Genomic DNA, 227,633 nt, shown 5'->3' on the forward strand with positions numbered 1-227,633 from the left:
GCTTGAGCTCGGCGCGCACGTCCAGGTTGGACGCGACCTTCGACACGTTGGTCGTGACCTCGGTGGAGCGGATCGTCACGGCGACGTCCCGGCCGTCCAGCTCGACGCCCGGAGCGGCCGGGTCCAGCCCCATGACCAGCGGCATCGCCCGGACCGCCGCGGTGACCGCCCCGGCGTCCGCCAGGTCCGCCGTCTCCATGCTCCACACCGTGGCCGCCCGGTACATGGCCCCCGTGTCGAGGTAGGCCAGGCCGAGCCGCGCGGCGACCGCCTTCGACACGCTCGACTTGCCGGAGCCCGACGGCCCGTCGATGGCGATCACTACAGGGCTGGTCACAGGTTCGCTCATTTCCGTCGAGTGCTGGGTATCTGTGCTTCGGAGTGCTCGTCAGGCCGCAAGAAGCCGGCACTCAGCGGGAGAGGTTACAGGTCGACCGCACCCATGAGGGTGCCGAGCTCCGTGCGGCCGAGCACGCGGGTGCGGCCGGCCTTCAGGTCGCCCAGCGGGATCGGGCCGATCCGGGTGCGCACCAGCCGCGTGACGGGGTGCCCGACGGCGTCGAACATGCGGCGCACGATCCGGTTGCGGCCCTCGTGCAGCACGACCTCCAGCATCGCGAAGCCGTCGATCTGCTGGAGCACGTGCACGGCGTCCATCTTGGCGACGCCGTCGTCCAGCTCCACACCCTTCAGGAGCTCGCGGCCGATGCGCGGGTAGACCTCGCCCTCGACCGTCACCAGGTAGGTCTTGGCGATCTGGTACTTCGGGTGCGACAGGCGGTTCGCGAGCTCGCCGTCGTTCGTCAGGAGCAGCAGGCCCTCGCTGTCGGCGTCGAGCCGGCCCACGTGGAACAGGCGCTCCTCGCGGTTCTTGATGAGGTCCGCGACCGTCGGGCGGCCCTTGGGGTCGTCCATCGTGGACACCACGCCCAGGGGCTTGTTCAGCGCGATGGTCACCTTGGCCTGGTCGAGCTGGATGCGCAGCCCGTCCACGTGGATGACGGCGGTGGCGGGGTCGACCCGCACACCCAGCTCGGTGACGAGCTGCCCGTCCACCTCGACGTGCCCGTTCGCGATCAGCTCCTCGGACGCACGGCGCGAGCCCAGCCCGGCCTGCGCGAGCACCTTCTGCAGGCGCACACCGTCCTCGACGTGCACGTCCCGGGCCGGCTCCGTGGGCTTCGCGGGCCGACGGCGCGGCTGGTTCGCCTGCGCGCGGCTCTTCGCGGAGCTGCCCCCACGAAAGTTCTGCCCGCCCTGCTTGCCGCCCGGCTTGCCGGAACGGGCAGGACGGCGCGGCTGCTGGCCGTCACCGGATTCGCGGCGGCTCCCGCCGCGGCGTTCGTTGCTCATGATTCGTCTCTCGGTACGTCGGAAGATCTCGGAAAGGGGCGCGCGCGAAACCCGTCGTGCCGGCCTCGGGCAGGACTAGGAGTCCAGCCCGTCGAGGCCGTCGATCGTGTCGAGATCCGGCAGGTGCGGCGCCAGCGGGGGCAGCTCGTCGAGCGACGAGTAGTCCATCCGCTCCAAGAAGTATCCCGTGGTTCCGAACAGAACCGCACCCGAGCTCGGGTCCTGACCGATCTCGGCGATCAGCCCGCGGGTCAGCAGGGTCCGCACGACGCCGTCCACGCTCACGCCGCGCACCGCGCTCATCTGGCCGCGCGACACCGGCTGACGGTACGCGATCACGGCGAGCGTCTCCAGCGCGGCCTGGCTCAGCTTGGCCGACTGGCCGTCCAGCACGAACCGCCCCACGGGGTCCGCGTGCGCCGTGGAGGAGTAGATGCGCCACCCGTCCACGGTGCGGCGCAGCTCGAAACCGCGCGGTCGGGAGCCGAGGTGGCCGGCGTACTCGTCGGCCAGCTCGTGCAGGATGTCGTCGGTCTCGTCCTGCGTCAGGTTCAGCGCCGCCGCGATGCGGTCCGCGCCGATCGGCGCGTCGGCCACCATGAGCACGGCCTCGACCGCCGCGTGCGCCCCGCCCGGGAGCGTGTGCACGTCGACGACGGGCTGCTCCTCCGGCGTGGGAGCCGTGGGAGCCGCGGGGGTGGCGGCGTCCGCCGACGGGGCCTGTTCCTCGACCGTCATGCTGTCGCCTCCGTTCCGGGCCGCGCGGTGTCCGCCTGCACGGTGTCCGCCTGCGCGCCGTCTGCCTGTTCGGGCACCTGCCCCGCCGCCGGGGCGGTCAGGTCCTCCTCGTCGAACTCGCTGGGGCCGGCCGCCGGGTCGAGGTACTTCCCGCCGTCGTCGGGCCCGGCCGTCCACCGCACCGTCAGCTCGCCCAGCGGGCTGACCTGCTCGAAACCGACCAGCGCGTCGCGGAACAGCTCCAGCAGCGCGAGGAACCGGGCGACGGTCACGAGCCGCTCCGTGCCGGCGGTGAGCGACCGGAACGTGACCGAGTGCTCCTCCCGCAGGCGCCGGACGATGACGCCGGCCTCCTCGCGCACGCTCACCGCCGAGCCGTGCAGGTGGGCCAGCCCCACCACGGGCGGCGGCTTGGGCGCGAGCACCTTCGCGGCCAGCTCCGCGAGCCGCTCTCCCGTCGTGTCCCAGACCAGCTCCGGCAGGATCGCGGCCAGGTGCGGCTCGAGCGGCGCCAGGCGGGGCACGCGGCGTCCGGACGACGCCATCTGCTCCGCGAGGACCTTCGAGACCTCCTTGTACGCGCGGTACTGCAGGAGCCGCGCGAACAGCAGGTCGCGGGCCTCCAGCAGCTCGAGGTCCTCGGCGTCCTCGTCGACGACGCCGGGCAGCAGGCGCGCGGCCTTGAGGTCCAGCAGGGTCGCGGCGATGACCAGGAACTCGCTGGCCACGCCGAGGTCCCACGACTCGTGCACCTCGCCGCGCTCGGCGGCCTCGCGGGACGCCCGCTCCGCCTCGCGGATGTGCGCGACGAACTCGTCGGTCACCACGGCGAGCGCCACCTCGGTGACGTCCATCTGGTGCTTCGCGATGAGCGACAGCAGCAGGTCGAACGGTCCCTCGAAGTTGTGCAGCCGCACCTGGAAGGTGCGCGACGACGACCGCTCGGCGGGCTGCTCCTCGGGCGCGGCGGGCGCCTGCACCGCGGTCGGCGCCGCCTCCGGGTCGGCAGCGGCCTCCAGGACCTCGGGCACCACGTCGGGCAGCAACTCAGGCAGCGTCGCCACGGGCCACGAGCTCCCGGGCGAGCTGACGGTACGCGGCGGCACCCGGGTGACCCGGGGCGTACGCGGTGATGGGCTCGGCGGCGACCGTGGCGTCGGGGAACTTCACCGTGCGCCCGATGATCGAGTGCAGCAGCGTGTCGCCGAAGGCCTCGTGCACCCGGGCCACGACCTCCCGGGAGTGGAGGGTGCGCGAGTCGTACATGGTGGGGAGGATACCGTCGATCTCCAGGGCGGGGTTGAGCCGGTCCCGCACCTTCTCGATGGTCTCCACCAGCAGCGCGACGCCGCGCAGCGCGAAGAACTCGCACTCGAGCGGGATCAGCACGCCGTGCGCCGCCGTCAGGGCGTTGACGGTGAGCAGGCCGAGGCTCGGCTGGCAGTCGATGAGGATCACGTCGTAGTCGTCGATCACCGGGCGCAGCGCGCGGGCCAGCACCGACTCCCGGGCGACCTCGCCCACGAGCTGCACCTCCGCGGCCGACAGGTCGATGTTCGCCGGCAGCACGTCGAGGTTCTCGATGCCCGACGGGATCAGCACGTCCTGCACGTCCACCCCCCGCTCCATGAGCAGGTTGTAGATCGTCAGGTCGAGCTCGTGCGGGTTGACCCCGATGCCGACGGACGCGGCGCCCTGCGGGTCGAAGTCGACCAGCAGCACCTTGCGCCCGTACTCGGCCAGGCACGCGCCGAGGTTGATCGTGGTCGTGGTCTTGCCGACCCCGCCCTTCTGGTTGCACATCGCGATGATGCGCGCCGGGCCGTGACTCGCCAGAGGTGCCGGCTCGGGCAGGTCGGGCATGACCCGCCCCACGACGTCGCGCACGATCTCCGAGTCCGTGGGTGCGCCGACGACCGTCTTGCCGAGAAGAATGTCGGTCATCGTGCTCGCTCCCTCCTGGCTGGGTGCCTCGCTCACGCCCGCCACGCTATACCAGAGTGTGGGCACCGCCCGGCTCGGAGCCCCGGCGTGGCGTGGTTCGGTGCCGGGCGGTCAGCGGGCCCGCGGGTGGGCGGCGGCGTAGACCTCGCGCAGGGCGTCGGGCGTGACCATCGTGTAGATCTGCGTGGTGGTGACCGACGCGTGCCCGAGCAGCTCCTGGACCACGCGCACGTCCGCCCCGCCGGACAGCAGGTGGGTCGCGAACGAGTGCCGCAGGGTGTGCGGCGAGACGTGCTCCGTGAGCCCGGCCCGGCCGGCCGCGGCCTGGAGCGCGGCCCACGCCGTCTGCCGGGACATGCGCGCGCCGCGCGTGTTGAGGAAGAGGGCGGGGGTGCCGCGCCCCGCGGCGGCCAGCTCGGGACGGGCGCGCACGAGGTAGGCCTCCAGGGCGTCGCGCGCGAACGATCCCACGGGCACCACCCGCTCCTTGGAGCCCTTGCCGAGCAGCCGGACGGCGGCGGAGTCCCCCACGCCGTCGACGTCCAGCCCGACGATCTCGGAGATCCGCGCCCCGGTCGCGTACAGCAGCTCCAGCAGGGCCCGGTCGCGCAGAGGCAGCGGCCCGTCGCCCGCGCCGGCGGCGTCGAGCAGCCCGGCGACGTCGTCCACGGACAGGGCGTGCGGCAGCCGCCGCAGCTGGGTGGGCGCGCGCACGTCGGCGGACGGGTCCTCGACCGCCAGGCCCTCGGCCTGCGCGAACTTGTGCCAGCCGCGCACGGCGGCGAGGGCGCGGGCCGTGGACGACGGCGACAGCGGCCGGCCGCCGTCGGCCCCCTCGCGCACGGCCTCGACGAAGCTCGTGACGTCGGACTCGGCGACCCCCGCCAGGTCGCGGCCCGCCGCGTCGAGGAACGCCGCGTACCGCACGAGGTCGCGTCGGTAGGCCGCGACGGTGTTGGCCGACAGGCCGCGCTCCACGCTCAGGTGCGCGAGGTAGTCCCGCAGCGCGCGGTCGAGCCGGCCGCCCTCGGCCGGGGCCGACGGGGGCGTGGGCTGGATCTCGTGGGACGACAGACGGGCCAGTGCGGTGGACACCGGCCCATCATGCCGAGCGTGGCCCGCCCGACGGGCGGGCCACGCCGGGCGGCGTCGATCAGGCCGGGTTGATGCCGAACAGCTCGGCGCGCGAGCGGATCACCTGGGCGCGGGCCAGGCGGGGCTTGTCGCTGCCGTCGCGGATCACGGAGCCGGCGGCCTCGAACTCGGCGAAGAAGTCGACGGCCCAGGCCACGTCGGACGACGTGGGCGCGAAGGACTCGTTGATGACGCCCGACTGCTCGAAGTCCAGGCAGAGCTTGCCGGTCATGCCGAGGTTGACGGCATCGGCCGACTGCTCGCGCAGCAGCGCGTGGGACGAGCCGACCGTGGGGCCGTCCACCGGGCCGGGCAGGCCGCCGATGCGGCTGGCGACCACGAGGCGCGTGCGCGGGTAGGCCATGGCCATGGGCTCGTTGGCCGCGCCGGTGTCGCGGCGGTAGTCGCCGGAGCCGAAGGCGAGGCGGAACGCGCCCCGGGCCTTCGCGATGTGCACGGCCTCCTCGATGCCGAGGGCCGACTCGACGAGCGGGATCACGGGCACGTCGCCGCCGAGCCGCTGCGCGGTGTCGATGACGTCGTCCGCGCTCTCGGTCTTGGCGAGCATCACGCCGTTGAGGCCCTCGAGGCCGCGCAGGTAGGCCACGTCGTCCGCCCAGGACGGCGCCGTGCGGTCGTTGATCCGGACCCAGGCGCAGCCGCCGTTCTTGATCCAGCGGATGACGTTCTCGCGCGCCTCGTCCTTCAGGGAGTCGTCGATCGCGTCCTCGCAGTCGAGGATCACCTGGTCCGCCCGGGAGAGCTGTGCCTTGTCGAAGAGCTCGGTCCGCATCGCGGAGAGCAGGAGCCAGGCGCGCGCGTAGTCGGGGGCGACGCGCGACTTCTCGCGCGCGGCGCGGCGGGGCGCGAGGTCGCTCTCGGGGACGACGGCGGCCGCCGTCGGCAGGCCCGAGGAGTAGCCCGCGGACTGCGCGTCCGGCTGTTCGGCAGGGTCGGTGGTTCGGTCGGCTGGGATCTCGGTCACGCGCTCAGCCTAGGCGGCCACGTCGGTGCAGGCCGAATCATGACCGCCGCTATGCAGAGGTCTGGTCCGGGCCTCAGGACGCGGTGGTCAGAAGGGCAGGAAGACGTCCACCGCGACCGCCACGAAGAGCAGCGACAGGTAGGTGATGGAGCCGTGGAACACCTTCATGGCGCCCAGCTTGCCGCTGGCCTTGCCCTGCGCCCGGCGCAGCATCGCGATCGTGGACCAGAGGAACCAGCCGCCCAGCACGGCGGCCACCACGGTGTACACCCACGACATGCCCGCGAGCGGGGTCAGCGCCAGCGAGCACGCGATCATCGCGATCGTGTAGCCCACCATCTCGGCCGCGACGCGCTTGTCGTCGCTGACCACGGGGAGCATGGGCACGTTGGCGTTCGCGTAGTCCTTCTTGAACTTGATCGACAGCGGCCAGTAGTGCGGCGGCGTCCAGAAGAAGATGATGCCGAACAGCGCCAGCGCGGCCCAGCTCAGCCCGCCGGTGACCGAGGCCCAGCCGATGAACACCGGCATGCAGCCGGCGATGCCGCCCCACACGATGTTCTGCGGGGTGCGGCGCTTGAGGATCATCGTGTAACCCACGACGTAGATCGCGATGGCGCCCAGCGTGAGCCACATCGCGGCCCAGTTGATCACCAGCGCGAACCACGCCAGCGACAGCAGGCCGAGGATCGAGGCGAACACCAGGCCGGCACGCGGCGTGATCTCCCCCGTGGCCAGCGGACGCTTCTTGGTCCGGTTCATGACCTGGTCGATGTCGCGGTCCCACCACATGTTGAACGCGTTCGCGCTGCCCGCGGCGCCGGCGCCGCCGATCAGGGTGGCGACGATCAGCCAGAAGCTGGGCAGGCCGTCGGCCGCCAGGATCATGGTGGGCACGGTCGTCACGAGCAGCAGCTCGATGACGCGCGGCTTGGTCAGGGCGACGTACGCGCCGGCGCGGCGCATGAACCATCCCCCGGGACGCTGCTCGACGCCGGCCGCGGGCTCGGGGGCGGGCGTCTGGGGACGCGCGGTCTGGCCGTTCGTCGGGTGGCTCGTTCTCACGCGCGTCGCAGTTCCGTTCGGGAGGGTCCTGGAGTCGATGACGCACCTGGTGGGCGCTGTTGCCGGTCGGGTGCAGGCCCATGGTACGTCGCGGGGTGACCGGGTCGCGCACCGCGGCCCCGGACGCGCGTGTGAGATTTGTCCACCGCATCCTGTGACGAACAGTCCGTGGACAGCCCTGCGCAACGGATTACGCGCGCGTATAGGGTTGTTGACGCCATCGAATGAAGGGCGGCCGGCATCCCGCCGCCGCCGCACGCACGCTGCGCGGCTCTCCAGCGCGTCCGCTCTCCGGACCAGGAAGAGGGTCGACGGCGGAGAGAAAGAGGACTCGTGAACGCTTTCGACCCCGTGCTGAAGCCCCTGGAGTGGTCGGAGCTCGACGAGCGAGCGGTCAAGGCCATCAAGGCGCTGGCCGCGGACGCCGTCGAGAAGGTGGGCAACGGACACCCCGGCACCGCGATCTCGCTCGCGCCGGCCGCGTACCTCCTCTTCCAGAAGGCCATGCGCCACGACCCGTCCGACCCCGACTGGCAGGGCCGCGACCGGTTCGTGCTGAGCGCCGGCCACTCGTCGCTGACGATCTACCTGCAGCTCTTCCTCGCCGGCTACGGCCTCGAGATGGACGACCTCGCCGCGCTGCGCACCTGGGGCTCGAAGACCCCGGGCCACCCGGAGTTCGGGCACACCGCGGGTGTCGAGATCACGACGGGCCCGCTGGGCCAGGGCCTCGCCTCCGCCGTCGGCATGGCGTTCGCCTCCCGCCGCGAGCGGGGCCTGCTCGACCCGGCCGCCGCCCCCGGCGAGTCACCGTTCGACCACCACGTGTACGTCATCGCGTCCGACGGCGACCTGCAGGAGGGCGTGACCTCCGAAGCCTCGTCCCTCGCGGGCCACCAGCAGCTCGGCAACCTCATCCTGATCTGGGACGACAACAAGATCTCGATCGAGGACGACACCAACATCGCGTTCACCGAGGACGTGCTGAAGCGCTACGAGGCCTACGGCTGGCACACCCAGCGCGTGGACTGGACCTCGGGCGGCGAGGGCTACGCGGAGGACACCGACGCGCTGGCCGCCGCCATCGACGCCGCCAAGGCCGAGACCGGCAAGCCGTCGATCATCGCGCTGCGCACCATCATCGGCTGGCCGTCGCCCACCAAGCAGAACACGGGTGGCATCCACGGCTCGGCCATGGGCGCCGACGAGGTCAAGGGCCTCAAGTCCGCGCTCGGCCTGGACCCCGAGGCCACGTTCACGATCGACGACGAGGTGCTGGCCTACACGCGCTCCGTCGGCGAGCGCCAGGCCACCGAGCGCCAGGCCTGGGAGACGGCCTTCGCCGCCTGGTCCGAGGCGAACCCCCAGCAGGCCGCGCTCCTGGAGCGCCTGCGCTCGAACGAGCTGCCCGAGGGCTGGGCCGACGCCCTGCCGGAGTTCGAGGCGAGCGAGAAGGGCGTCGCGACCCGTGCGGCGTCGGGCAAGGTCCTGACCTCGCTCAAGGACGTGCTGCCCGAGCTGTGGGGCGGCTCGGCCGACCTCGCCGGCTCGAACAACACGACCATGGACGGCGTGCCGTCGTTCGTGCCGACCGAGCACGCGACCAAGAAGTTCCCGGGCGACCCCTACGGCCGCACCCTGCACTTCGGCATCCGCGAGCACGCCATGGGCTCGATCCTGAACGGCATCGTGCTGCACGGCCTGACGCGCCCGTACGGCGGCACGTTCCTCCAGTTCGCCGACTACATGCGTGCCTCGGTGCGCCTGGCCGCGCTGATGAGCATCCCGACCACCTTCGTGTGGACGCACGACTCGATCGGCCTCGGCGAGGACGGTCCGACCCACCAGCCGGTGGAGCACCTCGCGGCGCTGCGGGCCATCCCGAACCTCGACGTCGTCCGCCCGGCCGACGCGAACGAGACCGCCTGGGCCTGGCGCGGCATCCTGGAGAACACGAAGAACCCGGCCGGCCTCGTGCTGACCCGGCAGAACGTGCCCACCTACCCGCGCGGCACCGACGGCTTCGCCGGCGCCGAGGGCACCCTCAAGGGCGGCTACGTGCTCCTGGACACCGAGGGCACGCCCGACGTCGTCCTCGTGGGCACCGGCTCCGAGGTGCAGCTCGCTGTCGAGGCGCGCGCGATCCTCGCGGCCGACGGCGTCCAGGCCCGCGTGGTCTCCATGCCCTCGCGCGAGTGGTTCGACAAGCAGGACGAGGCCTACCGCGAGTCCGTCATCCCGTCCGGTGTGAAGGCCCGGGTCTCGGTCGAGGCGGGCGTGGCACAGGGCTGGCGCGAGGTGGTCGGCGACGCCGGCCGCATCGTCTCGCTCGAGCACTACGGCGCGTCGGCGGACTACAAGACGCTCTACGCCGAGTACGGCATCACCTCCGAGGCGGTCGCCCAGGCCGCCAAGGAGTCGATCGAGGCGGCGTCCTGAACCGCGCCGGAACACCTGGACACGAGAGAGGAAGGGCACGATGACTGACAGCACCAGCGACAGCAGCGAGAACGTCAGCCCCACCGAGCGGCTGTCCGAGGCGGGTGTCGCCATCTGGCTCGACGACCTGTCCCGTGAGCGGCTGCGTACCGGCAACCTCGCCGAGCTCATGACCAGCAGGAACGTCGTGGGCGTGACCACCAACCCGACGATCTTCGCGGCGGCGCTCGCGCACGGCGACGCGTACGCGGAGACGCTGGCCGAGCTGGCCGGGTCGGACGTGGAGTCGGCCGTGGAGCGCATCACCACGGACGACGTGCGGGACGCGGCGGACCTGCTGCGCCCCGTGTACGACGCCACCGCCGCCGTGGACGGCCGCGTGTCCATCGAGGTGGACCCGCGGCTGGCCCGCGACACGGCGGCGACGGAGACCACGGCCGTCCGGCTGTGGGAGACCGTCGCGCGGCCGAACGTGATGATCAAGATCCCCGCCACGGTCGAGGGCCTGCCGGCCATCACGTCGACCCTGGCGAAGGGCATCAGCGTCAACGTGACGCTGATCTTCTCGATCGAGCGGTACCGGGCGGTCATGGACGCGTTCCTGGCCGGCCTGGAGCAGGCCAAGGCAGCCGGCCACGACCTGTCCGTGATCGGGTCGGTCGCGTCGTTCTTCGTGTCCCGCGTGGACTCCGAGGTCGACAAGCGGCTGACCGCCGTCGGCACGGAGGAGGCGCTCGCGCTGCGCGGCCAGGCCGCCATCGCGAACGCCCGCCTGGCCTTCGCCGCGTACGAGGAGGTCTTCTCCGGTGAGCGCTGGGCCGCCCTGGCGGCGGACGGCGCGCAGCCGCAGCGGCCCCTGTGGGCGTCGACCGGCGTCAAGGACCCCGCCTACCGCGACACGATGTACGTCGACGAGCTGGTCGTCGCGGGCGTCGTCAACACGATGCCGGAGAAGACGCTCGACGCCTTCGCCGACCACGGCATCGTGCTGGCCGACACCGTGACCGGCTCGGGCGAGCAGGCGGCCGCGACCATCGCGGCCGTCGAGGCGCAGGGCATCTCGATGGACGAGGTGACCGCACAGCTGGAGGACGAGGGCGTGACGAAGTTCGAGGTCAGCTGGGACGAGCTCCTGACGACCACCAAGACCGGCCTCGACGGGGCCGGCGCAGGGGGCGGCGAGCGGTGAGGCCGGCCAAGATCGAGCAGGGGGTCAACCCCCTGCGCGACCCCCTCGACCTGCGGCTCCCGCGCATCGCGGGGCCGAGCGGGCTCGTGATCTTCGGCGTGACGGGTGACCTGTCGCGCAAGAAGCTCATGCCCGCCGTCTACGACCTCGCCAACCGCGGCCTCCTGCCGCCGGGCTTCGCCCTGACGGGCTTCGCCCGGCGCGACTGGGAGGACCAGGACTTCGCACAGGTGGTGCACGACGCCGTCAAGGAGCACGCGCGCACCCCCTTCCGGGAGGCCACGTGGCGCCAGCTCGCCGAGGGCATCCGGTTCGTCCAGGGTTCCTTCGACGACGACGACGCGTTCGAGCGGCTGCGCGAGACCGTCGAGACGCTCGACAAGGAGCGCGGCACGGGTGGCAACCACGCGTTCTACCTGTCTGTGCCGCCGTCGGCGTTCCCGGTGGTGTGCGAGCAGCTCTCCAAGCACGGGCTGTCGCGTCCCGACAACGACGCGGACGGTGACGGCGTGCACGCCTGGCGCCGCGTGGTCATCGAGAAGCCGTTCGGGCACGACCTGGCCAGCGCCAAGGAGCTCGACGCGGTGGTCTCCGAGGTCTTCGACCCGGAGTCGGTGTTCCGCATCGACCACTACCTGGGCAAGGAGACCGTCCAGAACCTGCTGGCGCTGCGCTTCGCGAACACGATGTTCGAGCCCCTGTGGAACTCGAACTACGTGGACCACGTGCAGATCACGATGGCCGAGGACATCGGCATCGGCGGCCGCGCTGGGTACTACGACGGGATCGGCGCCGCGCGCGACGTCATCCAGAACCACCTGATCCAGCTCCTGGCGCTGGTGGCCATGGAGGAGCCCCGCAACTTCGACGCCGCCGAGCTGCGCGCCGAGAAGATCAAGGTGCTCTCGTCCGTGCGTCTGCCGCGTGACCTCGGCAAGCACACCGCCCGCGGGCAGTACGAGGCGGGCTGGCAGGGTGGCGAGGAGGTGCCGGGCTTCCTGGAGGAGGACGGCATCGCGAAGGACTCCAGCACGGAGACCTTCGCCGCGATCCGGGTGGACGTCGACAACCGCCGCTGGGCGGGCGTCCCGTTCTACCTGCGGCACGGCAAGCGCCTCGGCCGCCGCGTCACCGAGGTGGCCGTGGTCTTCAAGAAGGCTCCGCACCTCCCGTTCGAGACGTCGCTGACGTCCGAGCTGGGCAACAACGCCCTGGTCATCCGCGTGCAGCCCGACGAGGGCGTGACCATGCGGTTCGGCGCCAAGGTGCCGGGCACGGCCATGCAGGTGCGCGACGTGACGATGGACTTCGGGTACGGGCACTCGTTCACCGAGTCCTCCCCCGAGGCCTACGAGCGGCTCATCCTCGACGTGCTGCTCGGCGACCCGCCGCTGTTCCCGACGCGTGAGGAGGTCGAGCTCTCCTGGAAGATCCTCGACCCGATCACGTCCTACTGGGCACGCAAGGGCCAGCCGGAGCCGTACGCGTCCGGCACCTGGGGTCCGCCGTCGGCCGACGCCATGATGGAGCGCGACGGCAGGACCTGGAGGCGACCGTGATCATCGACATGCCGGACACGACGACCAACGACGTCAACAAGCGCCTGGTGCGCCTGCGCGACGAGGGCGGTGCGGTGGCCCTGGGCCGCGTGCTGACCCTCGTGGTGCTGGCCGACGAGCGCGACGTCGAGGAGTCGGTCGAGGCCGCCAACGACGCGAGCCGTGAGCACCCGTGCCGGGTCATCGTCGTCGCCCCGGCGACGCGCGGTGCGGACGCCCGGCTGGACGCGCAGATCCGCGTGGGCGGTGACGCCGGCGCCTCCGAGGTGGTGGTGCTGCGCGCCTTCGGTCCGCTCCTGGAGCGGACCGACACGCTGGTGATGCCGCTCCTGCTGCCCGACGCGCCGATCGTGGCCTGGTGGCCGCGCGAGGCGCCCGCGGTGCCGTCGCAGGACCCGGTGGGCGCCATGGCGGCCCGCCGGATCATCGACAGCACGACGGCCAAGCACCCGGAGGACATGCTCGGCAACCTCGCCGGGACGTACGCCCCCGGGGACACCGACCTCGCGTGGGCGCGCGTCACCCTGTGGCGGGCGCTCATCGCGGCGGCCGTGGAGCAGCCGCCCTTCGAGCCCGTGCTGTCGGTGACGGTCGAGGGGCAGAAGCGGCACACGTCGCTCGACCTGCTCGCGGCCTGGCTCGGCGCCCGGCTGAACGTCCCGGCCGAGGTGGTGCGCACCGCGAGCGACGACGCGATCACGCGCGTGGTGCTGGAGCGCAAGAGCGGCCCCATCGTGCTCGACCGGCCGGACGGCCGCACCGTCACGATCACCCAGCCGGGCAAGCCCGCACGCCGGATCGCCCTGCCGATCCGCGCGCTCAACGAGGCCCTGATCGAGGAGCTGCGCCGGCTCGACCCGGACGAGGTCTTCGAGGAGGTCCTCACGCGGGGTCTGGGGCACGTCACCACGCGGACGGCGGCCTGATGGCCGAGGCGTCCGGGGTGCGGCTCGTGGTCGTGCACCCCGACAAGGAGGTGCTCGCGCAGGCGACCGCCGCGCGCCTGCTGACGCGCGTCCTGGACGTGCAGTCGGTCCGTTCCCCCGTGCACGTGGTGCTCACGGGCGGCACGGTCGGCATCGCGTCGCTCGCGGCAGTGGCCGCGAGCCCGCTCGTGCCGGCGATCGACTGGTCGAACGTGCACCTGTGGTGGGGCGACGAGCGGTTCCTGCCGGACGGCGACCCGGACCGCAACGAGACGCAGGCCCGGGAGGCCCTGCTCGACGACCTGGTCGCCGAGCACGGGCTTCCCGAGGCCAACGTCCACCCGATGCCGGGGCCGACGTCGGTCGCCACGCCCGAGGAGGCCGCGGCGGCCTACGCGGCGCTGCTCGCCGAGCACGCACAGGGCGAGGCGGGCGGCGTCCCGGCGTTCGACGTCCTGCTGCTCGGCATGGGCCCGGACGGGCACGTCGCGTCCCTGTTCCCCGGCCACGAGGGACTGGACGCCCAGGGCACGACGACGGGTGTGCACGGCTCGCCCAAGCCGCCGCCGGAGCGGGTCTCGCTGACGTTCGACGCGATCCGGTCCGCCCGCGAGGTGTGGGTCGTCGCGGCGGGCGCCGAGAAGGCGGACCGCGTGGCGGCGGCCCTGGCCGGTGACCCGGTGAGCGAGGTGCCTGCCGCGGGCGCCGTCGGGCAGGCACGGACGCTGTGGCTGCTGGACCTGGAGTCCGCGGGCAGCACGCAGCAGTAGTCGCACGAAGAGAGGTGGCCACCCGGCGCGAACCGGGTGGCCACCTCTCTGCACGACTACTTCGCCGCGAAAACTCTTAGCCTGCTACGCGGCCACCACGGCGGACCCGCAGTGCCTCGAGCGCCTCCTCCAGGAGGGCCGCGCCGTCCTCGTCGGACCGGCGTTCCTTCACATAGGCGAGGTGCGTCTTGTACGGCTCGTTCCGCACCGGGGCCGGCGGGTTCACCGGGTCCATCCCCGCGGGGAAGCCGCACCGCGGGCAGTCCCACTGCGTGGGCGCCTCGACGTCCTCGCCCACCGAGAAGCTCGGTGCCGTCTCGTGCCCGTTGGCACACCAGTAAGAAACTCGGATGCGCGGGGCGGTGTCGCCCCGCTCCGTCTCCCCGAGGGGGCCGGCGCCTACCCGGCTCCCCCGAATCGCATGACCGCCTGATGCCACGTCTGTCGTCCCCTCTGTGTGTGGCCGTCAGCTGCTAGGCGCTTGGCGACCGGGTCAGCTGACCTTCTGGATGAGTCCGAGCAGGACGATCACCACGGCCCACACGAGGGCGAAGGCGATTGTGATGCGATTGAGGTTCCGCTCGGCCACGCCGGACGAACCGGCGCCCATCGAGATACCGCCACCGAACATGTCGGACAGACCGCCACCCTTGCCCTTGTGGAGCAGGATGAGCATGGTGAGAAAGCCACTGGTCAGGACCAGCAGGACTTCCAGGATGATGCGGAGCGCGTCCACGGTTCACGTCCTCGGTTGTAGATGTGCCGGGGCGATCCCCGGCGGCGGATTCGGTCAAGAATAAGCGAGACGTACCTCACATTGCGAACCCCCTGATCAGGCCTTCGAAAGCCGTGAAAAGGGAGTCGCACCTGGAACGTCACGCCCGTGTGAGGGTACCTCAGGCAGGTTGCGGGAAACGTGCGTCCTGCCCCACGTGTCAGACCCACAGGCCACCGGGGTGAGCTGTGGGTCCGACACGTAGGAAGGGGCTACTTACGCGACGACGTGGCTCTGGTAGCGCGCGATCTTCGCGAACTCCTCGGGGTCGAGGCTCGCACCGCCCACCAGCGCGCCGTCGACGTCGGGCTGCGCCATGATCTGCGCGACGTTGCCCGACTTCACGGAGCCGCCGTACAGGACGCGGACGCCGTCGGCGACACCCGGGTCGCACAGCTCGCCCAGCACGCGGCGGATCGCGCCGCAGACCTCCTGCGCGTCCTCGGGGGTCGCGACCTCGCCGGTGCCGATGGCCCAGACGGGCTCGTAGGCGATGACGACGGAGGCGACCTGCTCGGCCGGCACGTCGGCCAGGGCGGCCTCGACCTGCGCGAGGGTGTGCGAGACCTGGTTGCCCGCCTTGCGGACCTCCAGACCCTCGCCGACGCACAGGATCGGGGTCAGGCCGTGCGCGAACGCGGCACGCACCTTGGCGTTCACGACGTCGTCGGTCTCCGCGTGGTACTCGCGGCGCTCCGAGTGGCCGATCACCACGTAGGTGCAGCCCAGCTTCTTCAGCATCGTGCCGGAGATCTCGCCCGTGTAGGCGCCGGACTCGTGCCGGGACAGGTCCTGGGCGCCGTAGACGATCTCCAGCTTGTCGGCGTCGACGAGGGTCTGCACCGAACGCAGGTCGGTGAACGGCGGGACGACCGCCACCTCCACCGCCGCGTAGTCGTGCTTGGCGTCCTTCAGGGTCCAGGAGAGCTTCTGGACCGTGCTGATCGCCTGCTGGTGGTCCAGGTTCATCTTCCAGTTGCCCGCCATCAGCGGCGTGCGGGTGGTAGCCACGTGCTTCTTCTTTCTGTTCGGAGATACGTCAGGTCAGCCGGCGAGGACGGTGAGGCCGGGGAGCTCCTTGCCCTCCAGCAGCTCCAGGCTCGCGCCGCCACCGGTCGAGATGTGGCTGAACCCGGCCTCGTCGAAGCCCAGCACGCGCACCGCGGCCGCGGAGTCGCCGCCGCCCACGATGGAGAACCCGCCGGCGGCCGTCGCGTCGATGATGCCCTGCGCCACGGCCTTGGTGCCGTCCGCGAACGCCTCGAACTCGAACACGCCCATGGGGCCGTTCCACGCGATGGTCTTCGCGTCCGCCAGCTTGCCGGCGAACAGCTTGCCCGACTCGGGGCCGATGTCCAGGCCCATGGTGCCGTCCGGGATCGCGTCGGCCGCGACCACCTGGTGCGGCGCGTCGGCCGCGAACGAGTCCGCCGCGACGATGTCGACCGGCAGCACGATCTCGACGCCGTTGGCCTCCGCCGTGGCGAGGTAGCCCTTGACCGTCTCGATCTGGTCGGACTCGAGCAGGCTGTTGCCCACCGACTGGCCCTTGGCCGCGAGGAACGTGAAGACCATGCCGCCGCCGATGAGCAGGCGGTCCGCCTTGGTCAGCAGGTTCGCGATGACGCCCAGCTTGTCCGACACCTTCGAACCACCGAGCACCACGGCGTACGGGCGCTCCGGGTCGCCGGTCGCCTTCGACAGCGACTCGACCTCGTTCAGCACCAGGTCACCGGCCGCGGCGGGCAGCACCTGCGCGACGTCGTACACGGAGGCCTGCTTGCGGTGCACCACACCGAAGCCGTCCGAGACGAACGCGTCCGCGAGCTGGGCCAGCTCACCGGCGAGCTCGGCGCGCTCCGCGTCGACCTTCGAGGTCTCGCGCGCGTCGAACCGCACGTTCTCCAGGAGGGCGACCTGGCCGTCGGCCAGGGCCTCGACCGTGGCCTTCGCCGACGGACCCACGAGGTCCTCGGCGAGCGCGACGTCCTGACCCAGCAGCTCGCCCAGACGGGCGGCGACGGGCGCCAGGGAGTACTGCGGGTCCGGCGTGCCCTTGGGGCGCCCCAGGTGAGCCAGGACGACGACGCGCGCACCGGCGTCGGTCAGCCGCGTCAGCGTGGGCAGCGCGGCGCGGATGCGGCCGTCGTCCGTGATGGTCGTGCCGTCCAGCGGCACGTTGAAGTCGGAACGGACCAGGACGCGCTTGCCGCGCAGGTCGCCGAGGGAGTCGATGGTCTTCATGAGCACTCCAGGTCGGGGACCGGCCGCCAGGAGGCCGGTCAGGGTTTCCGTCACATGACGACGTCCGCGTGCGCCGGCTGGCCGATGCGCACGCGGACGTCGGAGTTCACGCTGGTGAGAAAGCGGTCAGAGCTTCTCGCCGACGAACACGGTGAGCGAGACGAGGCTGTTCGAGTAGCCCCACTCGTTGTCGTACCAGGAGACGACCTTGACCTGGTTGCCGATCACCTTGGTGAGCTTCGAGTCGTAGATGCTCTGGTGCGGGTTGGTCACGATGTCCGAGGACACGATCTCGTCGTCCACGTACTCCAGGATGCCCTTGAGCGGGCCCTCGGCGGCGGCCTTGACCGCGGCGTTGACCTCCTCGACGGTGACGTCGCGGGGCGCCTCGAACGTGAGGTCCGTGGCCGAGCCGGTGATGACCGGCACGCGCAGGGCGTAGCCGTCCAGCTTGCCCTTGAGCTCCGGCAGCACCAGGGCGACGGCCTTGGCGGCACCCGTGGTGGTCGGCACGATGTTCTGCGCGGCCGCGCGGGCGCGACGCAGGTCCTTGTGCGGGCCGTCCTGCAGGTTCTGGTCACCCGTGTAGGCGTGGATCGTGGTCATGAGGCCACGCTCGATGCCGATCGAGTCGTTCAGGGCCTTCGCCAGCGGGGCGAGGCAGTTCGTGGTGCACGACGCGTTCGAGATGATGTGGTGCGCCGCGGCGTCGTACTGCTCGTGGTTGACACCCATGACGAAGGTCGCGTCCTCGTTCTTGGCCGGAGCCGAGATGATGACCTTCTTGGCGCCGGCGTCGATGTGCGCCTTCGCCTTGGTGGCGTCCGTGAAGAAGCCCGTGGACTCGATGACGATGTCCGCACCCAGCTCGCCCCAGGGGAGGTCGGCGGGGTTGCGCTCGGCGAGCGCACGGATCTTCTTGCCGTCCACGATGATGTTGTCGTCGTCGAAGTCGACCGACTTGCCGAAGCGGCCCAGCGTCGTGTCGTACTTGAGCAGGTGCGCGAGCGTCTTGTTGTCGGTGAGGTCGTTCACGCCCACGACCTCGATGTCCGCACCCGACTCCACGAGAGCCCGGTAGAAGTTCCTGCCGATACGGCCGAAGCCGTTGATGCCGACGCGGATGGTCACAATGCCCTCCTCAGGGGCGCCGGCCGTCCCGGCGCACACGTTTCCTTGGATCTGACGCCACTGCCGTCGATGCCCGACAGTCAGTGCGTTGCCAGGGTGTTTCCGGGCGCCGCGACCCCGCGACGACCCGAAGGGGAAACGCGATGGTCACGGCGTCGTCACCTGACGATTTCGAGCCTATACCCGAACCGTGCCGAACCGTGACCCGAGCCGGACAGCCTGGAACTCCCGGTTCTGTCCTTTCCCACAAAACAGATCACAGATCGAGCAGGTCCGCCGACAGCCCCGCCTCGGTGTCCGGGATACCCAGCTCCAGGGCGCGCTTGTCCGCCGTCGACAACAGGCGGCGGATCCGGCCCGCCACCGCGTCCTTGGACAGCTGCGGCTCCGCCAGCCGGCCCAGCTCCTCCAGCGACGCCTGCTTGTGCGCCAGACGCAGCTCACCGGCCTGCCGCAGGTGCTCCGGCAGCTCGTCCCCCAGGATCTCGAACGCCCGCTGCACGCGCGCCCCCGCGGCCACCGCCGCCCGGGCCGACCGCCGCAGGTTCGCGTCGTCGAAGTTCGCCAGGCGGTTCGCCGTGCCACGCACCTCGCGGCGCTCGCGGCGCTCCTCCCACACCTTGAGCGTCTCGGGCGCGCCGATCCGCTCCAGCATGCGGCCGATGGAGTCGCCGTCGCGGATCACGACGCGGTCGATGCCGCGCACCTCGCGGGACTTGGCGGCCACGCCGAGGCGGCGGGCCGCGCCGACGAGCGCGAGCGCGGCCTCCGGGCCGGGGCTGGTCACCTCGAGCGCCATGGACCGGCCGGGCTCGGTGAGCGACCCGTGCGCCAGGAACGCGCCGCGCCACACCGCCTCCGCCTCCGGGACGCCGGCGGACACGACTTCGGGCGCCAGGCCGCGCACGGGGCGGCCGCGGGCGTCGAGCAGGCCGGTCTGGCGGGCGAGCGACTCGCCCTCGCGCACCACGCGCACCACGAACCGCGAGCTCTTCCGCAGGCCGCCGGCCTGCACCACGATGAGCTCGCTCGTGTGCCCGTAGAGGTCGTGGATGGCGTGCCGCAGCCGGGTCGCCGCCGCCTCGGTGTCGAGCTCCGCCTCGATCACGACCCGCCCGGAGATGATGTGGAGCCCGCCCGAGAACCGCAGCGTCGCGGAGACCTCTGCCTTACGGCACGACGTCTTCGCCACCCGCACCCGCGCGAGCTCCTCCTTGACCTGTCCCGTGAGCGCCATGGCGTCATCCTGCCATGGTCATGTGCACGGTAACCCGGTGGAATCGCGGAAACTCGGGCGAATTGTCCCGGCGTGTCGCCTCATCGGTCGATCCGCTTGCAGAGAATCCCGCTCATCGCGGCGCCTTCTCCCCGGCGGTGACGGCGAACGGCAGGTGGTTGCCCGCCAGCGGCGCGGCGCCCGTCCCGAAGTCCGTGAACGCGTGCGGCAGGTTCACCGCCCGGTTCAGGTCCAGGCGGAGCGTGCCCGACGGCGCCGAGGCGGACTCGTCCCCTTCCGTACCGTGCTGCGCCGCGCCGTCCGCCGTCGTGCCCGCGGTCGTCGAGACCTCCAGCGCCCGCCACGGCGCGACGCCGTCGGCCTCGTCGCTGAACAGCACGACGGGCGACGTGAGGGTGCCGGTCAGTGCGAGCGTGGCCGACCGGCCGCCGTGCACGACGTCGACCTCGCCCAGCACCTCGACGTGGTGCACCAGGCCGGGCCGGGCCGCCCCGACCGTGACCGGCTCGGGCTCGTCGTACCAGCGCACGGGCACGTCGAGCACCCAGGCGGGGTCGTGGTCGAACGCGGGGACGCCCGTGAAGGCGGCGCGCGTGGCGGCCCGCGGGTCGCGCAGCCGCACCCCGTACCGGCCGGTGCGCACGATCACCTCGACGGCTACCTCAGGCGTGTCGTCCGGCCCGGCGGAGCCGGCGCGCCCCTCGGGCAGGAAGGTGCCCACGACGCGGCCGCGCCCCTCGCCGACGCCGATCACCGTGGGGCCGTCGGGCTCGACGTCCTCGCCCACCAGGACCACGGCCTCCCCCGGGACGGGCTGCGTGCGCAGCACGCCGTCGGCGACCCACCACTCGCCGGGCACCCCGGGCAGGCGCGACGGCGTCGCCGTGGGCCACAGCAGCGCCGTCAGGCTCAGCCAGCCGTGCGGCTCGCGCAGCTCACGCTCCCGGTCCGCACGCCAGGCGGCGTGCTCACGAACGGCGTCCTCGGCGACGTTCGTGCCGGACGTGGCGGCCTGCAGAGCCTCGGTCATGTCATGTCCTCCCGGTCGGGGTGCCGGCGTGCGCCGGCGAGGGCCCCCACCGCACATGACGGGCAGGAGGCCGCACTGGTTGTCCCGCACCGCGGGTGAAGTCGCGGTGCGCGATCTCCGACCGACCAAATGGACATTCGATCGGTCGGAGATCGCCGCGCACGAAATTACGTCGCTCCTCCAGGAGTGTCAACGAAGCACACCGCGCCCGGCCGGTACGTCCGGCGCCGCTTGTCCGGCCGGCGCCGTGAAGCCGGCGGCGCGCCGCTCGTCGCGCGGCCCCCACAGGTCGGTCGTGACCTCGGCCCGGACCAGCGGGGCCACCTCGGCGGCGAACCGGCGCAGCACGTCCTCCTGCCGCGCCGGCTCCAGCAGGTGGTTCACCGACACCGACTGCAGCACGTGCCCGAACGTGCCGTGGTAGTCCAGGATCTTCTCGGCCACCCGCTCGGGCGAGCCCACCAGCGCCGGCCCGCGCTCGACGGCGTCCTCCAGCGTGCGGAAGCTGGTCACCTTGCCGACGGCGCCCGGCGCGTGCCGGCGCGCGTCCTGCTGGCGGACCTGGCCCTCGTAGATCGGCCGGTACTGCTCGACGGCCTCCTCGGTGGTGTCCGCCAGGAACAGGCCGCCCGAGCCAGCGCCGACGAACCCGTACGCCGGGTCGTGCCCCGCGGCCGCGTACCGCTCGCGGTACCGGTCGATGAGCACGGCGTAGTTCTCGCGCGGCTGGAGCGCGTTCGCGCTGACGATCGGGTCGCCGTGCTCGGCCGCCAGGTCGACGGCGAACTGCGACGTCGCCGAGCCGTGCCAGATGCGGAACGGCCCTGCGAACGGGCGCGGCAGCGTGGTCGCGTGCTCCAGCCGGTGCCGGTGCCGGCCCTCCCACGTGACGTCCTCGGTGGACAGCAGCAGCCGCAGCAGCTCGTAGTTCTCCCGCAGGTACTCGTACTGCCTGGTGAGGTCCAGGCCGAGCAGCGGGTACTGGAGGTCCTCGTTGCCCTTGCCGATGACGATCTCCAGCCGGCCGCGGCTGAGCTGGTCGACCGTCGCGAGGTCCTCGGCGAGCCGGATCGGGTCGTGCAGGGACAGGACCGTGACGCCCGTGGACAGCAGGATGCGGGAGGTACGGGCGGCGATGGCGCCGAGCAGCACCGTCGGGGCCGAGGACAGCACCGGACCTGCGTGCCGCTCCCCCACCGCGAAGGAGTCGAACCCGAGCTCCTCGGCGAGCACCGCGGTGTCCACGATGCGGTTCAGCCGGTCGGCGGGCGGCACCGCCCGGCCCGTCACGGGGTGCGGCGGGTTGAACGCGATGTCCAGGACCTGGAAGCGCATCAGGCGGCCGTGCTCTCGGCGGCGGACGCCGCCCGGTCGCGCTCGGCCACGCCCTCCTGGACCAGCGGGATGACGTACCGGCCGAAGTCGATCGCGTCGTCCAGCAGGTCGTAGCCACGGGCCGAGATGACCCGGACGCCCAGGTCGTAGTACGCCAGCAGGGCCTGCGCCACCTGCTCAGGCGTGCCGACCAGCGCGTTGGAGTTCCCGGCGCCGCCGGTGGCCTTCGCGGTGGCGGTCCACAGCGCGGTGTCGAACCGCTCGCCCTGGGCGGCGATCTCCAGCAGGCGCCGGGAGCCCGCGTTCTCGGGCTTGTCGATGGGGTGCCGCCGGCTCAGCACGCCGCCCTGGGCCGCCTTGCGCGCCTCGATGCGGTCGAGCACCCGGTGGGCCTTCTCCCAGGCCAGCTCCTCGGTGGGCGCAATGATGGGCCGGAACGCCGCGTGGATGCGCGGCGGCGTCGCCCGGCCCGCAGCGGCCGCCTCGGCGTGCACCCGGACGATCTGCTCGGCGGTGCGGTCCAGCGGCTCGCCCCAGACGGCGTAGATGTCGGCCTCCGCGGCGCCCACCGGGTAGGCGGCCTCGGACGAGCCGCCGAACGAGATGGTGGGCACGTGTCCCTCGACCGGCTTGGTGTCCAGCACGAAGTCGTCGAGGTCGTAGAACTCGCCGTGGTGGTCGAACGGCTCGGCGCTGGTCCACGCCCGCCTGACGATCTGGATGTACTCGCGGGTACGGGCGTACCGCTGGTCCTTGGTGAGAGTGTCGCCCTCGCGGCCCTGCTCGTGGTCGTTGCCGCCCGAGATGAAGTGCACGGACAGCCGCCCGCCCGAGAGCTGGTCCAGGGTCGCGAACGTCTTGGCCGCGTACGTCGGGTAGGAGACGTTCGGCCGGTGCGCCAGCAACAGCTCGATGTCCGGCACGTGCGCGGCGACGTGCGCGGCGAGCGCCGATGGCTCCGGCCCGGAGGAGCCGTAGGCGAACAGGATGCGGGTCCAGCCGTTGTCCGCGTGCGCGCGGGCGATGCGGACCAGGTAGTCGGGGTCGAAGGGCGTGGTGGTGCGTGCGGTGGTCTCGGAGGCGTCGCTGGTCGCGGCGATGCCGAGGAACTCGACGGGCATGAGGGTTCTCCTTCGCTTCGGGGCGTGCGGGATGGTCGGACGGCGGGCAGGCCGACGGCGGGGCGGGCCGGGTTCAGACGCCGCCGGCCACCCGGCCGGGGTCGGTCGCGGCGCGGTCGCCGGCCCCCCAGGCGTGGGCGAGCAGCTCGAACGAGCGGCGGGTCTCGGCGGGGTCGTGGGTGGCGGTGGTGACCAGCAGCTCGTCGGCGCCGGTGACGCGCACGAGCGTCTCCAGCCGTTCGACGACGGTCTCCGGGTCGCCCACGATCCGCGTGTCGACGCGGTCGGCCACCAGGGCGCGCTCGGCGTCGGGCCGGTCGGTCCAGGCGGTCGCGGCGGACGGCGACGGGTAGGCGATGGCGCCGCGCTCGCCGCGCCGGATGGACAGCACCCAGTCGGCGAACGGCTCGGCGAGCACGCGGGCGCGTTCGAGGGTCCGCGCCACGAGCACGTCGGCCGACACGATGACGTACGGCTCCTCCAGCACGCCGGGCCGGAACGCCTCCCGGTAGGCGGCGACGGTGTCGAGCACCGTGGCGGGGCTGACGTGGAAGTTGGCCGCCAGGGGCAGGCCGAGCTCGCCCGCCACGCGGGCGCTCTCGCCCCCGCTGGACGCGAGGAGCCAGAGGTCGAACTGCGCCCCCTCGACGGGCGGGCTCGTGTAGGCGCCGCCGGTGCGGTCCCGGTAGGTGCCGCGCCGGACGTCGAGCACGAGCTCGACCTCCTCGCGGAAGTCGGCGGGCTTGCGCTGCACGCCGATCACCTCCTGCTGGGCGAGGATCCGCTCGCGCAGCGCGGGGTCGTTGAAGCCGTTCGGCGGCGCGGGCGGCACGTACAGCCCGTCCACGAGCCGCGGCACGCCCGCGGCGCTCGCCGCCGCCCGTCCGCCGTCGAACGTAGGTCTGCTCGGGTTCTCGGCCGTCTTGGCGCGACCATCCCTACGTTCGCCGCCTCCGGTGCGGGTCGCGGCGGCCGACGGCGGCACCGTGAACGCGCGGCCCAGGCCCAGGTCGACGCGGCCGGGGTGCAGGGCCGCGATGGTGCCGAACTGCTCGGCGGCGATCAGGGGCGACGTCGTGGACAGCAGCACCGCGCCGGAGCCGACACGGATGCGCGAGGTGCGGGCCGCGACGGCAGCCGCGAGCACCGCCGGCGACGTGGAGGCGACGCCGGGCGCGAGGTGGTGCTCGGCGTACCAGACGCGGCGGTAGCCCAGGGCGTCGAGGTCGGTCGCGAGCGCCACGGCCCGCTGGATCGCCTCGACGCCGGTGGAGCCGTCGGCGACCAGCGCGAGGTCCAGCACGGACAACGGGACCCGCGGCGCGACGGACGCGATGTCGGAAACGGTGGCGGATGCGGTGGCCGGTTCGGTCATGCGGCTCACTCCTCGGTCTTGGGCAGGCCGGGCGGGTTGGTCTCGGCGCGGTCCACGGCCTCGACCTGCAGGCCCCAGCGCTCCAGCACCTGCTGGTAGGACCCGTCCTCGATGGCGTGGTTGAGGGCGGCGGTAACCGCCTCGGCGGCGCCGGCGCCCTTCTTGGTGGCGACGGCGATCTGCGCCGTGTCGGGCCAGCCGCCGTTCAGGGTGCCGACCACCTTGAAGTCCTCCGGGGACACCGCGGCCTGGTAGGCGAGCACGGCGTTGGGCCCCACGTAGGCCTCGACGCGGCCCGACTGGAGGGCGAGCAGCACGTCGGAGAGCTGCTCGTAGTACTCGGGTCCCTGGATGGGCTCCAGGCCGTCCTCCTGGTTGAGGCGGTCCCACTCGAGCAGGATCTTCTCCTGGTTGGTCCCGGAGCCGACGCCGACGACCTTGCCCGCGATGTCCTCGCGCTGCTCGATCGTGAGGTCGGAGTCGGCGGCGGTGAGCCAGCCGAGCTCGTCGACGCGGTAGCTGGAGAAGTCGATGGTCTCCTTGCGCTCCTCGGTCACGGTGATGTTGGAGATGACGGCGTCGACGTCGCCCGACTGGAGGGCGAGCGGCCAGTCGGCCCAGGCCTTCACCTCCAGGTTCACGTCCTTGCCGAGGGCGTCGGCGACGAGCTGCGCGATGTCGGTCTCGTGGCCGATCGGCGTCTTGTCGTCGTCGGCGAGGAACACCAGGGGCGGGGCACCGCCGGCGCTCACGGCGACCGTGATCTCGTCCTTGGCGGCCCACTCGTCGGGCAGCAGCGCGACGGCCTCGGCGGACTCGGTGGTGCGGACGCGGTCCTGGTCGGGGCTGGTGCTGACCTGCAGGCCGGCCGACTCGGGCGCGTTCCCGGCGAGGCCGGCGGCGTCGTCCGCCTCGGGGCGCTCGGTGCTGGCGGCCGAGCAGGCGGCGGTGAGGGCGAGCAGCGGTACGGCGGCCAGGGCGAGCAGGCGGGTGCGGACGGCTCGTCGGGAGACGGTCACGGTGGTTCCTCTCGGGAGGGCTACGGGGGTCACAGGACCTTCTCCAGGAAGGCCTTGGTGCGGTCGCTGGTGGGGTGGTCGAGCACGGCGGCGGGCGGGCCCTGCTCGACCACGACGCCCTCGTCCATGAAGACGACGGTGTCCGCGATCTCGCGGGCGAAGCCCACCTCGTGGGTGACGACGACGAGCGTGGTGCCGGAGCCGGCGAGCTCCTTGATCACGCCGAGCACCTCGCCGACGAGCTCGGGGTCCAGGGCGGACGTCGGCTCGTCGAAGAGCACCACGGCGGGCCGCAGGGCCAGGGCCCGGGCGATGGCCACCCGCTGCTGCTGGCCGCCGGAGAGCTGCCGGGGCCGGGCGTCGGCCCGGTCGGCGAGCCCGACGCGGGCCAGCAGCTCGCGTGCCTCCGCCTCGGCCTCGGCGCGCGGCCGGCCCTGGGCGAAGATCGGCGCCTCGACGACGTTCTCCAGCACCGTGAGGTGCGGGAACAGGTTGAAGTTCTGGAACACGAACCCGATCCGGGTGCGCCGGCGCAGGATCTCGCGCTCGGTGAGCTCCCGGAGGGTGTTGCCGTGCCGGGCGTACCCGATGAGCTCGCCGTCCAGGGACACGAACCCGCGGTCCACCTTCTCCAGGTGGTTGACGGCGCGCAGCAGGGTCGACTTGCCCGACCCGGACGGGCCGATGATCGCGGCCACCTCGCCCGGGCGGACGGTCAGGTCCACGCCGCGCAGGGCCTCCAGCAGGCCGAACGACTTGTGCACGCCCCGGATCTCCAGCAGTCCGCCGGTCATGCGGCACCCCCCTTCCGCCCGGGGGGTGTCCCGGGAGGTGTGGCGCGCGGGGCGACCCACCGCCCGACCCGGACGCGCGCGGCCAGGGCGGGCGGGACGCCGTCGGGCACGGGGGCGCCGGTCAGGCGCGACCAGCCGACCTGGATCTCCCACCGCACCCGCTGGACGGGTGTGGGCGGCAGGGTGTGCAGGGCGCCCTTGGCGTAGTGCCGCTCCACGTAGTACTGGACCACCGTGATGAGCGTGGTCAGCGCGAGGTACCAGATCGCGGCGACGATCAGGAGCGGCACCACGCGGCCGTTGCGGCCGTAGATGACGCTCACGATGTAGAACAGCTCGCCGTACGCCAGCACGTACACGATCGACGTGCCCTTGAGCAGGCCGATCACCTCGTTCACCGCGGTGGGCACGATGGACCGCATCGCCTGCGGCAGGATGATCCGCCGCACCTGGCGGTGGCGCGGGATGCCCAGGGACGCCGCGGCCTCGTGCTGGCCCTGGTCGACGCCGAGGATGCCGGCCCGGACGATCTCCGCGCTGTACGCGGCCTGCGACAGACCCAGCCCGAGGATCGCGGCCCAGAACTTGTCGATCAGGTCGAGCGTGTCGAAGAACAGGAACTCGGGCCCGAACGGGATGCCGAGGCTGAGGACCGGGTACAGGTAGGCGAGGTTGTACCAGAGCAGGAGCTGCAGCAGCAGCGGCACCGACCGGAACACCCACGTGTAGGCCCACGAGACGGCCTGCAGCAGCGGGGAGCGCGACAGCCGCATCAGGGCCAGTACCGTGCCGAGCGCGAAGCCCACCACGGACGCCGTCACCGTGAGCCGGATCGTAGCCCACGCCCCCTCCAGGATCGAGGGCCACGTGAGGTAGCGGGCGACGACGTCCCACTCCCAGCGGTCGTTGGTGACCAGGGAGGAGACGACCATCGCCAGCAGCACGCCCACCACGGTGGTCGCGACCCACCGGCCCGGGTGCCGGGCCGCGACCACGCGCAGGTCCTCGTCGGCCGGTCCCGCCTGCGCGGGTCCGCCCCCGCCCGGTGGCAGGCCGGGCGGCGGGTACAGGAGGCGGGACTCGCCCTCGGCCAGGTCGGCGCTCATGTCGTCAGCCATTTCTCGAAGGGGAGCGGCCCGAACGGCTGCTCGGTCGCGGGGTCGGTGGGCTCGCCGGCGGCGGCCGCGGTGAGCGGCGTCCAGCCCGTGGCGCGGTAGAGGCCCGCCGCCTCCGGCTGGCGTGGGCCCGTGGTCAGGTAGAGCCGCGGGTAGCCCAGGTCGCGGGCGCGTGTCTCCAGCTCGGCCAGCACGCGCCGGGCCAGGCCGCGGCGCCGGTGGGCGCCGTGGGTCCAGATGCGCTTGAGCTCGGCCGTAGGGACGGCCGGGACGCCGTCCGCGTCCCGCGCGTCGCCGCGCGCCAGGCGCGCGGCCTCCCCCAGCTCGGGCTCCAGCCGACGGCGGAACGCGCCGCCCGCGACCGGCTCGCCGTGCTCCAGGAGCAGCACCAGGGCACCCACGGGCGGGGCGAACTCCTCGGCCGCGTAGTGCGCCATCTCGGCCCGGTGCTGCTCCTCGGTCAGCAGGTCGTGGTAGCGGGCGCGGTACTCGACCGACAGGCCCGCCAGCAGCGGTTCGACCAGCGGGTCGGACAGGCGCACGTCGCGGACCTCCAGCGCCGCTGGGTGCGGGCCCGCGGAGAGAGCGGTCACCGTGGTGCCTCCTCACCCGCGGTGACCGCGAACGGCAGGTGGTTGCCCGCCAGCGGGGCGGGGCACGTGCCGAACCGCGTGAACGCGTACGGCAGGTTCACCGCCCGGTTCAGGTCCAGGCGCAGTGTGCCGGGGGCCGGGCCGTCGGCGTCGTCCGCAGTCGTCCCCGGGACGGGGATGCGCAGGACCCGCCACGGCGCAACCTCGTCGGACTCGTCGGTGAACAGGAGGGTCGGCTCCGTGGCGCTGCCGGTCAGCGCCAGGGTGGTGACCGTCCCGGCGTGCGCGACGTCCACCTCGCCGAACACCTCGACGTGGTGCACCAGGCGGGGCTGCGCCGCGCCCACGGTCACCGCGTCGGGCTCGTCGTACCAGCGCACGGGCACGTCCAGCACCCAGGCCGGGTCGTGGTCGAACGCGGGGACGCCGTCGAACCCCGTGCGGGTCGCCGCCTCCGGGTCCCGCGGCCGCACGCCGTACCGGCCGGTGCGCAGCACCACCTCGACCGCCACCTCGTGCTCGGCGCCCGCCGCCCGGCCCTGCGGCAGGAACGTGCCCAGGACCTTGCTGCGGCCCTCGCCCACGGCGACCGACGTCGGACCGTCGGCCTCGACGTGCTCCCCCACGAGCGTGGCCGTGTCGCCCGCCACCGGGCGCGTGAACAGCGTCCGGTCGGCGACCCACCACTCCCCGGGCAGCCCCGGCAGACGCGCCGGCGTGGCCGTGGGCCACAGCAGCGCCACCGGGCTCAGCCAACCGTGGGGCGTGCGCAGCTCGCGCTCGCGGGCGGCCCGCCACGCGGCGTGCTCGCGCGCGGCGGCGTCGGCGTCGGCCTCGGCGTCGGGTGATGCCGCGGCCGGCTTGCTCAGTACCTCGGTCATGTCAGGTCCTTCCGGTCGGGGTGCGCGGCAGTGCGGGCACCGGGGATCGCCGCGATCAGCTCGGCGGTGTACGGGTGGGTGGGGTGGTCGAACACGCGGCCGACGGGTCCGGTCTCCACGAGCCGGCCGGCGCTCAGGACGCCGACATGGTCGGCGACCTGCCGCACCACTCCCAGGTCGTGCGAGATGAACAGGTAGGTCAGGCCCCGCTCCGCGCGCAGCCGGGCCAGCAGCTCCAGGACGCGGGCCTGCACGGACACGTCGAGCGCGGAGGTCGGCTCGTCCAGCACGAGCAGCTCCGGGTCGAGCGCCAGCGCTCGCGCGATGGCCACCCGCTGGCGCTGTCCGCCCGACAGGGCGGCGGGCCGCCGTCCGGCCAGGTCCGGCGAGAGGTGCACCTGCTCGAGGAGCTGCGCCACCCGGTCACGCCGCTCGGCACGGTCCCCGATCCGGTGGGCCCGCAGCGGCTCCTCCACGACGGCGGCGACCGTGAAGCGGGGGTCCAGCGACGAGTACGGGTCCTGGTGCACGAGCTGGGTGCGACGGCGGGTCGTCCGGTCGGCGCGGACGGAGGCGCCGTCCAGCTCGACCGCGCCGCCGTCGGGCCGCTCCAGGCCGAGCACCAGGCGCGCTGTGGTCGACTTGCCCGACCCCGACTCCCCCACCAGGGCGAACGCGGAGCCGCGCGGGACGGCGAACGACACGTCGTCGACCGCGCGGATCCGCTCGCGGCGGCCCAGACGGAACTCCTTGACCAGGCCGCGGACCTCCAGCAGGGCCGGCCGGGGCTCGGGCTCACCGGTAGCGGGGGTGGCGGCGGTCCTGGCGCCGGCAGCGGTCCTGGCGCCGGCCGACCCGCTCGGGGCTGCGTCCTCCGGCGTCCCGGGTGCGCGACCGGCGTCCGGCGCAGGCGCGCTTGGCACATTATTTCTGCCGGGTACGGCCGCGACGAGCTCCCGCGTGTACGGGTGCTCGGGGGCGCCCAGCACCCGGGCGGCGGGCCCCTCCTCGACCACCACGCCGTCCTTGAGGACGACCACCCGGTCGGCCCGGTCGGCGGCCACGGCGAGGTCGTGCGTGATGAGCAGCACCGCCGTGCCCGCCCGTCCGGTGAGGTCCGCGAGCAGGTCGAGCACCCGTCGCTGGACGGTCACGTCCAGGGCCGACGTCGGCTCGTCCGCGATGACCAGCTCCGGCTCGCAGGCCATCGCGATCCCCACGAGCACGCGCTGCCGCATGCCGCCGGAGAGCTGGTGCGGGTACTGCCGGGCGCGCTCCCGCGGCCGGTCCAGACCCACCTCGCCGAGGATCTCGACGGCCCGCTCGCGGGCGGCCCGGCGCGGCGTCCCGTGCACCACGAGCGCCTCGGCGACCTGCTCCCCCACCCGCACCACGGGGTCGAGCGCGGTGCCCGGGTCCTGCGGCACGAACCCGACGCGCACGCCGCGCACCCGCCGCCACGCGTCGGGGAGCAGGCCGGTGAGCGGCGTGGACCGCGGCCCGGAGCCGAGCGTGACCTGCCCCGCGGTGACGCGGCCGCCGTCGGGCAGCAGGCCGATCAGGGCGTGCGCCGTGGTGGACTTGCCGCTCCCGGACTCCCCGACCAACGCGACCACCTCGCCGGGCCGCACGTCCAGGTCCACGCCGTGCACCACCTCGGCCGTGCCGTAGGCGACCCGCAGGCCGCGCACGCGCAGCGGGCCGCCCGACGGCGCAGGGCCGCCCGCGGCGCTCTCCGGAACAGGGGTGCCCGTGCCGGGCCGCGTCGTCAGCGTCATCGGTCCGTCCTCGTCTCGCGGGTGAGCGCCCGGCCGAGCACGCCGACGGCGAGCACGAACAGGGCGATGACCAGGCCCGGCAGCGTGGAGTACCACCAGGCGACGGCCAGGTAGTCACGTCCCTCGGCCACCAGGGAGCCCCACTCGGGCGTGGGCGGCGTGGCGCCGTACCCGAGGAAGCTCAGGGCGGAGACCGCCAGGATCACCGCGCCGAGCTCGACGGCCGCGAGCGCCAGCACGGGGCCGGCCGCGTTGGGCAGCACGTGCCGGAGCAGGACGGCGCCGCGCCCGGCGCCGGCCAGGCGCGCGGCCTCCACGTAGGTGGCGTGCCGCACGCGCAGCACCTGGCTGCGCATGACGCGCGCGAACGTGGCCACCGACGCGATGCCCACGGCGACAGCGACCTTGACGGTGCCGAAGCCGAGCGCGGTCACGACGGCGAGCGAGAGCAGCAGGCCGGGGATGGCGAGCAGCACGTCGGTGGCGCGCATGAGCGCGTCGTCGACCGGGCCGCCGAGGAAGCCGGCGAGCAGCCCGACGCCGGACCCGGCCACCAGGGCGACGCCGATCGCGAGCAGCGCGGCCCGCACCGAGAGGCTGGTGCCGTGCACGGTGCGGGAGAACAGGTCGCGGCCGAGGTGGTCGGTGCCGAACCAGTGGGCGGCGCCGGGCGCCTGGAGCTTGTCGGCGGGGACGCCGGTGATGGGGTCCTGGCCCGTGAACAGGCCGGGGACGAGCGCCCAGGCCAGGACGAGCACCACGATCGCGAGCGCCACCAGGGCGGCGGGTCTCGTGCGGAGCACGGCGAGGGGCCCGGTGCGGAGCAGGGCGAGGCTGCGGGTCATCGCGCGCCTCCCCCGGGGCGGCCGGGGGCGCCGGCGAGCACCCGCGGGTCGAGCAGGGGGTGGACGAGGTCGACCAGGAGGCTGGTCAGCACGAACACCGCGGCGGCGACGACCACGAGCCCCTGGACCACGGGGATGTCCTGCGTGGTCACGGCGTTCTCGACGAGGCGGCCGAAGCCCTGGCGGGAGAACACCGTCTCGACCACGACCGTGCCGCCCAGCAGGTTGCCCACGAGTACGCCGAGCACGGTGACGGTCGGCAGGGACCCGTTGCGCACCACGTGCGCGCCGAGCACCCGGGCGCGGCCGGAGCCCTTGGCGAACGCCGTCTCGACGTAGGGCGCGCGCCAGGCCTCGCGCAGGCCCTGGGACAGCACCTGCGCGACGACGGCGGCGAGCCCGACGGCGAGCGTGACCGCGGGCAGCACCAGGGAGGCGAACCCCTCGTTGCCGACCGCCGGGAAGACGAACCAGGTGAACGAGAACAGGTGGAGCAGCACGAGGCCCACCCAGAACCCGGGCACGGCGACGCCGAGCGGCGGCAGCGCGAGCAGCAGGTCGCGCAGCCAGGCCGCGCGGGTCCAGGACGCGAGCAGGGCGATCCCCACCCCGGCGACGAGGGCGAGGACGAGCGCGAGGCCGGCGAGCTTCGCCGTCTCCGGGAACGCGTCCGCGATGAGCTCGGTCACGGGGGCGCCGCTGCTGATGGAGGTCCCGAGGTCGCCCGTCAGGGTGCGGCCGAGCAGCGTGAGGTACTGCTGCGCGGGACCCTGGTCGAACCCGTAGCGCTCGCGCAGCTCGGCGACCCGCGCCGGGTCCACGCGCTCGCCCCCGGCGCCCTGGTCGAGCATGATCGCGACCGGGTCGCTGGGCAGCAGGTACAGGATCAGGTAGGAGAGCGTGAACGCCGCCCACAGGACCGCGACGGCGCCGCCGAGGCGGCGCAGGACGTAGGCGGCCATCACTCCTGCTCGATCCAGGCGTCGTGGAACAGCAGCCGGGACGAGGCGTCGAAGGTGACGCCGTGCACGTCGCCGCGCACCCCGATCGACTGGGACAGCTCGAACAGCGGGACGGCGAGGCCCTCGTCGAGCAGCGCCTCCTGCGCCTCGGCCGCGATCGCGTCGCGGGCGGCCGGGTCGGCCTCGCCGAGCTGCTCGTCGAGCAGCGGGTCGACGACGTCGTCGGGCTCGCGCAGGCTGAGGTTGCGCTGCGCGGTGGAGAACTGGGTGCGCAGGATGTCGGCGTCGGCCCGGGTGACGTTGTAGTAGTAGAAGTCGTAGTCGCCGGAGTCCTGGGCGACGGTCTGCTCGGGGGCCGTGAGCTGGCGGAGCGTGAGGTCCACGCCGACGGCGCGCAGCTGCTGGGCCACCAGCTCCAGCACCGGCCCGCTGCCGGTGAACACCGGGGTGTAGGTCACCTCGATCTCCAGCGGCTCGCCGTCCTTCTCGCGGATGCCGTCCGGCCCGGGGACCCACCCGGCGTCGTCGAGGATGCGGCCGGCCTCCTCGGGGTCGAAGGCGAGCCGGTCGGACAGGTCGGCGTAGCCCGGCGTGGTGGACGCGAGGATGCCCGTGGCCGGCTCGAACGCGTCGGACAGCACGGTGTCGACCAGCTCCTGGCGGTCGACCGCCAGCAGGAGGGCGCGCCGCACCTCGACGTCGTCCAGGGGCGCGCGGGTCAGGTTGGGCTGCAGCACGAACGGCACGCCCGGGTTGGCGCGGGTGAGCACCGTGCCGCCCGAGCCCTCGACCTGCGGCACGTCCTGCGGCAGCACGTCGCCGACGGCGTCGAACTGGTCGGACGCCAGTCCGCCGGCCCGCACCCCGGACTCCGGGACCACGGAGAACTCGACGCGCTCCAGGTAGGCGTCGCCGTCGTGCTCCGCCGACGCGGGCGCCCAGTCGTAGCCCTCGCGGCGCGTGATCACGGCACCCTGGTCCTGCGTGTAGCTGTCCAGCACGAACGGCCCGGAGCCGACGACAGCGCCCTGGAGGCGCTCGGCCGGGTCCACCGCCGCCGTCTCCTGCGCCAGGATCGCGAGCGACACCGTCGAGGTGGCCTGCAGGAACTGCGCGTTCGGCGCGTCGAAGACGACGGTCGCGGTGTGCTCGTCGGGCACCTCGGTCTGCTCGTAGCCCGCGAGGTAGCTCGCCGCGAGCGGCGCGCTCGCCCCGAGGTCGCCCGCGACGGCGTCGAAGCTGGCCTTCACGTCGGCGGAGTCCAGCGCGCTGCCGTCGGAGAACGTGACGCCGTCACGCAGGTGGAACGTGAAACGCGTCAGGTCGTCGCTGACGTCCCAGCTCTCCGCGAGCCACGGCTGGATCTCGCCGGTGGTGGGGTCCTGGTCGGTGAGCGAGTCGGCGAGCTGCCGCGCCACGTAGATGCTGACGTTCGAGCCGACCTGCTGCGGGTCCACGCCCTGCGGCGCGGCCCCGAGCGCGAACCGGAGCGTGCCGCCCGGCGTCGGCTCGGCGGGCGCGCTGCCCGCGGCGGAGCCTGGTCCGGCGGAGTCGGGTCCGGCGCAGCCGGTCAGGGCGAGCGCGGCGGTCAGGGCCGTGGCGACGGCGGCGGCTGCCGCTGCGGGCGGCGTGCGGCGGGGGCGGTTCGGGACCATGGGGGTTGTCCTCTCGGGGCACGGCGAGGCGGACCCGCGCGCGGGTGCACGAAGGTCCGTCACCGGAGGTGACGCGGGGGCAAGGTGGGGGGCGGCCGCGAGGGGCCGTTCAGCGGGGGGCGCCGCGCGGCGCTACCCGGGATGGTGCGCGGTGCTACCGGAGGCCGTCAGCGGCCGGCCGGACAACACTCGTGGGCACCGCACAGGAGGCGGGCGTGCGCGGACCGCACCGTGCCGTACATCGCTCGTGCCATGTCGGTCTCCCTCCGGTTCGAATTCCCTATGGGATTGATAGGGATTCGGTCTGCGGGGAAGTTACGGCCGACCAGGGGGCATGTCAACGGTGTCCACGAAGGGTCTCGCATCGCGGACGGGGCGGCTGGTCAGGCCGGGTCAGACGTCGCCGTAGACGCCCTCGAACACGTCGCGGTAGGCCGCGGCCAGGCGCAGCCCGTCGTGCCGGGCGGTGTCGTCACCGCGGCGCACCTGCCGCATGATCACGCGCGCCCCCATGGACGCGGCGGCGGCCTCCAGGGCGGCGACGTCCTCGACGGCCGACGGGTCGGCCAGCACCGCGTCGATCCGCAGGCCGGGCGCGTGCTTGTGCAGCGCCTCCAGGTGGTCGACGGCGGTCAGGCCCTCCGTCTCGCCGTTCTCCGCGGACAGGTTGAGCGTGACGCAGCGGCGCGCCTTGGTGGCGTGGAGCGCGTCCGCGAGCGCGGGCACCAGCAGGTGGACCAGCACCGAGGAGTACCAGGACCCCGGGCCGAGGACCACCCAGTCGGCGTCGAGCACGGCCTGGACGGCCTCCGGCGAGGCCGGCGGGTCCGCGGGGAGCAGCCGGAGCTGCTCGATGCGGCCCTCGGTCACGGCGACCTTGCTCTGCCCGATCACGGTCTCCAGGGGCGCCTCCGGCTCGCCGGGCGCCGCGGTGTGCCGCACGTCGGCCTCGACCACGAGCGGCACCGACGCCATCGGCAGCACGCGCCCGCGGGCGCCGAGCAGGCGGCCCACCCAGTCCAGCCCCTCGACCGGGTCCCCGAGCAGCTCCCACAGCGCCACGATGAGCAGGTTGCCCATGGCGTGGTTGTCCAGCTCGCCCGACGACGAGAACCGGTGCTGCAGCATGGCGCTCCAGGTCCGGCCCCACTCCGAGTCGTCGCACAGGGCAGCGAGCGCCATCCGCAGGTCGCCGGGCGGCAGCACGTCGAGCTCCTCGCGCAGCCGGCCGGACGAGCCGCCGTCGTCGGCCACCGTCACGACGGCCGTGAGGCGGTCCGACATGAGGCGCAGCGCGGACAGGCTGGCGGACAGGCCGTGGCCGCCGCCGAGAGCGACGACCGACGGGTTCTTGCTCCACTCCGGGGCGGGGACGTCGGGCACCCCCGGCGCGTGCGGGATCATTCGCGGCCCAGGTCGCGCGCGGAGACGGAGACGAGCTGCCCGCGGGCGCGCAGCCGCTCGGCGATGGCGTCGGACATGGCGACAGACCGGTGCTTTCCGCCCGTGCATCCCACGGCGATGGTCACGTAACGCTTCTCCTCGTTGAGATAGCCGGCGAGCACCGGCGCCAGGGCCTCGACGTACCGGTCCGCGAACTCCACGGCGCCCGGACGGGCGAGCACGTAGTCGCGTACCGGCTGGTCACGGCCCGTCAGGTGCCGCAGCTCGGTGATCCAGTACGGGTTGGCCAGGAACCGTACGTCCACCACGTGGTCCGCGTCCAGCGGGATGCCGTACTTGAACCCGAACGAGATCACGTTGATGCGCAGCTGCTCGGTCGCGTCGTGCGCGAGCCAGGCGCGGATCTCCCGGGCGAGGTCGTGCACGGACAGGTCGGAGGTGTCGATCCGCAGGTCGGCGCGCTCGGCCAGGGTCGCCACGACGGAGCGCTCCTCGGCGATGCCGTCCAGGATCCGGCCGTCGCCCTGCAGCGGGTGCGGGCGGCGCACCTGCTCGAAGCGGCGCACGAGCACCTCGTCGCTCGCGTCCAGGAACAGGATGCGGTAGGCCACCTTGGCCTCCGTCATGTGCACGAGCACCTTGTCCAGCTCGGAGAAGAACTGGCGGCCGCGCACGTCCACGACCACGGCGACGCGCTCGATGCTGGATCCCTTGGCCATGAGGTCGACCAGGGGCACCAGCATCATGGGCGGCAGGTTGTCGACCACGTACCAGTCGAGGTCCTCCAGCACGGCGGCGGCCCGGGACCGGCCGGCGCCGGACATCCCGGTGATCACCAGGACCTGCGGGTCGCTGCGCTCGGGGGTGTGCGTGGCGGCCTCGACCGCGGCGATTCCCTCGGGGGCCGTGGTGGGGGACGGCTCGGTGTTGCTCATGGCACCAAGCATGCCAGCGTCAGGCCTTCAGGGCGGCCACCACGGCCGCGGCCGTCGTGGCGCCCATGCCCCGTACGCTGGCGATCTCCTCGACGCTGGCCGCCTTGAGGCGCTTGACCGACCCGAAATGGGTGAGCAGCACCTTCTTGCGGGCCGGGCCGAGCCCCGGGACGTCGTCGAGCACCGAGGCCGTCATGCCCTTGCTCCGCCGGCGGCGGTGCTGCGTGATCGCGAACCGGTGCGCCTCGTCGCGGACGCGCTGGAGCAGGTACAGGCCCTCGCTGGAGCGCTGCAGGATGACCGGGTACTCCTCGCCGGGCAGCCACACCTCCTCCAGGCGCTTGGCCAGCCCGCACAGCGCGACGTCGGTGATGCCGAGCTCCTCCAGCGCCTTCTTGGCGGCGGCGACCTGGGGCGGCCCGCCGTCGACCACCACGAGGCTCGGCGGGTAGGCGAACCGGGCCTTCTCCTCCGGGGCGTCGGCGGCGACCTCACCGCCGGGCAGCGCTCCGGGCAGGGCGCCGGCGGGGTCCTCGTCCGCACGCTCCTCCCCCGCCGAGATCTCGACGTCGTTGGCCTTGAGCCGGTCGGTCAGGTACCGCTTGAAGCGGCGCGTGATGACCTCGTGCATGGCCTGCGTGTCGTCGCGGGCGCCGTCGCCGTCCGACCCGCGGATGCTGAACGAGCGGTACTCGCTCTTGCGGGGCAGGCCGTCCTCGAACACCACCATGGACGCGGACTGGTAGGTGCCCTGGGTGTGCGAGATGTCGTAGCACTCGATGCGCAGGGGCGCCGACTCCAGGTCGAGGGCCTCCTGGATCTCGCGCAGCGCCTGGCTGCGGGTCGTGAGGTCGCCCGCGCGGCGGGTGCGGTGCAGCACCAGCGCGTGCTCGGCGTTCTTGCGGACCGTCTCGGCGAGCTCCTTCTTGTCGCCGCGCTGCGGCACACGCACGTCCACGCGCGAGCCGCGCAGCCCGGTGAGCCAGGCGCCGACCTGGTCCAGGTCGGGCGGCAGCACCGGCACGAGCACCTCGCGGGGCACGGCGTCGCGGGCCTCGGGGCCGCTCAGGTCCTGGTCCGACCCGTACACCTGCTGCAGCAGGTGCTCCACGAGCTCGCCGTCGCTGATGTCCTCGACCTTCTCGACCACCCAGCCGCGCTGGCCGCGGATGCGGCCCCCACGGACATGGAAGACCTGGACGGCGGCCTCCAGCTCGTCGCCCACCAGCGCGAACACGTCGGCGTCCGTGGCGTCGCCCAGCACCACCGCGTTCTTCTCGGTGGCGCGGCGCAGCGCCTCGATGTCGTCGCGCAGGCGGGCGGCCTGCTCGTACTCCATCTCGGCGGCGGCCTCCTGCATGCGCTTGGTCAGCCGGCGCTCGAACTTGGCGGTGTCGCCCGCCATGAAGTCGCAGAAGTCCAGGACCAGCGCGCGGTGGTCGTCCACGCTGATGCGGCCCACGCACGGCGCCGAGCACTTGTCGATGTAACCGAGCAGGCAGGGCCGCCCCGACTGGCCCGCCCTCTTGTAGACGCCCGCGGAGCAGGTGCGGATCGGGAACACCCGCAGCAGCAGGTCGAGGGTCTCCCGGATGGCCCAGGCGTGGCCGTAGGGCCCGAAGTACCGCGTGCCCTTGCGCTTGGCCCCGCGCATGACCTGGGCGCGCGGCACCTCCTCGCCGAGGGTCACCGCGAGGTACGGGTACGACTTGTCGTCGCGGTACTTCACGTTGAACCGCGGGTCGTACTGCTGGATCCAGGTGAACTCCAGGGCGAGCGCCTCGACCTCGGTGCCCACCACCGTCCACTCGACCGACGCCGCGGTGGTCACCATCCGCTGCGTGCGCTCGTGCAGGTGCGCCACGTCCTGGAAGTAGTTCGCCAGACGCTGGCGCAGGTTCTTCGCCTTGCCCACGTAGATGACCCGGCCGTGCTCGTCGCGGAACCGGTAGACACCGGGCGACGTCGGGATCTCTCCCGCCTTGGGTCGATAGGTTGCTGGATCCGCCATGGCACCAACCTAAGCGGTGCCACTGACAACGTGGGGCGGCGACGCGAAGCGGCGCCGCCCGCGTCAGGCGGGGACGGCGAGCGGCACCGGTGCGACGTGCACCGGGAAGTTGACCGAGCGCGAGATGAAGCACATCGCGTGCGCCTTGTGGTGCAGCGCGGCCACGTGCTCGTCCGTGGCGAGCTCGCCCGCGTCCGCCACGACCCGCGGGTGCAGCGTCACGTCCGTGAACGCGCCCTCGCCCCGCGACTCGACGCGCATGGTGCCCGTCGCCGCGTCCGAGTACTCCCGCACGACCAGCCCCGACTCCGCCGCCAGGTGCAGGAACCACAGCATGTGGCACTGGCTCAGGCTGACGACGAACAGCTCCTCGGGGTTGTAGCGGCCCGGGTCGCCCCGGAACGCCGGGTCCGCCGAGCCCAGGAGGGGCGGCTTGTGGGCCAGGTCGATCTCGTGGTCGCGCGAGTACGCGGTGTACGACGACGTACCCGTGTCCCCCGCGCCCGTCCACCGCACCGTCACGGCGTAGTCATGCGTGGCTCCGCTCATGCTGCTCACCCTAGCGGGGCGGGGTGACGAGGGCCACGCCTCCCGGGCGGCCGGACGGGCCGGCCGGGCGGGCCGTCAGGCGCCCGGGAGCTGACGGACCGTGACCGCGCTCTGCTCCTTCGGCGTGCGCCCGCCCTCGACCCCGACGAGCTCCAGCGTGCCCTCGCCGAACAGGTCCACGCGGTCACCGACCACGGCGTCGACCGTGGCCCGCCGCCCGTCGTCCGAGCGCACCAGGAGACGCGCCGTCGGCACGCCGTCGCGCGGCCCGGCGATCATGACGCCGACCCGTGTGGCACCGAACCGCGCCTGCGCGCTCTGCCTCACCCGGACGAGCGAGCCCTCGCCCGGGCCCGTCCCCGTGTCGTCGGCCACGGCGGCCCCTCTCCCTCGTTCGACGGCGGTCACTTCATCGACCCGCCGTAGGTCACGGAGTCGAAGTTCTCATAGAACTCGTCCGCGGACATGGTGATGGTCCCCGGCTTGGTGTTCCCGTCCGAGCCCGTGCCGCCGTTCGGGCCCCACGGGTTGACCAGCGTGATCGTCTTGCCGTCGGCCGAGACGCCGTCCACCACGTACACGTGGTTGTTGACGACCTCCTTGTCCGGAGGCGGGTCGCCGAACCAGCCGCCGCCGTCCGGGCTGGCGGCCACGACCGGCTCGCCGTTGGCCAGACGGTCCTTGATGGAGCTGAGGCTGGGCGGGTCCTCCCACGGCAGCATCGGGTCGAGCGTCTCGGTGGTGGTGTCCTTGCCCGTCATCATCTCCAGCGCCCTGGACGCGCTGTCGTACTCGATGTCGTCGTACTGGCCACCCAGGTGCTGGACGGCGGCCTTCTCGTAGATGGAGATCCACGACGGGTCACCGCTCGGGTCACCGGCCGCGTTCTCGTACACCTGCGAGTCCACGGTGACCTTGACCGGCTCGCCGTCCTCGTAGAACGTCACGGTGTAGGTGCCGTCGTCGTTGCGCTTGATGTGCTCGCGGATCCACTCCGGGTCCCGCTCGGCGATGGCGCCCGCCGAGGCGAGGAACCAGCAGTCCGCGAGACTGCCCTGCTCGATCTGGCTCGCGTCGATCGCCTTGTCGTCGAGCGGCACGTTGCCGGCGTCCTCGAGCTTGCCGAGATCGCCCGCTGCCTTGTCCTTGTCGCCCTGGCCGCCGGACGAGCTCTGGTCCGTCCCCTCCGGGCCCCGGCCGGCGGTGCCGCCCACGGCGCCGCCGACGCCGCCGTCGTACGTCTCGCTCGTCCGCTCCTGGGCGTCCGCGTTCGCGATGACGCGCCGCCCCACCTCCGCGAGGCCCAGCGCGACCGCGCGCAGGGCCCCGGAGTGCGTCACGTGCCACTCCTCGAGGAAGCCCTCGTGGTCCGGACCGGACCACGCCGTCGTCGAGACCGCCTGCGTGATCTGGCCGACCGCCGTCTCGAGCACGTCGCTCTGCTGGACCATCATGTTTCCGAGGGTCCGGAGCGCGCTGATGTCCGCGCCGTACATCTCCGACATACCAGGCAACCTCCTCGTCGAGATCACTGTAGAGCACTGCTGCCCGCCGCCGCCAGGACGCATGCCCCGGGCAACGCTCCCTGGCACGTGCGCGACACGCACCTCCGCAGCACGCCGGAGGGCCGGACCGGACCCCGCGCAGGGGTCCGGTCCGGCCCTCCGGCGCGGGGCCGGCTCCGGCCGCGTCAGCCCGCGACGGCGGCCTTGCGCCGGGACCGGCTCGCCGCGGTCCCGTTCGCCTTGGCGCCCGTGGCCTTGGCCTTGGCGGCCTTCGGCGCCCCGTTGGTCGGCGCGGCGTCCACGGGTGCATGGCCGTCGAGGATCTCGGCGAGGTACGTCCCGGTGTGGCTCTCCGGAACCTCCGCCACGACCTCGGGCGTGCCCTGCGCCACGACCATGCCGCCGCCGCTGCCGCCCTCCGGGCCCATGTCGATGACCCAGTCGGCGCTCTTGATGACGTCCAGGTTGTGCTCGATCACGATGACCGTGTTGCCCTTGTCCGCCAGTGACTGCAGCACGCCGAGCAGCCGGCGCACGTCCTCGAAGTGCAGGCCGGTGGTCGGCTCGTCCAGCACGTAGGCCGAGCGGCCCGACGAGCGCTTCTGCAGCTCCGCCGCCAGCTTGACGCGCTGCGCCTCGCCGCCGGACAGCGTGGGGGCGGGCTGCCCGAGCCGCACGTACCCGAGGCCGACGTCGACCAGCGTGGACAGGTGCCGCGAGATCGCCGGGAACGCCTTGAAGAACTCGGCGGCCTCCTCGATCGGCATGTCGAGCACGTCGGCCACCGTCTTGCCCTTGAAGTGCACCTCGAGGGTCTCGCGGTTGTACCGCGCGCCGTGGCAGACCTCGCACGGCACGTAGACGTCCGGCAGGAAGTTCATCTCGATCTTGATCGTGCCGTCGCCCGCGCACGCCTCGCAGCGCCCGCCCTTGACGTTGAACGAGAAGCGGCCCGGCCCGTAGCCGCGCACCTTGGCCTCCTCGGTCTCCGCAAAGATCTTGCGGATCCGGTCCCACACGCCCGTGTAGGTGGCGGGGTTGGACCGCGGCGTGCGGCCGATCGGGCCCTGGTCCACGTGGACCACCTTGTCGAGCTGGTCCAGGCCCGTCACGCGCTTGTGCCGGCCGGCCACCCGGCGGGCGCCGTTGAGCTGGTTGGCCATGACCGTGTAGAGGATCGAGTTCACGAGCGTCGACTTGCCCGAGCCCGAGACGCCCGACACCACGGTCAGCACGCCGAGCGGGAAGGACACGTCGACGTCGCGCAGGTTGTTCTCGTGCGCGCCGACCACCGTGACCTGCCGGTCGGCGTCGACGGGCCGGCGCTGCGCCGGGAGCGGGATCGACCGTCGCCCGGCGAGGTACGCGCCCGTGAGCGAGTCCTGCTGCTCCAGCAGCCCGGCGTAGTCGCCCGAGTGGATGACGACGCCGCCGTGCTCGCCCGCGCCCGGGCCGATGTCGACGATCCAGTCGGCCGCGCGGATCGTGTCCTCGTCGTGCTCGACGACGATCAGCGTGTTGCCCAGGTCCCGCAGCCGGGTGAGCGTGTCGATGAGCCGGCGGTTGTCGCGCTGGTGCAGGCCGATCGACGGCTCGTCCAGCACGTACAGCACGCCGACCAGGCCGGAGCCGATCTGGGTCGCCAGCCGGATGCGCTGCGCCTCGCCGCCCGACAGCGTGCCCGCGGGCCGCTCCAGCGTCAGGTAGTGCAGCCCGACGTCGAGCAGGAAGCCCAGCCGGGCGTGGATCTCCTTGAGGACCTCCGTCGCGATCTGCGCCTCGCGGACACCGAGCTCGATGCCCTTGAGGAACTCGGCGGCCTCCCCCACGGGCAGGCGGCAGACGTCGGCGATGGACAGGCCGTCCACCTTGACCGCGAGGACCTCCGGCTTGAGCCGCGCGCCGCCGCAGGTCGGGCACGGGACCTCGCGCATGTAGGCCTCGTACTTCTCCTTCGACCAGTCCGAGTCGGTCTCGCGGTGGCGCCGCTCCAGGAACGTCACCGCGCCCTCGAAGCCGGTCGAGTACTGCCGCTCACGACCCCACCGGTTCTTGTACTTGACGTGCACCTTGTGGTCGCGGCCGTGCAGGATCGCCTCCCGCGCCCGGGCCGGCAGCGCGCGCCACGGCACGTCCATGGAGAACTTCATCTCCTCGGCCAGCGCGGAGAGCACCCGCTCGAAGTACTCCGACGACGTCTGCGCCCACGGGGCGACGGCGCCGCCGCGCAGCGTCTGCTCGTCGTCCGGCACGATGAGGTCCGGGTCGACCTCCAGGCGGAAGCCGATGCCGGTGCACTCGGGACACGCGCCGTAGGGCGCGTTGAACGAGAAGGTCCGCGGCTCGATCTCGTCGAGTGCCAGGGGGTGCTCGTTGGGGCACGCCCGCTTCTCGGAGAACTTGCGCGTCCGCGTGATGTCATCGATGTCGGCGTCGACCAGCTCGATCATGACCAGGCCGTTCGCCAGGGCGAGCGCGGTCTCCACCGAGTCGGTGAGCCGGCGCTGCACGCCCTCGCGCGCCACGAGCCGGTCCACGACCACCTCGATGTCGTGCTTCAGCTTCTTCTCGAGCGTGGGCGGGTCGGTCAGCTGGACCACCTCGCCGTCGACCCGGGCGCGGGAGAAGCCCTTGGCCTGCAGCTCCTTGAAGAGGTCCGCGTACTCGCCCTTGCGGCCGCGCACGACGGGCGCCAGCACCTGGTACCGGGTGTTCTCCGGCAGCTCCAGGATCTGGTCCACGATCTGCTGCGGCGTCTGCGACTGCACCTTCTCGCCGCACACCGGGCAGAACTGCGTGCCCGCGCGCGCATAAAGCAGGCGCAGGTAGTCGTAGACCTCGGTGATGGTGCCGACGGTGGACCGCGGGTTGCGGTTGGTGGACTTCTGGTCGATCGACACCGCGGGCGACAGACCCTCGATGAAGTCGACGTCGGGCTTGTCCATCTGGCCCAGGAACTGCCGCGCGTAGGCGGAAAGGGACTCGACGTACCGGCGCTGACCTTCGGCGAAGATCGTGTCGAACGCGAGCGACGACTTGCCCGAGCCCGACAGCCCCGTGAAGACGATGAGCCGGTCCCTGGGAAGGTCCAGATCGACGTTCTTGAGGTTGTGCTCACGGGCACCGGAGACGACGAGACGATTGCTCACAGAGGCATCCTAGGGCGGACCACTGACATTCGCACGGGTGTTCTACGGATCGGGCTGGGAGACTCGTCACATCCGCACGGTTCAGCGGATCGCGCGCCCGTCGACGGCGCCGGACCGGCGCACGCGCGCCTGCAGGTCCAGCGCGCGCAGGAGGTCCTGCTCGTGGGCGTAGGAGCCGTCGACGAGCCGGCGGCGGACCTGCACGACCTCCTGCGCGTACTCGGCCGCCGTGTCCGACTTCCCGAGGTCGACGTGCACGGCGACGAGGTTGGTCAGCGCGGCCGCCAGGCCCGGCAGGTGCACCTCGGGGCTGCGCCCGGCGAGCTCCCGGCGCAGGCGCACGGCCTCCGTCGTCGGCTCCACGCCCTCCTGCGCACGGCCCGCGTCGAGGAGCGCGGCGCCGAGGTTGAGCAGGGCGTCGGCCAGGGGCGGCTCGAACCGGCCGGCGTCCTCCTCGGCGAGCTGCCGCAGCAGCCCCACCGCCTCCTGGGTGGGCGCCACGGCGTCGGCCGGCCGCCCGAGCTCGGCGTAGAGCACGCCCAGGTTGGAGAGCGAGTGCGCCAGGTGGTCCTCGCCGGGCTGACCGTCCTTGGCCAGGGCACGCCGGATCGCGACCGCCTCGCGTTCGAGCGGCAGGGCCTCCTCCGGCTCGCCCGCCCGGGAGTGCGTGACCGCGAGGTTGGACAGGGACGCCGCCAGCATCCGCCGGTACCGCGCGGGGTGCTCCCGGGCGAGCCGGCGGCGCAGCAGCACCGCCTCCCGCTCCAGCGAGATCGCCTCGTCGAGGTCCCCGAGCCGGGAGCGCACCGCGCCGAGCGACGCGAGGCTGTAGGCGAGCGTCCAGGTGTGCGTCGCGGCGTTCTCGCGGACCAGCTCGCGCCGCACGGCGACGGCCTCACCGAGCGGTTCGACCGCCTCGCGGTCACGGCCCAGCGCGGCGTACGCGTTGGCCAGGTTCGTCAGCGCGAACCCGAGCTCGTTGCGGTGCCGCTTCGGGGCCTGCCGCACCATCTCGCGGCTGAGCTCCACCGCCTCCCGCGCGAACGGCAGGGCCTCCCCCGGGCGGCTCTCGGTGAGCACCACCGAGCGGTTGGACAGCGCCGTGGTCAGGAACACCGACCACTGCCGCGGGTCGCGCTCCACCAGGTTCCGCAGGATCGGGAGCAGCTCGGCGAAGGTCTCGTCCTCCTCCTGGGGCGCCCCGGAGTCGTTGAGCACCACGTTCAGGCTGATCAGGACGCGGGCCAGCTCGGCCTCGCACCAGCCCCGGTCGCGCTCCGGGGCCGCCCGGCACAGCTCGACCGCCTCCCGGTGGGCGGCCAGCGCCTCCCGGCTGTGCCCGGCCCGCCAGCGCGCACTGCCCAGGGCGTTGATCGCCGAGACGAGGGCGGTGCGGTAGCGGTCCGGGTCGCCGGCGGCGATCCTGCGCCAGGCCTCGACCGCCGAGTCCAGCACCTCGAGCGACTCCGTCACCCGCGCCACGTCGCGCAGCGCGATGCCGAGGTCGACCAGCGCCTCCGCGCGGCCCACGGCGTCCTTCGCGACCGCGACGGCCCGCTCGCCCCGGTACACGTCGTCGGGCGAGGCGTCGACGACCGACCGCTGCTTGAGCAGGAACGCGGTCCGCAGCGCGCGCGGGTCGTCGCCGTAGGAGTCGGCGGCCCGGCGCAGGAGCTCGCCCGCCAGCGCGGTCGCCTCCGGCACCTCGGACAGCTCGACCTCCAGCCGCCGGGCGACCCGCACCACCCGCAGCGCCGCCTTGCGGGACAGGCCCCACGTGCACGACCCGACCAGGGAGACCGACCGGCCGAGCCGGTCCACGACGAGCAGGTCGCCGAGGCGGTCTGACCCGGCGGCGCTCGGTCCGAGCTCCGCGGTGGCGCCCGGGAGCCCGAGCAGCCAGCGCGCGCCCGCGCGCGCCGGGAGGCCGGGCACCACGCGGCGCAGCACGTCGCGCGCGCCCGCGGTGTCGTCGGCCCCGAGCAGGCAGGCCGCCGCGACGACGTCCTGCACCTCGTCGAGGCTCAGCTCCAGCCCGGCCTCCCGGGCCGACGCGGCCCACGAGACGGCGGCCACGTCCAGGAGCCCCCGCAAGGGGTTCGGCTCGTGGACCGGGACCGGCACGCCGGCCACGGTGAGGGCGGCGAGCGCCGCCGCCGCGTGCAGGTCGATCACGCGGGTGCCGTGGTCCGGCTCGTCCGCGGACAGGTCGCCGAGCGCAGGGGACGCCACGCCGAGGTGCGCGGCGTACGCGGCGACGGCGGCCTCCAGCACCATGACGTCGGTCAGGTCGGGGGCGAGCGAGACGGCCAGGGCCGTCTGCGTGGCGTCGCCCGGTCCGAGCTGCGTCCACAGCGTCGAGCCCCAGCGCAGCCGGCGCAGCCACTCCCCCGCGACGCGGGCGAGCATGAGCACCCGGGTGCGGCCGCGGGCGGGGCGGGCCAGGGCGTCGAGCATCGCGCCGAGGCCGCGCCGCGCCGCCGCGTCGTCCACGACGAACAGCACGTCGCCGACAGGGCGGGCGCGGACCGTGGCGGCCTCCTTGCCGCGCGGCACCCGGACGACGGTCCAGCCGGACCCGCTCAGCCGGTCGCCGAGCTCGCCCGCGAGCCGGGTCTTGCCGAAGCCGGCGGGGGCGACGACCAGGCGCAGGCTGACCGGCACGTCCGCCTCGGCCCAGGTGCGGAGCTCACCGAGCTCCCGCTCGCGGCCCAGGAACGGGACGACGGCGCGGGCCGGGTCGAGCAGCACGGCCGGCCACCGGGCGTCGTCGTGCGGGACGTCCTCGGCCGCAGCCGGGAGCGGGCCGCGGCCCACCGCCGTACGGGCGGTCCGGACCGCGGCAGCCAGCCTGGTCGAGACATCCGGGACCACCACGAGGACCAAGTCAACCGGACGAACGTCCAACACTCAAGAGGTAGCTGACGACTCATTCACCCCGGTAACAAAGCGGGTTCCGACAGATCAGCGCCACTCCGACAATGCGGGCAAAAGTTGCATACCGCCCTCGATCACGACATCCTTCCCTCGGCCGGGTGAGAATCCGGCCGTTCCACGACCGCACGGACGAAAGGCAGGCACGTGAGCCTGAACCTGAACAAGCTCGTCGACAAGGCCTACAAGGACCAGAGCATCGCCGCGATCCTCGCGGCGCCGCCGTCGGCGCTGCTGGGCCTCACGCCCAAGCACGACGAGATGCTCGCCGAGCTCAAGATCAAGACGGTCGCGGACCTGGGCAACTGGCAGCACGCCGTGCACGCCCAGGCGCTCGTGACCCTCGCGGACGCCGAGGTGCCCGCGATCGCCGGCGACAAGTAGCACCGCCGCGCCGGTCACGCACGAGGGCGCCCGTCCACCGCGCGGTGGGCGGGCGCCCTCGCGCGTCGGGCCCCTCGCACATCAGGCCCCGCGCGCGTCGGGCCTCAGAGCCCGAACCGCTCCACGTCCCGCATCTTGTTGGTCACGTCCAGCGCCGCGACCTTGTAGGCCTCGGCGAGCGTCGGGTAGTTGAAGACGGTGTCGACCAGGTGGTCCACGGTGCCGCCCGTGGTCATGATCGCCTGGCCGATGTGGATGATCTCCGTGGCGCCCGTCCCGAACACGTGCACGCCCAGCACCTTGCGGTCCTCGGTGGAGACGAGCAGCTTGAGCATCCCGTAGGAGTCGCCCACGATCTGCCCCCGCGCGAGCTCGCGGTAGCGCGCGACGCCCACCTCGTAGGGCACGCCCGCGGTGGTGAGCTGGTCCTCGGTGTCCCCGCAGTACGAGATCTCAGGGATCGTGTAGATCCCGATGGGCTGCAGCTCCAGCACGGACGAGACCGGCTCGCCGAACGCGTGGTACGCCGCGAGGCGCCCCTGCTCCTGCGAGGTCGCCGCGAGCGCCGGGAAGCCGATGACGTCGCCGACGGCGTAGATGTGCTCGACGTCGGTGCGGAACTGCTTGTCGACCTGGAGCCGGCCGCGCCGGTCCGCCTCGAGGCCGGCCGCCGCGAGGTCGAGCCCGTCGGTGGAGCCCTGCCGGCCGGCGGAGTACAGGACGCAGTCGGCGGGGATCCGCTTGCCGGAGGCCAGCGTCGTGACGGTGCCGTTCTCCCCTGCGGTGACCGACTCGACCTTCTCGCCCAGCCGGAAGGTGACCGACAGGTCGCGGAGCTGGAACTTGAGGGCCTCGACCACCTCGGAGTCGCAGAAGTCGAGGATCCGGTCTCGTGCCTCGACGACGGTGACCCGCGTGCCGAGCGCGGCGAAGAGGGAGGCGTACTCGATGCCGATCACGCCGGCGCCGACCACGACCATGGTCCGGGGCACCTGGCTGACGTCGAGGATGCCGTCGGAGTCGACCACGCGGACGCCGTCGAACGCGATGTTGGCGGGCCGCGCGGGCGCGGTGCCGACCGCGATGACCACCTTGTCGGCGGTCAGGCGCCGGACGACGTCGCCCTCGGCGTCGGCCACCGCGATGTCGTGCGGGCCGGTGAACCGGGCGGTGCCCACGACGGTCTCGACGTCGTTGCGGGCGAGCTGGTTGCGCACCACCTCGATCTCGCGGCCGATGACGTGCTGCAGGCGGGCCAGCAGGTCCGGGACGGTGATGTGCTCCTTGAGCCGGTAGCTGGAGCCGTAGACGTCGCGCATCTGCAGGCCCGTCAGGTACAGCACCGCCTCGCGCAGGGTCTTGGACGGGATGGTGCCGGTGTGCAGGCTCACCCCGCCGACCTGGTCGCGCCGTTCCACCACCGCCACACGTCTGCCGAGCTTGGCCGCGCCGATCGCGGCCTTCTGACCGCCGGGTCCGGAGCCGATCACGACGAGGTCGAAGTGGTTCTCACGTGCGTCCATGCTCAGAGTGTGGGGCGCGCGCGGGTGCAGGGCGAGCGTCTTCATCAAGAATTAACCGGCTGACCCGGGCGGATGGCAGGCTGCCCCCATGAGCACCTATGCAGTGAGCTACACCTACACCGACGACGTCGCGACCCGCGACGAGGTCCGCCCCGACCACCGCGCCTTCCTGCGCGCCCTCAACGCGGACGGCGTCGTGCGCGCCTCGGGCCCGGTCGACGGCGGGGTCGGTGCCCTGCTGATCCTCGAGGCGGAGTCGGCCGACGCGGCGCTGGCGATCCTGGACGAGGACCCGTTCGCGCTGCGGGGGCTGGTCGCCGAGCGCGGCGTGCGGCAGTGGGACGTGGTGATCGGCGGCCTCGCCGGGTAACGCTCGCCAAATTCACCCTATACCCATCCATACAGAGGTTTTTACGCAATAGTCACGTTCCGAGCATGGCGTGGCGCGCTTCGTGGTGCACATGATGCCTGTTCGAACACTGCTGACTAGGTTCGGGGAGGCACTGCATGACCTCTGTCGACGGTACATCGGTGGGATACGACCAGATCGGCCCGCGCATCTGCGTGACGCCGCCCTACTACGCACTCAGCGAGCTGACCAGCCTGGAACCCGGGCTCACCAGCGCACGGGTCCCGGTCCAGTCGCCGACGGGACGGCAGGCCACACCGGTCAACATCGCGGAGGCCGGCAGGCATCTCGCCATCCTCGGCCTCTGCGCGGCGGCCACGACCAACCCGAGCTCCAGGCGGCACTACTACCTCGCGCACCGCGGCGTCGGCCGGATGTATCCGGCCACCGCCGGCCCCCCGACCGCACTCACCGGGACCGCGAGCGCGCAGATGACGGGCCGGCACCGCGCCGAGGCCCGGACCGAGCTGCGCGACGCCCACGGCAACCTCGTGGCGCAGATGGACGTCGAGTACCTCGTCATGTCCGTACCGGTCTTCCGCCGCATGATGGGGCCGGCCCGGGCCCCTGACGCGGAGGAGCCGGCCAACCCCTACGCCCTGCCCGCCCCGCTCGAGGACGTCGCCACGGACGCCCGGAACGCCGCGGCCAAGCTGGCGGTCGAGGCGTCGATGTGCCGGGGACACTTCGACAGCTATCCGGCGCTGCCCGTGTCGGTGGCCGGCTACGCCGCGTTCGCGCTCTTCGACCACGTGCTGGAGGCCGCGGCGGGTCCCGGCTCCCGCTGGCTGCCGGGGCTCTTCCGGCTGCGGGCGGACAACCTGGCCGCGGCGGGCGAGCTCTGCACGGTGGACGTCGAGCCCTCGGCCCCGGCCGAGCCCGCCGTCCACGGCCAGGCGTTCACCGGGACCATCCGGTCCGGGGACCGGGAGATCTTCTCGATCGAGGTCGACTACACGGTGGTCTGACCCGGCACGACAGCCCGCAGGCCGGCGGCCGCGCCCCGCAGGGGACGCGGCCGCCGGCCTGCTGTGTCGTCACCGGATCCCGCACGGGGTCACTTCGTGGCGTCCTCCGGCTCGGGCGCCGGCTGGGCCGCCTCGATCCGCGCGTCGTACGCGGACTTGATCAGGCTCGCCACGGTGCCGACCGCGAGGGAGACCACGATCACCGTGAGCGACAGCCAGATCGGGATCTCGGGGGCCCAGTGGAAGCCCTCGCCACCGTTGATCCAGGGGATCGAGTTGGTGTGCAGCGCCTCGAGGATCAGCTTGATGCCGATGAAGCCGAGGACGGCCGCGAGCGCGTACGGCAGGTACACCAGCCGGTCGAGCAGGCCGCCCAGCAGGAAGTAGAGCTGGCGCAGGCCCATCAGCGCGAACAGGTTGGTGGCGAACACGATGAACGGGTCCTTGGTGATGCCGAAGATCGCGGGGATCGAGTCGACCGCGAACAGGACGTCCGTCGAGCCGATGGCCAGGAACACGATGATGAGCGGCGTGAACAGGCGGCGGCCGTCGACCGTGGTGGTCAGCTTCCCGTCGTTGTACTGGTGGTGCAGCGGCAGGACCCGGCGCATCAGTCGGATGAGCGCGTTCTCCTTGTAGTCGTCGTGCTCGTCCTCCTTCTCCGGGATCGCCTGCTGGATCGCCGTGTAGATGAGGAACGCGCCGAAGAGGTAGAAGAGCCAGGTGAACTGCTCGATCAGGGCGGCACCGGCGAGGATGAACGCGGCGCGGAAGATCAGCGCCATGATGATGCCCACCATGAGCACCTTCTGCTGCTGGTCACGCGGCACCGCGAACCGGGCCATGATGATGACGAACACGAAGAGGTTGTCGACGCTCAGGGAGTACTCCGTGAGCCAGCCGGCGTAGAACTCCCCCGCCGGTGTGCTGCCGCCGACGGCCCAGACGATGATGCCGTAGACCACGGCGAGGCCCACGTAGAAGCTCACCCAGATGGCGCTCTCCCTCATGGTCGGGACGTGCGGTCGCCGCCCGACGATGAGGAGGTCGGCGACCAGCAGCAGGACCATCGCGCCGAGCGAGATCAGTTCGAAGGTCACGGGCAGTTCGTGGACCATTGTTTCCTTCCGGAACAGGGAGGAACGCGCGATCGCATCGAGCCTCCGGTGAGCACAGCAGGGCACCGGAGGTCTTCCTCGCCCGCCCGTGCACCAGCCTGGCCGAGACCACGCACCGGTGCACCACGAGCCGGCCAGGCCGAGCTGGCGTCATCGGCAGCTGTGATGACGACCGGGCCGTTCCGAGGTACTCCCCTCCAACGGAGGGAAGCATACGGGACGTCAGGTTTGTTCCCGTACGTGATCTGCGGCACGTTCAGCGGAGCGTGACCACCAGCTTGCCGCGCGCGTGCCCGTGCCCGGCCACCTGCCGGACGGCGGTCACGGCGCGCTCCAGCGGGTAGGTGGCGCTCACGATCGGCAGCAGCACGCCGTCGGCGACCATGCCGTCCAGCACGGCCAGGTCCTCGCCGCTCGTGGTCGCCGTGACGTTCACGATCCGGTACGGCCGGAACCGCGACAGGAGCGGCGCCACCGCCAGCTCGGGCAGGGGGCCGAGCAGGCCCTCCCGGCTCCCGTCGTTGGCCAGGAGCAGCCCGCCCGGCACGAGCACGCGGCCGAGGGCCCGCAGCGGGTACCGGCCCGCGTTGGTGAGGACGACGTCGAAGCGCGGCTCGCCCGCCGTCACGTCGTCCTGCGTGTAGTCGACGACCTCGGACGCACCGAGCTCGCGCACCATGGCGGCGTTGCGCGGGCCGCACACCCCGGTCACGTGGGCACCCCAGGCCGCCGCGATCTGCACCGCGAAGTGCCCGATCCCGCCGCCCGCGCCCGTGATCGCGATGTTCTGCCCGGCCGTGAGCTCGGCCGCGCGCAGGAACTGCAGGGCGGTGACGGCGGCCATGGGCATCGCCGCCGCCTCGACGTGGGCGAGGTCGACCGGCCGGCGGGCGATGCTGCCGACGTCCGCGAGCGCCAGCTCCGCGAACGTGCCGCTCGTCCCGAAGCCGTAGACCTCGTCGCCCGGCCCGAACGCGGTGACGCCCGGACCGGCCTCGACCACGACGCCCGAGAGGTCCGCGCCGCGCACCGGGGGCCGCGGGCCGGTGAGGCCGCCGAGCGTCGGGCGGGCGATGAGCGGCTGCCCGGCGGCGTAGTGCCAGTCGTAGGGGTTGACGCCGGCCGCGTGCACCTGGACCAGCACCTGGCCCTCGCCGGGCACCGGTTCGGGGACCTCGCGGACCGCGAGGGCGTCCCAGCCGTACCTGTCCTGCGTCAGTGCCCGCATCCGGTCCCGCCACTTCTCCCGACGTGCGCTGCCACCCTGCGCGATCAGGGTCCTCCGGGCCGCGTGAGCGGGTCAAGGATGAACTCGGTGCCTCACTCCAGGCAGATCACTGCAGCAGATCACTGCAGGCAGAACTCGTTGCCCTCGGGGTCGCGCAGCACGATCCAGAACTCCCCGAGCTCGGCGACCTCGTCCACCACGCTCGCGCCGAGCGCGGTGACCCGCGCCGCCTCGGCGCGGATCTTCGCCTCCCGCTCCTCGCCGGCCAGGCCGGCGGCCACGTTGACGTCGAGGTGGACGCGGTTCTTGGCCGTCCGCGGCTCGGGCACCTTCTGGATGAAGATGCGCGGACCCACGCCGTCCGGGTCGCTGACGGCGTTCTTGTCGTTCCACCGCTCCTCGGGCAGGCCCCAGGCGGTCAAGGCCTCCTCCCACGTGGCGAAACCCGCGGGCGGCGCGTCGCGCACGTAGCCGAGCACCTCGCACCAGAAGTCGCCGAGCGCACGCGGGTCGGCCGCGTCGAAGGTCACCTGGAACGTCAGGGCCATGCTGCTGCACTCCGTCCGTGTCGCCGGTCCGTGTCGCCGGTCCGTCTGGACCGCGACGCCCTCAGGCCGTCGCGGCCTGCATCTGCCGCAGCTCCTTCTTAAGCCCCGAGATCTCGTCACGCAGGCGCGCGGCGACCTCGAACTGCAGCTCCGCGGCCGCGGCGTGCATCTGGTCGGCGAGCTCCTGGATGAGCTCGGCCAGCTCGCTCGCGGCGGCGCCCGCCAGCCGGTTGCCCGACGTCGCCGCCTCCTTGGGCGAACCCGGCACCGGGGCCCGGCCCTCGCCCTTCGCCTTGCGGCTGTTGCGGTACCCGCCGGCCAGCAGCTCGGCGGTGTCGAGGTCCTCACGGGCGAGCATGTCGGTCACGTCGGCGATCTTCTTGCGCAGCGGCTGGGGGTCCAGGCCCCGCTCGGTGTTGTAGGCGATCTGCTTCTCGCGACGCCGGTTGGTCTCGTCCAGCGCCATCTGCATGGCCGGCGTGATCTTGTCCGCGTACATGTGCACCTGGCCCGACACGTTACGTGCCGCGCGGCCGATCGTCTGGATCAGCGAGCGCCCGGACCGCAGGAAGCCCTCCTTGTCGGCGTCGAGGATCGCGACCAGCGACACCTCGGGCAGGTCGAGGCCCTCGCGCAGCAGGTTGATACCCACGAGCACGTCGTACTCGCCGAGCCGCAGCTCGCGCAGCAGCTCGACGCGGCGCAGCGTGTCCACGTCGGAGTGCAGGTAGCGCACCCGCACGTTGCGCTCCAGGAAGTAGTCCGTGAGGTCCTCGGCCATCTTCTTGGTCAGCGTGGTCACCAGGACGCGCTCGTCGCGGTCCACGCGGTCGCGGATCTCGCCCAGCAGGTCGTCGATCTGGCCGGTCGTCGGCTTGACGACGACCTCGGGGTCGATCAGGCCGGTGGGGCGGATGACCTGCTCGACGACGCCGTCCGACAGCGACCGCTCGTAGTCGCCGGGCGTGGCCGAGAGGTACACGGTCTGCCCGATGCGCTCGGTGAACTCCTCCCATTTCAGGGGGCGGTTGTCCATCGCGCTCGGCAGGCGGAAGCCGTGGTCGACGAGCGCGCGCTTGCGGGACGCGTCGCCCTCGAACATCGCCCCGATCTGCGGCACCGTCTGGTGCGACTCGTCGATGACGAGCAGGAAGTCCTCGGGGAAGTAGTCGAGCAGCGTGTTGGGCGCGGTGCCCGGCTCGCGGCCGTCGATGTGCATCGAGTAGTTCTCGATGCCGGCGCAGGTGCCGATCGAGCGCATCATCTCGATGTCGTAGGTGGTGCGCATGCGCAGCCGCTGGGCCTCCAGCAGCTTGCCCTGCTTCTCCAGCTCGGCCAGCCGCTCCTCGAGCTCCTTCTCGATGCCGCCGATGGCGCGCTCCATGCGCTCCGGGCCCGCCACGTAGTGCGTGGCCGGGAACACGTAGATCGATTCCTCGTTGCGCACCACGTCGCCCGTGAGCGGGTGCAGCGTCTGGATCGACTCGATCTCGTCGCCGAACATCTCGATGCGGATCGCGAGCTCCTCGTACACCGGGATGATCTCCACGGTGTCGCCACGCACCCGGAACGTGCCGCGCGTGAACGACATGTCGTTACGCGTGTACTGCATGGTGACGAACTGGCGCAGCAGGTCGTCCCGGTCCACGACGTCGCCGACGTCGAGCCGGACCATGCGGTCCACGTACTCCTGCGGCGTGCCCAGGCCGTAGATGCAGGACACCGAGGCGACCACGACGACGTCGCGGCGCGTCAGCAGCGACGAGGTGGCCGAGTGCCGCAGGCGCTCCACCTCGTCGTTGATCGAGGAGTCCTTCTCGATGTAGGTGTCCGTCTGCGCGATGTACGCCTCGGGCTGGTAGTAGTCGTAGTACGAGACGAAGTACTCGACCGCGTTGTTCGGCAGCAGCTCGCGGAACTCCGTGGCGAGCTGCGCGGCGAGCGTCTTGTTGGGTGCCATGACCAGGGTGGGGCGCTGGAGCTTCTCGACGAGCCAGGCCGTGGTCGCGGACTTGCCCGTACCCGTGGCGCCGAGCAGCACCACGTCCTTCTCGCCCGCCTGGACACGTTCGGTCAGCTCGGCGATGGCCGTCGGCTGGTCGCCGGCGGGCTGGTACTCGGAGATGACCTCGAACGGGGCCACCGTGCGCTGCAGATCGGTCACGGGTCGCATGTCACTACCGTACGGCGGACCACTGACACTCAGGTCCTCAGTGCAGCGTCCCCGCCGCCACGGCTGGTTCCGCGACCTCGCCGCGGGCCGCCGCGAGCGCCGTGCGCACCACGATCTCCAGGGCACGGGCGAGCTCGCCGACCGGGAGGTGCGCCTCGCCGCCGTCCACGAGGGCGGACGCCGACGCCTCGGCCCCGACCTCCTCGGTGGTGCGCGGCACGTGCACGAAGCCGGAGAGCACGCCGGGCCGCGCGGCCAGCGCGTGCTGGAGGGCGTAGAAGGTGGCGTTGCAGACGTACGTGCCGGCGCTGTACGTGACGCCGGCGGGGATGCCGGCCTCGCGGACGGCGTCGACCGCCGCCTTGACGGGGAGGGTGGCGAACCGGGCGGCGGGGCCGCCGTCGACCACCGGGGCGTCGACCGGCTGGGCGCCGCCGTTGTCGGGGATGCGCGCGTCCATCAGGTTGATCGCCACGCGCTCGACCCGCACCTGGGTGACGCCGGCGGCCAGGCCCACGGCCACGACGACGTCGGGCTGGTGCTCGTCCAGCAGGCGCAGCAGCGGGCCGTCCGGCTTGCGGACCTGGTCGAACTCGACCGGGAGGACGGCGGTGACCAGCTCCTCGGGCCCCGCCCAGCGCTCCGCGAGCACGGCGACCGCTTCTGCGGAGGCGTTGACGGCGTCGCCGCCGAACGGCTCGAACCCCGTGACCAGAACCTTCATCGTGCCTGCTCCTCCCCCGGGGCGGCCCGGTTCACACGGTGTCCGCCTCCGCCTCCTGCGCGACCTCGCCGGCCACGCGCTGCCACAGCGTATCGACCTGGGAGCGCAGGTCGTCCTCGCTGCCGGAACCGTCGAGGGTGACGTCCGCGGCGGCGAGCCGCTCGTCGTCGCCGGCCTGCGCCGCGATGCGGGCCCGGGCGGCGTCCTCGGTCAGGCCCCGGCGCTCCACGAGGCGGCGCACGCGCTGCTCCGCGGGGGTGTGCACCACGACGACGAGGTGGAAGTGCTCGGCCTGCCCGGTCTCGACCAGCAGCGGGATGTCGTGCACGACGACGGCCGCAGGGTCGGCGGCGCCCGCCATGGCCTCGCGCTCCGCCGAGAGCCGGCGCACCTCGGGGTGGACGATCTCGTTGAGGCGGGCGCGCGCGGCGGCGTCGGCGAACACCAGGGCCCCGAGGGCCGGGCGGTCGAGACCGCCGTCCGCCGTCAGGACGCCGGGGCCGAACGCCTCGACGATCTCGGCCAGGCCGACCGAGCCGGGCGCGACGGCTTCCCGGGCCAGCAGGTCGTGGTCGACGACGACGGCGCCGAGCTCGGCCAGGCGCACGGTCGCGACCGACTTGCCGGCCGCGATCCCTCCGGTCAGTCCGATGCGGAACATGGGGTCCTCAGTGCCGGGATCGTTGGGGTTCTGCCGTGGTCCCGGTCGGCACGTACGGTGTGACCGCACGTCCCGCGACCTGGACGGGCACGGGACCACAGTACGCCAGCACGAAGGAGCACGATGATCGTCGACAGGGGCCGGCCGGCCTGGCTCACCTGGACCGTCCGGGCGGTCGCCGCCGCGGGGCTGGTCGTCGTGCTGTGGGCCTGCCTGACGGCGTGGGGCGCGGTGGTGCACGGGCATCCCGCCTATGCCGTGCTGCTGGTCCTGACCGTCCTGGGCTGCGCGTGGGCGCTGTGGCGCAGCAGCCGGCCGCGTCCGGCCCGCCCGGGCGGGCGCCGGGTCCTCGACGTGGCGCTGGTCGTCGCGGGGGCCGTCTGGATCGCCGCGACGGCCTGGCTGCGCCCCTTCACGGCCGTCGAGCCGGCGCTGACCGCGATGTTCTCGGACGGGGCCGTCACCGTCACCGAGTCCGCGACGCGGGTCGTGCTCGCGCCCACCGAGGACACAGCCGGCACAGCCGGGGACGCGGACGCGGCCGGGGACGCAACCGGCACCGCCGTCTTCTTCCAGCCCGGCGCCAAGGTCGAGGCCCGGGCCTACGCCGCGGTGCTGCGCCCGCTGGCCGAGGCGGGACACACGGTGGTGATCGCCAAGCAGCCGCTCGCCGTCGCGTTCCTCGCCGGCGGGGCCTTCGACGCCGCCCGGGAGGCGGTCCCGACCGCGGAGCGCTGGGTCGTGGGCGGGCACTCGCTCGGCGGCGTCGTCGCGTCCACGGACGCTGCCGCCGCGGCGGACGACGCCGACGCGCCCGCCGTCGGCCTGCTGCTGTACGCGTCCTACCCGGCCGAGGACCTGAGCTCGCTGCCGGTGGCCGTCGAGTCCGTCTCCGCCTCGCGGGACGGCCTCGCCACGCCGGCCAAGATCGAGGCCGCGCGCGCGAACCTGCCGCCGTCCACCACGTACACCGTGGTGGACGGCGCGGTCCACGCCTTCTTCGGCGACTACGGGCCGCAGCCCGGCGACGGCACCGCGACGATCACCCACGACGAGGCCCGGTCCCGGATCTCGGACGCGACCACGTCGTTCGTCGACTCCCTGGACCGGTAGGACCGGGCGGCACGGACCCCGCACCCGAGGGCGCAGGGTCCGTGCCGGGTCCTCAGACCCGGACCGGGGTCCGTGTGGGCTTGCGCTCGGGCGTGAACGCCACCGGCAGCACCGCCGGGTAGCGCGACCACGGCGACGGCGCCCACGTGACCTGCGGGTCGGTGAGCCGCAGGTCGAGGCGCTCCATCAGGCTCTCGACGGCGATCTTCACCACGAGCCGCCCCGGGCGGCGGGCGGGGCACGCGTGCGGCCCCACGCCGAACGACAGGTGCGACCGGTTGCCGGCCTCGAACAGGTCGTCCTCGGTGCGCACCCGCGGGTCGTTGTTCGCCGCGGCGAGGCCCATCACGATCGCGTCGCCGGCCCGGATCTGCGCCCGGCCCAGCGTGCAGTCGGTGACGGCGTACCGCGCGGGCAGGTTGGCGACGGGCGGCTCGCCCCACAGCGTCTCGTCCATCGCGTCGTCCAGCCCGCGGCGCACCCCCGTGACGCGGCCCGTGTACCGCGGGTCGGTCAGCATGCGGCGCAGCGTGGCCGCGATCCAGGTCACCAGCATCTCGTTGGCCGCGCAGATCGCCACCACCATCGAGTGCACGATCTCGGTGTCGTCCTCGAAGTTGGGGTGCGCGACGTACTTGGCGGTCAGGTTGGGCCCCGGGTTCTGCCGGGTGGCCTGCACGTGGTCCAGCACGATCTGGTCCATCGTGGTCAGCGCCGCCACTGCGTCGCCACCGTGCCCGAACACGCCGTGCGCGCAGCGCAGCAGGGCGATCCCCTGCGGCTCGCTGAAGCCGAACATGCCCGAGACGGCCAGGAACGACACCGCGGCCGCGTACTCGCCGATCAGGTCCGCGTCGCCCCGGTCCGCGAAGGAGTCGATGAGCCGGCCGCAGACGCCGCGCACCATGGCCGCGGTCTGCGCCTCGTCGATGGAGGCGAACGCCTCGTCCACCGGCAGCCGCAGCCGCCGGTGCTCCGCGCCGTCGGCGTAGTACAGCGCGCGCCGTCCGGCCGGGGAGAGGATCGCGTGCAGCGAGGAGTTCAGCGGCAGCCGCTCGCTCCAGTGCCGCGGGTCCCTGGCGAAGACGCTCTCCGTACGCATCACCTCCATGACCTCGGCGTGCCCGAGCACGAGCCAGCCGGGGACACCCGGCTCCAGGTCCACGGGGGCCACGGGGCCCCACTGGTCCTGCAGCTTGCGCAGCGCCGCCGTCATGTCCTCGGCACCGGTCAGCTCCACCAGCGCCAGCCGGCCCCCGCTGCTCTGCGGCTCGAGCTCGGACATGGCACTCCACCCGTCGATATTCATGGACTCATCCATCGATTCGTGGGGCGACCTGCGTAGACGCCCGATCGAGGGTTTCTATCACGGCCGTCCAGGAACGCGTAACACGCCTGTGGTCCGGATCACCCCAGGGTGCCCGCTACCGTCGGCCCGGCTGTGCGCGCGACGCCCCCGCGGGGTCCGCGTGACCGCCGCCGGGCGGTCCGCGTGGGACGATTCGACGGTGAGCATGCACGGAGGCGGCGGGAGCATGGGCGGGGGCCGCTCGATGCGCTCGTTCACGCAGGACCAGTCCGTCACCCGACAGCGCCTCGGCTGGCCCACCCTGCGCCGGATCGTCTCGTTCGCCCGGCCCTACCGGGGCCGGCTCACCCTGTTCGTGCTGATCCTGGCCCTGGAGGCCGCCGCGGGGGCGGCCACGCCGCTGCTGTTCCAGCGGCTCATCGACCACGGGATCACCGCCGGCGACACCCGCCTGGTCGTGCTGCTGGCGGCCGCCGCCGGCGTGCTGGCGATCCTGGCCGCCGGGCTGTCCGTGGCGGACCGGCTCGTGTCGTCCCAGGTGGGCGAGGGCCTCATCCTCGACCTGCGGGTGGCGGTGTTCGACCACGTCCAGCGCATGCCGCTGGCCTTCTTCTCCCGGGCCCGCACCGGAGCCCTCGTGCAGCGCCTCAACGGCGACGTGCTCGGGGCGCAGCGCGCCTTCACCACCACCCTGCAGACCGTCGTGTCCAACACGCTGACCATCACGTTCACGCTCGCGGCGATGTTCACCATGTCGTGGGAGCTCACCCTCGGGGCCCTCGTGCTGGTGCCGCTGTTCGTGTTCCCGGCCCGGTGGTTCGGCCGCCGGCTCGCCGGTCTGACCCGCCGCGGCATGGAGGTCGACGCCGACCTGGGCCAGGTCATGAACGAGCGGTTCAACGTGGCCGGCGCCCACCTCGTCAAGGTCTTCGGGGACCCGGACGCCGAGTCCGAGCGGTTCGCCGGCCCCGCCCGCGAGCGCCGCGACCTCGGCGTGCGCACGGCGCTGCTCGGCACGTGGTTCCGGGTGGGCCTGTCCACCATCGCGTCCCTGGCCGTGGCGGGCGTCTACGGGTTCGGCGGCCTGCAGGCCATCGCGGGCGAGCTCACCGTCGGCACCGTCGTGGCGCTGGCCACCTACCTGACGCGCCTGTACGGGCCGCTGACGGCGATGGCGAACGTCCAGGTGGACGTGATGACGGCGCTCGTCTCGTTCGAGCGCGTGCTGGAGGTGCTGGACCTGGAGCCGTCGGTGGCCGAGCGGCCGGACGCCGCCGACCTGCGGGCCGCCGTCGCGGCCCGGGGCGCCTCGCTCTCGCTCGCGGACGTGACGTTCCGGTACCCGCGGGCGGAGGACGTGTCGCTCGCGTCCCTGGAGTCGGTGGCCGGGCCGCGCAAGGACCCGACGACGGACACGCTGCGTGACGTCTCGTTCGAGGTGCCCGCCGGGTCGATGGTCGCGCTGGTGGGCCCGTCGGGGGCCGGCAAGACGACGGTCTCGCAGCTCGTCAGCCGCATGCACGACCCGACCGCGGGGACCGTCCGCATCGCCGGCGAGGACCTGCGGGACGTGACGTTCGCGTCGCTGCGGGCCACGGTCGGCGTCGTCTCGCAGGACGCGCACATGTTCCACGACACGGTCGCGGCGAACCTGCGGTTCGTCCGCGCGGAGGCCACCGACGCCGACCTGGAGCGGGTGCTGCGCCAGGCGCGCATCTGGGACCTGGTCGACCGGCTGCCGGAGGGCCTGGAGACCGTCGTGGGCGACCGCGGCTACCGGCTGTCGGGCGGCGAGCGGCAGCGCCTGGCGATCGCGCGGCTGCTGCTGCGGGCGCCCGACATCGTCGTGCTCGACGAGGCCACCGCGCACCTCGACTCCGAGTCCGAGGCGGCCGTGCAGGTGGCGCTCGACCAGGCCCTGGCCGGGCGGACGTCGCTGGTCATCGCGCACCGCCTGTCGACGGTGCGCGCCGCGGACCGCATCGTGGTGCTCGACGACGGGCGGGTGGTCCAGTCCGGGACGCACGCCGAGCTGCTCGCCGCGGGCGGCCTGTACGCCGACCTGTACCGGACGCAGTTCGCCGAGGCCTCCTGAGCGCCCCGGCCCCGCCTGCCGGGCCGGGGCCGTACCGCTGCCGGACGGTACCGGCGCCGAACCGCACCGCTCCCGGGCCGGGCGCACCGCACCCGCGGCTGGGAGGATGGACCGTGTGGGAACGCACCACCACCAGCACCTGCCCGACGGCGGCCGCGGCCGCCTGACCGCCGCGTTCGGCATCACGGCGGCGGTCCTGGTCGCGCAGGTCGTCGGCGCTCTGCTCACGGGCAGCCTCGCGCTGCTCGTCGACACGGTGCACCTGCTGACCGACGCCGCGGGGCTCGCGATGGCCCTGTTCGCGGCCCGCCTGGCGCTGCGTCCGCCGTCGGCGCGCCGCACCTGGGGGTACCGGCGGGCGGAGGTGATCGCGGCGCTCGCCCAGGCGGGCGTCCTGCTGGTCGTGGGCGTGTACGTCCTGGTGGAGGGCGTGCTGCGGCTCGTGGCGCCGCCCGAGGTGCCCGGCCCCGAGCTCGTCGTCTTCGGCGTGGTGGGCCTGGTGGGGAACCTCGCCGCGATGGCCGTCCTGGCCGGGCGCCGGACGGCGAACCTGAACCTGCGCGCTGCGTTCCTGGAGGTCGTGAACGACGCGCTGGGCTCGCTCGCGGTGGTCGTCGCGGCCCTGGTCATCACGTTCACGGGCTGGCAGCGGGCCGACGTCGTGGCGGGGCTCCTGATCGGCGCGCTGATCCTCCCGCGAGCCCTGCGCCTGCTGCGCGAGACCGTCTCGGTGCTCCTGGAGTCGTCGCCGCCCAGGCTGGACCTCGACGAGGTGCGTGCCCACCTGCTGGACCTCGACCACGTGGAGGACGTGCACGACATGCACGCGTCGCTGATCGCCACCGGCCTGCCGGTGCTCAGCGCCCACGTGGTGGTCCGCACCGACTGCTTCACCGACGGGCACGCCGCCCGCATCCTGGACCAGCTCCAGGAGTGCGTGGCGCAGCACTTCGACATCGCGGTGGAGCACTCCACGTTCCAGGTCGAGCCGCACACGCACGTCGCGCACGAGCACCCGCAGCACGCCTGACCGCCTGCTGCCCGGCCGCGCCCACCCGCCGGACGCACCTGACGGACGCGCCTACCGGACCGTCGTCGGGTTTCGGATCGCCGCCTCGATCAGCGCGAGGACCGCCCGCGACCGGTCCAGCTCCGCCCGGTAGCGCTCCGGGAGGTCGGCGGCGAGCCGGCGGCGCAGCTCCACGGCCTCCCGCGCCAGCCCGAGGGCCGCCACGTTGTCCCCCGCGGCGCTCAGCGCGCTGGCGAGGTTGGAGAGCGTGAGCGCCAGGTCCGGCCGGTGCTTGTCGGGGTTCTCCACGGTGAGCTGACGCCGCATCGCGACCGCCTCCCGCATGGGCCCCAGGGCCTCGGTCGGCTGGTCCAGGTCGAGCAGCGTGGCCCCCAGGTTCGCGAGCGCCTCCGCGAGGCCGGTGCGGTACTTCTCCGGCTGGTCCCGCACGAGCCGGCGCAGCATGTCCACGGCCTCCTGGGTGGGCCGCAGCGCCTCCTCGAACCGGCCCAGGTCGGCGTACCGCACGCCCAGGTTGGACAGCGACTGCGCGAGGTACTTCAGCGACCGGGCGTTCCGGCGGGCGAGGCCCCGGCGGATGCCCACCGCCTCCTCCTCGAGCAGCACGGCCTCGTCGAACCGGCCACGCCGGGCGTAGGTGACGCCCAGGTTGGACAGCGAGTGGGCCAGGTAGTGCAGGTACCGCGCGGGGTGCTCGCGGGCGAGCTCGCGCCGGATCTCCAGCGCGTCCCGCTCCAGCCGGAGCGCCTCGTCGGCGCGGCCCGTGGTCGAGTACAGGGCGCCGAGCGCGGACAGGGCGGCCGACAGGTCGGCGCGGGTGCCCCGCGCGTTCTCGTCGGCGAGGCGCCGCTGGATCTGCAGCGCCTCGACCAGCACGGACCCGGCCTCCTCGTACCGCCCGAGCGCCTCCAGGGTGGTGCCGAGCTGGCCGAGCGACCACGCCAGCTCCCCCAGGTGCTCGGGCCGGCCCGCGGCCAGCCGCCGCCGGATCGCCACGGCCTCCGCGTTCGCGGGCAGGGCGTCCTCAGGACGGCCGCTCTCCGTGAGGGCCTCGAAGTTGCCCAGCACCGCGGCGACGCGGGGCTCGTACTGCACGGGGTCGCCCTCGGCGAGCCGGCGGTAGATGTCCAGCGACGCGCGCTGCGTGGCCTCGATCTCGCCGGTCCGGCCCAGCTCCGTGTAGGACACGCCGGCGTTCTGCAGGGCCCGCGCGTGCTCGGCGTCGGCCCAGGGCGCGTCCCCCGGCCCGAGCCCGGCGCACAGGGTGATGACCTCCTCCTGGACGGTGAGGGCGTCGGCGTGCCGGCCCACCGCCCAGTAGCCGATGCCGAGGTTGTTCAGCGCGGTGCACAGCGGCGGGCGGTACCGCAGCTCGTCCGTCCGGGCGAGGCCGCGCCAGAGCCCCACCGCCTCCTGGAGCACCGGCACCGCGGCGGCGGGCTCGCCCTCGGCGATGAGCACGACACCGAGGTCGGTCAGCGCCTCGCCCTGCGTGGGCTCGTCGCCCACCAGCCGGGCGAGCTCCGCGACGCGGTGCGTGAGGCGGTCCAGCACGGGCACCGCCAGCGGGCCCGACGAGCGCGGCAGCCGGCGCGTCACCCGCATCAGGCCCGCCAGGTCAGCCGGGCCCTCGTCGGGCAGGGCGGACGCCGCCGCCGCGATCAGCTCCCCGGGGACGTCGCGGCCCGTCGCGGGCCGGTCCAGGCTCATCGCCGTGGCGAACGCCAGCACCCCGAAGGCCTCCTGGCGCCCCAGGTCGCGCGTGCACGCGTCGATCAGCCGCTCCTGCCCCGCCAGCACCCGGGACACGAGCAGCTCCGCCAGGCGCGGCACGTCCGGCAGGTGCGCACGGACCCACGCGACGGCCAGGTCCGTCCGCCCGCCGTCCGGCTCCACGCCCGCGCGACGCAGCGCGGCACGCACCCCGGCCTCGGAGGTGTCCCCCACCAGCAGGGTGGTGGCCAGGGCCGCCTCCGCCGTCCCGCCCGGCCCCGCGACGAGCCCGGCCGCCGGGGCCGACGCAGCCCAGCCGGCCCGCTCGTGGTCCAGCACGGCCTCGAGCCCGCGGGCGGGGTCGACGGCGACCGGCCCCTGCTCGTCGGGATCCGGCGCCTGTGGCCCGAGCACCGCCGCCAGCGCGGCCGCCTGCAGGTCGAGGGCGCGCGGCCGGTGGTCCGGCGTGAGGTCGAACGAGACCTCGGGCACCGGCCGGTCCAGCGCCCGCGCGAAGCGCGTCACCGCCGTGCCCAGCAGCACCCGGTCGTCCTCCGAGCGGTCCACCTCCAGGCCGGGTGCGGGGTCGGGCCCCACCTCGACCGTCCGGTCGAACGCGGGCGCCAGCGCCATCTGCGTGACCGGCGGCGTCCGCCCCGCCCAGAGAGTGCTGGTCCACCGCTGCCGACGCCACCACTGGCCGCCGGTGCGGGCGGTGCACAGGATCCGCAGCCGGCCGCGGGTCCGGGTCTCCGCGACGGCGTCGAGCATGGCGGGCAGGTCGAGGCGGTGCCCGGCGTCGTCCACCACCAGCAGGACCCGGCGCGCCGCGGCGACCGCGACCACCGTCGCCACCTCCTCGCCGGGCAGCACGTGCACCACGGTCCAGCCCGTGCGACGCATCCGCCGGCCGAGCTCGAGCGCCAGACGGGTCTTGCCGACGCCGCCGAGCCCGCACATCAGGCGGAGCGCGACGGGCTCCCGGGAGCGCACCCAGGCGCGCAGCTCGGCGAGCTCCCGCCCGCGGCCGGTGAACGGCACCACCTCCCGCTCGGGAGCGAGGAGGGCCGCCGGACTCGTCTCGCGCGCCACCGGGCTCCGCACCTCGTCAGGTCCGGGTCGGCTCATGACCAGACATCCAACAGCACTGCCGCGTTCCTGACCAGCGCCCGCTGTGATACTCCCCGGGGCGGCCATCGGCCGCGTCGCCGCAGGTCACAGCTTTGGACGGCGATCGGCGTCGGCCCAGGCCACCGCATCCCGAAAACAGCGACGGCCCGCCGCCCCCACAGGGGCGACGGGCCGTCGGTGATCAGCTCAGGTCAGTTGCCCGTGAGCTTCTCGCGAAGCGCGGCGAGCGCCTCGTCCGAAGCCAGCGTGCCACCGGCCTCCTCGACCGGAGCCGAGGAGTAGCTGGTGCTGCCGCCACCGGCCGGAGCGGCCGGGGCCTCGGACGACGCCTCGGTGTCCGCGGTGAGCGCCTCGGCGACCTGCTTGCGGTGCGCGGTCCAGCGCTCGTGCGCCTTGGCGTACTCCGCCTCCCACGACTCGCGCTGGGTCTCGAAGCCCTCGAGCCACTCGTTGGTCTCCGGGTCGAAGCCCTCCGGGTACTTGTAGTTCCCGGCCTCGTCGTACTCGGCGGCCATGCCGTACAGCGCGGGGTCGAAGTCCTCGGACTCCGGGTCCACGCCCTCGTTGGCCTGCTTGAGCGACAGCGAGATACGGCGGCGCTCCAGGTCGATGTCGATGACCTTGACGAACACCTCGGCACCGACGGTGACGACCTGCTCCGGCAGCTCGACGTGGCGCACGGCCAGCTCCGAGATGTGGACCAGGCCCTCGATGCCGTCCTCGACGCGCACGAACGCACCGAACGGAACCAGCTTGGTGACCTTGCCCGGCACGACCTGACCGATGGCGTGCGTCCGGGCGAAGGTCTGCCACGGGTCCTCCTGCGTCGCCTTCAGCGACAGGGAGACACGCTCGCGGTCGAAGTCGACGTCGAGCACCTCGACGGTGACCTCCTGGCCCACCTCGACGACCTCGGACGGGTGGTCGATGTGCTTCCAGGACAGCTCGGAGACGTGCACCAGACCGTCGACGCCGCCGAGGTCCACGAACGCACCGAAGTTGACGATCGAGGAGACGACACCCGGGCGCACCTGGCCCTTCTGCAGCGTCTGCAGGAAGGTCGAGCGAACCTCGGACTGCGTCTGCTCGAGCCAGGCACGGCGCGAGAGCACGACGTTGTTGCGGTTCTTGTCGAGCTCGATGATCTTGGCCTCGATCTCCTTGCCGACGTACGGCTGGAGGTCGCGGACACGACGCATCTCCACGAGGGAGGCGGGGAGGAAGCCGCGCAGGCCGATGTCGAGGATGAGGCCACCCTTGACGACCTCGATGACGGTGCCGGTGACGACGCCGTCCTCCTCCTTGATCTTCTCGATCGTGCCCCAGGCGCGCTCGTACTGCGCGCGCTTCTTGGACAGGATCAGACGGCCTTCCTTGTCCTCCTTCTGGAGGACCAGGGCCTCGACGGCGTCGCCGACGGCGACAACCTCGCCAGGGTCGACGTCGTGCTTGATCGAGAGCTCCCGGGACGGGATGACACCCTCGGTCTTGTAGCCGATGTCGAGAAGGACCTCGTCACGGTCCACCTTGACGATCGTGCCTTCGACGATGTCACCATCGTTGAAGTACTTGATGGTGGCGTCGATGGCAGCAAGGAAGTCCTCCTCGGTGCCGATGTCGTTGACGGCAACCTGGGGTGCGGACTTCGCAGGGGTGGAGATGGTCATTGAGTTCGATGCTCCGATGCGGACATGGCGTAGTACGGACAGGGTCTGTTTGAGCTCTGCTGGTGCGGTGCTCGTGAGGTGCCGGTAGGTCGCCGGAAGGCGCACGGCACCGCCAGCCATCCTAGTGGCGCGGCAGCACCCTGGTCAACGCGAGCCAGGGTGGCGCGAGCCGCACGGATCCGGTGCTCCACGCTCAGAGCGCGAGCTCCAGGTCCTTGCCCGGGATGGCGTCCAGCAGCGCCCGGGTGTAGTCGGTGGCCGGCGAGTCGAAGACCGAGTCGACGGTGCCCTCCTCGACCACGCGACCCTGCTGCATGACGAGCACGCGGTCCGCGATCTGCCGCACGACCGCGAGGTCGTGCGTGATGAAGAGGTAGGTCAGCCCCAGCTCCTCCTGCAGGCCGGCGAGCAGCTGCAGGATCTGGGCCTGGACCACGACGTCGAGCGCCGAGACCGCCTCGTCGCACACCACGAGCTCCGGCGACAGCGCCAGCGCGCGGGCGATCGCCACGCGCTGCCGCTGGCCGCCGGACAGCTCGGACGGGAACCGCCGCAGCTGGCCCTTGCTGAGCGCCACCTGCTCCGCGAGCTCCTCCACCCGGGCGCGGCGGGCCGCGGCGTCACCGTAGTCGTGCGCGCGCAGCGGCTCCTCGATCGCCCGGAACACCGAGTAGAGCGGGTCCAGCGAGGAGTACGGGTCCTGGAACACGGGCTGGACCCGACGCCGGTAGGCGATCTGCTCCTTGTGCTTGCCGGCGCCCACGAGGCCGCCGTCGAACGTGATGGAACCCGTGGTGGGCTTCTCGATGTCGAGGATCATCCGGGCCAGGGTCGACTTGCCCGAGCCCGACTCCCCCACCACGGCCACGGTGGAGCCGCGCGGGATGTCGAGGCTCACGCCGTCCACGGCGGTGAAGTCCTTGCTGCGGGACAGCAGGCCGCCGCCGCGGATCGAGAAGACCTTGCTCACGTCCTTGACGGAGACCAGCGGCGCCGCGTCGGCACGCCGGTCCTCCGGCACGTCGGCCGGCTCGGCCGCCTCGCCCGGCGCCAGGAGCGCGTCGTCCAGCACGTCCTCCAGGCCGCGCTCGCGCGCGATCTCGATGCGGCGCGAGGCGAGCGACGGGGCCGCGGCCATGAGGCGCTTGGTGTAGTCGTGCTGCGGCGCGGTGAGGACCTGGCGGGCCGGGCCCTGCTCCACGATCTCGCCGTGGTACATGACCACCACGATGTCGGCGCGCTCGGCCGCGAGGCCGAGGTCGTGCGTGATGAGCAGCACCGCGGTGCCGAGCTCCTCGGTCAGGCCGGAGAGCTGGTCCAGGATGCCGCGCTGCACGGTCACGTCGAGGGCCGACGTCGGCTCGTCCGCGACGAGCAGGGCCGGGCGGCCGGACAGGCCCATGGCGATGAGCGCCCGCTGGCGCATGCCGCCGGAGAACTCGTGCGGGTACTGACCGGCCCGGCGGGCGGCGTCGGGCAGGCCCACCTCGTCGAGCAGCTCGACGGTGCGGGCGCGCGCGTCGCGGCGCGTCCGCAGGCCGTTGTCGATCAGCCCCTCGTCGATCTGCTGCCCGATCCGCAGGATCGGGTTGAGGTTGGTCATCGGGTCCTGCGGCACCAGGCCGAGCTCGGTGCCCCGCAGCTGCGCCATGCGCTGCGCGCTGATGTGGCCCAGGTCCTCGTCCTTGAACCAGATGTGGCCCTCGGCCACGGACCCGTTGCTCGCGAGCAGGCCCAGCACCGCCATGGCGAGCGTGGTCTTGCCCGAGCCGGACTCCCCCACGATCGCGACGGTCTGGCCGCGCCGGACGGTCAGGTTGGCGTTCGCCACGGCGCGGGCGGGGCCGCCCTCGGTCCGGAAGTCGACGCTCAGGTTCTCGACCCGCAGGACGACGTCCTCCGCGGGGGCGTCGACCGGCGCGTCGACGGGGGCGTCCACGGGCCCGTCCACCGGGACGTCGGCCGTGTTGTCAGCGATGTCGGTCATCGTCGGGTCCTGTTCCGGGGGTCGAGGGCCTCGCGCAGGCTCTCGCCCACGAGGGTGAAGCCGAGGGCCGTGATCGCGATGCAGAGACCGGGCAGGATCGCCAGGCGCGGTGCGACCGCGAGCTCCTGCTGCGCGGCCGTCAGCATGCGCCCCCACTCCGCGGTGGACGGCTCGCCGCCGCCCAGGCCGAGGAAGGAGAGCGCCGCGGCCTCGATCACTGCTGTGGCCAGGGTCAGGGTCGCCTGCACGATGACGGGGCCGATGCTGTTGGGCAGCACGTGGCTCATGGTCACCGAACGCCGGCTGAGGCCCAGCGCGGACGCGGCCAGCACGTAGTCCTGGCCGCGCTGCGCGAGCATCGAGCCGCGCAGCAGGCGGGCGAAGATCGGGATCTGCACCACACCGATCGCGATGATCACCGACATCGAGGACTGGCCGGCGATCGCCGCGATCGACACCGCCAGGAGCAGGGAGGGCACCGACAGCATCAGGTCCACCAGGCGCATCACGCCGAAGTCGACCCACTTGCCCAGCCAGCCGGCGAGCAGGCCCAGCAGCATGCCGCCGACGAGGCCGAACAGCGTGGACAGCACGCCGACCAGGAGCGAGGCCTGCGCGCCCCAGATCAGCTTGCTCAGCACGTCGCCGCCGTAGCGGTCCAGGCCGAGCGGGTACTCGGCCGACGGCCCGGGGATCATGGTGGGCCGCACGTCGGCGCGGCCCGGCAGCTCGGTGGGGCCGTACGGGGCCAGCAGCGGCGCGAGCACCGCCACCAGGACGAACACGGCGACGATGACGAAGCCGATGATGGCGACGGGGTTCCGGCGCAGCGTGCGCCAGGCACGCGCCCAGACGCCCTCGCCGGCGTGGTCCGCCCCGCCGGGTCCGTCGCCGTGGATGCTGGTACGGAGCGGCTCGGCGGCCACGCCGTCGGTCACAGGAAGCTCGTTGGCGCTCACTGCTGCCTCCTCAACCGGGGGTCGATCAGCCCGTACGACACGTCGACGAGCAGGTTTACGAGGGCGTAGACCACGGCGATCATGAGCACGAAGCCCTGCATGACCGGGTAGTCCGCGTTGAAGACGGAGTCCGCGAGGAAGCTGCCGATGCCGCTGAACGCGAAGACGGTCTCGGTGAGCACCGCCCCGGAGAGCAGCAGGCCGACCTGCAGGCCGATGGTCGTCACCACGGGGAGCATGGCGTTCTTCAGGACGTGGTCCCCGCGCAGGCGGGCGGGCTTGATGCCCTTGGCCCGTGCCGTGCGGACGTAGTCGGCGTTCTGCACCTCGGAGACGGCGGCGCGCGTCATGCGGGCCACGATCGCGAGCGGGATGGTGCCGAGCGCGATGCCCGGGAGGATCAGGTGCACCAGCGCGTCCCAGGCCGCGTCCCACTCACCGGTGAGCAGGCCGTCCAGGACGTAGAAGTTCGTCGGGTGCGTCGCGACCATCGTGGCGCTCTGCCGTCCCGTCGTCGGGAACCAGCCGAGCTCGACGGCGAACACGTACTTCAGGATGAAGGCCAGGAAGAACACGGGCACCGTGACGCCGATCAGCGAGACCACGACCGCCGAGTGGTCGACGACCGAGCCGGCCCGGCGGGCCGCCACGTAGCCGAGCGGGATGCCGATGCCGATCGCGAAGACGAGCGCCACCACGGTGAGCTCGATCGTCGCGGGGAACCGCGTGAGGAACTCGTCGATCACGGGCCGGCCGCTCTGCAGCGAGGTGCCGAAGTCGCCCTGCAGCAGCCGCATGAGGTACTTGCCGTACTGCACGATCAGGGGCTGGTCGAGGCCGAGCTGGGCCTCGATCTCGGCGGCGGCCTCGGGCGTGTACCGCTCGCCGAGCATGGCCTGCACGGGCCCGCCGGGCAGGGCGCGGACCCAGCCGAACAGCAGGATCGACAGACCCAGCAGGATGGGTATCAGGAGCAGCAGGCGCTGCACGATCAGTCTGAGCATCGTTCCTCGACAGACATGCGTTCATCGGTCGACCGGGCAACCGGCTCGTGGCCGGCCCGGGCGACTCCGGACAGCGGTCGGGGCGCGGCCGCAGCCGCGCCCCGACCTGAGGTATTTCACCCTAGGGCGTGGGCGCCCCAGGCGGTTCGGGAGGGAACCTTACCCCCTCACCTCCCCGTGGTTACTCGTCACCACCCAGGGTGATGACGCTGTACACCTCGTCCTGCACCGGCGAGATCGGGTAGCCCTCGACCCCGGGCGCCACGACGAGCGACGGCACCGGGCTGGCCAGCGGGACACCGGGGAGGGCGTCCATGATCACCTCGTTGGCGTTCTTGTAGGCGTCCTCCTGCTCGTCCAGCGGAGCGTTGCGGGCGTCCTTGATCGCGTCGAAGACCTCCTGGTCGTCGAAGCCCCACTCCAGCGACGGCGCCCCGAAGAACGTGCCGATGAAGTTGTAGGTGTCGTTGTAGTCACCCGTCCAGCCCAGCAGGTGCAGACCGTGCTTCTCGCCGCCCTGGATGGTGTCGATGTACGTCGGGCTCCACGGCTCCGGCGTCGCCGTCACCGTGATGCCGACCTCCTCGAGGTCCGCGGAGACGGCCTCGTAGATCGCGGCGGGGTCCGGCATGTACGGACGCGAGACCTCGGTCGGGTAGTTGAACTCGAGCTCGAGGTTCTCCTGGCCGGCCTCCTTGAGGAGCTCCTTGGCCTTCTCGGGGTCGTAGTCGTAGGTCGTGACGTCGTCGCTGTAGCCCGTGACGATCTCCGGCACGAACTGCGTGGCGGGCGTCGTGCCCTCCGGCAGCGTCGCCTGGACCAGACCCTCCTTGTCGATCGCGTGGGCGATCGCCTGGCGGACCTTGATGTCGTCCAGCGGCTTCTGCGCCTGGTTCATGCCCAGGTACAGGATGTTGAACGCGTCGCGGTCGAGGATGGTGTAGCCGGCCTCCTTGAGCGCGTCGACGTCGGCGGGCGCGACCAGGTCGTAGCCGTCGATGTCACCGGCCTCGAGCGCCTGACGACGCGCGGTGCCGTCGGAGATCACCGTGAAGACGATGGTCTTGACGTCGCCGATCTCGCCCCAGTAGTTCTCGTTGGCGGCCAGCGTGACGCTCTCGCCGCTCTTCCACTCCTGGAACGTGTACGGGCCCGTGCCGACTGGGTGCTCCCGGCCGTACTCGGTGAGCTTCGGCGCGTCGGCCGTGCCCTCGACGTCGTCCGCGCCGAACTCCTCCATCGCCGTGGGCGACTGCATCGAGAACGACGGCAGCGACAGCGCCGGGACCAGCTCGGGGATCGGCGTGTTCAGCGTGATGACGGCGGTGGCCGCGTCGGACGCCTCGCACGAGTCGTACAGGCTGTCGTCGCCCGTACCGCCGAAGACCGCCTTGTAGTAGTACGAGAGGTTCTCGTGGGCGGCCAGACCGGTCCAGTCGTGCCAGCGGTCGAAGTTGGCACACACGGCCTCGGCGTCGAAGTCCGTGTCGTCCTGGAACTTCACGCCCTCCTTGAGGTGGAACGTGTACACCAGGCCGTCGTCGCTGATGTCCCAGCTCTCGGCGAGCAGGGGGGCGGGGTCGGCGGTGCCGGGCTCGACACCGACCAGGCCCTCGAAGATCTGTCGGGCGACCCGGAACGTTTCGCCGTCGCTGGCGAACGCGGGGTCGAGCGAGCTGGGCTCGGCCGAGCCGGCGAAGACGAACGTGCCGTCACTGCCCCCGCCCTCACCGCCGTCGGCGTCCCGCTCGCTGGCGACACAACCGCTCAGAGCCACCGCGAGCGCGGTCACCAGGGTGACGCCGCCCGCAAGGCGCGTAGCGCGTCGACGCATGGCACTCTCCTTCCTCGAGCGCATCGGCAGGCCCGGGTTCGGGCACGACGACGCGCAGACGTTTGCGCCTGACCTTAGGAGCCCTTTCGTTGCTTCCGTATTTCGCTAGGGCACTCGCAATCCAATCGTGACCCTTTTGTTACCGCTATGAATGTGGTAGTTGGCCCGGGCTTCACCGGTGCGTGCCGGGACGGGCCGACCGGGGATGATGGCACCGTGACCTCTGACGAACCGGTGTCCTTCGGCTATCGCGACCTGCCCGACGACCGCGGCGTCGCCCGGAGCTGGTGGGACGCCAACGCCGGCGAGTACCTCGACGAGCACCGCGACTTCCTCGGCGACGCCGGGTTCCGCTGGGGGCCGGAGGGGCTGACCGAGGCGGAGGCGGGCCTGCTGGGCGACGTCGCCGGGCGCGACGTGCTGGAGGTCGGGGCGGGGGCCGCGCACTGCTCGCGCTGGCTCGCGTCCCGTGGCGCACGGGCGGTCGCCACGGACTTCTCGGCGGGCATGCTGGCCGGGGCGGTGCGCCTCGACGCCGCGACCGGGGTCGTCGTGCCGCGGGTGCAGGCCGACGCGCGGGCGCTGCCCTTCGCGGACGGCGCGTTCGACGTCGTCTTCACGTCGTTCGGCGCCCTGCCCTTCGTGCCCGACCCCGTGCGCGTGCACCGCGAGGCCGCCCGCGTGCTGCGCCCCGGCGGGCGCTGGGTGTTCTCGGTGACCCACCCCCTGCGCTGGGCGTTCCCGGACGACCCGAGCCTGCACGGCCTCACGGCCAACCGCTCGTACTTCGACCGCCGCCCCTACGTGGAGGCCGACGCCGCCGGGCGGGTCGTCTACGCGGAGTACCACCGCACCGTCGGCGACCACGTGCGGGACGTGGTCGCCGCCGGGCTGCGGCTGGTCGACCTGGTCGAGCCCGAGTGGCCGGAGTGGAACGACCAGGTCTGGGGCGGCTGGGGCCCGGAGCGCGGCCGCTACCTCCCGGGCACGGCGGTCTTCGTGACGACCCGCCCCTGACGGGGCCGCCGGGCCGCTAGTGGCCCGCCTCGTGCCAGGTGGCGCCCGTGCCGACCGAGACGTCCAGCGGCACGTTGAGCTCGAACGCCGCGCCCATCTCGGTGCGCAGCACCTCCTCGGCCGCGTCCCGCTCGCCGGGCGACACCTCGAGCACGAGCTCGTCGTGCACCTGGAGCAGCAGGCGCGAGGCGAGGCCGCGCTCGTCGAGCGCGCGCTGCACGCGGAGCATCGCGAGCTTGATGATGTCGGCGGCGCTGCCCTGGATGGGTGCGTTCAGCGCCATGCGCTCCGCCATCTGCCGGCGCTGCCGGTTGTCGCTCGTGAGGTCCGGCAGGTACCGGCGGCGGCCGAGGATGGTGGCGGTGTACCCCGTGGCGCGCGCCTCCTCGACCACGCCCGACAGGTAGTCGCGCACGCCGCCGAACCGCTCGAAGTAGTCGTCCATCAGCATCTGCGCCTCGCTCGTGGCGATGTTCAGCTGCTGCGACAGGCCGAACGCGCTCAGGCCGTAGGCCAGGCCGTAGGACATGGCCTTGATCTTGGAGCGCATCTCGGGGGTCACGTCGGCGGGCTCGACCTCGAACACCCGCGAACCGACGTAGCGGTGCAGGTCCTCCCCCGAGTTGAACGCCTCGATCAGCCCCTCGTCGCCCGACAGGTGCGCCATGATGCGCATCTCGATCTGGCTGTAGTCGGCCGTCAGCAGGGACTCGTAGCCCTCGCCCACCCGGAACGCCCGGCGGATCTGCCGGCCCGCCTCGGTGCGGATCGGGATGTTCTGCAGGTTCGGGTCCGTCGAGCTGAGGCGGCCCGTGGCGGCGATCGTCTGCTGGAACGTGGTGTGGATCCGGCCGTCGGGCGCCACCGACTTGAGCAGCCCCTCGACCGTGACCCGCAGGCGGGAGACGTCGCGGTGCGCCAGCAGGTGCGCCAGGAACGGGTGCTCCGTCTTGACGAACAGGTCCTGCAGGCTCGCCGCGTCGGTGGTGTAGCCGGTCTTGATCTTCTTGGTCTTGGGCATGCCGAGCTGGTCGAACAGGACCTCCTGCAGCTGCTTGGGGCTGCCGAGGTTCACCTCGCGGTCGATCACGGCATAGGCGTCGGCCGCGGCGTCGGCCACCCCCTGAGCGAACTGCTTCTCCAGGCCCGTGAGGTACTCGGTGTCCGCCGCGATGCCGGTGCGCTCCATCCGGGCGAGCACCCCCGAGAGCGGCAGCTCGACGTCGTCCAGCAGGTGCGTGGCGTCGCGGTCGGCGAGCTCGCCCTCCAGCGCGGTCGCGAGGTCGGCGACGCCCTGGGCGCGCACGGCCTCGGCCTGTCCCGCGGTCTCGCCCTCCAGCGACAGGTCCAGCGCGCCCTGCGCACCCTCGGGCTCGGCCACCTTGAGCTCCCGGCCCAGGTGCCGGACGGCGAGGTCGCCCAGGTCGTAGCCGCGCTGGTCGGGGTAGCAGAGGTAGGCCGCGAGCTCGGTGTCGAACACGACGCCGTCGAGCTCCATGCCGCGCGCCGCGAGCATGTGCGCCGCCGCCTTCGCCCCGTGCAGCGCCTTGGGCGCGTCGGCGTCGGCGAGCCAGGCCGCGAGCGCCTTCTCGTCGTCGGGCCCGAGCTGCGTGAGGTCGAGGTAGGCGACCTCGCCGCCGGGCTGCGCCACGGCGACGGCCCAGGCGTCCCCGCCGCCGGGCGTGGTCGTGCCGGACACCTCGACGCCCACGCGCCCAGTGCGCGCGGCGAGCCAGGCGCCGAGGGTGCCCGCGGCGAGGTCGGCCAGGTCGAGCTCGACGGACGCGCCGGCGGGCGTCTCCTCCTCGGCCACGCCCGCGGGGTCCACGGCGAGCAGGCGGTCACGAAGCTGGCCGAACTGCAGCGTGTCCGAGACGAGGTGCACGGCCTCGCGGTCGAAGCCCGCGAGGGCGAGGTCGGCCACGGCGAGCGGCAGCTCGACGTCGGTCAGCAGGGCGTTCAGCTCGCGGTTGACCCGCACCTGGTCGAGGTGCGCACGCAGGTTCTCCCCCGCCTTGCCCTTGACCTCGTCGGCGGCGTCGAGCAGCGCGGCGAGGCCGCCGTGCGCCGTGATCCACTTGGCGGCGGTCTTGGGCCCGACGCCGGGCACGCCCGGCAGGTTGTCGCTGGTCTCGCCCACGAGTGCCGCGAGGTCCGGGTAGCGCTCGGGCGGCACACCGTACTTGGCCTCGACCGCCTCGGGGTCCATGCGGGCCAGCTCGGACACGCCCTTCTTGGGGTACAGCACGGTGACGTCGCCGTTGACGAGCTGCAGCGTGTCGCGGTCGCCCGAGCAGACCAGCACCTCCATGCCCGCGGCCTTGGCCTGCGTGGCAAGAGTGGCGAGGATGTCGTCGGCCTCGATGCCGGCGAGCTCGATCGAGCTGACCCGGAGGGCGTCGAGCACCTCCTTGATCAGGGGCACCTGCCCCTTGAACGCGTCCGGCGTGGCGTCGCGCGTGCCCTTGTAGGCGGGGAAGCGCTCCGTGCGGAACGTGACCCGGCCCGCGTCGAACGCCACCGCCATGTGGGTGGGCTGCTCGTCGCGCAGCAGGTTCGTCAGCATCGACGTGAAGCCGTAGACGGCGTTGGTGATCTGTCCTGAGCTGGTCGCGAGGGTGTCGGGCAGTGCGTAGAACGCCCGATAGGCCATGGAATGGCCGTCGATCAGCAGGAGACGGGGGCGGCCTGGGGACGGCGTACCCGGAGTACGGCTTGGCGCGGTGGAGGTCACGCCTGACAACATAGCCCGCATGACTGACACGAGCGCTTCCGCGACGCCTTCCGACGCCGGTTCCGGGGCCGGCTCCGGCACCGGCTCCGGTGCTGAGATCGACTGGAAGGCCATGTACGCCGGTGCCGACACCGCGGGCACGCTCTTCGAGCGCATGGAGATGGAGCTCCTGGAGCTCGCCCCGGACCGCGCCGTCGGGCGGATCCCGGTGAAGGGCAACACGCAGCCCGCGGGCCTGCTGCACGGGGGCGCCTCCGTGGTGCTCGCCGAGACCCTCGGCTCGCTCGCCGCGCAGGCGCACGCCGGGCCGGGCAAGAAGACCGTGGGCATCGAGGTGAGCGCCACGCACCACCGGGGCGCGCGCGACGGCCACGTCACGGGAACGGCGACGGCGATCCACCTGGGCCGGTCGACGGCGTCCTACGAGATCGTGATCACCGACGACGCCGGGAAGCGGGTGTGCACGGCCCGCCTGACCTGCATGATCCTCGGCTGAGCCGGAGGTGCAGCGCAGAGTGGGGGCCGAGGAACGAGGCACCCGCCCGGAGCGGAACCGCAGGCTCAGCCGACACAGGTAGAGCCTGAGCCGGCACAGAAGCACTGCGGCGGCCATCGGCGTACGCCGTCGTCGCCACTGATGGAAAGGGCACGCGATCGAGGTCGGTTGCCGACAGTGGACAGCGTCTACGCAGAGCAACCGACTCCGATCGCCCACGTTCTCCGCGAGGCATGCCCGGCGCGAGCCGTTCGAACCGCGTGTGCGGTTGACGGAAAGGGCTCAGCCGGCCTTCGCCGGGTGGCGGCGCGACGGGGCGCCGCCGCCCACCGAGCGCATGTCGATGGGCCCGGACTCCATGACGGAGCGGGCTCGACGGCGGCGGGCGATGAGGTCCTCGATGCCGCCGCGGGCGGACCGCCGGCCGTGCGCGCCGTCGCGCGCGGTGGCCTCGGCCGCGAGGCGGCGCTGCAGGGCGGCGACGGACGCCACACGGTGGCCCGCGGCCGGGGCGAAGCCGAGCCGGGCGAGGAACCGCTGGACGCCCCGGTTGCCGGGCACGGGCGCGGAGTAGATGTCGTGGCACTCGTGCTCGGCGGCGAGGTCCGTGGCCGCGCGCAGCAGCGCGTGCCCGACGCCGTGGCGGCGGGCCTGCGGCGACACGAACAGCATGTCCAGGTAGAGGCTGGCGCGCTCCGCGAAGAGGTACGCCGCCACGACCCGGCCGAGGACGACACCGACGACCTGGCCGTCCTGCTCCGCGACCAGCACGTGACCGCCCGCGGCCAGCAGCACGCTGAGGTGCTCCAGCAGCCGGTCGGCCTCCTGGGCGCCGAGCTGGGCCCCCGTGGGCGAGTCGTCGCGCGCGGCGGCGGCCAGCGCGGCCACGGCAGGCAGGTCGGCCTCGCGCGCGGGGTGGATGTCCAGCACGGTGCGCACGCTCATCTCCTCCCGGGTGTCTGCGGGCCGGACGTCACGCCCGGCCCCGCGCAGACACTAGTCCCGAGCGGGCCGGCAGAAAACAGGCAGTCCTGAATTTCACCCGCTCCGGGACGACGGGTCCGGATGGCGCGTCCCACCGCTCGCTCAGGCCCCGACCTGCTCGATGACGGCGTCGGCGACCTCGCGCATGGTGAGGCGGCGGTCCATCGACGTCTTCTGGATCCAGCGGAACGACTCCGGCTCCGACAGGCCCATCTTGGTCATGAGCAGGCCCTTGGCGCGGTCCACGCGCTTGCGGGTCTCGAAGCGCTCGGTCAGGTCGGCGACCTCGGCCTCCAGCGCGCCGATCTGCGAGTACCGCGAGATCGCGATCTCGACGGCGGGCAGCAGGTCGGCCGGGGTGAAGGGCTTGACCACGTACGCCATGGCGCCGGCGTCGCGGGCGCGCTCGACGAGCTCCGTCTGCGAGAACGCCGTGAGCAGCACGACGGGCGCGGCGTGGGCCTTGCCGATGCGCTCGGCGGCGGAGATGCCGTCCAGCTCGGGCATCTTGACGTCCATCACGACGACGTCGGGCTTGAGCTCGATGGCCAGGTTGACGGCGGTCTCGCCGTCACCGGCCTCACCCACGACGTCGAAGCCCGCCTCGCGCAGGGTCTCGACCACGTCCATGCGGATGAGTGCCTCGTCCTCCGCCACGACGGCGCGACGGGAGGGGTTGGCGGGAGCTGCCTCGGGCTCGGCGTCGACCAGCGGGGGCAGATCCAGGGAAAGCTTCTCGGTGTTCTCGTCGGTCACGAAGGACATCCTACGTTGCGCACCTGGGCTTGGGACCCAGGCCCGCGGTGTGGTTCGATGTGCGCCGGGTCATGTTGTGTGACCTGACAGGCCGGGTTGGCGGAACAGGCAGACGCGGCGCTCTCAAAAAGCGCTGCCCGCGAGGGCGTGTGGGTTCGAGTCCCACACCCGGCACCAGCAGGCTCAGCGCCCGTGGACGAGCTCCGACGTCCGGGCCTCCTCGTAGCGGACGACCTCCAGACCGAACTCCGCCAGGATCTCGGGCAGCAGCCGCACCACGTCGCGGTCCTTCTCCCGGTTCGACTCGGACAGCTCCGACCACGGCACGCCGATCATCGGGTGGATCCGGGCGGCGTCGTCCCGCACCGGGCCGCTGCGCCAGCCCGCGGCGACCCGCACGGACTCCCACAGCTCGTGCTCGGCCTCGGCGAGCCGGTCGAGCTCGGCGCCGTCGAAGACCACGTCCGGGGCGCCGTCGCGCGGCGCGATCGTCGCGCCCATGCGCGACAGGCGCGCGGGCAGCCCGACCACCCAGCCGCGGTTGGAGGTCCGCAGGTCGTCCGGCAGGTCCTCCCAGCGCACCATCGCGGGGACCTCGCCCCAGCCGACGCCGCGCTCGAGCTGGTTGCGCAGGTAGACGTGGTGCACGGAGCGCGCGATCCGCTCGTACATGTCGGCGTGCGCCCGGGCCTCGACGCGCTCGACGTCGGCGAGCAGGTCGCGCGTGGTCACGGTCCGGAGCCGGCCGTCCAGGTTGTCGAGCACGCGCGACGCCTCGGTGCCGAACGCGCCCGTCAGGCCCGCCAGGCCGTCGAGCAGGAGCACCAGCGACCCGGGGCCGCCGTGCCACAGCCGGGTCGCCGTGAGCGCCACCCGCAGCGACACGCCGTCCGACGCGTGGCACACGTACACGGTGTCCGGGGCGCCGCCGCCCGCGCCGAGCACCGGCACCGCCCGCAGCTCGATCCGCTGGGCCACGGGCGACCAGCGGGCTCGCAGCTCACCGGCCACGTGGTCGGCGTCGTCGGCGCTCAGGTCGACGAGAAGGCGCAGCCCGTCCCCCGCGAGCTCCCACTCCCGGGCCAGCCCCACCACGAGGGCCTTGGCGAACTCGCCCGAGCCGACCACCACCAGGTGGGTCACCGGGGCCGGGCCGCCGGGGGCGTCCAGGATGCGCCGCACCTCGCGGACGGCGAGGGCCTGCGCGGCGATCACGTCGAGCGTGAAGAAGTCCACGCCGGGCTCGGCGCAGCTCAGGTGCCGCGCCTGGAGCGCCACGCCCAGGTCGGGGTCGCTCACGTGGGCGTACAGCCGCTCGGGTCCGCCGCCCGCGCGGCGGACCGCGGCCTCCGCCTCGGCGACGGTCAGCACGTTCGCCGTCGCGTCGGTGGTGTCGTCGCCGCACGCGTACAGCACGGTCGCGCCGGTCAGGCCGACGTCGGACAGCCCGCCGGCGTCCGGGGTGCGCAGCACCCGGTGCCCGGCCGCCACCAGGGCGGCGGCGACGGTGTCGGCGGCGTCCGTCTCCCCGACGACGATCGCGTGCCCGCGCGCCCGCCGCTGGCTGAACCGCCGGAGCTCACCGGTGAACAGGGCGCGCGCCGCCTCGAACAGGGCGTAGACCGCGGTGCCGGGGGCGAGGAACCGGGCGACCTGGAGCTGCCAGGACAGCGGACCGCCGCCGCTGGCGGGGTCGGCACCCATCACGAAGAGCTGCAGGTCGTGGTAGACGACGTCGTACCAGGTGCGGCCGGGCACGTGCGTGGTGTCGAGCATCAGGCCCCACCAGCCGAGGCTGAGCGAGACCACCACGAGGACGGCGAAGCCGATCCGGGACCAGGGGAAGGAGGCGCGGTTCACGCCGGAACAATAGCGACATCTCCCCTGCCGTCGATGCCAAGCGAAAAACGACGGCGTCGAGTCAGCGTCGTGGTCCGCTCCGTACCCCCGATTTCTCGGGGACAGGCGGACCAAGTCGCTGACTCGGCGCCGTCGTTCGTCGTCCTACGTCAGGTCAGCCCTTGCTGCGGCCGTCCGTGTGCGAGCCGATGCGGTGCACCAGGATCGAGTTGGTCGTGCCCGGCACGCCGACCGGCGCGCCCGAGACCACCACGACCGTGTCGCCCTTCTCGGCCAGACCCTGGTCCTGCAGGGTCAGGTCCACCTGGGCCACCATGGCGTCCACCGTGTCGACCTTGGGCACGAGGTACTCGGAGGTACCCCACGTCAGGGCGAGGGTGTTGGCGACGTCCTGCTCCGGGGTGAACGCGAGCAGCGGGATGGACGAGCGCAGGCGGGACATCCGGCGCGCGGAGTCGCCCGACTGCGTGAACGTCACGAGGTACTTGACCCCGAGCGTCTCGCCGATCTCGGCGGCGGCACGCGTGATGGCGCCACCACGGGTGTGCGGCGTGGAACCGAGCGGCGCGATGCGCTCCCGGCCCGCCTCCTCCGTGGCCTCGATGATCCGGGCCATGGTCTGGACCGTGATGATCGGGTAGTCGCCCACCGAGGTCTCGCCCGAGAGCATGACCGCGTCGGCGCCGTCGAGCACCGCGTTGGCGCAGTCCGACGCCTCGGCGCGGGTCGGCGTCGGCGACGTCGTCATCGACTCCAGCACCTGCGTGGCGACGATGACGGGCTTGGCGTTGCGCCGCGCCATCTCGACGATGCGCTTCTGCACGAGCGGCACCTGCTCCAGCGGCATCTCGACCGCGAGGTCACCGCGCGCCACCATGACGCCGTCGAACGCCGCGATGACCTCGGCGAGGTTCTCCACGGCCTGCGGCTTCTCGATCTTGGCGATGACGGGGACCGTGCGGCCCTCCTCCTCCATCACCCGGCGGACGTCCTCGTAGTCCTTGGCGGACCGCACGAACGACAGCGCGATGAAGTCGGCACCCAGGGCGAGCGCCCAGCGCAGGTCCGACTCGTCCTTGTCGGACAGGGCCGGCACGGACACGGCGACGCCGGGCAGGTTGATGCCCTTGTTGTTCGAGACCGGGCCGGGAACCTCGACCTCGGTCACGACGCGCGGGCCGTCGACGGCGGTGACGCGCACGCGCACCTTGCCGTCGTCGATCAGCAGCGGGTCGCCCACCTGGGCGTCCTGGGCCAGGCCCTTGTGGGTGGTCGAGACGATCTCACGGTTGCCGAGGATGTCCTCGGTCGTGATGGTGAACGTGTCGCCCTTGTTCAAGAAATGCTTTTCGTCTCCCGCGAACCGGCCGAGCCGGATCTTGGGTCCCTGCAGGTCGACCAGTACGGCGACCGACTTTCCTGCCGCCTTGGCGGCCTCTCGCACGTTGCGGTAAACCGCCGCATGAGCCTCCTGCTCGCCGTGGCTGCGGTTGATCCGCGCCACGTTCATGCCGGCGTCAACGAGTTCCCGGAGTTTTTCCGGGCTCTCCGTGGCGGGTCCGATGGTGCACACGATCTTGGCTCTGCGCATGTCTCCAGCCTAGGCATGGTGGGCGCCAGCGCGCCCTGTGGGGGTGTACAACTCCCGGTGAAGTTCTCGGGTCACGATCGCAGAGCGAGCGTGCGCGGGCGCACCGGGGCGGGCAGCTCGGTGCTGCCCTGGAGGTAGGTGTCGGCCGCAGCGGCCGCGGCGCGGCCCTCGGCGATCGCCCACACGATGAGGGACTGCCCGCGGCCGGCGTCACCGGCGACGAACACGCCCGGCAGGCTCGCGGCGTAGTCGTCGCCGCGGGCGACCAGGCCACGCTCGGTGACCTCGATGCCGGTCTGCTCCTCGAGCACGCCGACCTCGGGGCCGGTGAAGCCCATGGCGACCAGCACGAGGTCCGCGGGGATCTCGTGCTCGGTGCCCGCCCGCGGCGCGCGGCGGCCGTCGGGCAGGTACTCGGTCTCGGCGACCTTCAGCGCCCGGACGTTGCCGTCGGAGTCGGCCAGGAACTCGACCGTGGAGGCCAGGTAGGTGCGCTCGCCGCCCTCCTCGTGCGAGGTCGAGACCTCGAACAGGATGGGGTCGGTGGGCCACGGCTGGTTCGCCGGGCGCTCGACCGGCGGCTTCTTGCCGATGGCGAGCGTGGTGACGCTGGCGGCGCCCTGGCGCAGCGCGGTGCCGAGGCAGTCCGAGCCGGTGTCGCCGCCGCCGATGATGACCACGTGCTTCCCGGCGGCCGTCGGCGCGCCCTCGGGCAGGTCGTCGGGCGTGCCGGCCGCGACCGCCTTGTTGGCGGGCGTCAGGAAGTCCATGGCGTAGTGGATGCCGGCCAGGTCCCGCCCCGGCAGGGGCAGCTCGCGGGGCACGGTGGCGCCCGTGGCGACCACGACGGCGTCGAACCGGCGGCGCAGGGCGTCCCAGCTGATGTCCTCGCCGATCGTCACGCCGGCGCGGAAGCGGGTGCCCTCGGCCTCCATCTGCGCCAGACGGCGGTCGATGTGCAGCTTCTCGAGCTTGAAGTCCGGGATGCCGTAGCGCAGCAGGCCGCCGATGGCGTCGTCGCGCTCGTAGACGACCACGGTGTGGCCGGCGCGCGTGAGCTGCTGCGCGGCGGCGAGACCCGCGGGGCCGGAGCCGACGACGGCGACCGTGGAACCGGTGAGCCGCTCGGGGACGTGCGGCGTGACCAGGCCACGCGCGAACGCCTCGTCGATGATCGAGACCTCGACGTTCTTGATGGTCACCGCGGGCTGGTTGATGCTCAGCACGCAGGACGACTCGCACGGCGCCGGGCACACCCGCCCGGTGAACTCCGGGAAGTTGTTCGTGGCGTGCAGGCGGTCGATCGCGTCCGCCCACTGGCCGCGCCAGACCAGGTCGTTCCAGTCGGGGATCAGGTTCCCCAGCGGGCAGCCCTGGTGGCAGAACGGCACGCCGCAGTCCATGCAGCGGCCGGCCTGCTCCTTCAGGAAGGCCTGACCTTCCTCGCGGTGCGCGTGCGTGTCCTTCCAGTCACGCAGCCGCACCTCGACGGGCCGGTTCGGCGGGAGCTCCCGCTCCCGGACCTTCAGAAAGCCTCGGGGGTCAGCCACGTGCCACCTCCATGATCTGGTTCCACACGGACGGGTCCCACTGGGTCTTGCCCGAGATGTCGGTGCCGTCGGCCTCGGCCTCGGCGAGGGCGAGGCGCACGCGCGCCCAGCCCGGGGGCAGCAGCCGGCTGAACCGGCCCCGCGCGGCGTCGGGGTCCGCGAGCAGCTCGGCCGCGATGGTCGAGCCGGTCTCGGCCAGGTGCCGCTCCAGGAGGTCGCGCACGGTCTCCCAGTCGGCGTCGGTAAGGACGCCGACGGCGAGCTCGCCCGCCTCCAGCGCCGCCTGGTTGACGCGGGAGACCCGCAGGTCCAGGAAGAACGCGGTACCGCCGGACATGCCCGCGCCGACGTTGCGGCCCGTGGGGCCGAGCACCAGCACGGTGCCGCCGGTCATGTACTCGCAGGCGTGGTCGCCCACGCCCTCGGCGATCAGGGTCGCGCCGGAGTTGCGCACCCCGAACCGCTCCCCCACGCGTCCGCGCAGGAACACCTCGCCGGAGGTGGCGCCGTAGCCGATGACGTTGCCCGCGATGACGTTGGCGCCGTCGAGCACCGCGGCCCGGTCGGGCCGCACCGCGACGCGGCCGCCCGACAGGCCCTTGCCGACGTAGTCGTTGGCGTCGCCGAACAGGCGCAGCGTGATGCCGCGCGGCAGGAACGCACCGAGCGACTGGCCGGCGGACCCGGTCAGGGTCACGTCGATCGTGTCGTCCGGCAGGCCCGCGCCCCGGTACCGCTTGGTCACCTCGTGGCCGAGCATCGTGCCGACCGTCCGGTTGACGTTGCGCACCGGCAGCTCGATCGTGACGGCCTCCCCGCGCTCCAGCGCCGGGGCGGCGGCCGCGATGAGCTGGTTGTCCAGCGCCCGGGCGAGGCCGTGGTCCTGCACCCGGGTGTGGCGCAGGGACGAGCCCTCCTTGAGCTGCGGCCGGGCGAGCACCGGCGTCAGGTCGAGACCCTGCGCCTTCCAGTGGTCGACGGCCTTGCGGGTGTCGAGCACCTGCACCTGGCCCACGGCCTCCTCGAGGCTGCGGAACCCGAGCGCCGCGAGGTGCTCGCGCACCTCCTGGGCGATGAACTCGAAGAAGTTCACGACGAACTCCGGCTTGCCGGTGAACCGGCTGCGCAGCTCGGGGTTCTGCGTGGCGACGCCGACGGGACAGGTGTCCAGGTGGCAGACGCGCATCATGACGCAGCCCGAGACCACCATGGGCGCGGTCGCGAAGCCGAACTCCTCGGCCCCCAGCAGCGCCGCGACGATGACGTCGCGACCGGTCTTCATCTGGCCGTCGACCTGCACCACGATGCGGTCGCGCAGGTCGTTGAGCACGAGCGTCTGCTGGGTCTCGGCCAGGCCGATCTCCCAGGGCGTGCCGGCGTGCTTGAGCGACGTGAGCGGCGAGGCGCCCGTGCCGCCGTCGTGCCCCGAGATGAGGACGACGTCGGCGTGCGCCTTCGAGACCCCTGTCGCGACCGTCCCTACCCCGAACTCGCTGACCAGCTTCACGTGCACGCGCGCCGACGGGTTGGCGTTCTTCGCGTCGTGGATGAGCTGGGCCAGGTCCTCGATCGAGTAGATGTCGTGGTGCGGCGGCGGCGAGATGAGGCCGACGCCGGGGGTCGAGTGCCGGGTCGCGGCGACCCACGGGTACACCTTGTTCCCGGGCAGCTGGCCGCCCTCGCCGGGCTTGGCGCCCTGAGCGAGCTTGAGCTGGATGTCGGTGGCCTGCGTGAGGTACTCCGACGTCACGCCGAACCGGCCCGACGCGATCTGCTTGACGCGCGAGCGGCGCTCGTCGTCGTACAGGCGCTCCGGGTCCTCGCCGCCCTCGCCCGTGTTGGAGCGGCCGCCGAGGCGGTTCATCGCGATCGCGAGGGTCTCGTGCGCCTCGGCCGAGATGGAGCCGTAGGACATGGCGCCCGTGTTGAACAGCTTGACGATCTCGCTGACCGGCTGGACCTCGTCGATCGGCACCGGCTCGCGGTCGGGGCTGAAGCGCAGCAGGCCGCGCAGCGTCATGAGGCGGTTCGACTGCTCGTCCACGCGCCGCGTGTACTGCCGGAAGATGTCCATCCGGCCCGAGCGCGTGGCGTGCTGCAGCCGGAACACCGTCTCCGGGTCGAAGAGGTGGTCCTCGCCGTCGCGGCGCCACTGGTACTCGCCGCCGGTGGTGAGGCGCTCGCCCGGCTTCTTGTTGCCCGACGGCGGGTAGGCCTCGGCGTGCCGCGCCGCGACCTCGGCCGCGATGACGTCCAGGCCGATGCCGCCGAGCCGCGAGGTGGTGCCGGTGAAGTAGTCCTCGACCAGGTCGTGGGACAGGCCCACGGCCTCGAAGATCTGGGCGCCGCGGTACGACATGATCGTGGAGATGCCCATCTTGGACATCACCTTGAGCACGCCCTTGCCGAGCGCCTTGATGAGGTTGGCGACGGCCTGCTCCGGCGTGACGTCCAGGTACCCGCGGCGGGCGAGGTCCTCGACCGTCTCCATCGCGAGGTAGGGGTTCACGGCGGCCGCGCCGTAGCCGATGAGCAGCGCGACGTGGTGCACCTCGCGCACGTCGCCGGCCTCGACCACGAGCGAGACCCGGTTGCGGGTGTGCTTGCGCACCAGGTGGTGGTGCACGGCGCTGGTCAGGAGCAGCGACGGGATCGGGGCGAGCTCGGAGTTGGCGTCGCGGTCCGAGAGCACGAGGAAGCTCGCGCCCTCCTCCACGTACCGGTCGACGTCGGCGAAGATCGCCTCCAGCCGGGCGAGCAGCGCGGCGCCGCCACCCGAGACGTCGTACAGGCCCTGGATGGTCTCGGCCTGGAACAGGCCCTCGAGCTCGCGGTCGCGCTCGACGTGGACGACCTTGGCGAGCTGGTCGTTGTCCAGCACCGGGAAGCCGAGCACGAGCTTGCGCGCGTGCTCCGGCAGGTCGGCCAGGAGGTTGGGCTCCGGTCCGATAGCGCTGCCGATGGCAGTGACCAGCTCCTCACGGATCGCGTCCAGCGGCGGGTTGGTCACCTGCGCGAACATCTGCGTGAAGTAGTCGAACAGCAGCCGCGGGCGCTGCGAGAGCACCGCGACGGGCGTGTCGGAGCCCATGGCGCCCAGCGGCTCACCGCCGGTGGTCGCCATCGGCGACAGGATGATCTTGAGCTCTTCCTCGGTGTAGCCGAACGCCCGCTGCCGACGGCGCACCGACGCCGGGCTGTGCGCCACGTGCTCGCGGTCGGGCAGCTCGTCGAGGTAGACCGAGTGCTCGCGGATCCAGTCCCCGTAGGGGTGCATCGACGCGAGGCCGGACTTGACCTCCTCGTCCTCGACGATGCGGCCGGAGCCGGTGTCGACGAGGAACATCTTGCCGGGCTCGAGGCGGCCCTTGCGGACCACGGTGGCGGGGTCGATGTCGAGCACACCGGCCTCGGAGGCCAGGACGACCAGGCCGTCCTCGGTGACCCACCAGCGCCCGGGGCGCAGGCCGTTGCGGTCGAGCACGGCGCCGATCAGGGTGCCGTCGGTGAACGTGAGGGAGGCGGGGCCGTCCCACGGCTCGATGAGGTTCGCGTTGTACTGGTAGAACGACCGCAGGGCGGGGTCCATGCCCGGGTTGTTCTCCCAGGCCTCGGGCACCATCATCAGCACCGAGTGCGGCAGGGACCGCCCCGACAGGTGCAGCAGCTCCAGCACCTCGTCGAAGCTCGCCGAGTCGCTCGCACCGGGCGAGCAGACCGGCTGGAGCGGCGCGAGGTCGCCCAGCAGGTCGGACTCCATGGTGCCCTCGCGCGCCGCGACCCAGTTGCGGTTGCCGCGCACGGTGTTGATCTCGCCGTTGTGGGCCAGCAGCCGGAACGGCTGGGCCAGCGGCCACGACGGGAACGTGTTGGTGGAGAACCGCGAGTGGACCAGCGCGAGCTCGGTGGCGTACCGCGGGTCCGACAGGTCGGGGAAGAACGGCTCGAGCTGTGCCGTCGTCAGCATGCCCTTGTACGTCAGGGTGCGGGCGCTGAGCGAGGCGAAGTACAGCCCGACCTCGTTCTCCGCCCGCTTGCGCAGGCGGTAGCAGCGGCGGTCCAGGTCGATCCCGGACAGGCTCCGCGAGGGGTCGGCCACCACGATCTGGCGGAACGCCGGCATCGAGGCGCGCGCCGTCGGGCCGACGATCCCGGCGTCGACCGGGACGTCGCGCCACGCGAGCACGTCGAGCTTCTCCTCGGCGGCCAGGGCCTCGACGCGGCGCACCATGGCGTCGCGCTCGGCCTCGTCGGTCGGCAGGAACGCCGTACCGATCGCGTACATCCCGGCGGGCGGCAGGTCCACCCCCACGACGTCACGGACGAACGCGTCGGGGATCTGGGTGAGGATGCCGGCGCCGTCGCCGCTGTCCTCCTCCGCTCCCACCGCGCCGCGGTGGTCGAGGTTCAGCAGGGCGGTGAGCCCGGCATCGACGATGTCGCGCCCGGGCGTGCCGCGCAGGGTCGCCACGAAGGCGACGCCGCACGCGTCATGCTCGGCCGCCGGGTCGTACAGGCCGCCTTCAAACGTCTGCGTGGGCAGCCCAACCCTCTGTGTCGGCAACGGCTTGGTCATGGGTCCTCACAGGCACTCGGCCGTAGCCGAGCGCAGTTCCTTGCGGTGGTCCGGGACGACGGCGGCCCGGTCGGTCAGGGGGCTCGTCGTCCGGTGGTCCCGGCGGTCGTGCCCCTCAGGTGCGCACGGAGGCGTCCGCGTCGGACTCCTCCTGTGCAGCTGTCTTTACTTCCTCCGGCTCGGCCGCGGCCTCGCCGGTCCCTTCGACTCCTGGGTCAGGCTCCGGCTCGGCCCGTGGGCCCGCCGGCGGTTCGTCGTCCTCTGGTCGCAGCCGCACCGACTCTTCCCTGGTGGGGAACCTTCGAGCCAGCACGATCGAGACCACCAGGGCCGCAAGGCCCAGCAGGATCGAGGTCCAGACGTTGAGGCGGAGCCCCAGCACCTGCTCCGCATCGTCGATGCGGAGCATCTCGATCCAGACCCGTCCGAGAGTGTAGAGCAGGACGTACGCCCAGAATACCCGCCCATGACCCAACCTGAACCGACGGTCGAGAAACAGCAGAACTCCGGCCATCAGGAGATTCCACAGGAGTTCGTACAGGAACGTCGGGTGGAAGAGCGTGCCCTCCGGGTACGCCACGCCCGTGGCCGGGTTCGACACCAGGTACTCGGCATCGATGTGCAGGCCCCAGGGCAGCTCGGTGGGCCGCCCGTACAGCTCCTGGTTGAACCAGTTGCCGAGACGGCCGACGGCCTGCGCGATCAACAGGCCCGGCGCCACGGCGTCGGCGAACGACGACAGCCGCACGCCCTGCCTGCGGCAGCCGATCCACGCGCCCACGGCGCCGAGCGCCACGGCGCCCCAGATGCCGAGGCCGCCCTCCCAGACGTAGAGCGCCTGGACGGGGTCACCCCCACCCGAGAAGTTCTCGCCGAAGTACCGGTCGGGCGACGAGAGGACGTGGTAGATCCGGCCCCCGACGATGCCGAACGGCACCGCCCAGAAGGTGATCTCCAGGACGTCGTCCGGGCTGCCCCCGCGCGCCTTCCACCGCCTGGCGGTCAGCCAGACGGCGAGCACGATGCCCGCGAGGATGGCCAGCGCGTAGGCGCGCAGCGGGAAGATCCCGAGGTACCAGGTGTGCTCGGCCGGGCTGGGGATCTGGGTCGCGGGAGCCCCGGGGAGCGCGGCGGACAACGCGGCAGGCAGCTCCACGGACAGAGCGGCCGGCAGTGCGGTCAGCAGCGTCACAGGGCCTCTCCGGAGGGGGTCGCACCGCCAGGCGTGGCGGCAGGGGGGTCGGTGGGCGCGGGAGCGCGAGCCGACCGTACCCCGGCGGCGAGGTCCTCCGTCACCCCGGCCAGATTCGTGAGACGGACCGCCCACTCGTCGTCCGGCAGCGGGCCCTCCGACAGGAGCGGACGGACCAGCGCCGAGCCGACGATGACGCCGTCGGCGAAGCGGCCGACCTGCGCGGCCTGCGCCCCCGTGGAGACGCCCAGGCCCACGCAGACGTTCGGCGCGCCGGCGGCACGCGTGTCGGTCACGAGCTGCTCGGCGCGCGAACCCACCTGGTTGCGCTCCCCCGTCACGCCCATGAGCGACGCCGCGTACACGAAACCGCGGGACTGGCCCACGGTCAGCCGCAGCCGCTCCGGCGTCGAGCTGGGGGCCACGAGGAACACGCGGTCGAGGCCGTGCGCCTCGCTCGCCGCGATCCAGTCGGCGCCCTCGTCCGGGATGAGGTCGGGCGTGATCAGCCCGGCGCCGCCCGCGGCGGCCAGGTCGCGCGCGAACGCGTCGGGGCCGTACTTGAGCACCGGGTTCCAGTACGTCATGACCAGCACGGGCACGTGCGGCGCGTACTCCGTCAGCTCGCGCACCACGCGGAACACGTCGCGCACCCGCGCGCCCGCGTCGAGCGCGCCCTGCGCGGCCGCCTGGATGACCGGGCCGTCGAGGACGGGGTCGGTGTACGGGATGCCGAGCTCGATGATGTCGACGCCGTGGTCCACGAGGGTCTTCAGCGCCTCGATCGACCGGTCGACCGTCGGGTAGCCCACCGGCAGGTAGCCCACCAGGGCGGGCCGGTTCTCCTGCGTGCGCAGGCGGGCGATCAGGTCGGCGGTGCCGGAGTGCGTGTCCGGACCCGTGGCCTGCTGCGTCACCGTGGTCATCCCCGGCCCTCCTGTCGTTCGAGCTCCTCGGCCGCGACGCCGTTGTCCGCGCCGTCCAGCAGCCCGAACCAGCGGGCCGCCGTCGCCACGTCCTTGTCGCCGCGACCGGACAGGTTCACCAGCAGCAGGAGCGGCTCGCCGTCGGGGCCGGTGCGGCCCTCGGCGGCCGCGGCCTGGCCCACGCGCAGCGCGCCCGCGAGGGCGTGCGCCGACTCGATGGCCGGGATGATGCCCTCGGTGCGGCACAGCAGGCGGAACGCCTCCATGGCCTCGTCGTCGGTCACGGGCTCGTACGTGGCCCGGCCCAGGTCGTGCAGCCAGGCGTGCGCCGGGCCGACGCTCGGGTAGTCCAGGCCCGCGGAGACCGAGTGGCTGGGCAGGGTCTGGCCGTCGTCGTCCTGCAGCAGGTACGAGCGCGCGCCGTGCAGCACGCCCAGCGCGCCGCCGCTGAACCGGGCCGCGTGCCGGCCGGACTCGATGCCCTCGCCGCCGGCCTCGAAGCCGCGCAGCTCCACGTCCTTGTCGTCGAGGAACGCGTTGAAGATGCCCAGCGCGTTGGAGCCGCCGCCCACGCACGCCGCGACGACGTCGGGCAGCCGGCCGGTGCGCTCCAGGATCTGCTCGCGCGCCTCCTCGCCGATGATGCGGTGGAACTGCCGCACCATCTCGGGGAACGGGTGCGGGCCCGTGACGGTGCCCAGCAGGTAGTGCGTCGTCTCGACGTTGGCGACCCAGTCGCGCAACGCCTCGTTGATCGCGTCCTTGAGCGTGCGCGAGCCGATCTTGACCGGCACGACCTCGGCGCCGAGCAGGCGCATCCGCGCCACGTTCAGCGCCTGCCGCCGGGTGTCCTCCTCGCCCATGTAGACCACGCACTCGAGGTCCATCAGGGCCGCCGCGGTGGCGGTCGCGACGCCGTGCTGGCCCGCCCCCGTCTCGGCGATGAGACGCTTCTTGCCCATGCGCTTGACGAGCAGGGCCTGGCCCAGCACGTTGTTGATCTTGTGCGAACCGGTGTGGTTGAGGTCCTCGCGCTTGAGGAAGACCCGCACAGCAGGCGCGGCCCCCTCGCCGCCGCCCGCGTGCGCGGCGAACCGCGGCACCTCGGTCAGCGGGCTCGGCCGGCCGGTGTACTCCCGGTGCAGGCGCTGCAGCTCGGCCGCGAACGCGGGGTCGTCGGCCGCCTTGCGGAACTCCGTGTCGAGCTCCTCGAGCGCGGCGATGAGCGCCTCGGGCACGAAGCGCCCGCCGTACTGGCCGAAGTACGGGCCGGAGACGTCGGAAAGCTTCACATCGGTCACCTCGGATCCCTTCAGGCCGGACGGACGGAGCGCAGCGACGGGTGCGAGCCCGCGGCGACGAGGTCGGCCACCGAGGCGCGCGGGGCGCCGTCGGTCACGAGCGCCTCGCCCACCAGGACGCCGTCCGCCCCGGCCCGGGCCATCTCCATCACGTCGTGCGGTCCGCGGATGCCGGACTCCGCGATCTTGACCACGTCGTCCGGGATGTACTCGGCGAGGCTGCGGAACAGGCCGCGGTCCAGCTCGAGGGTCTTCAGGTTGCGGGCGTTGACGCCCACGACGCGCGCCCCGGCGTCGACCGCCCGGCGCACCTCCTCGAGGTTGTGCGTCTCCACGAGCGCGGTCATGCCCAGCGAGTGCACCCGCTCGACCAGCGACTCGAGCACCGTCTGCTCCAGGGCCGCCACGATGATCAGGACCAGGTCTGCCCCGTGCGCACGCGCCTCCCACACCTGGTAGGGCGTGACGACGAAGTCCTTGCGCAGCACCGGGACGTCCACGCGACCACGCACCGCGTCCAGGTCCGCCAGCGAGCCGTGGAACCGGCGCTGCTCGGTGAGCACCGAGATCGCCGAGGCCCCGCCGGTCTCGTACTCGACCGCGAGCGCCGCCGGGTCGGCGATCTGGGCCAGGGAGCCCTTGCTGGGGCTCGAGCGCTTGACCTCGGCGATCACCGAGACGGCGTCCGCCTGCTTGAGGCGGCCGAGGCACTCGAGGGCCCCGGGCACCGCGTTGGCGCGCTCCTTGAGCGCGTCGAGAGGCACGCGTGCCTCACGCTCCGCGAGGTCCTCACGTACCCCCGCGACGATGTCCTCCAGGACCGACATGTAATGAGCCTCCCCGTGCCCTCTGCCCTCGGCATGCGGCCTCGTGCGCCTGATCACGCCCTACGACTGCTGGGGACCTGTGCCCCATGGCCATGGTAGGCGGATCCAGGGTGTGGTCCTGACCACTCCCGGACCGTGAGACGACGGCCCGTCAGATCCCGGGCGGACGCCGTCGGCGTCGTTCCCCGGAGATCGCCTGATCAGGGCCGGGATCAGAGCCAGGGGGTCAGGTACTGCTGCAGCCCGGGCAGATTTCGCGCCACGAAGAATGTGAGCGCGACCCCGAGCGTGACCCAGCCAGCCGTGCTCGACAGACCGCGGAACGGGCGCCCGCGGGCCGCCGCCACGAGCCAGGCCAGCCAGACGACGACCACCACCGGGGCGGTGACCGTCCACAGCGCGTTGGCCGACCAGGCGCCCGCCAGGTCGAGGTGCGCCAGGTCGTGCGTGGCGCGCAGCCCGCCGCACAGCGGGCAGGCCAGGCCGGTCAGCTCCAGCAGCGGGCAGAACCCGTAGGAGCCGGCCACGTGCGGGTCGCGGAGCGCGACCAGGAGGGTGGCCGCGCCGACGGCCGCCCCGGCCAGGACGGGCGCCCGCAGCGCGGGCGCCGTCCGCCGGACGGCCGGCTCAGGAATTCGACCCACCCGCCAGGAAGCGGACGACGACGAGCCCGATCACGACGACGAGGATCGCGAGGGACAGCCAGCCCAGCACGACGCCGGCCAGCGCCGTCCCCTCGTTGTTCGCGTCGCCGGCGCGGACGGCGCGGCGGCCCTGGTTGCCGATGATGATCGCGGGGATGCCCGTGAGGGCACCCAGGAGGAGCACGATCGACGCGATGCCCAGCACGAGCGACCAGACCCCCAGGTTGTTGCGGGGGTAGGCGGCGGACGGCGCGGCCATCTCCAGGGCGGTCATGGCACCGGTTACCGCTGGACCGTCTTCTGGCCCAGGCCCAGGTTGCGCAGGACCAGGCCGATGATGAGCGAGGCTCCGATGACGACGAAGCCGAGCACGAACAGGACCAGCCAGGCCGACCACGACTGGGCCACCACGACGCCCCACGAGGAGATCAGCACACCCAGCGTGATCCCGACCATCGTGACCCACGCGGCGACCGTGTGGCCGTGGTTGGTCGGCGGGACGCCCGGCGGGAGGTAGGCGATCTCAGGCTTGTTCTCGGTCATCGCAGGTTTGATGCCTTTCGTGTCGTGCGGTACGCGCCCAGCCTAACCGCTCGCGGCCGGGTCAGCGGCCCGTCGGGTCGTCGCCGCGGGACAGGGCGTCCCAGGCGTCGTGGGGGTCGATCTCGTCGTCGTCGGCCGGGGGCTCGTCGGGGGCGGTGCCAGCGCCGTCGTCGTCCGCGGGCGTGCTCGCGGCGGCGTCGGCCGGAGCCGTTCCCGGTGCTGTTCCGGGGGCGGCGGTGGTGGTGGCGGCCGCGCCGGCGGCCGGGGCCTGGCCCGCGCGCTCGTGCCGGCCCGACGTCGCCGTCCAGCCGCGGGCCGCGACGGCGCCCCACACGGCGACGGCCACGGCGAGCACGCCCGTGGCGACCGCGGCCCAGGGCCAGGCCGTCAGGACGACGGGCGACGTCAGCTCGGTGACGCCGCTCGAGGCGGACGCCGCGGCGGTGGCGGCGGGGGTCGGGTCCTGGATGACGACGAGCGTGCTGCCCACGACGAGCACGCCGGCCGCCGCGGCGACCACGAGCGCCACGTACCGGGCGACGCGCCCGGTGAGCGCGCACGCGATGCCCGCCGCCAGCAGCACGAGGGCGCCCGCCCCGACGCCCGGCGCGGCCGAGGTGCCGGACGCGGCGACCGCCACCTCGGGCTGCAGTGCCGTGGCCACCGTGGTGGTGATCCAGGTGGGCGAGCCCGTGCCGAAGGTCAGCGCGCCCAGCACGAGCAGGGCGAGGACGGTGCGGGTGCGGGTCATCGGTCGCCCCCGGTGGTCCGCGGCTCCGCCGCACGCGCCGCGGCACGCAGCGGCGTCAGGCGCGACGCGAGCTGGATGGCACGGACCGCGGCGGCGGCCTTGTTGCGCGACTCCTGGTACTCGGACGCGGGCACCGAGTCGGCCACGATACCGCCGCCCGCCTGCACGCTGGCGCGGCCGTCCGCGATGTACGCGGTGCGGATGGCGATCGCCATGTCCATGTTGCCGCCGAAGTCGAAGTAGCCGCACACCCCGCCGTAGATGCCGCGCGACGCGGGCTCCAGCTCGTCGATCAGCGCGATCGCCCGCGGCTTGGGCGCGCCGGAGAGGGTGCCCGCCGGGAACGTCGCCCGCAGGGCGTCCAGGGCGCCGAAGCCCGGCCGCAGCCGGCCCACGACGGTGGAGCACATGTGCATGATGTGGCTGAACCGCCGCACCTTCATGAACTCGACCACCTCGACGCTGGTGGGTTCACAGACCTTGACCATGTCGTTGCGGGACAGGTCGACGAGCATGATGTGCTCGGCCCGCTCCTTGGGGTCGGCCAGGAGCTCCTCGCCGAGCTCGGCGTCCTCCTCGGGGTGGGCGCCGCGCGGACGCGAGCCGGCGATCGGGTAGGTGGTGACGTGTCCGTCGTCCACCTTGACGAGCGTCTCCGGGCTGGAGCCCACGACGGCGAACTCGGCGCCGTCGGGCTTGGCCAGGTGGAAGTAGTACATGTACGGGCTCGGGTTGATCGTGCGCAGCGCCCGGTAGACGTCCAGCGGGTCGGCCGCGCAGTCCAGGTCCAGGCGCTGGGAGAGCACCACCTGGAACACCTCGCCGTCGCGGATCGCCTCCTTGCCCGCGAGCACCGCGTCCTCGAACTCCTCGCGCGTGGACCGGAACTCGAGTTGCGGCTCGGGCACGTCCTCGGCCACGACCGACGTGACGCGCGGCCCGCCGGCCGCGAGCTGCGCCTGCATGGTGTCCAGCCGTGCGACGGCGTCCGCGTAGGCCTCGTCGACGCGCTCGTCCGTGGCGTCCGCGTTGATGGCGTTGGCGACGAGCCAGACCGTGCCCTCCCGGTGGTCCACCACGGCAAGGTCCGTGGCCAGGCACAGGGAGAGCTCGGGCGCGCCCGTCTCGTCCGGGGCGGTCGCCGGGAGCGTGGGCTCCCAGTGCCGCACGACGTCCCAGCCCAGCACGCCGGCCAGGCCGCCGGTCAGCGGCGGCAGGTTCGCGACGCCGGGGGTGCGCAGGGCGGCCAGCGCGGCGTCGACCACGTCGACGACGTCGCCGCGCGTCGGGATGCCCACGGGCACGTCGCCGGTCCACACGGCCTGGCCGCCGTCGCTGGTCAGGGTCGCGCGCGAGGCGACGCCGACGAACGACCAGCGCGCCCAGACGCCGGACTCGGCCGACTCCAGGATGAACGTGCCCGGCCGGCCCTGGGCCAGGGTCCGGTAGAGCCCGACGGGCGTGGCGTCGTCCGCCAGCAGGGGGCGGACCACGGGGATCACGCGACGGTCGGTGGCCATCTCCCGGAACTCCGGCAGGCTCGGCCAGGTGCGACCCCAGGGCAGGTCGGCGGGTGCGGTCGCCGCGCGGGCCTCGTGGGTGTCGGGCTGGCTGTCGAGCTGGGTCACCGGGACTCCTTGTTCTGCGGGGTGGCGGGCTGGTTGCGGTCGCCGACCACGGCGCCCAGGTCTCCCCCGGCGACGAAGCACGTGCGGGCGCCCGTGTGGCACGCGGCGCCCACCTGGTCCACCTGGACCAGCAGCGCGTCGCCGTCGCAGTCGATGCTCACCGCCTTGACGTACTGGGCGTGGCCGGACGTGTCGCCCTTGCGCCAGTACTCCGCACGGCTGCGGGACCAGAACGTCACCCGCCCCTGCGTGAGGGTACGGCGCAGGGCCTCGTCGTCCATCCAGCCGACCATGAGCACCTCGCCCGTGTCGTGCTGCTGGACGACGGCGGCGACCAGGCCGGCGTCGTCGCGCTTGAGTCGGGCGGAGATCGTGGGATCGAGAACTTCGGGCACCTGAGAATCCTGCCACGTCATGGGCCGACGGCGATGTGATGTCCGCCGCCGGCCCCGATCCGTGACGGGAGCGAACCGGCACTACCGGGTCTGGGCCACCCAGCTCGCGTGCATCCGGGCGTAGATGCCGTCCGCCGCGACCAGCTCGGCGTGAGGGCCGACCTCGGCGACGTGGCCCTGGTCTACCACGACCACCAGGTCGGACGCCTCGGCGGTGGAGAGCCGGTGCGCGATGGTGATCGTGGACCGCCCCGCGGTCAGGGAGTCCAGGGCCCGCGCGATGCGCACCTCGGTCGCGGGGTCCACGGCCGACGTCGCCTCGTCGAGCACCAGCAGGTCCGGCTGCGCCAGGTAGGCCCGCGCGATCGCGACGAGCTGCCGCTCCCCCGCGGACAGCGCCTCGCCCCGCTGGCCGACGGCCGTCTCGAGCCCGTCGGGCAGGTCCGCCACCCAGTCGGCCAGGCCGAGCTCGGCGAAGGCGCGCTCGACGGCCACGCGGTGCCCGGCGGCGGGCTCGTCGTCCTCGGCGGAGGCCCCGGAGGGCGCCTCCAGCGGCGCCCGCAGGCCGTAGGCCGCGTTCTCGAGCACCGTGCCGTCGAAGAGGAAACCCTCCTGCGGCACCAGCACCACGCGCTCGCGCAGCGAGGCGAAGCTCACGTCGCGCAGGTCCGTGCCGTCGAGCTCCACGACGCCCGCCGTCGGGTCCATGAGCCGGGTGACGAGCTTGGCGACGGTCGTCTTGCCCGAGCCGGTCTGCCCGACCACGGCCACCTTGGTGCGCGGCGGCAGGTCCAGCGTCACGCCGTGCAGCACCTCGGGGCCGCCCGGGTAGGCGAACCGGACGTCGCGCAGCGTCACGTGCGCCGGCCCGCGCTCCTGGGTCACGGCGTCCGGCTTCTCGGCCACCTGGACCGGCGTCTCGATGACGGCGATGACGCGCCGCCAGCCGGCCACGGCGTTCTGCAGCTCGTTGAGGATCTCGGTGGCCATCTGCACCGGGCCGGTGAAGAGCTGCACCAGGAACAGGAAGGCGACGAGCTGGCCCGCCGTCAGGCCGCCGCCCACGCCCAGCAGCGTGCCCACGACCACCACGACGGCGAGCACCAGGTTGGAGATGAGCACGCCCGACGAGAACGTCGCCGCGACCAGCACCTGGGACCGGGCCTGGGCGCTGCGGGTCGCCTCGACGGCGCCGCCGATCCGGCGCCCGGTGCGCTCGGCCACACCGTAGGCGCGCACCGTCTCGGCGCCCACCACGGACTCCGAGATGGCGCCGAGCATCGCACCGACCCGCTCGCGCACCAGGGTGTACGCGCGGTTCACGTACTTCTGGCCGTACCGGATCACGAGAAACATCGGCACGAAGGCGATCCAGACCACGGCGGTCAGGATCGGCGAGTAGACCAGCATCAGCCCGGTCGCCACGAGCACCTGCAGCACGTTGACGAGCAGCATGATGCCGCCCCACTGCACGAACAGGGAGACCGTGTCGACGTCGTTGGTCACGCGCGAGACCAGCGCGCCGCGGCGCTCGGTGTTCTGCGTGAGGGTCGAGAGGTCGTGCACGTGCCGGAACGCCTTGACGCGCAACGTCGCCAGCCCGGCCTCGGCCGAGCGGAACAGGCGCACGTTGACGAGCGCGGCGCACAGCGCGGCCAGCACGAGCGCCCCCGTCGCGAGGGACGCGAGCAGCGCCACCTGGCCGACGTCGGGCCCGCCGTCGGCCAGGATGCCGACGTCGATCGTCTGCTGCACCGCGAGCGGCACGACCACGCGGCCCGCGGCCGCGAGGGACGCGAGCAGGAGCGTGACCCAGAGGCCCCGCGTGATCTCGGGGCTGATCTCGATGCCGCGGCGCAGGGTCGCGAACACGCCCAGGCTGCTGGCCGACTCGATGCGGGCACCGTCGGCGTCGAGCAGGTCCTCGGGCACGTCGGTCACGTCGGGCTCGTCCGTCACCGCGGTCATCGGGCCACCTCCTCCAGCTCGTCGTCCAGCGTCCCGGCGGCGGCCTCGTCGGCCCGTTCCTGCGCGCGGCGCTCGGTCTCGGCCTCGTAGGCCGTGGCCAGCGCGCGGTAGCCGGGGTCGCGCGCCATGAGCTCGTCGTGCGTGCCGACGTCGACCACGCGGCCGCCGTCGACGTGGACCACCCGGTCCGCGAGCGCCACCGACGACATGCGGTAGGCGACCATGATCACGGTGGTGCCGGGGGTGGCGGGTCCGACGGCGTCGTCGTCGCCGGCCACATCGTCGGTCCGGGCGGCCAGGCCCCGCAGGATCTCCTGCTCCACGCGGGGGTCGACGGCGCTGGTCGCGTCGTCGAGCACGAGCAGGCGCGGGCCGCGGACCAGGGCGCGTGCGATGGCGAGGCGCTGCCGCTGTCCGCCGGACAGGTTGGCGCCGCGCTCGCCCAGCGGCGCGTCGAGGCCGCCGGCCATGTCGCGGACGGTCTCCTCCAGGCGGGCGAGCCGCAGGGCGTCCCACACCTCGTCGTCCGACGGCGCCCCGGGGGCGCCCGCGTCGGCGAGCGTGACGTTGCCGCGCACGGTGTCCTCGAAGATGAAGGTGGACTGCGTGACGAGCGCGACGTGGGCGGGGATCTCGCCGTCGGCCAGGGTGCGGGCGTCGACGCCGTCGAGCAGCACCTGCCCGCGCGTCGGGTCGGACAGCCGGGCCAGGAGGCTCACGAGGGTGGTCTTGCCGGCCCCCGTGGTGCCGACGACGGCGACCGTGGCGCCCGGCCGGACGTCGACGTCCACGCCGTCGAGCAGGGTGATCGAGCGGCCGACCGCCCCGCTGGTCGCGGGGACGTCGACGCCCACGTCCGCCAGGCGCACCGCCAGGCCGGCCGGTCGGTCGGCCCGCGGCAGGCGGGCGTCGCCGTGGGTAAGGGCGCCGGTCGCGTCGGCGACTGCCGCGATCCGCTCGTAGCCGACCAGGGCGCGCGGCAGCTCGCCGAGCACCCAGCCGAACGCCTGCACGGGCACGGTCATCATGGTGAGCAGGTAGGCCGCGGTGACGAGGTCGCCCGGTTCGACGGCGCCCGTGGAGATGCGCCAGGTGCCGACGCCGAGCACGAGCAGGGTGCCGATCGACGGCAGGGTCTGGATCACGGGGTCGAACAGCGAGCGGACGATGCCGACCCGCACGTTCGCGGCGCGCAGCTCCTGCGTCCGGGCGCCGAACCGGCTCTCCTCGCGGTCCTCGGTGCCGAGCGCCTTGACGAGCAGGGCGGCCTCGAAGCTCTCGTGCGCGACGTCGGCCACGTCGCCGCGGAGGCGCTGCGCCCGGGTCACGGCCGGGGACATGTGCCGCTGGTAGACGGCGTTGACGGCCACGGTGACGGGGATGACGGCGAGCGCCGCGAGCGCCAGCCACGGGTCGATCGACACGAGCAGCACCACGGAGACACCGATCATGACCACGACGCCGAGCGCGAACGGCAGCGGGTTGAAGACGCCGGTAGCGGCCTCGGTGTCCGAGGTGGTGTGGTTCAGGAGCTGGCCGGCGGGGTGCGAGCGGTGCCAGGAGCCGGGCAGCCGCAGGTACTGCCGGGTCAGGGCGGTGCGGTGGTCGGCCTGGATGCGGACGACGCCGTAGCCCGCCCAGATCCGGCGGCCGGCGACGGACAGGGCGAGCATGAGCGCGACGGCCCCGAGCACGAGCCCGGCGAGCCAGACCCGGTCGCGGGCGCCCTCGTCGCCCGCGATGGCCGGGACGACGACGGAGTCGGTGGCCCAGCCGACCGCGCGGCTCACGCCGACGGTCAGGGCGCCGAAGAGCCCGGAGGCGCCCACGGCGAGCAGGTAGATGCCGGGGTGCGAACGCATCCCGCGCCACATGAGCGAGATCGACCGGCGCACACGAGAGCCCGTGAGGGCCATCGGGGTGGGTCGCGGGGCATCTGGGGGCACGGCAAGACCTCGCTTCCTGGGGGGACCGCACAATTTTCTCATGGCGCGGGAATCGATTCGACGGATTTACGCCCTGGGCGTCGCCGACGCTATGACCTCAACGTCGCTTGAGGTCAAGGAAGTCCCGCGGGACGGCCCGGCGGGGTCCCGGCGGACGCCGGGGCGGGGTCTCAGCGGATGTCGGCCCGGCGTCTCAGCGGACGTCGATGCCCGCGGCGCGCATCGCGTCCTTGACCTGGCCCACCGTCAGCGCGCCGAAGTGGAACACCGACGCCGCGAGGACGGCGTCCGCGCCCGCCCGGGCCGCCTCGACGAAGTGCTCCGGCGTGCCCGCGCCGCCCGAGGCGACCAGCGGCACGTGCACGCGCTCGCGCACGGCGTGCAGCATCTCCAGGTCGAACCCCGCGGTGGTGCCGTCGGCGTCCATCGAGTTGAGCAGGATCTCGCCCGCGCCCAGCTTCGCGGCGCGCTCGGCCCACTCCACGGCGTCGATCCCGGTGCCGCGCCGCCCGCCGTGCGTGGTGACCTCGTAGCCCGACGGCGTCGTGGCGTCGCCGGTGACGCGGCGCGCGTCGACGCTCAGGGTCAGCACCTGGGAGCCGAACCGCTGCGCGATCTCGGAGATGAGCTCCGGGCGCGCGATGGCCGCGGTGTTCACGCCCACCTTGTCCGCGCCGGCCCGCAGCAGCCGGTCGACGTCGTCCGTGGAGCGCACGCCGCCGCCCACCGTGAGCGGCACGAAGACCTGCTCGGCGGTGCGCCGCACCACGTCGACCATGGTCTCGCGGTCGCCCGACGAGGCCGACACGTCGAGGAACGTGAGCTCGTCGGCGCCCTCCGCGTCGTAGCGGCCCGCGAGCTCGACCGGGTCCCCGGCGTCGCGCAGGTCGGCGAAGTTGACGCCCTTGACCACTCGGCCTGCGTCGACGTCCAGGCACGGGATCACTCGGATCGCGACGGACATCAGCCCTCCTTCTTCTTCGGCTGTTCGTCATCCGCGACGGCCTTGTGCGCGTCGAGGATGTCGACCACGTACACCATGGTCTCGCCGGCCAGCTCGCTGGCGGTGTTCGCGAACCCGCTGTCCGGCGGCACGACCAGCATCACCTGGGACCCGACGGTCTGCTCCAGGAGGCCCTGGTCCCAGCCGTCGACGAGGCGCCCGATGCCGATCTCGGCGGACTGGGGCGGGGTGCCCTCGGTCCAGGTCGTGTCGACGACCTTGCCGTCGCTCCACCGGACGGCGGTGAACTCCACGGTCAGGATCTGGCCGGCCAGCACCTGCGGGCCCGTGCCGCGCAGCAGCGGGTGCACCACCAGGTCGGACGGCGGCTGCACGCCCCGCGGGACGCGCACGGTCGGGGCGCCGAGGTCGTCGAGGCGCACCTGCGGCAGGTCCTTGCCCGGCGGCACACCCTCCCGGCCCGCCGCGCGGGCCGGCAGCACATCGACCACCAGCAGCACCGGGACGCCGTCCTGCTCCTCCATGAGCGCGAGGCGCGTGCCGACGCGGCGGCCCTCCAGCGCGGCGAAGAGGTGGTTGCCGAGCGACTTCTCGGTCATGGTGTACCCGGCGGGCGCGGTGCGGAACGTGTTCTGCAGCTCCGTGCCGTCGCGCCCGTCCTGGGCGTAGAGGTTCAGGAGCACCGGGTCGTCGCGCTCCAGCACGTCCCCCGTGCCGGGCCAGACCATGCGCGTGCTCGGCCGCACCACCGTGAACGGCTTCTCGTACTCAAGCGTGGGCGGGGCACCGCTCGCGCCCGTGACCTGCAGCGGCTGCTGCGACGCCGACGAGGTCGGGGCGGGGCCCACCTCCACCGGGAGCGAGGCCGGCGCGCACGCGGCCGTCACGGCCACCGTCGCCGCCGCCAGCGCACCGACGAGGACGCGTACCCAGGAACTCACCCGGGAAGTCTCCCATGCCGGGGCAGCAGTCCCGGAACTGGAGTCGCGGAACTGGAGCCCCGGAACTGGAGTCCCGAGACAGAGCCGCCCCGGGACCGGCCGTCGGCCGGTCCCGGGGCGGCGCGGACCGTCACATGCTCTCGATGAGCCGCTCCACGCGGTCGTCCACGCTCTTGAACGGGTCCTTGCACAGCACGGTGCGCTGCGCCTGGTCGTTGAGCTTGAGGTGCACCCAGTCGACCGTGTAGTCGCGGCGTGCCTCCTGCGCCGCGCGCACGAAGTCGCCGCGCAGCTTGGCCCGGGTGGTCTGCGGCGGCAGCGCCGTCGACTCGAAGACCTCCAGGTCCGTGGTGACCCGCTCCACCATGCCGCGCGCCGCGAGCAGGTTGTACAGGCCCTCGGTGCGCGAGATGTCGTGGTAGGCCAGGTCCAACCGGGCGATGCGCGGGTCGTCGAGCCCCAGGTCGTGCTTCTCCTGGTAGCGCTTGATCAGCTTGAGCTTGATGACCCAGTCCAGCTCCCGGTCCACGAGGGACAGGTTCTCCGCCTGCAGGGCGCGCAGCCCGCGCTCCCACAGGTCGAGCACCTGCTTGACCACCGGGGTGACCTCGAGGTTGGCCTCCACGAGCTCGCGGGCGCGCTCGTAGTACTCCGACTGGATCTCGATCGCCGTCATGGTCCGGCCGTTGGCCAGCGTCACCGCGTGCTTGCCCGTGCGGTCGTGGCTGATCTCCCGGATGGCCCGGATCGGGTTCTCCAGCGTGAGGTCCCGCATGGGGACGCCCGCCTCGACCAGGCGCAGCACCAGGTCGGTGGTGCCCACCTTGAGCATCGTGGTGGGCTCCGCCATCGACGAGTCGCCCACGATGACATGCAGCCTGCGGTACAGCTCGGCGTCCGCGTGCGGCTCGTCGCGCGTGTTGATGATCGGCCGGGACCGGGTGGTGGCGCTGGAGACGGCCTCCCAGATGTGGTCGGCGCGCTGCGAGAGGCAGAACACCGCGCCACGCGGCGTCGAGAGCACCTTGCCCGCCCCGACCAGGATCTGGCGGGTGATGAGGAACGGCACGAGCACGTCGGACAGCCGCGAGAAGTCGCCCGACCGCCGCACCAGGTAGTTCTCGTGGCAGCCGTAGGAGTTGCCCGCCGAGTCGGTGTTGTTCTTGAACAGGTGGATGCGTCCCGGCAGGTCCTCGTGCTCCAGACGCTGTTGTGCGTCGGCCACGAGGCCCTCCAGGATGCGTTCGCCGCCCCGGTCGTACGAGACGAGCTGGCGCACGTCGTCGCACTCCGCCGTCGCGTACTCCGGGTGCGAGCCGACGTCGAGGTAGAGGCGGGAGCCGTTCCTCAGGAACACGTTCGAGGAACGGCCCCACGCCACCACCTTCCGGAACAGGTAGCGGGCGACCTCGTCAGCCGACAGGCCACGCCCGTCGTCGGCCGCACAGGTGACGCCGTACTCGGTCTCGAGACCGAAGATCCTGCGGTCCATGGATTCCCCTCCCTGTTCGCGGAACCTGGTGCTATCGGTCGGCGCCGGGCGTGGTGCCGGAGGCGTCCGGCCCCTCGTCCGGCTTCTCCTGAGTCGGGGAGTCCTCGGCGGGCTCGTCGGCGGGCTGGTCGGCGGGTGTCTCCGGCGGAACCGTGTCCGGCGTGCCGAGGCCCGGGGTCGCCGCCCCGACCGCGACGTCGCCCGCCGGCGGGAGGTCGTCGGCGGGAGCCTCGCCCGACGGCGTCGCCGCGCCCTCGGCCAGCAGGTCGGCCAGGACCTGCCGGTTCAGCCGGCGGAAGGCCCGGCGCGGGCGGTCCCGCTCCAGGACCGCCACCTCGAGCTGGGCCGCCTCGATCGTGCGCGGCGTCGAACCGTCGCCCGAGCCGAGCGCCGCCACGGCGAGCCGCAGCGCCTCCCCCAGCGACAGGTCCGCGCGCCAGCCCTCCTTGACGCGCCGGCCGAGCTGCTCGGCCTGCCCGCCCATGACGACGAAGCCGTGCTCGTCGGCCACGGTGCCGTCGTAGGTGAGCCGGTAGATCTGGTCGTCCGCTGGCTGGGCGCCCACCTCGGCGACGACGATCTCCACCTCGAGCGGCTTCGACTCGGTGATGAAGACCGTGCCGAGCGTCTGCGCGTACGCGTTCGCCAGGCCGCGCGCCGTCACGTCGGAACGGTCGTACGAGTACCCGCGCATGTCGGCGTACCGCACGCCGGCCACCCGCAGGTTCTCGAACTCGTTGTACTTGCCCACGGCCGCGAACGCGATGCGGTCGTAGATCTCCGAGATCTTGTGCAGCGCACGCGAGGGGTTCTCCGTGGCGAAGGCGATCCCGCCCTCGTACGCGAGCACGATGACGGACCGGCCGCGGGCGATGCCCTTCCGGGCGAAGTCAGCCCGGTCCTTCATCAGCTGCTCGGGCGAGACGTAGAACGGCATGTTCATGCGATCGACCCCCTCTCGCGGCGCTGCGCCACGATCTGCTCCGCCACGCGGGAGATCTCCGCCTCCTCGATGCGCTGGTAACCGTCCACGGTCACGGTGGCGACCACCGGGAAGATGCCGCGCACCGTGTCCGGCCCGCCGGTCGCCGAGTCGTCGTCGGCCGCGTCGTACAGCGCCTCGACCGCGACCTCGACCGCGGCGTCCGCGTCCATGCCCCGGCGCCACAGCTTCTTCAGCGCGCCGCGGGCGAAGAGCGAGCCGGAGCCCACGCCGTGGTGCTCGTGCTCCTCGTACCGGCCGCCGGTGGCGTCGTAGCTGAAGATCCGGCCCGTGTCCTTGTCCAGGTCGTAGCCCGCGAACAGGGGCACGACCGCCAGCCCCTGCATCGCCATGGACAGGTTGCCGCGCAGCATCGTGGCCAGGCGGTTCGCCTTGCCCGTGAGCGACAGCAGCGAGCCCTCGATCTTCTCGTAGTGCTCCAGCTCGAGCTGGAACAGCCGGACCAGCTCCAGCCCGATGCCCGCCGAGCCGGCGATGCCGACCGCCGAGTACTCGTCGGCCGGGAACACCTTCTCGATGCTGCGGCTGGCGATCATCGGGCCGGCCGTGGCGCGCCGGTCACCGGCCAGCAGGACGCCGCCGTCGAAGGTCAGCGCCACGATCGTGGTGGCGTGCGGGGACAGGGTCGCCGGATCGGTCATGCCCGCGGGCAGGGACCGGTTCCCGGGCAGGCGGTCGGGGGCGTGCTCGGCCAGGAAGTCCACGAAGGACGACGATCCCGGACGCAGGAAGGCGTCCGGGAGTCGTCCTGCGGTGCGGTCTGCGTTCAGGTTCACTGCCCACCCTTCTGGACGAATCCACGCACGAACGACTCGGCGTTGGTCTCCAGCACCTCGTCGATCTCCTCGAGCAGGGCGTCGACCTCGTCGTCGTCCTTCTGCGCTGCCGCAGCGGCGGGCGCCGGCGTCTCGGCGTCGTCGTCGGGAGTGCGGTCCTCGTGCGACGGGTTGATTCTTTCCTGACCGGCCATGATCGCCTCCTGGTGATTCTCTGACGTAGTGCTGGTCTTGAAGCCTAGGCCCTGAGGCTTGGTGTTGACCCTAGAGACTGACCCTAGGCGGTGACACCGACACGGAAGGTCATCTTCGCCCGGAGAGTCCGGCGAGCAGCGCCGCCGCGTCCGGGCTCGCGTCCAGCAGCGCACCGATGTGGCGCCGCGTACCGCGGGTCGGGTCGAGCATCGGCACCCGCTGCAGCGCCTGCGCGCCGTCGACGTCGAAGATCACCGAGTCCCAGCTCGCGGCGGAGATCTGGCTGCCGTAGCGCGCCATCACCTCGCCGCGGAAGTAGGCACGGGTGTCCGTCGGCGGGTGCTGCACCGCGCGCGCCACGCTCTCCTCGTCGACGATCCGGTCGACCGCGCCCTTGGCGAGCAGCCGGTGGTAGATACCGCGCTCGGGCCGCACGTCCGACCACTGCAGGTCCATCGCGTGCAGCCGCGGGTGGTCCCAGTCCAGGTTGTCGCGCGAGCGCAGACGCTCCAGCAGGCGCAGCTTGGCGACCCACTCCACCTCGCGCGCGCACCCGGCCAGGTCGGTGCCCAGCCGCTCGACCAGGGACGCCCAGCGGTCGAGCACCGCGTCCGACTCCGGGTCGGTGCCGAGCACCTTGAGCGAGCGCCGCACGACGTCGACCACCTCGCCCTGGATCTGGAGCGCCGTCATCGTGCGGCCGTCCGTGAGCTCGAGCGCGGCGGTCAGGTCGAGGTCGCGGGAGACCTTCTGCACGTCGCTCACCGGGGAGGCCAGCCGCAGGGCGCCCAGCTCGCCACGCGCGTCCACGCCGAGGTCGGCCAGCTCGTCCAGGTGCTCCAGCACCCACAGGACCAGCGACGTCGTGCCGGTCTTGAGGTAGGTGGGCACCTCCATCAGGTTGGCGTCCCCGAGGATCAGGTGCAGCCGGCGCCACCGCTGCCGGTCGGCGTGCGGCTCGTCGCGGGTGTTGACGATCGGGCGGCGCAGCGTGGTCTCCAGGCCGATCTCGGCCTCGATGTAGTCGGCGCGCTGCGAGATCTGGAACCCGGCTGTGCCGCTCGTGGCGCCCAGGCCCACCCGGCCGGAGCCGGTGAACACCTGGCGCGTGACGAGGAACGACGTGATGAGCTCGGCCAGCGTGGTGAACGGCAGTGCGCGGTCCACGAGGTAGTTCTCGTGGGTGCCGTAGCTGGCGCCCTTGCCGTCCACGTTGTTCTTGTAGAGCACCACCTCGCTGCCGGGGAAGCCGGACAGCTCCCGCAGGGCGGCGAGCATGACGCGCTCGCCGGCGACGTCCCAGCGCACGATGTCCTCGGGCGTCATGACCTCGGGCGAGGAGTACTCGGGGTGGGCGTGGTCCACGTACAGCCGCGCGCCGTTCGTGAGGATCACGTTGGCGGCGCTCGGGTCGTCGTACTCGTCGGCGGCCGGCCGCTCGACCTCCTGGGTCGAGCCCGCCCGGCGCCGGCCACGCCCCGGCAGGCCGGGCTCCACGACGGGCACCTGGCCCGTGACAGGTCCGGACGGCGCGGGCCGCGCCGGGTCGTCGGTCAGCATCGACGGCTGCGCCGAGGCGCGGTCGAGGTGGAACCCGCGCGCGTCCTGCAGCGGGTCCTCGTCGTCGTAGTCCCAGCGGGCCTTGCCACCCGAACCCTCGGCTCGGGTGGAGATGGCCCGGTAGGTGGTCACCACCTGGCTCGACAGCAGCATGGGGTTGGCCAGGGGCCGGCCAGGCTGCAGCACTCCGTACTCGGTCTCGATGCCCATCACACGACGCACGCTCACGTCCACCACCCTATGCCGGAGTAGTCCCGTTGGTCGGGCAGGTCCGCGCCCGGTCGACGGACGCGGACCTGCCCGGTTGTGGTCAGAGGTACTGGCCGGTGTTCTGGACGGTGTCGATGGTGCGGGGCGTGGCGCCCTCGCCCTTCTTCTGGACGATGGTGCGGATGAAGACGATGCGCTCGCCCTTCTTGCCGCTGATGCGCGCCCAGTCGTCGGGGTTGGTCGTGTTCGGGAGGTCCTCGTTCTCCTTGAACTCGTCGACGCACGCGGTCAGCAGGTGCTCCACGCGGATGCCCTTCTGACCGGAGGCCAGGAAGTCCTTGATCGCGTTCTTCTTGGCCCGGTCCACCACGTTCTGGATCATGGCGCCCGAGTTGAAGTCCTTGAAGAAGAGGGTCTCCTTGTCCCCGGAGGCGTAGGTGACCTCCAGGAACTGGTTCTCCTCGTCCTCGGAGTACATGCGCTCCACCACCGAGGTGATCATGCCGTCCAGCGCCTCGGAGACGTTGTTGCCGTACTCCGCCAGGTCGTCCGCGTGGATCGGCAGCTCCTTGGTGAGGTACTTGCCGAAGACCTCCTTGGCACCCTCGGCGTCGGGCCGCTCGATCTTGATCTTCACGTCGAGGCGCCCCGGGCGCAGGATGGCCGGGTCGATCATGTCCTCGCGGTTGGAGGCGCCGATGACGATGACGTTGTCGAGCCGCTCGACGCCGTCGATCTCGGCGAGGAGCTGCGGCACGATGGTGGTCTCCACGTCGGAGGAGAGGCCGGTGCCGCGGGTGCGGAACAGCGACTCCATCTCGTCGAAGAAGACGACGACCGGCATGCCCTGGCTGGCCTTCTCCCGTGCCCGGGCGAAGATCAGCCGGATGTGCCGCTCGGTCTCGCCGACGTACTTGTTGAGCAGCTCCGGACCCTTGACGTTGAGGAAGAAGCTCTTCACCTCGGGGTTGCCCCCGTTGGCGCGCGCCACCATCCCGGCCAGCGAGTGGGCCACGGCCTTGGCGATGAGCGTCTTGCCACAGCCGGGCGGGCCGTACAGCAGCACGCCCTTGGGCGGGCGCAGCCCGTGCTCCCGGAAGAGGTCGGGGTGCGCGAACGGCAGCTCCACCGCGTCCCGGATGGCCTCGATCTGCGGCCCGAGGCCGCCGATGTCCTCGTACTCGATGTCCGGGACCTCTTCGAGGACCAGCTCCTCGACCTCGGACTTGGGCACGATCTCGAACACGAAGCCGCTGCGCGTGTCGACCGTGAGCGAGTCCCCGACCCGGAGCGGGACGTCCATCACCGAGCCGGCGAGGCGCACCACGCGCTCCTCGTCGGCCCGGCCCACCACGAGCACGCGGTCGCCGCCCAGCATCTCCTTGACGGTCACCAGCTCGCCGGTGCGCTCGTAGTCGCCCGCGCCGACCACGGTCATCGCCTCGTTGAGCTTGACCTCCTGGCCCGGACTCAGCCGCGTGACGTCCAGGCTCGGGCTCGCGGAGACGTGCATCTTGCGGCCGGCGGACGAGATGTCCACCGAGCCGTCGGCGTGAGCCCCCAGGAACACGGCGTAGGTGCCCGGCGGCTTGGCCAGGTCATCGAGCTGTTTCTTGAGCTCGACTATCTGATCACGCGCCGCGCGGAGTGCTTCCGCGAGGCGCTCGTTCTTTGCTGAGAGGAGGGCAATCTGGCGCTCGTAGTCGCGACTTGGCAAAGGCTCGTGCTCGGGATGGTTGTATCCTGACGTGTTCTCGGTCATGACATCCCCTCTCGTAGTGCCCGAGAGGCGACCATATGACGCAATCGCCTCCGAGAACAGCACTCTAAGCACAGTCACTGACACACCGGGAGTAAGAACACCCGTTTGAGACGTCCGGGGTACCCGATCGTTACAGCCCGTTCACGCAGACGGGGTGTTGCCGTCCTCGGGTGCCACGCCGAGGTCACGGCGCACCTTTCGGATCTTCTTGTCCGAGATGGCGCGCTCGCCGAGCTCCTCGGGCGACCAGTCGACCTCGGCCGTCACGGGGTACGCACCCTTGGCAGGACGCCGTTTACGCAGGGGCGCGACCACGCCGTCGGCCAGCCGGCGGGCCGTGATGAGGAATCCGGTGTGCCCGATCATCCGGTGCTCGGGACGGACCGCGAGGCCCTCCAGGTGCCAGCCGCGGACCATGGTCTCGAAGGCGGCCGGCTCGCCGAACCGGCCGTCGGAACGGAGATCTTCTGCTGTGCGCGAAAGCTGGGTCGTGGTGGCCACGTAGCAGACGAGCACGCCACCGGGCGCGAGCGCGGACGCGACGGCGTCGACGTTCTCCCACGGCGCGAGCATGTCCAGGACCACGCGGTCGACGGTGCCGGGCTCGGCCACCTCGGGCAGCACGTCGGCGAGGTCGCCGACGGACAGGTTCCAGGCCGGGTGCGGCCCGCCGAAGAAGGTCTCGACGTTGCCCTGCGCGATCGCGGCGAAGTCCTCGCGCCGCTCGATCGAGTGCACGTGCCCGGCGTCGCCGACGGCGCGCAGCAGGGACATCGTCAGCGCGCCGGACCCGACGCCGGCCTCGACCACCCGGGCACCCGGGTAGATGTCGGCCATGGCGATGATCTGCCCGGCGTCCTTGGGGTAGACGACGGCGGCGCCGCGCGGCATCGACAGCACGTAGTCGGCCAGCAGCGGGCGCAGCGCGAGGTACTCGATCTCGGCCGTGTTCACGACCACCGAACCCTCCGGCTGCCCGATGATCTGCTCGTGCTTGAAGTAGCCCTTGTGCGTGTGGAAGGTGCCGCCCGGCTGCAGGGTGATGGTGTGCAGGCGGCCCTTGGGGTCGGTCAGCTGGACCTTGTCCCCCACGCGGAACGGTCCGCGGCGCAGCTCGGCGCCGGTGGCGGTAGGGGCATCGGTGGGTGTGGTCACGACCGACCAGTCTAGGTGCCCCGGACCGCCCGGGCGACGTCGGCGAGGTCGAGCACGCCCGTGACCCGGTCCCCGTCGACCACCGGGACGAGCCGGGCGCCGCCGGACCGCGTGGCCAGGTGGTTGAGCAGGTCCGTGCCCGACGTCGCGGGGTGCACGGCGCTGCCCTGCACGAACGGGATCGCCACGGCGTCGACGGGCGTCGCGTGCCGGGCGGCGGCGGGCACCGCGGCGACGGCGTCGTCGTCGAGCACGCCGATCGGTTCGCCGCGGTGCCCCACCACGACGAGGCGATGACCCGCCGCTTCCGGGACGCCCGCGGCGACCGCCGCCGTCCGGGCGGACAGTGCCTCGTCGACGGTGGAGCCGAACGCGACCGAGAGGGCCGGGTGCGCGAGCCGGCTCGCGGACAGCGCCGCGACGGCCTCCCGGCGGCGGCCGTTGGTGATCGCCGCCCCCGCTCCCGCCCAGAGGAACGCACCGATCAGCGCCGACCACAGCACGGTCGTGAGGTTGGGCGTGGTGCCCTGCACGAACGGCACCACCAGGGCCCAGAGCAGCACGCCGACGGCGACGACGCGCCCGACCCAGCCGGCCGCGATGGTGCCCGTCGAACGCTTGCCGGTGGCGGCCCAGACCAGCGACTCGAGGATCTGGCCGCCGTCGAGCGGCAGGCCCGGGAGCAGGTTGAACGCGCCGACGAAGGCGTTGGAGACCGCGCCCGCGTACAGCAGGAGCGTGGGCACGTCCTGCACCGGCGCGGCCTGGAAGGCGACCCAGAAGCCGGCGGCGAGGACCAGGTTGGTCAGGGGCCCCACGACGGCGACGAGGAAGCCGTCGAGCGGTTTGCCGAGCCCACCCGTGTAGGCGGTGTGGCCGCCCCAGATCGTGACGGCGAGCTCGGTCACCTGCTGGCCGCGGGCCCGGGCCACGAGGGCGTGGGCGGTCTCGTGCAGGAACACCGAGCCGAACAGCAGCAGCACGAACACGAACGCGACGAGGTAGGCGCCCGCCCCGAGGTGGGGCGCGATCAGCTGCACGTTCGGCACGAACAGGATGGTCAGGACGAGGGCCGCGAGAAACCAGGACCGCGTGATGATCACGGGCGCGCCGGCGACGCGGCCGACCACGATCCCCTTCGAGCGCTGTGGGGCAGGTGCGGGCGTGGAGGCGGGCTCCGAGGTGGTCACTGGACCAACCTAACCGGCCGCCGGGTGTGCGGGTGACGGCGCGCTGTGGACAACTCCCGGGGGATGTCAGTGCCCGCCCCTAGGGTTGGGGCCATGACGACGACGGAGCTGACGCAGGGGCTGGAGCAGGACGCGACGACGGAGGCGGCCGACGCCGCGCCGGCCCTGCGCGCGCCCTCGCGACCGCCGGCCCTGTCCCCGTCGCGCGCCAACGACTTCATGCAGTGCCCGCTGCTCTTCCGGTTCCGCACGGTGGACCGGCTGCCGGAGCCGCCGTCGGCCGCCGCCGCACGCGGCACGCTCGTGCACGCGGTGCTGGAGCGGCTGTACGACGCCCCGCTGGGCGAACGGTCGCTGGCCGCGGCGCACGACCTCCTGCCCGGCGAGTGGGACCGGCTGCTGGAGGCCGACGAGCGGTACGCGTCGCTGTTCACCGACGGGGTCGGCCCGGACGGCCAGGACCGTGCGGGCTGGCTCGCCGGGGCGGGCTCCCTGCTGGGCACCTACTTCACGCTGGAGAACCCGAACCGGCTGGAGCCGGCCGAGCGGGAGCTCCTGGTGGAGTCGCAGCTCGACGGCGGGCCGCTGCTGCGGGGCATCGTCGACCGGCTGGACGTGGCGCCCGACGGCGCGCTGCGGGTGGTCGACTACAAGACGGGGAAGTCGCCGCGGCCCGGCTACGAGACGTCGGCCGTGTTCCAGATGCGCTTCTACGGCCTGGTGCTGTGGCGCGAACGCGGGGTGCTGCCCAAGATGCTGCAGCTCGTCTACCTGGGTGACGGTCAGGTGCTGCGCGGGGAGCCGACGACCGAGCACCTGGAGCACACGGAGCAGAAGATCCGTGCGATCTGGTCGGGCATCGAGGAGTCCGCCCGGACGGGCGAGTGGAAGCCCCGCCGGTCCAAGCTGTGCGGCTGGTGCGCCCACCAGGCGATGTGCCCCGAGTTCGGGGGCACGCCGCCGGAGATCCCGGAGGGCGCCGTCGCGCTGCGGCTCGGCATCACGGGCTGACGCGCGGCCCGTCGGGTCGCTCCCGGCCAGCTCGGTCCGGGCCAGCTCGGGTCGGGCCAGCTCGGGTCGGCCCGGACGAGCTCGGCTCAGCCGGGCAGGTCTCCGGCGCCGAGCAGGTCGACGACCTCCCCCGCCGCGATCCGGCCGAGCAGGTCGAGGTCGACCTGCTTGAGGGACGCCGCCCGGCTCAGCCCCGGGCGCGGCGGCACCGGCACCTCGGCGGGCACGCCGAGCGTGCGGGCACCCGACGCGAGCGCCGAGGTGATGCCGGGTCCGGAGTCCTCGATCGCCACGCAGTCCTCGGCCCGCACGCCGAACAGGCCGGCGGCCACCAGGTACGGCTCGGGGTGCGGCTTGCCGTGCGTCACCTCGTCGCCGGTGACCAGGTGGGTGAAGGTGCCGGCGGGGGCGCCGTCGGCCACGACCTGGGCCTGGCTGCGGTAGGACATGGTGACGATAGCGCACGGCACGTCGGCGGCGCGCAGGTCCTCCAGCAGCTCCAGGACGCCCACGCGCCACGGCACGGCCTCGCGCAGCTGCTCGTTGACGCGGGCCACGAGCCAGGCCACGATCTCGGCCGGCTCCAGCGGGACGCCGGCGTCGTGCAGCATGCCGCCCGTGGTGAGCAGCGCCTGCCCGACGGCGCCGAGCGCGTCCTCGTGCGTCCAGGTGGCCCCGTGCGCGACGACGATCTCGTGCTCGGCGCGCATCCAGTAGGCCTCGGAGTCGACGAGGGTGCCGTCCATGTCGAACAGGACGGCGGCGGGCAGGGCAGACGATTCGCGGGGCACCGACACATGCTAGGTGCCGACGTGGAACGGCCGGTAACGAGCGGGGAACGTCCAGGCGGGTCCCGACCGGCCGGATGCCGGACGATAGCGCCATGACACACACCGCCGCCTCCGGCATCGCCGCCTTCACCTTCGAGATGGGCGTGCTCAAACGCCTGCGCCGCTCAGGCTGGTGGCAGGTCGGGGTGCGCGACCCGGAGTCCGTGGCGGAGCACAGCCTGCGCGTCGCGCAGCTCGCCGCCCTGCTGGCGGCCGAGGAAGGCGCGGACCCGGCGCGTGCCGCCTACCTCGCGCTGTGGCACGACTCCCAGGAGACCCGCATCACGGACCTGCCGCACACTGCCCGGCCGTACCTCACCAAGCCGGACAACGTCGCGGTCACGCGGGACCAGGTCGCCCCGCTGCCGGACGCCGCGGCGGCCACCGTGCTCGGCGCGGTCACCGAGTTCGAGGCGCAGGAGACGCCCGAGGCGCGGTGCGCCCGCGACGCGGACAAGCTGGAGTGCCTCGTCCAGGCCGTCGAGTACCGGCACGGCGGCCAGGACGGCGTGCAGGAGTGGATCGACTCGTCCTACGCGGCGCTGGGGACGGACGCCGCGAAGCGGGTGGCGGACGCCGCGCTCACCCAGTCCCCGATGAGCTGGCGCGACTGAGCCGGCGGGCCGGGGGCCGCGCCGGCTCGGGTCCGGTGGGCGGACGGTCAGTCCGCGAGCAGCTCCTCGGCCCGCTCCTCCTGGCCGGCGTCGAGGTCGGTCCGCTCGAACGCGGCGACGGCCTTGTCGAACGTGCGGTTCACCCGCGGCTCGATCTCGACGACGCTCGCCGGGGTGACGATCGCCCGCTCGTACTCCGCGATCCAGGCGTCCATGTGGGCCACGTAGGCGTCACGGGCGGCGTCGAGCCGGCCGCCGTCGGACAGCGGCACCGCCTGGGCGTCCTCCTTGGCGGACAGGACGCCGGACCGGGCCTCCTCGGCGAGGTCGGGCACGTCGGTCATGAGCGCCGCGGCGAGCTCCTCCTTCTTCTCGACGTCGGTCGTGGCCTCGATCTCGTCGAACCGTCCGCTGACCTCGTCGATGTAGTCGCGCATCGTGGACTCGCTGTGCTCCACGGCGTCGAGCAGCACGTCAGCGGGCTCGCTGGTGCGCTCGGCCTGGGACCAGGCGATGCCGCTGCCGGCGCCGGCGACGACGAGCGCACCGACGGCGGAGAGCAGGACCCGGTGATTTCGCAGGTTGAGCATGAGTTCATCGTCACCCGGACCTGAGGCGTTCCGCGCGCCGGCGAGTGTGATCCGCGACGGAACTAACGGGCATATCACCCGATATCGCCCTAGATCCGCTTCGCCAGAGCGGCTCGGCAGAGATGTCCGGGCCGCCGTCGTCGGGGAAGACGGAGAAGGTGCCCGCGCTGTCGAACGCGCTCGCCAGACGCTGCCGGACCGTGCGAAGTCCGCGCCGGCGCAACAAGCCCGGCCGAGCCCGTGCGCTGGGAAAACGCACCGAGCACGCGAACCGCCGTGACACGGCCGGCCCGCGGGCGCACCCACCGTGCAGCCACCACGTACCCACCACGCCCCCGCCGCGCGCGTCGCGTCGTCCTGCGCGATGCTGGCCCTCGATCGGCAGTTTCGGCCGCCGAGTCCCGGCAGCGACCAAGGGGGAGACAGACCGTGTTCGGACCCGATTTCTTCGAGCGGCTCTCGCAGCGGATGTACTACGACCTCGACGGTCACCCGATCACCCAGGACCAGTGGTCCGTGCTGCGGCTGGGCGCCGGGGCCGCGCACATCGCGCGCGACCACCTCGGGATCTACCACGTGTCCACCGTGTGGACGGGGATCGACACCGCCGCGCCCCTCGAGGACGACGACGACCACACCCCGCTCATCTACGAGACGATGGTGTTCGTCGAACGGCTCGACCCCGACGGCGTGCTCTCCGAGGACGAGCTCCTCGACTGCACGGAGCAGTACGCCGAGATGCACGCCACGCGGGAGGACGCGCTGGCCGGGCACCGGCGCGCGACGGCGCTGGTGCGCGAGTGGATCGCGAAGGGCCGCCCGGAGCTCTGAGGTACACCGCTCTGAGGAACGCAGCTCGGACGACGACGCAGGGGGAGCCATGATCCAGACCAGCACGCCTTCTCTGACCGCCCTCTTCACCGGCCGCCGCGCCGCACGCCGCGCCGTCCACGGCCCACCGGCCTACGGTGAACCGATGCACGGAACCACCCCGCGGGACCTCGGTCCCGCGGGTGCGCGAGCACTGCTGGCCGAGGTCTTCGAGCCCAGCACCGACCGCCTGGCCCACTCGCTCGGGGTCGGCCGGCGGGCCGAGCACGTCGCCCGCGTGCTGGGCCGGTCCGACCTGCTCGTGTCCGCGGCGTACCTGCACGACATCGGCTACGCCGCCGCGGCCCGCGACACCGGGCTGCACCAGCTCGACGGCGCCCGCTACCTGCGCCGCCTGGGCGCGCCGGACGAGCTGACGAGCCTGGTCGCGCACCACACGTCGGCCCTGGTCGAGGCGGGCGAGCGCCACCTCGACGCGCACCTGCGGGGCGAGTTCCCGGTGCCGACGGACAGCGACCTGCTGGACCTGCTGACCTACTGCGACATGACCACCTCGGCCCAGGGCCGCCCCGTCACCGTCGACGAGCGGCTGGACTGCATCTACGACCGCTACGCGCCGGGCCACCTCGTCTCGCGCAGCATCCACCGCGCGGAGCCGCAGCTGCGGCGGCTCGTGTCCGCGGTCGACGAGCGCCTCCGGCGCGGCTGAGGCCCGGCCCGCGGGGGAACCAACCGGACCGCCGGTCAGGTCAGGAACGGCTCGGTGCGCGAGAGGTCCACCGCGTGGTCGATGCGCAGCCGCATCGACGGGTGGATCGCCAGCTCGCCGAGCCGGTCCACCGGCTGCCACACCACCTCGCTGGACTCGTGCGAGGTCCGGACGGCGCCGCCGGTGACCGAGGCGCGCATGCAGATGGAGAACTGCGCGCGGACCTCGCCGTCCGAGTAGACGATGACGTGCCGCGGGTCGGTGTAGATGCCCACCAGGCCCGTGATCCGCACGCGGTAGCCGGTCTCCTCCTCGGTCTCCCGGACGCCCGCCTGCCGCACGGTCTCCCCCGGGTCGATGCCGCCGCCCGGCAGCGCCCAGAGGTCGTTGTCGGTGCGGTGGATGAGCAGCAGGCGCCCGCCGTCGTCGCGCACGGCCACCGTGACCGAGGGCACCACCGAGTTCACCGCCGGAGCGGCCGGGTCGTCGAAGTAGTCCAGCCGCGTCATCACGACACCTCGTCCGGGTCCTCCGTCCGCGGCCAGACCGTCAACGGCGTCGCGGCGTTCCACACCCGCTCGAAGCCCGCCTGGTAGGCGGGCGCCATCGACGCCTCGGGACCGTCCTTGAGGTGCAGCAGCGGGTTCGCGCCCGCGGGCGATCCCCAGACGTGCGTGTTGACCAGCAGGTCGTCGTCGAACCGGAAGGTCGTGGCGTACAGGGTCTGGTCGTGCAGCCGCACCTCGACGCCCGGCGTGCCGAGCGCGGGGGCCAGGTACGCCAGCACCAGGGCGATGCGCCCGGCAAGACCCGTGCCGCCCTCCTCCGCCGTGCGCACGGTGACGGCGCTTCCCTCCGGGTCGCCCAGCAGCAGGCGCACCTGCACGCCCCGCGCGGCCATGGTGACGATCTCCGTGGTCAGGTCCAGGGTCTGGTCCGGCAGGAACGTCGCGGCGAACGCGTGCAGCTCGAAGCGCTGCTCCACGCCGGCGAGGAACGCCCGCCAGGTCCCGGACGGCACGGCGCGCCGCGCCGGGTAGACGCCGACGATCTCCTGGGCGGCGGCCTCCGCCCGGTCGACGTCGCCCCACAGCGCCGCGACGTCGCAGCCCAGCGCCTCGGAGACCGCGACGCGATGACGCGGGTGCGGCGTACGCCCCTGAGCCACCCAGCGTTCCACGGTCTTCGGGTCGACGCCGACGGCGGCCGCGAGCCGGACCTGGCTCAGGCCGGCCTGGCTCATCGCCGCGACCAGTCGTTGGTTTCTCACGTGTCATCTCACCCCCTCAAGGGACGTATCTATCACCGAAACGTCCCGGGCGCTGCCGATGGCACGTCCCATGTGCCCGGCGCACAGTGGTATCAGCTAGCCCACCTGTCCGACCCGTGTCCCGGAGAGCCTCGTGAACCCCATTGCCTCGCAGTCGGTCACAGAACGTCTTGGCGATGTCATCGACCTGCTGCGGCACGTCCGCGCGGACTGGATCGAGGTCCTGACGGTCACGCCCGAGCGCGTGTGCCTGCAGCCGTGGCACCTGGACGACGGCGAGAGCATCGCGCGGGCGCTGGGCCTGGAGCACGCCATCGACCAGCGGATGATGAACCCCGGCTACACGCTGTGGTCGGGCGAGTGGCGCGGTGTCGAGGTGCAGGTGCGCGGCGCGCTCCGCGCCGGCGTGCCGGTCTTCTGAGCCCGCGGCCCGGCACCGACACGCCGCCACGCAGTGGATTCGCCCGTCCGCGAACGCGGCCGTGCCCCTGGTCACGTCGAGCGCCGCACACCCTAGGGTGGGGGGATGACCGACGCGCATCACGAGCAGCCGGAGCAGGCCTCGCCTCGCCAGACCGTGCTCCTCGCTGCCTTCGAAGGTTGGAACGACGCGGGGAGCGCCGCCACGACGGCGCTCACGCACCTGGCCGAGGTGTGGGGCGCCGAGAAGGTGACCGAGCTCGACCCGGAGGAGTTCCACGACTTCCAGGTCAACCGCCCGTACATCTCGCTGGACGACGACGGGAAACGCTCCATCACCTGGCCCACGACCACGATCTCGGTGGCCCAGGTGGGCGAGCGCAAGGTCGTGCTGGTGCACGGCGTCGAGCCGTCGATGCGCTGGCGCAAGTACTGCGAGGAGCTGCTGCGCGTGGCGGACGAGCTGGGGGTCCGCACCGTGATCACGCTCGGCGCGCTCCTGGCGGACGTCCCGCACACCCGGCCCATCCCGATGACCGCCACCTCGGACAGCGTGGGCCTACAGTCCGTGCTGGACATCGAGGCCAACACCTACCAGGGCCCCACGGGGATCGTCGGGGTGCTCCAGCACGAGGCCGCGGAGCGCAACCTGCAGTCCGTCAGCCTGTGGGCGGCCGTGCCGCACTACGTGGCCAACCCGCCGTCGCCCAAGGCGACGCTCGCGATCCTCACGCGCGTGGAGGAGATCCTGGGCGAGACGGTCCCGATGGGCGAGCTGCCCGACGACGCCGCGGCCTGGCAGCACGGCGTGGACGAGCTGGCGTCGGAGGACTCGGAGATCTCCGAGTACGTCGCGCAGCTCGAGGAGGCCAAGGACACCGCCGAGCTGCCCGAGGCGTCCGGTGACGCCATCGCGCGCGAGTTCGAGCGCTACCTGCGCCGCCGGGACGGCGGCGGCAAGGACAGCGGTCCCGAACGGCTCTGAGCCCGGGTCCGGACAGAGCGACAAGCACAGAGGCCTGAGCCCCCCGTGGGGTTCAGGCCTCTGACGTTCTGTCCGGCGTGACGGTCACGCGCTGCTGGAGATGGGCTCGATCCGCACACCTGCGTCCGGCCCGTGGAAGCCCACCCATGTCTCGAGACACCGTGCGGCGTCCTCGACGCGGTCGTAGACCGGTGCGTATCCCGGTCCGTTACGTACCACTCGGTATCGCGTGCTGCACCTGGGCGCCGTCGTGACGGTGACCCGGGTCTCACCCGTGAAGTCTTCCTCGTACTCCGTCATGCTCCCCATCCTGCCCCGGGTTAAATGCAAACGGAAGCAGGGGCCAAAACTAACCTGTTGGGCGCTCGGCGCGGTGCTGGCCTACCTCGCCGAAACGGGGTCGGAACGGGACGCCCGAGAGGTCAAAGACGCACTCCGAGCAGGGCGTTCACCGTACGGGCGATGATCCCGGGAGCACCCTCCTCGTCGGCGGAGGTGTCCCGCGACGCGTCCAGGGAGCTCTCAGCCCACGCGTCGACGGCGGCCAGCGCGGCCGGCGCGTCGAGGTCGTCCGCCAGGGCCGCGCGGACCGCGGACAGGGTCGCGTCGGCCGACGGACCGCCGTTGCCTGAGACCGCGTCGCGCCACCGCACGAGCCGCGCCTCGCCCGCGGGCAGCGACGTCTCGTCCCACTCCCACTCCGTGCGGTAGTGGTGGGCCAGGAGCGCCAGGCGGATCGCCATCGGGTCGTGCCCCTCGTCCCGGAGCCGGGAGACCAGCACCAGGTTGCCCAGCGACTTGCTCATCTTCTCGCCCTGGTACGAGACCAGGCCAGCGTGGACGTGCGTGCGGGCGCCGGCCGGCTCCCCGTCGCCCGACGCGGGGCACAGGACGCGCAGGTGCGACGTCGACATCTCGTGGTGCGGGAACAGCAGGTCCGTGCCGCCGCCCTGCACGTCGAACCGCTCCCCCGCGGCCACGTCGAGCCCGTCGCGCGCGATGACCGCGCACTCGATGTGCCAGCCCGGGCGGCCGGTGCCGAGCGGCCCGCCGTCCCACGCGGGCTCCCCCGGGCGCTCGCGCCGCCACAGCAGCGGGTCCAGCGGGTCCTTCTTGCCCTCACGGTCCGGGTCCCCGCCGCGCTCCGCGAACGTGGCCAGCGCCTGCTCGCGGTCGAGGTGCGCGACCGCGCCGAAGCGCGGGTCGGCCGTGAGGTCGGCGTAGACGTCGCCCAGCTCCGGCGTGGACCCGCCGGCACCCGGCTCCAGCGACACGCGGTAGGCGGCGCCCGACTCCAGCATGGTCGCCACGGCCCGCGCGACGTCCGGGGCCGACTCCACGGCGCCCGTCCACGTCGAGGGCGGGATCACGCCCAGCGCCGTCATGTCCTCGCGGAACAGCGCGATCTGCGAGGCCGCGAGCTCGCGCCAGTCCATACCGGTCGCCGCGGCGCGCTCCAGCAGCGGGTCGTCGACGTCCGTCACGTTCGACGCGTAGGTGACGTCCTTGCCCGCGTCGCGCCAGGCGCGCACCAGCAGGTCGAACGTCACGTAGGTGTTCGCGTGCCCGATGTGGGTCGCGTCGTACGGCGTGATGCCGCACGCGTACAGCCGCGCCTGGGGGCCCGGCGCCGCCTCCACGAGCTCCCCCGACGACGAGTCGTGGACCCGCACCGGGGCGGGCGACGGGGAGCCGGGGAGCAGCGGGACTTGGGGTGTGGGCCAGGCGTGCACGCGACCAACGATAACCGCAGGCTGTGACACTCCCCGACCATGTCAGGGCCCTGGGGCGTGTGTTCTATGCGACGCCGCCGGTCGCGTCGATCGTGCCCGACATCAGCAGGTACACGACCACGCCGGCGAGCACGAGCCGGTAGTACACGAACGGCTTGTAGGAGTAGTTGCCGATGATCTTGAGGAAGCCGATGATCACCGCGTAGCCCACGCCGAACGCGACGACCGTCGCCAGCAGGATGGCGCCCCAGCCGGGCGACCCTTCCGGCAGCGGCTCGCCGAGCGTCTTGACGAGCTGGTAGAAGCCCGAGCCGAGGACGGCCGGGATCGCGAGCAGGAACGAGTAGTCCGCCGCGGCCTTGCGGGTGAAACCCATGGCCAGGCCGGCCGTGATGGTGCCGCCCGAGCGGGAGACGCCCGGTACCAGCGCGAGGGCCTGGGCGAAGCCGAAGGTGATGGCGCTACGGCCGGTCAGCGTCGTCAGCTCGCGCTCCCGGCGGCCGAAGATGTCCGCCAGCAGCAACAGGATCGCGAAGAACGCCAGGGTGAAGACGGTGATCCACAGGTTGCGCAGCGTGGTCTCGATGTAGTCCTGGAACAGCAGGCCCAGCACCACGATCGGGACCGAGCCGAAGATGATGTACCAGCCCATCGCGGCGTCCGGGTTGGCGATCACGCCGGGGCGGCCGTGCCGTACGTCGACGGAGCCGGGGCGCGGGCCCAGGCCCGCGCGGGCGCGCCAGCCCTTGCCGTAGGCGCCCGAGAGGGCCTTGAACCAGGCGACGAGGATGACGCCGATCTTCTTGCGGTAGTAGATGATCACCGCGGCCTCGGTGCCGATCTGCGTGATGGCCGTGAAGGCCGCGCCGGGATCGCTCGACCCGATCAGCTCACCGACGATCCGCAGGTGCGCCGACGACGAGATCGGGAGGAACTCGGTCAGGCCCTGGACCAGGCCCAGAAGGATGGCTTCCCACGCAGTCACGGGCCGTGACACTACCCCACGGCGCGCCTCCTGACGCACCCGCGTCGGCCGCGGGTAGCCTGCCGCACATGGAACGACGCCGGGTGGGCAGGTCGGGCCTGCGGGTCTCGGAGCTCGGGCTCGGCACCATGACATGGGGCCGCGACACCGACGAGATCGACGCGGCCGAGCAGGTACGGGACTTCCTCGACGCCGGCGGCACCCTCGTGGACACCGCGGCCAGCTACGCCGACGGTGACTCCGAGCGCGTGATCGGCACGCTCCTGTCCGGCAAGGTCGCGCGCAACGAGCTGGTGCTGGCCACCAAGGCGGGCATCCGGTCGGAGTCGCGCCCCGGCGGCGGCCCGGGACGCGTCGTGGACGCCTCCCGCGGCGCCCTGCTCGACAGCCTCGACGAGTCGCTGGTGCGCATGGGCACCGACCACGTGGACCTGTTCCTCGTGGCCTGCCCCGACCCCAACACGTCGCTGGAGGAGACCTGCAACGCGCTGCGGATCGCGGTGACCAGCGGACGCGCCCGGTACGTGGGCCTGAGCAACCACCCCGGCTGGGCGACGGCACGCGTGGCGACACTGCTGGAGCCGGACGTCGGCCTGGCCGCCGTCGAGCTCGAGTACTCGCTGCTGCAGCGCGGTGTGGAGCGTGACGTCGTCCCGGCCGCCGACGCCCTGGGAGCCGGCCTGCTGGCCTGGTCGCCCCTCGGGCGCGGCGTGCTCACGGGCAAGTACCGGCGCGGCATCCCCGCCGACTCCCGGGCCGCCGGGGCGCTGGCGGGCTTCGTCCAGTCGTACCTGGAGGGGCCGGCGTCCGCCGTCGTCGAAGCCGTGGCGACCGCGGCCGAAGGGCTGGGCCGCGCCGCCGGGGAGGTGGCGCTCGCCTGGCTCCTGGAGCGCGAAGGCATCGCGTCGGCGATCGTGGGCGCGCGGACACCCACCCAGCTCCGGTCGTCGCTGGCGGCCGTGACCCTCGAGCTGCCGTACGAGGTGCACGCCGCGCTCGACGACGTCTCCGCCCCGGAGATCGGCTATCCGGAACGCTGGTGACCGTGCGCCCGCCCGGGCCTGAGCCCGCGCCGGGTCAGCGCTGCTGCGCAGGCTGCGGCTGGTCCTCCGACTCCTCGACCTCGCCCAGGTCGTCGTCGAAGTCGAGGTCCTCGAGGTCCTCCAGGTCCTCGTCCGACTCGTCGTCCTCGTCGTCGTCCTCGTCCACCTCGTCGGCCAGGTAGAACGGCGTCACCTCGCCGAACACCGTGGCCAGGGAGTCCTCGTACACCTCGTAGGCGTCGGCGAGCACGTCGTAGGCGTCGTCGACGGCGGGGTCGTCGTCACTCCGGCGAGTGGCGACCGCGTGGTGGTGGGCCTCGAGTGCGGCCACGAGGCGGTCGAGCGCGGCACGCGGTTCAACGGTCATGCCTTGAAGGTAGCGCCCCATGGGCCACAATGGGCAGACGAAATTCATTGCTGTCACCGGTCTGCAATCAAACCGGCATAAACTGACCTCACCCGCGACCCGAGGACGGTGCATCAGATGGCGAGAGACGGCTCCGTGTTCCGCAAGAACAGTCAGTACGAGTACCGTGTCGTGACCTTCGAGCCGGACACCACGGTGCCGGACGCCCGCAAGGCGCTCACCGACGAGGCCGAGTACGGCCGTTGGGAGCTGGCCCGGACCCTTCTCTACATCGGCGGCAGACGCAAGGTCTGGCTCCGCCGCAAGATCATCAAGGTCTCCTCGACCCTGTGACGGACGACGCCCCGGAGCCCGGCGCGTACCGCAAGGCCGACGCCGCCGCCCCGGACGGGTTCTTCGCCCGCGAGGCGGCCGGCCTGGACTGGCTCCGCGTGCCCGGTGGGCCGCGGATCGTCGGCGTGCGCGGCGTCGGGCCGGGGCACCTCGACCTGGACCTCCTGCGGTCCGGCACGCCCGGACCTCGGCAGGGACGCGCCTTCGGCCGCGCCCTCGCCGCGCTGCACGACGCCGGCGCGCCCGCCTTCGGCGCCGGACCGCCCCCGACCTGGGGCTGGTCCGGCGACCCCGGCGGGTGGTTCGGGCCGCTCCGCGACCCGCTGCCGATGGTGGGCGGGGCGTGGGACTCGTGGCCGGAGTTCTACGCCGACGCGCGGCTGCGGCCGCTGCTCGACCAGGGCCGCGAGCGCGGTGCGCTCGACCACGACGACGCGGCGCTGGTCGAAGCCGTCTGCGCGCGGCTGCCCCGCCTGGCGGGTGCGAGTGCCGACGACTCCCCCGCGCGACTGCACGGCGACCTGTGGTCCGGGAACGTGCTGTGGGTCGACGACGGGACGCCCGGCGGGGTCGAGGCCGTGCTCATCGACCCGGCCGCCCACGGCGGGCACCGCGAGACCGACCTGGCGATGCTCGCGTTCTTCGGTGCGCCGCACCTCGACGAGATCCTCGCCGGGTACCAGGCGGCGCACCCGCTCACGGCCGGCTGGCGGGACCGGGTGCGCCTGCACCAGCTCTACCCGCTCGCGGTGCACGCCGTGCTGTTCGGCGGCTCCTACGTGCCCAGGACACGCGCGCTGCTCGCCGAGCTCGCGGGCTGACGCTGGTCGGGCCCGCTCGCTGGTCGGGCCCGCTCGCTGGTCGAGCCCGCTCGCTGGTCGAGCCCACTCGCTGGTCGAGCTTGTCGAGACCGGTCTCGACAAGCTCGACCAGCGCACGTCAGCAGGTGGCGAGCAGGCGGTCCAGCACGCGCGTGCCGAACTTCAGGGCCTCCGTGGGCACGCGCTCGTCCACGCCGTGGAACATGCCGGCGAAGTCCAGGTCGTTCGTGAGCTGCAGGGGCGCGAAGCCGTAGCCGGTGATGCCCAGGCGGTGCAGCGACTTGTTGTCCGTGCCGCCCGACAGCGTGTACGGCAGCACCTTCGCGCCCGGGTCCTCGGCGTCGATCGCGGCGACCATCGCGTCGACCAGCGACCCGCCGAACGGCACCTCCAGGGCCGTGTCCAGGTGGATCGGCTCGATCCGGACGTTCGGACCCGCCAGCTCGCGCAGTGTCGCCATCCCGGCCTCCTCGTGGCCGGGCAGGAGTCGCACGTCCACGGTCGCCTCGGCGCGGCCCGGGATCACGTTCGCCTTGTAGCCGGAGGCGAGCTGGGTGGGGTTGGACGTGTTGCGCACCGTGGCGCCCACGAACTTCGCCACCGGGCCGAGCGCGGCCACCAGGGCGTCGATCGTGGCCGGGTCCTCGTAGTCCACCGGCAGGCCGGTCAGGTCGCCGACGCCGCGCAGCAGTGCGTCCACGGTCGGGGTGATCGTGGTGGGCCAGGCGTGCTGCCCGATCCGCGCGACGGCGGCGGCGAGCTCGGTGACCGCGTTCTCCTCGTTGACCTGCGAGCCGTGCCCGGCCCGGCCGTCGGCGATCAGCCGCAGCCAGGCGATGCCCTTCTCCGCCGTCTGCAGCAGGTAGGCCCGCTTGCCGCCCACCTCGACCGAGTAGCCGCCCACCTCGGAGATCGCCTCGGTGGCGCCCTCGAACAGGTCGGGACGGTGGTCCACGGCCCACCGGGCGCCGTACACGCCGCCCGCCTCCTCGTCGGCGAAGAACGCGACCACGACGTCGCGCGCGGGCCTGCGGCCCTCACGCACCATCTGCCGCACGACGGCCAGGATCATGGCGTCCATGTCCTTCATGTCGACGGCGCCGCGGCCCCACAGGAGACCTTCGGTGAGCTCGGCGCCGAAGGGATCCACGCTCCAGTCGTCCTTCGCCGCCGGCACGACGTCGAGGTGCCCGTGCAGCACCAGCGCGGGCCGGCTGCGGTCCTGCCCCTCCAGCCGGACGACGACCGACGCCCGCCCCGGGCTGGACTCGAACAGCTCGGGCTCCAGCCCCACCTCGTGCAGCAGCTCCATGACGTACTCGGCCGCGGCACGCTCGCCCGGGCCCTCGTTGTCGCCGTAGTTCGACGTGTCGAACCGGATCAGCTCCTGACAGATCCGGATGACCTCGTCGGCGGCGGTGGGTACGGGCGCGGCGGTGGGAACAGTCTCAGTCACAGGGCCACGGTACAGACGCCCGGACGAATCCGGACCAGCCCGCTGACTCGCGACACCAGGTCGGGCGAGTCAGCCGGCCGGTCCGACCAGCCGGCCGCGGTCAGACCAGGCCGCGGCGCTCCAGCAGCGGCGTGATCTCGGCGGCCCGTCCCCGCAGGTCCTCGAACGAGGCCAGCGGGTCCTGCGAGCCGCCGCGGGCGAGGAGCTTGCGCCGGAACGCCTCGCCGTTCTCGCGGGTCAGCCCGCCGTTCTCGGCGTACCACTGCACGGTGTCCGCGTCGAGCACCTCGGACCAGATGTACGAGTAGTACCCGGCCGAGTACCCGCCCCCGAAGATGTGGTTGAAGTAGGTGCTGCGGTACCGCGGCGGCACGGACGCGAGGTCGACGCCGGCCGCGGCGAGCGCCGCCGCCTCGAAGGGCAGCACGTCCTCGACCGACGTCGGCACCTGGTCCGGCGTGAGCTGGTGCCATGCCTGGTCGAGCAGCGCGGCGGCGAGGTACTCGGTGGTCGAGAAGCCCTCGCCCCAGACCCGGGAGGCGAGCATGGTGTCGACCCACTCGGCCGGCATCGGCTCACCGGTGGTGTGGTGCACCGCGAACGACTTCAGGATCCTCGGCTCCCACGACCACATCTCGTTGACCTGCGACGGGTACTCGACGAAGTCGCGCGGCACGGAGGTGCCGGACTGCGACGGGTAGCGGACGTCGCTGAGCAGGCCGTGCAGCGCGTGCCCGAACTCGTGGAACAGGGTGGTCACCTCGTCCCACACGAGCAGCGTCGGCTCGCCCGCCGGCGGCTTGACGATGTTCAGGTTGTTGACCACCACGGGCCGCTCGCCCAGCAGGTCGCTCTGCACGACGAGGCTGTCCATCCAGGCGCCGCCGCGCTTGGACTCGCGCGTGTAGAAGTCGGCGAGGAACAGCCCGAGGCCGGTGCCCGGCTCCCCCGGCTCGACCGAGTCGAACACCTCGAAGACGCGGACGTCCGGGTGGTAGCCCGGCAGGTCGGCGCGCTCGGCGAACGAGAGCCCGAACAGGAGGCCGGCCGCCTGGAACACGCCGTCGTGCACCACGCGCTCGAGCTCGAGGTAGGGGCGCAGGGCGGCGTCGTCCAGGTTGAAGCGCTCCTTGCGCACGGCCTCGTTGAGGTAGGACCAGTCGGCGGCGGCCACGCCGTCCGCGCCGGCGCTGCCCGATCCTTCGGCAGGCTCAGGACGGCGCGTCGCCCCGCTCACCTTCGCGAGCTCGGTCGCCTCGCGGCGCGCGTTGGCGACGGCGGCGGGCGCCAGGCGCCCGAGCATCTCGTTGACCGCCGCGGTGGTGCCCGCGGTCGCGTCCGCGGCGATGTAGGCCGCGTGGTGCTCGTAGCCGAGGAGCTGCGCGTGCTCGGCCCGCAACCGGGCGAGCTTCAGCAGCACCTCGCGGGTGTCGTTCTCGCCGCCCGTGGCGCCGCGCGCCATGGAGGCCGCCTGCACACGCTCGCGGGTGGTCGGGTTCTCCAGCGAGGCCAGCACGTTCTGGTGCGTGAAGAGCTGCATCTCCAGGAGCCAGCCGTCCTGGCCGCGGGCCTCGGCGGCGGCCCTGGCGCCCGCCCGGGCGTCGGCGGTCAGGCCGGCGAGCTCCGCCTCGTCCGTCACGAGCACGCTCGCCTCGTTGGCACCGGCCAGGAGCTTGCGCCCGAAGCTCGCCTCCAGCGACGTGATGCGCGCGTTGAGGTCGCGCAGCGTGTCCTGGTCCTGCGGCGACAGCTCGATGCCGGAGCGCTGGAACCGTGTCAGCAGCTTCTCGAGGAGGTAGGCGGTGTCGGGCTCCAGGTCGAGGTCGCCCGCCGCGGCGGCGTCGGCCAGGGTGCGCACGCGTGCATGGAGGCGCGCGTCCATGTTGATCGCGTCCTGGTGGGCGGCGAACAGCGGCGCGAGCCGCTCCTGGACGTCCTCCAGGCCGGGGGTGGAGTCGGACGGAAGCTGGTTGTAGTAGGCCCGCGCGGCGCGGCCGAGGAGCTGCCCGGCCCGCTCCAGCGCCTCCAGCGTGTTCTCGACCGTGGCGGGCTCCGGGTTGGTGGCGATCGCCTCGACCTCGGCGCGGTGGGCGGCCATCCCGGCCAGGATCGCCGGCTCGTAGTGCTCCTCACGGATCGCGGCGAAGTCGGGCAGGCCGTACGGCAGGGTGGACGGGGCGGCGAACGGGTTCGCCGGGTCCAGCTCCGCGGGCGCGGTGGTCTCATGGGTCGAGGTCATGGGGAACATCCTCGCCCATCGGCAGCCCTACGGACGCGCTCTTTCCGGGCCGGCGCAGCGGTTAGGGTCGTGGGCGTGGATCCTCTCCGGCTCGTCGGCACCTGGGACTTCCGGCGGGAGATCGAGCACGCCGACGGCGCCGCGTACACCGCGGACGGCGAGGCCCGGTTCTCGCCCCAGGACGACGGCCGCGTGCGCTGGGCGGAGCAGGGCACCCTGCGCTGGGCCGGGGGCAGCACCCCGGTGTCGCGCACGCTGTTCATCGTGCGGGAGCCGGTACCCGGGGGCGCGGCGGGAGCCGGACCGTCGTCCGAGGGCGGGGCGGGCGCCGGGGCCGACGCCGGGGCCGCCACCGGGTGGCGCGTGACCTTCGAGGACGGCCGGGACTTCCACCCCTGGACCGCCGGCGCCGTCGAGCACCTGTGCGGGCAGGACCTGTACCGGGGCGGCATGGCGGTCCCGGCGCGGCCGGCGTCGTCCTGGGAGCTGAGCTGGCGGGTGACGGGCCCGGAGAAGGACTACCTGATGCGTACCTGGTACACCGAGCGCTCCTGAGCCCCTGCCGACCGCGCGACGAGGTCGGCTGGGTCGGCAGTGCAAACTGCCGACCTGGGCCCTCGCAGCGGCCCAGGTCGGCAGTCGGCTCAGCCCGTCACGGCAGCACGTCCGGGTTGTTCGCGTGGGTCAGGGTCTCCCAGGCCACGAACAGGTTGTTGGTGCCCGCCGGGCGGGTGGACTCCGTGAGGGCCTGGGTGTTGCTCATCGCGAACCCCTGCCGGTTGTGCAGGGCGTTGAACCCGACCTCCGTGACCGGGCCGAGGCCCAGGTGCACCGACCCGCCGCAGAGCCAGGACGGCACCGCGGTGCCCCGCTGGTAGGTCGAGTGGAACCCGAGCGCGTGCCGCAGGCGCTCCCCCACCTGCGGGTACAGGTCGTCACCCTGGATCGCGGCGGTCTCGGCGACGTGCGAGATCGCCGAGATGCCGTAGCCGGTGTGCGTGAAGTCCCGGCAGGTCTCCTGCGACAGACCGTTGACCAGCGTGCGCTGGTTGTGCCAGTACGCGAAGATCTGGTCGGGCGTGTCCCGGCCGGAGCCGGGCACGGTGCGCGGCACCGACCCGTCGGAGGTCAGGTAGATGAAGGCGGGCACCCGCACCAGGAACCGCTGCCGGGCCGAGGCGTAGGCGGTGCGGTCGTCGAGGAAGATCGAGATGCCGACGGCCGCCTCCATCATCGACAGCTCCCAGTTGCCGTTGCTGTTGGACCCGTTGATCACCTCGGGCAGGTAGACGGTCCGCAGCATCGTCTCGAACCGGTCGACGTCCGCCGCGGCCCAGCCGGCGCCCGTGTACCGGATGATCTCCGCGGCGCGCGGCCACACCGACCCGGCCCACGCCGTCTGCAGCGGCGCGTTGGAGTTGGTGTGGTCCCGGATCACCGGCGACCACGCGTTCATGATCGAGATCGCCTTGTTCGCGTACCGCGTGTCCCGGGTGACCGACCAGGCCAGGGCGTGGGTGTACGCCGCGATCGCGTCCTCCCGCTCGTCGGTGCACCCGTAGTTCGGGTTGGAGTACGACCCGCACTCGACCACGGCCCGCGGGTGCGGCGTGTAGGACAGCGACGCGTACCGGCTGCCCATCATCGAGTCGTACGCGCTGCGCCAGGGCTGGGTACCGGCCTGCACCTGCTGCCGGATGAAGTCGAGCTGCGGCGCGCTGACGTGCACGCCCGGGTGCGTGAACGCCGCGGGCACGTCGGCCGTGGCGGCGTCGGCCCCGGCGTCCGGCACCGCGTCCGGGAGGGCAGGCGCCTGCTGCCCGACGGCGGCGCGCGGCCCGGGCGCGGCGCTCGCCGTGCCCGCGGCGGCCGCGGGCAGGGCGAGCCCCACGGCGACCGCGAGCACCACCAGGGTGCGGGTCCTGCCGGTGCGGATCCTCATCAGAAGCCTCCCGTGATGCGCGTGAACTCGAACCCGGGCTGGTCCCGGTTGACGGACCAGAACGCCAGCCGGGTCAGGCCGTTGTTCCGCGCGTAGTCGCGGATCTGCGTCCAGGCGGCGGTGGTGGTGATCTCGCCCTGGTCGGAGCTCCCGTTCATGCCGGAGATACCCATGTGGGCGTACGCCTGGGCGTCCGTCCAGCCGCGGGCCGACTTGAGCTGGTTCTTCAGCCCCTCGGACGCGTTGATCGTGTCCTGCGCGATGTTCGAGGAGCCGAAGTTGAACGGCATGATCGTGTAGTTGTCGATCGGGACGCCGAGCTGCGCCGCCCGGTTGATCAGCCGGGTGCCCGCACCCTCGGGGCCGCCGCGACCCGTGCCGATCGTGACGGCGATCTTCACGTTCGGGTTGTTCTGCTTGACGATGGTCAGGCCCTGCAGGATGCGGTCCTGGACGGTGTAGTTCTCGAACTCGTCGGAGTTCTCGATGTCGAAGTCCACGACGTTCGGCTGGTGCGCGTTGATGACCTGCTGCACGGCCCCGGCGTACGCGGCGGGCGTCGAGCAGTTGGGGCCGAGCTTGTTGCCGGACCAGCCGCCGAACGAGATCTGCACCTGGCCACCCGCGGCCTTGATCGCATTGATGGTCTGCTGGTCGACGCCGCCGGTCAGGGGGCGGCTGCCGTCCCACGCGGGGTTGCAGCCCCCGGACGACAGGATGAACGCCATGGTGAACGCCCGCACGCCCGTCTGGCTCATCACCGACGTGGCGCTCGGCGGGTTGCCCCAGCCCAGGTACAGGTAGGGCGCGCCCGGCATCTTCGCCGGGTTCGGCTCGGGGTTGCCGCCACCGGACGGCAGCGTCCAGCGCTGGTTGGCGCCTGCGAAGCAGTCCCAGAGCTGCAGCGGCGTGCCGTCGGCAGAGCTCGGGCCGGTCGCGTCCAGGCACTTGCCGAGCGCGCGCAGCGTGCCGTCCGCGCCGGCGGTCCAGGTCTGCGCGGCGCTGCCGTTGCAGTCCCAGAGCTGGATGCGGGTCCCGTTGGCGGTGCTCGCGTCCGCGACGTCGAGGCACTTGCCGAGCGCGCGGACCGTGCCGTCGGCGCGCACGTCCCAGCTCTGCGCGTTCGTGCCGTTGCAGCCGTAGAGCTGGATCTGGGTGCCGTTCGCGGAGCTCGCCGCCGCGACGTCGACGCACTTGCCGCCGTAGCCGGTGATCGCGCCGGTCGCCGCCTGCGCGGGCAGCGCGCCCCCGCCGAGCGCGAGCGCGGTGGCGAGGGCCAGGGACAGTGTCGCGAGGCCGCCGAGGACACGGCGCCGTAGACGTGCTTGCATGGTCGTCCTCCTCATGAACTTTCAAGCCTGTAAGTGAGGAGAACGTACGACTTCTTTGCCACCCGCAACATTGGGGCTAACCCGTACAGGCACCACACAGGTTCGGCCCGCGACGTCGTCGGGCACCGGCTCGCGCGGTGCGAACCGGTGCCCGACGACGGCGGGGCGGGGGCTCAGAACCCCGCGGTGATCCGCGTGAACTCGAGGTCCTGCTGCGCGATGCCGCTGCAGTTGGACGTCACGCCGCCGCCCTCGCAGCCCCGGTCCCGGTTGACCGCCCAGTACGCGAACCGGGACAGGCCCTGGGCGTTCGCCCAGTCCCGGATCTCGGTCCACTGCGCGGGCGTGGTGGTCTCGCCGACGTCGGACAGCCCGTTCATGCCGGAGATCCCGGAGTAGGAGTACGCCTCGGCGTCGGACCAGCCGTGCGCCGCCTTGAGCTGGTCCTTCAGGCCCTGGGCCGCGCTGATCGTGTCGGCCACCATGTCGGAGCCGCCGAAGTCGAACGTCATGATCGTGTAGTTGTCGATCGGCGTGCCCAGCTCGGCGGCGCGCGTGATGAGGCGCGAGCCCGCACCGCCCGGGCCGGTCGTGGTGGTCGGAATGGTCACCACGGCCTTGACGCCGGGGTTGTTCTGCTTGACGATCGCGATCCCCTGGAGGATCCGGTCCTGGACGGCGTAGTCCTCGTACTCGTCGGTGTTCTCGATGTCGAAGTCCACGACGTCGGGTCCGTGCGCGTCGATCACCTGCTGCACCGCCCCCGCGAACGCCTCCGGGCTGGAACAGTTCGGGCCCAGCTTGTTGCCCGAGTAGCCCCCGAAGGAGATCTGCACCTGGCCGCCCGCGGCCTGGATCGCGTCGATCGTCTGCTCGTCGACGCCGCCGGTCAGCGGCCGCTGCCCGTCCCACGCCGGTGTGCAGCCGCCCGACGACAGCATGAACGCCATGGTGAACGCCGAGACCCCGGTCTCGCTCATCACCGACGTGGCGCTCTGCGGGTCACCCCAGCCCAGGTACAGGTAGGGCGCGCCGGGCAGCTTCTCCGCCACGGCCTGCGGTTCGGCCTGCCCGGCGGCCCGGGCTCCGGCGACCTCCGTCGCGGCGGCGCCGACCATGCCGCCGGCAGCCAGGACCATCGCGGTCACGGAGGCGAGCAGGGCGAGGCGCCTCGGGTTGGTCTTCATCGTCATCTCCCGAAGATGTCGGTCGGATTCGTACGCAGACCGTACACAGCGGGTGAAAAATGGCGCATCGGGGTTAACCCGTACACGTCACCGACGCACCTGGGTCAGGTTTCCCTCCGCGTCGAGCCGGATCTCCGCGTCCAGGCCCAGCCGCTCCAGGAACGCGCTGTCGTGACTGACCACGAGCAGCGCGCCCCGGTAGGCCGACAGTGCGTCCACGAGCTGGTCCGTGCTCGCGATGTCCAGGTTGTTCGTCGGCTCGTCCAGCACCAGGAGCTGCGCCGGCGGGTCCGCGAGCAGCAGGCTCGCCAGCGCCACCCGGAACCGCTCGCCACCCGACAGCGTCGCCACCGGCCGGTCCACCGCCGCACCCCGCACCAGGAACCGCGCCAGCAGGTTGCGCAGCTCCCCCGGCGGCACGTGCGGCGCGCCCTCCCGCACGGCGTCCAGCACGGAGGACGCGTCGGGCAGCACGTCGACCCGCTGCGGCAGGTACGCCGCGCGCTCGGTCAGCAGCTCCCCGTCCGCGAACCCCGACCCGTCCCGCCCGTCTCGTTGAGTGCTGGACATCTGCGGCTCCGCGGGGGTCTGGCCCGACAGATACCCAGCACTCAGCGAGGCGGGGGCGGGGATCGCGAGCAGGCGCTCCAGGAGGGTCGTCTTGCCGACGCCGTTCGGGCCCGTCAGGGCGATCCGTTCCGGACCCTGGATCACCACCTCCCGGCCGTCCGCGCCCCGCAGCACCGCCAGCCGGCGCCCGGCCGGCACGTCCGGGTCGGGCAGGACCACCGAGATCCGGTCGTCGTCGCGCACGGCGCGCTCCGCCAGGTCGACGGCGGCGCGCGCGGCGTCCACCTTGTCGTCCAGCATCCCGCGCCGCGCACCGGCCGACTTCTCCGCGCTGTTGCGCCGGTCGTTGATCACGGCCTTGACGTACTTGCTGTTCGCGGCGTCCTTGCGGCCCTTGCGCTCGCTGTGCGCGATCCGCTCCTCCGCCTCGATCCGCTGCCGCTTCTCGCGGCGCAGCGTCTGCTCGGCCGCGCGCAGCGTCTGCGCCGCCGCCTCCTGCTGCACCTGGAGCCACGCCCGGTACTCCGAGTACGGGCCGCCGAACGTCGTCAGCGACCCGGCACGCAGCTCGGCCGTGTCGTCCATCAGCTCCAGCAGGGCCAGGTCGTGCGAGACGACGACGAGCGCGCCCCGCCAGCCGCGGACCAGCTCGTACAGGCGCTCGCGCGCCGCGCCGTCCAGGTTGTTGGTCGGCTCGTCGAGCAGCGCGACGGCGGCGGCCCCGCTGGACTGGCGCAGCCGGACGCCCGTGATCGCGGTCAACATCGTCTCGCCGCCGGACAGGGTGGCGACCGAGCGGTCGAGGCCCGTGGGCAGGCCCGTCGCCGACAGCAGCGCGACGGCCCGCTCCTCGACGTCCCAGTCGTCGCCGACGACGTCGAAGTGCGCCTCGTCGACGTCGCCCGACTCGATGGCGCGCAGCGCGCGCACGACGGGCGTGATGCCGAGCAGGTCGGCGACCGTGGCGTGCACGTCGAGCGTGATGCGCTGCGGCAGGTAGTCGGCGGTGCCGCTGAGGGCGACCCGCCCGGAGGTGGGCGTCAGCAGGCCGGCGACGACACGCAGCAGGGTGGACTTGCCGGCGCCGTTGAGGCCGGTCAGGCCGGTGCGGCCGCGGCCGAAGGCGCCGGAGACGTGATCGAGCGCGACGGCGCCGTCGGGCCAGGCAAAAGTGACGTCGTGCAGCACGACAGAAGGGTTGGACAACACAGCAGGGACTCCCGGGAGGTGGCGTGGTGCCGACGCCCGGTACCCTCGTGGAGGGCAGGCGTCAGCGCGAGGTGGTCTCGTACCGGGAGATGCCCGTCATCACAGTCCTTGTCCGTAGCTCCCTCACACGCGCGGCACACCCGCAGGAGCGCACATAGCCTGACATGGGACGACGTCGGGGCGCAACGTGAATCACGGCACGCCCCGACGCGGTCACCGTCCGGTGAGCACGGCCCGGCGGATGCGCTCGCTGCGCAGGAACAGCCCGGCCCAGAGGCCCACCGCGAACAGGACGGGCGTGAGCGTGTGCGCCAGGGAGTCCTCCAGGCGGACGTGCGCGGCCACGGCGCCGCCCAGGTAGGCGGTGAGGAGCAGGGCGCCGAGGAACGCCGTCCAGGGCACGACGTAGAGCAGCACCGCGATCCCCTGCAGCACGCCGATCACCAGGACCGCCGAGGCCGGGTAGCCGATGGCCTCGAACATGCCCACCGACCGCTCGGACTCGGTGAGCTGACCGTAGGCGCCCTGGGCGAGCTGTGCCGCGACAGCCAGGGTGACCACCCACCCGAGCACGGGCGCCGCCCGGCGGATGACGGGCGCCGCCCGTTCGACGAAGGGCCGGACGGTCCGGGCGGGGGTCCGGGCGGCGGTCCGGGCGGGAGTGCGCGTGGAGCCGGAAGTATCGAGGGACATGGCGTGGTCTCCGTTCTGCGACGTCGGCGGCGCGGTCCCGGAAACGTACGGCGCGGCCTGTCCGGAGAACACGGCGCTAACCGTTTAACAGCGACGGTTCGACCGCCGCGGGCAGGGTTCCCGCCGCTCAGGGCTCCGGCGCCGTGAGGTAGCGCTGCACGGTCGGTCCCAGCCACGCGACGACGTCCGCCCGGGTCAGGTCCGCAGCGGGGCCGAACCGCAGCACGTACCGCACCAGCGCCATGCCAAGCACCTGGGAGGCGACCAGCGCGGCGCGGCGCGCCGCGTCCTCGCGGGTCACGACGAACCGCTCGGCGAGCGGCAGGATCTGCCCGGCGAACACGTCGCGCATCCGCGCGGCCCCGGCCTCGTTCGTCACCCCCACGCGCAGCAGGGTCTGGAGCACGCTGTCGTGCTCCCAGAGGTCGAGGAAGTGCCCCACCAGCACCGCGCCCACGTCGTCCACGGGGATCGCGGCCAGGTCCGGGAGCACCAGCTCCACGTCGATGACGGCCGCGAACAGGCCCTCCTTGGAGCCGTAGTAGCGCATCACCATCGACGGGTCGATCCCGGCGTCCTGCGCGATGGCGCGCACCGTGGCGCGCTCGTAGCCGTCGGCCGCGAACCGCGCGCGGGCCGCGTCCAGGATCGCCGCGCGGGTCACGTCCGACCGGCGCCGCGGAGCATCCGTGTCTGTCATGCCAACAACTGTATGCCAACATCCGTTGACCTTTGGTGAGCCCGTCCGCTACGTTGGTCAACAAGCGTTGGCAAACGCTCGTTGACCCCGCACCCCAGGAGGACATCATGGACACGGACGTCGTAGTCGTCGGGGCCGGCCCGACCGGCCTGCTGCTCGCCGGGGACCTCGCCACGGCCGGGGCACACGTCACCGTCCTGGAGAAGCGGCCGGCCGGGCTGAGCAACCTGACCCGCGCGTTCGCCGTGCACGCGCGCAGCCTGGAGGTGCTCGACGCCCGCGGCCTGGCGGACGAGCTGCTCACCCGCGGGCAGCAGGTGACCAGCCTCCGGCTCTTCCAGCGGCTCACCGTCGACCTGGCGGACCTGCCGTCCCGCTTCCGGTACGTGCTCGTCGCGCCCCAGTACGAGGTCGAGCGCCTGCTGCGCCGCCGCGCCGAGGAGGCGGGCGCCGTCTTCCGGCACGACACCCGGGTCACGGCCCTGGCCCAGGACGACGACGGCGTCACGGTGACCACCGCCGACGGCCCGCACCTGCGCGCCCGGTACGTCGTCGGCACCGACGGCGCCCGGTCCACGGTGCGCGACGCGGTCGGCATCCCGTTCCCGGGCCGGGCCGTGATCCGGTCGATGGTCCTGGCCGACGTCCGGCTGGCGCGGCAGCCCGCCGACCTGCTCACGGTCGCCGCCGCGAACGACTCGCTCGGCTTCCTCGCGCCGTTCGGCGACGGCTGGTACCGGTTCATCGGCTGGCACGGCGACAACGACGTGAGCGAGGACGAGCCGGTCGACCTCGACGAGGTGCGCGCCATCGCCCGCGCCACCCTGCACGACGACTTCGGCATGGCCGAGGCGCGCTTCCTGTCCCGGTTCCACGCCGACGAGCGGCAGGCACCCGCCTACCGCGCGGGCCGCGTCCTCCTGGCCGGCGACGCCGCGCATGTGCACAGCCCCGCGGGCGGGCTCGGCATGAACACCGGCATGCAGGACGCCGCGAACCTCGGCTGGCGGCTCGCCGCCGCGCTGCGCCTGCCGGACGACGCGGCGGACGCCGTGCTCGACGGCTACGAGGCCGAACGGCACCCCGTGGGGAAGCAGGTGCTGCGCACCAGCGGCGGGATCCTGCGGGTCGCCACGCTGCCGGGGCCGCTGGTCGCGGCGGTGCGGCGCGGCGTCGTCGGCCTGGTGTCCCGGGTGGCCCCGGTCCGGCGGCGGGCGGCGCTGACCATCTCCGCCCTGGGCGTCGCCTACCCGCGCCCGCGCGGGGCGCACCCGCTGGTCGGCACCCGGGCGCGGGACCTCCCGCTGGAGGGCGGGTCGCGCCTCGCCGAGGCACTACGCACCGGGCGGTTCGTGCTGGTCGCCCCGGCGGGTTCCGTGGCCCCGGAGCTGCCGGCCGCGCCCGGCGAGGTCGACCCGGCCGAGCGCGTCGTCGTCCGCCGGTCCGACGGCGGTGCGACCGCCCTGCTGGTGCGCCCCGACGGCTACGTGGCCGACGCGGCCGCGGGTGCGTGACCCGCGGCCGGCGGCCGGCGGCCACGTGTCGATCGGCCAGGTGCGTGGCAGCTCAGCTACTCGTAGTCGCTGTACCGCGGAGGGCTGAAGAAGCCCTCCCGGAACTCCGGGATGCTGAACAGGATGATGATCCCGACGACCAGGAGCAGGGTCAGGCCGATCGTCACCCAGCCCGTGATGATGCCGACCAGGCCCATGCCGCCGTTGTCCGCCTGGCCCTCCCTCTGCGCCCTGCGGCTCAGGTGCCCCGTGATGACCGCCGGGACGCCGGCCAGGAAGCCGCCGACACCGCAGGCGAACAGCAGGATGATGCTGAGGATGCCCAGCACGAGGGACCAGACCCCGAGCGAGTTCTTCTCCAGCGGTGCGGCGTAGCCGTAATAGGGCGTGCCGTACGGGTAGGGCTGCTGTCCCGGGTAGGGCTGCTGTCCCGGGTACGGCTGGGCCGGGTAGGGCTGCCCCTGCTGGTCCCACAGCTGCTCGGGCTGCTGGTACGGCTGCTGGTAGGGGCTCGGCCGTCCGGCCTGACCGGGCGCGGAGCCCTGCGGGGTGTCCGCCTGCTTCGGCGGCTCGTAGGGCGACTTCCACTCGTCGGGCTGGGTCATGCCTCCGCCTTCCAGGGGGTACGGATGCCGCGTGCTGCCGCAGGCGGTCGGATCGCGGTCACACCTGGGTCACCGTGAACGCCGCCCCGAGGAGCCCGACCACCACGAAGACGATCCAGATCAGTATCCCGGCGCCGGTCAGCGCCACGTTGATCCAGCCAAGGACCAGGCCCGCCGTCGCCATGCCGGCGTTGTTCGCCAGGCCCTCGCGGATCGCCTTGCGGCTGGCGTTCCCGGTGACGATGGCGACGATGCCCAGGATCAGCGGGCAGAGGATCCAGCTCAGGATGCCGGTGATCAGCGACCAGACGCCCAGGTCGTTCTTCGGGGGCGCCACCGGGTAGGCGTACTGCGGCGGCGCACCGTACTGATACGGGGTGGGGGCCTGCGGCAGGTACGGCTGCACCTGGCCCGAGGGGTACTGGCCCGAGGGGTACTGGCCGGACGGGTACTGGCCCGACGGGTACTGGCCCGAGGCGTACTGGCCGGGCTGGCCCGGGTACTGGGCCGGCTGGCCCGTCGGAGGCTGCGCGGGGTACCCGTACGCGGGTCCGGCGGGCGGCGTCGGGGGCGCGGGCGCGACGGCGGGCAGGTCCGCCGTCGGCTGGTCCGCCGGAGGCTGCCCGGCCGACAGGTCCGGCGCCGTCGGCTCGTCACCCGGCGGCTGCGGGGCGGCCGGCTGGTCGTTCGGGTCCTGCGGGCCGGGCCCGTCGTCGGGCTGGGTCATCGTGCTGCCTTCCATGCTCGGGCGCGCCACGGGGCGCGGGCGGGAGACCACGAGTCAGCCCGCCGCACCACGGAGGGAGTGCTCACCTCGGGTGCGGCGGGCTGACCGACGGCTGGGGAGTGCTCAGCTGTTTTCGAGCTCGTCCATGAGCTCCTGGAGCTCAGGGTCCATGGTCGCGCCCGAGTCGCCGAGCTCCTGCTCGTAGCTGTCCTGGAGCTCCTGCTCAAAGCTGTCCTGGAACGCCGGGTCGTTGACCGCCGTGGCCGCGAAGATCGCGCCGACGACAAGGAAGCCGACTACCACCGTGGTCCACGCGATGCCGACCCAGCCAGTCACGATGCCCACGAGGCCCATGGCGCCGTTGTCGGCCTGGCCCTCCTGCTGGGCCTTGCGGCTCTTGTGACCGGTGATGATGGCCGCGATACCCGTGAGGATGCCGCAGCCCAGCACCGCCAGGATGCCCAGCACGAGCGACCACACGCCGAGGTTGTTCTTCGGCAGCGGCGCACCGTAGGCGGGCTGACCGCCCTGCGCGTAGACCGGCGGCTGCTGCTCGTACGGCTGCGCCCCGTACGGCTGCTGCCCGTACGGCGCCTGCTGGTACGGCGCGGGCTGGCCGGGGGCGGGCTGGCCGGGCACCGAGCCCGGCGCGGGCGTCGCCGGCTGTCCCTGCTCGGGCGGCTGCTGCGGCGGGTCGTAGGGCGACTGGCCGCCGTCAGGCTGGGTCATCGTGCTACCTCTCTGCTTTGCGGTGAGCCGGGGGACGGGTCCGGCCCGGAGGTGCCAAACCTACAGGTAGGACGCCCCGCGCGGCAGGAAAACCGCGCGGGGAGACCTACCCGTGTTCGCGCGTGCGCAGGGTCAGTAGTTCCAGTCGTTGGGGTCCATGTCTCCCCAGCCGTTCATGCCGCCGGAGATGAGCCCGACCGCCAGCGCGATGACGAAGAACACGATGGCGAGCACGACCAGCGCCACGTTGATCCAGCCCAGGATCAGACCCGCGGTGCCCATGCCGCGATTGTTCGCCAGGCCCTCGTCGGCGGCCCTGCGGCTCATGGTGCCCGTGATGATCGCCGCGATCCCGAGCAGGAGCGGGCAGAACACGTAGCTGAGGATGCCCGTGATCAGGGCCCACACGCCCAGGTCGTTCTTGGGCGGCGTCTGCCCGTACCCGTACTGGGGCGCGGCGGTCGGGCCGCCGGGCTGGCCGTACGGCGTCGGGACACCGTGCTGTCCGTACGGCGCGTTCGGGTCGGGTCCGGGGTGCGGGGCATGGCCCGGGCCCTGCGAACCGGGCTGCTGCGGTCCAGGCTGGTGCGGGGTCGGCTGGTGCGGAGCGGGCTGCTGTCCGCCGGGCTGCTGCGGGGGCTGCTGCTCCGCGCGGTACGGCTCGCCCGGAAGAGGCTGCGTGGGTGTCGGGTCCGAACCCTGCGCGGGGGTCGACCCGGGCAACGGCTGCGTAGGCGGCGTCTCCGGCTGGGGATCGCGGGGATCACGGGGATCGCGCGGCGTACCGCCCTCGTTCTCGGTCATGAGGCTGCCTTCCCTTCCAGTTCAGGGAGCGGGGAGCACCGGGACCGGTGCCCCACCTCCACCTAAGCAGGGATGACGTGGACCTGCGCGGGCGACAGGGCCTTCACCCGCGGCGCCAGGTCTCCACCTCGTGCGCCAGCACGAAGCCCAGGCGCTCGTAGACACGACGCGCGGGCGCATTGTCGTCGTAGAGGCCGAGCGTCACGAGCCCGCGCTCCGCGACGCCGTCCGCCGTCATCCGGGCCGTCAGGGCGCTGCCCAGCCCCTGCCCCCGGCACGCCGGGTCCGTCCCGATCGACCCGAGGTGGACGGAGCCGGTCGAGATCGGGGTCGCCGATCCGACGGCGACCAGCGCACCGGCGCGCGCCCCGAGGGACGTCGCCGGGGCACGCACCCCGTACCACCGGGCCTGTCGTGCCCGCGGTCCCGTCGCGCCGGACCGCGTGCGCGGGTTCGCCCGGGCGAGCAGGTCGACGATCTCGTCGGTGTGCCGGTCCAGGTCAAGCACCTCGACGGCCGGCGACCCGGCGCGCTCGGGCGGCGCCGTCTCGGTGACCATGCGGTCCCAGGTGGAGTCCCGCGCGAGGCCCCAGCCGGCGAGGGTCGCGCCGGCCAGGGCTCCGGTACCGCGGGTCACGGTGGCGGCCACGACGTCGCCGTCGGGCACCACCGTGGTCAGCAGGCGCGCCAGCCGGCCGGCCCGGCCGACGGCGTTGAGCCACCGGCCGGGCCGCTCCCCCGTCGGGTCGGCGAGCTCGACGACGGCGGCCGCGCCGGCGTCGTCCGGACCCGTCCCGTCCGTCCAGGTCCGCGTGACCTCGAAGAAGTCGGAGCGCGCCCGGTGGAAGACGTGGTCGAGCCCGTGGCCGCCGAGCCGCGTCACGCCGTGGGGGCCGCCACGGGTGCGACCTCGGGCGTGAAGTCCACGCCGGCCTCCTTGCGCTGCTCCGGCGTGATCGGCGCCGGCGCCGCCGTCAGCGGGTCGAACCCGCCGCCCGACTTCGGGAACGCGATGACGTCGCGGATCGAGGCCGACTTCGTCAGCAGCGACACGATGCGGTCCCAGCCGAACGCGATGCCGCCGTGCGGCGGGGCGCCGAACGCGAAGGCGTCGAGCAGGAAGCCGAACTTCTCCTGTGCCTCCTCGTGCCCGATGCCCATCACCTCGAAGACGCGCTCCTGCACGTCCCGGCGGTGGATACGGATCGAGCCGCCGCCGATCTCGTTGCCGTTGCAGACGATGTCGTAGGCGTAGGCCAGGGCCTCGCCCGGCTCCTTCTCGAACGAGTCGATCCACTCGGGCGTGGGTGACGTGAACGCGTGGTGCACGGCGGTCCACGCGGACGAGCCGAGGTCGACGTCGTCGTCCTCGCCGGCCGGCTTGAACAGGGGCGCGTCCACGACCCACACGAAGGACCAGGCGTTCTCGTCGATGGCGCCGGTCTTGTGCGCGATCTCCAGCCGGGCGGCGCCGAGCAGCGCCCGCGCCTCCGACGTCTTGCCCGCGGCGAAGAACACGGCGTCGCCGGGCTGCGCGCCGGTCGCGGCGGCAAGGCCCGCACGCTCGTCGTCGGACAGGTTCTTGGCGACCGGGCCGCCGAGCTCGCCGTCCTCGGTGAACGTCACGTACGCGAGGCCGCGGGCGCCGCGCTGCTTGGCCCACTCCTGCCAGGCGTCGAACTGGCGGCGCGGCTGGGCCGCCCCGCCGGCCATGACGACGGCACCCACGTACTCGGCCTGGAACACGCGGAACGGCGTGTCCGTGAAGTAGTCGGTGAGCTCGACGATCGGGTTCTCGAACCGCAGGTCGGGCTTGTCCGTGCCGTACAGGCGCATGGCCTCGTGGAACGTGATGCGCTGGATGGGCGTCGGGATCTCGACGTCGACCAGGGCCCACAGGGCCTGGAGGATCTTCTCGCCGAGGGCGATCACGTCCTCCTGGTCCACGAAGCTCATCTCGACGTCGAGCTGTGTGAACTCCGGCTGGCGGTCGGCGCGGAAGTCCTCGTCGCGGTAGCAGCGCGCGATCTGGTAGTAGCGCTCCATGCCGCCGACCATCAGGAGCTGCTTGAACAGCTGCGGCGACTGCGGCAGCGCGTACCAGGAGCCGGGCGCGAGGCGCGCGGGGACCAGGAAGTCGCGGGCGCCCTCCGGGGTGGACCGGGTCAGGGTCGGCGTCTCGATCTCGACGAAGTCCTGCTCGTCGAGCACGCGGCGCGCGGCCTGGTTCGCCTTGGCGCGCAGGCGCAGGGCGTGCGCGGGGGCCGGACGGCGCAGGTCGAGGTAGCGGTGCTTGAGGCGCGCCTCCTCGCCGATCACCTCGGTGTCCGCGAGCGCCGTGGACACCTGGAACGGCAGCGGCGCGGACTCGTTGAGGGTGACGACCTCGGTGGCGACGACCTCGATCTCGCCGGTGGCGAGGTTGGCGTTGGCGTTGCCCTCGGGACGGCGGCCGACCTCGCCGGTGACCTGCAGCACGAACTCGGCGCGCAGCGGGTGGGCGATCTCCTCGTCGCGGATGACGACCTGGGCGATGCCGGACGCGTCACGCAGGTCGATGAACGCCACTCCCCCGTGATCACGGCGGCGGTCGACCCAGCCCGTGAGGGTGACGGTCTGGCCGATGTGCTCGGCCCGCAGTGAGCCGGCCGTGTGGGTGCGGAGCACGAAGAAGTCCTTCCAGCGTGGGTTGAGGGTCCCGAGAATTCTAGTCACCGCCGGGGGTCCTTCGCGCCGCCGGCTGTGGACGACGCCGTGGCGCCGCAGCCTGGCGCGTAGCCTGACGCCCATGGCCAGGACTATCGCGACCACCACGACCGTGACCCGGGACGAGCTGCTGGACTTCCTGCGCTCGCGCCACGACGGGATCCTCGTGACCAGCAGGGCCGACGGCGCCCCGCAGCTGAGCCCCGTCACGTACGGGGTGGACCCGCAGGGCCGCGTCGTCGTCTCGACGTACCCCGAGCGGGCCAAGGCGCGGAACCTCAAGGCGCGGCCCGCGGCGTCGTTCCTGGCGCTCGGCGAGGACTTCGGTGGTGCCTGGGTTCAGGTGGACGGGACGGCCGAGGTGCTGGACGTCCCCGAGTCGGTGGAGCCGTTGGTGGACTACTTCCGCGCGGCGGCCGGCAAGGAGCACCCCGACTGGGACGAGTACCGCGCGGCGATGGTCGAGCAGGGCAAGTCGCTCGTGCGGATCACCATCGAGCGCTGGGGCCCGGTGGCGACGGGCGGGTTCCCGGCGCGTCTCGCGGAGGGGTGACCTGCTCGTCGCCACCGTGGCCTAGCTCTTGTCCTGGGCTTTCTCGGCCGCCTCGTCCGTCGTCTGGCCGCCCAGCCGGATGACGGCCTTGTAGGTGAGCCAGGTGATGCCGGCGCAGGCAAGGCCCGCGGGCAGGACCACGCCGAGCGTCGGCCAGTCCGGCTCCCCGTCCAGCAGGCTGCCGACGAAGCCCAGCAGGAGCGCGCCGGAGAAGAGCGTGCCGCCGACCGCGGCGAGCAGCACGAGGGCCAGGGCGAGGACGACCACGACCTTCCCGATCGCGAGGGCGAGCAGGCCGGTGGTGCGCGCAAGGCCGTCCTCGTCCACCTCCCGGGCCGCGCGGGCCTGGCTCGCCTGCTTGATGACCTCCTGGTCCGGGCGCCCGGGCGCCTCCGGACGGGGTACGGGCACGACGAGGCCGGCGTCCACGTGCTCGTCCACGAGCCGTCCGAGGTCCGCGACGCGGAGATCGTCGTGCAGCGTCGGTTCGAGCGGGACGCGTGCCCCGTCCAGGCCGACCAGGAGCCGCCCGCCGTCCGGGTAGGCGATCAGGGCCGCCGTCTCGTCGAACCGGACGGTGGTCGTGCGCCGCCCGTCGCGGAGCGTGACGCCGTGCTGCCCGACCCTGATGGTCGCGTCCACGTCGATGCGCTCGAAGGCCGTGCCGGGCAGCGGTTCGCCCGCGCCGCGCCGGAGCACCTCGGTCCCGGCCCAGCCGGACCCGACGGGCGTCACCAGCAGGCCGGAGTCCCAGGCCTGGCGGGCCAGGGCGACAACATCGGCCGCGGTTACCCGCGCCACGGCGGACCGGCGCTCGCCCGGTGCGGGGACCGGTCGGCCGAGCAGGGTCAGGACGGCGTCGTCGTAGAGCCACATGGCGTCCTGGTGCGGTTCCTCGTACGCCGCCAGCAGGTGTGCGCGCGCCGACTCCAGCTCGTCGTCGGCCACCACGAACCGCAGCCGCCCGAGCGTGTCCAGGAACTCGCCCGTCGCCTGAGCGGCGGTCTCGGGCCGGAGCCCAGCGGCGATCTGGAGGCTGGCCTGCCGCCCGTCGAGCGTCCCGATCACCGCGGACACGTCGTACGTCCAGCCGTGGTCCTGCCGCAGCCCCTGGAACAACGCCCGGCGGGCGATCTCGGCGAGAACCGTCAGCGCCGGGGTGTCGGGCACGACGGCGTCCCACAGGACCCGCGGGCCGCCGGCCAGCGCCTCGGCCGGGAGCGAGGCCGGCGGGCCGTCGACCTCGGGCGGCGGCAGCACCGTGCCGGTCGGACCGGCAGGCAGGGCGAGGTCCAGGTCGAGGGCGGTCTCCCCCGTGACCCACACGACGGCGTTGGCCGCGGTGAACCGGTCACGCGCCCAGGCCCGCAGCTCGTCGTCCGTCACCCGGTGCAGCCCCAGGAACTGGCTGGGCCCGAGGCCGTAGCCCCTCAGCCCGAACCGCCAGGGCGCCACGGCGCCGTCGTCGGTGCGTTCCTCCAGCGCCCGGCTCTCCGTCGCCCGGTGCCGGACCGGCAGGTCGGCCAGGGCCAGCGAGAGGTCACGGAGCGTGCTGCGCACGCGGTCGTCAGAGGCGCTCACCTGGACGTGGGTCAGGGTGGGGCCCACCGAGGCGGAGATGTCCAGCCCGGGGCGTTCGACCGCGCGCAGGGCGAGGGCGACTACCAGCGCGGTGGTCCCGCTGGCCGGCAGGGTCTCGTCGGCGTACCCGACGCGGAACACCAGGCCTCCCACGGTGCGGCCGGGCCGCTGTGCGTAGAGCTCCCGGGCGCGGGTCGGGGTCGTCGCGGTCATCGGTCCTCCTTCGGGTGTCGCCTCTTGATCAGCCCGAACGTCGCCCAGACGAGGGCGAGCACGGGCAGGAAACCCAGCGAGAGGTCGACGTCGAAGGCCTCTCGGAGGAGCACCTGGCCGCCCCCGAGGACGAGCAGCCCGGCGACCCACAGGCCCGCGACGAGAGCGACCGTCGCGGGGACGGAGCGTGGCCCGGCGTCCTTGGTCACCCGCTGCCGCTTCGACGGCTTCTCGGGCGAACTGGGTCGTGGCACCGGGATGTCGCCCGCGTCGCGCGCTGGCAGCTGCACGACGACGTCGGCGGGTACGTGCGTGTCCACGTGCTCCGCGACCGCCTCGGCGCTCAGGCCCTCGTACAGGGTTGGTTCGATCGCCACCCGGAACCCGTCGGCGCCAGTGAGCGCGCGTGCGCCGTCGGGCACGGTCTCCAGCAGGACGCAGCCGGCGAACCGGACCACGACGATGCCGGCGGCCGTGACCAGGCCGACGCCGTCCGCGGCGAGGACGAGCGAGACGTCCGGGTCGTCGATCCGCGGGAACGTGCGCCCGTGGATGGTCCCGGCGGACCATTCGGGGGCGGGGACGATCCCCGCCCAGTCGAGGGCACACGGCCCGTACCAGAGGGCGCTGTCCCACAGCTCGCGGGCGACGCCTCGGACGTCGTCCGCCGTGACCTGGTCGACCCGGGCGGCGATCCGCGCGGGCCCCTCGAGCGGGCGCCCGGTCACCGCCCGGTAGGCCAGCGACGGCAGCAGGTCGGCCGGAGGCGCCGCCGCGATCTCGGACAGCTCCTCGGCCACCGTGGCTCGCGCCGCGGCCAGGTCGTCCGGCGCGACGTGGGAGCGGAGCCCGTTCAGCGCGTCGGCGAGGCCGCCGACCGCCGCGTCCGGGCGGGCCTCGGCCTGGACCAGCACCGACAGCCGCGTCCGTCCCTCGTCCAGGACGTCGTGGGAGACGTCCGCCGTGGTCGCGATGTCGGCGTCCCGGCGCAGGTCACGGTGCAGGACCTCGCCGATCACGTGGGTCGCCACGTCCGCGGCGGCCCCGCGGGTCACCAGCGCGTCGAGCGCCACGCCGTCCCGCAGGCCGCTCAGGTAGGCCGGGGTTCTGTGGAGCACGTCGCTGACCGCGGGCGGAGGCATGCGCCGCCCTGAGGGCAGGGTCAGGTCGAGACCGTCCGGCACCGCGTCGGCGGTGATCCAGGCGACGGCGTTCTCCCGCGTGAACCACGTGGCCGCCCAGTCGCGCACCTCTTCGGCGGTGATCCGGTCGAGCCCGCGCTCGCCGTACCCCAGGAGCCCGTGGTCGCGGGCCCCGTGCCGGTTCAGCCGGAGGCGGCCGGCGACCCCCGGGTTCCGTCCGTCGCCCTCGGAGCGCAGGATGTCCTTCTCGGTCTCGATCCGGTCGAGCGGCAGGTCGCGCAGCGCCGCGCAGACGTCGTTCAGGTAGCTCACGACGTCCCCCGCGGTACCGGACACGTGGAAGAGCGTCACGTCGGAGCGGGTCTGTCCGTTCAGGTGCGCCTCGCTGAGCACCTGGGTGCCCAGGGCGAGGTGCTCGATCAGGTGCGTGATGCCCGAGAGTGCCAGCGTCTCGTCCGCCGAGCCGACCCGGAACACGATCCCCGCACCGACGTTCCCCTCACGTGGCGCGAGCAGGACCGGCACCCCGTCGACCTCGGTCGCGGTGACACCCGGGAAGTCCGCCAGGTCCGGGAGCGTCCGGGCGGTCATGCCCGCGCGCCCGAGCGTGCGGCCGCCTTCGCAGCCGCGTCGCGGTGCTTGCGGTACAGCCGCTCGGCCCCGGGCTCGTAGTAGGCCCAGCTGCCCTGGACCGGGGTGTCACCGAGCGCCTCGAAGTGCGGCCACGCCTCGGCGGGCAGCTCGGCGAGCGAGAAGAACAGCGCGAGGTTCGCGTGCACGGTAGCCGTCGCCGCGGTGCGGACATGGTCGGGGTGCAGCACCGTGCTCGCGGCCACGCCGCGAACCCGGTCGATCATCTCGGGCGGTGTGGTCTTCTCGCCGTCGACGTACCGCTCGATCGCGAGGTCGACGACGAGGGCGGGGCCAAGCGCCCCGGGCGCCGCGCCGTCGGCGCACTCGGCGACGAACCTCGACGCCTCCTCCCACGACCCGCTCCACTTGGGCAGGACCTGCTGGAGGTAGACGCGCTGGGCCCCGACCGCCCCCGGGGCGAGCGCCGCGAGGCGGTCGTACCGACGCCGTGCCTCGCCGTGTCCCAGCTCCAGGCCACGGGCCGTCGTGATCCGGGCCTCCCAGGCGGGCACGAAGCCGGGGTGCTCCGCGCACACGTCGAACAGCAACCGTTCTGCCCGCCGCAGCCAGTCGTGGAACTGCTCGAACTGGCTCGCCGAGACGTGCTCGGCGCGGGCGTGCGAGCGGATCGACCAGCCGACCACGACGTAGCGCAGCGCGCGCAGCGTCCGGGCGAGCGGCGTGCCGTCATCGGCCGCGTCGATCGCCGCGGTGAGCGGAAGGTGGTTCTCCTCGGAGGCGTCGCCACAGATCTCCCACAGCGCGGCGATCACGTCGTCGTGCGAGGTGAGACCGCGGACGACGGCGAGCGCCGCCGCCGGGTCGCGCGCGTCACGGGCCGCCCGCAGGGCAGCGCCGTCGGGCACGTGGGCCAGCGGGTCGAAGAAGGTCGCGGTCGGCGCCGCGTCGCGTGTGGTGGCCATCGGTTACCTGTCCGGGGAGGTCGTGATCTGGGGGGGCGTCGGTGCCCGACCGGAGATTACTGGCGCCGCGGGCGCCGGCCGGGCGAAATCGGGCCGCGACGCGGGTGAACTTCCCGAAAGCACCCGGAACGGTCATCTCGCCCCAGGGCGAGGGAGCGCGGGCACGGCACCGGACCTGCGACCATGAGCGGGTGCGAGAGATCAGGCAGAGCCGCAAGCTGAAGTCCGTCCGGTACGACGTCCGGGGTCCGATCCTGGAGGAGGCGTACCGCCTGGAAGCCGAGGGTCACAAGATCCTCAAGCTCAACATCGGCAACCCCGCGCCGTTCGGCTTCGAGGCGCCCGAGGCGATCCTGGCGGACATGATCCACCACCTGCCGCAGGCGCAGGGGTACAGCGACAGCCGCGGCATCTACTCGGCGCGCACGGCCGTGGCGCACTACTACCAGTCGCACGGCATCGACACGCACGTGGACGACGTCTACATCGGCAACGGCGTCTCCGAGATGATCAGCATGGTGCTGCAGGCCCTGATCGACGACGGCGACGAGGTGCTGGTCCCGGCGCCGGACTACCCGCTGTGGACCGGCGCGGTGAGCCTGCAGGGCGGCACCCCGGTGCACTACCGCTGCGACGAGGCCAACGGGTGGAACCCGGACCTGGAGGACATCGAGTCCCGCATCACGCCCGCCACGAAGGCGCTCGTGATCATCAACCCGAACAACCCGACCGGCGCGGTGTACAGCGAGGGCACGGTCAAGGGGCTGGCGGACCTGGCGCGCAAGCACGACCTGGTGCTCCTGAGCGACGAGATCTACGAGAAGATCCTGTTCGACGGCGCCACCCATCACCACACCGCGACGTTCGCCGCCGACGACGTCCTGTGCATCACGTTCAGCGGCCTGTCCAAGGCGTACCGCATCTGCGGCTACCGCTCGGGCTGGGCCATGATCTCCGGCCCCAAGCACCGCGCCGCCGACTTCATCGAGGGCCTCACGCTCGTCTCGAACATGCGCATGTGCGCCAACGTGCCGGCACAGCACGCCATCCAGACGGCGCTGGGCGGCTACCAGTCGATCGAGCACCTGATCGAGCCCGGCGGCCGGTTCTACGAGCAGGCCATGCTGGCGGACAAGCTGCTCAACGAGATCCCGGGCGTCACCTCGGTGCGACCGCGCGGCGCCCTGTACTGCTTCCCGCGCCTGGACCCCGAGATGTACCCGATCAAGGACGACGAGGCCTTCGTGATCGGCCTGCTGCGCGCCAAGAAGATCCTCGTGACGCACGGGAGCGGCTTCAACTGGCCCGAGCCCGACCACTTCCGCCTGGTGACGCTGCCCGACGTCGACGTGCTCACCGAGGCGATCGGCCGCATCGCGGAGTACCTGGAGGACGTGCGGGCCTGACCCCTCCGGTCGGCCTCCCCTCGCGGACGCTCTCCCCTTTGAGGCCTGAGTTTCTTCGCTTTGCTGCCGCGCAAAGCGAAGAAACTCAGGCCTCAAAGGGGAGAGCGTCCGCGGCGTCGGCCAGGCGGGCGTGGACGTGCATGTCGTGGTGGCCGTCCGCGTGCCGCGCGGCCCCGCGACGGGTCCCCTCCGCGGTGAACCCGGCCTTCTCCGCCACGCGGCAGGACGCCGGGTTGAGCGTCGAGTGCTCCAGCTCCAGCCGCCGGAACCCGACGCCGAACGCCCAGTCGCTCGCCGCCGTGACCGCCTGCGGCGCGACGCCCCGGCCCCGGGCGGCCGGGACGGTCCAGTAGGCGATCTCGGCGACGCCGTCGAACAGGACGAGGTCCTTCAGGGCGAGCCGCCCGAGCAGCGTCCCGTCCGCGGCGGCGACCGCCCACTCCAGACGCCGCTCCTGCGCCCACGCCCGCTGCCAGCCTGCGATCATCCCGCGTGCCTCGTCCGGGGAGTCGACCCGGCGCACGTGCCAGCGCTGGATGTCGGGGTCCGCGTACGCGGCCTGGAGGGCGACGGCATCCGCGTCGCTCCAGGGCCGTAGCCGTGCGCCGTCCCGGACCGGCAGCGTGGGTTGCGCCAGCTCCGCCAGGGTGCCCGGGGTGATCGTGTACGGGGCGAGCTCAGCCATGCCGACACGATAGGTCCCGCCCGCCGATGACGGTCTGCGATTCCAGCGACGAGGACCGGACCGCCGTGCCGGGACCGGCCCACCGGTCAGGGAGCGGCGTGGACGTCGCCCGTGCGGGTGATGGCGAGCAGGTGTGCCCGGGCCTGGCGCACCACCGGGTTGGCCACGGATCGGGCGGCGAGCTCGATCAGTGCGACCAGGTCGGCGGACCGGGCGAGGTCGACGGCCCGACGCCGGTCGGTGGCGCCGGCGCCCGCGCCGACGGCTTCGGACCAGCCGTCCAGGACACTCTCGGCGTAGGCCGGTTCCCGGTCGAAGCGCAGCAGGTTGCCCAGGTCGGTGGCCGGGTGCCCCGCGTGTGCGAACTCCCAGTCGAGCACACCCGTGACCTGGAGCGTGGCCGGGTCGACCAGCACGTTCTTGGGGTTCAGGTCGCTGTGCACCAGGCAGGGCGCGGCCCCCTCCAGGTCGACGACGGCCCGCTCGGCAACCTTCCGCAGACCGGCGACCTCGCCGTCGGACCAGCCGGCCTCGGCCAGGCCCGGCGCGTGCCTGTCGACCCAGTCGGGCAGCCAGAGGTCGAACGGTTCGATCCGCAGGTCCGCGCCGGCGAACAGGCCGGTCCGCGGCATCGGCGTCGCGGCGAGCGTTCCCGCGACCTGGCCGAGCGATCGGCCCAGCACCCCGAGATCGTCCTCGGTCAGGCGTCCCCTTTTCCGCGGTCCGCCCGCCGGCCGGCCACGCTCCCTGCGCTCCGCGACCAGGCGCGCCAGGACGAGGTCGCCCCGCTCCCCCGGCAACAGCTCGGTCACGAGCAGCCCGGGCAGCACCCCGTCGCCGTCGTGCACCTCGCGGACGGCCGGCACCGACAGGACGGCGCGGACCCGGTCGAGCAGTGCCGCCTGGATCCGCGCGGCATGAGGGGCGTGCCGCGCGTCGGCGAAGAACCGGGCCACGAGCCGGTCCCCTTCCCTCGCCCCGCGCGTCGGGGTCGCGAGGAACGTCTCCCCGGACCACCCGCCCGTCAGCGGCTCCAGGAGGTACCCGGGCAGGCGCGGGTCGACGCGCGGGGTCGGGGGCTGCATCAGAAGAGGGTCTCGTTCCCGACGTCCGCGCCGATGGACGCCGCGCCGACGCCGTCGGACCGCACGCCGGTGAACGCACCACGCGGGTAGTCGCCCTCGGCGTGCTGGTCGTCCGTCAGGTCCCCGGACGCGGCGCGTGTCCGGTGCATCGCGGCACCGCCCAGCCCGCGCTCGTGGATCAGCGGACGCACGCGCTCCCAGAGCCAGTCGCGGTAGCCCCTGTGCGCGTAGGCGCCCCGCGCATAGACACGGCCGTAGCCCTCCACGAGGTGCGGGTGGTCCCGTGCGAGCCAGCCCAGGTACCACTCGCGGGCGCCGGGCCGCAGGTGCAGCGGCAGCACGGTCACGCCGGTCGCGCCCGCCTCGACCAGGTTGTCGAGCAGCCGTTCGAGGTGCGCGAGCGAGTCGGTCAGCCAGGGCAGCACCGGCGCCACCATCACGCCGCACGGCAGGCCGGCCGCCCGGATCGCGCGGATCAGGTCGAGGCGGGCCTTCGGCGTCGGGGTGCCGGGCTCGACGGCCTGCTGCAGCTCCCTGCCCGACGGCGTGTCGGCGAACGCGAGCGAGACGCCCAGGCCGACGTCGACCTTGCGGGCGACCTCGGTGATCAGCGGCAGGTCGCGCCGCAGCAGCGTGCCCTTGGTCAGGATCGAGAACGGCGTACCCGAGTCCGCGAGCGCCGAGATGATGCCGGGCATGAGCCGGTAGCGCCCCTCGGCCCGCTGGTACGGGTCGGTGTTGGTGCCGAGCGCGACGGCCTCGTGGCTCCAGGTGCGCTTGGCCAGTTCGGCCCGCAGCACCTGGTCGGCGTTGACCTTGACGACGACCTGGGAATCGAAGTCGTGGCCGGCGTCGAGATCGAGATATTCATGAGTATTTCGGGCAAAACAGTAATGACAGGCATGACTGCATCCACGGTACGGATTCACCGTCCAGCGGAACGGCATCTGGGAGGCCGCCGGGACCTTGGACAGGGCGCTCTTGGCCAGCACCTCGTGGAAGGTCACGCCCGCGAACTCGGGCGACCGGACGGTGCGCAGCAGCCCGGCGCCGCGCAGCGCGGGTAGTTCGAGCCCGGGCAGCGCGCCGTCGTCGTCGTTCGAGATCGCCTGCCCTTGCCAACGCATGATCCGATTCGAACACTCGTTCGAGGATGCGTCAAGCTGTCCACAGGTTCGCGGGGACGGGTTCGCCGGGGACGAGCCCGTCAGGGCAGCGGCGCCTCGCACGTCGCCGCCGGGACCCCGTCGCCCGACACCACGACGTGCGCGCTCCACTGCGCACGCTCGGACGCGGACAGGGCGCGCGGTGGCTCGACGGCGAGCGTTCCGGCGCCGGGAACGGCGTCGCGGACGGTCGGGTAGGCGACGCCGGCGGCGTCGGTGAAGGTCACCGCGACCGCCGTGCCGACCGGCGCCGCGACCGCGAGGTGGTCGCGCGGGTCGGGCAGGCGCAGACCGAGGACGTCGCGGTACTGGTCCACCCAGCCGGCGGACACGCCGGCCGGGCAGGCGAGCGCGGCCTGCTCGGCCTCGACCGGGCTGAGCGCGAGCACCGCGGTGGATCCGGCGAGGCTCGCACCGAGCACGATAGCGGGCGCGGAGAACCGGCGCCGCGCCCGGCTCGGCGCCTGCAGCCGGTTGTCGTCAGGGGCGCCCGCGTGCTCGCGCACCGTGCGATGCGGGTTCCGCGCCCATCTCGTGCGGACCAGCCTCCCGGCAGCCCGGATGCGACGTCGTCTCATGGGCGCCGTGCTTGGCGCACCGGCCGCCCCCGTCACGCCGACGAGCGACTGTTCCCAGTGCTCACCGAGCACCCCGTCGTCGACGCGTCCCGAACCTGTCATCGGCTGTCCCCTCGGCCCGCCGCGGGCCGGGAGGCGGCCGGCGGCGTCATTCACATACGGGGTCTCATCGACCCGACGCGAGGCTATCCGAAGGCACGTTCAGGACTCCGGGCAAACCGGACAACGTGCTCCAGTTCACCCACGGGGTCACCCGCGCGGCACGACCCGCGGCCACCGATCCTCGGCCGGCGGGGCCCACGACGAGGCGTCGGCGTCGACCTGGTCGCCGGACCGGATGTCCTTGACCTGGTCGGCACGCACGACGCCGTCCTCCCCCGCGGAACCCGGGAACCAGACGAACGGGATGCCGCGCCGGTCGGCGTACTTGATCTGCTTGCCGAACCGCGCGGCGCTCGGCGCGACCTCCACCGGGATGTCCCGGGCGCGCAGCGCGGCCGCCACGGCGTCGGACGTCGCGCGCTCCTCCTCGGTCGACACCGCGACCAGCACGGCGGACGGCACCGAGCGCGTCGCCTCCACCAGGCCGGCGGACAGCAGCCGCGAGACGAGGCGCGAGACGCCGATCGACAGGCCGACGCCCGGGTAGGTGTTCTTGCCGTCGGACGCGAGCGTGTCGTACCGGCCGCCCGAGCAGACCGAACCGAGCTGCTCGTGCCCCACCAGCACCGTCTCGTACACCGAGCCCGTGTAGTAGTCGAGGCCGCGGGCGATCTTCAGGTCCGCCACGACCACGCCCGGCGCCCGCTGCGCCGCCGCGGCGATCAGCGCACCGAGCTCGGCCAGGCCGGTCTCCAGGAGCTCGGTCACGGCACCGTACGACTCCGCGAGCGCCCGCACCTCGTCGATCACGCCGACGTCGGAACCCGAGATCGACGCGAGCGCCAGGCACGCCTTGGCCTGGTCGTCGGTGGCTCCGCACTCGGTCACGAGCAGCTCGGAGACCTTCTCGGGGCCGATCTTGTCGAGCTTGTCGATCTGGCGCAGCACGCCCTCGACGTCGTCCAGACCGACGCCGCGGTAGAAGCCCTCGGCGACGCGGCGGTTGTTCACCAGGATGCGGACCGGCGGCAGGCCGATCTCACCCAGCGCGGCGAGCGCCTCGGCCATGACCAGCGGGGCCTCGACCTCGAAGTGGTACGGCAGCTCGCCCGCGCCGACGATGTCGATGTCGGCCTGGACGAACTCCCGGAAGCGGCCGTCCTGCGGGCGCTCGCCGCGCCACACCTTCTGGATCTGGTAGCGGCGGAACGGGAAGGCGATGCGCCCGGCGTTCTCCAGCACGTAGCGCGCGAACGGGACGGTCAGGTCGAAGTGCAGGCCGAGCTGCTTCTCCGCCCGCTGCTGGTCGAGCTTGTCGAGACCCTCCTCCTGGAGGCGGGACAGGACGTAGACCTCCTTGGAGGTCTCACCCTTGCGCAGCAGCTGGTCCAGCGGCTCGACGGCCCGCGTCTCGATCCCGGCGAACCCGTGCAGCTCGAAGGTGTGCCGCAGGGTGTCGAGGACGTGCTGCTCGACGATGCGACCGTCAGGGAGCCATTCGGGGAAACCGGAAAGAGGAGTGGGCTTTGCCATGCCTCAGATCTTCCCACGAGCGGCGAGGTGTCAGCCCGGGTTTTCCACAGCCTGGTCGACCAGCCCGGCGAGCACGTCCAGCTCGCCCCGCTCGTGCCACGCCAGCCGGCGCAGCACCTTCACGGTGGTCCAGCTCCCGTGCTCGGGCCAGGCGCGGGACAGGTCCGGCGCCATCATGGCGACCACACGCTGCACGTGCGCGCCGGACTCCTCGAGCTCGGTCACCACGTCGTCCGCCCGCGCCCGGGCGGGCAGCCCCAGCAGCGGCAGGTAGTAGCGTGACTCGGTGTCCGCGATGTGGAACGCGAGCTGTTCCACCGTGTGCCAGGAGGCGTAGGCCGGCAGCCGTCGTCCGGGGTCGCGGTAGCCCAGCACGCCCGGCGGGGCGGCCCGGACCAGGTCGAGCGTCCTGGCCCGGGTGCGGGCCAGGATCGCGAGCGTCGCCCCGCGCTCCGTGTCCGACGCCGGCGCCAGGTCCCGCTCGAACACCGTCTCGTCCCCGCTCTCGGCCCGGTCCACCCGTTCGACGACGTCGATCGAGCCCGCCCCCGAGCCGTCGGCGCCGGGCCCGCACCGCTCGGCGAGGTCGGCCAGCGCGGCGTCGTCGTCGGGCCCCTGGCCGCACACGCCCCAGTGGGCCAGGTCGAACGTCCACGCGGCGGACCAGCCGTCCTCGGCCATCCCCGCGCGCGTGTCGACGTACACCCTCACGCGCGGTCCGCGGCGAGGAACGGGTTGGTCGCCAGCTCACGGGCCACGGTGGAGGCGGGGCCGTGCCCCGGGACGACGGCGAGCGCAGGTTCGAGGCCGCGGACGACGTCACGCAGGGTCGCGCCCATCTCCTGGTCCGAACCGCCGTGCAGGTCGGTGCGGCCTATCGAACCCGCGAACAGGACGTCGCCCGTCAGGACCACCTCGTCGTCGAGGCGGTAGAGGGTGGACCCCTCGGTGTGGCCCGGCGCGTGCACGGCGTGCAGCGTGACGTCGCCGAACGCGAGCTCGGCGGACCCGTCGGGCGTGGCGAACGGCTCGACCAGGTCGGGGGCCCGGTAGTCGTCGCGGTGCAGCCCGAGCGCGGCCTCCAGGGCGGGGCTGAGCGTGCCGAACGGGTCGGCCAGGCGGTAGGCGTCCGCCTCGTGCAGGCGCATCGGTATGCCGTAGCGCGCGCACAGGGCCCCGGCGTCCCAGGTGTGGTCGGCGTGGCCGTGGGTGGCGAGGACGGCGCGCGGCTTCAGGCCGGCGTCGTCGAGCAGGCGCCCGACGGCGTCGGCGACCCCCGCTCCGGCGTCGACCACCACGCAGTCGGCGCCCGCGGACACGACACAGCAGTTGGTCCCGAAGACCGGTGCGACCACGACACGAAGCTCCACGCGACCCACGCTAACGGCTCGCGTCGGCCCTGGCAGAGGCTTCTTCACCCGTCGGCGGAGGCGCTCAGACAGTATGACCTGGCATCCGATGCCTACACTGTCCCCGCACGGGGTGATTCGCCCCGGATCCATCAGGTGAATCGGTCCAGCGTGACCGCGCCCCGGGTCGGGGTGAGCACGAGAGAGCACGGGGAAGGGAACGCGGTGGCTTCCACCAAGCAGCGGCAGCGCGCGCAGCAGGCCAGGCAGGCCGACAAGCGGGCGCAGCGGCAGGCGGCCAAGCGCGCGCAGAAGCAGCGCCTGTGGACCCTGGTCGCACTGTTCACGGTGCTGGCGCTCGTCGGCGCCTTCGTGGTCGCCGCGCTGGTCAACTCCGGTTCGCCCGAGGCGGGCGACGACACCGAGGCGGGGGCGGGCACCGAAACCTGCCCGGCCGGCGTCGAGGAGGCGCGGGACACCTACGAGCTCGCCGACCCGTCGGTCGCCGAGGACCGCACCTGGACCGTCACGCTGCAGGCCTGCTCGGGCGACACGACCGCCGACATCGTGCTCGAGCTCGACGGCGCGGCCGCGCCGCAGGCCGTCGCCAGCTTCGTCACGCTCGCCCAGGGCGGCTACTTCGACGGGACCGGCTGCCACCGCCTCACGACGCAGGGCATCTTCGTGCTCCAGTGCGGCGACCCGACCTTCACGGGCTCCGGCAGCCCGGGCTACTCCTTCGGGCCCATCGAGAACGCCCCGGAGGACGACCTCTACCCCGCCGGTACCGTCGCGATGGCGCGGCGCGGCGGCGACGCCGAGTCCATGGGCTCCCAGTTCTTCCTCGTCTACGAGGATTCGACCATCCCCTCCGACGCAGCCGGCGGGTACACGGTCTTCGGCACGATCACATCCGGCCTGGACTTTGTCCAAGCAGTCGCTGACACGGGCGCGGTAGACGGAGCACCAGACGGTGAGCCTGCCACCCCGGTCACCATCGAAGGAGTTGAGACCCAGTGAGCGAACCCACTTCTCGCTCGACCGAGCCCGTCCAGCAGGACGCGCCCGTCGAGCCCGTGGCCGAGACTCCGACCGCAGCCGAGGCACCCGCCGAGGCGGTCAGCGAGGCGACCGAGGCATCCGCCGGGGCGGACGCGACGGAGGACGCCGCCGAGGCGACCCCCGAGGCCCCCGCCGAGGAGCCGGCCGCCGCGGAAGCTCCCGAGGTTCCCGCGGAGGACGCTCCCGCCGAGGAGGCGCCGGCCGCGGAAGCCGAGGCTCCCGCTGAGGACGCCGCCGCGACCGAGGTCGCCGCCGAGGAGACTCCTGCCGTCGAGGCCGACGCCGCTGCCGAGGAAGCCGCTCCCGCCGCCGAGGAACCGGCCGAGGAGGCCGCTGCGGACGAGACTCCCGCCGTCGTGACCCAGGCACCTGCCGAAGAGGCTCAGGCCGCGGAGGCCGAGGCACCCGCCGAGGAGACCCCGGCAGCGGAGCCCGCGGCCGAGGAGACCCCGGCCCCCGAGGCCCCCGCCGAGGAGGCTCCGACCGCGGAGGCCCCCGCCGCGGCTGCCGCCCCGGCGCCGAAGCCCGCCGCCCCGAAGCCGTCGGCGATCCCCTCGCCGTCCGCGCTCGCCCGGCCGCGTGCGCCCAAGCCGGGAACGCCGTCCGCCCCCGTGGCGCAGGCCGCCCCGGCGGCGGCGCCCGCACCTGTGGTGCCCGCCGCCGCGGACGCCGTCGCGCACGCCGAGGCGGAGAAGTTCGGCCGTGTCGACGACGAGGGCAACGTCTACGTCAACGACGGTGACGGCGAGCGCGTCGTGGGCCAGTTCCCCGGTGTCACCACCGAGGAGGCGCTCGCCCTGTACGTGCGCCGCTACCTGGACCTGAGCGCGAAGGTCGGCCTGTTCGAGGCCCGGCTGGAGAGCGCGGACCTGTCCGTGCGCGAGATCGACCAGACGCTGCAGAAGCTCGGCGAGGAGACCGCCGAGCCCGCCGCCGTCGGCGACCTGGCGGGCCTGCGGACCCGGGTCGAGGCCCTGCGGGGTCGTGCCGCGGAGCGTCGTGCCGCCCTGGAGCAGGCACGCTCCGCCGCCAAGGCGGAGGCCGTCGCGTCGCGCACCTCGATCGTGGAGGCCGCCGAGAAGATCGCGGCGACCGACCCGAGCAAGATGCAGTGGCGCCCGGCGGGCGAGGAGCTGCGTGCGCTGCTGGACCGCTGGAAGGACGCCCAGCGCTCCGGGCCGCGCATCGACCGCCCCACGGAGGAGTCGCTCTGGAAGCGGTTCAGCCACGCCCGCACGGCCTTCGACCGCGAGCGCCGGCACTTCTTCGCTGACCTGGAGCAGCGCAACAGCGCCGCGAAGACGGAGAAGGAGAAGCTGGTCTCCGAGGCGGAGGCGCTGTCGAACAGCACCGACTGGGGCTACACCGCGGGTGCGTACCGCGACCTGATGACGCGCTGGAAGGCGGCGGGACGGGCGTCCCGCAAGGACGACGACGCGCTGTGGGCCCGGTTCCGGGCCGCGCAGGACCGGTTCTTCCAGGCCCGGGACGCCGAGAACGCGGTGATCGACGCGGAGTACGGCGAGAACCTGAAGGTCAAGGAGGTCCTGCTGGAGGAGGCGGAGGCGCTGCTCCCGGTCAAGGACCTGAACAAGGCCAAGGCCGCCCTGCGCAGCCTGCAGGAGCGCTGGGAGGAGGCCGGCAAGGTTCCGCGCGGCGACATCCAGCGCATCGAGGCCCGTCTGCGTGCGGTCGAGACCGCGGTCCGCGACGCCGACCAGGCGCAGTGGAAGCGCACCAACCCGGAGACGCGTGCGCGCGCCGAGGGTGCGGCGGCGCAGCTCGAGTCCGCGATCGCGGGTCTCGAGGCGGACCTGGCGGAGGCGCAGGCCAAGGGCGACAAGCGCAAGGTCGCCGAGCTGGAGGCCGCCGTGGCGGCCCGCCGCTCGTGGCTGGAGCAGGTCGTCAAGGCCGCGGAGGACTCCCGGGGCTGAGCTTGTCCACAGCGGGCCCGGTCGCGCTCTGCGCGACCGGGCCCGCTGCGCGTAGGTTCTGCGCATGCCGTTCCCGTCCCTCGCCGCGCTCCTCGATTCGGAGCCGACGGCGCCGCCGCTGGTCGTCACCCCGGCGCACGTGGGCGGGCCGGTGGCGTGGACGGAGCTGCGGCGGGCGGGCGCGCTCGTCGAGCTGCACGACGGCGCGGCGGTCGCCGCGGGTTCGGCGGTGGGTCCGGTGCACCGCGCCCTGGCGCTCGCGCGCGAGGTGCCCGCGCGCTGCGTCCTGGGCGCCGCCACGGCCGCGTGGGTCCACACGGGCCTGTACGACGGCGTCGGGGTGCCGTCCTGGCCGGAGGGCGCTCCGGTCGAGCTGGCCTACTCCCCCGACACCCACCGGCCCGTGCCGCGCCCCGGGCAGGTCGCGCGGCGCGCGCCCGGTCTCGGGCGGGACACCGAGCACCTTGCGGGGGTGCCCGTCACGAGCCGGGCCCGGACCGCCGTCGACGTCGCCTGTACCGCTACGCCGGAGGCCGCGGTGCCCGTCCTGGTGGCCCTCGCACGCGCCGGGGCGGACCTGGCACAGGCCGCCGCCCTGCTGGACCGGCGGGCCCGCGTGGTCGGCCGGCCGGCGGCGCACCGGGCCCTTTCTGCGGCGCGGGAGCTGCTGGCGGGCTAGGTTCGGTCCATGGCCGGATCCAAGACACCCGCTGTGGAGCTCGACGTCGCGGGCCGTACCGTGCGCGTGACGAGCCCGGACCGCGTCGTCTTCCCCCGTGGCATCACCAAGCTCCAGGTCGTCGAGTACTTCGTCGCCGTCGCCGACGGCATCACCGGCGCCCTGCTGCACCGCCCCACCACGCTGGAGCGGTGGCCCAAGGGGTGGCACGAGGGCGCGCACCTCGCCACGCGCATGCCCAAGCCGGACGACCCGAAGGGGGACGGCTTCTACCAGAAGCGCATCCCGCGGGGCGCGCCGGGCTACGTGGAGACCGCGACCATCGCGTTCCCGTCGGGCCGGACGGCGGACGAGGTCTGCCCCACGGAGCCCGCCGTGGTGGCGTGGGCGGCCAACATGGGCACGCTCACGTTCCACCCCTGGCCGGTGCGGCGGGACGACGTCGAGGCGGTCGACCAGCTCCGTATCGACCTGGACCCGCAGCCCGGCACCGACTTCTCCGACGCCGCCGCCGTGGCGCCGCACCTGCGCGAGCTGCTCGGCGAGCTGGACCTGCGGGGGTACCCGAAGACCTCCGGTGGCCGGGGGCTGCACGTGTTCGTGCCGCTGGAGCCACGGTGGACGTTCATCGAGGCGCGGCGGGCGACGATCGCGATCGGGCGCGAGCTGGAGCGCCGGCTCCCCGGCCAGGTCACCACACGCTGGTGGAAGGAGGAGCGCGGCGAGGCCATCTTCGTGGACTACAACCAGATGGCGCGCGACCGCACCATCGCCTCCGCGTGGTCGATCCGGGCGAACGGCCGCGCGACGGTCTCGATGCCCCTGGACTGGGACGAGGTGGCCGACGTGCACCCCGACGACTTCGACGTGCTCACCGCGCCCGGCCGGTTCGCCGAGCGCGGCGACCTGTTCGCCGCCCTGCGCGCCGACCGGGACCCGGCGCTGGACTGCTCGCTGGACGCCGCCCTCGACCTGGCGGCGCGCGACGAGTCGGACGGGCTGGAGGACCTGCCCTACCCGCCGGAGTACCCGAAGATGCCGGGCGAGCCGAAGCGGGTCCAGCCCAGCCGCGACAAGGACCGCGACCGGAGCAAGGACGCCGCCGCGGGCTGACCCGCCCCCGGCCGCGCCGCGGCCTGTACGGCCGCCGCGGCCCGTGCGGCCGTCAGTGCGACCGCAGCGCCTTGATCAGGTCGTCCTTGCGCATCGTGGACCGGCCCTCGATGCCGATCTCGGCGGCCCGCTTGCGCAGCTTGTCGACCGTCCAGTCGTCGTAGTCGCCGGACTTTCCGCCCTTGCGGCCGACACTCTTGCGCGACGTGTTCGCCGCCGCGTTCGCGATGCGGGCGGACTTCTCCTTGGAGCTGCCCTCGTCGCGGAGCTTCTCGTACAGCTCCTTGTCCTTGACGCTCGGTCCGGGGTCACGCTTCGGCATGGTTGCTCCTCCCGACGGTGCTGGACGTGCATCTCCCACCCTCGCCCGATCTCACCCCGCTCGCACGTGCGCGGACCGATGAGTCCGGCGCGGTTCCGGCGTCGAACGGGCATGGGAACGCTGCGCTACACCGCGAACATGTCCGCCGACGGGTACACGGTCGACGCCGAGGGAAGCTTCGCCTTCACGCAGCCGACCGACGAGATGCTCGCGTTCATCAACGAGAACGAGGCCGACTGCGCCGTCTACGTCCACGGCCGGCGCATGTACGAGACGATGGTCTACTGGGAGACGCACGACCCCGGGCCCGACCCCAACCCGCACACGGCCCGGTACGCGCAGATCTGGCAGGGCGTCGACAAGATCGTCGCGTCGTCGTCCCTGCCGCAGGACGCCGTGACGTCCGCCCGGACCCGGCTCGTGCGTGACCTGCAGCCCGGCGAGCTGCGGCGCATCGTGAACTGCGCGCCCGGCGTCGTCTCCATCGGCGGGCCCACCGTGGCCGCGGAGTTCATCCGGCAGGGTCTCGTGGACGACTTCCGCTTCGTGGTCTACCCCGAGGTCGTGGGCGGCGGGCTGCCGGCCCTGCCCCGGGACGCCCGGCTGCGGCTGCGCCTCGTGGACTCCCGGACCTTCGACAGCGGGTGCGTCTACCTGCGCTACGCGCCGCGCTGAGGCAGGCTCGTACCCGTGACCACACTCAACCTGCCCGTGCAGCCCCCGGTCCGGCCGATGCTCGCCAAGAGCGTGCCCTCGGTGCCTGCCCAGCCCGCCGGCGACGACGCCGGCCCCGCGTACGTCTACGAGCCCAAGTGGGACGGGTTCCGCGCCATCGTCTACCGCGACGGCGACGAGGTACGCATCGACTCCCGCAACGCCAAGCCGATGGAGCGCTACTTCCCGGACGTCGTCGCCGCCGTCCGCGAGGCCCTGCCCGAGCGGTGCGTGGTCGACGGCGAGATCGTCATCGCCCAGCGGCCCGGCCACGGCGCCGCGCACCTGAACTTCGAGCTGCTGTCCCAGCGCATCCATCCCGCGGAGTCCCGCGTGAACATGCTCGCCGAGACCACCCCGGCCGCGCTCGTGGTGTTCGACGTGCTGGCACTCGGCGACGACGACCTCATGGACCGGCCGCTGACCGAGCGGATCGCAGCCCTGGACGGCCTCGGCCTGACCGGTCCGCTGGTGTTCGCGACGCCCCGCACGCAGGACGCCGCAGAGGCCGCCGAGTGGTTCGGGTCGTTCGAGGGCGCGGGCCTGGACGGCGTCGTCGCCAAGCTCGCGGACGGGCCGTACGCGCCCAACAAGCGCACCATGCTCAAGATCAAGCACACCCGGACCGCGGACGTCGTGCTGGCGGGCTACCGGCTGCACAAGACATCGACGCCGCAGGAGCCGCTGCTCGGCTCGCTGCTGCTGGGCCTGTGGGACAAGACCGACGACGGCCCGCGCCTGCAGTTCGTGGGCGTGGCGGCGTCGTTCCCGGCCACCCGGCGCGCCGAGCTGATCGCCGAGCTCGCGCCGCTCGTCGTGGAGCCCGGGACGCCCGCGGCCGAGGAGCACCCGTGGCAGGGGTGGACCGACCCCACGAAGGCCGAGGCAGGCGACCGCCTGCCCGGCGCGCAGTCGCGCTGGAGCTCGGGCAAGGACCTGTCGTTCACCCCCCTGCGGCCCGAGCGCGTGCTCGAGGTGGGCTACGACCACATGGAGGGCTCCCGGTTCCGGCACACATCCCAGTTCAAGCGCTGGCGCCCGGACCGCGAGCCGGCGTCGTGCACGTACGAGCAGCTCGAAGAGCCGGTCAGCTTCGACCTGGGCGAGCTGCTGCCGGGGGCGCCGGGGACTGCCTGACACCGCCCGCGGACCGCTCGACCGCCACGGCCACGCCGTCCAGGACGGTCTCCAGCCCGAACCGGAAGTCGTGGTCCGGGTCCTCGGGCGCGACGTCGTCCGGCGGCTCCTGCTCGAACAGCCCCGACCCGAACAGCGCCGCCACCTCGGGGAACCGGTCCGGGCGCACCAGGCGCGCCATCGCGCGGCCGTACTCCTGCTCGGACTGCGCCTGGTCCAGGCCTGAGCCCGCCCGCGCCGCGGACAGGTCCGCCGCGAGCTGCGACGCCGTCCGCACGTACCCGCTCACCAGCGTCACGACCCCCACCTTGGCCGCCCAGTCGAGGTCGGTGCCGCGCAGGGCCGCCAGGCCCGCGTCCATCCGCGCCAGGCCGTGCGGGCCCGACGGCGGACCCTGGACCGGCAGGTGCACCAGCCACGGGTGCCGCAGATACATGGCGCGCACGTCGGCCGCCCAGCGGCGCAGCGCGGTGCGCCAGGCCGGGCCGTCGCCGGCGTCCCCCGCGGCGTCCGCCTCCTCAGCGCCCGACGCCGGGTCGGCGCCCGACGCCGCGTCGGCGGGCGCGCTCGCCTGGTCCGCCATGAGCACCAGCAGCTCGTCCTTGGACCCCACGTAGCGGTACAGCGACATGGGTGTGACGCCGAGCTCCTCGGCCACCTTGGGCAGCGTGACGCCGGCCAGGCCGTCGCGGTCCGCACGCCCGATCGCCGCGGCGACCACCTGGTCCACGTCCAGGACCGCGCGGCGGCCCAGCCGGGACGACGTCCGCAGGCGCCAGAGCCGCGCGAGACCGGCGGGAACGTCGTCCGCGGCGGGGAGCGTGCCGTCGTCGTCGGGCAGGCCGCCACCCGGCGGGGTCTCGGGATCCGTCACGTGGCTCATGATCACACGTCCTCGCTGCTGCCGGGTCCGGCGAAGCATCCGGCACTTATTACTGTACGTCTTATAGTTTCATGAGTATGTTAATGCCGCGCGCGTCACCACACCCACCCACGCACCCGAGGAGACACCCATGACGACAGCCGCGGACCCCGCCGGCGCCGCTCCGGCGTCCGGCACCCGAACCGAAGCCCACACCCGTGGCCCCGTGCGCCGCGCGGAGCGCGCGCTCGCCCCCGACCTCGCCCGGGGCGCGATGCTGCTGCTGATCGCGCTCGCGAACAGCATCGGCGTGTTCTTCGCGAACGCCCCGGGCCTGGACCCCACGCCGCACGGCGCCGAGCGCCCGTGGATCGTGCTGCTGTTCCTGTTCGTGCACTCCCGGGCGTTCCCGCTGTTCGCCTTCCTGTTCGGCTACGGTCTGGTCCAGCTCGCCGCCCGACAGGACGCCGCCGGCGCCACGCCCCGGGAGGTCCGCCGCATCCTCGTGCGCCGCAACGCCTGGCTGCTGGCCTTCGGCGCGGTGCACGGGCTCCTGCTCTACTCCGGGGACTTCCTCGGCGCGTACGGCCTGGTCGGCATCGCGTTCACGGTGCTGCTCCTGCGCCGCTCGGACCGGCTCTACCGGTTCGTCCCGGTGCTGATCGCGTTCGAGGTGCTCGCGTCGCTGACGCTGCTCGCGCTCGTGACGCTGCGCCTGGTCTCCCCCAGTCCGGCCGGTCCGGCCGACGCCGCGGCCGTGCCGACCAGCCCGATGCCGTCGGTGCTGGCGCCCACGTTCCTCGACGGCGTCGTGGCGCGCCTGGGCGAGTGGCCGGCCCACACCCTCACGGTGCTGCCCTTCATCCTGTTCGTCTGGATCGGCGCGTGGGCCGCGCGGCGGCGCATCCTCGAGCGGCCCGGCGACCACCTGACGCTGCTGCGCCGGGGCGCCGTCGGCGGGCTGACCGTCGGCGCCCTCGGCGGCCTGCCGATGGGCTTGCTCGCCGCAGGCTGGCTCACGGTCGACGGCGGTACGGCCGGCCTGGTCACCACGCTGTACAACGCGTCGGGCACGCTCGGCGCCATCGGCTGGACGTGCCTGTTCGGCCTGCTGGCGCACCGCATCACGGTCTCCCGTGCCGCCCTGCCCGCAGACGACCGGGCCGCGGCCGGCGGCCGGATGACCGCCCTGGTGGACGCCGTGGCCGCGCTCGGGCGCCGGAGCCTGTCCGGCTACCTGGTCCAGTCCGTGGCGTGGCTGGTGCTGGCGGCCCCGTTCCTGCTGGACCTGCCGCGGCACACGGCCAGTCCCACGTTCGCCGCGGCGGGTTGCGCGGTGGCGGTCTGGGCCCTGACCGTGGTCGGGGCCGCGGCGCTGGAACGGCGCGGCGACCGGGGCCCCGCCGAGAACCTGTTGCGCAGGCTCACCTACGGGCGACGCTGACGGCAGCCATCGCAGGTTGGCCGAGCCGTCGTTGGTCGAGCTTGTCGAGACCCGGGTCTCGACAAGCTCGACCAGCGACGGGCCGACCAGCGCGGGGCTCGATCAGCGGCGGACCAGACCTGCGGTCCGGTCACACCGGGAGCTGCGGCCGCTCGACCGGCTTGGTGCCGGTGATGCGGTGCACGTCGAACACGCCCTCGACCTTGCGGACCGCCGACAGGACGGTCGCGAGGTGCGCGGGCTCGGCCATCTCGAAGATGAACCGCGAGACCGCCAGCCGGTCGTCCGACGTCGAGACGAACGCCGACAGGATGTTCACGTGGTTCTCGGAGAGCACGCGGGTGACGTCGGACAGGAGCCGTGAGCGGTCGAGCGCCTCGACCTGGATCTGCACGAGGAACATCGTGTTCGCGCCCTGCGTCCACTCCACCTCGACCAGGCGCTCCGGCTGCTTGCGCAGCCCGTCCAGGTTCACGCAGTCCGTGCGGTGCACGCTGACGCCCTGGCCGCGGGTCACGAAGCCCACGATGTCGTCGCCCGGCACCGGGGTGCAGCACTTGGCGAGCTTGACCCACACGTCCGCGGACTCGGAACCCTTGAGCATGACGCCCGGGTCGCCCGACCGCACCCGCCGGGCGGTGAGGCCGCCGGGCCGGGCCGCCTCGGCGACGTCCTCCTCCGCGCCGTCCGCCCCGCCGAGCGCCTTGACCAGCTTCTCGACCACGTGTGCCGCGGAGATCTGGCCCTCGCCGACGGCCGCGTACAGGGCGGACACGTCCTGGTAGTTCATCTCGTCCGCGACCCCGACGAGGGTCTCGTGCGACATGAGGCGCTGGATGGGCAGGCCCTGCTTGCGCATGGCCTTGGCGATCGAGTCCTTGCCGGTCTCGACGGCCTCCTCGCGGCGCTCCTTGGTGAACCACTGCCGGATCTTGTTGCGTGCGCGCGGCGACTTCACGAACCCGAGCCAGTCGCGGCTCGGGCCCGCGGTCTCCGACTTGGAGGTGAGGATGTCGACGACGTCGCCGTTCTCCAGCGGGGAGTCCAGCGGCACCAGGCGGCCGTTCACGCGGGCGCCCATGGTGCGGTGGCCCACCTCGGTGTGCACGGCGTACGCGAAGTCGACGGGCGTGGCGCCGCCGGGCAGCGCCATGGCCGAGCCCTTCGGTGTGAAGACGTAGACCTCGTCGCCGCCGATCTCGAACCGCAGCGAGTCGAGGAACTCCGCCGGGTCGGCGGTCTCGCGCTGCCAGTCCACGAGCTGGCGCAGCCAGGCCATGTCCTGGTTCTTCGGGTCGTTGCCGCCCGCCGCCGGCGTCTTCTCCTTGTACTTCCAGTGCGCCGCCACGCCGTACTCGGCGCGGCGGTGCATGTCGTGCGTGCGGATCTGGATCTCCACGGGCTTGCCGCCCGGGCCGATCACCGTCGTGTGCAGCGACTGGTACATGTTGAACTTCGGCATCGCGATGTAGTCCTTGAACCGGCCGGGGACCGGGTTCCACCGCGCGTGCATGGCGCCGAGCGCCGCGTAGCAGTCGCGCACGGTGTCCACGAGGACGCGCGTGCCGACCAGGTCGTAGATCTCCGCGAAGTCGTGACCGCGCACGATCATCTTCTGGTAGATCGAGTAGTAGTGCTTCGGCCGGCCGGTCACGGTGGCCTTGATCTTCGCGCTGCGCAGGTCCGACTCGATCTGCCCGCGCACCACGCCGAGGTACTCCTCGCGGGCGGGGGCGCGCTCGGCCACGAGGTGCACGATCTCGTCGTACACCTTGGGGTACAGGGTCTGGAAGGAGAGGTCCTCCAGCTCCCACTTGATCGTGTTCATGCCCAGCCGGTGGGCCAGGGGCGCGTAGATCTCGACGGTCTCGCGCGCCTTGCGCTCCGCCGACTTGGACGGCACGTACTTCCAGGTGCGGGCGTTGTGCAGGCGGTCGGCCAGCTTGATGACCAGCACGCGGATGTCCTTGGCCATGGCCACGACCATCTTGCGCACGGTCTCGGCCTGCGCCGCGTCGCCGTACTTCACCTTGTCGAGCTTGGTCACGCCGTCCACGAGCAGCGCGACGTCGTCACCGAACTCCGTGCGCAGCGTGTCCAGCGAGTAGTCGGTGTCCTCCACCGTGTCGTGCAGCAGCGCGGCCGCGATCGTGGTGCCCTCGAAGCCGAGCTCCGCGAGGATCGTGGAGACCGCGACGGGGTGCGTGATGTACGGGTCGCCGCTCTTGCGCATCTGCCCGCGGTGGGCCTTCTCGGCCACCACGTAGGCGCGCTCGATCAGGGCGACGTCGGCCTTGGGGTGGTTGCTGCGGATCGCCTGCAGCAGCGGCTCGATCGCCGCCGGGGTGCCGCCGCCGATGCTGCGCACGCCCAGGCGCACCAGCCGGTTGCGCATCCGGTTGCCGCCCGGAGGGGTGGGCGGGTTCTTCTCGGGCACCGGAGCGCGTGACACCGTGTTCTCCGCCATGTACGCGCCTCCTTCCCCGGGATGAAACCCGGAGTCGCCAGTCTAGCCCTGGACCTCTATTCGCCGTCCGACCCGGTCATTGACCGGACGGGGTGTCCACCCGCAGGAGAGTATCGACGTTGTGGCCCTGGAGCCTGTCGCGCCCGTGAAGCGCCTCCAGCTCGATCAGGAAGGCGAGGCCGGAGACGACTCCACCGCACTGCTCCACCAGCTCTGCTGCGGCCGCCGCGGTACCGCCCGTGGCGAGAACGTCGTCGATGATGAGAACGCGCGCACCGGGGGTCAGTGTTCCCGAGCGCAGCTCGATGGCCGCGGAGCCGTACTCCAGGTCGTACGACACGCTGTGCGTGGGCGGCGGGAGCTTGCCCGCCTTGCGCAGGGGCAGGAAGCCCAGGCCGAGCGCGTGGGCCACGGGCGCGCCGAGCAGGAAGCCACGGGCCTCCATGCCGGCCACGACGTCCACGCCGTCGGCCAGCGCGAGCCGCGTGAACGCCTCCACGACGTCGGCCAGGCCCTCGGCGTCGGCCAGCAGGGGCGTGATGTCCTTGAACAGCACACCGGGTTCAGGGAAGTTCGGGACGTCCGCGATCAGGTCGCGAACGCGCGTCGCCCTCTCCGGCAGCAGGCCGGAGAGGGCGACGTCGGTCATGTCGTCTGCCACAAGGCGGAGCCTACCGGCGACGCCTCGGCTGAGCGGCCTGTCCCTGGTGGTGACCGGGGACAAGCTGGGCCGAACCGGACGCGGCGGCGGCCAGCATGCTCTCGTCCGCACCCTCGGCCACGAGACCCGCGCGCAGGTCCATGACCTTCTTGGTGTGGGCCGCGATCTTGGGCTCGCGCTCCCGCAGCGTCACGTCGAGCGGCGTCGCGAAGAAGAGCGACGACAGCGCGCCCGCGGCGATACCGACGAACAGCGACAGCGAGATGTCCTTCAGCGTGCCGGCGCCCAGCAGGAAGCCACCCACGAAGAGGATGCCCGCGACCGGCAGCAGCGCCACCACGGAGGTGTTGATGGACCGGACCAGGGTCTGGTTCACCGCGAGGTTGGCCCGCTCCGCGTACGTGCTGCGGGTCTGCTCGGTCACCGCGGCGGTGTTCTCGCGCACCTTGTCGAAGACGACCATCTTGTCGTACAGCGAGAAGCCAAGGATCGTCAGGAAGCCGATGATCGTGGACGGCGTGACCTCCCAGCCGATCACCGCGTACACGCCGGCCGAGACCAGCACGTCGGTGAGCATGGCCACGATGGCCGCGACCGACATGCGCCAGGCGCGGAAGTAGACCGCCATGAAGACCGCCGCCGCGAGCACGAACGCCACCGTGCCCCACAGGGCCCGCAGGCTCACGGACTGGCCCCAGGTCGGGCCGATGAAGTTCGAGGTCACCTCGTCGACACTGACGCCGTAGGGGTCGGCCAGCGCCTCGCCGACCCGGTCGGTCTGCTCGCTGTCGAGCTCCGAGACCTGCACGCGGACGGCGTTCGCGCCGACCTGGCTGACGTGCGGCTCCTCGCCGGGAGCGACGGTCGCGACCGCGTCGAGCGCGACGTCCTCGTCCGTGGTGGAGGTACCGGAGACGGTGAACTCGGAGCCACCGCGGAAGTCGATCCCCAGGTTCAGGCCCTGCAGGCCCAGCACCAGGATCGAGGCGACCGAGAACACCGCCACGATCGTGTACCAGAGCCTGCGCTTCTGGACGATCGGGTACGACCGACGACCGGTGTAGAGGTCGTTACCCCACTGAGCGAAGCCACCCCGCGCCATCAGCTGTTCTCCTCGTTCTGAGCCTGCTGGGTCGCCTCTGCGGACCCTGCGGCAGCCTTGCGCTCGGCGGCACGCCGCTCCGCGATCGTCATCCTGCGGCCGTCCTCGGCGGTGCGCGGCGCCGGGGTCACGGACTGCGCCGTGACGAGCTCCCGGTCGGGCTCGGCGCTGCCGAAGTCGGGGACGTCCGCCGTCGCGTCGGGCTTCCCGCCCGAGAGCCGGCCGGCGCCCCGGTACCGCGGCGTCACCTCGATGCGGTCGGCGGACAGGCCCGAGGCCCTGTGGCCGTCGCGGAAGAACGGCACCTTGGCCAGCAGCTCCATCATCGGGTGCGTGAACCAGATGACCACCATGACGTCGATGATCGTGGTCAGGCCCAGGGTGAACGCGAAGCCGCGCACACCGCCCACGGTCATGAAGTACAGGATGACGGCGGACAGCAGGTTCACGGCCTTGGCGGCGTAGATCGTGCGGCGTGCGCGGACCCAGCCGCGCTGGACCGCCAGACGCAGCGACCTGCCGTCACGTAGCTCGTCTCGGATACGTTCGAAGTACACGATGAACGAGTCCGCGGTGAAGCCGATGGCCACGATCAGACCGGCGACACCCGGCAGGGACAGGCGGTAGCCCATGCCCCAGCTCAGGAGCGCGATCACCACGTAGGTCATGGCGGCCGCGACGACCAGCGAGGCGACGGTCAGCAGGCCCAGCGCGCGGTACTGGAACAGCGAGTACACGACGACGAGCGCGAGGCCGATCAGACCCGCGATCAGGCCGCGCTGGAGCTGCTCGGAGCCGAGCGTGGCGGAGATCGTGTTCTGCCCGTCGACCTGGAAGGTCAGCGGCAGCGAGCCGAAGCTGAGCTGGTTGGCCAGCGTGGCGGCCGACTCCTGCGTGAAGGAGCCCGAGATCTGCGCCTGGCCGTTCGTGATCGCGACGTTCGTGCTCGGCGCCGAGACGACCAGGCCGTCCAGCACGATGGCGAACTGGTTGCGCGGCTGCTCCAGGTTCACCAGGCGCTCCGTGGTCTCACGGAACTCCTTGGTGCCCTGCGAGTTGAAGTCGAGGTTGACGCCCCACTCGTTGGTGACCGTCCCGTTCGCGCCCGGCATGAGGCCCGACGACGCGCTGGTCAGGTTGGTGCCGTCCACCTCGACGGGGCCCAGGATGTACTTGGCCGCGCCGGTCTGGTCGCACGTGACGAGCAGGCGGTCCGGGTTGTCCCCGCCGCCGCCCTCGAGGTTCTTGGGGTCGGTGCAGTCCAGCGCGTCGTACGCGGCCTGGACCGACGGCGTGATCTGCGCCAGGTCGGACGGGTCGGTGGCCGCCTTGATGGCCTCGTCCTGCTCGGCGAGCTCCTTCTTGGTCGGCTCGTCCGCCGCGGCGGCGTCGCCGTCGGCCGGGGCGTCCTCGCCCTTGCCGTCCGCGGACGCCGACGGGCTCGCCGAGGGCTGCGTCGTCGGGACCGGGTTGCCGATGGCCAGGACCGGGCGGAACTTCATCTGCGCGGCCTTGGAGATCAGCGCGACGGTCTCGTCGTCCACCTTGCCCGGGATCTCGACCACGATCTGGTTGTCGCCCTGGCTGGCGATCTCGGCCTCGGTCACGCCGTTGGCGTCCACCCGCTGCCGGATCACGCCGATGGCCTCTTCCATCGCCTCCGGGGTGATCTCGGAGCCGTCCGAGGTGACGGCCTTCAGGATGACCTGGGTGCCGCCCTGGAGGTCGAGGGCCAGACCGGGTGCGAGGCTCGCGCCGTCCGGATTGTCGCTCGACTTTCCGTCGAGCTGCCAACCTGCCAAGAGGGCGCCGAAGGGCAGCAGGATCGTCAGGATCGTCAGGAGCACGATCGTGCGAACCGGCCGCGAGCGCCGGGTGTCAGTCGCCAACGTCTGTCTCTTCTCGTGTGCGCGCCGGGGTACGTCCGGCGCGGGTTCGGCGCCGTCCGGGGTCACCGGACGGCGCGGCCGTCACTTGCCGTCTGCGTCGGCGTCCCGTCGCTGCTGCTCCCGGTACTCGCGCTGGGCGGTGTCGAGGCCAGACAGATCGTCGGGGACGTCGGTCGCGTCGGGGCTGATCGTACTTCCCGTTTCGCTCTTTGCTGTGACGTCGGCCTCATCTGCCGTGTTGTCGGTGTCCGCGTCGTCGGCGACGGGCTCCTCGACCTGCTTGGAGATGGCGGCACGGAGCCAGGTGGTCTGGCTGCCGGGGACGGACTCGATGGTCACCTGGTCGTTCGCGTCGTCCACGTCGACGACGGTCCCGATCATCCCGGAGGCGGTCATGACCTTGGCCCCGACCGTGAGGTTGTTCCGGAACTCCGCTGCCGCGCGCTGCTGCTTGCGGGTGCGGGAGGACATGAAGAACATCGCCACGAGGAGGATCGCGACGAGAATGAGCATTTCCACGGTGAGGTCCCTGTTCGATTGCTGTGTCGGATGTGCTGCGCACGTTCGTGGCGCACGACGAGGATCCCAACCAGTGTAGTGCTCGGGCGCGGATCCCCGGGCTGCCCGCAGTAGGGGCGCCACAAGGACAACGTCAGGGGTCGAGCAAAGTTCCCGGGCCGGTGGTTCCGGTCGTGGCGCCGGGTGTCTGCGGGGGCGGCGTGAGGCCCAGGTGCTCCCAGGCGGCGAGGGTCGCGACGCGGCCGCGCGGGGTGCGCCCGACCAGCCCCTCGCGCACAAGGTAGGGCTCGGCGACGGTCTCGACGGTCTCGGCCTCCTCGCCCACGGTCATCGCGAGCGTGGACAGGCCCACCGGCCCGCCGCCGAACCGGGTGCACAGGGCGGTGAGCACGGCGCGGTCGAGGCGGTCGAGGCCGATGAGGTCGACCTCGTAGACCTCCAGGGCCGCCCGCGCGGCGTTCAGGTCGAGCCGGCCGTCGCCGCGCACCTGGGCCCAGTCGCGCACGCGGCGCAGCAGCCGGTTCGCGATGCGGGGCGTGCCGCGCGAGCGGCCGGCGATCTCGTGCGCGGCGGCGTGGTCGAGGTGCACGCCGAGCAGGCCGGCGGAGCGCAGGATGACCCGCTCCAGCTCCTGGGGCGAGTAGTAGTCCATGTGCCCGGTGAACCCGAAGCGGTCGCGCAGCGGGGCGGGCAGCAGGCCGGAGCGCGTGGTGGCGCCGACCACGGTGAACCGCGGCAGCGCGAGCGGGATCGCGGACGCGCCGGCGCCCTTGCCGACCACGACGTCGACCCGGAAGTCCTCCATGGCGACGTAGAGCAGCTCTTCGGCGGGGCGCGCCAGGCGGTGGATCTCGTCGATGAACAGCACGTCGCCCTCCTCCAGGGAGGACAGGACGGCGGCGAGGTCGCCCGCGTGCTGGATGGCGGGTCCGCTGGTCAGGCGCAGGTGCGACTCGAGCTCGCCCGCGATGATCATGGCCAGGGTCGTCTTGCCGAGGCCGGGCGGACCGGACAGGAGCACGTGGTCGGGCGGGTTGCCGCGCGCCATCGCGGCCTGCAGTACCAGGGAGAGCTGGTCGCGCACCACGCGCTGGCCCACGAAGTCGTCGAGCCGCTTGGGGCGCAGCGCGGCCTCGGCGGCCCGCTCGATCTCGTCGGCGCTCGGGGCGACGATCCGCCCGCCGCCCTCCGTCTCGGTCGAGACGTCAGCCACGGTGGCCTCCCAGCACGCGCAGGGCCGCGCGCAGCGTCGAGGCGACCTCGTCGGCCGCCACGGCGTCGGCGCCCGCCTCGGCGAGCACCTTCGCCACGGCGTCGTCGGCCTGCTTGGCGGGCCAGCCCAGGCCCGCGAGGGCCTCCACGACCCGCTCGGAGTGGTCGGTGGCGCCCGCCGCGGCGCTGGGCGCGGGCTCCGCCACGCCGGTGCCGGACGGCGGCCCGAGGCGGTCGCCCAGCTCCAGCACGATGCGCTGGGCGCCCTTGCGGCCGATGCCGGGCACGCGGGTCAGCGCGGCGAGGTCCTCGCCGGCGACGGCGCGGCGCAGGGCGTCCGGGGTGTGCACCGCGAGCATCGCGAGCGCCAGGCGCGGCCCGACGCCGGAGACGGTCTGCACCACCTCGAACACGTCCCGCTCGTCGGGGTCGCCGAACCCGTACAGGGTCATCGAGTCCTCGCGGACCACCATGCTCGTGGCGACGCCGGCGGTCTCGCCGACGCGCAGCGCGGCCAGGGTGGCGGGCGTGGCGTGCACCAGGTAGCCGACGCCGCCGACGTCGACCACCGCGCGGTCCAGGCTCACATGTGCCACGGTCCCCGTCAGCGAGGCGATCACGGGCTCCCCCTCCAATCGAACGTTCGTGCGAGGAGCCTAACAAGCGCGGGGGGTCCTCCGGGGAGGCACGCCGTCAGCGGCGGGGGCGCTGCCTGGCGGCCTGCTCGGCCGCGGCCCACGCGCGCTGTGCGGGCGTGAGCTCGTGCCGGTCGCCGCCCTGCAGGGCCCCGGCGGGGCGCCAGAGGTGGCAGACGGCGAGCGCGAGGGCGTCGGCGGCGTCGGCGGGCCGCGGCGCCTCGTCGAGGTCGAGGATGCGGGTGATCATCGTCGTCACCTGCGCCTTGTCGGCGCGACCCGAACCGGTCACGGCCGCCTTGACCTCCGACGGGGTGTGCAGCGCGACGGGCACGCCGCGACGGGCCGCGGCCACCATGGCCAGGCCCGCCGCCTGGGCGGTCCCCATCACCGTGCCGACGTTGTGCTGCGCGAAGACCCGCTCGACCGCGACGACGTCCGGCACGTGCTCGTCGAGCCAGCGGTCCAGACCCTCGGCGATCTTCAGCAGGCGCAGGTCCGTGGACAGGTCCACGTCGGAGCGGATCACCCCGACCGCGACCATCCTGGCCCGCCGTCCGGGCAGCGAGTCGACGACGCCGACGCCACACCTGGTCAGACCGGGATCAACACCGAGAACGCGCACGAAGAAACCCTCTCACGTGCGGGTTCCTTCCCTGCGCGGACACGGCCGGGGGTGGGTGCTACTCCTCCTCGTCGAGCGCCGCCATGACCTCGTCGCTGGCGTCGAAGTTGGCGTAGACGTTCTGCACGTCGTCGCTGTCCTCGAGCGCGTCGATGAGGCGCATGATCTTGCGGGCACCCTCGACGTCCACCTCGACCTGCATGGAGGGGTGGAAGATCACGTCGGCCGAGTCGTACTCGATGCCGGCCTCCTGGATGGCCGTACGTACGGACACCAGGTCGGTCGCCTCGGTGAGAACCTCGATGACCTCGCCCTGGTCGGTGACGTCCTCGGCGCCGGCGTCGAGCGCGGCGAGCATGACCTCGTCCTCGCCCACCCCGTCGGCCTTCGGCACCACGATCAGGCCCTTGCGGGAGAACAGGTACGACACCGAGCCCGGGTCGGCGAGGTTGCCGCCGTTGCGGGAGAACGCCAGGCGCACCTCGGAGGCCGCGCGGTTCTTGTTGTCGGTGAGGCACTCGACCAGGACGGCGATGCCGTTCGTGCCGTAGCCCTCGTACATGATCGTCTGGTAGTCGACGGCGTCGGCGCCCTCGCCGGAACCGCGCTTCAGCGCGCGGTCGATGTTGTCGTTCGGGACCGACGACTTCTTCGCCTTCTGGACCGCGTCGAACAGCGTCGGGTTACCGGCGAGGTCGCCGCCGCCCGTCCGCGCCGCGACCTCGATGTTCTTGATCAGCTTCGCGAAGAGCTTGCCGCGCTTGGCGTCGATCGCGGCCTTCTTGTGCTTGGTCGTGGCCCACTTGGAGTGACCTGACATGCCTCTACCTGACTCCTTGCATTTCGATGGCTCTTATCAATGGCTGACGAACGGCGAGGGGATCCCGCTCAGCCGCCCGCGACCATGCTGACGAACAGCCCGTGCACACGCGCGTCCCCCGTGATCTCGGGGTGGAAGGCGGTGGCGAGCAGCGACCCCTGCCGTGCTGCGACAATCCTACCGGCGGCCGCCACAGGACGGCCTTGCGTATCCACAGCCGGGATGCGGGACAGCACCTCGACCTCGGGCCCGGCCTCCTCGATCCAGGGGGCGCGGATGAACGCGGTGCGCACCGGTCCGCCCGCGCCGACGTCGGAGATGCCCGCGAAGTCGAGGTCGGTCTCGAACGAGTCGACCTGCCGCCCGAACGCGTTGCGCCGCACGACGACGTCCATGCCGCCGACGGTCTGCTGGTCGGCGGTCCCGTCCAGGATCCGGTCGGCGAGCAGGATCATCCCCGCGCACGAGCCGTACACCGGCAGGCCCTCCTTGATCCGGGCCTGCAGCAGATCGCGCAGCTCGAAGATGCGCAGCAGCTTGTCGATCGTCGTCGACTCGCCGCCGGGCAGCACGAGCCCGTCGACCGCGGCCAGCTCCCCCGGACGGCGCACGGTCACGCCGTGCGCGCCGACGGACTCGAGGGCGGCCAGGTGCTCGCGGACGTCTCCCTGCAGGGCCAGGACGCCGATGGTCGGGTTGCTCACAACCGTCCATCTTACGGCGGCGACCAGCAGACCTGGGACGTCGCAGGTGCCGCCTACGCGGGAGACCGCGGCGGAAGCAAGTCCTGGGACCGGTCGGGCCGCCTCTCTACGGCATCAGGTCGGCCCAGTCGGCCGGGAACCCCATGTCGGCGAGCGTGACCACACCGTCCGACGGGAAGTCGGAGAGCAGGCTCACCAGCCCGGCCTTCCAGACGCCATCCATCGAGACCTTCTCCATCAGGAAGCACAGCACCATCAACGCCGGATAAAGACGAGCGCGATCGCGGTGCTCGAGCCCCGCGAGGTGGTTGAGCTCCTTGATCCCATGCAGCGCTGACACACGCACGGTGTCCGTGAAGTGACGGTTCCAGAGCCGCGCGTGGTGGGCACACGTGTTCCGGGCGATGTTCAACGTTCTGAGCCAGTTGGCAAGGACCGCCCCGTCACCGGCCCCCGCCCGGTCGACGACGTCGAGCCCGCGAGCGATCTCGTCGCGGTCAGGTCGCTTGAGCCCCTGGAAGAGCATCGAGAGGGCGCCGAAGTCCACGACTTCCAAGGCCGCCCAGATCGGCAGGTCGCCACCGTACTTGCGGCCGTAGTGCGCCACGTACTCCTCGGACGAACGGGCCTGGTGGGCGCGAAGCTTGGCCACCCAGCTCGTGTGCCGCGACGGCCGGCCCTGGGCGGACGAGGAGAAGCGCGCCTCGAGATGCCGGGGATCGAGGTGCGCGAACGGCCCGCGACGGCCCAGGGCATCGGTCACCCTCACCCGGATGGCGACCTCGACCCGCTCCACGGCGTCCATGGTCAGGAGCTTGAGCCGGCGATCGAACTCGTACACCCGCAGCACCTGGTTCAGGTTCGTGCCCGCGCCGACGCCAGCGGTGCGCACAGGACGGCCGTGGAGGGACGAGGCGGCCAGGTCGATGACGCGGTAGGGATACCAGTAGCCGCTGAGACGGTGATAGCCGATCTGGCCCAGGGCGACCACGCACGACGCATCGCCGAGCCGCATGCCGCGTCGTCTCAGCAAGGCTTCCTGCTGAACGATCGACAGGTGTGGCTTCAAGTACCGGGACATGGCGTTTCCTCGAGATTGCGGCCGTTGAGACCCTGAGCAGTCGCAGGACGCAGAAGGTCCCGCTCGCTGGCCTCTCGAGGATAAGAGCACCTCCGCGATTCCTCTAGGCGAGAGCGTGATGCCGAGAACGCGGAAAGAATGAAGACCGGCCCGTGATCGCTGGGCGATCAGAGGGGCCGGTCGTGTTAAGCCAACTCTACGGGCGGGTCGGACGCGACGCAACGCGCGTACCGCCGGCCCGACGGGCTCAGTCGTCGAACTGCTCGCCCAGGTGCCGCACCTGGCCGTCCCAGCCGGCCACGAGGTGGTCGACGACGTCCGGCAGCTCAGGCGGGAAGACTTCCAGCGGCTGCGCGCGCAGCTGTGCCGCCGTCAGCCAGCCCGTCTCGTCGAGCAGCTCGCGTTCGGCGTCGGTCCAGCCGTCGGCCGTCACCTCGACGGCGTCCGGGATGCGCGCGAGGTAGAACACCTCGTACTGCCGGCACGTCTCGGCGTAGAAGTCGAAGATGCCCGTCCGCGTGAGCACCGGCCCCACCAGGGCCCCGGAGGGCAGGTCGATGCCCACCTCCTCGCGGGTCTCCCGCAGCGCCGCCTGCTCCGCCGTCTCCCCCGCGTCGATGCCCCCGCCCACCGTGAACCACCAGGACCGTTCCGGCTGGTTGACGTCGTGCCCGCGCATCACGAGCACCCGGCCGGCGTCGTCCATCAGGATGACCCGCGCCGCCGAGCGCTCGCGAACGCCGTCCGGCCCCGGCACCCAGTCGTCCCCCAGGGAGGTGGTGCCGGGCCCGACCTCGGGCGGCGCGGCGGGCCGGTGCTGGTCGGCGGTCTCCGGCGGGAACCCGGTCATGCAGCCTCCTGGTGCTGGGCGTTCGGGACAGTCGGCCCGGTCCGCCGCGGCGGACGGGCCGGTGCCCACAAACTACCTCCCGCCTCCGTGCGGCGGATGGCACCCACACAGGGCCGGCTGAACCCCGCCCGGCGGATTCGCCGTCACCGGGAGCCCTTGGTACGGAGCCCGCGCCGCCGCGCCAGGAAGTCTGCCCGGAGATCGATCGCGACGCCGAGCGACTCCTCGAACGAGGCCGCCATCTCGGGGCTGGGCGCGACCGGCGGACTACCACCGAGGTGCACGATCGCCGGCCGAGACGTACTCCGCCGTCTCATGGTCGACACACCCGTCGGGCCCCGCGACGAACAGCCGCATGGCCGGAATCGCATCCGGTCCGATGACGAGGACGCTGACGGTCGTCAACGCGTCCACGGAATGTCGGTTGGCCGTGTTCCACGCCTCGAGAACCGGCTCGCGCACCTCATCGGCGGGTAGGGCGAGCGCGAACCACGCGCCCATCGTCATCTCCCGCCAGCCCCCACCTCGCAGCATCAGTCCCACCTGCTTGGACGTGACAGTGCTGCCAGCCCTGACCAGCTTGCGGCGGAACCGGCGCGCAGCACGAGGATCGACCTCGGTCGGCCCTTCGACCAGGTACATCTTGAGGTAGAACGGCCGGACCAGCCGCCTGAACAGGCGGAGCTGCTCGCTGCTGTAGCCCGGGGGTTCCGTCCCCGGGCCGGACTCGAAGGCATTCATGATCCGGGTCCGGCGAGCCGGGCACAGGCTCGGCGGCCCGGCATCACAACCCCAGCGCGACGTCGAGCGCCCGCTCCGCGGCACACGGATGGTCGGGGACGACCCCGACGCCCTCCCAGTTGGTGCCGGTGACGGCGTGCACCGATCGCGCGATCGGCACGTGGAGCTGCAGGTGGGCGGTGAGGTCGAACGCCTCGCGAGGATGAGCCCCGCCCACCGTCGTCTCGCCGACGACGACCGCCCGGCCGAGCGCCTGCAGGTCGTAGGCGAGCTCCTCGCCGCCGCTGAACGTCCGGCTGCTCGTGAGGATGACGACCGGCACGTCCGGCAGCCGCGGCGCGACCTCCGGCGTGGTGGACGACGGCTGGACGGTTCCGTCCCGGTGCACGAGGTCCAGGAGATGCACCGGCTCGTCGCCGAGCAGGTGGCTCACCAGCAGCGCCACGGACTCGGGCACGCCGCCCACGCAGCCGCGCAGGTCCACCACCAGACGACGCACGCCCTGCAGCAGCGTGAACGCCGCCGACGCGGCAGGACCGACGTATTCCGGCGGCAGGATCAGCGGGCCGATCGTCAGCAGGCCGACGTTGCCGTCGAGGCGGCGCACCTCGCTGATCGCCGGCCCGCTCTCCCGGGCCAGGGTGGCGAAGTACGCGCGCACCTCGTCCTCGTCCTGCTCGGGCGGTACGCCCTCCGGGTAGTGCCGGACCCGCAGGTGCCGGTCGCCGTTGACCGACTGCAGCGCGGTCGTGGCGGCCGCGGCGAACGCCGGCTCGTCGGCCGCGTCGGCGCTGAGCCCGTCCAGCGCGTCGGCGATGCCGGCCGCCACGTCGGGAAAGACATAGTGGGTGCGGACGAGGTCCTGGACCTGGGCGATCAGCATGCGCGCAGTCAACCGAAGCGTCTGACCGAGCGTCAACGGGGTTTCCGCAGGTCCCGTGGCCACCGGGACCTCGGCCGGTTCACCGCCGCGGGTTCGCCCGCTTGGTCGGGACCGCCGTCAGCGGGTCCTCCGGCCAGGGGTGCCGGGGGTACCGGGCCCGCAGGTCGGCCCGGACCTGGGGGTAGCCCTGCTTCCAGAACGAGGCGAGATCGCTCGTGATCGCGGCCGGACGGCCCGCGGGCGAGAGCAGGTGCAGCACGACCGGGACGCGCCCGTCCGCGACGGCCGGGGTGACGGTCCAGCCGAACACCTCCTGCAGCTTCACGGCCAAGACTGGCGGCTCGACGCCGTCGTACGCGAGGCGGACGTCGGAACCCGACGGGACCTTGAGCCGTTCCGGGGCGAGCTCGTCGAGCCGGGCCGCCGCGGGCCAGGGCAGCAGCCGCCTCAGGGCCGAGGCCACGTCGATGCGGGCGAGGTCGCGCGCACCGCGCACCGATGCGAGCTCGGTGCCGAGCCAGTCGTCGAGACCGGCCAGCAGCGCGTCGTCGTCGACCGCGGGCCACGGGGCGCCGAGGTGGGCATGACAGAACGCCATCCGCCCCCGCAGGGCGAGCGCGGCGTCCGACCACCGCAGCACCGAGAGGCCATCGCGCCGGAGGCCGTCGCGGACGGCCGCCTGGACGAGCAGCGGGTCGGGCTTCGTCAGCGGGACGTCGCCCAGCACGATCGCGCCGAGCGTCTCGACGCGCCGCGTCACGACCCGGCCGTCGTCCCAGCGGATCTGGTCGGTGGTCGTGACCAGCTCGCCCGCGACGTCCCGTGCCGTGGCCTCGTCGATCGGCACCGCCGACCGGATCCGGGCGTCGGCGCGGCCGGGCGCCCGGTCGGCGACCGCGATCGCCAGCCAGGTCGTGGACCGCAGGGGCGACTGCGGATCCAGCGCGGCACCCGTGCCGCCGGACATCTGGTAGGTCACCGAGCCGGCCCCTCGCGCCCGCGCGATCCGCTCGGGGTACGCCAGCCCCACCACGATCCCCATCGCGAGATCGTCCGGTACAGCGAGCGTCGCCCGGCCGGCCGCCCCGTCCGGCGCGCCGCCCGCCGTCGTGCCCCGGCCCAGGCGCCTCGCCTCCTCCCGCCAGCGGGCCGTGGCGCCGCGGTCGTCGCCGCCGCGCAGGGCCCGCCAGCGGGCCGGCAGGTCGTCGCCCGCACCGCGGCCGGAGTCGTCCGAGAGCAGCGCGACGATCTCACGTGCTCGGTCCGCGCCGACCCGAGGCGTGCCGTCGAGCAGCGCACGGGCCAGGCGGGGGTGCGCCCCGACGGCTGCCATCCGCCGGCCCCGCTCGGTGACCCGGCCGGCGTCGTCCACGGCGCCGACCCGGCCCAGCAGCTCGGTGGCCGCGGTCATCGCGACCGCCGGCGGCGCGTCGAGCAGGGTCAGGCCGGCGCCGGCGGGCGCGCCCCATGCCGCGAGGTCCAGGGCGAAGGAGGCCAGGTCGGCGATCGCGATCTCCGGCGCCGGATGGTCGTCGAGCCGGCCGTGGTCGGTGGCGGACCAGCACCGGTAGACCCGGCCCGGCGCCTCGCGCCCGGCGCGCCCCGCCCGCTGGTCGGCCGACGACCGCGAGACCCGGCAGGTGACCAGCGTCCCGAGGCCGCGGGACTGGTCGGTGCGCGGCTCCCGGGCCAGGCCGGAATCGACCACCACCCGGACGCCGGGCACGGTCAGCGAGCTCTCCGCGACCGACGTCGTGACCACGATCCGGCGGGTGGCGGACGGCGCCAGCGCCCGGTCCTGCTCGGCCCGGGACTGGCGGCCGAACAACGGCAGCACGTTCTGGTCGGCCAGCCGCCGGGTCACGCCGTTGATCTCACCCTCGCCGGGGACGAACACGAGCACGTCGCCCTCGTTCTCGGCCAGGGCCCGCCGGACGACGGCCACGACGTGGTCCAGCAGGCGCGGGTCCACCCGCCCGCCGGGGAGCAGCGGCGTGGCGACCGGCGGCGGGGCCCACTCGACCGCGACGTCGAACAGCGCCCCGGACGCGGTGACCACGGGCGCCGGGACGTCCGTGCCCAGGGCGCGACTCAGCCGGACGGTGTCCGCCGTGGCCGACGTCGCGACGATCGCCAGGTCGTCGCGGAGGTTGGCCCGGACGTCGATCGCGAGCGCCAGCAGCAGGTCGGCGTCGAGGTGCCGCTCATGGCACTCGTCGATCACGATCGCGGACACGCCCGGCAGCTCCGGGTCCTGCTGCAGGCGGCGCACGAGGAGCCCCGTCGTCACGACCTCGACGCGCAGCCCTGTGCCGCCGCTGCGCTCGCCGCGCATCGCGTAGCCGATGCGCTGCCCGAGGGGTTCGCCGACGAGCGTCGCCAGCCGGGCGGCGGCCGCGCGGGTCGCCATCCTGCGCGGCTCGGCGACGATCACGGTGCCCCCGAGCGCGTCGGCGAGCGCGAGCGGCAGCAGCGACGTCTTCCCCGACCCGGGCGGCGCGACCAGCACCGCGGTGCCGCTCGACCGCACGGCGTCGACCGTGGCGGGCAGGACCGCCCGGACGGGCAGGTCCGCCCCGGGCACCGACGATTCAGGCAGCAGCACGCCCCGACCGTAACCGACGGACGCCCTGCAACAATGCGTTCTCGTGAACCATCTGCTGGACCTCGGGTCCCGGAAGTTCTGGCGACTGGTCGGCAGGCCGGTCGACCTGGCCGGGGAGCACTCCTGGCTGCGTGCTCCGGTGAGCCGGTCCTCCACCGTCGCGGACGGCTGGCTCGCCGCCGAGGCCGCGCACCACGGGGGCACGGTCGACGCCGAGGTCGCGAGCACGGGTCCGGCGGCGGGCCCGGCGCCCGGCCTGCTCCCCGCGATGACGGTCCTCGACGGCCCCGGGTTCGACGCCTCCGGGCTGGACCCACGGATCCGCGACTTCTACGAGCACACCGCGGCCTGGCACATGGAGGTGTGGAGCGGGTGGTCGCCGCTGTACTGGCCGGCCGGCGAGCTGGTCTCGCGGCTGTTCGCCCGCCGGGTGGAACAGCTCTCCCTCCCGATGCGCCCGCTCGACGTCGCCCACGGGATGGACAGCCGGGTCCGCGTGATCCGCGACCGCGACGGCGAGCAGGTGGGCGCCGCCTGGCTGCGGACGCTCCGGCCGTCGGGTCGCTACGTCTTCAGCGGCTGCTACTCGGCGCGCCGGCTCCCGGGCGCGGCGGGGCCGAGCGTCCACGTGGCGTTCCCGCTCGAGTCCGGCAACGTGCAGGTGTTCCTGCGCCCGGCCGTCAGCGCCGAGGGCGGGCTCGTCCTGGAGTCGCCCCGGGGCCGGTTCGGGCAGGACGGCGCGTACGTCGTCGCGCGCGACGGCGGACGGGACTTCGCGGCGCGCGTCCCGCTCCACGAGACCTTCCGCCTGTACGTCGACCCGTACGGTGTGCTCCGGACCGACCACGAGCTGCGGATGTGGCGCACCTGGATGATGCGGCTGCACTACAAGATGGAGCGCGCCCGATGATGCACACCTTCCACCTCGCCGAGCTGCCGGCCGCCGTGACGGCCCGCGCGCTGCTGCGAGCGCCGTCGGGCAGCACGACGCCCGGGCTGGACCACGCCGAGTGCCTGGCCCTCATGCGCCTGGGGGCGCCCGTCGTCTCCCCGGACCGGCTGCAGCTGCGGCGGATCGCGGTCTTCGCGCAGTGGCGTGACGAGGACGCCGTCGACCGCTTCCTGTCCGACGACGTCCTGGGCCGCCACCTGGCGACCGGCTGGCACGTCCGCCTGGAGTACCTGCGCCGCTGGTCCCGGCTGGCGGCACTGCCCGGCCTGCCCGCCCGGGCCGGGACCTGGGACCGGGACGAACCCGCGGTCGCGGTGACCGTCGCGCGGATGCGCCTGCCCGAGGTGCCTCGGTTCCTGCACTGGGGCCGGCCCGTCGAGCGTCAGGTACGCGATCACCCCGGCACCACGCTCGCCCTGGCCGCGATCCGGCCGCCGCGCACCATCTCCACGTTCTCGGTGTGGCGCACGGTGCGCGAGATGGAGGAGATGGTGCACGGCCGCACCGAACCCGCGGACCGGCGGCACGCGGACGCCATGGTCGAGCGCCGGCGCCGCGACTTCCACCACGAGTTCGCGACGTTCCGGTTCCGCCCGCTGTCGGAGCACGGCGCCTGGGAGGGGCGGACCGGGATCGTCCCGGTGGGCTGATCCCGGCCCCAGGTCGCCCCGTTTCCGGTCAGGAGGCGACGCGCGGCAGCAGCGTCTCGGTGAACTGCCAGATCAAGGACGAGTCGTGCGTGTGGAAGGCCGCCCCCGAGTAGTAGGTGCGGTTGCGGCCCTGGAGCGTGCCGAGGCGGCGGTAGAAGCCGGCGCGGACGGCGGCGGCCGGCACCGTCAGCTCGAACGGGGTGTGGCTGGCGAAGGTGGCGAAGTCGGGGCTCGTGGTCGGTACGGTGCCGGCCTCACCCAGGCGCAGGACGCTCGCCCGGATCTCGTTCTGCACCGCCCGGTCCGACAGCGGGACGGGGCTGCCGAACTTGACGTTGTGCAGGCCGGGGAGGCCGGTCGGGGAGATGACGTAGACGCCCGGGAGCTGGGGCGTGTTGTACGGGGTGTCCAGGCCGACGTTGCGCACCGACAGGTTGTCGGGGAGCCCGGAGTTGCGCAGCACACCGGTGTAGTAGGCGCTGTGGCGGAACTGGCCGAAGAGGTGGCGCTCCAGGCCGTCGAGGTCGAACCCGTCCAGGTTGCCGAGCAGGGGCGGGATCGTCACCAGGACCTTCCGGGCGCGGATCGTCCGCGGTCCGGCGGGCGTGTCGACGCGGACGGCGGCGTCCTTCCCGCCGTCCCGGTCGGTGGAGACGACGCGGCTGTTCAGCAGCACGTCGTCGCCCAGCTCGGCGAGCGCCTTCTCGTAGAGCTCGCTGTTGTTCCGGCGCGAGGTGCTGAGGAACCCGGTCTGGAGGTTGCGCAGGATGTCCGAGCCGAAGTTCTTCATCACGTAGAGGGTCGGCTGGCGCAGCAGGTCGCCGAGGCCCTGGCCGAACTGGACGACCGTCGGCACCACCTCGTCGAGGCCGTACCGGCGCACGAAGTCGCCGAACGGCAGGAGCAGGTCCGCCGGCACCGGGTCGGGCAGCTCGAAGCCGTGCTCCAGGTACGGGAACCTGGCGAGCTGCTCGCCGTACAGGGCCAGCGCCGCGCCGGGGTTCGGCGGCGTGTAGCCCTGCACCTCGCGGCCCGTGCGGTAGTCGGCGTAGAGGGTCTGCCCGCCGCCGAACGACGCCTTCTGCAGCGGGATGTCGAAGCGCTCGAACCACTGCCGCACCAGCGGCTGGTCGTGCCAGACGACGACGCCGATGTCGAGCGTGCCGCCCGTGGCGGGGTCGGTGTAGGTCTGCGTGTGCCCGCCGAGCCGCCCGTTGCGTTCGACCACGACGACGCTCTGCCCCAGCTCCCGGAGCCGGATCGCCGCGTACGTCCCGGCCGCGCCGCCGCCGATCACGACGACGTCGCGCACGATGTCGCCTCCGCCGCGCGCTTCCGCGCCGGCGGCGGGGCTCGCCGCCGCGGACCCGAGCGCCATCGCCCCGGCGCCCGTCCCGATCAGTCTCAGCATCTCTTTGCGGCTCAGGTTCATGGCGAGTTCCTCTCGAAGGGCAGCGCAGTGTCGCGGCGGGTGGATCTTCGTCACATCGGGGGTGCCGATTTGTCGCAAACGTCCGGTGCACCCTAGCAACGGAGGGTCGCGCGGCACAGGCCGCCAGATATCCTTCGGCGGTGCCAACGAAAGCGGGGATCGACCCGGACGAGCTCGCGACCACCCTCCGGGTGCTGGGCCAGCTCCATGACCTCGAGCCCGACCATCCCGACGTCCAGACGGTCAAACGGGCGACCGGCTACATGTGGAAGCTGCTCAAGAAGTCCCGCAAGGCAGCGGTCCGCGAGGAGATCCAGGCGCACGACCGGAGCATCATCGAGCGCACGGCGACCGGGTCGGCGGCGCGGATCGACGACGAGACCGCGGGCATCCCGCTGGTCTCCTCCGCGCCGGGCGCGTTCGCCGGGGAGCTGCGCACCGCCCGCGGCTGCTACATCTGCAAGACGGACTACACCCTGGTCGACTCGTTCTACCACTGGCTGTGCCCGGACTGCGCCGCGAAGAGCCACGCGCGCCGCGACCAGCGCACGGACCTGACCGGCCGCCGCGCTCTGCTCACCGGCGGGCGCGCGAAGATCGGCATGTACATCGCGCTGCGCCTGCTGCGCGACGGCGCCCACCTCACCGTCACCACCCGCTTCCCGAAGGACGCGGTGCGCCGCTTCTCGGCGATGCCCGACGCCGCCGACTGGCTGCACCGGCTCAAGATCGTCGGGATCGACCTGCGCGATCCCACCCAGGTGATCGCGCTGGCCGACGACGTCGCCGCGGCGGGCCCGCTCGACATCCTGATCAACAACGCGTGCCAGACGGTCCGCCGCTCCCCGGGGGCCTACTCCCAGCTCGTCACGGGCGAGTCGGCGCCGGTCGCCCCGCTGCCCCACGGGCTCCAGCCGCCGGAGATGGTCACGTTCGACCGCGTCTCGGAGGCGCACCCCGCAGCCATCGCGGGGGCGCTGACCGCGTTGTCGGTCGCCCACCGCGAGGGTCAGTCGCAGGACGACGCCGTCGCGACGCACACCGCGGCGTCCCTGACGGCGCTGGCCCTGAGGGCGGGCTCGGCCTCCCTGGACGCTCACCTGGCGGGCACGGCGGTCGACGCCGGCGGGCTGCTCCCCGACGTGCAGCAGAACAACTCGTGGACCCAGGTCGTGGACGAGGTCGACCCGCTGGAGCTCCTGGAGGTCCAGCTCTGCAACGCAATCGCGCCGTTCCTGCTCATCTCCCGGCTGCGTCCCGCGATGCGGGCCGCGACGGCCACGGCCCGGCGCGGGTACGTCGTCAACGTCTCGGCGATGGAGGGACAGTTCTCCCGCCGGTACAAGGGCGCGGGGCACCCGCACACCAACATGGCCAAGGCCGCCCTCAACATGCTGACCCGGACCTCGGCCGGGGAGATGCTCGAGAAGGACCGCATCCTGATGACCGCGGTCGACACCGGGTGGATCACGGACGAGCGCCCGCACCAGGAGAAGCTCCGGATCGCCGCCGAGGGCTGGCACGCGCCCCTCGACCTGGTCGACGGCGCGGCCCGGGTCTACGACCCGATCGTGCAGGGCGAGGCCGGGACCGATCTGTACGGCTGCTTCCTCAAGGACTACGAGCCGTCGCCCTGGTAGGGACGTGACAAAGGCGAAGCGCCGGGGAGCCGTAGCTCCCCGGCGCTTCGCCGTTGGTCAGGCGGGTGTCACCAGCCGCGCTCGGCCAGGCGGTGCGGCTCCGGGATCTCGTCCACGTTGATGCCGACCATGGCCTCGCCCAGGCCGCGCGAGACCTTGGCGATCACGTCGGCGTCGTCGAAGAACGTGGTCGCCTTGACGATGGCCTCGGCGCGCTGCGCCGGGTTGCCCGACTTGAAGATGCCCGAGCCGACGAAGACGCCCTCGGCGCCGAGCTGCATCATCATCGCGGCGTCCGCCGGGGTGGCGATGCCGCCCGCGGTGAACAGCACGACCGGCAGCTTGCCCGTGGTCGCGATCTCCTTGACCAGCTCGTACGGCGCCTGGAGCTCCTTGGCGGCCACGTACAGCTCGTCCTCGGGCAGCGACGTGAGGTGGCGGATCTGCGCGCGGATCTGGCGCATGTGCGTGGTCGCGTTCGAGACGTCGCCGGTGCCGGCCTCGCCCTTGGAACGGATCATGGCGGCGCCCTCGGTGATGCGGCGCAGCGCCTCGCCCAGGTTGGTCGCACCGCACACGAACGGCACGGTGAAGTTCCACTTCTCGATGTGGTTCGTGTAGTCCGCGGGGGTCAGCACCTCGGACTCGTCGATGTAGTCGACGCCGAGCGACTGCAGCACCTGCGCCTCGACGAAGTGCCCGATGCGCGCCTTCGCCATCACGGGGATCGAGACGGCCTCGATGATGCCGTCGATCATGTCGGGGTCGCTCATGCGCGACACGCCGCCCTGCGCACGGATGTCCGCGGGCACCCGCTCGAGCGCCATGACGGCCACCGCGCCCGCGTCCTCGGCGATCTTCGCCTGGTCGGGCGTGACGACGTCCATGATGACGCCGCCCTTGAGCATCTCGGCCATGCCGCGCTTGACGCGCGCGGTGCCGACCGTGCCCACGGTGTTCTCGCCGGTCACGGATTCAGTCACGGTTACCTCGCATAGTTCTCGCCGGTGGGATCGACGCCGGTCGTTCCGGGCGCGGTCGGCGCCCTGCCTCGATCTTATCGCCCGGTCTGCGGCGTCCCCGCCGCCGCCCGCAGAACGGTCACCTGCCGGACGGCGCGGTCAGCCGGCGCGGTCAGCCGGCGGACGGCTCCAGCCCGTGCGGCAGGGCGTCGTCGAGCTCGACGGTGCGCGGCATCGGCGCGCGGCCCGCCAGGTGGAACAGGCGCACGTACCAGAGCCTGCGCACCCGCCGGGCCTGTGCCACGGCCTCGTTGTGGAAGCGGCGGGCCAGCGTCACCCGGTACCAGGCGGACGCCAGACCCGCCACGACCTCGCCGGCCGGCCCCGCCCGCAGCTCCCGCACCGCCTCGGGCGAGCCGAACGCCTCCCGGAGCGTCGCCGTGAGCCCGGACTCGGCGCGTTCCCGCGCCGAGTCCAGCCCGTCCATCTTCAGGGCCGCGGCGGGCGAGGTGACGGGTCCGGCGTCGGACGCCGTGTACGCGGCGTCGGCCACCAGCACCGAGCTGGCCGGGTCCAGGGTGCCCGACGCCGCCAGCTCCACCGCCGCCGAGGCCCGCCGCACGAGCTGCGCGTCCAGGGCGATGCGCGACGCCGCGACCTTGCGGTGCAGCCGGTCGAGCCGGGAGGCGCCCTGCCAGGCGAACACCAGGGCCACGACGGCGGCCCCGAGCGCGATGAGCGCGATCTCCGACCAGGTCACGCGTCACCCCCGACCCGGCGCGGGAACAGCCCCATGATGCGGCCCACGGCGTCGCCGGCGATGGCGTGGTCGGCGTCGAGCGTCATCTCGTAGACGGCGAGCACCTGCTCGGTCACGCCGGACCAGTCGAACCGCTGCACCCACTGCGCCGCGTGGGCGCGGTAGGCGTCCCGCCGCGCCGGGTCGGCGATCAGGTCCAGCACGGTCGCGGCGAGGTCGGCGGGGTCGCCGGTGCGGAACAGCGCGCCCGCGGCGCCGTCGTCCAGGACGCGCTGGAAGGCGCCCAGGTCGCTGGCCACCACGACCGAGCCGGCGCTCATCGCCTCCACGAGCACGATGCCGAAGCTCTCGCCGCCGGTCTGCGGGGCCACGTACAGGTCGGCGGACGCGAGCAGCGCCGCTTTGTCGGCGTCGGACACCGCGCCCAGGAACTCGACGGACGACGCCCGCTCCCCCAGCGCCTCCCGCGTCTCGGCGACGATGCCGTTGCCCCGCCCGGCCACGAGGAACCGCGCGCCGGGCACCCGGTCCAGGATCGCCGGGACCGCCTGCACCAGCACGCTCAGCCCCTTGCGCGGCTCGTCCAGCCGGCCGAGGAAGGCGACGGTCGGCGCGTCGGGCGTGCCCGTCCACTCCGGCCGCCGGCCGCTGCTCGCAAACACCTGCGTGTACACCCCGTTCGGGATCACGACGGCGTCGCCGCCCAGGTGGTCCACGAGGGTGCGGCGCGCGTCCTCGGACACGGCGATCCGGGCGGCGATCTTCTCCAGCGACTGCCGCACCAGCGGGTAGGCGACCTGCAGCGCCCGCGAGCGCACCTGGGAGGTGTGGAAGGTGGCGACCACCGGCTCGGTGGCCTGCCACAGGGCGAGCATCGACAGCGACGGGACCATCGGCTCGTGCAGGTGGACGATGTCGAACGGGCTGCCCTCGATGCCGCCCTCCAGCCAGCGGCGCACCCGCGTGGCGGTGAGCGGTCCGAAGGTCAGCCGGGCGACCGAGCCGTTGTACGGCACGGGCACGGCCCGCCCGGCGGCGGTGACGACGTCGGGCAGCTCGGACTCGTCGCTGGACGGTGCCAGCACCGACACGTGGTGCCCCGCGGCCTGCAGCGCCTCGGCCAGGTCGCGCACGTGGAACTGGACGCCGCCGGGGGCGTCGAACGAGTACGGGCAGACGATGCCGACGCGCAGCGACCGGTGGCCGCGCCGCCGCGTGCCTCTCATCCGTTCTCCCGCGCGGGGGCCGGGTCAGGCTCGGCTTCGTCCGGCGCGGGGGTCAGGTCGGGCGGGATCGCGGACCGCCGTGCGGCCCGCTGGCGGGCCGGGCCCAGGTCGGCGACGAACACGCGCTGGAGCATGTGCCAGTCGTGGGTGTGCTCCACGATCGTCCCGGTGAGCTGGTCGACCCAGCCCTGGGTGAGGACCCGCGCCTGCTCGGCGCGCGGCAGCCCGACGTCGGGCGCGGGCAGGGGCGGGTAGAAGTGGATGACGATGCCCCACGGCGTGCCGGCGGCCCGGCGGCGGTCGCCGCGCAGCCGCTCGTAGGTGATGCCGACGGCGTGCACGGGGACGCCCGCCTCCAGGCCCAGGAGGGCCGGGCCGGCGGCCACGCGGGCACGGTGCCCGGCGAGGTCGACCTCGATGCCGGTCGACGTGAGGTCGCGGTCGCTGAGCAGCGGGATGAGCCGGCCGCCCTGCTTGGCGCCGCGCACCAGGGCGCCCAGCACGTCGCCGTTGCCGAGGGCCAGCACATCGATGCCGAGGGAGCCGCGGAACCGCACGAACTCCTCGAACAGCTCGTCGGGCTTGAGCCGCTCGGCGACGGTGAGCACGCCCGCGAGGTTCTGGGAGGCGTAGGCCCCGGCCAGGTCCCAGTTGCCCAGGTGGCCGAGGGCGAGCGAGACCGCGCCGCCGTCGGCGATCACGGGCCGGACGTGCTCGTCGTAGCCCTCCAGGCGCACGCGCGCCCGGAGCTTCTCGGAGGTGACGCCCTGGAGGGTGAAGGCCTCGCGGAAGTAGCGCATGTAGCTGCGCATGCCGACGCGCGACAGCCGGCGGACCGCCTTCTCGTCCAGCTCGGGCCGCACGCGCGCGTAGTTGCTCTCCATGCGCCGCACGCTCTTGCCGCGGCGCAGCCAGGTGACGTCGGCGACCGCGGTGAACACGGCCCGCAGCACGGGCTCGGGGATCTTCGTGGCGTTGCGCCACGCGAACGTGTAGGCCGCCGCGACGTCCATCAGGCGCCCTGTCCGGCCAGCGGGCCGTCGTGCTGCTCCAGGCCACGGCGGGCGAGCTGCGCCCGCACGGTGGCGATGCGCTGGAACACGGTCACCAGGCTCGCGAGCGCCAGCAGCGTGAGCACCACCTCCAGCACCACGACGGGCAGCCACTGCATGAACGTGAACGGGACGAGCGCGACGAGCAGTCGGTCGGCGCGCTCGGCGATCCCGACCTGTGCCGTCGCCCCGACGCTCTCGGCGCGGGCCCGCGCGTACGGGACGACGCTGCCCAGCACGAGGCAGGCCAGCGCGGCGGACGTGCCCCACAGGCCGTGGTGCTCGTCGGGGTGCAGCACGAACCAGAGGGTGATGCCGGCGAACACCGCGCCGTCGGACACCCGGTCCAGCGTGGAGTCGAGGAACGCGCCCCACGGGCCCGAGCGCCCGGCCTGGCGCGCCATGACCCCGTCGAGCGAGTCGAAGAGGACGAAGAAGCCGATGAGGAGGCCGCCGACGAGCGTGTGCCCCGTGGGGAACAGCGTCAGGGCCACCGCGGTGACCACGACGGTGCCGGCGATCGTCACCGCGTCCGGCGAGACCCGCAGGGCCAGCAGCAGGCGCGCCAACGGGGTGAACAGCGTGGTCATGAAGGAGCGCAGGCCCCGTAACATCAGTTCTCCTCTCCGCCCCCCGCGGTCTCCCAGGCCTCCGCGAGCCGACGACGGGTGTCCGCCAGCAGCTCGGGCAACGCCTTGGTCTGGCCCACCACGGGCAGGAAGTTCGCGTCGCCCAGCCAGCGCGGCACCACGTGCTGGTGCAGGTGCGCCGCGATGCCCGCGCCCGCGACCTCGCCCTGGTTGATACCAAGATTGAAGCCTGCGGGCGCGTGGACGGCGCGCGACACGCGCATGGCCTGCTGAGTCATCTGCGCCAGCTCGACCGTCTCGGCCTCGGTGAGGTCCGTGTAGTCCGAGACGTGCCGGTACGGGAGCACCATCATGTGCCCCGAGTTGTACGGGTACAGGTTCAGCACCACGTAGCACCGCTCCCCGCGGGCGACGACGAGGCCCTGCTCGTCGTCGCCCGCCGGGATGCGGCAGAACGGGCACTGCTGGGTGGTCCCGTCGGCCGGCTTGTCCTGCCCGCCGATGTAGACCATGCGGTGCGGCGTCCAGAGCCGCTGCAGGCCGTCGTCGGAGGGACCGAACGCCGTCGGCGACTCGGGAAGGGGCTCGCTGTTCATCCGAGGACGACCTTCAGGCCGGTCAGACCTGCACGCGGTCGCTGACCGCCTTCACGATCCGCTCGATCGCCTCGGCGACCGGCACCCCGTTCTCCTGGGTGCCGTCGCGGAAGCGGAACGACACGGCGCCCGCCTCGACGTCCTCCCCGCCCGCGATGAGCACGAACGGGACCTTCTCCTTGGACGCGTTGCGGATCTTCTTGCCGAACCGGTCGTCGGAGAGGTCGAGCTCGGCGCGGATGCCCTGGGCCTTCAGCTGGGCGACGACGTCCTTGAGGTAGTCGTCGAAGGCGTCGGCCACGGGCACGGCGAGCACCTGGACGGGCGCAAGCCAGGCCGGGAACTGGCCGGCGTAGTGCTCGATGAGCACACCCATGAACCGCTCGATGGAGCCGAACTTGGCCGAGTGGATCATCACCGGCTGCTGGCGGGTGCCGTCCGCTGCGGTGTACTCCAGCCCGAAGCCCTTGGGCTGGTTGAAGTCGTACTGCACGGTGCCCATCTGCCAGGTGCGGCCGATGGCGTCCTTCGCCTGCACGGAGATCTTGGGGCCGTAGAACGCGGCGCCGCCCGGGTCGGCCACGAGCTCCAGGCCGGTCTCACGCCCGACGCGCTCCAGGATCTCGGTGGCGGTGGCCCAGTCCTCCTCGGAACCCACGAACTTGTCCGGCTTGGAGTCGTCGCGCGTGGACAGCTCCAGGTAGAAGTCGTCCAGGCCGAAGTCGCGCAGCACGCTGAGCATGAAGTCGAGCAGGTGCTTGACCTCGCCCGGCGCCTGCTCGGGCGTCACGTAGGAGTGCGAGTCGTCCTGGGTCAGGCCGCGCACGCGCGTCAGGCCCTGCACCACGCCGGACTTCTCGTACCGGTAGACCGACCCGAACTCGAACAGGCGCAGCGGCAGCTCACGGTAGGAGCGCCCGCGTGAGGCGAAGATCAGGTTGTGCATGGGGCAGTTCATGGCCTTGAGCCGGTACTTGGACCCCTCGAGGTCCATCTCCGGGAACATGGTGTCCGCGTAGTACGGCAGGTGGCCCGAGGTGTGGAACAGCCCGTCCTTGGTGATGTGCGGGGTGCCGACGTAGGAGAAGCCCTCCTCGATGTGGCGCTGGCGGACGTAGTCCTCCATGACCCGCTTGATCACACCGCCCTTGGGGTGGAACAGCGGCAGGCCCGAGCCCACCTCGTCGGAGAAGCTGAACAGGTCCATCTCGGCGCCGATGCGGCGGTGGTCGCGGCGCTCGGCCTCGGCCAGGCGCTCCAGGTACGCCTTCAGCTCGTCCTTGGACGGCCATGCCGTGCCGTAGACGCGCTGCAGCATCGGGTTCTTCTCGCTGCCACGCCAGTAGGCGGCGGCGTTGCGCATGAGCTGCACGCCGTTGCCGATGAGGCGGGTGTTCGGCAGGTGCGGGCCGCGGCACAGGTCCTTCCAGACCACGGTCTCGCTCTCGCGGCCGGCGCCCCGCACGTTGTCGTAGATGGTCAGCTCGGCGCCGCCGACCTCGACGGCCTCGCCGCTGTCGCCGTCGTCCGCGCCGCCCTTGAGGCCGATGAGCTCCAGCTTGTACGGCTCGTTCGCCAGCTCGGCCCGCGCCTCGTCCTCGGTGACGACGCGGCGGCGGAAGGTCTGGCCCTCCTTGATGATGCGCGCCATGGTCTTGTCGAGGGCCTTGAGGTCCTCGGGCGTGAACGGGGTCTCGACGTCGAAGTCGTAGTAGAAGCCGTCCGTGACGGGCGGGCCGATGCCCAGCTTCGCGTCCGGGTTGACCTGCTGCACGGCCTGGGCCAGCACGTGCGCGGCGCTGTGCCGCAGCACGGCGAGGCCGTCGGGCTCGCCGATGGTCACCGGCTCGACCTTGTGGCCGGCCGGGATCCCGCGGTCGAGGTCCCACAGTTCACCGTCCACACGCACGACGACCACGTCGCGGCGGTCGCCGTACAGCTCGACGCCGGTGGTCGTGGCCGTGGTCGTCGTCGCCTCCGTGGAGTTCTGCGCCGGCGTCTCGCCGGCGGCGAGGTCGGTGGGGCTGGGCGGCGATGCGACGTCGGACACAGGAGTGCTCCTTGGGGAACGGAAGACGAAATGGATCGAGGGGCACCGTCCGCGCGGACGGTGCCCCTCGATCGTACCGACACAGTGCCGGTCCCGTGCTCGCGGTCGCACCGCGGGCGGACCGACGGATCAGCTGTCGCGGAAGTCCTTGGCCTTCTCACCCAGCGAGTTGATCGCGCCGTCGGCCTGGTCGGGCGCGAACTCCTTGAGCTTGTCGGTGGCGGCGTCGACGTTCTCGTCGGTGAGCTGCTCCTTCGCCTTGGCGACGTTGTCCGGGTCGGTCACGAACTCCTTGGCCTTGTCAAAAAGCCCCATGGTTCGACTCCTCTTCGACACTGGCACACCAGGTGCGCCCCCTGCGCACGACGGGGTCCCGCCGGCACCCCGAACCTACGCGCAGGGGGCCTCGCGCGCGCGGCAACCCGGCCCGACCTGGTATCTCGCAGGGCTGAAAAAGTCGGCGTGGGACGCCGCCGTCTCGTAACGTCAGCCTGTGGAGTACCTGATCGTCGCAGTCGTCGCCGCCATCCTGATCATCGCCGTCACCTCGCTCGCGCCCAGGGCCGGCGTCGCGGCCCCGCTGGTCCTGGTGGTGCTCGGCGCGGGCGTCAGCCTGTTGCCGTGGGTACCGGCGGTCGAGATACCCCCCGAGGTCATCCTCGGCGGCGTGCTGCCCCCGCTGCTCTACTCCGCCGCGGTCGGGCTGCCGTCGATGGACTTCCGGCGGGACTTCACGGCCATCGGCGGCCTGTCCGTCACGCTCGTGGTGATCAGCTCGGTGCTGCTCGGGCTGCTCTTCCGCTGGTTGATCCCCGGGATCGACCTCGCCACGGCGATCGCGCTGGGCGCCATCGTCAGCCCGACGGACGCCGTCGCGACCTCGATCGTGAAACGGCTCGGGGCGTCCCCGCGCAGCGTCACGATGCTGGAGGGCGAGTCCCTGCTCAACGACGCCTCCGCCCTCGTGCTGCTGCGGTCCGCGATCGCGGCCACCGCGGCCTCCGTCAGCCTGTGGGAGGTCGTGGGCGACTTCGCCTACGCCGCCCTGGTGGCCGTGGCGATCGGCGTTCCCGTCGGCTGGCTGGGCCTGCGGGTGCGCCGCCGGCTCGGCCACGCCGCCCTGAGCACCGCCATGTCGTTCGTGGTCCCGTTCGTCGCCTACATCCCGGCCGAGGAGCTCGGCGCGTCCGGCCTGGTGGCCGTCGTCGCGGCGGGCCTCGTGACCGGCAACGGCTCGCCGCGCTACCTGCGCCCGCAGGACCGGATCGCGGAACGCTCCAACTGGCACACCGTCGAGCTGCTGCTCGAGGGCGCCGTGTTCCTCATCATGGGCATCGAGCTGTTCGCGCTGATCGAGGACGTCGAGGCCGGGAGCGGGTCCGTCTGGCAGGCCTTCGGAGTCGCCGCCATCGCCGCCGTGGCGATCCTCCTGGTGCGCGCCGCGTTCGTCACGCCGCTGATCGGCATCCAGGCGCGCCGGGCCCGGCGGGGCGAGGCCGTGCGCGAGACCCTCACCGCGTTCCAGGACCGGATCGACCAGCGCGCGGCCGCGGCCCCGCAAGCCTCCCCGGAACCGGACCAGGCCACGGGGCGGCGCACGGGCCGCCGCTCGACGGCCGAGCGCCTGGAGCGGATCCAGGGCACGCTGCGGCGCCGGACCGCCGACATCGACTACGACCTCGCCCGGCCGCTCGGCTGGCGCGAGGGCACGCTGCTGGTGTGGGCGGGCATGCGCGGCGTGGTCACCCTCGCGGCGGCACAGACGCTGCCGGGCGGACCCGACGGGACCCCGCACCGGTCGTTCCTCATCCTGGTCGCCTTCGGCGTCGCGTTCGGCACGCTCCTGGTCCAGGGCAGCACCCTGCCCTGGGTTGCGCGGCGGCTCGGGCTGGTCGGGCAGGACACGGCGGGCGACCTGCCCGCGCTGCGGCGCGAGACGGAGCAGGCGGCGCGCGACTTCCTGGCGGACCCGCACCGCCCGGACGGCACGCCGTACGACGCCGGCGTGGTCGCCCGGGTGCGCAAGGACACCTACCGGGAGCACGAGTCGCAGGACGAGGACGCGGTGCTCACCAAGGACCGCTTCATCCAGTACCGGGAGCTGCGGCTCGCGACGATCGCCGCCCAGCGCGAGGAGCTGCTCGCCGCGCGTTCCGCCGGCACCTACGACTCGGCGCAGCTCGGCACCGCCCTGGAGCTGCTGGACGCCGAGCAGATCGCCGTCGAGATGCGCAAGGGCCGGTTTTCCCTGCGCGAGGAGGACCCGGAGCGCTAGCCTCCGGGCGTGACGGACTACACACCGCTCCATCTGGACTGGCCGGGCTGCCTGAACGTCCGTGACCTGGGCGGGCTCCCGCTCACGGGCGGCGGCACGATCCGCGAGCGCGTGCTGGTGCGCTCCGAGTGCCCCAGCTACCTGACCGACGTCGGCGTCGCCGCCGCCACGGCCTACGGGCTGGCGCGGGTCATCGACCTGCGCCGGCCGGAGGAGCTCGAGCAGTGGCCGAGCCCGCTGGTCGGCGGGACCACCCTGCACCTGCCCGTGCAGGGCCCCGGCGACCCCGAGGAGGGGCCGTGGGTACACCTCTACCAGGGCATGCTGGACCGGCGCCCGGAGCTGTTCGCGCGCGCCGTGGCGGCGATCGCGGACGCGCCCGAGGGGCCCGTGCTGGTGCACTGCGCCGCCGGGAAGGACCGCACGGGCCTGGTCGTGGCGCTCGCGCTCACGCTCGCCGGGGCGGACGTCGATGCCCTCGCCGACGACTACGAGGTCACCAACGAGCGGCTCGCGCCCCGGTACGTCGAACGGGCGGCCGAGCCGGGCTACGACCGGCCCGCCGAGCGCCGGGTCCCGCCCGCCCGGCACGTCATCCTCGGGGCGCTGGAGCACCTGACCACCCGGCACGGCGGCGTCGAGGCGTACCTGGGCCGCGGCGGGCTCACGCCGGGGCATGTGCGGGCCCTGCGCTCCAGGCTGCGTCCCTAGCTCCCGGGGAAGGCCAGCTCCTGCCACCGGCCCGCCTCGTCCGCCGTCAGCGCGCGGCCGAAGATCGCCAGCCGGTCGGCGCCGCCGGACTGCCGCTCGCCGCCGTCCCGGTTCGCGCCGACGTGCAGGGTGCGCGACGTGCACGCGTTCGCCGCCTCGTACCCGCCGATCGTTGCGGTGGCCGCCTGCGCGCCGTCGACGTACACGGTGATCAGACCGGTGGTCGAGAGGGTCACGACCAGCTCGAACCAGCGGTCGGTCGGGACGACGGCGCTCGTCGTCGTCCCTGTGCCCGCGGTGATGACGCGGACGTTGTTCGACGGCGTCGTGTCGATCATGATGCCGTCGGAGTCGCTGCTCGCCGACCGGTGGTCGAACAGGCGCCGATGACCCGACTGACCGCTGTCGATCGTGAACTCGCCGGCGAACGTCGACTCCTCGAGGTACCCGAGCGGGAACGGCTCGGTGCTCGTGACGTACCCCGTGGTCGCGAGCCGCTGGGCCGCGCCGGTCGGGCCCTCGGCGAGCACGCCGAGGGTGCCCTCCACGCGCCAGTCGTGGTTGTTGCCGGACTGGTCGCCGTCGGCGTCGCCGCCGAGGTTCCACGCGACGAGCGTGCCGTCGGGGTCGGGCACCGGGCAGGGCGTCGGCGGTCTGACCCGCACCACCGCGGTGCGGGTGAGCGTCGCGTCGCCCGTGGCCAACGTCGCGGTGAGCGGCGACCGGCCCGAGGGGTCGCCCGCGCCGACGGTGACGGTCACGGTCCGCTCGACGCTCCTGCCGGGCCGGATCGTGCCGAGCACCACCTCCGCGGGCTCGACCGCCCAGCCCGGCGTGCCGGCGTCCGGGACGCCGACGCGCACGACCGCGCCCTCGACCCGCGTCGAACCGGTCGCCTCCGCGCGTACGGTGACCGGGATCGCGTCACCCGTGGTCGCCGTCGCGGGCGCCGTGACCGACAGCGCCACCGCGGCCTTGGCCACGTACCGCTGCCCGGCCCGCGCCTGGAAGACCACGACGCCGTCCTCGACCGTCGACCGGACGGCCCGGCCCCGGTCGTCCGTCAGCGCGAACAGGCCCGGCTGGAAGATCTGGTTGGCGACCCGCAGCTCGCCGTCGGCGGCCGGCCGGACACCGATCTGCCGCACCGATCCGCCCTCCCACCGGGCGTCGACCTCGACGTCGCCGCGGGCCTTCAGGCCCGAGTACGAGCCGTCCGGCCAGGCCGTCGGCAGCGCGGGCAGCACGTCGATCCGCCCGGCCTGGCTCTGCAGCAGCATCTCCGCAACGCCGGACGTCGCGCCGAAGTTGCCGTCGATCTGGAACGGCGGGTGGTCGTCCCACAGGTTGTCGAGCGTCGAGCCCTTGAGCTGCTCGGAGAGCAGCTTGTGCGCACGGTCGCCGTCGAGCAGGCGCGCCCAGAAGTTGATCTTCCACGCCTTCGACCACCCCGTGCCGCCGTCGCCGCGCCCCTCCAGCGTGGTGCGCGCGGCCGCGGCGAGCTCCGGTGTCGCGGCGGGCGAGACGGCCGTGCCGGGGAAGAGCGCGTAGAGGTGGGAGACGTGCCGGTGCTGGTTGGTGGGGTTGTCGAGCGCCTGCTCGACCTTCCACTCCTTGAGCTGGCCCCACGACCCGATCGCGAGGCCCGGGTAGATGCCCCGCAGCTTCTCGTCGAGGTCGGCGAGGTAGGCGGCGTCGTCCTCGCCGGTGAGCTCGGCGGCGGCCGCGGCCGAGGTCAGCAGCTCGGTGACGATCTGCTGCGAGATCGACGCCCCGACCGTGAAGTCGCCCTGCTCGGGCGAGTAGCTCGGCGTGACCACGTAGGTGCCGTCCGTGTCGCGCACGAGGAAGTCGATCCAGAACTCCGACACCGCCTTGAGCATCGGGTAGGCGCGCTCCCGCAGGAACCGCTCGTCCCCGGTGAAGAGGTAGTGCTGCCAGTAGTGCTGGGCGAGCCACGCCGCGGCGTCCGGCTGCCAGAACGACTGCGGGTACTGGTGGAACCCGGTGAACCCGTAGGGGTTCGTCTCGTTCCCCACGACCCAGCCGCGCGCGCCGTACATCTGGCTCGCCGTCACCGTTCCCGGGGCGACCATCGAGTCCACGTAGTCGAAGAACGGTTCGGTGGTCTCGGAGAGGTTCGTGGTCTCGGCCGGCCAGTAGTTCATCTGCAGGTTGATGTTCACGTGGTAGTCGGCGTCCCACGGCGGGTTGTTCACCCGGTTCCAGACGCCCTGCAGGTTGGCGGGGAGCGAGCCGCCGCGCGAGGACGAGACGAGCAGGTACCGGCCGTACTGGAAGTACAGCGCCTCCAGGGCCCGCGCGCTCTCGGGGTCGGTGGCCGACCTGTACTCCGCCAGCAGCTCGTCCGTGGGGACGTCGGGGAGCCGGGCGCCGAGGTCGAGCTCCACCCGGTCGAAGAGGCCCCGGCAGTCGCTCTGGTGGCGCGTCAGGAGCGCCTTGAACCCGCGGCCGGACGCCGCGTCCACCGCCCGGGTGACCTGCCCGTGGGGGTCGACGCCGGTGCGGTAGCCGGCCGCGTGGTCCATCGCGAAGTCGGTGGCGGCGCCGAGCACGAGCGTGACGGAGGTCGCGCCCCGGACGCCGACCGTCCCGTCGCCGTTCGTCACCGTGCCGCCCTGGTTGAGCACCTGGAGCTGTGACTCGAAGCGCAGCCCGTTGTTCGCGAGCCGCCCCGCCGTCGTGAGCCGCCCGCCCTCGGCCGTGCGGGTCACCTCCGTGCGCCCGCCCGGCAGGTTCAGTCGCGCGTCGAAGCCGATCGAGCCACGCTCGTCGGCCGTCAGACGCACGACGACGACGTCGTCGGCCGCGGAGGCGAAGTACTCGCGCGTGTAGCCGACGCCGTCGGCGGTGAACGACGTGGTCACCACCGAGTCGCCGATGTCGAGCTGCCTGCGGTAGTCGCCGGCCTCCCCGATGCCCGTCGTGGTGAGGTCGAGGTCGCCGAAGGTCTGGTAGGACCCGAAGTTGAGCTTCGGCTTGCCCAGGAGGTCCGCCATCGTCTCGGGTGCGACGCCGCCGGTCGGCGACTGCGCGATGAGCTGCCGGGCCTCGTCGATCGTCTGGGGCCCGCGGCCGTCGGTCCAGTTGCCGTGGTCGTAGCCGCCCTGCGCACCGGGTCCTCCGGTCCAGAGGCTCTTCTCGTTGAGCTGGAGCTTCTCGTCGGTGACGCCCCCGTAGACGACGGCGCCCAGCGCACCGTTGCCGATCGGCAGCGCGCGCTGCTCCCAGTTGCGCTGGTGGTCACCCTCGGTGGACAGCGGCTCGTCGAACCAGATCGTGTCGGGCGCGCCCTCGAGGCGTGGTCGGTCGTCCCGCACGGTGGTGTCCTCCGGTGCTGTCGTGTCCTGCGAGGCGGCCATGGCGGGAACCGCCGCGGCGGCCATCGGTGCGGCGAGCAGCAGCGCCAGTGCTGTCGCCAGCACGCGTCGAGCAGGTCGGCGCATCAGCAGTGGGTTCGAGCGGCAGGTCATCATCGGCCTCCGGACCATCGACGTCGTCGTCGTCCCCTGCGCCACCGTGGACGCCGGGCGGTGCTCGCGAGCATTCAAGCAACGCGCCCGGAGCGGTGTCAACCAAACACCTGATGTTTCCTTGGACGCACCGGCCTGAGACCCCTGCGGACGGGACGATTCAGGCGCCACTTGCGCCGAGAGATCCGATGTATGGGACCAGTCCACCGGCGCCGGGCATGCGAAAGGCCCCCTGGCCTGCGTCTCCGCAGGCCAGGGGGCCTTGCCGTGCTGGTGGGCGATACTGGGATCGAACCAGTGACCTCTTCCGTGTCAGGGAAGCGCGCTACCGCTGCGCCAATCGCCCGAGGTGGGTACGGGATTCGAACCCGTGTGTACGGCTTTGCAGGCCGCTGCCTCGCCTCTCGGCCAACCCACCGTGCTCCCCACCAAAGCGGGTATCGAGCGGATGACGGGACTTGAACCCGCGACCCTCACCTTGGCAAGGTGATGCTCTACCACTGAGCTACATCCGCGCTATGACCATCCTGGACCCTTCGGTCCCGGCGTGGTGACGCTCCGGAAGAGTAGTTCACAAACGGCGTGCCGGTCCAATCGAAATCGCCGCGCCACCTGCGGCGCCCCGTCCGGCCGCCGCAGGACGCGGACGACACCGCCGGGATCACCCGGCGACGCCGCCCGCGCAGGTCAGGTACGGGCGCCCGTCAGTAGATGGACACGCCGTACACGCTGAGCGCCTCGGTGACGGGCTGGTAGAACGTGGTGCCGCCTGTGGAGCAGTTGCCGCTGCCGCCGGAGGTGATGCCCAGGGCCGTCGACCCGCTGTACAGCGCGCCGCCGGAATCGCCGGGCTCGGCGCAGACGTTGGTCTGGATCATGCCCCGCACGGTGCCGCTGCCCTGGTAGTTGACGCTCACGTTGAGCGCGGTGACCCTGCCGGTGTGCACGCCGGTGGTGGAACCGTCCCGGGTGACGCTCTGCCCCACGGAGGCGTTGCCCGCCGTGAAGCCGCCGGGGTGGCTCAGCGACGTGTTGTCGTAGCGGACCAGGGCGTAGTCGTTGTTCGGGAAGCTGGAGCCCACCGTCGCGCCGACGAGCGTGGTCTGCGCCGAGTTCGTGTACCAGGTGGGCGCCACGTTGCCGCAGTGCCCGGCGGTCAGCAGGTAGTACGTGCTGCCGCTGCGGACGTTGAACCCGACCGAGCAGCGGTATCCCGAGCCGTAGATCGCGTCGCCCGAGGCCAGCAGGGGCTTGAAGACACCGGAGGTGCGCTTGACGGTCAGCGCGTCCTGGTCGGCGCCCGCGGCCGCGCGGACCTGGGCGAGCTCGGCCGCGGAGACGGTCGAGTCGGCGGTGACGACCACCTTGCCGGTGGCCGCGTCGGTGTACCAGGCGACGCCGTCGACGTCGGCCTTCCCGACGGCGGCGTGCACGGTGGCGAGCTCCGCCACGGTGGGCCGGTCGGGCGCGGCGACGGCCGCCGGACCGGCCAGCGTGGACGTCACGAGCCCGAACCCGGCCGCGAGCGCGATCAGCCGGACCTTCCTGGCCGAACCGGTGTGGAGCGTGGTGCGAGTGAACCTCATGGCGCATCCTCCTGGGTTGTGGGCACGCTGGCGGCGTGCCCTGCTCGGCAGGAACGGGGCACCGTCGCCTGCCGTCTCGCTGGCCGCGAGTATTGCCGCTGGATAATTCACCCCACAAGGGCTCAAACCAGTTGTAACAGGCTGGTAACGAAATCGGGGCCGACGAAGCCCTTTCACCCTGCAGATTCATGGATCGACAAGGTGAAACCAGGCTCGTCGGCTCTTTTTCACCCCATACCCCCGAACAACGTCAGGAAGGGTTATGTTCGGCGGCATGAGTGCTTCCGACGTCATCCCCGCTGACCTCATCCACCTGCTCGAGAAGCCGAACTACGCGTTCCTCGGCACCATCCGTCCCGACGACACCGTCCAGGTGAACCCGATGTGGTTCGACTTCGACGGCGAGACGCTGCGCTTCACGCACACCACGTACCGCGCCAAGTACCGCAACCTGCAGCACAACCCCTCGATGAGCCTCGCGATCATCAACGACGAGAACGTCTTCAACTACATCGAGGTGCGCGGCAAGCTCGTCGACGTGATCCCCGACCCGACCGGCGAGTTCTACGTCCACCTGGGCAAGCGGTACGGCAACACCGAGCAGCAGCCGCCCGCGGACAGCGCCGACCGCGTGATCCTGGTGATGAGCATCGAGCACTACACGACGCAGTAGCCGGGTCCCGGACGGCGGGCCGCTCGGCCGGCGGGCCGCCGTCAACCGATGAGTTTCCTCGGCGTGGCCGGTCACCAGGGGCACACACCGAGTCCGAGGAGTAACCGATGCAGAAGCTCATGGTGGACTTCATCATCTCGCTGGACGGCTACGCGGCCGCGGAGGGCTGGCCAGGGTTCTGGGGGCTGGAGGGCCCGGAGTACCTCGCCTTTCTCGGGGAGGACGGCGAGAACCAGCACACCACCCTGATGGGTGCGACGACGTACCGCGTGATGACCACGTTGATGGCCGACATCCCCGAGGACCCGCTCGCCGACATGCCCAAGGTGGTGTTCTCCTCGACGCTGGAGACGCCGCTGTCCTGGGCCAACACCGAGCTCGTCACCGGCGACGCCGTCGAGGCGGTGCGCAAGCTCAAGGAGACCTCCGACCGGCCGCTGCGCACGCTCGGCAGCCTCAGCCTGTGCCGGTCGCTGCTGCTCGCCGGGCTGGTGGACCGCTACCGGGTGGTCGTGTTCCCGGTCGTCACGGGCGCCAGCGGGAAGGAGCGGATCTTCGACGGGTACCCGGACGTGGCGATGGAGCTGGTCGAGCACCGCACGTTCGACGGCCGTCTGCAGCTGCTGGACTACGTACCGACCGTGATGGACGGCCCGCCCGGGGCCGGCAGCTGAGGCCGGACGCGGGCCGACGGGAGGACACGACATGCTGACCCAGGTGGCGGACGGCGTCCTGGTCCACCGGAGCGACCTGCTCCGGAACAACACCGTGGTCGTGCGCGGCCGGGACGGCGCCCTGGTCGTCGACGCCGGGATCACGGGCGCCGAGATGGCCGGCCTCGCGAACGACCTGAACGAGCTGGGCCTGCCCGTCGTCGCGGGCTTCTCGACGCACCCCGACTGGGACCACGTGCTGTGGCACCCCGGGCTCGGCGAGGCCCCGCGCTACGGCACCGCCCGCTGCGCCGCCGACCTGCACGCGCTGCGGTCGGCCCCGGACTGGCAGGCCCGCGTCACGGAGGGGCTCCCGCCGGAGATCGCGGACGACGTCCCGCTGGACCTCTTCGGCCTCGTCACCGGGTTGCCCGCCGGGACCGAACGGATCCCGTGGCACGGCCCCGGCGTGCGGATCATCGAGCACCCGGCGCACTCCCCCGGCCACGCGGCGCTGCTGGTCGAGGACTCCGGCGTGCTGGCCGCCGGCGACATGCTGTCCGACGTCTTCGTGCCCATGCTCGGCGACTTCACCGACACGAGCGACCCGGTCGAGGAGTACCTCGCCGGGCTGCGCGCGCTGGAGGACGTCGCGGACGACGTCGAGGTGGTCGTGCCGGGCCACGGGGCCACTGTCGCCGGGACCGACCAGGTGCGCGCGCGGATCGACCTGGACCGCGCATACCTGCACGCCCTGCGGGACGGACGGGCTCCCGACGACCCGCGCCTCACGTCGGCCGAACCCGGCTGGGAGTGGGTGAGCGCCATCCACGAGGGACAAGTCGCCGGACTGGCACGGTGGAACGAGCAGCGGGGAACCCCCGGCTGACATGCGAAAGGCCCCCGGGATCGGCGTCTCCGCCGGCCCGGGGGCCTCTCGACATGCGTGGGCGATACTGGGATCGAACCAGTGACCTCTTCCGTGTCAGGGAAGCGCGCTACCGCTGCGCCAATCGCCCGTCGTGCTGCGAGGTGGGTACGGGATTCGAACCCGTGTGTACGGCTTTGCAGGCCGCTGCCTCGCCTCTCGGCCAACCCACCGCTCGGCCAGACCGCAGCCGACGGCTGCTCTCTTCAGCCGAAGAATCACGAGAGCGACTTTCCGAGCGGATGACGGGACTTGAACCCGCGACCCTCACCTTGGCAAGGTGATGCTCTACCACTGAGCTACATCCGCGAAGCCGGGCATCCTGGGGTTTCCCCCGGTGTTCCGGCGTTCTGAACATTAATCGAACGGAGGGCGAACCGTCCAATCGCGCGCGCCACCCGTACGGTTGTCCCGTGTCACCCCGCCCGGCCCATTCCCCCGCAAACCGCACGATCCCAGTGGTTCCGTCCCGTCCGGGCGCTCCCCCGGCCCCGGCCGACGTGACCGGCGCCACCGGCTGGGCGAGCTTCGCCGGACGCGTCGCCACCGACGCCGTCGAGTGCGTCGACGTGCTGGAGCAGCCGGAACGCCTCGAGACCGGCACCTGGTTCGTCGTCGCCGACTTCGAGGGCCGGGCGCGCGCGTGGCGCTTCGCCCAGGTGCACGACGCGGGCACGGAGCCCGCCCGCACCTGGCACGGACCGGCGTCCGACACGTGGACCACCTCCATGGACCAGGCCACCTACGAGGCCGCCGTCGCCCGGGTGCGCGAGTACGTGCGCGAGGGCGAGGTCTACCAGGCCAACATCTGCCGGGTGCTGTCCGCGCCCCTGCCCGGCGGCGGGAGCACGGCGGGCGCCGAGCCCGACGCGCGGGCGCTCGCCGCCCGCCTCGCCGCGGGCAACCCGGCCCCGCACGCGGCCGCCGTCCACGTCCCCGCCGCGAGCGGGCTGGACCCGGTGTGGGTGGTGAGCGCGTCGCCCGAGCTGTACCTGTCGCTGGCCGACGGACCGGACGGGACGTACGTGGAGTCCGGGCCGATCAAGGGCACGGCGCGCACACCCGACGGCCTGAGCGACAAGGACCGCGCCGAGAACGTGATGATCACCGACCTGGTGCGCAACGACCTGCAGACCGTCTGCCGACCGGGCACGGTCGAGGTCACGTCGCTCCTCGCCGTCGAGGCGCACCCCGGCCTCGTGCACCTGGTCTCGCGGGTACGCGGCGTCCTGGCGGACGACGTCGTCCGCCCCGGCGAGCTGTGGCGCCGGCTGCTGGCCGGCACCTTCCCGCCCGGCTCGGTCTCGGGCGCCCCGAAGTCCAGCGCCCTGCGGATCATCCGCGAGCTGGAGACCGCCCCGCGCGGCCCGTACTGCGGGGCCGTGGGCTGGGTCGACGGCGGCCGGGCCTCGCTCGCCGTCGGCATCCGGACCTTCTGGTGGGCTGACGGCGTGCTCCGGTTCGGCACGGGCGCGGGGATCACCTGGGGCTCCGACCCGACGGGCGAGTGGCACGAGACCGAGCTCAAGGCGGAGCGGCTGGTCGCACTGGCGTCGTCCTGACGACGTGGGCGGCGTCCCGCCGGGCGCCGTCGTCCGGCCAGGTGTCGGAGGCCCGGTCTACCGTGGAGGCGTGGCGCACGTCCCGGGCTCCGGCGTCCCGGAGGTCCTCGCTCCCTACGTCTCCGCCGTCGTCCCGTACGACCTCGACCTGGGAGCCCCCGGCGTGCACCGGGGCATGCCCGGCACCGGGGTGACGTTCGAGCTGCCGCTCGGCGAGCCGCTCGACGTCTCGTGGGCCGGGTCCGACGGCTCCCGGCGGCAGGCCTGGTCGTGCGTGTCCGGCCTGCACACCCGGCCCGCCGCCATCCACCACGGCGGCCGCCAGCGCGGGCTGAGCATCTCCCTCACGCTGCGGGGAACGCGGGCGCTGCTCGGGGTGCCCGCGGGCGAGCTCGCTGGGGAGCTGACCAGCCTGCCCGAGGTCGCGCCGCACCTCGCGCACCTGCCGGAGCTGCTCGCCACGTCCTCCGACGGCACGGCCCCGGACGGCGCGGCCGTCGTGCGTGTCCTGGTCGAGCACCTCGCGCGGGCCGGGGAGCCCGGCCCGCGGGCCGACGTCGGGCGGGCGCTCGCCGGCATCGCGCACGGCGGTCAGGTCCGCGACGTCGCGGCCGAGCAGGGCTGGAGCCGTCGCCGCCTGCAGGACCTCGTCCGCGCCGAGTGCGGGCTCACACCCCGCGACCTGCGGCGCGTGGCCCGCCTCGCCCGGTCGCGCCGCGCGCTCGTGGTGGCCGCCCGGACGGGCCGCGTGAACCTCGCCGACGTCGCCGCACGGACCGGGTACGCCGACCACGCCCACCTGACCCGCGAGTGGGTGGCCCTGGGCGGCTGCACCCCGACCACCTGGCTGCGCGAGGAGTTCCCGTTCGTTCAAGACGTCGCCGACCCGCCCCGGGCATCGTGGGAGACACCCGAACGAGGAGGAGCACGATGAGCACCGGACTGTGGATCACCCTGTCCTACCGCGACGCCGACGCGGGTCTGACCTGGCTGAAGGCCGTCGGCTTCGAGGAGCGCGCCGTCTACCGCGACGACACCGACCCCGCCGTCGTCCAGCACGCCGAGCTGGCCTGGCCCGAGGGCGGCGGCGTCATGCTCGGCACGCACCGGCCACGCCCCCAGTGGCCCGACCAGACCGGGACCGGCTCGGCCTACGCCGTGACCGACGACGTCGACGGCACCTACGCGGCCGCCCTCGCCGCCGGCGGCTCCAGCCTGCGGGAGCCCGCCGACCAGGACTACGGCGGCCGGTCCTGCGTGGTGCGCGACCCGGAGGGCAACCTGTGGAGCTTCGGGAGCTACCGCGGCGAGGGCTGATCCACTGCCCGACGGTGAGGGTCACCGATGAGTTCCCGCGGCCGTCGTCGTCGGACAGGCATGGGAATCGTGAAAGCAGACCTGGCAGTCTCGCTCGACGGCTACTCCGCGGGCCACGACCAGAGCCTGGAGCACCCGTTCGGTGCGACGACGGGTGAACGCCTGAACACCTGGATGGCCGGGTGGATGTTCGACCACCCCGACGCACACCGAGCGGAGGTGGACGCCATCGTCGGCGCGGGCGCGTACGTGATGGGCCGCAACATGTTCTCCGCCGGCCGCGGGGACTGGGACCCGGACTGGAGGGGCTGGTGGGGCGAGAACCCGCCGTACCACGGGCCCGTCTTCGTCCTCACCCACCACGACCGCGAGCCGATCCCGATGGACGGCGGCACCACGTTCCACTTCGTCACCGACGGCATCGAGAGCGCGCTCGCCCAGGCCCGGGAAGCCGCAGGGGACGGCGACATCTCCATCACGGGCGGGGTCACCACCCTCAACGAGTACCTCGCCGCCGGGCACGTGGACGAGCTGCGCCTGCACGTGGCGCCGTTCACCCTGGGTGCGGGCACGCGCCTGTTCGACGGCGTGCCGCCCATCGAGTTCTCGTCCACGAGCGTGCGGCACACACCGGAGGTGACCCACGTGACCCTGCGCCGGTGACACACTGGGCGGCATGACGGTCATCTGGACAGAGGGGCGCATGGTCGCGCCCGGCGAGGCCGCGCTCAGCGCGGTGGACCACGGCATCACGGTCGGCGACGGCGTCTTCGAGACCTGCGCCGTCCTGAACGGGCAGGCGTTCGCGCTGACGCGCCACCTGGCGCGCCTGGAGCGGTCGGCGTCCGGCATGGGCATGGCGCCCCTGGACCTGCGCAAGGTGCGCGACGGCGTGGACGCGGTCCTGGCCGCCTCGCCGGACGCCGGCCGGCTGCGCATCACGGTGACCGACGGCATCGGGCCGCTCGGCTCCGGCCGGTCGGACACCCCGCAGACGGTGGTCGTGGCGGCGACCGAGGCCGTCGTCGTGCCCACCGGGCGGGCCGCCCGCTCCCCCTGGACCCGCAACGAGAACAGCGCGGTGGCGGGCCTGAAGACGACGTCGTACGCCGAGAACGTCGTGGCGCTGGCCGACGCCATCGGCAAGGGCGCCGACGAGTCGGTCTTCGCGAACACCGCGGGCGACCTGTGCGAGGGCACGGGCTCGAACGTGTTCCTGGAGCTCGACGGCGAGCTGGTCACTCCCCCGCTCAGCGTGGGCTGCCTGGCCGGCATCACGCGCGAGCTGCTGCTCGAGTGGGGCGCCGAGGCCGGGCTTCCCGTGCGCGAGGCCAAGGACGGCGAGCTGCCGTTCTCGGTGCTCGACCGGGTGTCCGCCGGCGAGGCCCGGATGCTGCTGACCGGGTCGGTGCGCAACGTCCAGCCGACGGTCTGGCTCGACGGCGTCGACCTGCAGATCGGCGAGCTGTCGGCCGCCGCACGCGACCTGTTCGAGCGGAACATGCGCGAGCGCACCGACCCCTGACACGGCCCGGCGATTCGGATTTCGCATCCGCGCTCGAACCAGGCTAATATCGTCCACGCACGCCCCGACGGGGCAGGCAGCACGGGCGATTGGCGCAGGGGTAGCGCGCTTCGTTCACACCGAAGAGGTCACTGGTTCGATCCCAGTATCGCCCACCGTGCAGAAAGGCCCTCCGGCCAGCGGAAACGCTGAGCGGGAGGGCCTTTCGCTTTGTACAGAGAACGACCAGCGTCCGGGCTGCGGCACCAACTGCTGTACTACGCTCCTCCGCGCTGTGGGGCGTCGGGGAAAGCGGGCTCACCGCCGGGGAGCCCGATCGCGGCGACGAACACGCCATCGTCCTGTTGGCCGACGACGAATCCTTGCGTCTTGAGGACCTTGATCGCATCTCGGACGACGGTGCTCGACACTCCGTGCTGGGCTTGCAGTTGGGCCGATGAAGGGAGTTGGTCGCCCTCGGACAGCTCGTCAACGATGCGGCGGCGTAGGGCTTTGGCCAGCTGCTGACCTGCGGACTCGCCAGTGGTCTTCGTGGGCATGTGGACATCCCCTCCCCTGCTGCACTTAGTACAGCACACGGCTGGACCCGCGAACTTAACGGAACGGCCCTCCAGCCAGCGGAAACGCTGAGCGAGCGGAAGGACCTTTCGCTTGCTCCCGCCACTATTGACCGGTGTTCACCAGGCCCGATCGGGCCGCATCGCCCCCGGATGCAGTCACACAGTGCCTGTTCGCACACCGAACACCCACATCCCCTGGTCACGGGGCCCATCCAGGCTGGACGATGTGCCGCATGACTGATGCGACCGAGAACGTGCGCAACTCCCCCGCGGCCAACCGGTCCGCCGGCCCGGTCACCCTGGGGCTGGCCGGGCTGATCATCGGGCCGACCCTCCTGACCGTCGGCGCCGGCGCCGTGGGAACCGTCGCCGTGGTCCTCGGCGTCATCGCCCTCCTGATCGGCCTCGCCGCCCTGCTCGACGGCGTCCACAAGCTCGTCGAGAATCTCGACAACGCCACCCAGGCGATCCTGGACCGCCGCCCCTGATCCGCGGCGTCACAACCCCCCGATGCCTTGGCGCGCTCTGACGTCCCGGACGAACGACCGCATCACCGCCACGCACTCCGGCCAGTGCGTCTCGAGCAGCATGTGGCCGGCGTCGTAGATATGGACCTCCAGCCGGTCGAGCGTGCGCGCGTACCCCATGATCTCGGCCAGGTCGAAGTACGTGTCGTGGCGCCCCCAGAGCACCAGGCACGGCGGCTGATGGGCGCGGTGGTACTCCGCCAGCTCGTCGAAGCGGGCCACGTGGGTGGCGTAGTCGGTGAACAGCCGGAACTGGGCGTCGAGGTTGCCCGGCCGCGAGATCCGGCTCCAGTCCAGGTGCCACGACTCGGGCGGCGCCAGCTCCCGCACCCGTTCCGGGAGCCCGCTCACGTACTCGTCCCGGACGCCCTCGAAGGTGAGCCACTCGGGCAGCCGGGCGCGGTTGGCCTCCGAGGGGTCCGCCCAGAACGCCCGCGCGGTGTCCCACTGGCCGCCCAGCCCTTCCTCGTGCGCGTTGCCGTTCTGCACCACGAGACCGAGCACCCGTCCGGGATGCCGGGTGGCGAGGTGGTACCCGACAGGGGCGCCGAAGTCGTGCAGGTAGACGAAAAACCTGTCGACGCCGATCTGCTCCAGGAACGCCTCGACCGTGTCGGCCAGGACGGCGAACCGGTAGTCGTACTCGTCCGCGGTGGGCGCGTCGGAGAACCCGAAGCCCGGCAGGTCCGGGGCGACCACGCGGCTCACCTCGGCCAGGGGTGCCATGACGTGCCGGAAGAGGTGTGACGAGCTCGGGAAGCCGTGCAGCAGCAGCACGCACGGCCGGTCCGGAGCCCCCGCCTCCCGGTAGAAGATCTCCAGCCCGTCGACGTCGACGCTGCGGTGCCGGGGCTTGTCGGTCGCATTCACGCGCGCTCTCCTCCGCTCGTCGGCGCCGGACGGAGCGAGCCGGACGGCGCCGGAATCAGGGGTGGTGCACTCCCGACCGACACTAGCCGCACGGCCGTCGGCACATCCGATCGTGCCGGACTAGTGACATTGGCAGGGTTCCTCACTAATATCCGATTCCCTGACAGTCCAGTAGGTACAACGGCGTGCTACCCGGATACACGAGGAGATCTCCCCATGTCACGAACGCTGTCACGAACCCCGTCACGTGCACGAAGGTCCAGACTCCACCCGCTCCGCAGCGTGCTCGCCGCGGTCGGCGCGCTCGCGGTCACGGCGGCCACGCTCGTCGTCGCACAGCCCACCCCGGCGGCGGCCGTCCCCGCCACGATCCCCCTGACCATCACCAACGACTCGGGGCGCGGCGACCAGGTGTTCGTCTACGTCCTGGGCGACCCCGGCACCGGTCAGCTCGGCTGGGCCGACGCGTCCGGCGCGTTCCACGCCTGGCCCACCGTGGGCGGCACGCCCGTGGACGCGCCCGACGCCTCGATCGCCGGCCCCGCGGACGGGCAGTCGAAGACGATCCAGCTGCCCAAGATGTCGGGCCGGGTCTACTTCTCGTACGGCAGCAAGCTCAGCTTCAAGGTCGTCAACGACGGCCGACTGGTCCAGCCCGCGGTGCAGAACCCCAGCGACCCCAACCGCAACAAGCTCTTCAGCTGGACCGAGTTCACGCTCAACGACTCAGGCCTGTGGATCAACAGCACCCAGGTCGACTTCCTCTCGGCCCCGTACCAGACCGGCCTGCGCAAGGCCGACGGCTCGGTGATCAGCACCGGGATGCTCAAGCCCGACGGCTACCAGAACGTCGTCAACGCCCTGGCCGCCACGCCCGGCTGGGGCAACCTCGCCCAGCGCGCCCCGGACGGGTCGCTGCTGCGCATCCTCGCGCCCGGGCACGCGATCGGGACCGGGCAGATCGACGCGAACATCCTCTCGTCGTACGTGGACCAGGTGTGGGCCAAGTACACGAACGAGAACCTCACCGTGGCGCCCTACTCCTACGACCCCGCAACGGTGTTCACCGGCCGGGTCCAGAACGGCGTCATGCGCTTCACCAACGCCTCGGGCGCGTACGTGACCGAGTTCCGCAAGCCGTCGAGCGACTCGGTCTTCGGCTGCTACAACGACCTCGCTGCGCCCAACAACGACATCGGCGCCATCGCCCGCACCCTGTGCGCCGGCTTCCACCGCTCCACCCTGCTGACCCGCACCACCCAGCCGGGTACCAGCACCACAGGGTTCTACGAGGCCTCCGTGACCGACTACTACTCCAAGTTCATCCACCAGCAGATGGCCAACGGCAAGGCGTACGGCTTCGCGTTCGACGACGTGCTGGCACAGGAGTCCCTGGTGCACGACGGCAACCCGTCGGCCGCCTACATCCAGCTCGACCCGTTCTCCGGCGCCGCGACCCCGATCGCCGGGTCGGACGGCGGCGGGGGCGACGGCGGCAGCGGGCCGCTCCCGTCCGGCACGGGCGCCGTGCACGCGTCGAACGGCATGTGCGTGGACGTCCCCTGGGCCGACTCGTTCAACGGCAACCCGCTGCAGATCGTGAACTGCACCGGCAACACCGCCCAGACCTGGACCCGGTCGGGCTCCACCCTCAGCGCACTCGGCCGGTGCATGGACGTGGCGTCCGGGAGCTCCGCTGACGGCGCCGTCGTGCAGCTCTGGGAGTGCAACGGCACGGGCGCGCAGAGCTGGACCTACCAGTCCGGCAACCAGGCACTCGTGAACCCGCAGTCGGGCAAGTGCCTGACGGCGGTCGGGGGCACGCCCCTGCACGACGGCCAACGCCTGGAGATCCGCACCTGCTCCGGCGCCGCCGGGCAGCGCTGGACCTTCTGACCAGGCCGTAGCTCACCTGGCGCTGATTTCGGTCGGATGCCTTGAGACCGGTCGGTCGACCGACCGCTCTCAAGGCAACCGACCGAGGTCAGCGGCGCACCGCGTACCGCAGGTGCAGGGCGCGCTTGCCCTGGACGACCTCCGGGTCCTCGAGGAGCAGGTGCTTGCCCAGGTCGGCGAAGTACGGGATGCCCGCGCCGAGCAGCACCGGGGCAAGGCTGACGCACACGTCGTCCACCAGCCCGAGCGCGAGCGCCTGCTGGGCCACGTTCGCGCTCGCGATCGTGACGTCCTTGTCGCCGGCAATCTCGCGGGCGCGGGCGACGGCTTCGGCGACGTCGCCGACGAACGTGGTGCGCGGCCACCGGTCCGCGTCCTGCGGTACGTGGTGCGTGACGACGACGACGGGGGCGCCCACGGGGTGGCTGTCGCCCCAGCCGTCGGTGATGTCGAACAGGCGCCGGCCGGACACGAGGGCGCCCGTGCCCTCGGTCAGGTCGCGCAGCATCACCGCGCTGGCCTCGTCGACCCGGAGCGAGACGCCCTCGTTGGCGCTCGGCACCTCGACCGGGCCGACGGCGTACCAGTCGAAGATGTCGTCGATGCGGTCGTCCGGGTCGGCGATGAAGCCGTCCAGGGACATCGTCATGTGCGTGATCACCTTGCTCATCGCGGACTCCTTCCGGTTTCCCTCACCGTCCGACTGCGGAAAGCCCCGTTACTCATCGGCGTCCGGCTCCCTAGGCTGGAGCGATGGATCACTGGAACCTGGCCGACGGCGGCGTCGTCGAGCTCCCCGACGGGCGGCGGGTGCGCGGCACGGGGCTGCGTCGCCCGCGCGGCACGGTGCCGTTGCCCGACTTCGCGGTCTACCTGCGGGGCCGGGATCCGGCGGTGCCCGGCCGGGAGTACCGGTGGGTCCGCTGGCGTGACTTCCGGCTGCCTGACTCGACGCAGGAGGCGCTGGCTGCGCTGCGGGAGGCTCATGTGCGCGCCGCGACCGAGCGGGTCGAGATCGCGTGCGGCGGCGGAGTGGGCCGCACGGGCACAGCGCTCTCGGTGCTCGCGATCATGAGCGGGGTGGCGCCCGACGACGCCGTCGCGTGGGTCCGCGCGCACTACCACCGACGTGCGGTGGAGACCCGGGCGCAGCGCCGGTGGATCGCGGAGGTGGCGGCGCCGCTGGACGGCGGGGGCGTTCAGCCGGGGTGATCGGCAGGGGCAGGGGGCGCGCGGTCGGCAGGGAGCGCGTGATCGGCAGGAGCGCGTGATCGGCGGGGGCGCATGGTCCGCGGGGGCGCATGGTCGGCAATTCGAGCAGTCGGTAGAAAGTCAGGTGGTCGGCAGTTCGAGCTGCCGACCATCTGACTTTGTACCGATCACCCGGATCCGGGCGTCAGCCCGGTCCGGCGCCAACGCGCTCCTCGCCTCAGCCCTGGGCGAGCAGCTCCAGCGTGTCGATCACGCGGTTGGAGAAGCCCCACTCGTTGTCGTACCAGGCCACGACCTTGACGTGCTTGCCGTCCACCCGGACCAGCGCCGAGTCGAAGATCGCCGAGGCCGCCTCGCCGGTGATGTCGCTGGAGACCAGCGGCTCGTCGGAGTAGTCGAGGATGCCCTTGAGGGCGCCGTCGGCCGCGGTGCGGTACGCCGCCAGCACCTCCTCGCGGGTGACCTCGCGCGCCACCGTGGTGTTCAGCTCCACGATGGAGCCGACCGGCACCGGCACGCGGATCGAGTCGCCCGACAGCTTGCCGTTCAGGTTGGGCAGCACCAGGCCGATCGCCTTGGCGGCGCCCGTCGTGGTCGGCACGATGTTGACGCCGGCGGCGCGGGCCCGGCGCGGGTCGCGGTGCGGCCCGTCCTGCAGGTTCTGCTCCTGGGTGTAGGCGTGCACGGTGGTCATGAACCCGTGCTCGATGCCGGCCAGGTCGTCCAGCACGGAGGCCAGCGGGGCCAGCGCGTTCGTGGTGCACGACGCGTTCGAGACGATCACGTGCTCCGCGGGGTCGTAGGCGTCGGTGTTCACGCCGTAGGCGAGCGTCACGTCCGCGCCGGCCGAGGGAGCGCTGACCAGAACCTTCCGGGCGCCGGCGTCGAGGTGCGCGCGGGCGGCGTCGGCGGAGGTGAAGCGGCCGGTGGACTCCAGCACGAGGTCCACGCCGAGCTCCGCCCACGGCAGCTTGCCGGGCTCGCGCTCGGCGAGCACCTTGATGCGGCGGCCGTCCACGACGAGCTCGTCGCCGTCGACCTCGACCGGACGTCCCAGTCGGCCGAGCGCGCTGTCGAACTTGAGCAGCTGGGCGAGGGCGTCCGGCGCGGTGAGGTCGTTGATCGCGACCACCTCGAGCTTGGTGTCGCGCTCGAGCAGCGCGCGCAGGGTGTTGCGTCCGATCCGGCCGAAGCCGTTGATGGCGATGCGGGTCATCGGTTTCCTTTCGTCAGCGACCATGCTGCGCTCGCGCGGCGTCGTCCGAAAGCGGCTGGAACGCCACCGCACGCAAGGATTCCGCCAGACACTTCGCCAGCGATCGCAAGGATCTCGCCAGCCCTCTGCGCGGACGCCGGAACGACCCCGGCTACTCCCCGAGGGCGCCGTCGAAGCCAGCCTCGACACCGGGCTCGAAGCCGCTCTCGGCCCCGGCCGAGAACGTGCTGCGGTACTCGGTCGGCGACGTCCCGAGGATCCGGTGGAAGTGCAGGCGGAGGTTGGCCGCGGTGCCGAGCCCGACCCGGTGCGCGACCTGCTCGACGCTGAGATCGCTGCGCTCCAGCAGCTCGCGCGCCAGGTCCACCCGGGCACGGAGCACCCACTGCATGGGCGTGTAGCCGGTGTCCTGGACGAACCGGCGCGAGAAGGTGCGCGCCGAGACCCGTGCGTTGCGCGCGAGCGCCTCCAGGGTGAGCTGTTCGGCGAGGTGCTCCAGGGCCCACTCGCGCGTGTCGGCGAACAGGTCGCCGAGCGGCTCGGGCACGCTCCGTGGCACGTACTGCGCCTGCCCCCCGCTGCGGTACGGCGCGGCGACCAGCCGCCTGGCCACGTGGTTGGACAGGCCGACGCCGTGGTCGCGCCGCACCAGGTGCAGGCACAGGTCGATGCCGGACGCCGCACCCGCCGAGGTGAGCACGCCGCCCTCGTCCACGAACAGCACGTTCTCGTCGACCTGCACCAGGGGGTGCCGCTCGCGCAGCGCCCGCGTGTAGTGCCAGTGCGTCGTGGCGCGCCTGCCGTCGAGCAGGCCGGTCGCCGCCAGCGCGAACGCGCCGGTCGAGATGGCCGCGAGCCGCGCCCCGCGGGCGTGCGCCGCCTTCAGCGCGTCGACGACGACGGCCGGCGGGTCGGCGGCGGCCGGCGTCCGGTACCCGGGGACGAAGACCGTGTCGGCGCGCTCCAGCGCGTCCAGACCCTCGGCCACGTGGTACGAGAGGCCGTCGCCGCCGGTCACCAGGCCGGGCGCCGCGCCGCACACCCGCACCTCGTACGGCATGCTCGGCCGGTTCGAGAACACCTGCGCCGGGATGCCGACGTCGAGCGGCTTGGCGCCCTCCAGCACGAGGACGGCGACCTGGTGGTTCTTCCGGCGAGCGGCGTTCACGCCAGGAATCCTAGGCGGCGCGGGTCGCCGGGGCCGGTCTCCCGCGGCTACCACGCCGCCGCGAGGTCCGTGCCAGCATGGGCCGGTGCCGTCAGACCTCGTGATCAGACAAGCGACCCTCGCCGACGTCCCCGCCCTGTCCGCGCTGCGGTGGCGCTGGGCCCAGCCGGACCGCACGCCCGGCGCGGACGAGGCCCGGGAGTTCGCCGCCGCACTGGGCCGATGGATGGCAGCGCAGGGCGAGCGGTCGGTGTGCCAGGTCGCCGAGCTGGACGGCGACCTGGTCGGCATGGCGTGGCTGGCGATCTTCGAGCGCGTGCCCAACCCCGGCGACCTCATCCGCAGGAACGGAGACGTGCAGAGCGTCTTCGTGGTCCCCGAGCACCAGGGGCGCGGCATCGGCCGGCGGCTGGTCGAGTCCCTCTACGCCGCGGCCGACGACCTGGGCGTGCGCAAGCTGACCCTCGACTCCCGCGACTCCGTGATGCCGTTCTACGAGCGCCTGGGCTTCTCGGCGTCGGACACACTGATGCAACGTTGACTCACCCACGCCTCGGTCACTACGGTGACGGCGGTCGCCCGCCACGCGGCGGACCGGCCCCCCGGTGTGTTCGAGATCAGAGTCGATCGAAGAGGAGCCCCACCATGGTCCTGCGACGCTTGTTCACGGTGCTCGCGCTCGCCACGCTCACCCTGTCCGCCGCCGTCGCCCCGGCGACGGCGACCGGGGCGGGCGGGGCGGAACCGCCGCCGGGCGGGGCGGAGAACGGCACCCGGCTGATGGAGGGCACCTCGCTCTACCCGCGCGCCATCCGGCTGGAGCACTCCGGCCGGGCGAACGGCACGATCGTGGTCAGCACGGTCACGTTCGACGGCGACACGGGTCACGGCGCGATCTTCACCAGCACGGACGACGGCCGCAGCTTCGAGCGGGTCGGCACGGTCTCGGACCCGGGGGCCACGCGGGGGCTGTGCTGCTCGACGTTGTTCGAGCTGCCGCGCAAGGTGGGCGACCTGCGCAAGGGCACCCTGCTGTGGTCGGCCTCGGTGGGCCAGCAGGAGGACGAGGCCACGCGCCGGATGACGCTGCCGGTGTGGGCCAGCACGGACCAGGGCCGTACGTGGGAGCACGTCTCGACAGCGGCGACGGCGGCGGGCGGCAAGGGGCTGTGGGAGCCGGAGTTCGCCGTCTCCCCCGACGGCGACCTGGTGCTGTACGTCTCGGACGAGAACCAGCAGCCGGCGCACAGCCAGGTGATCGTGCAGGCCACGTCGCCCGACGGCGTGACCTGGTCGCCGCTGCAGGACGTCATCGCACTACCGGACTCCGGGCTGCGCCCGGGCATGCCGGTGGTGCGGCGGCTGCCGGACGGTGACTACCTCATGAGCTACGAGGTGTGCGGCCCGGTGCAGGACTGCCGGCACTACACGCGCCGCTCGGCCGACGGGATCGCCTGGCAGCCGGTCACCGAGATCGGCAGCCCGGTCGCGACGGCGGACGGCACGCACTTCCGGCACACCCCGAACATCTCCTGGTACGACGACGGCACGCGCGACGGGCGGCTGCTCGGCGTCGGGCAGATGCTCTACGGGCCCGACGGCGCCGTCCTGCCCGGCAGCGGGTCCACGCTCATGACCAACGAGGGCGTGCCGGAGGCCGCCTGGAGCACGGCCGCCGCGCCCGTGAGCATCCGCGACCCGTGGAACAACTACTGCCCCAACTACAGCCCCACGCTGCTGGCCCTGCCCGAGCGGGACGAGCTGCTGGAGCTGTCCACCGGGTACGAGTCCGAGGGCGGCGCCTGCACCACGTACTTCGCCGTGGCGGGCCTGCCGGACTGAGCGGGCCGGCGCGAGCCGGCCGCACCGCACCGCACCGCTCGCACGAGGGTGGCCGCCGTGAGCCTCAGGCGCTCACGGCGGCCACCATCAGCACCACGGGCGCGACCACCAGCAGGTACATCAGCCCGAAGAACAGGGTGTGCACCACGACGAAGCCCGTGAGCGTCCGCCAGTGCGCGCCCACCCGGAGGTGCGCGGCGAGCTTGCGCACGAACGAGGACGGGTGCAGCAGGTCCCAGGAGTTGAACCGGACGTAGCGCCCCAGGTAGATGCCCACGCTGACCAGCACGAGGGTGAGCGCCACCAGCACCCAGGAGTCGGGCTGCCGGTACGGGTCGTCGTCGTTGGGCCGCACGATGAGCACGTACGCGAACTGCACGAGCAGCACGTTCATCAGCATGTTGAGCACGCCGGACAGCGCCAGGGACAGCACCATCACGATGTCGTACCAGAGCGGCGCGGGGTCGTCCGTGGGCCGCCGGTGGGAGAAGTTCAGCTCCGTGACCAGGTAGGCCGAGTTGGGCAGCAGCAGCACCCACACCACGAGCACCACCGCGATCACGGTGAGCATGAGCGCCCGGTTCGGCACGAACGTGATGACGCCCAGCACCAGCAGCAGCCCGATCCCGAGCACCACGGCGGGCGCGACGGACAGCCCGATGTTCAGCACCATCGGCCAGTACACCGGCAGCCGGAACAACGGGGCCCGCAGCAGCACCAGGGCCAGGGCGAAGACGTTGAGCAGGACGATGCCGGCCGGCAGCAGGAGGATCGCGTTCATCACCGCACATCATCACCGTGGCCCCGCCGTCGCGCCCGGTGACGGGTCGGCGGGGGGCCACGGCGGGGCAGGTGTGCGTCAGCGCACCGGTGCGCCGGGCCCGAGCGGGATGCCGAGCGCCCACCAGGCGAAGAACAGCGCGGTCCACGCCAGCGTCATGCACACGGCGAGCGGCAGCGTGTACGAGGCCAGCGTGCCGATGCCGGCGTCCTTGCGGTACCGCTGCAGGAACCCGAGCGCCATGATGAAGTACGGGCTCATCGGCGTGATCGCCGTGGACCCGGAGTCGGCGATGCGGAACAGCGCCTGCGTGGTCTCGGCGGGCACGTCCAGCAGCATCAGCATGGGCACGACGACGGGCGCCGCGATGGCCCACATGGCCGAGCCGCTGGTCACGAGCACGTTGACCACGGACAGCAGCGCGAGGATCGCCAGGAACACCACCCAGATCGGCACGCCGCTGGTCTCCAGCGCCTCGGCCGAGTTCACGGCGATGACGTCGCCGATGTGCGTCCAGTCGAAGTACGCCAGGAACTGCGCGATGGCGAAGAACAGCACCAGCACGGGCGCCATCTGGCGCACGCCCTCGGCCATGAGCCGCGGCACGTCCCCCGCCCTGGTGATCTCCCCGGACCGCCACCCGTACACGATGCCGACCAGCGCGAACAGCACGGCGACGATCGCGGCGATCCCGTCCAGGAACGGCGACTCGGTCAGGCTCCCGCCCTCGCCCCGCAGCGGGGACGACGGCAGCAGCACCACCACGGCGATCAGCACGATCGCGGCGAGGCCGGACAGAAGTGCGGCGCGCAGGGCCCCGCGGTCCCGCGGCGAGAGCTCCAGGCCCGCGACGTCGTCCAGATCGGCATCCGGGTCCGCGCCGAGATCCGGCCGCTTGGCCAGCACCAGGTTCGTGACCAGGGTGATCACGATCGCCAGCAGCAGCGACGAGCCGATGTTGAAGAACCAGTTGCTCACCGGTGAGACGTACGCGTTCGGGTCGATGATCCGCGCCGCCTCCGTGGTGATGCCCGCGAAGATCGCGTCGTTCGGCGTCGGCACCGGGCTCGCGTCGTACCCCGAGGCGATCGACGTGTACGCCACGACGACGCCGAGGATCGGCGACTTGCCCACCGCCCGGAACGCCAGCCCGCCCAGCGGCACGAGGATGATGTACGCGGCGGCGCTCGCGACGTGCGAGACGGTGCCCGCGAACGCGACGGCGAACACCACCCAGGAGACGGGCACCCGGGAGACGGAGACCTTCATCGCCGCCGACAGGAAGCCGGTGCGCTCCGCGATGGCGACGCCCATGATGACCACGACGATGGTGCCCATCGGGCCGAACGTCGCGAAGTTGTCGACGGCCGTGGAGACGGCCATGGCGAGGCCCGCGCCGCTGAGCAGGTTCTGCACCACCACGGTCTCGCCGTCGGCGGGCGAGACGACGGACACGCCCGCCGCCGCCAGCCCGGCGCTCGTCACGCCGAGGATCGCCGCCAGGATCCAGAACAGCCAGAACGGGTGCGGCAGGGCGTTGCCGAGGCGCTCGACGACGGCCAGCGCGCGCAGCACGCGCGGCAGCCGGTCCGGTTCGGTCCCGGGTGCGGCCTGCTTGGACGTCGCGGTCATGACGCCGCCCCGTCCGTGCCGTGCGAGCCGTCCGTGCCGTGGCTCACGAGGAACCGCACCGGCAGCCGCTCGTCGCGCAGGAACTCCCACAGCACCTCGTGGGCCTCGATGCTGTGCGTCGCGTACCCGCCGCCGGAGTAGCTGTCCTCCCCCGGCCAGGTGTGGCCACCCCCGAGCACCGCCACGTGCGTCACCTCGGCGCCCCGGTCGCAGCCCGTCCACCGGGACGTGGTCACGTCGAACGCCGTCTGCTCGACGGCGGGCCCCCGGGTGCACCCGTTGCGCTGCACCCAGCCGCCCACCCAGTCCGGGATCGCGGGCAGGCCGCGGTCGGCGTCACCCGCGTACGGGATGGTCACGTCGTCCGTGCCGTGGAAGTCGATCACCGGCACCGGCCGCGCCGGGTCGCAGTCCGGGTGGCCCGTGCCGTAGAACGCGGCCGCCACGGGTGCGACCGCCGCGATCCGGTCCGACAGCTCGCACGCCAGGATCCCCGTGAAGCCCGCGCCGTTGGACTTGCCGGTCGCGTACACGCGCCGCGGGTCCACGCACAGGCCCCGCTCCAGCGTGTCCAGCAGGTCGTTCGTGTACGCCACGTCGTCGACGCCGGGGGCCGCGTACGGCGCGCCCTCCCAGGCCTGCCGGTCGCCGTCGCCGGTACCGACCACGCCGTTGCCGTACGCGACGATCGCGGGCAGCGCGTCCAGGCCGGAGAACGCCTCCGTGCCCGCCCCCGTGTTGCCTCGGCCGTGGAACACCAGGACCACGGGCCACGCCCGGTCGCTGCGGTAGCCGTCCGGCAGGTGGAGCTGCACGGTGCGCTCGCGCCCGGCGCTGGTCAGGGTGCGCAGCACGCTGCTGCCCGGCTCCTGCCCGGGATCGGTGCCGCAGCCCGCGGAGCGCAGGCCGGGGCTGGCGGACGCCGCCGTGGCGCCGACCGGCCCGGCCAGGCCGGAGACCGCGAGCGCCAGGGCGGCGAGGAGCGCCGCGCGGCGGCCCGGCCGTCGTCGGCCCTGTGGTGCGGGGCGAGGTGATGCTGTCGTCGTTGACATGCGAGTCCTTTCTGGGCGCCGCGCCCGCGTGCGGGCACGGCGGAGCGGACACCTGGCGGGCCAGGTGCGTATCGAGGGGTGCTGTCCGGAGGGGTGGCCGGCGCTAGGCGGGCGGCCACTCCTCCACGAAGGTCGTGATCCGGGCGACGATCGCCTTCACGATCGCGGCGCCGTCCTCGGCGGTGGCCCGGCGCGGGTCGCCGAGCACGCCGTTGGGGCTGAGCCGGTCGTACGGCAGGGTCAGGGTGGGCTGCGCGTGACGGCGGGCCGTGCGGGAGACGTCGTCGAGCTGGTCCGGGGTGGTGGTGCCAGGCTCCAGCCGGTCGGTGTGCACCAGGTGCGGCGCGAGGTGCAGCATCTGCGCGGTCTCGGCCTCGCCGGAGTGCCCGTGCACGGCACTGGGCTCCATCGCGGCCACGGCGTCGCCCGCGAGCGCCGTCAGGGGTGACCAGGCAAGCTGGACCCCCGGGTGGGACACCAGGAGATCCTGCGCCACCGTGGTCAGCGTCGCGTTGTTGCCGCCGTGCCCGGTGACCACCAGGAACCGCGTCCAGCCGTGCCGGTGCAGGCTGGTGACGTACTCCCGCACGACGGCGGCGAACGTCGTCGTCGTCAGCGTCACCGTGCCCGCGAACGCCATGTGGTGCGGCGAGACCCCCACGGGGATCGACGGCCCCACCACCACCCGGCCGGCCAGGTTCGCGGCGACCTGCGCCACCACGCCCTCGGCCCGCACCAGGTCCGTGCCGAGCGCCATGCCCGGCCCGTGCTGCTCCAGCGCCCCCGCCGGGATCAGCACCACGGTGCCGCGCGCGACGGCGTCCGCCGCCTCCGCCGTCGTCATCTCCGCGAGGCGGTACGGCGCGGTCACGGTGCCACCTCCCCGAAGTCCGCCGCCTCCAGCGACTCCCGGATCGTGGTCAGGTGCGCCCGCGTCAGCCGCTCCGCGGCCGCGCCGTCCCCGTCGCGGACCGCGCCCAGGATCTCCAGGTGCTCCGCGTGGTCCCGCTGCCGGTCGTCGTACCGGAACCGGATCTCCGTCTGCTCCGACGCCCGCACGTGCAGCAACGCCTCCACCGTCTCGCGCAGCAGCCCGTTGCCCGACGCCGCCGCCAGCTCCACGTGGAAGTTCAGCGCCGGCCGGAACCCGTGCACCGGCGGCTGCAGCGCCGTCGCCGCGGCGGCCTCCAGCCGCTGCAGGGCGGCGGCGTCCCGGGCGCTCGCGGCGAGCGCCGCGATGCCCGGCTCGATGACGAGGCGGGCCTGGACCAGCTCGATCACCGAGGAGCGCGTGATGTGCGGCCGGTGCGGGTTGGCCAGCACCGACCGCTCGATGCCCGGTCCGATGTACGTGCCGGAGCCGTGCCGCAGCTCGACCACGCCGGTGGCCTCCAGCCGCCGCAGCGCCTCCCGGACGGTGGGGGTGGTGACGGCGAACCGCTTGGCCAGGTCGCGGGAGGACTCCAGCACGTCGCCGGGTCCGAGGCTCTCGGAGCGGATCAGGTCGACGATGTCGTCCGCGAGCTGCTCCGAGAACGAGGCTCTACCTTGAGTCATAAAGTGACTAAATCACTTGAGCACCCGTCCGTCAAGGTAGTCCGGCAGGGCGATCTGGTCGACCGCCTTGTCGATGCCGCCCATCATCCTGCCCGCCAGCGGCGTCTTCAGCAGGGCGCCCATCACCGCTGTGCGCGCCTTGATCTCGAACCGCGAGGGCGGCAGGAACCCGCGCGCGCCGCCAGGGAGCTGCTTCATGTTGACCGCGGCGTAGGGCCGCACGATCGCCTCGTACGCGGGGAACGCGACGGCGGGGTCGCCGCCCGCCCGGGCGAGCTCGCCCGCCAGCACGTAGGCCCCCACCAGCGCCAGCGAGGTGCCCATCCCGACGGACCCGGCGGTGCAGGCGTCGCCCAGGAGCGCGACGCGCCCGCGGTGCCACGACGGCATCTCGATCTTCACGTGCCGGTCGAAGTAGAAGTCGTCGGCGCGCTCCATCGCCTCCAGGAGGCGCGGCACCTCCCAGCCCTCCCCCGCCAGCACGCCGGCGACCAGGCGCTTCTGCCCGGCGATGTCGCGCCGGTCGTACTCGACGGGGTCCCCGGCGAAGTGGACCATCCCCCGCGCCCCGCCGTGCGCCGGGTAGAGCAGCACGTTGCGCCCGCCCACGCCGTTGCCGGCCGGCATCGAGTACAGCAGCTCCCAGCCGTCGAGGCCCCACGTGTCGCCGGCGCCCGCCGGCTCGGCCGTGAAGACGGCGCGGTGATAACCGGAGTCGACCGCCTGCCAGGCGCCGTCGAAGGCCAGGCGCCGCGTGGTGGAGAAGACGCCGTCCGCGCCCACCACGAGGTCGAACCGGCGCGGGGTGGAGCGCTCGAAGGTGACGTCGACGCCGTCGGCGCGCTGGTCGAGCGCCGTGATGCTGTCGTCGTAGAGGTACTCGACGCCGTCGGCGGCGTCCATGATGATCCGCATGAGGTCGCCGCGCAGGATCTCGATGTCGGCGATGACGCCGCCCGAGTGGCCGAACATCTCGGCCGGCAGCTCGACGGTGCGGCGCCCCGCGGCGTCGAGGTAGGCGATGCCACGCACGCCCGTGTGGGCGGCCCGGACCTGCTCGGTGAGACCCATCCGGTCCAGCACGGTCCGCGCGGCTCCGCGCACGTCGATGCCCTGGCCACCCGGCCGGGGCCCGGCCGACCGCTCGACCACCGTGACGTCGAAGCCGTACCGGCGGAGCCAGAAGGCGAGGGCCGGCCCGGCGACGCTGGCACCGGAGACGAGTACGTGAGTCATGGCTGCTCCCTGGTTCGAAGGTTCCTCGCCGAGGTGTTTCGGCGAGGCGCTTCGTACACCGTACGAAGCGCCCTATGCTGGGTAAAGGGCGGGGTAGTGCACCAGGTAGTGCACCTCCCGAACGCCCAGGCCACGGGGCCGCAGCGCGCGCGACAGGCCCGCGACCGCACTAGTACAGGGAGCCGAGATGACCACACCGTCCGAGCGCATCGCCGACGGGATCCGGAACCGCATCCGGTCGGGCGAGCTCGCCCCGGGGGCGCCGGTCCCGTCCACCCGCCGCATCGTCGCCGAGCACGGCGTGGCCATGGCCACCGCCAGCCGGGTGCTCGACGCGCTGCGCCGCGACGGGCTCGTCGAGGTGCGGCGCGGCGTGGGCACCGTGGTGGCCGCGGGCGCGGCCACCGGCACGGCCCGCCCGGGTACGGCGGCGTCCGCCGCGAGCGCCCCCACGGTGGACGACGTCGTGCGCCTGGCCATGGCGACGGCCGACGCCGAGGGGCTGGGCGGGCTGTCCATGCGGCGGATCGCGACCGACCTGGGCATCCCCACGATGTCGCTCTACCGCTACGTGCGCGGCCGTGAGGAGCTGCTGGCCCGGATGCTCGACACCGTGTACGCCACCTCGCCGCTCCCGGACCCGCTGCCGGACGGCTGGCGGGCCCGGGCCGAGGTGTGCGCCCGCACCATGTGGGCCGCGTTCCAGCGCCACCCGTGGGCCCCGCACGTCATGTCGATGACGCGGCCGCAGGTGCTGCCGCACGGCGTCGCGCACACCGAGGCCCTGCTGAGCGCGTTCGGCGAGCTGCCCGGCCGCGGGCTGGACCTCGACACGCGGATGCACCTGACCGTGTCGGTCTTCCAGCTCGTGCGCGGGCTGGGGGTGGGCATCGAGCCGGCGGCGCAGGCCCGCAAGGACGACGGGCTGACCGACGAGGAGTGGATGGACCGCACCTTGCCCGACCTCCAGGCCGCCGTCGACCCGCGCCGCCACCCGCACCTGGTGGCGGCGACGTCGGCCGAGGTGGACCTGACCCTCGACACGCTCTTCGAGTTCGGCCTGGCCCGCCTCCTGGACGGGTACGCGGTGTTCCTCGGGCAGGAGCGCTGATGTCCCCGCACGAGCGCGACAACCGGCTGCTGCTGCGCGCCCGGGACGCCATCGACCGCGACTACGCCCGGCCGCTCGACGTGCCGACCCTGGCCCGCATCGCGCACGTCTCGCCGTCCCACTTCAGCCGCAGCTTCCGGGCGACCTTCGGCGAGACGCCGCACCGTTACCTGCAGCGGCGCCGGCTGGAGCGCGCGATGGCGCTGCTGCGCAACACCGCGACGCCGGTGACGGAGGTTGCGCTGCAGGTGGGCTCCAACAGCCTGGGCACGTTCAGCCGCACGTTCCGCGACGTCGTCGGCGTCTCGCCGACCGAGTACCGGCGCCGGACGCGACCCGTGGCCGCGCCCGTCTGCTTCGTCAAGAGCTGGATGCGCCCCGCGGGCTGAGCGGTTCCTCGACCGAGCAGATTCGGAGAAGCGCACCGGCCCGGTGCGGTCCTAGCGTGGTGGGCATGTTCAAGAACATCTCCATCACCGCCGTGACCGTGCTCGACCAGGACGAGGCCCTCGACTTCTACGTCGGCAAGCTCGGGTTCGAGGTCAGCAACGACGTCGACATGGGCTTCATGCGCTGGCTGACCGTCTCCCTGCCCGCCGACCCCGACCGCCACCTCCTGCTGGAGGTGCCGGGCCCGCCGTCCCTCAGCGAGGAGGTCGCGGCCCAGGTCCGGGACCTGGTGACCAAGGGCGCGCTCGGGGTCGCGTGCATCCTGACCACCGACGACTGCCGCCGCACCTACGCCGAGCTCAGCGCGAAGGGCGTCGAGTTCACCGAGGAGCCGGTCGAGCAGCCCTACGGGATCGACTGCGCCCTGCGCGACCCGTTCGGCAACCACATCCGCATCACGCAGCCGGCCACCGGGCCGGTCGAGGTGACCGACGAGGACATCGCCCGGTGGAGCGCGGAGCAGCCGGGCTGACCGCTCGTGCCGGGGGCCGGGCGGGGCCGCACCTCAGAGCCGCGGCGGCCCCGCCTCGACCCGCCGCAGCACCGCGGGCAGGGAGTACAGGTCGGGCGACTCGTACAGCCCGCGCTCGTCCCACCAGGTCGCCCCGGCTTCGGCCAGCGGCCCGACGACGTCGGCCGCCGCCTCCGGCGTTGTCAGCCCGCCCACGACGACGTCGAACGGGCCGGGCGCGTCACGGTGCTCCGTGACGTACCCGGTGACCTCCCGGACCTCCTCCGGCGTGGGCGGCACCCCGTGCCCGGACGCGAACAGCGGCACGACGCCGTCCCACCGCGCCGCGCGCCGGAACGGCCGGCGCGCGGGCCAGAAGCCGCCGACCCAGACGGGTGGCCGGGGCTGCTGCACCGTGGCGGGGAGGATCTCGACGTCGCGCACCCGGTAGTGCGGGCCGTCGTGGTCGACGCGCTCCCCCGACCAGTACCGCGCCAGCAGGTCCAGGCCCTCGTCGAGCTTCTGGGCGAGCACCACGGGGTCGGTCTCGTCGCCGAAGCTGCCGAACTCGTCCTCGACGGGCCCGCCCAGCCCGGCGCCGAACACGACGCGGCCGCCGCTGACGGCGTCCAGCGTGGCGACCTGGCGCGCGAGCTGCTCGGGGCGGCGCCGGGCGACGGGCGTGACCAGGGTGCCGAGCCGGATCGTCGAGGTCGCGAGCGCCGCCGCGGTGAGCAGCATCCACGGGTCGCCGAACGGCTGGCCGCGGCGCGCCTCCTTGCGGTGCACCACGTGGTCCCAGACGAACAGGCCGTCCCAGCCCGCGTCCTCGGCCGCGCGGGCCACGGTGGCGACGGCGCGGGCGTCGGCGAGGTCGCCGAAGTTGGGGACGTTGACGGAGAAGCGCATCAGGCCTCCCGCAGGTCGCCGAGGTCGCGCCACATGATCCGCAGGCCGACGTCGCCCCGCTCGGGGTGCCGGAACGCGCCCGGCGCGACGCCGAGGGTGACGAAGCCGAGGCTCTCGTACAGGTGGACGGCGGCGGTGTTGGTGTCGACCACCGCGTTGAACTGGATCGCGGCGAAGCCCTCGCGGGCCGCCCAGGCGATCATGTCCTCGACCAGGGCTCGCCCGGCGCCGGTGCCGCGCACGGCGCGGTCGACCATGATGCTGCCGGACGCGATGTGGCTGCCCGGCCCCGGCCGGTTGGGGTACATGTTCGCGGTGCCGACCACGACGCCGTCGCGCACGGCGACGACGACGCGCCGCGGGGCCTCCAGCCACCCGGCGCGGGCGTCGGCCTCGCCCATCGTGGGCTCGTAGGCGAACGTGTCGGCGGCGCGGACCACCTCGCGCACGATCGGCCAGATGGCGGGCCAGTCGTCGGCGCCGGCCTCGCGCACGGCGGTCACGGGCCGGGGGTCGACGTCGGTCGTGGCGTCAGGGCGGACGGCGGCTGCGGCGTCGGCCGCGGCGTCGGAGGGTGCGCTCATCCCCCCACCCTGCCGCACGCCCACACGCTCCCGCCACGACGATTCCCGGTATCGCACATCAGCCAGGGGGTCACGGGCGGGGCCAGTGGCGCTTCGAGCGGTCCTCGATGACGCGGTTGTAACGGCCCAGCAGCTCGCCGAACCGGGCCCGGTCCGCCTCCGACCAGTCGTGCAGCAGCTCGGCCAGCAGCGCCCGGCTGGCCGCGCGCTCCTCGCCGAGCAGCCGGGCGCCCTCCGCGGAGAGGCGGAGCTTGCGCGCCTGACCGCCGTCGGGGTCCTCGAAGCGCTCGGCGAGGCCCGAGCGCCGCAGCGCGGCCGTCTGGCGGTTCAGGGTCGAGACGTCGAGCCCGGTGGCGGCCGCGAGCTCGGCGAGGCTGGCGGGACCGCCGGCGTCGAGCAGGCTGAGCAGCGTGTACGCGCTCTGGTCGAGCAGCCCGCCCTTGCGGCGCGTGCGCCCCGCGGGGAGCGCGGCCAGGTGCCGGCCGAACAGCATGCCCTCGTACTCGATCTCGTCGATCGCGGACGTCATCGTCGTCTTCCTCCGATCCCGCACGGACTATCGTCTATGCATCATGCACAAGATATGGCATCCTGAGGCCGAACCCCAATGTGCATGATGCACAGCAATCTTTCGAGGAGACTCGTGACGACCACCGCGTCCCGCCCCGCACCACCGCCCGAAGCCGGGACCACCGCCCCGGCGATCCACCCGAACCGCATCGTCGCCATCCTGGCGATCGGCGGCATCGTGGTCGCGATGACCCAGACCCTCGTGGTCCCGATCGTCGCGACGCTGCCCACCATCTTCGACGCCCCGGCGTCGGACACGTCCTGGATCATCACGGTCACGCTGCTCGTCGGCGCCATCTGCACGCCGGTCTCCGGGCGGCTGGGCGACCTGTACGGCAAGAAGAAGATGATCCTGGTCTCGCTGATCCCGCTGGCCCTCGGGTCCGCGATCTGCGCCGTGGCCACCACGGTGCCGGTCATG

205 protein-coding genes, 8 tRNA genes and 1 pseudogene (2 of these 214 running past the window's edge) are annotated in these 227,633 nt (G+C 72.9%); 57 read left to right on the forward strand and 157 right to left on the reverse strand.

Annotated elements, in window-relative coordinates; translation table 11 throughout:
• From cmk to ACZ7LE_RS11090, 8 genes are all read right to left on the reverse strand, one after another.
• A protein-coding gene (gene cmk, locus ACZ7LE_RS11055; protein WP_470403354.1) for a (d)CMP kinase crosses the window boundary here: on the reverse strand, positions 1–349 show its 5' portion. The gene continues 389 nt to the left of window position 1, outside the view; 349 of the gene's 738 nt are visible here — the first part of the coding sequence; it begins with the start codon at positions 347–349; the stop codon falls past the left edge of the window.
• Between the two features lie 74 nt (positions 350–423).
• Positions 424–1,353: a pseudouridine synthase gene (locus ACZ7LE_RS11060; RefSeq protein ID WP_470403355.1), complete on the reverse strand. Its 930-nt coding sequence runs from the start codon at positions 1,351–1,353 to the stop codon at positions 424–426.
• A gap of 75 nt (positions 1,354–1,428) precedes the next feature.
• The gene (gene scpB / locus ACZ7LE_RS11065) at positions 1,429–2,091 is read right to left on the reverse strand and encodes an SMC-Scp complex subunit ScpB (protein ID WP_470403356.1); all 663 of its coding nucleotides are present in this window, start codon (positions 2,089–2,091) and stop codon (positions 1,429–1,431) included.
• Positions 2,088–3,155, reverse strand: a complete 1,068-nt coding sequence (locus ACZ7LE_RS11070) for a segregation and condensation protein A (protein ID WP_470403357.1) — start codon at positions 3,153–3,155, stop codon at positions 2,088–2,090. Before ACZ7LE_RS11070 ends, scpB begins: the two co-directional genes overlap by 4 nt.
• The gene (locus ACZ7LE_RS11075) at positions 3,139–4,035 is read right to left on the reverse strand and encodes a ParA family protein (RefSeq protein ID WP_470404531.1); all 897 of its coding nucleotides are present in this window, start codon (positions 4,033–4,035) and stop codon (positions 3,139–3,141) included. Before ACZ7LE_RS11075 ends, ACZ7LE_RS11070 begins: the two co-directional genes overlap by 17 nt.
• 111 nt (positions 4,036–4,146) lie before the next feature.
• Positions 4,147–5,094 carry a site-specific tyrosine recombinase XerD gene (xerD, locus tag ACZ7LE_RS11080; RefSeq protein ID WP_470404532.1) on the reverse strand — a complete coding sequence of 316 codons (948 nt, stop codon included), beginning with the start codon at positions 5,092–5,094 and terminating at the stop codon, positions 4,147–4,149.
• A 94-nt stretch (positions 5,095–5,188) separates the two neighbouring features.
• A complete protein-coding gene (locus ACZ7LE_RS11085) occupies positions 5,189–5,974 on the reverse strand; it encodes an HpcH/HpaI aldolase/citrate lyase family protein (protein WP_470404533.1) in 786 nt (261 codons plus the stop codon).
• Positions 5,975–6,241: 267 nt separating this feature from the next.
• A complete protein-coding gene (locus ACZ7LE_RS11090) occupies positions 6,242–7,219 on the reverse strand; it encodes a heme o synthase (protein WP_470403358.1) in 978 nt (325 codons plus the stop codon).
• Between the two features lie 333 nt (positions 7,220–7,552).
• Here ACZ7LE_RS11090 and tkt point away from each other — a divergent pair, with 333 nt between their 5' ends.
• The 5 genes from tkt to pgl are packed head-to-tail and all read left to right on the forward strand — an operon-like array spanning position 7,553 to position 14,102.
• Entirely contained in the window at positions 7,553–9,658 is a 2,106-nt protein-coding gene (gene tkt / locus ACZ7LE_RS11095; protein WP_470403359.1) for a transketolase, read from the forward strand.
• Positions 9,659–9,698: 40 nt separating this feature from the next.
• Positions 9,699–10,847, forward strand: a complete 1,149-nt coding sequence (gene tal, locus ACZ7LE_RS11100) for a transaldolase (RefSeq protein ID WP_470403360.1) — start codon at positions 9,699–9,701, stop codon at positions 10,845–10,847.
• Positions 10,844–12,406, forward strand: a complete 1,563-nt coding sequence (gene zwf, locus ACZ7LE_RS11105) for a glucose-6-phosphate dehydrogenase (protein ID WP_470403361.1) — start codon at positions 10,844–10,846, stop codon at positions 12,404–12,406. Before tal ends, zwf begins: the two co-directional genes overlap by 4 nt.
• Positions 12,403–13,332 (forward strand): glucose-6-phosphate dehydrogenase assembly protein OpcA, encoded by a 930-nt coding sequence (gene opcA, locus ACZ7LE_RS11110; protein WP_470403362.1) that lies wholly within the window; start codon positions 12,403–12,405, stop codon positions 13,330–13,332. The genes zwf and opcA overlap by 4 nt, the downstream gene beginning before the upstream one ends.
• Positions 13,332–14,102, forward strand: coding sequence for a 6-phosphogluconolactonase (pgl, locus tag ACZ7LE_RS11115; RefSeq protein WP_470403363.1), 771 nt, complete (start codon positions 13,332–13,334; stop codon positions 14,100–14,102). Before opcA ends, pgl begins: the two co-directional genes overlap by 1 nt.
• 76 nt (positions 14,103–14,178) lie before the next feature.
• On the opposite strand, the gene ACZ7LE_RS11120 is transcribed toward pgl, so the two are convergent.
• The 27 genes from ACZ7LE_RS11120 to ACZ7LE_RS11250 form a co-directional block, all read right to left on the reverse strand.
• Positions 14,179–14,541, reverse strand: coding sequence for an RNA polymerase-binding protein RbpA (locus ACZ7LE_RS11120; protein WP_397396271.1), 363 nt, complete (start codon positions 14,539–14,541; stop codon positions 14,179–14,181).
• 54 nt (positions 14,542–14,595) lie between these two features.
• Positions 14,596–14,838 (reverse strand): preprotein translocase subunit SecG, encoded by a 243-nt coding sequence (gene secG / locus ACZ7LE_RS11125; RefSeq protein ID WP_020014806.1) that lies wholly within the window; start codon positions 14,836–14,838, stop codon positions 14,596–14,598.
• 255 nt (positions 14,839–15,093) lie between these two features.
• Positions 15,094–15,864 (reverse strand): triose-phosphate isomerase, encoded by a 771-nt coding sequence (gene tpiA / locus ACZ7LE_RS11130; RefSeq protein ID WP_470404534.1) that lies wholly within the window; start codon positions 15,862–15,864, stop codon positions 15,094–15,096.
• 57 nt (positions 15,865–15,921) lie between these two features.
• Positions 15,922–17,121 (reverse strand): phosphoglycerate kinase, encoded by a 1,200-nt coding sequence (locus tag ACZ7LE_RS11135; protein ID WP_470403364.1) that lies wholly within the window; start codon positions 17,119–17,121, stop codon positions 15,922–15,924.
• Positions 17,122–17,247: 126 nt separating this feature from the next.
• Positions 17,248–18,252 carry a type I glyceraldehyde-3-phosphate dehydrogenase gene (gene gap / locus ACZ7LE_RS11140; RefSeq protein WP_470403365.1) on the reverse strand — a complete coding sequence of 335 codons (1,005 nt, stop codon included), beginning with the start codon at positions 18,250–18,252 and terminating at the stop codon, positions 17,248–17,250.
• Positions 18,253–18,508: 256 nt separating this feature from the next.
• On the reverse strand, positions 18,509–19,489 hold the full coding sequence (gene whiA, locus ACZ7LE_RS11145) for a DNA-binding protein WhiA (RefSeq protein WP_377228504.1): 981 nt from the start codon (positions 19,487–19,489) through the stop codon (positions 18,509–18,511).
• A 112-nt stretch (positions 19,490–19,601) separates the two neighbouring features.
• Positions 19,602–20,519: a DUF1684 domain-containing protein gene (locus ACZ7LE_RS11150; RefSeq protein WP_470403366.1), complete on the reverse strand. Its 918-nt coding sequence runs from the start codon at positions 20,517–20,519 to the stop codon at positions 19,602–19,604.
• Between the two features lie 189 nt (positions 20,520–20,708).
• Complete coding sequence (locus ACZ7LE_RS11155; RefSeq protein WP_470403367.1) at positions 20,709–21,854, reverse strand: LLM class flavin-dependent oxidoreductase; 1,146 nt, start codon at positions 21,852–21,854, stop codon at positions 20,709–20,711.
• Positions 21,854–22,975 (reverse strand): LLM class flavin-dependent oxidoreductase, encoded by a 1,122-nt coding sequence (locus ACZ7LE_RS11160; RefSeq protein WP_470403368.1) that lies wholly within the window; start codon positions 22,973–22,975, stop codon positions 21,854–21,856. The genes ACZ7LE_RS11155 and ACZ7LE_RS11160 overlap by 1 nt, the downstream gene beginning before the upstream one ends.
• Before the next feature lie 73 nt (positions 22,976–23,048).
• The gene (locus ACZ7LE_RS11165) at positions 23,049–24,350 is read right to left on the reverse strand and encodes an LLM class flavin-dependent oxidoreductase (RefSeq protein ID WP_470403369.1); all 1,302 of its coding nucleotides are present in this window, start codon (positions 24,348–24,350) and stop codon (positions 23,049–23,051) included.
• Between the two features lie 5 nt (positions 24,351–24,355).
• Positions 24,356–25,369 carry an ABC transporter substrate-binding protein gene (locus ACZ7LE_RS11170; protein WP_470403370.1) on the reverse strand — a complete coding sequence of 338 codons (1,014 nt, stop codon included), beginning with the start codon at positions 25,367–25,369 and terminating at the stop codon, positions 24,356–24,358.
• 29 nt (positions 25,370–25,398) lie between these two features.
• Positions 25,399–26,163, reverse strand: a complete 765-nt coding sequence (locus ACZ7LE_RS11175; protein WP_470403371.1) for an amino acid ABC transporter ATP-binding protein — start codon at positions 26,161–26,163, stop codon at positions 25,399–25,401.
• The gene (locus tag ACZ7LE_RS11180; RefSeq protein WP_470404535.1) at positions 26,160–27,269 is read right to left on the reverse strand and encodes an amino acid ABC transporter permease; all 1,110 of its coding nucleotides are present in this window, start codon (positions 27,267–27,269) and stop codon (positions 26,160–26,162) included. Before ACZ7LE_RS11180 ends, ACZ7LE_RS11175 begins: the two co-directional genes overlap by 4 nt.
• Positions 27,266–27,871 (reverse strand): GNAT family N-acetyltransferase, encoded by a 606-nt coding sequence (locus ACZ7LE_RS11185; protein WP_470403372.1) that lies wholly within the window; start codon positions 27,869–27,871, stop codon positions 27,266–27,268. Before ACZ7LE_RS11185 ends, ACZ7LE_RS11180 begins: the two co-directional genes overlap by 4 nt.
• Positions 27,868–28,752 carry a DUF1684 domain-containing protein gene (locus tag ACZ7LE_RS11190; RefSeq protein WP_470403373.1) on the reverse strand — a complete coding sequence of 295 codons (885 nt, stop codon included), beginning with the start codon at positions 28,750–28,752 and terminating at the stop codon, positions 27,868–27,870. Before ACZ7LE_RS11190 ends, ACZ7LE_RS11185 begins: the two co-directional genes overlap by 4 nt.
• On the reverse strand, positions 28,749–30,530 hold the full coding sequence (locus ACZ7LE_RS11195) for a dipeptide ABC transporter ATP-binding protein (protein WP_470403374.1): 1,782 nt from the start codon (positions 30,528–30,530) through the stop codon (positions 28,749–28,751). Before ACZ7LE_RS11195 ends, ACZ7LE_RS11190 begins: the two co-directional genes overlap by 4 nt.
• Positions 30,527–31,375 (reverse strand): ABC transporter permease, encoded by an 849-nt coding sequence (locus ACZ7LE_RS11200; RefSeq protein WP_470403375.1) that lies wholly within the window; start codon positions 31,373–31,375, stop codon positions 30,527–30,529. Before ACZ7LE_RS11200 ends, ACZ7LE_RS11195 begins: the two co-directional genes overlap by 4 nt.
• Positions 31,372–32,337, reverse strand: coding sequence for an ABC transporter permease (locus ACZ7LE_RS11205; RefSeq protein WP_470403376.1), 966 nt, complete (start codon positions 32,335–32,337; stop codon positions 31,372–31,374). Before ACZ7LE_RS11205 ends, ACZ7LE_RS11200 begins: the two co-directional genes overlap by 4 nt.
• Complete coding sequence (locus ACZ7LE_RS11210) at positions 32,337–33,992, reverse strand: ABC transporter substrate-binding protein (protein WP_470403377.1); 1,656 nt, start codon at positions 33,990–33,992, stop codon at positions 32,337–32,339. Before ACZ7LE_RS11210 ends, ACZ7LE_RS11205 begins: the two co-directional genes overlap by 1 nt.
• A gap of 393 nt (positions 33,993–34,385) precedes the next feature.
• Positions 34,386–35,396, reverse strand: coding sequence for a gluconeogenesis factor YvcK family protein (locus ACZ7LE_RS11215; RefSeq protein WP_470403378.1), 1,011 nt, complete (start codon positions 35,394–35,396; stop codon positions 34,386–34,388).
• On the reverse strand, positions 35,393–36,331 hold the full coding sequence (gene rapZ, locus ACZ7LE_RS11220) for an RNase adapter RapZ (protein ID WP_397396304.1): 939 nt from the start codon (positions 36,329–36,331) through the stop codon (positions 35,393–35,395). The genes ACZ7LE_RS11215 and rapZ overlap by 4 nt, the downstream gene beginning before the upstream one ends.
• Before the next feature lie 19 nt (positions 36,332–36,350).
• Positions 36,351–38,342: an excinuclease ABC subunit UvrC gene (gene uvrC / locus ACZ7LE_RS11225; protein ID WP_470403379.1), complete on the reverse strand. Its 1,992-nt coding sequence runs from the start codon at positions 38,340–38,342 to the stop codon at positions 36,351–36,353.
• A gap of 63 nt (positions 38,343–38,405) precedes the next feature.
• A complete protein-coding gene (locus ACZ7LE_RS11230) occupies positions 38,406–38,891 on the reverse strand; it encodes an OsmC family protein (protein WP_377236624.1) in 486 nt (161 codons plus the stop codon).
• A 75-nt stretch (positions 38,892–38,966) separates the two neighbouring features.
• Positions 38,967–39,266, reverse strand: a complete 300-nt coding sequence (locus ACZ7LE_RS11235) for a hypothetical protein (protein ID WP_470403380.1) — start codon at positions 39,264–39,266, stop codon at positions 38,967–38,969.
• Positions 39,267–39,295: 29 nt separating this feature from the next.
• A complete protein-coding gene (locus tag ACZ7LE_RS11240) occupies positions 39,296–40,396 on the reverse strand; it encodes a C2 family cysteine protease (protein WP_470403381.1) in 1,101 nt (366 codons plus the stop codon).
• 185 nt (positions 40,397–40,581) lie between these two features.
• The gene (uvrA, locus tag ACZ7LE_RS11245) at positions 40,582–43,545 is read right to left on the reverse strand and encodes an excinuclease ABC subunit UvrA (RefSeq protein ID WP_470403382.1); all 2,964 of its coding nucleotides are present in this window, start codon (positions 43,543–43,545) and stop codon (positions 40,582–40,584) included.
• A gap of 81 nt (positions 43,546–43,626) precedes the next feature.
• Positions 43,627–46,422: a tetratricopeptide repeat protein gene (locus ACZ7LE_RS11250; protein WP_470403383.1), complete on the reverse strand. Its 2,796-nt coding sequence runs from the start codon at positions 46,420–46,422 to the stop codon at positions 43,627–43,629.
• A gap of 204 nt (positions 46,423–46,626) precedes the next feature.
• Between ACZ7LE_RS11250 and ACZ7LE_RS11255 the strand changes: the two genes are divergently transcribed.
• Entirely contained in the window at positions 46,627–46,863 is a 237-nt protein-coding gene (locus ACZ7LE_RS11255) for a hypothetical protein (protein ID WP_020014780.1), read from the forward strand.
• 104 nt (positions 46,864–46,967) lie between these two features.
• On the opposite strand, the gene sthA is transcribed toward ACZ7LE_RS11255, so the two are convergent.
• On the reverse strand, positions 46,968–48,386 hold the full coding sequence (gene sthA, locus ACZ7LE_RS11260; RefSeq protein ID WP_470403384.1) for a Si-specific NAD(P)(+) transhydrogenase: 1,419 nt from the start codon (positions 48,384–48,386) through the stop codon (positions 46,968–46,970).
• 88 nt (positions 48,387–48,474) lie between these two features.
• On the opposite strand from sthA, the gene ACZ7LE_RS11265 reads away from it, so the two are divergent.
• Positions 48,475–48,756, forward strand: coding sequence for a YciI family protein (locus ACZ7LE_RS11265; protein ID WP_377228526.1), 282 nt, complete (start codon positions 48,475–48,477; stop codon positions 48,754–48,756).
• A 137-nt stretch (positions 48,757–48,893) separates the two neighbouring features.
• Positions 48,894–49,763, forward strand: a complete 870-nt coding sequence (locus ACZ7LE_RS11270; protein ID WP_470403385.1) for a hypothetical protein — start codon at positions 48,894–48,896, stop codon at positions 49,761–49,763.
• An 89-nt stretch (positions 49,764–49,852) separates the two neighbouring features.
• Here the strand turns inward: ACZ7LE_RS11270 and ACZ7LE_RS11275 are convergent, their stop codons facing one another.
• The 6 genes from ACZ7LE_RS11275 to coaE all read right to left on the reverse strand — a co-directional run bounded on the left by ACZ7LE_RS11275 (position 49,853) and on the right by coaE (position 56,215).
• Positions 49,853–50,881, reverse strand: coding sequence for a TerC family protein (locus ACZ7LE_RS11275; RefSeq protein WP_470403386.1), 1,029 nt, complete (start codon positions 50,879–50,881; stop codon positions 49,853–49,855).
• Between the two features lie 256 nt (positions 50,882–51,137).
• Positions 51,138–52,109 carry an NAD(P)-dependent alcohol dehydrogenase gene (locus ACZ7LE_RS11280; protein WP_470403387.1) on the reverse strand — a complete coding sequence of 324 codons (972 nt, stop codon included), beginning with the start codon at positions 52,107–52,109 and terminating at the stop codon, positions 51,138–51,140.
• A gap of 119 nt (positions 52,110–52,228) precedes the next feature.
• Positions 52,229–52,657 (reverse strand): VOC family protein, encoded by a 429-nt coding sequence (locus ACZ7LE_RS11285; RefSeq protein ID WP_470403388.1) that lies wholly within the window; start codon positions 52,655–52,657, stop codon positions 52,229–52,231.
• A 61-nt stretch (positions 52,658–52,718) separates the two neighbouring features.
• The gene (gene uvrB, locus ACZ7LE_RS11290; RefSeq protein ID WP_470403389.1) at positions 52,719–54,830 is read right to left on the reverse strand and encodes an excinuclease ABC subunit UvrB; all 2,112 of its coding nucleotides are present in this window, start codon (positions 54,828–54,830) and stop codon (positions 52,719–52,721) included.
• A gap of 37 nt (positions 54,831–54,867) precedes the next feature.
• Positions 54,868–55,554, reverse strand: a complete 687-nt coding sequence (locus tag ACZ7LE_RS11295; protein ID WP_470403390.1) for a pyroglutamyl-peptidase I — start codon at positions 55,552–55,554, stop codon at positions 54,868–54,870.
• A 31-nt stretch (positions 55,555–55,585) separates the two neighbouring features.
• Positions 55,586–56,215: a dephospho-CoA kinase gene (coaE, locus tag ACZ7LE_RS11300; RefSeq protein WP_470403391.1), complete on the reverse strand. Its 630-nt coding sequence runs from the start codon at positions 56,213–56,215 to the stop codon at positions 55,586–55,588.
• A 123-nt stretch (positions 56,216–56,338) separates the two neighbouring features.
• Between coaE and ACZ7LE_RS11305 the strand changes: the two genes are divergently transcribed.
• Entirely contained in the window at positions 56,339–57,328 is a 990-nt protein-coding gene (locus ACZ7LE_RS11305) for an alpha/beta hydrolase (protein ID WP_470403392.1), read from the forward strand.
• A gap of 52 nt (positions 57,329–57,380) precedes the next feature.
• Here the strand turns inward: ACZ7LE_RS11305 and ACZ7LE_RS11310 are convergent, their stop codons facing one another.
• Positions 57,381–58,613 (reverse strand): cytochrome P450 family protein, encoded by a 1,233-nt coding sequence (locus tag ACZ7LE_RS11310; RefSeq protein WP_470403393.1) that lies wholly within the window; start codon positions 58,611–58,613, stop codon positions 57,381–57,383.
• Positions 58,614–58,842: 229 nt separating this feature from the next.
• On the opposite strand from ACZ7LE_RS11310, the gene ACZ7LE_RS11315 reads away from it, so the two are divergent.
• Together ACZ7LE_RS11315 and ACZ7LE_RS11320 are read left to right on the forward strand one after the other, a co-directional pair.
• The gene (locus ACZ7LE_RS11315; protein WP_470404536.1) at positions 58,843–60,732 is read left to right on the forward strand and encodes an ABC transporter ATP-binding protein; all 1,890 of its coding nucleotides are present in this window, start codon (positions 58,843–58,845) and stop codon (positions 60,730–60,732) included.
• Between the two features lie 106 nt (positions 60,733–60,838).
• A complete protein-coding gene (locus tag ACZ7LE_RS11320; RefSeq protein ID WP_470403394.1) occupies positions 60,839–61,762 on the forward strand; it encodes a cation diffusion facilitator family transporter in 924 nt (307 codons plus the stop codon).
• Positions 61,763–61,813: 51 nt separating this feature from the next.
• Here ACZ7LE_RS11320 and ACZ7LE_RS11325 read toward each other — a convergent pair whose 3' ends face one another.
• From ACZ7LE_RS11325 to ACZ7LE_RS11350, 6 genes are all read right to left on the reverse strand, one after another.
• Positions 61,814–64,603, reverse strand: a complete 2,790-nt coding sequence (locus tag ACZ7LE_RS11325) for a tetratricopeptide repeat protein (protein ID WP_470403395.1) — start codon at positions 64,601–64,603, stop codon at positions 61,814–61,816.
• Positions 64,604–64,797: 194 nt separating this feature from the next.
• Entirely contained in the window at positions 64,798–66,273 is a 1,476-nt protein-coding gene (rpsA, locus tag ACZ7LE_RS11330) for a 30S ribosomal protein S1 (RefSeq protein WP_285102336.1), read from the reverse strand.
• A gap of 193 nt (positions 66,274–66,466) precedes the next feature.
• Positions 66,467–68,260, reverse strand: a complete 1,794-nt coding sequence (locus tag ACZ7LE_RS11335) for a dipeptide ABC transporter ATP-binding protein (RefSeq protein WP_470403396.1) — start codon at positions 68,258–68,260, stop codon at positions 66,467–66,469.
• Entirely contained in the window at positions 68,257–69,159 is a 903-nt protein-coding gene (locus ACZ7LE_RS11340) for an ABC transporter permease (protein WP_470404537.1), read from the reverse strand. Before ACZ7LE_RS11340 ends, ACZ7LE_RS11335 begins: the two co-directional genes overlap by 4 nt.
• Positions 69,160–69,215: 56 nt before the next feature.
• Entirely contained in the window at positions 69,216–70,223 is a 1,008-nt protein-coding gene (locus ACZ7LE_RS11345; protein WP_470403397.1) for an ABC transporter permease, read from the reverse strand.
• 181 nt (positions 70,224–70,404) lie between these two features.
• Positions 70,405–72,057, reverse strand: coding sequence for an ABC transporter substrate-binding protein (locus tag ACZ7LE_RS11350; RefSeq protein WP_470403398.1), 1,653 nt, complete (start codon positions 72,055–72,057; stop codon positions 70,405–70,407).
• 216 nt (positions 72,058–72,273) lie between these two features.
• Between ACZ7LE_RS11350 and ACZ7LE_RS11355 the strand changes: the two genes are divergently transcribed.
• Positions 72,274–73,074, forward strand: a complete 801-nt coding sequence (locus ACZ7LE_RS11355) for a class I SAM-dependent methyltransferase (protein ID WP_470403399.1) — start codon at positions 72,274–72,276, stop codon at positions 73,072–73,074.
• Positions 73,075–73,090: 16 nt separating this feature from the next.
• On the opposite strand, the gene polA is transcribed toward ACZ7LE_RS11355, so the two are convergent.
• On the reverse strand, positions 73,091–75,820 hold the full coding sequence (polA, locus tag ACZ7LE_RS11360; protein WP_470403400.1) for a DNA polymerase I: 2,730 nt from the start codon (positions 75,818–75,820) through the stop codon (positions 73,091–73,093).
• A 100-nt stretch (positions 75,821–75,920) separates the two neighbouring features.
• Here polA and ACZ7LE_RS11365 point away from each other — a divergent pair, with 100 nt between their 5' ends.
• Positions 75,921–76,304, forward strand: coding sequence for a PaaI family thioesterase (locus ACZ7LE_RS11365; protein WP_377221261.1), 384 nt, complete (start codon positions 75,921–75,923; stop codon positions 76,302–76,304).
• Positions 76,305–76,586: 282 nt separating this feature from the next.
• Here the strand turns inward: ACZ7LE_RS11365 and ACZ7LE_RS11370 are convergent, their stop codons facing one another.
• Both ACZ7LE_RS11370 and ACZ7LE_RS11375 read right to left on the reverse strand, forming a co-directional pair.
• On the reverse strand, positions 76,587–77,243 hold the full coding sequence (locus ACZ7LE_RS11370) for a GNAT family N-acetyltransferase (protein WP_470403401.1): 657 nt from the start codon (positions 77,241–77,243) through the stop codon (positions 76,587–76,589).
• Between the two features lie 147 nt (positions 77,244–77,390).
• A complete protein-coding gene (locus ACZ7LE_RS11375) occupies positions 77,391–78,053 on the reverse strand; it encodes an ANTAR domain-containing response regulator (RefSeq protein ID WP_285102343.1) in 663 nt (220 codons plus the stop codon).
• A gap of 81 nt (positions 78,054–78,134) precedes the next feature.
• Between ACZ7LE_RS11375 and ACZ7LE_RS11380 the strand changes: the two genes are divergently transcribed.
• A tRNA-Leu gene (locus ACZ7LE_RS11380) sits at positions 78,135–78,221 on the forward strand.
• A 6-nt stretch (positions 78,222–78,227) separates the two neighbouring features.
• On the opposite strand, the gene ACZ7LE_RS11385 is transcribed toward ACZ7LE_RS11380, so the two are convergent.
• From ACZ7LE_RS11385 to ACZ7LE_RS11510, 26 genes and pseudogenes are all read right to left on the reverse strand, one after another.
• On the reverse strand, positions 78,228–79,904 hold the full coding sequence (locus tag ACZ7LE_RS11385) for a RyR domain-containing protein (protein WP_470403402.1): 1,677 nt from the start codon (positions 79,902–79,904) through the stop codon (positions 78,228–78,230).
• Between the two features lie 154 nt (positions 79,905–80,058).
• Positions 80,059–81,495 (reverse strand): pyruvate kinase, encoded by a 1,437-nt coding sequence (gene pyk / locus ACZ7LE_RS11390; RefSeq protein WP_397396357.1) that lies wholly within the window; start codon positions 81,493–81,495, stop codon positions 80,059–80,061.
• A gap of 71 nt (positions 81,496–81,566) precedes the next feature.
• Entirely contained in the window at positions 81,567–83,045 is a 1,479-nt protein-coding gene (locus tag ACZ7LE_RS11395) for a glutamate synthase subunit beta (protein ID WP_470403403.1), read from the reverse strand.
• Positions 83,038–87,621, reverse strand: coding sequence for a glutamate synthase large subunit (gene gltB, locus ACZ7LE_RS11400; protein ID WP_470403404.1), 4,584 nt, complete (start codon positions 87,619–87,621; stop codon positions 83,038–83,040). The genes ACZ7LE_RS11395 and gltB overlap by 8 nt, the downstream gene beginning before the upstream one ends.
• 115 nt (positions 87,622–87,736) lie before the next feature.
• Positions 87,737–88,813, reverse strand: coding sequence for a prolipoprotein diacylglyceryl transferase (lgt, locus tag ACZ7LE_RS11405; RefSeq protein ID WP_400547181.1), 1,077 nt, complete (start codon positions 88,811–88,813; stop codon positions 87,737–87,739).
• A complete protein-coding gene (gene trpA, locus ACZ7LE_RS11410; RefSeq protein WP_470403405.1) occupies positions 88,810–89,739 on the reverse strand; it encodes a tryptophan synthase subunit alpha in 930 nt (309 codons plus the stop codon). Before trpA ends, lgt begins: the two co-directional genes overlap by 4 nt.
• A complete protein-coding gene (gene trpB, locus ACZ7LE_RS11415) occupies positions 89,736–91,040 on the reverse strand; it encodes a tryptophan synthase subunit beta (RefSeq protein WP_470403406.1) in 1,305 nt (434 codons plus the stop codon). Before trpB ends, trpA begins: the two co-directional genes overlap by 4 nt.
• An 11-nt stretch (positions 91,041–91,051) precedes the next feature.
• Entirely contained in the window at positions 91,052–91,867 is an 816-nt protein-coding gene (gene trpC / locus ACZ7LE_RS11420; protein ID WP_470403407.1) for an indole-3-glycerol phosphate synthase TrpC, read from the reverse strand.
• 212 nt (positions 91,868–92,079) lie between these two features.
• A complete protein-coding gene (locus ACZ7LE_RS11425; protein ID WP_470403408.1) occupies positions 92,080–92,511 on the reverse strand; it encodes a DUF2752 domain-containing protein in 432 nt (143 codons plus the stop codon).
• Positions 92,495–92,785 carry a DUF4190 domain-containing protein gene (locus ACZ7LE_RS11430; RefSeq protein WP_470403409.1) on the reverse strand — a complete coding sequence of 97 codons (291 nt, stop codon included), beginning with the start codon at positions 92,783–92,785 and terminating at the stop codon, positions 92,495–92,497. Before ACZ7LE_RS11430 ends, ACZ7LE_RS11425 begins: the two co-directional genes overlap by 17 nt.
• 8 nt (positions 92,786–92,793) lie before the next feature.
• The gene (locus ACZ7LE_RS11435; protein WP_470403410.1) at positions 92,794–93,054 is read right to left on the reverse strand and encodes an HGxxPAAW family protein; all 261 of its coding nucleotides are present in this window, start codon (positions 93,052–93,054) and stop codon (positions 92,794–92,796) included.
• A gap of 61 nt (positions 93,055–93,115) precedes the next feature.
• Positions 93,116–93,805: a Trp biosynthesis-associated membrane protein gene (locus ACZ7LE_RS11440; RefSeq protein ID WP_470403411.1), complete on the reverse strand. Its 690-nt coding sequence runs from the start codon at positions 93,803–93,805 to the stop codon at positions 93,116–93,118.
• On the reverse strand, positions 93,802–95,433 hold the full coding sequence (locus tag ACZ7LE_RS11445) for an anthranilate synthase component I (RefSeq protein ID WP_470403412.1): 1,632 nt from the start codon (positions 95,431–95,433) through the stop codon (positions 93,802–93,804). Before ACZ7LE_RS11445 ends, ACZ7LE_RS11440 begins: the two co-directional genes overlap by 4 nt.
• On the reverse strand, positions 95,430–95,849 hold the full coding sequence (gene hisI / locus ACZ7LE_RS11450; RefSeq protein WP_470403413.1) for a phosphoribosyl-AMP cyclohydrolase: 420 nt from the start codon (positions 95,847–95,849) through the stop codon (positions 95,430–95,432). Before hisI ends, ACZ7LE_RS11445 begins: the two co-directional genes overlap by 4 nt.
• Positions 95,850–95,909: 60 nt before the next feature.
• On the reverse strand, positions 95,910–97,796 hold the full coding sequence (locus ACZ7LE_RS11455) for an ABC transporter ATP-binding protein (protein ID WP_470403414.1): 1,887 nt from the start codon (positions 97,794–97,796) through the stop codon (positions 95,910–95,912).
• Positions 97,793–99,658 carry an ABC transporter ATP-binding protein gene (locus tag ACZ7LE_RS11460; RefSeq protein WP_470403415.1) on the reverse strand — a complete coding sequence of 622 codons (1,866 nt, stop codon included), beginning with the start codon at positions 99,656–99,658 and terminating at the stop codon, positions 97,793–97,795. The genes ACZ7LE_RS11455 and ACZ7LE_RS11460 overlap by 4 nt, the downstream gene beginning before the upstream one ends.
• Before the next feature lie 277 nt (positions 99,659–99,935).
• Positions 99,936–100,706, reverse strand: a complete 771-nt coding sequence (hisF, locus tag ACZ7LE_RS11465; RefSeq protein ID WP_470403416.1) for an imidazole glycerol phosphate synthase subunit HisF — start codon at positions 100,704–100,706, stop codon at positions 99,936–99,938.
• Positions 100,706–101,647, reverse strand: a complete 942-nt coding sequence (locus tag ACZ7LE_RS11470; RefSeq protein WP_470403417.1) for an FKBP-type peptidyl-prolyl cis-trans isomerase — start codon at positions 101,645–101,647, stop codon at positions 100,706–100,708. The genes hisF and ACZ7LE_RS11470 overlap by 1 nt, the downstream gene beginning before the upstream one ends.
• 130 nt (positions 101,648–101,777) lie before the next feature.
• On the reverse strand, positions 101,778–103,139 hold the full coding sequence (gene pafA, locus ACZ7LE_RS11475; RefSeq protein WP_020014731.1) for a Pup--protein ligase: 1,362 nt from the start codon (positions 103,137–103,139) through the stop codon (positions 101,778–101,780).
• Between the two features lie 229 nt (positions 103,140–103,368).
• A pseudogene (gene prcA / locus ACZ7LE_RS11480) lies at positions 103,369–104,082 on the reverse strand (proteasome subunit alpha); the annotation flags it as partial.
• On the reverse strand, positions 104,079–104,912 hold the full coding sequence (gene prcB, locus ACZ7LE_RS11485; RefSeq protein WP_470404538.1) for a proteasome subunit beta: 834 nt from the start codon (positions 104,910–104,912) through the stop codon (positions 104,079–104,081). The gene prcB and the pseudogene prcA, both read right to left, overlap by 4 nt.
• A 2-nt stretch (positions 104,913–104,914) precedes the next feature.
• A complete protein-coding gene (locus ACZ7LE_RS11490; protein WP_121383395.1) occupies positions 104,915–105,112 on the reverse strand; it encodes a ubiquitin-like protein Pup in 198 nt (65 codons plus the stop codon).
• Positions 105,113–105,221: 109 nt separating this feature from the next.
• The gene (dop, locus tag ACZ7LE_RS11495) at positions 105,222–106,883 is read right to left on the reverse strand and encodes a depupylase/deamidase Dop (protein ID WP_470404539.1); all 1,662 of its coding nucleotides are present in this window, start codon (positions 106,881–106,883) and stop codon (positions 105,222–105,224) included.
• Between the two features lie 100 nt (positions 106,884–106,983).
• The gene (gene arc, locus ACZ7LE_RS11500; protein WP_470403418.1) at positions 106,984–108,645 is read right to left on the reverse strand and encodes a proteasome ATPase; all 1,662 of its coding nucleotides are present in this window, start codon (positions 108,643–108,645) and stop codon (positions 106,984–106,986) included.
• Positions 108,646–108,786: 141 nt separating this feature from the next.
• Positions 108,787–109,800: a tRNA (adenine-N1)-methyltransferase gene (locus tag ACZ7LE_RS11505; RefSeq protein ID WP_470403419.1), complete on the reverse strand. Its 1,014-nt coding sequence runs from the start codon at positions 109,798–109,800 to the stop codon at positions 108,787–108,789.
• An 11-nt stretch (positions 109,801–109,811) separates the two neighbouring features.
• Entirely contained in the window at positions 109,812–110,990 is a 1,179-nt protein-coding gene (locus tag ACZ7LE_RS11510; protein WP_470403420.1) for a site-2 protease family protein, read from the reverse strand.
• 93 nt (positions 110,991–111,083) lie between these two features.
• Here ACZ7LE_RS11510 and ACZ7LE_RS11515 point away from each other — a divergent pair, with 93 nt between their 5' ends.
• Positions 111,084–112,001 (forward strand): RecB family exonuclease, encoded by a 918-nt coding sequence (locus ACZ7LE_RS11515; protein ID WP_470403421.1) that lies wholly within the window; start codon positions 111,084–111,086, stop codon positions 111,999–112,001.
• Positions 112,002–112,087: 86 nt separating this feature from the next.
• Here the strand turns inward: ACZ7LE_RS11515 and ACZ7LE_RS11520 are convergent, their stop codons facing one another.
• Complete coding sequence (locus tag ACZ7LE_RS11520; RefSeq protein ID WP_470403422.1) at positions 112,088–112,792, reverse strand: HAD family hydrolase; 705 nt, start codon at positions 112,790–112,792, stop codon at positions 112,088–112,090.
• A gap of 92 nt (positions 112,793–112,884) precedes the next feature.
• On the opposite strand from ACZ7LE_RS11520, the gene ACZ7LE_RS11525 reads away from it, so the two are divergent.
• Complete coding sequence (locus ACZ7LE_RS11525; protein WP_470403423.1) at positions 112,885–113,445, forward strand: HD domain-containing protein; 561 nt, start codon at positions 112,885–112,887, stop codon at positions 113,443–113,445.
• Positions 113,446–113,492: 47 nt separating this feature from the next.
• Here the strand turns inward: ACZ7LE_RS11525 and ACZ7LE_RS11530 are convergent, their stop codons facing one another.
• The gene (locus tag ACZ7LE_RS11530) at positions 113,493–114,035 is read right to left on the reverse strand and encodes a hypothetical protein (protein ID WP_470403424.1); all 543 of its coding nucleotides are present in this window, start codon (positions 114,033–114,035) and stop codon (positions 113,493–113,495) included.
• A gap of 429 nt (positions 114,036–114,464) precedes the next feature.
• On the opposite strand from ACZ7LE_RS11530, the gene ACZ7LE_RS11535 reads away from it, so the two are divergent.
• On the forward strand, positions 114,465–114,866 hold the full coding sequence (locus tag ACZ7LE_RS11535) for a hypothetical protein (RefSeq protein ID WP_400547114.1): 402 nt from the start codon (positions 114,465–114,467) through the stop codon (positions 114,864–114,866).
• 145 nt (positions 114,867–115,011) lie between these two features.
• A complete protein-coding gene (locus ACZ7LE_RS11540) occupies positions 115,012–115,575 on the forward strand; it encodes an HD domain-containing protein (RefSeq protein ID WP_470403425.1) in 564 nt (187 codons plus the stop codon).
• A 35-nt stretch (positions 115,576–115,610) separates the two neighbouring features.
• On the opposite strand, the gene ACZ7LE_RS11545 is transcribed toward ACZ7LE_RS11540, so the two are convergent.
• Together ACZ7LE_RS11545 and ACZ7LE_RS11550 are read right to left on the reverse strand one after the other, a co-directional pair.
• On the reverse strand, positions 115,611–116,084 hold the full coding sequence (locus ACZ7LE_RS11545) for an NUDIX hydrolase (protein ID WP_470403426.1): 474 nt from the start codon (positions 116,082–116,084) through the stop codon (positions 115,611–115,613).
• Positions 116,084–116,845, reverse strand: coding sequence for a helix-turn-helix domain-containing protein (locus ACZ7LE_RS11550; protein WP_470403427.1), 762 nt, complete (start codon positions 116,843–116,845; stop codon positions 116,084–116,086). Before ACZ7LE_RS11550 ends, ACZ7LE_RS11545 begins: the two co-directional genes overlap by 1 nt.
• Positions 116,846–116,978: 133 nt before the next feature.
• Here ACZ7LE_RS11550 and ACZ7LE_RS11555 point away from each other — a divergent pair, with 133 nt between their 5' ends.
• Together ACZ7LE_RS11555 and ACZ7LE_RS11560 are read left to right on the forward strand one after the other, a co-directional pair.
• The gene (locus tag ACZ7LE_RS11555) at positions 116,979–117,266 is read left to right on the forward strand and encodes a hypothetical protein (protein ID WP_377229020.1); all 288 of its coding nucleotides are present in this window, start codon (positions 116,979–116,981) and stop codon (positions 117,264–117,266) included.
• 105 nt (positions 117,267–117,371) lie between these two features.
• Positions 117,372–118,250, forward strand: a complete 879-nt coding sequence (locus tag ACZ7LE_RS11560; RefSeq protein WP_020014713.1) for a PAC2 family protein — start codon at positions 117,372–117,374, stop codon at positions 118,248–118,250.
• A 422-nt stretch (positions 118,251–118,672) separates the two neighbouring features.
• Here ACZ7LE_RS11560 and mshC read toward each other — a convergent pair whose 3' ends face one another.
• Both mshC and ACZ7LE_RS11570 read right to left on the reverse strand, forming a co-directional pair.
• Complete coding sequence (mshC, locus tag ACZ7LE_RS11565; RefSeq protein WP_470403428.1) at positions 118,673–119,983, reverse strand: cysteine--1-D-myo-inosityl 2-amino-2-deoxy-alpha-D-glucopyranoside ligase; 1,311 nt, start codon at positions 119,981–119,983, stop codon at positions 118,673–118,675.
• Positions 119,984–120,047: 64 nt separating this feature from the next.
• Complete coding sequence (locus tag ACZ7LE_RS11570; protein WP_470403429.1) at positions 120,048–120,968, reverse strand: undecaprenyl-diphosphate phosphatase; 921 nt, start codon at positions 120,966–120,968, stop codon at positions 120,048–120,050.
• Positions 120,969–121,036: 68 nt separating this feature from the next.
• Here ACZ7LE_RS11570 and ACZ7LE_RS11575 point away from each other — a divergent pair, with 68 nt between their 5' ends.
• A complete protein-coding gene (locus tag ACZ7LE_RS11575) occupies positions 121,037–122,011 on the forward strand; it encodes an aldo/keto reductase (protein ID WP_470403430.1) in 975 nt (324 codons plus the stop codon).
• A gap of 34 nt (positions 122,012–122,045) precedes the next feature.
• Here ACZ7LE_RS11575 and ACZ7LE_RS11580 read toward each other — a convergent pair whose 3' ends face one another.
• Positions 122,046–122,378 (reverse strand): primosomal protein, encoded by a 333-nt coding sequence (locus ACZ7LE_RS11580; protein WP_397396426.1) that lies wholly within the window; start codon positions 122,376–122,378, stop codon positions 122,046–122,048.
• Positions 122,379–122,495: 117 nt separating this feature from the next.
• Between ACZ7LE_RS11580 and ACZ7LE_RS11585 the strand changes: the two genes are divergently transcribed.
• Together ACZ7LE_RS11585 and ACZ7LE_RS11590 are read left to right on the forward strand one after the other, a co-directional pair.
• The gene (locus ACZ7LE_RS11585; protein ID WP_020014707.1) at positions 122,496–122,711 is read left to right on the forward strand and encodes a DUF5703 family protein; all 216 of its coding nucleotides are present in this window, start codon (positions 122,496–122,498) and stop codon (positions 122,709–122,711) included.
• Positions 122,708–123,532, forward strand: a complete 825-nt coding sequence (locus ACZ7LE_RS11590) for a fructosamine kinase family protein (protein WP_470403431.1) — start codon at positions 122,708–122,710, stop codon at positions 123,530–123,532. Before ACZ7LE_RS11585 ends, ACZ7LE_RS11590 begins: the two co-directional genes overlap by 4 nt.
• A 118-nt stretch (positions 123,533–123,650) precedes the next feature.
• Here the strand turns inward: ACZ7LE_RS11590 and ACZ7LE_RS11595 are convergent, their stop codons facing one another.
• Both ACZ7LE_RS11595 and ACZ7LE_RS11600 read right to left on the reverse strand, forming a co-directional pair.
• Positions 123,651–124,988, reverse strand: a complete 1,338-nt coding sequence (locus tag ACZ7LE_RS11595; protein WP_470403432.1) for a M20/M25/M40 family metallo-hydrolase — start codon at positions 124,986–124,988, stop codon at positions 123,651–123,653.
• 100 nt (positions 124,989–125,088) lie between these two features.
• Positions 125,089–127,227: a M3 family metallopeptidase gene (locus ACZ7LE_RS11600; RefSeq protein WP_470403433.1), complete on the reverse strand. Its 2,139-nt coding sequence runs from the start codon at positions 127,225–127,227 to the stop codon at positions 125,089–125,091.
• Between the two features lie 75 nt (positions 127,228–127,302).
• On the opposite strand from ACZ7LE_RS11600, the gene ACZ7LE_RS11605 reads away from it, so the two are divergent.
• Positions 127,303–127,782: a DUF6314 family protein gene (locus ACZ7LE_RS11605; RefSeq protein ID WP_470403434.1), complete on the forward strand. Its 480-nt coding sequence runs from the start codon at positions 127,303–127,305 to the stop codon at positions 127,780–127,782.
• A 97-nt stretch (positions 127,783–127,879) separates the two neighbouring features.
• On the opposite strand, the gene ACZ7LE_RS11610 is transcribed toward ACZ7LE_RS11605, so the two are convergent.
• From ACZ7LE_RS11610 to ACZ7LE_RS11635, 6 genes are all read right to left on the reverse strand, one after another.
• Positions 127,880–129,169, reverse strand: a complete 1,290-nt coding sequence (locus ACZ7LE_RS11610) for an alginate lyase family protein (RefSeq protein ID WP_470403435.1) — start codon at positions 129,167–129,169, stop codon at positions 127,880–127,882.
• On the reverse strand, positions 129,169–130,500 hold the full coding sequence (locus ACZ7LE_RS11615) for a ricin-type beta-trefoil lectin domain protein (RefSeq protein WP_470403436.1): 1,332 nt from the start codon (positions 130,498–130,500) through the stop codon (positions 129,169–129,171). The genes ACZ7LE_RS11610 and ACZ7LE_RS11615 overlap by 1 nt, the downstream gene beginning before the upstream one ends.
• A 173-nt stretch (positions 130,501–130,673) precedes the next feature.
• Positions 130,674–131,693 carry a chitinase gene (locus ACZ7LE_RS11620; RefSeq protein WP_470403437.1) on the reverse strand — a complete coding sequence of 340 codons (1,020 nt, stop codon included), beginning with the start codon at positions 131,691–131,693 and terminating at the stop codon, positions 130,674–130,676.
• A gap of 81 nt (positions 131,694–131,774) precedes the next feature.
• Complete coding sequence (locus ACZ7LE_RS11625; RefSeq protein WP_470403438.1) at positions 131,775–133,445, reverse strand: ABC-F family ATP-binding cassette domain-containing protein; 1,671 nt, start codon at positions 133,443–133,445, stop codon at positions 131,775–131,777.
• A 234-nt stretch (positions 133,446–133,679) separates the two neighbouring features.
• Entirely contained in the window at positions 133,680–134,159 is a 480-nt protein-coding gene (locus tag ACZ7LE_RS11630) for a DoxX family protein (RefSeq protein ID WP_470403439.1), read from the reverse strand.
• A gap of 127 nt (positions 134,160–134,286) precedes the next feature.
• Positions 134,287–134,859 (reverse strand): TetR/AcrR family transcriptional regulator, encoded by a 573-nt coding sequence (locus tag ACZ7LE_RS11635; RefSeq protein ID WP_470403440.1) that lies wholly within the window; start codon positions 134,857–134,859, stop codon positions 134,287–134,289.
• 107 nt (positions 134,860–134,966) lie between these two features.
• On the opposite strand from ACZ7LE_RS11635, the gene ACZ7LE_RS11640 reads away from it, so the two are divergent.
• Positions 134,967–136,373, forward strand: a complete 1,407-nt coding sequence (locus tag ACZ7LE_RS11640; RefSeq protein ID WP_470403441.1) for an FAD-dependent monooxygenase — start codon at positions 134,967–134,969, stop codon at positions 136,371–136,373.
• Positions 136,374–136,429: 56 nt separating this feature from the next.
• Here ACZ7LE_RS11640 and ACZ7LE_RS11645 read toward each other — a convergent pair whose 3' ends face one another.
• The 6 genes from ACZ7LE_RS11645 to aspS all read right to left on the reverse strand — a co-directional run bounded on the left by ACZ7LE_RS11645 (position 136,430) and on the right by aspS (position 141,905).
• Positions 136,430–136,978, reverse strand: a complete 549-nt coding sequence (locus ACZ7LE_RS11645) for a DUF4190 domain-containing protein (RefSeq protein WP_470403442.1) — start codon at positions 136,976–136,978, stop codon at positions 136,430–136,432.
• A 58-nt stretch (positions 136,979–137,036) separates the two neighbouring features.
• On the reverse strand, positions 137,037–137,705 hold the full coding sequence (locus ACZ7LE_RS11650; RefSeq protein WP_470403443.1) for a DUF4190 domain-containing protein: 669 nt from the start codon (positions 137,703–137,705) through the stop codon (positions 137,037–137,039).
• Positions 137,706–137,828: 123 nt separating this feature from the next.
• Positions 137,829–138,434, reverse strand: coding sequence for a DUF4190 domain-containing protein (locus tag ACZ7LE_RS11655; RefSeq protein ID WP_470403444.1), 606 nt, complete (start codon positions 138,432–138,434; stop codon positions 137,829–137,831).
• A gap of 132 nt (positions 138,435–138,566) precedes the next feature.
• On the reverse strand, positions 138,567–139,238 hold the full coding sequence (locus ACZ7LE_RS11660) for a DUF4190 domain-containing protein (protein WP_470403445.1): 672 nt from the start codon (positions 139,236–139,238) through the stop codon (positions 138,567–138,569).
• Positions 139,239–139,341: 103 nt separating this feature from the next.
• Positions 139,342–140,121 (reverse strand): GNAT family N-acetyltransferase, encoded by a 780-nt coding sequence (locus tag ACZ7LE_RS11665; RefSeq protein ID WP_470403446.1) that lies wholly within the window; start codon positions 140,119–140,121, stop codon positions 139,342–139,344.
• Positions 140,118–141,905: an aspartate--tRNA ligase gene (aspS, locus tag ACZ7LE_RS11670; RefSeq protein ID WP_470404540.1), complete on the reverse strand. Its 1,788-nt coding sequence runs from the start codon at positions 141,903–141,905 to the stop codon at positions 140,118–140,120. Before aspS ends, ACZ7LE_RS11665 begins: the two co-directional genes overlap by 4 nt.
• A 121-nt stretch (positions 141,906–142,026) precedes the next feature.
• Here aspS and ACZ7LE_RS11675 point away from each other — a divergent pair, with 121 nt between their 5' ends.
• Positions 142,027–142,497, forward strand: coding sequence for a PPOX class F420-dependent oxidoreductase (locus tag ACZ7LE_RS11675; RefSeq protein ID WP_470403447.1), 471 nt, complete (start codon positions 142,027–142,029; stop codon positions 142,495–142,497).
• Between the two features lie 21 nt (positions 142,498–142,518).
• On the opposite strand, the gene ACZ7LE_RS11680 is transcribed toward ACZ7LE_RS11675, so the two are convergent.
• From ACZ7LE_RS11680 to ACZ7LE_RS11690, 3 genes are read right to left on the reverse strand one after another with little or no spacing between them, the layout of a single operon-like run.
• Positions 142,519–144,291, reverse strand: a complete 1,773-nt coding sequence (locus tag ACZ7LE_RS11680; RefSeq protein ID WP_470403448.1) for a M16 family metallopeptidase — start codon at positions 144,289–144,291, stop codon at positions 142,519–142,521.
• Positions 144,288–146,024 carry a M16 family metallopeptidase gene (locus ACZ7LE_RS11685; RefSeq protein ID WP_470403449.1) on the reverse strand — a complete coding sequence of 579 codons (1,737 nt, stop codon included), beginning with the start codon at positions 146,022–146,024 and terminating at the stop codon, positions 144,288–144,290. The genes ACZ7LE_RS11680 and ACZ7LE_RS11685 overlap by 4 nt, the downstream gene beginning before the upstream one ends.
• Positions 146,021–146,989 (reverse strand): hypothetical protein, encoded by a 969-nt coding sequence (locus ACZ7LE_RS11690; protein ID WP_470403450.1) that lies wholly within the window; start codon positions 146,987–146,989, stop codon positions 146,021–146,023. The genes ACZ7LE_RS11685 and ACZ7LE_RS11690 overlap by 4 nt, the downstream gene beginning before the upstream one ends.
• A gap of 191 nt (positions 146,990–147,180) precedes the next feature.
• Between ACZ7LE_RS11690 and ACZ7LE_RS11695 the strand changes: the two genes are divergently transcribed.
• Complete coding sequence (locus tag ACZ7LE_RS11695; RefSeq protein WP_470403451.1) at positions 147,181–148,395, forward strand: pyridoxal phosphate-dependent aminotransferase; 1,215 nt, start codon at positions 147,181–147,183, stop codon at positions 148,393–148,395.
• 85 nt (positions 148,396–148,480) lie between these two features.
• On the opposite strand, the gene ACZ7LE_RS11700 is transcribed toward ACZ7LE_RS11695, so the two are convergent.
• From ACZ7LE_RS11700 to ACZ7LE_RS11730, 7 genes are all read right to left on the reverse strand, one after another.
• Positions 148,481–149,080, reverse strand: a complete 600-nt coding sequence (locus ACZ7LE_RS11700; RefSeq protein WP_470403452.1) for a GNAT family N-acetyltransferase — start codon at positions 149,078–149,080, stop codon at positions 148,481–148,483.
• Positions 149,081–149,166: 86 nt separating this feature from the next.
• Positions 149,167–150,165 carry a phosphotransferase family protein gene (locus ACZ7LE_RS11705; RefSeq protein ID WP_470403453.1) on the reverse strand — a complete coding sequence of 333 codons (999 nt, stop codon included), beginning with the start codon at positions 150,163–150,165 and terminating at the stop codon, positions 149,167–149,169.
• Positions 150,165–151,292: an Rv2578c family radical SAM protein gene (locus ACZ7LE_RS11710; protein WP_470403454.1), complete on the reverse strand. Its 1,128-nt coding sequence runs from the start codon at positions 151,290–151,292 to the stop codon at positions 150,165–150,167. Before ACZ7LE_RS11710 ends, ACZ7LE_RS11705 begins: the two co-directional genes overlap by 1 nt.
• Positions 151,293–151,372: 80 nt before the next feature.
• Positions 151,373–152,011 (reverse strand): hypothetical protein, encoded by a 639-nt coding sequence (locus ACZ7LE_RS11715; RefSeq protein ID WP_470403455.1) that lies wholly within the window; start codon positions 152,009–152,011, stop codon positions 151,373–151,375.
• A 147-nt stretch (positions 152,012–152,158) separates the two neighbouring features.
• The gene (gene hisS / locus ACZ7LE_RS11720; RefSeq protein ID WP_470403456.1) at positions 152,159–153,544 is read right to left on the reverse strand and encodes a histidine--tRNA ligase; all 1,386 of its coding nucleotides are present in this window, start codon (positions 153,542–153,544) and stop codon (positions 152,159–152,161) included.
• A gap of 30 nt (positions 153,545–153,574) precedes the next feature.
• Complete coding sequence (locus tag ACZ7LE_RS11725; protein ID WP_470403457.1) at positions 153,575–154,255, reverse strand: DinB family protein; 681 nt, start codon at positions 154,253–154,255, stop codon at positions 153,575–153,577.
• Positions 154,252–154,914, reverse strand: coding sequence for an MBL fold metallo-hydrolase (locus ACZ7LE_RS11730; protein WP_470403458.1), 663 nt, complete (start codon positions 154,912–154,914; stop codon positions 154,252–154,254). Before ACZ7LE_RS11730 ends, ACZ7LE_RS11725 begins: the two co-directional genes overlap by 4 nt.
• Positions 154,915–155,118: 204 nt before the next feature.
• Here ACZ7LE_RS11730 and ACZ7LE_RS11735 point away from each other — a divergent pair, with 204 nt between their 5' ends.
• From ACZ7LE_RS11735 to ACZ7LE_RS11750, 4 genes are all read left to right on the forward strand, one after another.
• Positions 155,119–155,913 carry a peptidylprolyl isomerase gene (locus tag ACZ7LE_RS11735; protein ID WP_470403459.1) on the forward strand — a complete coding sequence of 265 codons (795 nt, stop codon included), beginning with the start codon at positions 155,119–155,121 and terminating at the stop codon, positions 155,911–155,913.
• The gene (locus ACZ7LE_RS11740) at positions 155,910–157,889 is read left to right on the forward strand and encodes a DUF349 domain-containing protein (RefSeq protein WP_470403460.1); all 1,980 of its coding nucleotides are present in this window, start codon (positions 155,910–155,912) and stop codon (positions 157,887–157,889) included. The genes ACZ7LE_RS11735 and ACZ7LE_RS11740 overlap by 4 nt, the downstream gene beginning before the upstream one ends.
• A 64-nt stretch (positions 157,890–157,953) precedes the next feature.
• Positions 157,954–158,568 carry a hypothetical protein gene (locus ACZ7LE_RS11745; protein WP_470403461.1) on the forward strand — a complete coding sequence of 205 codons (615 nt, stop codon included), beginning with the start codon at positions 157,954–157,956 and terminating at the stop codon, positions 158,566–158,568.
• 9 nt (positions 158,569–158,577) lie between these two features.
• Positions 158,578–159,681: a DNA polymerase domain-containing protein gene (locus tag ACZ7LE_RS11750; protein WP_470403462.1), complete on the forward strand. Its 1,104-nt coding sequence runs from the start codon at positions 158,578–158,580 to the stop codon at positions 159,679–159,681.
• A gap of 52 nt (positions 159,682–159,733) precedes the next feature.
• Here the strand turns inward: ACZ7LE_RS11750 and ACZ7LE_RS11755 are convergent, their stop codons facing one another.
• Positions 159,734–160,003: a DUF7218 family protein gene (locus tag ACZ7LE_RS11755; protein ID WP_470403463.1), complete on the reverse strand. Its 270-nt coding sequence runs from the start codon at positions 160,001–160,003 to the stop codon at positions 159,734–159,736.
• Positions 160,004–160,114: 111 nt separating this feature from the next.
• On the opposite strand from ACZ7LE_RS11755, the gene ACZ7LE_RS11760 reads away from it, so the two are divergent.
• Both ACZ7LE_RS11760 and ACZ7LE_RS11765 read left to right on the forward strand, forming a co-directional pair.
• Complete coding sequence (locus tag ACZ7LE_RS11760) at positions 160,115–160,678, forward strand: dihydrofolate reductase family protein (protein ID WP_470403464.1); 564 nt, start codon at positions 160,115–160,117, stop codon at positions 160,676–160,678.
• A 57-nt stretch (positions 160,679–160,735) separates the two neighbouring features.
• Entirely contained in the window at positions 160,736–161,854 is a 1,119-nt protein-coding gene (locus ACZ7LE_RS11765; protein WP_470404541.1) for an ATP-dependent DNA ligase, read from the forward strand.
• On the opposite strand, the gene ACZ7LE_RS11770 is transcribed toward ACZ7LE_RS11765, so the two are convergent.
• The gene (locus ACZ7LE_RS11770; RefSeq protein ID WP_470403465.1) at positions 161,805–162,737 is read right to left on the reverse strand and encodes a TetR/AcrR family transcriptional regulator; all 933 of its coding nucleotides are present in this window, start codon (positions 162,735–162,737) and stop codon (positions 161,805–161,807) included. The genes ACZ7LE_RS11765 and ACZ7LE_RS11770 overlap by 50 nt on opposite strands.
• A 130-nt stretch (positions 162,738–162,867) precedes the next feature.
• Between ACZ7LE_RS11770 and ACZ7LE_RS11775 the strand changes: the two genes are divergently transcribed.
• Positions 162,868–164,160: a DUF418 domain-containing protein gene (locus ACZ7LE_RS11775; protein ID WP_470403466.1), complete on the forward strand. Its 1,293-nt coding sequence runs from the start codon at positions 162,868–162,870 to the stop codon at positions 164,158–164,160.
• A 130-nt stretch (positions 164,161–164,290) separates the two neighbouring features.
• Here ACZ7LE_RS11775 and ACZ7LE_RS11780 read toward each other — a convergent pair whose 3' ends face one another.
• From ACZ7LE_RS11780 to hrpB, 15 genes are all read right to left on the reverse strand, one after another.
• Complete coding sequence (locus tag ACZ7LE_RS11780; protein ID WP_470403467.1) at positions 164,291–166,627, reverse strand: RelA/SpoT family protein; 2,337 nt, start codon at positions 166,625–166,627, stop codon at positions 164,291–164,293.
• 76 nt (positions 166,628–166,703) lie between these two features.
• Positions 166,704–167,276 (reverse strand): adenine phosphoribosyltransferase, encoded by a 573-nt coding sequence (locus ACZ7LE_RS11785; RefSeq protein WP_470404542.1) that lies wholly within the window; start codon positions 167,274–167,276, stop codon positions 166,704–166,706.
• 22 nt (positions 167,277–167,298) lie between these two features.
• The gene (secF, locus tag ACZ7LE_RS11790) at positions 167,299–168,390 is read right to left on the reverse strand and encodes a protein translocase subunit SecF (protein ID WP_470403468.1); all 1,092 of its coding nucleotides are present in this window, start codon (positions 168,388–168,390) and stop codon (positions 167,299–167,301) included.
• Positions 168,390–170,279, reverse strand: a complete 1,890-nt coding sequence (gene secD / locus ACZ7LE_RS11795) for a protein translocase subunit SecD (protein ID WP_470403469.1) — start codon at positions 170,277–170,279, stop codon at positions 168,390–168,392. Before secD ends, secF begins: the two co-directional genes overlap by 1 nt.
• A gap of 81 nt (positions 170,280–170,360) precedes the next feature.
• Entirely contained in the window at positions 170,361–170,792 is a 432-nt protein-coding gene (gene yajC, locus ACZ7LE_RS11800) for a preprotein translocase subunit YajC (RefSeq protein ID WP_470404543.1), read from the reverse strand.
• 139 nt (positions 170,793–170,931) lie between these two features.
• Positions 170,932–172,011, reverse strand: coding sequence for a Holliday junction branch migration DNA helicase RuvB (gene ruvB, locus ACZ7LE_RS11805; RefSeq protein WP_470403470.1), 1,080 nt, complete (start codon positions 172,009–172,011; stop codon positions 170,932–170,934).
• Positions 172,004–172,630: a Holliday junction branch migration protein RuvA gene (ruvA, locus tag ACZ7LE_RS11810; RefSeq protein WP_470403471.1), complete on the reverse strand. Its 627-nt coding sequence runs from the start codon at positions 172,628–172,630 to the stop codon at positions 172,004–172,006. Before ruvA ends, ruvB begins: the two co-directional genes overlap by 8 nt.
• 73 nt (positions 172,631–172,703) lie before the next feature.
• A complete protein-coding gene (ruvC, locus tag ACZ7LE_RS11815; protein ID WP_470403472.1) occupies positions 172,704–173,270 on the reverse strand; it encodes a crossover junction endodeoxyribonuclease RuvC in 567 nt (188 codons plus the stop codon).
• A gap of 58 nt (positions 173,271–173,328) precedes the next feature.
• Positions 173,329–174,090 carry a YebC/PmpR family DNA-binding transcriptional regulator gene (locus ACZ7LE_RS11820; protein WP_036963114.1) on the reverse strand — a complete coding sequence of 254 codons (762 nt, stop codon included), beginning with the start codon at positions 174,088–174,090 and terminating at the stop codon, positions 173,329–173,331.
• 68 nt (positions 174,091–174,158) lie between these two features.
• A complete protein-coding gene (gene pdxT / locus ACZ7LE_RS11825) occupies positions 174,159–174,794 on the reverse strand; it encodes a pyridoxal 5'-phosphate synthase glutaminase subunit PdxT (protein ID WP_470403473.1) in 636 nt (211 codons plus the stop codon).
• Positions 174,795–174,900: 106 nt separating this feature from the next.
• A complete protein-coding gene (locus ACZ7LE_RS11830; RefSeq protein ID WP_470403474.1) occupies positions 174,901–175,875 on the reverse strand; it encodes an Abi family protein in 975 nt (324 codons plus the stop codon).
• A gap of 247 nt (positions 175,876–176,122) precedes the next feature.
• On the reverse strand, positions 176,123–176,725 hold the full coding sequence (locus ACZ7LE_RS11835) for an NUDIX hydrolase (RefSeq protein WP_470403475.1): 603 nt from the start codon (positions 176,723–176,725) through the stop codon (positions 176,123–176,125).
• Positions 176,726–176,992: 267 nt separating this feature from the next.
• A complete protein-coding gene (locus tag ACZ7LE_RS11840) occupies positions 176,993–177,466 on the reverse strand; it encodes a DUF6000 family protein (protein ID WP_470403476.1) in 474 nt (157 codons plus the stop codon).
• 43 nt (positions 177,467–177,509) lie between these two features.
• On the reverse strand, positions 177,510–178,412 hold the full coding sequence (locus tag ACZ7LE_RS11845) for a S41 family peptidase (RefSeq protein WP_470403477.1): 903 nt from the start codon (positions 178,410–178,412) through the stop codon (positions 177,510–177,512).
• Between the two features lie 16 nt (positions 178,413–178,428).
• Complete coding sequence (gene hrpB / locus ACZ7LE_RS11850; protein WP_470403478.1) at positions 178,429–180,954, reverse strand: ATP-dependent helicase HrpB; 2,526 nt, start codon at positions 180,952–180,954, stop codon at positions 178,429–178,431.
• A 43-nt stretch (positions 180,955–180,997) separates the two neighbouring features.
• Between hrpB and ACZ7LE_RS11855 the strand changes: the two genes are divergently transcribed.
• Both ACZ7LE_RS11855 and ACZ7LE_RS11860 read left to right on the forward strand, forming a co-directional pair.
• The gene (locus tag ACZ7LE_RS11855) at positions 180,998–181,864 is read left to right on the forward strand and encodes a hypothetical protein (protein WP_470403479.1); all 867 of its coding nucleotides are present in this window, start codon (positions 180,998–181,000) and stop codon (positions 181,862–181,864) included.
• On the forward strand, positions 181,861–182,556 hold the full coding sequence (locus tag ACZ7LE_RS11860; protein ID WP_470403480.1) for a hypothetical protein: 696 nt from the start codon (positions 181,861–181,863) through the stop codon (positions 182,554–182,556). Before ACZ7LE_RS11855 ends, ACZ7LE_RS11860 begins: the two co-directional genes overlap by 4 nt.
• Before the next feature lie 28 nt (positions 182,557–182,584).
• Here ACZ7LE_RS11860 and ACZ7LE_RS11865 read toward each other — a convergent pair whose 3' ends face one another.
• Complete coding sequence (locus tag ACZ7LE_RS11865) at positions 182,585–183,988, reverse strand: FAD-dependent oxidoreductase (protein ID WP_470403481.1); 1,404 nt, start codon at positions 183,986–183,988, stop codon at positions 182,585–182,587.
• A gap of 140 nt (positions 183,989–184,128) precedes the next feature.
• On the opposite strand from ACZ7LE_RS11865, the gene ACZ7LE_RS11870 reads away from it, so the two are divergent.
• Entirely contained in the window at positions 184,129–185,628 is a 1,500-nt protein-coding gene (locus ACZ7LE_RS11870) for an SDR family NAD(P)-dependent oxidoreductase (RefSeq protein ID WP_470403482.1), read from the forward strand.
• A 68-nt stretch (positions 185,629–185,696) separates the two neighbouring features.
• Here the strand turns inward: ACZ7LE_RS11870 and pdxS are convergent, their stop codons facing one another.
• The 8 genes from pdxS to ACZ7LE_RS11910 all read right to left on the reverse strand — a co-directional run bounded on the left by pdxS (position 185,697) and on the right by ACZ7LE_RS11910 (position 193,179).
• Positions 185,697–186,599, reverse strand: a complete 903-nt coding sequence (pdxS, locus tag ACZ7LE_RS11875; RefSeq protein ID WP_470404544.1) for a pyridoxal 5'-phosphate synthase lyase subunit PdxS — start codon at positions 186,597–186,599, stop codon at positions 185,697–185,699.
• A 163-nt stretch (positions 186,600–186,762) separates the two neighbouring features.
• Entirely contained in the window at positions 186,763–187,350 is a 588-nt protein-coding gene (locus ACZ7LE_RS11880) for a hypothetical protein (protein WP_470403483.1), read from the reverse strand.
• Positions 187,347–188,576: a glycosyltransferase family 4 protein gene (locus ACZ7LE_RS11885; RefSeq protein WP_470403484.1), complete on the reverse strand. Its 1,230-nt coding sequence runs from the start codon at positions 188,574–188,576 to the stop codon at positions 187,347–187,349. Before ACZ7LE_RS11885 ends, ACZ7LE_RS11880 begins: the two co-directional genes overlap by 4 nt.
• Complete coding sequence (locus ACZ7LE_RS11890; protein WP_470403485.1) at positions 188,573–189,589, reverse strand: phosphatidylinositol mannoside acyltransferase; 1,017 nt, start codon at positions 189,587–189,589, stop codon at positions 188,573–188,575. Before ACZ7LE_RS11890 ends, ACZ7LE_RS11885 begins: the two co-directional genes overlap by 4 nt.
• Positions 189,589–190,242, reverse strand: a complete 654-nt coding sequence (gene pgsA, locus ACZ7LE_RS11895; RefSeq protein ID WP_470403486.1) for a phosphatidylinositol phosphate synthase — start codon at positions 190,240–190,242, stop codon at positions 189,589–189,591. Before pgsA ends, ACZ7LE_RS11890 begins: the two co-directional genes overlap by 1 nt.
• Positions 190,242–190,814 (reverse strand): HIT family protein, encoded by a 573-nt coding sequence (locus ACZ7LE_RS11900; RefSeq protein WP_377232887.1) that lies wholly within the window; start codon positions 190,812–190,814, stop codon positions 190,242–190,244. Before ACZ7LE_RS11900 ends, pgsA begins: the two co-directional genes overlap by 1 nt.
• A gap of 22 nt (positions 190,815–190,836) precedes the next feature.
• Positions 190,837–192,864, reverse strand: coding sequence for a threonine--tRNA ligase (gene thrS, locus ACZ7LE_RS11905; RefSeq protein ID WP_470403487.1), 2,028 nt, complete (start codon positions 192,862–192,864; stop codon positions 190,837–190,839).
• 129 nt (positions 192,865–192,993) lie between these two features.
• Complete coding sequence (locus tag ACZ7LE_RS11910) at positions 192,994–193,179, reverse strand: hypothetical protein (protein WP_470403488.1); 186 nt, start codon at positions 193,177–193,179, stop codon at positions 192,994–192,996.
• A 178-nt stretch (positions 193,180–193,357) separates the two neighbouring features.
• Here ACZ7LE_RS11910 and ACZ7LE_RS11915 point away from each other — a divergent pair, with 178 nt between their 5' ends.
• Both ACZ7LE_RS11915 and ACZ7LE_RS11920 read left to right on the forward strand, forming a co-directional pair.
• On the forward strand, positions 193,358–195,139 hold the full coding sequence (locus ACZ7LE_RS11915) for a cation:proton antiporter (protein ID WP_470403489.1): 1,782 nt from the start codon (positions 193,358–193,360) through the stop codon (positions 195,137–195,139).
• A 9-nt stretch (positions 195,140–195,148) separates the two neighbouring features.
• Complete coding sequence (locus ACZ7LE_RS11920; protein WP_470403490.1) at positions 195,149–195,850, forward strand: tyrosine-protein phosphatase; 702 nt, start codon at positions 195,149–195,151, stop codon at positions 195,848–195,850.
• On the opposite strand, the gene ACZ7LE_RS11925 is transcribed toward ACZ7LE_RS11920, so the two are convergent.
• From ACZ7LE_RS11925 to ACZ7LE_RS11945, 5 genes are all read right to left on the reverse strand, one after another.
• Positions 195,847–199,296 (reverse strand): glycosyl hydrolase family 95 catalytic domain-containing protein, encoded by a 3,450-nt coding sequence (locus ACZ7LE_RS11925; protein WP_470403491.1) that lies wholly within the window; start codon positions 199,294–199,296, stop codon positions 195,847–195,849. The genes ACZ7LE_RS11920 and ACZ7LE_RS11925 overlap by 4 nt on opposite strands.
• A gap of 319 nt (positions 199,297–199,615) precedes the next feature.
• Positions 199,616–199,690 (reverse strand) — tRNA-Val (locus ACZ7LE_RS11930).
• A 1-nt stretch (position 199,691) separates the two neighbouring features.
• Positions 199,692–199,762, reverse strand: a tRNA-Cys gene (locus tag ACZ7LE_RS11935).
• A 25-nt stretch (positions 199,763–199,787) separates the two neighbouring features.
• Positions 199,788–199,859, reverse strand: a tRNA-Gly gene (locus ACZ7LE_RS11940).
• A gap of 189 nt (positions 199,860–200,048) precedes the next feature.
• Positions 200,049–200,930 carry a S1 family peptidase gene (locus tag ACZ7LE_RS11945; protein WP_470403492.1) on the reverse strand — a complete coding sequence of 294 codons (882 nt, stop codon included), beginning with the start codon at positions 200,928–200,930 and terminating at the stop codon, positions 200,049–200,051.
• Positions 200,931–201,204: 274 nt separating this feature from the next.
• Between ACZ7LE_RS11945 and ACZ7LE_RS11950 the strand changes: the two genes are divergently transcribed.
• The 3 genes from ACZ7LE_RS11950 to ACZ7LE_RS11960 all read left to right on the forward strand — a co-directional run bounded on the left by ACZ7LE_RS11950 (position 201,205) and on the right by ACZ7LE_RS11960 (position 203,145).
• Positions 201,205–201,603: a PPOX class F420-dependent oxidoreductase gene (locus ACZ7LE_RS11950; RefSeq protein WP_470403493.1), complete on the forward strand. Its 399-nt coding sequence runs from the start codon at positions 201,205–201,207 to the stop codon at positions 201,601–201,603.
• Between the two features lie 107 nt (positions 201,604–201,710).
• A complete protein-coding gene (locus ACZ7LE_RS11955) occupies positions 201,711–202,277 on the forward strand; it encodes a dihydrofolate reductase family protein (protein WP_470403494.1) in 567 nt (188 codons plus the stop codon).
• A gap of 31 nt (positions 202,278–202,308) precedes the next feature.
• Positions 202,309–203,145 (forward strand): MBL fold metallo-hydrolase, encoded by an 837-nt coding sequence (locus ACZ7LE_RS11960; RefSeq protein WP_470403495.1) that lies wholly within the window; start codon positions 202,309–202,311, stop codon positions 203,143–203,145.
• A gap of 58 nt (positions 203,146–203,203) precedes the next feature.
• Here ACZ7LE_RS11960 and ACZ7LE_RS11965 read toward each other — a convergent pair.
• The 3 genes from ACZ7LE_RS11965 to ACZ7LE_RS11975 all read right to left on the reverse strand — a co-directional run bounded on the left by ACZ7LE_RS11965 (position 203,204) and on the right by ACZ7LE_RS11975 (position 203,493).
• A tRNA-Val gene (locus tag ACZ7LE_RS11965) sits at positions 203,204–203,275 on the reverse strand.
• Between the two features lie 11 nt (positions 203,276–203,286).
• A tRNA-Cys gene (locus ACZ7LE_RS11970) sits at positions 203,287–203,357 on the reverse strand.
• Positions 203,358–203,421: 64 nt separating this feature from the next.
• Positions 203,422–203,493 (reverse strand) — tRNA-Gly (locus ACZ7LE_RS11975).
• Positions 203,494–203,684: 191 nt separating this feature from the next.
• Between ACZ7LE_RS11975 and ACZ7LE_RS11980 the strand changes: the two genes are divergently transcribed.
• From ACZ7LE_RS11980 to ACZ7LE_RS12005, 6 genes are all read left to right on the forward strand, one after another.
• Positions 203,685–204,746 (forward strand): chorismate-binding protein, encoded by a 1,062-nt coding sequence (locus tag ACZ7LE_RS11980; protein WP_470404545.1) that lies wholly within the window; start codon positions 203,685–203,687, stop codon positions 204,744–204,746.
• Between the two features lie 70 nt (positions 204,747–204,816).
• Positions 204,817–205,680, forward strand: a complete 864-nt coding sequence (locus ACZ7LE_RS11985; protein WP_470403496.1) for a helix-turn-helix domain-containing protein — start codon at positions 204,817–204,819, stop codon at positions 205,678–205,680.
• Positions 205,677–206,063 carry a VOC family protein gene (locus ACZ7LE_RS11990; protein ID WP_470403497.1) on the forward strand — a complete coding sequence of 129 codons (387 nt, stop codon included), beginning with the start codon at positions 205,677–205,679 and terminating at the stop codon, positions 206,061–206,063. The genes ACZ7LE_RS11985 and ACZ7LE_RS11990 overlap by 4 nt, the downstream gene beginning before the upstream one ends.
• A gap of 60 nt (positions 206,064–206,123) precedes the next feature.
• Complete coding sequence (locus ACZ7LE_RS11995; protein ID WP_470403498.1) at positions 206,124–206,726, forward strand: dihydrofolate reductase family protein; 603 nt, start codon at positions 206,124–206,126, stop codon at positions 206,724–206,726.
• Positions 206,727–206,739: 13 nt separating this feature from the next.
• On the forward strand, positions 206,740–207,588 hold the full coding sequence (locus tag ACZ7LE_RS12000) for an aminotransferase class IV (protein WP_470403499.1): 849 nt from the start codon (positions 206,740–206,742) through the stop codon (positions 207,586–207,588).
• 83 nt (positions 207,589–207,671) lie between these two features.
• Positions 207,672–207,743: transfer RNA gene (locus ACZ7LE_RS12005), tRNA-Val, on the forward strand.
• Positions 207,744–207,845: 102 nt separating this feature from the next.
• On the opposite strand, the gene ACZ7LE_RS12010 is transcribed toward ACZ7LE_RS12005, so the two are convergent.
• Positions 207,846–208,127, reverse strand: coding sequence for a winged helix-turn-helix domain-containing protein (locus ACZ7LE_RS12010; RefSeq protein ID WP_470403500.1), 282 nt, complete (start codon positions 208,125–208,127; stop codon positions 207,846–207,848).
• A 254-nt stretch (positions 208,128–208,381) separates the two neighbouring features.
• Between ACZ7LE_RS12010 and ACZ7LE_RS12015 the strand changes: the two genes are divergently transcribed.
• Positions 208,382–208,636, forward strand: a complete 255-nt coding sequence (locus tag ACZ7LE_RS12015) for a hypothetical protein (RefSeq protein ID WP_470403501.1) — start codon at positions 208,382–208,384, stop codon at positions 208,634–208,636.
• Positions 208,637–208,645: 9 nt separating this feature from the next.
• Here the strand turns inward: ACZ7LE_RS12015 and ACZ7LE_RS12020 are convergent, their stop codons facing one another.
• The gene (locus ACZ7LE_RS12020; protein ID WP_470403502.1) at positions 208,646–209,545 is read right to left on the reverse strand and encodes an alpha/beta fold hydrolase; all 900 of its coding nucleotides are present in this window, start codon (positions 209,543–209,545) and stop codon (positions 208,646–208,648) included.
• A 282-nt stretch (positions 209,546–209,827) separates the two neighbouring features.
• On the opposite strand from ACZ7LE_RS12020, the gene ACZ7LE_RS12025 reads away from it, so the two are divergent.
• A complete protein-coding gene (locus ACZ7LE_RS12025; RefSeq protein WP_470403503.1) occupies positions 209,828–211,441 on the forward strand; it encodes a beta-1,3-glucanase family protein in 1,614 nt (537 codons plus the stop codon).
• Positions 211,442–211,529: 88 nt separating this feature from the next.
• Here the strand turns inward: ACZ7LE_RS12025 and ACZ7LE_RS12030 are convergent, their stop codons facing one another.
• Entirely contained in the window at positions 211,530–212,111 is a 582-nt protein-coding gene (locus ACZ7LE_RS12030) for a dihydrofolate reductase family protein (protein WP_470403504.1), read from the reverse strand.
• An 83-nt stretch (positions 212,112–212,194) separates the two neighbouring features.
• Between ACZ7LE_RS12030 and ACZ7LE_RS12035 the strand changes: the two genes are divergently transcribed.
• A complete protein-coding gene (locus tag ACZ7LE_RS12035) occupies positions 212,195–212,653 on the forward strand; it encodes a protein-tyrosine phosphatase family protein (RefSeq protein WP_470403505.1) in 459 nt (152 codons plus the stop codon).
• Between the two features lie 217 nt (positions 212,654–212,870).
• Here ACZ7LE_RS12035 and gap (ACZ7LE_RS12040) read toward each other — a convergent pair whose 3' ends face one another.
• Together gap (ACZ7LE_RS12040) and ACZ7LE_RS12045 are read right to left on the reverse strand one after the other, a co-directional pair.
• Positions 212,871–213,869 carry a type I glyceraldehyde-3-phosphate dehydrogenase gene (gap, locus tag ACZ7LE_RS12040; RefSeq protein WP_470403506.1) on the reverse strand — a complete coding sequence of 333 codons (999 nt, stop codon included), beginning with the start codon at positions 213,867–213,869 and terminating at the stop codon, positions 212,871–212,873.
• Positions 213,870–214,020: 151 nt separating this feature from the next.
• The gene (locus ACZ7LE_RS12045; protein WP_470403507.1) at positions 214,021–215,037 is read right to left on the reverse strand and encodes a GlxA family transcriptional regulator; all 1,017 of its coding nucleotides are present in this window, start codon (positions 215,035–215,037) and stop codon (positions 214,021–214,023) included.
• Positions 215,038–215,122: 85 nt separating this feature from the next.
• On the opposite strand from ACZ7LE_RS12045, the gene ACZ7LE_RS12050 reads away from it, so the two are divergent.
• Positions 215,123–215,578: a GNAT family N-acetyltransferase gene (locus ACZ7LE_RS12050; protein WP_470403508.1), complete on the forward strand. Its 456-nt coding sequence runs from the start codon at positions 215,123–215,125 to the stop codon at positions 215,576–215,578.
• 104 nt (positions 215,579–215,682) lie between these two features.
• Positions 215,683–216,879 carry a sialidase family protein gene (locus ACZ7LE_RS12055; RefSeq protein ID WP_470403509.1) on the forward strand — a complete coding sequence of 399 codons (1,197 nt, stop codon included), beginning with the start codon at positions 215,683–215,685 and terminating at the stop codon, positions 216,877–216,879.
• Positions 216,880–216,943: 64 nt separating this feature from the next.
• Here the strand turns inward: ACZ7LE_RS12055 and ACZ7LE_RS12060 are convergent, their stop codons facing one another.
• The 6 genes from ACZ7LE_RS12060 to ACZ7LE_RS12085 form a co-directional block, all read right to left on the reverse strand.
• The gene (locus tag ACZ7LE_RS12060; protein WP_470403510.1) at positions 216,944–217,660 is read right to left on the reverse strand and encodes a DUF1361 domain-containing protein; all 717 of its coding nucleotides are present in this window, start codon (positions 217,658–217,660) and stop codon (positions 216,944–216,946) included.
• 78 nt (positions 217,661–217,738) lie between these two features.
• Positions 217,739–219,292 (reverse strand): AbgT family transporter, encoded by a 1,554-nt coding sequence (locus ACZ7LE_RS12065; RefSeq protein WP_470403511.1) that lies wholly within the window; start codon positions 219,290–219,292, stop codon positions 217,739–217,741.
• Positions 219,289–220,344, reverse strand: coding sequence for a CE1 family esterase (locus tag ACZ7LE_RS12070; protein WP_470403512.1), 1,056 nt, complete (start codon positions 220,342–220,344; stop codon positions 219,289–219,291). Before ACZ7LE_RS12070 ends, ACZ7LE_RS12065 begins: the two co-directional genes overlap by 4 nt.
• A gap of 103 nt (positions 220,345–220,447) precedes the next feature.
• On the reverse strand, positions 220,448–221,215 hold the full coding sequence (locus ACZ7LE_RS12075; protein WP_470403513.1) for a creatininase family protein: 768 nt from the start codon (positions 221,213–221,215) through the stop codon (positions 220,448–220,450).
• Positions 221,212–221,901, reverse strand: coding sequence for a FadR/GntR family transcriptional regulator (locus ACZ7LE_RS12080; RefSeq protein ID WP_470403514.1), 690 nt, complete (start codon positions 221,899–221,901; stop codon positions 221,212–221,214). Before ACZ7LE_RS12080 ends, ACZ7LE_RS12075 begins: the two co-directional genes overlap by 4 nt.
• 12 nt (positions 221,902–221,913) lie before the next feature.
• On the reverse strand, positions 221,914–223,137 hold the full coding sequence (locus tag ACZ7LE_RS12085) for an FAD-dependent monooxygenase (protein ID WP_470403515.1): 1,224 nt from the start codon (positions 223,135–223,137) through the stop codon (positions 221,914–221,916).
• Positions 223,138–223,324: 187 nt separating this feature from the next.
• On the opposite strand from ACZ7LE_RS12085, the gene ACZ7LE_RS12090 reads away from it, so the two are divergent.
• From ACZ7LE_RS12090 to ACZ7LE_RS12100, 3 genes are all read left to right on the forward strand, one after another.
• Entirely contained in the window at positions 223,325–224,248 is a 924-nt protein-coding gene (locus ACZ7LE_RS12090) for a GntR family transcriptional regulator (RefSeq protein ID WP_470403516.1), read from the forward strand.
• On the forward strand, positions 224,248–224,637 hold the full coding sequence (locus tag ACZ7LE_RS12095; RefSeq protein ID WP_470403517.1) for a helix-turn-helix domain-containing protein: 390 nt from the start codon (positions 224,248–224,250) through the stop codon (positions 224,635–224,637). Before ACZ7LE_RS12090 ends, ACZ7LE_RS12095 begins: the two co-directional genes overlap by 1 nt.
• Before the next feature lie 65 nt (positions 224,638–224,702).
• Complete coding sequence (locus tag ACZ7LE_RS12100) at positions 224,703–225,170, forward strand: VOC family protein (RefSeq protein ID WP_470403518.1); 468 nt, start codon at positions 224,703–224,705, stop codon at positions 225,168–225,170.
• 33 nt (positions 225,171–225,203) lie between these two features.
• Here ACZ7LE_RS12100 and ACZ7LE_RS12105 read toward each other — a convergent pair whose 3' ends face one another.
• From ACZ7LE_RS12105 to ACZ7LE_RS12115, 3 genes are all read right to left on the reverse strand, one after another.
• Complete coding sequence (locus ACZ7LE_RS12105) at positions 225,204–226,058, reverse strand: LLM class flavin-dependent oxidoreductase (RefSeq protein ID WP_470403519.1); 855 nt, start codon at positions 226,056–226,058, stop codon at positions 225,204–225,206.
• On the reverse strand, positions 226,058–226,642 hold the full coding sequence (locus ACZ7LE_RS12110) for a GNAT family N-acetyltransferase (protein ID WP_470403520.1): 585 nt from the start codon (positions 226,640–226,642) through the stop codon (positions 226,058–226,060). Before ACZ7LE_RS12110 ends, ACZ7LE_RS12105 begins: the two co-directional genes overlap by 1 nt.
• Positions 226,643–226,712: 70 nt before the next feature.
• The gene (locus tag ACZ7LE_RS12115; protein ID WP_470403521.1) at positions 226,713–227,171 is read right to left on the reverse strand and encodes a MarR family winged helix-turn-helix transcriptional regulator; all 459 of its coding nucleotides are present in this window, start codon (positions 227,169–227,171) and stop codon (positions 226,713–226,715) included.
• Positions 227,172–227,285: 114 nt separating this feature from the next.
• Here ACZ7LE_RS12115 and ACZ7LE_RS12120 point away from each other — a divergent pair, with 114 nt between their 5' ends.
• Positions 227,286–227,633, forward strand: the 5' end (the start) of a protein-coding gene (locus tag ACZ7LE_RS12120) for an MFS transporter (RefSeq protein WP_470403522.1). It continues 1,110 nt past the right edge of the window; 348 of the gene's 1,458 nt are visible here — the first part of the coding sequence; the start codon lies at positions 227,286–227,288; its stop codon lies beyond the right edge, outside the window.

The sequence above is a fragment of the Promicromonospora sp. NPDC110617 genome (genome assembly GCF_055598465.1).

Bases quoted from the DNA above. Each gene is read 5' to 3' on its own strand.
- pafA (WP_020014731.1), bottom strand. From the start codon at position 103,139: ATGGACCGCAGGATCTTCGGTCTCGAGACCGAGTACGGCGTCACCTGT.
- secF (WP_470403468.1), bottom strand. From the start codon at position 168,390: ATGGCGCGGGGTGGCTTCGCTCAGTGGGGTAACGACCTCTACACCGGT.
- ACZ7LE_RS11285 (WP_470403388.1), bottom strand. From the start codon at position 52,657: ATGGCCCTGACGTTCCAGGTGACCTTCGACGCGGCCGACCCGCGTGCG.
- ACZ7LE_RS11180 (WP_470404535.1), bottom strand. From the start codon at position 27,269: ATGAGCGCCGACCTGGCCGAGGGCGAGTCCCGCCTCCTGTACCCGCCG.
- ACZ7LE_RS11600 (WP_470403433.1), bottom strand. From the start codon at position 127,227: ATGACCTCGACCCATGAGACCACCGCGCCCGCGGAGCTGGACCCGGCG.
- ACZ7LE_RS11585 (WP_020014707.1), top strand. From the start codon at position 122,496: ATGGCGAGAGACGGCTCCGTGTTCCGCAAGAACAGTCAGTACGAGTAC.
- ACZ7LE_RS11515 (WP_470403421.1), top strand. From the start codon at position 111,084: ATGACGACGACGGAGCTGACGCAGGGGCTGGAGCAGGACGCGACGACG.
- ACZ7LE_RS11200 (WP_470403375.1), bottom strand. From the start codon at position 31,375: ATGACCCGCAGCCTCGCCCTGCTCCGCACCGGGCCCCTCGCCGTGCTC.
- coaE (WP_470403391.1), bottom strand. From the start codon at position 56,215: ATGTTCCGCATCGGACTGACCGGAGGGATCGCGGCCGGCAAGTCGGTC.
- pgsA (WP_470403486.1), bottom strand. From the start codon at position 190,242: ATGTTACGGGGCCTGCGCTCCTTCATGACCACGCTGTTCACCCCGTTG.
- ACZ7LE_RS11660 (WP_470403445.1), bottom strand. From the start codon at position 139,238: ATGACCGAGAACGAGGGCGGTACGCCGCGCGATCCCCGTGATCCCCGC.
- dop (WP_470404539.1), bottom strand. From the start codon at position 106,883: ATGGGCATCGAGACCGAGTACGGAGTGCTGCAGCCTGGCCGGCCCCTG.
- uvrC (WP_470403379.1), bottom strand. From the start codon at position 38,342: ATGGCGGATCCAGCAACCTATCGACCCAAGGCGGGAGAGATCCCGACG.
- ACZ7LE_RS11885 (WP_470403484.1), bottom strand. From the start codon at position 188,576: ATGAGAGGCACGCGGCGGCGCGGCCACCGGTCGCTGCGCGTCGGCATC.
- ACZ7LE_RS11675 (WP_470403447.1), top strand. From the start codon at position 142,027: ATGGCCAGGACTATCGCGACCACCACGACCGTGACCCGGGACGAGCTG.
- ACZ7LE_RS11315 (WP_470404536.1), top strand. From the start codon at position 58,843: ATGCACGGAGGCGGCGGGAGCATGGGCGGGGGCCGCTCGATGCGCTCG.
- hisS (WP_470403456.1), bottom strand. From the start codon at position 153,544: ATGGCAAAGCCCACTCCTCTTTCCGGTTTCCCCGAATGGCTCCCTGAC.
- ACZ7LE_RS11910 (WP_470403488.1), bottom strand. From the start codon at position 193,179: ATGGGGCTTTTTGACAAGGCCAAGGAGTTCGTGACCGACCCGGACAAC.
- ACZ7LE_RS11060 (WP_470403355.1), bottom strand. From the start codon at position 1,353: ATGAGCAACGAACGCCGCGGCGGGAGCCGCCGCGAATCCGGTGACGGC.
- ACZ7LE_RS11840 (WP_470403476.1), bottom strand. From the start codon at position 177,466: ATGAATGCCTTCGAGTCCGGCCCGGGGACGGAACCCCCGGGCTACAGC.
- ACZ7LE_RS11760 (WP_470403464.1), top strand. From the start codon at position 160,115: ATGGGAACGCTGCGCTACACCGCGAACATGTCCGCCGACGGGTACACG.
- ACZ7LE_RS11365 (WP_377221261.1), top strand. From the start codon at position 75,921: ATGTACGCCGGTGCCGACACCGCGGGCACGCTCTTCGAGCGCATGGAG.
- ACZ7LE_RS11770 (WP_470403465.1), bottom strand. From the start codon at position 162,737: ATGAGCCACGTGACGGATCCCGAGACCCCGCCGGGTGGCGGCCTGCCC.
- ACZ7LE_RS11860 (WP_470403480.1), top strand. From the start codon at position 181,861: ATGATGCACACCTTCCACCTCGCCGAGCTGCCGGCCGCCGTGACGGCC.
- ACZ7LE_RS12060 (WP_470403510.1), bottom strand. From the start codon at position 217,660: ATGAACGCGATCCTCCTGCTGCCGGCCGGCATCGTCCTGCTCAACGTC.
- ACZ7LE_RS11310 (WP_470403393.1), bottom strand. From the start codon at position 58,613: ATGTCCGAGCTCGAGCCGCAGAGCAGCGGGGGCCGGCTGGCGCTGGTG.
- ACZ7LE_RS11295 (WP_470403390.1), bottom strand. From the start codon at position 55,554: ATGAAGGTTCTGGTCACGGGGTTCGAGCCGTTCGGCGGCGACGCCGTC.
- ACZ7LE_RS11135 (WP_470403364.1), bottom strand. From the start codon at position 17,121: ATGAAGACCATCGACTCCCTCGGCGACCTGCGCGGCAAGCGCGTCCTG.
- ACZ7LE_RS12070 (WP_470403512.1), bottom strand. From the start codon at position 220,344: ATGTCAACGACGACAGCATCACCTCGCCCCGCACCACAGGGCCGACGA.
- ACZ7LE_RS11715 (WP_470403455.1), bottom strand. From the start codon at position 152,011: ATGACAGGTTCGGGACGCGTCGACGACGGGGTGCTCGGTGAGCACTGG.
- ACZ7LE_RS11150 (WP_470403366.1), bottom strand. From the start codon at position 20,519: ATGACCGAGGCTCTGCAGGCCGCCACGTCCGGCACGAACGTCGCCGAG.
- ACZ7LE_RS11460 (WP_470403415.1), bottom strand. From the start codon at position 99,658: ATGCGTTCGCACCCCGGCATCTACCTGCTCGCCGTGGGCGCCTCCGGG.
- ACZ7LE_RS11995 (WP_470403498.1), top strand. From the start codon at position 206,124: ATGGGAATCGTGAAAGCAGACCTGGCAGTCTCGCTCGACGGCTACTCC.
- gltB (WP_470403404.1), bottom strand. From the start codon at position 87,621: ATGACCAAGCCGTTGCCGACACAGAGGGTTGGGCTGCCCACGCAGACG.
- ACZ7LE_RS12090 (WP_470403516.1), top strand. From the start codon at position 223,325: ATGACCACACCGTCCGAGCGCATCGCCGACGGGATCCGGAACCGCATC.
- rapZ (WP_397396304.1), bottom strand. From the start codon at position 36,331: ATGAGCAACACCGAGCCGTCCCCCACCACGGCCCCCGAGGGAATCGCC.
- ACZ7LE_RS11160 (WP_470403368.1), bottom strand. From the start codon at position 22,975: ATGCCCGTCGAGTTCCTCGGCATCGCCGCGACCAGCGACGCCTCCGAG.
- ACZ7LE_RS11900 (WP_377232887.1), bottom strand. From the start codon at position 190,814: ATGAACAGCGAGCCCCTTCCCGAGTCGCCGACGGCGTTCGGTCCCTCC.
- ACZ7LE_RS11630 (WP_470403439.1), bottom strand. From the start codon at position 134,159: ATGTCCCTCGATACTTCCGGCTCCACGCGCACTCCCGCCCGGACCGCC.
- ACZ7LE_RS12080 (WP_470403514.1), bottom strand. From the start codon at position 221,901: ATGACTCAAGGTAGAGCCTCGTTCTCGGAGCAGCTCGCGGACGACATC.
- ACZ7LE_RS11075 (WP_470404531.1), bottom strand. From the start codon at position 4,035: ATGACCGACATTCTTCTCGGCAAGACGGTCGTCGGCGCACCCACGGAC.
- ACZ7LE_RS11710 (WP_470403454.1), bottom strand. From the start codon at position 151,292: ATGCGTTGGCAAGGGCAGGCGATCTCGAACGACGACGACGGCGCGCTG.
- ACZ7LE_RS11955 (WP_470403494.1), top strand. From the start codon at position 201,711: ATGCAGAAGCTCATGGTGGACTTCATCATCTCGCTGGACGGCTACGCG.
- ACZ7LE_RS12085 (WP_470403515.1), bottom strand. From the start codon at position 223,137: ATGACTCACGTACTCGTCTCCGGTGCCAGCGTCGCCGGGCCGGCCCTC.
- gap (WP_470403506.1), bottom strand. From the start codon at position 213,869: ATGACCCGCATCGCCATCAACGGCTTCGGCCGGATCGGACGCAACACC.
- ACZ7LE_RS11230 (WP_377236624.1), bottom strand. From the start codon at position 38,891: ATGAGCGGAGCCACGCATGACTACGCCGTGACGGTGCGGTGGACGGGC.
- ACZ7LE_RS11455 (WP_470403414.1), bottom strand. From the start codon at position 97,796: ATGACCGCGGTGACGGACGAGCCCGACGTGACCGACGTGCCCGAGGAC.
- trpC (WP_470403407.1), bottom strand. From the start codon at position 91,867: ATGTCGGTCCTGGAGGACATCGTCGCGGGGGTACGTGAGGACCTCGCG.
- uvrB (WP_470403389.1), bottom strand. From the start codon at position 54,830: ATGCGACCCGTGACCGATCTGCAGCGCACGGTGGCCCCGTTCGAGGTC.
- ACZ7LE_RS11990 (WP_470403497.1), top strand. From the start codon at position 205,677: ATGAGCACCGGACTGTGGATCACCCTGTCCTACCGCGACGCCGACGCG.
- ACZ7LE_RS11195 (WP_470403374.1), bottom strand. From the start codon at position 30,530: ATGACGCTGACGACGCGGCCCGGCACGGGCACCCCTGTTCCGGAGAGC.
- ACZ7LE_RS11580 (WP_397396426.1), bottom strand. From the start codon at position 122,378: ATGACCGTTGAACCGCGTGCCGCGCTCGACCGCCTCGTGGCCGCACTC.
- ACZ7LE_RS11530 (WP_470403424.1), bottom strand. From the start codon at position 114,035: ATGCTCAACCTGCGAAATCACCGGGTCCTGCTCTCCGCCGTCGGTGCG.
- ACZ7LE_RS12030 (WP_470403504.1), bottom strand. From the start codon at position 212,111: ATGAGCAAGGTGATCACGCACATGACGATGTCCCTGGACGGCTTCATC.
- ACZ7LE_RS12010 (WP_470403500.1), bottom strand. From the start codon at position 208,127: ATGCCCACGAAGACCACTGGCGAGTCCGCAGGTCAGCAGCTGGCCAAA.
- ACZ7LE_RS12100 (WP_470403518.1), top strand. From the start codon at position 224,703: ATGTTCAAGAACATCTCCATCACCGCCGTGACCGTGCTCGACCAGGAC.
- ACZ7LE_RS11785 (WP_470404542.1), bottom strand. From the start codon at position 167,276: ATGACCGACGTCGCCCTCTCCGGCCTGCTGCCGGAGAGGGCGACGCGC.
- ACZ7LE_RS11190 (WP_470403373.1), bottom strand. From the start codon at position 28,752: ATGACCGAGGTACTGAGCAAGCCGGCCGCGGCATCACCCGACGCCGAG.
- ACZ7LE_RS11655 (WP_470403444.1), bottom strand. From the start codon at position 138,434: ATGACCCAGCCTGACGGCGGCCAGTCGCCCTACGACCCGCCGCAGCAG.
- hisI (WP_470403413.1), bottom strand. From the start codon at position 95,849: ATGACGTGGCAGGATTCTCAGGTGCCCGAAGTTCTCGATCCCACGATC.
- ACZ7LE_RS12035 (WP_470403505.1), top strand. From the start codon at position 212,195: ATGGATCACTGGAACCTGGCCGACGGCGGCGTCGTCGAGCTCCCCGAC.
- ACZ7LE_RS11430 (WP_470403409.1), bottom strand. From the start codon at position 92,785: ATGACCGCCCTGGAGATGGCCGCGCCGTCCGCCGCCTACCCCCGCAAC.
- ACZ7LE_RS11685 (WP_470403449.1), bottom strand. From the start codon at position 146,024: ATGACCGCCCGGACGCTCCCGGACCTGGCGGACTTCCCGGGTGTCACC.
- ACZ7LE_RS11765 (WP_470404541.1), top strand. From the start codon at position 160,736: ATGCTCGCCAAGAGCGTGCCCTCGGTGCCTGCCCAGCCCGCCGGCGAC.
- ACZ7LE_RS11705 (WP_470403453.1), bottom strand. From the start codon at position 150,165: ATGCAGCCCCCGACCCCGCGCGTCGACCCGCGCCTGCCCGGGTACCTC.
- pyk (WP_397396357.1), bottom strand. From the start codon at position 81,495: ATGCGCAGAGCCAAGATCGTGTGCACCATCGGACCCGCCACGGAGAGC.
- ACZ7LE_RS11950 (WP_470403493.1), top strand. From the start codon at position 201,205: ATGAGTGCTTCCGACGTCATCCCCGCTGACCTCATCCACCTGCTCGAG.
- ACZ7LE_RS11490 (WP_121383395.1), bottom strand. From the start codon at position 105,112: ATGGCCGGTCAGGAAAGAATCAACCCGTCGCACGAGGACCGCACTCCC.
- ACZ7LE_RS11440 (WP_470403411.1), bottom strand. From the start codon at position 93,805: ATGACCCGCACCCGCACCGTCCTCGCCCTGCTCGTGCTGGGCGCGCTG.
- ACZ7LE_RS11615 (WP_470403436.1), bottom strand. From the start codon at position 130,500: ATGCAAGCACGTCTACGGCGCCGTGTCCTCGGCGGCCTCGCGACACTG.
- ACZ7LE_RS11280 (WP_470403387.1), bottom strand. From the start codon at position 52,109: ATGCGGGCACTGACGCAGGACAGGTACGGCTGGGACGCCCTCGCGGTC.
- pgl (WP_470403363.1), top strand. From the start codon at position 13,332: ATGGCCGAGGCGTCCGGGGTGCGGCTCGTGGTCGTGCACCCCGACAAG.
- rpsA (WP_285102336.1), bottom strand. From the start codon at position 66,273: ATGACCATCTCCACCCCTGCGAAGTCCGCACCCCAGGTTGCCGTCAAC.
- ACZ7LE_RS11525 (WP_470403423.1), top strand. From the start codon at position 112,885: ATGACACACACCGCCGCCTCCGGCATCGCCGCCTTCACCTTCGAGATG.
- polA (WP_470403400.1), bottom strand. From the start codon at position 75,820: ATGTTGTCAGGCGTGACCTCCACCGCGCCAAGCCGTACTCCGGGTACG.
- ACZ7LE_RS11270 (WP_470403385.1), top strand. From the start codon at position 48,894: ATGACCTCTGTCGACGGTACATCGGTGGGATACGACCAGATCGGCCCG.
- ACZ7LE_RS12055 (WP_470403509.1), top strand. From the start codon at position 215,683: ATGGTCCTGCGACGCTTGTTCACGGTGCTCGCGCTCGCCACGCTCACC.
- arc (WP_470403418.1), bottom strand. From the start codon at position 108,645: ATGACCGAGAACACGTCAGGATACAACCATCCCGAGCACGAGCCTTTG.
- ACZ7LE_RS11780 (WP_470403467.1), bottom strand. From the start codon at position 166,627: ATGGCGGAGAACACGGTGTCACGCGCTCCGGTGCCCGAGAAGAACCCG.
- sthA (WP_470403384.1), bottom strand. From the start codon at position 48,386: ATGGACGCACGTGAGAACCACTTCGACCTCGTCGTGATCGGCTCCGGA.
- ACZ7LE_RS11165 (WP_470403369.1), bottom strand. From the start codon at position 24,350: ATGACCGAACCGGCCACCGCATCCGCCACCGTTTCCGACATCGCGTCC.
- ACZ7LE_RS11610 (WP_470403435.1), bottom strand. From the start codon at position 129,169: ATGAGGATCCGCACCGGCAGGACCCGCACCCTGGTGGTGCTCGCGGTC.
- ACZ7LE_RS11945 (WP_470403492.1), bottom strand. From the start codon at position 200,930: ATGAGGTTCACTCGCACCACGCTCCACACCGGTTCGGCCAGGAAGGTC.
- ACZ7LE_RS11960 (WP_470403495.1), top strand. From the start codon at position 202,309: ATGCTGACCCAGGTGGCGGACGGCGTCCTGGTCCACCGGAGCGACCTG.
- ACZ7LE_RS11175 (WP_470403371.1), bottom strand. From the start codon at position 26,163: ATGACCGGCGGACTGCTGGAGATCCGGGGCGTGCACAAGTCGTTCGGC.
- ACZ7LE_RS11830 (WP_470403474.1), bottom strand. From the start codon at position 175,875: ATGTCCCGGTACTTGAAGCCACACCTGTCGATCGTTCAGCAGGAAGCC.
- ACZ7LE_RS11215 (WP_470403378.1), bottom strand. From the start codon at position 35,396: ATGATCCCGCACGCGCCGGGGGTGCCCGACGTCCCCGCCCCGGAGTGG.
- ACZ7LE_RS11545 (WP_470403426.1), bottom strand. From the start codon at position 116,084: ATGACGCGGCTGGACTACTTCGACGACCCGGCCGCTCCGGCGGTGAAC.
- ACZ7LE_RS11335 (WP_470403396.1), bottom strand. From the start codon at position 68,260: ATGACCGACATCGCTGACAACACGGCCGACGTCCCGGTGGACGGGCCC.
- hisF (WP_470403416.1), bottom strand. From the start codon at position 100,706: ATGTCCGTCGCGATCCGAGTGATCCCGTGCCTGGACGTCGACGCAGGC.
- ACZ7LE_RS11640 (WP_470403441.1), top strand. From the start codon at position 134,967: ATGGACACGGACGTCGTAGTCGTCGGGGCCGGCCCGACCGGCCTGCTG.
- ACZ7LE_RS11265 (WP_377228526.1), top strand. From the start codon at position 48,475: ATGAGCACCTATGCAGTGAGCTACACCTACACCGACGACGTCGCGACC.
- ACZ7LE_RS11775 (WP_470403466.1), top strand. From the start codon at position 162,868: ATGACGACAGCCGCGGACCCCGCCGGCGCCGCTCCGGCGTCCGGCACC.
- ACZ7LE_RS12115 (WP_470403521.1), bottom strand. From the start codon at position 227,171: ATGACGTCCGCGATCGACGAGATCGAGTACGAGGGCATGCTGTTCGGC.
- ACZ7LE_RS11205 (WP_470403376.1), bottom strand. From the start codon at position 32,337: ATGGCCGCCTACGTCCTGCGCCGCCTCGGCGGCGCCGTCGCGGTCCTG.
- ACZ7LE_RS11540 (WP_470403425.1), top strand. From the start codon at position 115,012: ATGCACGGAACCACCCCGCGGGACCTCGGTCCCGCGGGTGCGCGAGCA.
- ACZ7LE_RS11350 (WP_470403398.1), bottom strand. From the start codon at position 72,057: ATGCGTCGACGCGCTACGCGCCTTGCGGGCGGCGTCACCCTGGTGACC.
- ACZ7LE_RS11890 (WP_470403485.1), bottom strand. From the start codon at position 189,589: ATGGACGTCGCGGCGGCCTACACGTTCGCGTGGCGCAACGCCACGAAG.
- ACZ7LE_RS11650 (WP_470403443.1), bottom strand. From the start codon at position 137,705: ATGACCCAGCCCGACGACGGGCCCGGCCCGCAGGACCCGAACGACCAG.
- ACZ7LE_RS11820 (WP_036963114.1), bottom strand. From the start codon at position 174,090: ATGTCAGGTCACTCCAAGTGGGCCACGACCAAGCACAAGAAGGCCGCG.
- ACZ7LE_RS11375 (WP_285102343.1), bottom strand. From the start codon at position 78,053: ATGTCCTTCGTGACCGACGAGAACACCGAGAAGCTTTCCCTGGATCTG.
- ACZ7LE_RS11575 (WP_470403430.1), top strand. From the start codon at position 121,037: ATGGAACGACGCCGGGTGGGCAGGTCGGGCCTGCGGGTCTCGGAGCTC.
- ACZ7LE_RS11345 (WP_470403397.1), bottom strand. From the start codon at position 70,223: ATGCTCAGACTGATCGTGCAGCGCCTGCTGCTCCTGATACCCATCCTG.
- ACZ7LE_RS11210 (WP_470403377.1), bottom strand. From the start codon at position 33,992: ATGGTCCCGAACCGCCCCCGCCGCACGCCGCCCGCAGCGGCAGCCGCC.
- ACZ7LE_RS11700 (WP_470403452.1), bottom strand. From the start codon at position 149,080: ATGGCTGAGCTCGCCCCGTACACGATCACCCCGGGCACCCTGGCGGAG.
- ACZ7LE_RS12105 (WP_470403519.1), bottom strand. From the start codon at position 226,058: ATGCGCTTCTCCGTCAACGTCCCCAACTTCGGCGACCTCGCCGACGCC.
- ACZ7LE_RS11835 (WP_470403475.1), bottom strand. From the start codon at position 176,725: ATGACCGGGTTCCCGCCGGAGACCGCCGACCAGCACCGGCCCGCCGCG.
- ACZ7LE_RS11645 (WP_470403442.1), bottom strand. From the start codon at position 136,978: ATGACCCAGCCCGACGAGTGGAAGTCGCCCTACGAGCCGCCGAAGCAG.
- ACZ7LE_RS12065 (WP_470403511.1), bottom strand. From the start codon at position 219,292: ATGACCGCGACGTCCAAGCAGGCCGCACCCGGGACCGAACCGGACCGG.
- ACZ7LE_RS11750 (WP_470403462.1), top strand. From the start codon at position 158,578: ATGGCCGGATCCAAGACACCCGCTGTGGAGCTCGACGTCGCGGGCCGT.
- ACZ7LE_RS11690 (WP_470403450.1), bottom strand. From the start codon at position 146,989: ATGGCCACCACACGCGACGCGGCGCCGACCGCGACCTTCTTCGACCCG.
- ACZ7LE_RS11680 (WP_470403448.1), bottom strand. From the start codon at position 144,291: ATGACCGCGACGACCCCGACCCGCGCCCGGGAGCTCTACGCACAGCGG.
- ACZ7LE_RS11635 (WP_470403440.1), bottom strand. From the start codon at position 134,859: ATGACAGACACGGATGCTCCGCGGCGCCGGTCGGACGTGACCCGCGCG.
- ACZ7LE_RS12110 (WP_470403520.1), bottom strand. From the start codon at position 226,642: ATGAGCGCACCCTCCGACGCCGCGGCCGACGCCGCAGCCGCCGTCCGC.
- ACZ7LE_RS11620 (WP_470403437.1), bottom strand. From the start codon at position 131,693: ATGACGATGAAGACCAACCCGAGGCGCCTCGCCCTGCTCGCCTCCGTG.
- trpA (WP_470403405.1), bottom strand. From the start codon at position 89,739: ATGACCACGGTGACGCAGCAGGCCACGGGTCCGGACACGCACTCCGGC.
- tpiA (WP_470404534.1), bottom strand. From the start codon at position 15,864: ATGGCGGGCAACTGGAAGATGAACCTGGACCACCAGCAGGCGATCAGC.
- tal (WP_470403360.1), top strand. From the start codon at position 9,699: ATGACTGACAGCACCAGCGACAGCAGCGAGAACGTCAGCCCCACCGAG.
- ACZ7LE_RS11865 (WP_470403481.1), bottom strand. From the start codon at position 183,988: ATGAACCTGAGCCGCAAAGAGATGCTGAGACTGATCGGGACGGGCGCC.
- ACZ7LE_RS11435 (WP_470403410.1), bottom strand. From the start codon at position 93,054: ATGACCGAGAACAAGCCTGAGATCGCCTACCTCCCGCCGGGCGTCCCG.
- ACZ7LE_RS11275 (WP_470403386.1), bottom strand. From the start codon at position 50,881: ATGGTCCACGAACTGCCCGTGACCTTCGAACTGATCTCGCTCGGCGCG.
- ACZ7LE_RS11755 (WP_470403463.1), bottom strand. From the start codon at position 160,003: ATGCCGAAGCGTGACCCCGGACCGAGCGTCAAGGACAAGGAGCTGTAC.
- ACZ7LE_RS11155 (WP_470403367.1), bottom strand. From the start codon at position 21,854: ATGCGCTTCCAGGTCCTGGACATCGCGTTCAACCCGCCGCACCCCGTG.
- ACZ7LE_RS11240 (WP_470403381.1), bottom strand. From the start codon at position 40,396: ATGTCGGAGATGTACGGCGCGGACATCAGCGCGCTCCGGACCCTCGGA.
- ACZ7LE_RS11320 (WP_470403394.1), top strand. From the start codon at position 60,839: ATGGACCGTGTGGGAACGCACCACCACCAGCACCTGCCCGACGGCGGC.
- ACZ7LE_RS12000 (WP_470403499.1), top strand. From the start codon at position 206,740: ATGACGGTCATCTGGACAGAGGGGCGCATGGTCGCGCCCGGCGAGGCC.
- yajC (WP_470404543.1), bottom strand. From the start codon at position 170,792: ATGCTCATTCTCGTCGCGATCCTCCTCGTGGCGATGTTCTTCATGTCC.
- ACZ7LE_RS11745 (WP_470403461.1), top strand. From the start codon at position 157,954: ATGCCGTTCCCGTCCCTCGCCGCGCTCCTCGATTCGGAGCCGACGGCG.
- ACZ7LE_RS11560 (WP_020014713.1), top strand. From the start codon at position 117,372: ATGACCGACGCGCATCACGAGCAGCCGGAGCAGGCCTCGCCTCGCCAG.
- ACZ7LE_RS11305 (WP_470403392.1), top strand. From the start codon at position 56,339: ATGATCGTCGACAGGGGCCGGCCGGCCTGGCTCACCTGGACCGTCCGG.
- whiA (WP_377228504.1), bottom strand. From the start codon at position 19,489: ATGGCGCTCACGGGACAGGTCAAGGAGGAGCTCGCGCGGGTGCGGGTG.
- scpB (WP_470403356.1), bottom strand. From the start codon at position 2,091: ATGACGGTCGAGGAACAGGCCCCGTCGGCGGACGCCGCCACCCCCGCG.
- ACZ7LE_RS12015 (WP_470403501.1), top strand. From the start codon at position 208,382: ATGACTGATGCGACCGAGAACGTGCGCAACTCCCCCGCGGCCAACCGG.
- ACZ7LE_RS11325 (WP_470403395.1), bottom strand. From the start codon at position 64,603: ATGAGCCGACCCGGACCTGACGAGGTGCGGAGCCCGGTGGCGCGCGAG.
- ACZ7LE_RS12095 (WP_470403517.1), top strand. From the start codon at position 224,248: ATGTCCCCGCACGAGCGCGACAACCGGCTGCTGCTGCGCGCCCGGGAC.